Raw genomic sequence first — 230,686 nt, 5'->3', positions numbered from 1 at the left:
ATGTTCCTAAGAAAGTTATTCTAGATGAGCAAACAAGTTTAAAAGATGATTTAGGAGTTGATTCAATTGAATTAACAGAGTTTATTATAAACGTGGAAGATTCTTTTAATTTAAGTATTCCAGACGAAGATGTTGAAGAATTAACACGCATAGGTGATCTTATTGATTATCTTTTGGAACGTTTAGAAAAATAAAGATGTGTCAGGTTTAGTTAACTGTTAAAAACGAAATGTCTAGAGAAACCTTGGTGGGTTTCTTTTTTATTTAAAAAATTTGTGGGATATAATTTCTATACTATTTATTAAGATTGAGACTCAGCCCCTTAAAAGTGTAGTAAGTAAAGAAAAAGTATTCTTCTGTTTAACCATCAAGAAATATGCTACTTTCTGTCGAAAATTTAAGGTTTTTGAAAGGAATCTTTAAGCTTTTCTTAAGTTGCTTGCTCTATACTTTACTTATCCTAGCAATAGGAACCCCTAATTTTCTTTTTCATAAACCTCCTATAATCCCCAAAAAGCTAGCCAAATAAATGGCTAGCTTTTTACTATTTATGACTACAAGCCAACAAAAGTAAACGTTATTAATAATGTTACCTAAGTTAATGGTTTTAAGTGGTTTATGTGGCATCACTGATTTAAACTACAAGAGTAAGCACAGAGAGAATCTATAAAATTAAGTTTCCCTATTTTTGAACGAGGTCCTTTTAATACTAAGCTTTGATGACATATTTTAAATTAAGGAAATATGAGTCTGACCTTTAAGCCATATAGGTATAGTAGTCTATAAAGGACGATGAAATATCATTATAATTAGCCATTTTAATCAAAAGTTGAGTCATTCACTGTAGAGGGCAAAGTTCTAAAAAGTAAAGACGGGGTTTCCCTATTTGGAATCTCAGCTTGCTTTTTGGTGGACGTGGTCCATACTTACCCAGGTTTCTTTTTGGCCAATTTTGATTTTAATTCCCTTGGACTTTTGGTCAATCTGCAGAATCTTAAATTCTCCGGGAATGCTGAAGTAGTCTCCAGGATAGAGGACTTGGTCTCCAGCTTTTTGCCCATTCTTACTGGTTTCGACGAGGGGGCCAGGATCAAGCCAATTGAGTTGAGTAGCGGGTCCACCTGCAAGGATATCGCTTGAAATCATCCATCCGTGATTGTGACTGACTTGGAAAGGTCCCTTAAATTGAACAATTTGCTCAACTTGAAACTCCCTAGGACCGACTTGCTGTTCTAACTTTTCGATAGCAACATAACGCCGATTACCAGATCCTCCAATATAGGAAAGCCAACGATAGCCATCAACCTCTAAAACCTTATCATAATGAACAATATTACCCTTTTCATAATAGACTAGATCGGAACTATTTAGACTAGGATGAGCCTTCACAGCTCTCCTTTGACTAAAAGTATAACTTCCTTTTGACGGTAGCTTTAGTTGTCGGCTAAGCTGGCTGATAGAGGTGTTTGAGCTATTATTTATCAAATCTTTAAAGTGGATATAACCTGAGGCTTCCTGACGTAAAATCTCTCTACGGTGGTATTTCTCTGGCCCTTGGCCAGCATTGTAATTGTATTCTTCTAGGGTCACCAAATTACCCTTCACTTCAGCTACCCAAGCGACGTGTCCATAATCTCGGTGTGAAAGGTTGACACCTTTATCAAACCAAGCCACGGAACCAACTTGAGGGTTACTATCAACTTGATAACCCTTTCGACGAGCAACATGCCCCCAAGAATCAGCATTGCCATATCCTGGTGGGAGAGAGAAACCATTGACATTGTGGAGCCGATAGGCTACAAAAGAAGTGCACTGTCTCAGGTACATTCCCCAAGAATCAGCTCCCCAACCAGATTTCCAATTGATAGGGTAGTCATCTCCGATGACTCTAGCCCTTACAGGTTGACAACAAGATGGAAATAGAGTAGTCAAACCTAAACTGATGAGCAGGAGAAATAAAATCCCCTTGTTTGTAAAATATTTCATGACAAACCTCCTTACCTTATCTATTCGAAAAGAAAAAGAAAACTCTGCTATTGTTGGCAGAGCTTTCTTCTTGGAAACTAGAGGGTATTGCACGAGTCTATTTTGGCTAATAGCTCAAGTTTAAGGTACATTTACAGTATAAACTAAGTCAACACCTGGGATATGAACAACAGCTAGAGTGGTTTTTTTATGATTTTCAACAGCAGTTTTGACAGCCCATCCAATAGCCCCAGAAATAACAGCTGTAAATCCAGCAGTTGCAGGATTAACGGCAAATTGCTTTAGATGCCAGCCAGCATATGCTGCAGCAAAGGTACCTGCAGCCCAACCGGACATGCTTCTTACTTTTGGACCAAGGTTAAAACGGATACCAACAGGTCCTTTCATATAAACATTTGGCAAATCTTGGACTGCTTCAAAGTAAAGCTGAGCGTCTGTTTCTGAGACGCCAAGCAGGCTTGCCAGTTCTTTCGGATCTCCTTTTAAGCCAATGGCACCTCTTCTTGTTATATAGAAATGGTCTGCTAGGATTTTGGCTTTTTCAAGCATTTTATTGTCGGGTTTAGGGAGTGTTAGATTTCCATTGAGATCTGAAATAGGGATAATTTTTTTTGGTCTCGTAGCATCTAACTCAATTTTAGAATTGGAGATCTGATCTGCCAATACAGTAGGAAGTGATGCATTGAGCATGACAGAGGTAAATAATGTGAGAATGGTAGTTTTAATAATTTTAGACATTTTTTCCCTTTCTTTGTTTTTTTAAGGATAGAATGAAGTTAGCTAAAACTTTGTTACCATATGTGCTTCTCCTTTCTATTAATAACTTCACCGTTTTTGATTTCCTTACTTTTATATCCGTAAAAAGCAAAAACAACTGTCTTGCAAACAGTTGTTTTTAGAAATAGTGTTACTTTCTTTTTTTACTTAGTAAGATTGTTAAAGAGGCAAAGAAGGTTAGAGTCGCAAAAGTAAGCCACTTCTCTAGTTGGTAATAGCTGAGCGTCCAAAACAGAAAAGTAAAGAAGGTACAGAGATAAAATAATGATTTTGGAGATTGTGAACTCATCAGGTGTTCATTCCTCTTTTCTACAAATACTTTAAAGATATCATACCAAAAATGTGATCAAGCTGAAATAGCAAAAATGTCTGAATGGTTTATCCTTATTTTAAATATTCGTAATCAATGAGAATTTTAGAGGGTGATGATCCTTCAAATACTGAGAAAATTGACTAAATAGTTGTATCTTATTATAATACAGATAAAAAAGAAAGAGAGTGCAGATATTGTTAGGACCCTATCCTTAGTCTTATGGGACAAGAAATTACAGGTATATTCCTGTTTTATGACTTTTGTCGTACTCAGAAATAGCTATCTATGGTTTGAATTATCAGGATCCTTACCAATTAAATTGGCCTATTCAGCTTCTTTAAAGGAAGTCCAATAAAGTATTTTTGAGTTATGTTTATATGTGATGATGTGGCACAATACTTTCGTAGCTTACTATTTCTGTGGATCCCTATCAATAAATCTGATGCTGTTATTCTCACTTTTATCTTTTTGATAATTTTTTCAGTCATAACTTTTTATCTGAATTCAAAAAATGCAGATGACCAAGGAGAATAAAACTAGAAAAAGAAATTAGCAGGATTAGTAACCCTTAATAGTTAAGGTATTAGATAAAATAAGACCATAATGAAATAATAAGTAGGAGATATTTTGCTTCTTACTATAAGAAGGGTCGAGGTAGTGTCTTCGCTTGGATTTATAATAGTCCTGGCACTTATCTCTATTTTTATGGTAAACTAGAAGCAAAACCTAACCGCAAAATGGAACATGTGACAGTGTTTGCGGAAGATGCTGATAAAACAGGAGGGCTTTTGCTTGTATGGTTGTTATTCGTGAACTTGATTCATCAGAGGTAGATAGAGTTGCCCAGATATGGCTAAAAATGAATAAAATAACACATGACTATATTGATTCAAGTTTTTGGGATAAAAATCTAGCAGAAGTAAGGTCTCAATTTTTAGAGTCAGAAATGTATGTTGCTGTAGATAAACAGAATATTTGTGGCTTTATTGGATTAACTGGAGAATTTGTGGCCGGGTTGTTTGTAGAAACTCACTACCAATCAAAAGGAATCGGAAAACAATTGTTAAATACTGCAAAGCATTATCATACCCACCTAGATTTACACGTTTATAGTGCTAATCAAAAAGCTATTAAATTTTATTTATCCCAAGGTTTTGAGATTGATTCAGTGGGAGTAGATGCATCGACTAATCAAAAGGAATATTTATTGTCGTGGCAAAATTGAGATTTAAATATTAGAAATATTGTTATTAAGGAGAAAAGATGTTAGAACGTTATTCACGCCCTGAGATGGCGAACATTTGGAGTGAAGAAAATAAATATAGAGCTTGGTTAGAGGTAGAGATCTTAGCAGATGAAGCTTGGGCTGAGCTTGGCGAGATTCCTAAGGAGGACGTCGCTAAAATTCGTGCCAATGCTGATTTTGATGTGGAACGTATCCTTGCCATTGAGAAAGAGACGCGTCATGATGTGGTGGCTTTTACCCGTGCTGTTTCAGAAACGCTTGGTGAGGAACGTAAGTGGGTTCACTATGGTTTGACTTCCACTGATGTGGTTGATACAGCTTATGGCTATCTCTATAAACAGGCCAATGATATTATTCGACGTGATCTTGAAAACTTTATACAGATTGTGGCTGAGAAAGCGCGTGAACATAAGATGACCATTATGATGGGGCGGACTCATGGTGTGCATGCTGAGCCAACAACTTTTGGCCTTAAGTTGGCAACTTGGTATAGTGAGATGAAACGCAATCAAGAACGTTTTGAGCATGCTGCTGCTGGTGTTGAGGCTGGTAAAATCTCTGGCGCGGTAGGCAATTTTGCCAATATCCCTCCATTTGTGGAAGAATATGTTTGCGACAAACTTGGCATCCGCCCCCAAGAAATTTCGACACAGGTTCTACCTCGTGATTTACATGCCGAATACTTTGCGGTTCTAGCCAGTATCGCAACTTCTATTGAGCGCATGGCAACGGAGATCCGTGGTTTGCAAAAATCAGAACAGCGGGAAGTGGAAGAGTTCTTTGCTAAAGGGCAAAAAGGTAGTTCGGCGATGCCACATAAACGTAACCCAATCGGTTCTGAAAACATGACTGGTTTAGCTCGTGTTATCCGTGGTCACATGGTGACAGCCTATGAAAATGTTGCTTTATGGCATGAACGCGATATTTCACACTCATCTGCGGAACGGATTATTACACCTGACACTACAATTTTAATCAACTACATGCTTAATCGCTTCGGTAATATTGTTAAAAATTTGACAGTTTTTCCTGAAAATATGATTCATAATATGGGTTCTACCTTTGGACTTATTTTTAGTCAAAGAGTGATGTTGAAATTGATTGAAAAAGGGATGACTCGTGAAGGTGCTTATGATTTAGTGCAACCCAAAACAGCTTATTCATGGGATAACCAAGTGGACTTCAAGCCTCTCTTAGAAGCAGATGAAGAAGTGACTTCTCGTTTAACGCAAGAAGAAATTGATGAGCTTTTCAACCCTGTTTACTATACTAAACGAGTTGATGATATTTTCAATAGACTGGGATTATAGAAAATAAGGCTTGTCCTTATTTTTTTATTACCGTTTAAGATTAACAAAAAATGTCAAAAGTGTTATAATTAATTAAAAGGTCATTAAGGAGTAAGGAAAAGGATGAAAAAACTTGGGAAAAAGATTCAAAAATTGAGGTTAGACAAGAGCCTGACTCGTGAAACGATTTGTGGAGATGAGTCAGAATTATCAATTCGACAGCTAGCTCGTATTGAAAAAGGGCAATCTATTCCTAGTTTATCTAAAGTCTTATTTATTGCGAAAAAATTAGATTTACCTGTTATTGAACTTATTAATCCAGAATGTTTGGTTCTACCAAAACGTTATAAGGAACTTAAATATTTGATTCTTAGGCGACCAACCTACATGAATGATCAAAATTTAGTGGATCGCGAAGCTCAGTTTGATGAAATATTTGAAGATTATTACGCGACTTTACCTGAAGAAGAGCAGCTAATTATTGATTTATTACAGTCTCGGTTTGATGTCTACCAAAGTGGTGATACTAATTATGGTAAAGAATTACTCCGTGAATATATCAGCCAAATTCGTAAGAAAAAGAGTTACGCTTTAAATGATATTTTTTTAATCGATCTTTACTTAACTTGTGGAATGGTTTCAAATTTCAAAGAAGAATTATTTGATAAGGGAAATTTTGATTGTTTTACTAATAAATTAGTCCTTTTGGAAGATAAGTTAGAGTTAAAAGATCTCTTTTTACTAAACAACGTCCTTCTCACTTCCATTGCCGTAGGGATTAGTATTAAAGAATATCAGAAAACAAGGATACTTTTGGATGTTTGTCGACGGATTATGACGATTACCCAAGACTTTCAGCGTATGCCTATTTACTATATGTACGAATGGAAATACACTTTATTTTATATGAAGGACTCCCAAAAGGCTTATTATTACTATCGTCAATCCTTAATATTTGCACGGACACTAACAGATAGTTATCTTGTTAATCGTTTAAAAACAAGTTGGGAATTAGATAATCAATCGTAACATGACATGGATGTCATGTTTTTTTCTGCTTAATCTAAGTATAATAGCAGAAAACTAAGAAGGAGAACCTTTATGCTTAAAAAACACAAATATACCTTATTGTTAGTCGGTCTTTTCTTGGCTAGCGCAGCATTAACTATGACGGACAAAGATTGGTGGCATATCGGATGAATGGTGTAAGTCTTTGTGTTATAATATTCGTATGACTAGAATTTTGGATAATGATGTGATGGGGAATGAGGAACTTGTTGAACGTACTTTGCGCCCACAATTTTTAAGAGAATATATTGGACAAGATAAGGTAAAGGATCAGCTTAATATTTTTATTGAAGCTGCAAAGATGCGGGATGAGTCATTAGATCATGTGTTACTTTTTGGTCCACCAGGATTAGGAAAAACGACTATGGCATTTGTTATTGCTAATGAGCTTGGGGTTAATCTTAAGCAGACGTCAGGACCAGCTATTGAAAAATCTGGTGATTTGGTAGCTATTTTAAATGATTTAGAGCCTGGAGATGTCCTATTCATTGATGAGATACATCGAATCCCGATGGCTGTTGAAGAAGTCCTTTACAGTGCTATGGAAGATTTTTATATTGATATTATGATTGGTGCCGGAGATACTAGCCGGAGCGTCCATCTAGAATTACCGCCGTTTACTTTGATTGGGGCAACTACACGTGCAGGAATGTTGTCAAATCCATTAAGGGCACGCTTTGGTATTACGGGCCATATGGAATATTATCAAGTTGACGATTTGACTGAAATTATAGAGCGTACCTCAGATATTTTTGAGATGGAAATTGTTCAAGAAGCTGCTCATGAGCTTGCCCGACGTAGCCGGGGCACACCCCGTATTGCTAATAGACTTTTGAAACGTGTTCGAGATTATGCACAAATTATGGGAAATGGTGTCATCACCAAAGATATCACTGATAAAGCTTTAGAAATGCTGGATGTTGACCAGGAAGGTTTAGATTATGTTGATCAAAAAATTCTACGCACCATGATTGAGATCTATAATGGTGGGCCAGTTGGCTTGGGGACCTTGTCTGTTAATATTGCTGAAGAACGAGATACAGTAGAGGATATGTACGAGCCTTATCTCATTCAAAAAGGTTTTATTGTGCGGACACGCACGGGGCGAGTAGCAACACAAAAAGCCTATCAACATTTACATTATCCTTACACAGAGAAATAGAAGATCCCTTAGCTTTAGGTTAAGATTAGATTGAAGAAAAAGTCCAATTTGGACCATTTTCTTCAATTTTTTTGTTGGACTCGGCAATAAACAATTCTTATAGATGCTGATGTTATATCGTTTATAAAAGTTATTGGCTAATCTTGAAGCCTGTGACATTTCCATAAATTTAACTTTTCAGAGATTTGTCTATGTTCTATCCTTAACTTTAGGTTAAGGTTTTTTTGTGTTAGAGGGAGAGTTAAAATGAGTTTGTTTTTAGAATAAGAAAAGTTAAAGGTTGGAGTGATACCTTATCATTTGGTAAGTTCTGCAGGATTAAATCATCAGTAATCTTATAAAAGTTTTAAAAAGTGTGATAATAATAGAATAGTAAAAAAGTAGATTTTTTTGAAAAAATTGAAAATAATAATGAGTTTTTTCGGTGCTTTGATGATATTTTGTTATAATAAAAAGGAGGTGTTTTGACATGAAAAAAGTTTGTTTTGTTTGCTTAGGAAATATTTGCAGAAGCACAATGGCAGAATTTGTAATGAAATCTCTGGTTGAAGATGATGAGATAGTTGTTGAAAGTCGTGGCACTTCTAATTGGGAGCAAGGAAATCCTATTCACCCTGGAACGCAGAACATTCTGAAAAACTATGCTATTCCCTATAATTCTAATAAAAAGTCTCAACAGGTAACTAAGGAAGATTTGGCAACCTTTGACTACATTATAGGCATGGATCGGAACAATGTAGCTGATTTGCAAGAATTGTCTGCAGGACAATGGGATGATAAAGTCTTTCTTTTTAATTATGACGGAGTACCAGATCCTTGGTATACGGGTGATTTTGAAGAAACCTATCGTTTAGTGCTAAAAGGGTGTCAAGAATGGCTTGACACAATAAATTATAACAAAGGTATGAGTTGAAATTGGTCATGGAAAAAATAAAGGCATTCATTCAAGAGTTAACTATTACTAGAGCAAAATTAGAAATTATTACGGTCATTATTTTAGTGGTTTGTGGGCTGTCGGTCTTTGCCTTACACCATCGCGCTAAGGTGGCTCTAACTTATGATCATGGAAGGATTACATATACAGGGTATGTGCTCAATCATCGTATGAATGGTAAGGGGAAATTGACCTATGGTAATGGAGATACTTATAGTGGTGATTTTCGTGATGGTCAATTTAGTGGACTGGGAACTTACAAAGCAAGTAGCGGCTGGTCTTATAGTGGTCGTTTTAAAAATGGCCAAGCTGATGGTAAAGGTGTTTTAAAGGCAAAAAATAGTAAGGTTTATAAAGGAACCTTCAAACAGGGGATTTATCAAAAATGAAAATAAAATGGTTTTCTTTTATTAGGGTAACGGGGCTACTTCTTGTTTTACTCTACCACTTCTTTAAGAATAGCTTTCCTGGAGGGTTCATCGGTGTTGATATCTTCTTTACCTTTTCTGGTTTTCTGATTACGGCCCTTTTAATTGATGAGTACTCTAAAAATAATAAAATTGATTTAATAGGTTTTTATCGGAGACGTTTTTATCGCATTGTACCTCCGTTAGTTCTTATGGTTCTTTTGGTAATGCCATTCACCTTTTTAGTTAAATCAGATTTTGTGGCAAGTATTGGTCATCAAGTAGCTGCTACTCTTGGTTTTACAACTAATCTTTATGAAATCTGGACAGGCAGTAGTTACGAGAGTCAATTTATACCTCATCTTTTTGTTCACACTTGGAGCCTAGCCATCGAAGTTCATTTCTATCTTGTGTGGGGCTTGCTAGTGTGGTACTTAGGACAACAACAAAATAAGGATAAGCAGTTCAGGGGCTTGCTTTTTGCCGTTTCTGCTGGCTTCTTTTTAATTAGTTTTGTGACAATGTTTGCTCGGGCATTCTTCGTTAATAACTTTTCTTTAATTTATTTTTCAAGTATTGCTCATGTTTTTCCATTTTTTATAGGTTCCATGTTTGCAACCATTTCAGGTATTAAGGATACAACAATTCGTTTTCAAAAAAATACTCAGTTATGGCCTCGGAAATATGTGATTGGGGTTATGGGGGGAGCTTTTGCCTTGCTCTTTCTTTTAACTTTGTCTTTAAATTTTAATCACATCATCACTTACCTGTTTGGTTTCGTCCTTGCTAGTCTTTTCACAGCAGTTATGATTTATGCGGCAAGGGTCTTACATGATCAAACGCCTAATCTTGAGGAACCTAGAGTCGTTACCTATATTGCTGATGTTAGCTACGGCGTCTACCTTTTTCATTGGCCTTTTTATATCATTTTTACACAATTGATGTCTCATTGGCTAGCTGTTATCCTGACGACTTTCTTTTCTTTCTTATTTGCTTCTTTATCATATTATGTAATCGAACCATTAATTGCTGGGAAAACACCAAAACTTTTTGGTTTAAAAATAGATTTGAAGCCCTATGTAAAATGGTTTGTGCTAGGAGCGTTAGCCTTATTATTAATCACTTTGGGTAGAAGCATAACAGCGCCAACCGTTGGTAAATTTGAAACAGATTTGTTGGTCGGTGGTTTACAGCAGAGTCAAAGTAGTATGAATCGAACGCATACTTTGGCGGCTGGTGACGCAAATGCTTTAAGTGATATCAGTATCATTGGGGACTCGGTTGCGCTAAGGTCGCAAGCGGCTTTTACTAAAATTATGCCAGCAGCACAGCTAGATGCAGCTGTTAGTCGTAATTTCTCGCAGGCCTATGAAATTCTTGATAATCGTATCAAGAGTCACTCTTTATCCAAAACAACTGTCCTAGCGGTTGGTGTGAACTCTTTAGATAATTACAAATCTGACTTACAAGCCTTTATTAAAGATCTCCCTAAAGGAAGTCGTTTAGTGGTTGTATCCCCATATAATGCCAATAACTTAACGCAAGTTGCTGAAGTTCGTAATTATGAGCTTACGTTAGCTAAGAAATATTCTTATGTGACGGTTGCTGATTGGTATAAAGAAGCTGTTGCTAATCCAGATATTTGGGTGGGGACTGATGGTGTCCATTATAGTAATACTGACACAAAAGGTGCTGAATTATATGTTACTACAATAAAAAATACAGTCGAAAAAGCAGCTAAATTACGCGCAAAATAAGGCCTATAAAGGGTCTTATTTTTTTACAGAAAAAAAGTTTGAAAAAAACTTCACAAATTTATTGTGAAACTATTTACAAACTTATTTTTTGTGGTATAATAATTTTTGTAAATAAATTGTGAAACTTTTAACAAGTTGTATCATTAAGAGGAGAATATGATGGTTGAAACAAAATTGACACCTGAACAAAAGGTTGAAGAAGCACAAAAGCATGTTGATGAGTTGGTTCAAAAAGGACTTGTTGCTTTAAACGAGTTCAGAAAACTTAATCAAGAGCAAGTTGACTATATTGTAGCTAAAGCTTCTGTTGCAGCTCTTGATGCTCATGGAATTCTTGCAATGCATGCTTTTGAAGAAACTGGTAGGGGTGTTTTTGAGGATAAAGCAACTAAAAACTTGTTTGCATGTGAGCATGTTGTTAATAATATGCGTCATACAAAAACAGTTGGGATTATTGAAGAAGATGATACTACGGGTCTAACCTTAATTGCTGAACCGGTAGGAGTTATCTGTGGGGTTACTCCAACAACAAATCCAACTTCAACAGCAATTTTTAAATCACTGATTGCTTTGAAAACCCGTAATCCAATTGTTTTTGGCTTCCACCCATCAGCTCAAGAGTCTTCAGCTCATGCGGCACAAATCGTCCGTGATGCAGCTATTGCAGCGGGTGCTCCTGAAAACTGTATCCAGTGGATTACAAAACCATCAATGGAAGCAACCGGAGCTTTGATGAATCATGATGGTATTGCAACTATCCTTGCAACTGGTGGTAATGCTATGGTTCGTGCAGCCTACTCATGCGGTAAACCTGCACTTGGTGTAGGAGCTGGTAATGTTCCTGCTTACGTGGAAAAATCAGCAAATATTCGTCAGGCAGCACATGATATTGTTATGTCTAAATCATTTGATAATGGAATGGTTTGTGCCTCTGAACAAGCTGTTATCATTGATAAAGAGATTTACGATGACTTTGTTGAAGAATTTAAATCATACAAAACTTATTTTGTTAATAAAAAGGAAAAAGCCCTTCTTGAAGAATTCTGTTTTGGTGTTAAAGCAAACAGCAAAGACTGTGCTGGTGCCAAACTGAATGCTGATATTGTAGGTAAACCAGCAGTTTGGATTGCTGAACAAGCCGGCTTCAAAGTTCCGGAAGGAACAAATATTTTAGCAGCTGAGTGTGCAGAGGTTGGTATTAAAGAACCTTTAACTCGTGAAAAACTGTCTCCTGTTATTGCTGTGCTGAAGTCTGATTCAACTGAAGATGGTCTCAAAAAAGCTCGTCAAATGGTTGAGTTCAACGGACTTGGTCACTCAGCTGCGATCCATACTAAAGATGAAGAACTTGCTAAACGTTTTGGAACAGAAATGAAAGCAATGCGTATCATTTGGAATTCACCTTCAACATTTGGTGGTATTGGTGACGTTTATAATGCATTTATCCCATCATTAACCTTAGGATGCGGTTCTTATGGACGTAACTCAGTGGGTGATAACGTGAGTGCTATCAACCTCTTAAATATCAAAAAAGTAGGAAGACGTAGAAATAATATGCAGTGGTTTAAAGTTCCTTCAAAAACATACTTCGAACGTGATTCTATTCAGTATTTACAAAAAGCACGCGATGTTGAACGTGTAATGATTGTAACAGACCATGCAATGGTTGAGCTTGGGTTCTTAAATAAAATTATTGAACAACTTGATCTTCGTCGGAATAAAGTTGTTTACCAAATTTTTGCAGATGTTGAACCTGATCCAGATATCTCAACTGTTCAAAAAGGTACTGAATTAATGCGTACCTTTAAGCCTGATACTATTATTGCACTTGGTGGTGGCTCACCAATGGATGCTGCGAAGGTAATGTGGTTATTCTACGAGCAACCAGAAGTTGATTTCCGTGATCTCGTTCAAAAGTTCATGGATATCCGTAAGCGTGCCTTTAAATTCCCTGAACTTGGTAAGAAAACAAAATTCATTGCTATTCCAACAACTTCAGGAACTGGTTCAGAAGTAACACCGTTTGCTGTTATTTCTGATAAGCAAAATAATCGTAAATACCCTATCGCTGACTATTCATTGACACCAACTATTGCTATTGTTGACCCAGCATTGGTACTAACGGTTCCAGGATTTATTGCTGCGGATACCGGTATGGATGTCTTGACACATGCAACAGAAGCTTATGTGTCACAATTGGCAAATGACTTTACAGATGGTCTTGCCCTTCAAGCGATAAAAATTGTCTTTGAAAACCTTGAACGCTCTGTTAAAGATTCTGACTTTGAGTCTCGTGAGAAAATGCATAATGCTTCAACAATGGCAGGTATGGCTTTTGCGAACGCATTCCTAGGTATGAGCCACTCAATGGCGCATAAGATTGGCGGGGTTCATCACACTATCCACGGACGTACAAATGCTATTTTGCTTCCTTATGTTGTTCGTTACAATGGTACTCGCCCAGCTAAAACGTCAACGTGGCCAAAATACAACTACTGGAAAGCAGATGAAAAATATCAAGACATTGCTCGCATGTTAGGCTTACCATGTTCAACTCCGGAAGAAGCAGTAGCTTCCTATGCTCAGGCTATTTATGACCTAGGTGTACGTGTTGGCATCAAGATGAACTTTAAAGATCAAGGTATTGATGAAAAAGAGTGGATGGATAGTTTACATGAAATTGCACTTCTTGCTTATGAAGATCAGTGTTCACCAGCCAACCCACGCTTGCCTTTAGTGGCTGATATGAAAGAAATTATGGCTGATGCCTACTATGGTTACGGTGAAAGACCAGGGCGTCTCAAGTAAATCTTAATTTGTTTTCTGTAATACAAAATACCCAGTTTCCTTATTTTCTGGGTATTTTCCCTTGTTTTATTTGTAAACATGCTATTATTCTATTTACGTTTCAGCTACTTAGCGTTATAATATAGCTGACATTTTAAGTTAATTGTAGGAGGTAAGGATTATGGCTGAACGGTTTTATAACCTTTTAGCACTTGTCTGGATTGGCATAGCGGGCACAGACTCTCGCTGGATAAATTAATGCAAAAGGAGGCTCTGTTGGCTAGACAGAGCCTCCTTTTTGCTTAAGCTTCCCTCCTAATTCCTTTAATTTATGGTACAATAGCAAAAAGACATGCAAAGATGAGGAAAACTTATGGGATTAATTTATCAATCAACTCGAGACGCTAATAATCGTGTAAGCGCTAGTCAGGCTATCCTTAGTGGGCTTGCCAGCGATGGGGGCTTATTTACACCTTTAGCTCTACCAAAGCTTGACTTGAATTTTGACAAACTGAAAGAGGCAACTTATCAAGAAGTAGCAAAACTAGTTATGGCAGCCTTCTTTGACGACTTTACAGAAGAAGAGTTAGACCATTGTATTGCTGCGGCGTATGATCAAAAGTTTGATACTAGGACAATAGCTCCTCTTGTGACTCTTAAAGACTACCACAATTTGGAATTATTCCATGGTTCAACCATTGCTTTTAAAGATATGGCTTTATCAATTTTGCCACACTTACTAACAATAGCGGCTAAAAAGCAAGGGGTTTCAAACAAAGTTGTGATTCTAACAGCAACTTCTGGAGATACAGGTAAGGCAGCTATGGCTGGTTTTGCGGATGTTCCTGGGACGGAAATTATTGTTTTTTATCCTAAAAATGGTGTTAGCAAGATTCAAGAATTGCAGATGACAACCCAAAAAGGGAAGAATGTTCATGTTGTGGCTATTGATGGCAATTTTGACGATGCTCAAACAGAGGTTAAGCGCATGTTCAATGATAGACTCTTAGCGGACAAGTTATTAGATAAGGGTATGCAATTATCTTCAGCCAATTCCATGAATATTGGGCGCTTAATCCCTCAGGTAGTTTACTATGTGTATGCCTATGCGCAACTCGTGAAAAAGCACAGCATTGCAGATGGTGATTTGATTAACATTGCGGTTCCAACTGGTAACTTCGGTAATATCTTAGCTGCTTATTATGCAAAAGAAATAGGGGTACCGATAGCTAAGTTAATCTGTGCGTCAAATGAAAATAATGTCTTGACAGATTTTTTTGCGAACCAAGTTTATAATAAGAAACGGAATTTTAAGGTGACAAGTAGCCCGTCAATGGATATTTTGGTGTCATCTAACTTGGAACGTTTGATTTTTCATCTACTAGATAATAATGCTGAGAAAACGAAGATTTTGATGAACGACCTGAGAACTAATGGTCACTACCGCTTAGAAGCTGTTAAGCAGGAAATACTGGATGTTTTTGAAGCTGGTTTTGCAACTGAAGTTGAAACTGAAGCTGAAATTAAGGCCATTTTTGAATCTGATGCCTATGTTATTGATCCTCACACAGCGGTTGCTTCAGCGGTTTATCGACGTTATCAACAAAAAACAGGAGATGAGCAGCCGACGATCCTGGCGTCTACCGCTAGTCCGTACAAGTTTCCACGAGTGGTAGTCGAATCTATTAATGGTCAATCTTTAACTGATGATTTTGAAGCTGTGAAACAATTAGAAGCAATATCTAAAGTTGCTATTCCAGATGCAGTGAAATCGCTTAATCAAGCACCTGTTTTACATGAGACCTTGGTTGAAACCAAAGATATGCAAGGTGCAGTTGAGAATTATTTAGGAGTCTAAGGGGCGGCTGATCGCTTCTTTGTTGGTTTATATGAATGTGTTAAATAGAAGGAAGATTTTAAGATTAGCCTTACCAGCCATGGTGGAAAACCTTTTACAAATGTTGATGGGATTTGTTGATAACTTTTTGGTAGCACAAATCTCATTAATAGCGGTTTCTGGCGTGGCTATAGCCAATAACGTGATTACGGTTTACCAGGCACTTTTCATTGCTCTTAGCTCAGCCATATCCAGCCTTTTGGCGCGTAGTATTGGTCAAAAAAATGAGACTAAAGAAATAGAATATATGGCCAAGGCTATCATGGTGACGCTGTTACTGTCCCTGTTCTTGGGTCTCTTTAATCTTTTTTTGGGCTCTTTTATTCTTAGGTTACTTGGTGCTCATGGTGACCTTGTCAAAATTGGTTATGATTACCTCTCTGTTGTTGGGGGAATGATTCTTAGTTTAGGCTTATTGACTAGTTTAGGTACTATTGTAAGAGTGCGTGGGATGAGTAAGCTCCCTATGTATGTTAGTTTTTTGACCAATCTTTTAAATGCTATTTTATCTTCTTTATCCATTTATATTTTTCACTTTGGTATTATGGGTGTAGCTTGGTCTACGGTCCTTTCTAGACTGATTGGAATTATCATTTTAGCGAGTTTTCTTCCTATTAAAAAGATTATAAAGTCAATGACCTTTGAAATCGATTGGGAGATCTTCTCATTGGCACTACCAGCAGCTGGGGAGCGCTTAATGATGCGCCTAGGAGATCTGCTGATTTTAATGATTGTTGTTCGCTTTGGGACAGCAGTTTTAGCTGGAAATGCGATTGGGGAAACCATTAGTCAATTTAATTATATGCCGGGTATGGCCGTTGCGACGGCTTCTGTGATCCTAGTTGCTAATCTTGTAGGAAGTCAAAAAGAAGATCAGATTCATGTGTTTATTAGAGATGCGTTTATGTTATCTACCTTATTGATGGTAGTCTTTAGTTTTCTTGTTTTTCTATTTGCTCCTTTACTAATCCTTTTGTTTACAGTTAATTATAAGGCCTATAAGGCTGCTGAGGTTGTTCTTCTTTTTTCATTATTAAGTGCACCGGCTACTTCAGGGACATTGGTTTACACCGCATTATGGCAAGGACTGGGAAATGCTAAGTTGCCTTTTTATGCGACAAGTATTGGGATGTGGTTTATTAGAATTATAGCTGGTTATCTACTTGGGGTTCAGTTTAAGCTTGGTTTAGAAGGGGTATGGTTGGCGACAGCCTTGGATAATCTGACAAGATGGTTAATTCTAAAAAAAGTATATGATAAAAGAAAAAGGGTTTCACTATAAATTGAAACTTCAGATTGAAGAAAGAGTCCCATTTGGATCATTTTCTTCAATCTTTTTTGTTGTAGTCGGCAATAAAAAGGTCTATGATTACTGATCTTATAGTGTTTATAGAAGTTATTGATTAATCTTGAAACTTGCGGTATTTCCAAAAACTTAACTCTTCATAGGTTTGTTTAGCTTCTAGTATCTCAACGCAAATTGAAACTTTTTATGATTCTTTCTCTATAAGTACTTGAAAAGCAAAGGTAAATCTGTTATTATACTATGGTGCTGTAAAAATTACAGCTGTAGCTATGATACGAGAGGTTGCGACACGCTCGGTTGCATTGCCACGCAACACGTGTTGGTTTTCTCGGGGAGCTAGCCTATTATCGTAAATAGACGAGAGGAGAAAAGATGGCAAATAAAAAAATCCGTATCCGTTTGAAAGCGTACGAACACCGTACTCTTGACACAGCGGCAGAAAAAATCGTTGAAACTGCAACACGTACAGGTGCAGCAGTAGCTGGACCAGTTCCACTTCCAACAGAACGTAGTCTTTACACAATTATTCGTGCGACTCATAAATATAAGGATTCTCGCGAACAATTTGAAATGCGCACTCACAAACGTCTTATCGATATTGTGAACCCAACTCAAAAGACTGTAGACGCTCTTATGAAATTGGACTTACCAAGTGGTGTAAACGTAGAAATCAAACTTTAATCGGTGAGATTTTGCAAGTACAGTTAGTGTTTAATGGAAATTGAACACGAGCAAAACTCTACGTGAAAAAGATAAATCTTCCTTGAAACTGAAGTTTCTGTGTCAGATTTCCTATTTTCATTTTGAGTTTGACGCCCTTTGTATCTTGCTTGGAGCACAAAAAACGCTCGTAAAAAACTTTTTTGAGCACGAAAAACGCTCATTAAAAACTTTTTGAAATAAAATAAGAAAAGGAAATATTTTCTCATGACAAAAGGAATCTTAGGGAAAAAAGTGGGAATGACTCAAATCTTCACTGAATCAGGTGAATTTATCCCTGTTACTGTCATCGAAGCAACTCCAAACGTTGTACTTCAAGTTAAAACTGTTGAAACAGATGGCTATGAAGCAGTACAAGTTGGTTTTGATGATAAACGTGAAGTATTGAGCAACAAACCTGCCAAAGGCCATGTAGCAAAAGCTAACACAGCTCCTAAGCGCTTCATTCGTGAATTCAAAAACATTGAAGGCTTAGAAGTTGGTGCAGAAATCACTGTTGACACATTTGAAGCTGGAGATGTTGTTGATGTAACGGGTACTTCAAAAGGTAAAGGTTTCCAAGGTGTTATCAAACGTCACGGACAATCACGCGGCCCTATGGCCCATGGTTCTCGTTACCATCGTCGTCCAGGTTCTATGGGACCTGTTGCGCCTAACCGTGTTTTCAAAAATAAACACTTAGCAGGACGTATGGGTGGAAATCGTGTTACAATTCAAAATCTTGAAATTGTCCAAGTGATTCCAGAGAAAAACGTTATCCTTATTAAGGGTAATGTACCAGGTGCTAAGAAATCTCTTATCACTATCAAATCAGCAGTTAAAGCTGCTAAATAATCAGAAAGGAGAAAACAGTTAAAATGGCAAACGTAAAACTATTTGACCAAACTGGTAAAGAAGTTAGTTCAGTTGAATTAAACGATGCTATCTTCGGAATCGAACCAAACGAATCAGTTGTCTTTGATGTTGTAATCAGCCAACGTGCTAGCCTTCGCCAAGGTACTCACGCGGTTAAAAACCGTTCAGCAGTATCTGGTGGTGGACGTAAACCGTGGCGCCAAAAAGGAACTGGACGTGCTCGTCAAGGTTCTATCCGTTCACCACAATGGCGTGGTGGTGGTGTTGTCTTCGGACCAACGCCTCGTTCATACGGATACAAACTTCCACAAAAAGTTCGTCGTCTAGCTTTGAAATCAGTTTACTCAGCAAAAGTTGCTGAAGATAAATTCGTAGCTGTAGAAGGCCTTTCATTTGCAGCGCCAAAAACTGCTGAATTTGCAAAAGTTCTTTCAGCGCTAAGTATCGATACAAAAGTACTTGTTATCGTTGAAGAAGGAAATGAATTTGCAGCATTATCTGCTCGTAACCTTCCAAACGTTAAAGTTGCAACTGCAACAACTGCAAGTGTTCTTGATATTGTAAATAGCGATAAACTTCTTGTTACTAAAGAAGCAATCTCTACAATTGAGGAGGTTCTTGCATAATGAATTTGTATGACGTAATTAAAAAACCAGTTATCACTGAAAAATCAATGTATGCACTTGAAGAAGGTAAATACACTTTTGAAGTTGATACTCGTGCACACAAACTCCTTATCAAACAAGCTATTGAAGCTGCATTTGAAGGAGTTAAAGTGGCTAGCGTGAATACTGTCAACGTTAAACCAAAAGCAAAACGCGTTGGTCGTTACACAGGCTTCACTTCAAAAACAAAAAAAGCTATCATCACTCTTACAGCTGATTCTAAAGCAATCGAGTTGTTCGCAGCAGAAGCTGAATAATCTAAGGAGGAAATAACGTGGGTATTAAAGTTTATAAACCAACGACAAATGGCCGTCGTAACATGACTTCTTTGGATTTTGCTGAAATTACAACAAGCACACCTGAGAAATCATTGCTTGTTTCTCTTAAAAACAAAGCTGGTCGTAACAACAATGGTCGTATCACTGTTCGTCACCAAGGTGGCGGTCATAAACGTCATTACCGTATGATTGACTTCAAACGTAATAAAGATGGCGTTGAAGCAATTGTTAAAACTATCGAGTATGATCCAAACCGCACTGCAAATATTGCATTGGTTAACTATACTGATGGTGTTAAAGCTTATATTATTGCACCAAAAGGTCTTGAAGTAGGTCAACGTATCGTTTCCGGTCCAGATGCTGATATTAAAGTTGGTAATGCATTGCCACTTGTTAATATCCCAGTTGGTACAGTTATCCATAACATTGAAATGAAACCTGGTAAAGGTGGAGAACTTGTTCGTGCGGCTGGAGCTTCTGCTCAGGTATTAGGCCAAGAAGGTAAATATGTACTTGTTCGTCTTCAATCAGGTGAAGTACGTATGATTCTTGGAACTTGTCGTGCAACAATTGGTTCAGTTGGTAATGAGCAACAATCACTTGTTAACATTGGTAAAGCAGGACGTAACCGTTGGAAAGGTATCCGCCCAACAGTTCGTGGTTCTGTAATGAACCCTAACGATCACCCACACGGTGGTGGTGAAGGTAAGGCACCAGTTGGACGTAAATCACCAATGACACCATGGGGCAAACCAGCACTTGGTCTTAAAACTCGTAATAAGAAAGCAAAATCTAGCAAGCTTATCGTACGTCGTCGTAACGATAAATAATAGATTTTCTAAATTCTTAAATCGCTTCCGCCAACTCGGTAGGGTTAGTTGAGGATTTAAATTCCCACACATAGTTCAATAGCGCTGTCAGTTTGATGTAGTGGTTGATTGACGTTTCTGTTAGCTTAGCTAGGTCGAAACTCTTAATCAACTGTGCGGGGCAGAGCAATGAACAAGATGATAGGATTTCTTTCCGGCTCCCAAGCCGCTGTGGTACATTATTTAAAGGAGAATACTACAAAATGGGACGTAGTCTTAAAAAAGGACCTTTCGTCGATGAGCATTTGATGAAAAAAGTTGAAGCTCAGGCAAATGACGAAAAGAAAAAAGTAATTAAAACTTGGTCACGTCGTTCAACGATTTTCCCAAGCTTTATCGGATATACAATCGCAGTTTATGATGGACGTAAACATGTACCTGTTTACATTCAAGAAGACATGGTAGGTCACAAACTTGGTGAATTTGCACCAACTCGTACCTACAAAGGTCACGCAGCTGACGACAAGAAAACACGTCGTTAATAGGAGGAGGACACAATGGCAGAAATTACTTCAGCTAAAGCAATGGCTCGTACAGTCCGTGTTTCACCTCGTAAAACACGTTTAGTACTTGATCTTATCCGTGGTAAGAACGTTGCTGACGCAATCGCAATCTTAAAATTCACTCCAAACAAAGCAGCTCGTGTTATTGAGAAAACTCTTAACTCAGCAATTGCAAACGCAGAAAATAACTTTGGTTTGGAAAAAGCTAACTTGGTAGTATCTGAAACATTCGCAAATGAAGGACCTACAATGAAACGTTTCCGTCCACGTGCGAAAGGTTCAGCTTCACCAATCAATAAACGTACAACTCACGTAACTGTAGTTGTATCAGAAAAATAAGGAGGTAAAATCGTGGGTCAAAAAGTACATCCAATTGGTATGCGTGTCGGGATCATCCGTGACTGGGATGCAAAATGGTATGCTGAAAAAGAATACGCGGATTACCTTCATGAAGATCTTTCAATCCGTAAATTCATTCAAAAAGAATTAGCAGAAGCATCAGTTTCTACAATTGAAATTGAACGTGCTATCAACAAAGTTATCGTTTCATTACACACTGCAAAACCAGGCATGGTTATCGGTAAAGGTGGAGCAAACGTTGATACGCTTCGTGCTCAACTTAACAAATTAACTGGAAAACAAGTTCATATCAACATTATTGAAATCAAATCACCAGATCTTGACGCTCATCTTGTTGGTGAAAATATTGCTCGTCAACTTGAGCAACGTGTTGCTTTCCGTCGTGCTCAAAAACAAGCAATCCAACGTACAATGCGTGCTGGGGCTAAAGGGATTAAAACTCAGGTTTCAGGTCGTTTGAACGGTGCAGATATCGCTCGTGCTGAAGGATATTCAGAAGGAACTGTTCCTCTTCATACACTTCGTGCAGATATCGATTACGCTTGGGAAGAAGCAGACACTACATATGGTAAACTTGGTGTTAAAGTTTGGATCTATCGTGGTGAAGTTCTTCCGGCTCGTAAAAACACTAAAGGAGGCAAATAACAAATGTTAGTACCTAAACGTGTTAAACACCGTCGTGAGTTCCGTGGGAAAATGCGTGGTGAAGCAAAAGGTGGAAAAGAAGTATCATTCGGTGAATACGGTCTTCAAGCTACAACTAGCTCATGGATTACTAACCGCCAAATCGAAGCTGCTCGTATCGCAATGACTCGTTATATGAAACGTGGTGGTAAAGTTTGGATTAAAATTTTCCCTCATAAATCTTACACTGCTAAAGCTATCGGGGTTCGTATGGGTTCTGGTAAAGGTGCACCTGAAGGTTGGGTATCACCAGTTAAACGTGGTAAAGTAATGTTCGAAATCGCTGGTGTTTCTGAAGAAGTTGCACGTGAAGCATTCCGCCTTGCTGGCCATAAATTACCAGTTAAAGTTAAATTCGTAAAACGCGAAGCAGAATAAGGAGAAGACATGAAACTTGAAGAAATCAAAAAGTTTGTTGCTGAGCTTCGTGGCTTGTCTCAAGAAGAGCTTGCTAAAAAAGAAAACGAACTCAAGAAAGAACTTTTCGACCTTCGTTTTCAAGCTGCAGCAGGTCAACTTGATCAAACTGCTCGCTTAAACGAAGTTAAAAAGCAAATTGCACGTATTAAAACTGTGCAAACTGAAATGAAATAATAGATTGGGAAAGGAGAAATTCTAATAATGGAACGTAATCAACGTAAAACCCTTGTTGGACGTGTCGTATCTGACAAGATGGATAAAACAATCACTGTTATAGTTGAAACAAAACGTAACCACCCAGTCTATGGTAAACGTATCAACTATTCAAAAAAATATAAAGCACATGACGAAAACAACCTTGCTAAAGAAGGCGATATTGTTCGTATCATGGAAACTCGTCCACTATCAGCTACAAAACGTTTCCGTCTTGTAGAGGTATTGGAAAAAGCTGTTATTATCTAATCAAACTAAAAGGAGAAAATTGAAATGATTCAACAAGAAACTCGCTTGAAAGTTGCTGATAATAGCGGTGCCCGTGAAATCTTGACTATCAAAGTACTTGGTGGTTCAGGACGTAAATTCGCTAACATCGGTGACGTGATCGTTGCTTCTGTAAAACAAGCTACTCCTGGAGGAGCAGTTAAAAAAGGTGATGTTGTGAAAGCAGTTATCGTTCGTACAAAAACTGGTGCTCGCCGTCCAGACGGTTCATATATCAAGTTTGACGACAACGCTGCAGTAATCATCCGTGACGATAAAACTCCTCGCGGAACTCGTATCTTTGGCCCTGTTGCACGTGAATTACGTGAAGGTGGCTACATGAAGATCGTTTCACTTGCACCAGAAGTACTTTAATTTTAAATAATTAAACAAACTAAGTCCCCTAGGTTTTCCTAGGGTGCCCAAAGGGCGTAAGAAATTAATAGGAGAAAAACTCAAATGTTTGTAAAAAAAGGCGACAAAGTTCGCGTTATTGCTGGTAAAGACAAAGGGACTGAAGCAGTAGTTCTTAAAGCTCTTCCAAAAGTCAATAAAGTTGTTGTTGAAGGTGTTGGAATGATCAAAAAACACCAAAAACCTAACACAGAAAACCCTCAAGGTGCTATTGTTGAAAAAGAAGCACCAATCCACGTGTCAAACGTACAAGTACTTGACAAAAATGGTGTAGCTGGTCGTGTTGGTTATAAAGTTGTTGACGGCAAAAAAGTTCGTTACAGCAAAAAATCAGGCGAAGTGCTTGATTAATCACGAAGGAAAGGAGAAGCATAATGGCAAATCGTTTAAAAGAAAAATATACTAACGAAGTAATCCCTGCGTTGTCAGAGAAATTCAATTACTCTACAGTAATGGCTGTACCACGTGTTGAGAAAATTGTTCTTAACATGGGTGTTGGTGATGCTGTTTCTAACGCAAAAAACCTTGAAAAAGCTGCTGCAGAATTAGAGCTTATTTCAGGTCAAAAACCACTTATTACTAAAGCTAAGAAATCAATCGCTGGCTTCCGTCTTCGTGAAGGTGTTGCGATCGGTGCGAAGGTTACTCTTCGTGGCGAACGTATGTACGAATTCCTAGACAAATTAGTTAGCGTTTCACTTCCTCGTGTTCGTGATTTCCACGGAGTACCAACTAAATCATTTGATGGTCGTGGTAACTATACACTTGGTGTGAAAGAACAACTTATCTTCCCAGAAATCAACTTCGATGATGTTGATAAAGTACGTGGTCTTGATATCGTAATCGTCACTACTGCAAATACTGACGAAGAATCACGTGAATTGCTTAAAGGCCTTGGAATGCCTTTTGCAAAATAATAGGGGGTAAATAAATTGGCTAAAAAATCTATGATTGCTAAAAACAAACGTCCTGCGAAACACTCTACGCAAGCTTATACTCGCTGTGAAAAATGTGGCCGTCCACATTCAGTTTACCGTAAGTTCAAACTTTGCCGTGTTTGCTTCCGTGAATTGGCTTACAAAGGTCAAATTCCAGGTGTTGTAAAAGCTTCTTGGTAATTTGAAAATAACTAGTAATTATTTGTGCAATTAATACTAGAATACTGCTGATACAATGTATCGCTTGCCTTCGGGCACATTAACTAGCAAGTGATAAAATCAAACTGCTAGTAAGAGGAGAAATATAAAATGGTTATGACTGACCCAATTGCTGACTTTTTAACACGTATTCGTAACGCTAACCAAGTTAAACACGAAGTGTTAGAAGTTCCAGCTTCAAACATCAAAAAAGGGATTGCTGAAATCCTTAAACGTGAAGGTTTTGTAAAAAACGTTGAAGTTATTGAAGACGATAAACAAGGTATCATCCGTGTCTTCCTTAAATATGGTCAAAATGGCGAACGCGTAATCACTAACTTAAAACGTATTTCAAAACCGGGTCTTCGTGTTTACACAAAACGTGAAGATGTTCCTAAAGTTCTTAACGGACTTGGAATTGCAATCATTTCAACTTCTGAAGGTCTTTTGACTGATAGAGAAGCACGCCAAAAAAATGTTGGTGGAGAAGTTATTGCATACGTTTGGTAAAACCAAGATACAAAGGACGTAAAAATCCGTATGAAAATAGGAGGCTGACGTTGAAGTCTTCATGCTTCAAGGAAGCCTATCTTTTTCACGAGGATTTTAGTCCGTGTTCAATTTTGAAATAATAATTGAAAGTATCTCATTCTGCCTAACGCCCCGTGAAAACTAGCCTCCAATGGCTTGATAATTTAACAGGAGAAAAGAAAACATGTCACGTATTGGTAATAAAATTATTGTTATTCCTGCAGGAGTTGAGCTAAAAAACGATAACAATGTCGTAACAGTTAAAGGCCCTAAAGGAGAACTCACTCGTGAGTTTAACAAAAACATTGAAATTAAAGTTGAAGGTGCAGAAATTACAGTTGTGCGCCCTAATGACTCTAAAGAAATGAAAACAATCCATGGAACAACTCGTGCTTTGTTGAATAACATGGTACAAGGTGTTTCTGAAGGATTTAAAAAAGACCTTGAAATGAAGGGTGTCGGTTACCGTGCTCAACTTCAAGGAAACAAATTAGTTCTTTCAGTTGGTAAATCTCACCAAGACGAAGTAGAAGCACCAGAAGGGATTACTTTCTCACTTGCTAACCCAACTTCAATCACTGTTGAAGGCATTAGCAAAGAAAAAGTTGGTCAAACTGCTGCTTATATTCGTAGCTTACGTTCACCAGAACCTTATAAAGGTAAAGGTATTCGTTATGTTGGTGAATATGTACGCCTTAAAGAGGGTAAAACTGGTAAATAATGATTTCATTGACCTGATCAGAACTTTCTGGTCATTAGATGAAATAACTGCTGATTTGTTATAAAACAAATGTTTAAAAATTAAGAGGTGAAAATTGTGATTTCTAAACCAGATAAAAATAAAATCCGCCAAAAACGCCATCGTCGTGTCCGCGGTAAACTCTCTGGAACTGCAGAACGCCCACGTTTGAACGTATTTCGTTCTAATACAGGCATCTACGCTCAAGTAATTGATGACGTAGCGGGTGTAACGCTCGCAAGCGCATCAACTCTTGATAAAGACGTTTCAAAAGGAACAAAAACTGAACAAGCCGTTGTAGTCGGCAAACTTGTTGCTGAACGTGCAGTGGCTAAAGGTATTTCTGAAGTGGTGTTTGACCGCGGTGGATATCTCTATCACGGACGTGTTAAAGCTTTAGCTGATGCAGCTCGTGAAAACGGATTGAAATTCTAATAGGGAGGACACAAAATAATGGCATTTAAAGATAATGCAGTTGAACTTGAAGAACGCGTTGTTGCTATCAACCGTGTTACAAAAGTTGTAAAAGGTGGACGTCGTCTTCGCTTTGCAGCTCTTGTAGTTGTTGGTGATGGTAATGGCCGTGTAGGTTTTGGAACTGGTAAAGCTCAAGAAGTACCAGAAGCTATTCGTAAAGCTGTTGAAGCAGCTAAAAAGAATATGATCGAAGTACCAATGGTTGGAACAACAATTCCTCATGAAGTTTTCACTAACTTCGGAGGAGCAAAAGTATTGTTAAAACCAGCGGTAGAAGGTTCTGGAGTTGCCGCAGGTGGTGCAGTTCGTGCCGTTGTGGAATTGGCAGGTATTGCTGATATCACTTCAAAATCACTTGGTTCAAACACTCCAATCAACATTGTTCGTGCAACTGTTGAAGGTTTGAAACAGCTTAAACGTGCAGAAGAAGTTGCTGCTTTGCGTGGCGTTTCAATTTCTGACTTAGCTTAAGAAAGGAGATTATAATGGCTCAAATTAAAATTACTTTGACTAAGTCTCCAATCGGGCGTAAACCAGAACAACGTAAAACTGTTCAAGCTCTTGGACTTGGTAAATTAAACTCTTCAGTGATTAAAGAAGATAATGCTGCTATCCGTGGTATGGTTACAGCTATCTCTCATTTATTAACAGTCGAAGACGTTAAATAAAAATGGTTTAAGTCGTAGAGAATTGCTCTGCGACTTATAGTTGATTATATGTATAGGCGAGTTTCTATGGGGAGTCCTTTCCCCTCATAGAGGCGCTAGCATTTTACAAAAAAGGAGAAAAAATGAAACTTCATGAATTAAAAGCTGCTGAAGGCTCACGTAAAGTACGCAACCGTGTAGGTCGTGGTTCTTCATCAGGTAATGGTAAAACATCTGGACGCGGACAAAAAGGTCAAAACTCACGTAGTGGTGGTGGCGTTCGTTTAGGCTTCGAGGGTGGACAAACTCCATTATTCCGTCGCATGCCAAAACGTGGATTCTCAAACATCAACACTAAAGAGTATGCTCTTGTTAACCTTGATCAATTAAACGTTTTTGAAGATGGCACAGAAGTAACACCAGTAATTCTTAAAGAAGCTGGGATCGTACGTGCTGAAAAATCAGGCGTTAAAATTCTTGGTAACGGTGAATTGACTAAAAAATTGACTGTCAAAGCAGCTAAATTCTCAAAATCTGCTGAAGCAGCAATTACTGCTAAAGGTGGTTCAATCGAAGTCATTTAATGAGGGGTAACTCATTATGTTCTTAAAAATACTTAAAGATGCACTGAAAATAAAGACTGTAAGACAAAAAATATTGTATACAATCTTTATTATTCTCATATTTCGTATCGGGACACACATTACTGTACCTGGTGTTAATGCAAAGAGCTTAGAGCAATTGAGTGAGCTTCCTTTTCTGAATATGTTGAACTTGGTTAGTGGTAATGCCATGAGAAACTTTTCTGTTTTCTCTATGGGGGTAAGTCCCTATATTACGGCATCTATCGTTGTTCAACTATTACAGATGGATATTTTACCTAAATTTGTTGAATGGGGTAAACAAGGAGAAGTGGGTCGCCGTAAGTTAAATCAAGCGACGCGTTATATTTCCTTAGGACTAGCTTTCATTCAATCAATTGGGATTACGGCAGGTTTTAATAGCTTGTCAAATGTTGCTTTAGTTTCAACACCAAATGTTAAAACGTATTTACTAATTGGTGCGTTGTTAACAACAGGTAGTGTGATTGTGACCTGGTTAGGGGAACAAATTACAGATAAAGGATTCGGAAACGGTGTTTCGATGATTATCTTTGCAGGTATCATTTCATCAATTCCAAATGCGATTGCTACAGTATATGAAGATTATTTTGTAAATGTTAAGGCAGGAGATATCCAATCATCATACCTTGCTGTTGGGATTTTAATCGTTGCTGTACTAGCTATTGTCTTCTTTACAACATTTGTTCAACAAGCGGAATACAAAATTCCAATCCAATATACAAAACTTGTTCAGGGAGCACCAACAAGTTCGTATCTCCCTTTAAAAGTTAATCCAGCAGGCGTTATTCCCGTTATCTTTGCTAGCTCGATTACGACCATTCCAAGTACTCTTATTCCTTTCTTTCAAAATGGAAGAGATATCCCGTGGCTAACAAAACTGCAAGACATTTTAAATTATCAGTCTCCGACTGGTATGATTGTTTATGCATTTTTGATTATATTGTTCTCATTCTTCTATACCTTTGTACAAGTTAATCCTGAGAAAACAGCTGAAAATCTACAGAAGAACTCGTCTTATATTCCAAGTGTTCGACCTGGACGTGAAACAGAATTATATATGTCATCCTTGCTTAAAAAATTAGCAACTTTAGGTTCTATTTTCTTAGCATTTATCTCTCTTGTTCCAATTGCGGCACAACAAATACTGAACCTTTCTTCAGGTATTGCCTTAGGTGGAACAAGCTTGCTTATCTTGATTTCGACAGGAATTGAAGGGATGAAACAACTTGAAGGCTACCTTCTAAAAAGAAAGTATGTCGGATTTATGAATACAGCAGAATAGAATATAGGTTGACAATGTCAACCTTCTATTTTGTTTTCAGGTGATAGTAAGACTTGGTCAGATTTCTTATTATCATTTGAAAACAAAAACACAAAATGAAGTCATTCATTTTTATTATTTTTAGTCAAAGAGGAGACTGACATGAATCTTTTAATTATGGGTTTACCAGGAGCAGGAAAAGGAACTCAAGCCTCAAAAATTGTTGACGAATTTGGCCTTATTCACATTTCAACTGGCGACATGTTCCGTGCAGCGATGGCTAACCAAACTGAAATGGGTAAACTAGCTAAATCTTATATTGATAAAGGCGATTTAGTACCAGACGAAGTAACAAATGGTATTGTTAAAGAGCGTTTATCTCAGGACGATATTAAGGAAAAAGGTTTCCTATTAGATGGTTATCCACGTACAATTGATCAAGCACATGCATTAGATAAAACATTGGAAGAACTTTCTTTACAACTAAATGGTGTGATTAATATTGACGTTAACCCTGAATCATTAATTGAACGCTTAAGTGGCCGTATCATTAACAAAAAAACAGGAGAAACCTTCCATAAAGTCTTCAACCCACCAGCAGGTGATTATAACGAAGATGATTATTACCAACGTGAAGATGACAAGCCTGAAACCGTTAAACGTCGTTTAGATGTCAATATCGCGCAAGGTCAGCCAATAATTGACCACTATCGTAAAGTAGGCATTGTCCACGATATTAAAGGTGATCAAGAAATACCACAAGTTTTTGTTGATATCAAAAAAGTGATTGATAGTCTATGATTTTTCTTGCAAAAAACTTGCGAAAGTTGAAGTGAAGTGCTATAATAGGCTAGTCTGACTTATAATTGTTACCTCTGTGCTCAGAGGACATCAAATCGAAATTTAGGGGGTGCTTTTGCGTGGCAAAAGAAGACGTGATTGAAATTGAAGGCAAGGTTGTAGAGACGATGCCAAATGCAATGTTTACTGTTGAATTAGAAAATGGGCACCAAATTCTAGCAACTGTATCAGGGAAAATCCGTAAAAATTACATTCGTATTTTAGTAGGTGACCGTGTTACTGTAGAAATGAGTCCGTATGATTTAACACGTGGACGCATCACATACCGCTTTAAATAGTCGAAATAATTGGAGGGATTAAAACATGAAGGTAAGACCATCGGTTAAACCAATTTGCGAATACTGTAAAGTTATTCGTCGTAACGGTCGTGTTATGGTGATTTGTCCAACAAATCCAAAACACAAACAACGTCAAGGATAATATAGAAAGGAGAAAAAATGGCTCGTATAGCTGGAGTTGATATTCCAAATGATAAACGCGTAGTAATTTCACTTACTTATGTTTACGGCATTGGTCTTGCAACATCACAAAAAATCTTAGCAGCTGCTGGTATTTCTGAAGATATCCGTGTTAAAGATTTAACAAGTGATCAAGAAGATGCAATCCGTCGTGAAATCGATTCAATCAAAGTTGAAGGTGACCTCCGTCGTGAAGTTAACTTAAACATTAAACGTTTGATGGAAATCGGATCATACCGTGGAATTCGTCACCGTCGTGGACTTCCTGTCCGTGGACAAAACACAAAAAACAACGCTCGCACTCGTAAAGGTAAACCTACTGCGATTGCTGGTAAGAAAAAATAAAATAGGAGGTAAAAAAATTGGCTAAACCAACACGTAAACGTCGTGTGAAAAAGAACATCGAATCTGGTGTTGCCCATATTCACGCTACATTTAATAACACTATTGTTATGATTACAGATGTTCATGGTAATGCTCTTGCATGGTCATCAGCGGGTGCGCTTGGCTTCAAAGGATCTCGTAAATCAACTCCTTTTGCTGCTCAAATGGCTGCTGAAGCTGCTGCAAAATCTGCACAAGAACACGGTCTAAAAACTGTTGAAGTTACTGTAAAAGGCCCTGGTTCAGGTCGTGAATCTGCTATTCGTGCACTTGCTGCTGCAGGTCTTGAAGTGACTGCAATTCGTGACGTGACTCCTGTACCACATAACGGTGCTCGTCCTCCAAAACGTCGTCGTGTATAATCATAATTACTATATAGTACACAAGTTTCGTTTCGAGGGGTGAAAAAATGATTGAGTTTGAAAAACCAACAATAACAAAAATTGATGAAAATAAAGATTACGGCAGATTTGTCATCGAACCATTAGAACGTGGTTACGGAACAACTCTCGGTAATTCACTTCGTCGTGTACTCTTGTCTTCCTTACCAGGTGCGGCAGTTACATCAATCAAAATTGATGGAGTACTACACGAATTTGATACAATCCCAGGTGTACGTGAAGACGTCATGCAAATTATCCTTAATATTAAAGGACTTGCAGTAAAATCTTACGTAGAAGACGAAAAGATGATCGAACTTGATGTTGAAGGTCCTGCAGAAGTAACTGCTGGAGATATTTTAACAGATAGCGACATTGAACTTGTTAACCCAGATCATTATCTCTTTACTATCGCTGAAGGCCATTCGCTAAAAGCAACTATGACTGTTGCCAAAAAACGTGGATATGTCCCTGCAGAAGGTAATAAAAAAGATGATGCACCTGTAGGAACATTGGCTGTCGATTCTATCTACACGCCAGTTAAAAAAGTTAATTATCAAGTAGAACCTGCCCGCGTTGGTAGTAATGATGGCTTTGATAAATTAACAATTGAAATCATGACAAATGGAACAATCATCCCTGAAGATGCATTAGGTCTGTCTGCTCGAGTTTTAATCGAACACTTGAATCTCTTTACAGACTTAACAGAAGTTGCAAAAGCAACGGATGTTATGAAAGAAACTGAAAAAGTGAACGATGAAAAAGTACTTGACCGCACAATTGAGGAGCTTGATTTGTCCGTACGCTCATATAACTGTCTAAAACGTGCAGGTATTAACACTGTATTTGATTTAACAGAAAAATCTGAGCCTGAAATGATGAAAGTTCGCAACCTTGGACGTAAAAGTCTTGAAGAAGTTAAGGTTAAACTTGCTGACTTAGGTTTAGGACTAAAAAACGATAAATAATATAGGAGGACAAAATGGCTTACCGTAAACTAGGACGCACTAGCTCACAACGTAAAGCAATGCTTCGTGATTTAACGACTGACTTATTAATCAACGAAACAATTGTTACAACTGAAGCACGTGCAAAAGAAATCCGTAAAACAGTTGAAAAAATGATTACTTTAGGTAAACGTGGTGATCTTCATGCTCGTCGTCAAGCAGCTGCTTACGTACGTAATGAAATTGCATCAGAAAACTATGATGAAGCAACAGATAAATACACATCTAAAACAGCCCTTCAAAAACTTTTTGATGACATCGCACCTCGTTACGCTGAACGTAATGGTGGATACACACGTATTCTTAAAACAGAACCACGCCGTGGAGATGCTGCTCCGATGGCAATTATTGAATTAGTATAATTTTTATCAATTTTGTTGAGTGTTATGATGGTGGAACATTCTTTATTTCGTTCTTAGTCTAGCTCTGGTCTACCGCTAGGAAGTATTCCTAGCGGGAACACTCATCATATTGTTAATGGTAACGCTTGTTTACGAAATACATCTAATTTTAGAGGGATTTCGCAAGCAGGCGTTTTATAATGTCTAAAAAGCTCTCTCAGGGTGTTTAGATCCATACTGATACTTTTAGGTTATTTTGAATAATATAGCCTTAAATTGGCGTTTAAATAGCTTATAAAATAATTCTAAAAATTTTCAAAAAAACCTTGACAAAGATGAAAAAGGTAGTTATACTAATAAAGTTGCTAAAAGGGCAACAAGGATCCCAACGAGGCCGAAATAAAAAGAAAAAAGTTATTGACAAAGGCAGAAATAGTTGGTAGAATGAAATAGTTGTCTCGTAAGAGACAAAGACCTTTGAGAACTGAATAAGACAAGAATAACCAAACGTGAGGGTGATATGTTAGCGCATATTACCCGTCAAAGCAAAAGACAATAAATCTGTCAGCGACAGAAAAGAACGAGTGAGTTCAAACTAAAAAGAGAGTTTGATCCTGGCTCAGGACGAACGCTGGCGGCGTGCCTAATACATGCAAGTAGAACGCTGAGGTCTGGTGCTTGCACTAGACCAAGGAGTTGCGAACGGGTGAGTAACGCGTAGGTAACCTACCTCATAGCGGGGGATAACTATTGGAAACGATAGCTAATACCGCATGAGACTGGGGTTCACATGAACCCGAGTTAAAAGGAGCAAAAGCTTCACTATGAGATGGACCTGCGTTGTATTAGCTAGTTGGTGAGGTAAAGGCTCACCAAGGCGACGATACATAGCCGACCTGAGAGGGTGATCGGCCACACTGGGACTGAGACACGGCCCAGACTCCTACGGGAGGCAGCAGTAGGGAATCTTCGGCAATGGGGGGAACCCTGACCGAGCAACGCCGCGTGAGTGAAGAAGGTTTTCGGATCGTAAAGCTCTGTTGTTAGAGAAGAACGGTAATGGGAGTGGAAAATCCATTATGTGACGGTAACTAACCAGAAAGGGACGGCTAACTACGTGCCAGCAGCCGCGGTAATACGTAGGTCCCGAGCGTTGTCCGGATTTATTGGGCGTAAAGCGAGCGCAGGCGGTTTGATAAGTCTGAAGTTAAAGGCTGTGGCTTAACCATAGTATGCTTTGGAAACTGTCAAACTTGAGTGCAGAAGGGGAGAGTGGAATTCCATGTGTAGCGGTGAAATGCGTAGATATATGGAGGAACACCGGTGGCGAAAGCGGCTCTCTGGTCTGTAACTGACGCTGAGGCTCGAAAGCGTGGGGAGCAAACAGGATTAGATACCCTGGTAGTCCACGCCGTAAACGATGAGTGCTAGGTGTTAGGCCCTTTCCGGGGCTTAGTGCCGGAGCTAACGCATTAAGCACTCCGCCTGGGGAGTACGACCGCAAGGTTGAAACTCAAAGGAATTGACGGGGGCCCGCACAAGCGGTGGAGCATGTGGTTTAATTCGAAGCAACGCGAAGAACCTTACCAGGTCTTGACATCCTTCTGACCGGCCTAGAGATAGGCTTTCTCTTAGGAGCAGAAGAGACAGGTGGTGCATGGTTGTCGTCAGCTCGTGTCGTGAGATGTTGGGTTAAGTCCCGCAACGAGCGCAACCCCTATTGTTAGTTGCCATCATTAAGTTGGGCACTCTAGCGAGACTGCCGGTAATAAACCGGAGGAAGGTGGGGATGACGTCAAATCATCATGCCCCTTATGACCTGGGCTACACACGTGCTACAATGGTTGGTACAACGAGTCGCAAGCCGGTGACGGCAAGCTAATCTCTTAAAGCCAATCTCAGTTCGGATTGTAGGCTGCAACTCGCCTACATGAAGTCGGAATCGCTAGTAATCGCGGATCAGCACGCCGCGGTGAATACGTTCCCGGGCCTTGTACACACCGCCCGTCACACCACGAGAGTTTGTAACACCCGAAGTCGGTGAGGTAACCTTTTAGGAGCCAGCCGCCTAAGGTGGATAGATGATTGGGGTGAAGTCGTAACAAGGTAGCCGTATCGGAAGGTGCGGCTGGATCACCTCCTTTCTAAGGAAATGGAAGACGTTTGTCTTGTCTTATTTAGTTTTGAGAGGTCTTATATAAGCTTCATGATAAGATAGCACACCACTAATAATGCAAAACCAGTTTATTAGTCGGGGCCTTAGCTCAGCTGGGAGAGCGCCTGCTTTGCACGCAGGAGGTCAGCGGTTCGATCCCGCTAGGCTCCATAGGATATAAGTCCACCTAAACTTAATAATAAGTGAAGTTGAACACGCAACTAACTTCCTAGGAAAATAGATAATCTTCCTTGTGTGCAAGCACACTGTGTCAGATTCCTAATTTTCTACAGAAGTTTCGCTAAAGCGACCGTTGCTTTGTATCCTAGTATAGTCCATTGAAAATTGAATAACTATATCAAATTCCACGATCATGAAAATGATTGTAGAAAAGTAACAGAAATAACCGAAAAAAGATAAACGCGAACATATTAAAAAAAATCAAGAAGGTCGCAAGACTGGAAATAAGGTTAAGTTAATAAGGGCGCACGGTGGATGCCTTGGCACTAGAAGCCGAAGAAGGACGTGACTAACGACGAAATGCTTTGGGGAGCTGTAAGTAAGCGCTGATCCAGAGATGTCCGAATGGGGGAACCCACTAACTAATGGTTAGTATCCATGACTGTAAAGGTTGTGAGAAGGAAGACGCAGTGAACTGAAACATCTAAGTAGCTGCAGGAAGAGAAAGCAAACGCGATTGCCTTAGTAGCGGCGAGCGAAACGGCAGGAGGGCAAACCGAGGAGTTTACTCCTCGGGGTTGTAGGACTGCGATGTGGGACTTAAATTTAATAGAAGAATTACCTGGGAAGGTAAGCCAAAGAGAGTAACAGCATCGTATTTAAAATTGAATTAAGCCCTAGCAGAATCCTGAGTACGGCGAGACACGCGAAATCTCGTCGGAATCTGGGAGGACCATCTCCCAACCCTAAATACTCTCTAGTGACCGATAGTGAACCAGTACCGTGAGGGAAAGGTGAAAAGCACCCCGGGAGGGGAGTGAAATAGAACCTGAAACCGTGTGCCTACAACAAGTTCGAGCCCGTTAATGGGTGAGAGCGTGCCTTTTGTAGAATGAACCGGCGAGTTACGTTATGATGCGAGGTTAAGTTGAAGAGACGGAGCCGTAGGGAAACCGAGTCTTAAAAGGGCGCTTTAGTATCATGATGTAGACCCGAAACCATGTGACCTACCCATGAGCAGGTTGAAGGTGCGGTAAAACGCACTGGAGGACCGAACCAGGGCACGTTGAAAAGTGCTTGGATGACTTGTGGGTAGCGGAGAAATTCCAAACGAACTTGGAGATAGCTGGTTCTCTCCGAAATAGCTTTAGGGCTAGCGTCGATGTTAAGTCTCTTGGAGGTAGAGCACTGTTTGGGTGAGGGGTCCATCCCGGATTACCAATCTCAGATAAACTCCGAATGCCAAGTAGATATAATCGGCAGTCAGACTGCGAGTGCTAAGATCCGTAGTCGAAAGGGAAACAGCCCAGACCACCAGCTAAGGTCCCCAAATAATTGTTAAGTGGAAAAGGATGTGGGGTTGCACAGACAACTAGGATGTTAGCTTAGAAGCAGCTATTCATTCAAAGAGTGCGTAATAGCTCACTAGTCGAGTGACCCTGCGCCGAAAATGTACCGGGGCTAAAACAATTTACCGAAGCTGTGGATTACTAGTAATAGTAATGGTAGGAGAGCGTTCTATGTGTGAAGAAGGTATACCGTGAGGAGTGCTGGAACGCATAGAAGTGAGAATGCCGGTATGAGTAGCGCAAGACAGGTGAGAATCCTGTCCACCGTAAGACTAAGGTTTCCAGGGGAAGGCTCGTCCGCCCTGGGTTAGTCGGGACCTAAGGAGAGACCGAAAGGTGTATTCGATGGGCAACAGGTTGATATTCCTGTACTAGAGTATGAAGTGATGGAGGGACGCAGTAGGCTAACTAAAGCGGGCGATTGGAAGAGCCCCGTCTAAGCAGTGAGGTGTGATATGAGTCAAATGCTTATATCTCTAACATTGAGCTGTGATGGGGAGCGAAGTTTAGTAGCGAAGTTAGTGATGTCACACTGCCAAGAAAATCTTCTAGCGTAGTATCATACTCTACCCGTACCGCAAACCGACACAGGTAGTCGAGGCGAGTAGCCTCAGGTGATCGAGAGAACTCTCGTTAAGGAACTCGGCAAAATGACCCCGTAACTTAGGGAGAAGGGGTGCTGTCAGCGATGACAGCCGCAGTGAATAGGCCCAAGCAACTGTTTATCAAAAACACAGCTCTCTGCTAAATCGTAAGATGATGTATAGGGGGTGACGCCTGCCCGGTGCTGGAAGGTTAAGAGGAGGGTTTAGCGCAAGCGAAGATCTGAATTGAAGCCCCAGTAAACGGCGGCCGTAACTATAACGGTCCTAAGGTAGCGAAATTCCTTGTCGGGTAAGTTCCGACCCGCACGAAAGGCGTAATGATTTGGGCACTGTCTCAACGAGAGACTCGGTGAAATTTTAGTACCTGTGAAGATGCAGGTTACCCGCGACAGGACGGAAAGACCCCATGGAGCTTTACTGCAGTTTGATATTGAGTATCTGTACCACATGTACAGGATAGGTAGGAGCCATAGAGAACGGGACGCCAGTTTCGTTAGAGGCGCTGTTGGGATACTACCCTTGTGTTATGGCTACTCTAACCCAGATAGGAAATCCCTATCGGAGACAGTGTCTGACGGGCAGTTTGACTGGGGCGGTCGCCTCCTAAAAGGTAACGGAGGCGCCCAAAGGTTCCCTCAGATTGGTTGGAAATCAATCGCAGAGTGTAAAGGTATAAGGGAGCTTGACTGCGAGAGCAACAACTCGAGCAGGGACGAAAGTCGGGCTTAGTGATCCGGTGGTTCCGCATGGAAGGGCCATCGCTCAACGGATAAAAGCTACCCTGGGGATAACAGGCTTATCTCCCCCAAGAGTTCACATCGACGGGGAGGTTTGGCACCTCGATGTCGGCTCGTCGCATCCTGGGGCTGTAGTCGGTCCCAAGGGTTGGGCTGTTCGCCCATTAAAGCGGCACGCGAGCTGGGTTCAGAACGTCGTGAGACAGTTCGGTCCCTATCCGTCGCGGGCGTAGGAAATTTGAGAGGATCTGCTCCTAGTACGAGAGGACCAGAGTGGACTTACCGCTGGTGTACCAGTTGTCTTGCCAAAGGCATCGCTGGGTAGCTATGTAGGGAAGGGATAAGCGCTGAAAGCATCTAAGTGCGAAGCCCCCCTCAAGATGAGATTTCCCATGATTAGATATCAGTAAGAGCCCTGAGAGATGATCAGGTAGATAGGTTAGAAGTGGAAGTAGTGTGAGCTATGAAGCGGACTAATACTAATAGCTCGAGGACTTATCCAAAGATAAAAAAGTTTATTGACAATGAGGTAGAGTTCTTGGTAAGATATAGTTATTCAATTTTGAGTGGACTAAATGAAGTAATGAGAACGTAAAAAAATACTGTATGAAAATAGGAAAGTGACGCTGTGTGCTTGCACAAGGAAGTTTATCTTTTTGACTAAGATTTTAGTTCGACTACAATTCATTCATAAGTTAAGTGACGATAGCCTAGGAGATACACCTGTACCCATGCCGAACACAGCAGTTAAGCCCTAGAACGCCTGAAGTAGTTGGGGGTTGCCCCCTGTTAGATAAGGAAGTCGCTTAGCTTAGGAACACTCAAAGGGAGTTTAGCTCAGCTGGGAGAGCATCTGCCTTACAAGCAGAGGGTCAGCGGTTCGAACCCGTTAACTCCCATAGTATTAAGCGGGTGTAGTTTAGTGGTAAAACTACAGCCTTCCAAGCTGTTGTCGCGAGTTCGATTCTCGTCACCCGCTTTATAGTTTTTACCAAGCTATACATTTATACTGTAGCTTGGGCGCGTAGCTCAGGTGGTTAGAGCGCACGCCTGATAAGCGTGAGGTCGGTGGTTCGAGTCCACTCGTGCCCATTAAAGATATGGTCCGTTGGTCAAGGGGTTAAGACACCGCCTTTTCACGGCGGTAACACGGGTTCGAATCCCGTACGGACTATATATGGAGGATTACCCAAGTCCGGCTGAAGGGAACGGTCTTGAAAACCGTCAGGCGTGTAAAAGCGTGCGTGGGTTCGAATCCCACATCCTCCTTTAAAGAATATCGCGGGATGGAGCAGCTAGGTAGCTCGTCGGGCTCATAACCCGAAGGTCGTAGGTTCAAATCCTGCTCCCGCAATAGACATCATTTGTATGTACGGCTCGGTAGCTCAGTTGGTAGAGCAATGGATTGAAGCTCCATGTGTCGGCGGTTCGATTCCGTCTCGCGCCATTACAATTTAATATTATGGAAAGATAGCGAAGAGGCTAAACGCGGCGGACTGTAAATCCGCTCCTTCGGGTTCGGGGGTTCGAATCCCTCTCTTTCCATCCTAACGGGCATAGTTTAAAGGTAGAACTAAGGTCTCCAAAACCTTCAGTGTGGGTTCAATTCCTACTGCCCGTGTTAGAATATGGCGGGTGTGGTGAAGTGGTTAACACATCAGATTGTGGCTCTGACATTCGTGGGTTCGATTCCCATCACTCGCCTATTTTATTGGGGTATAGCCAAGCGGTAAGGCAAGGGACTTTGACTCCCTCATGCGTTGGTTCGAATCCAGCTACCCCAGTTTTTAAATGAAAATTTGAAATGCCGGCGTGGCGGAATTGGCAGACGCGCTGGACTCAAAATCCAGTGTCCTCACGGACGTGCCGGTTCGACCCCGGCCGCCGGTATACTATAAAGACAAGGTTTCTAGACCTTGTCTTTTTTGTATTATGTGACTTTCAGTCCGTTTCGCTCCGTAGGTGCGAAACAAACAACCACCCGCTATGCGGGTGCGCGTCGAAAGTTATACTACAAAAAAACTCCAAACGGGCTACAATATAGGTGTTTAGGCCAATTGTAAAGCGAAAGGAGTAAAAATATGGCGCAAAAGGCACATAGTTTATCACACACAAAGTGGATGTGTAAATATCACATTGTGTTCACCCCTAAGTATAGACGAAAAGTAATCTATAATCACTATCGAGGCAGTTTGGGAGAAATTTTTCAAAGGTTATGTAGCTGTAAAGGTGTGGAAATAATAGAAGGAGATCTGATGCCAGATCACGTACACATGTTAGGAAGCATTCCCCCAGAATAAGTGTTTCAAGTTTTATGGGCTATTTAAAAGGTAAGAGTGCACTTATGATGTTCGACAAACACGCCAATCTGAAATACAAATTTGGTAATCGACACTTTTGGGCTGAAGGCTATTACATAAGTCCAGTTGGCCTTAATGAAGCTACAATAAAAAAATATATTCAAGAACAAAAAAACATGACATAGCATTGGATAAACTAAGTGTTAAAGAATATGAGAATCCCTTTAGGGATAATAGTAAGTAATACAAATGCCTCTTTAAGAGGCCGGTGACGAGTCAAAAGCAATAAGGCTTGAACAAAGTGAAAGCCAGCGTCTTTAGGCGTTGGCTAGTTATTTGGGTTTATAGCCCTGGACCAAACCACCCGTTTGACGGGTGGTTATGATTTTGAAATTAGTTTAAGTACTGTGCATAAAAAAGTTCTTTTCGTATGATAGAATTGTAGGTAAGGCTAGGTTGATAATGGATACTTAAAATGGCTAATTGAAGATTTAATCATGTCACATAGCATTTAAGTAAAGTTTGGCTAGCTCATAAGGAAAATATGGTCTTCTTTTAGAGGTAATTAAATAAATTGGAGAAGCCACTGAAGTGATGCATGCTAGTTCAAGTAAAAGCAAGGGAGACTTGGGAAATGAATGAGCAGACGTTCCTTGTTTTAGTCTGGCAATAGCGTCTATAATGGGATTGATAGTGAAAAGGTCATATTGACTAAAAATAGAAAAACTTCATTAAGATAGGAAAGGGGAAGCTCGTTGATGATTGTTATTGATCTATATAAAGAAGAGATAAGGTAAAAAAACCTCACCTATTTTACTAGAGTGAGGAAGTTTTTAGTGATGTCTTATCTATAGGTTTAGTGTTTTAATCATTTCTACTTGTCAGAAGACTTTTCTATAATTTCACCAGTTTTAGCATTGATAGTATAGTCATATTCGGTCTTGTTTGCTGTAAATTTAATTTCGTAGGTACTGGTAGCATCTTCCATGTCTTTTTTGATTGTCATCATAGAGGTGTCTTTTTCTTTCAGATTAGCATCCTTTAAGGCAATGCTTTTGGCTTTATCTTGAGAAATAGACTTTTTGGTAAGGTCCTTAGTGCCTGATAATCCTTTGGCATCGGTTGATTTTTTGATAATTTTACCAGTTTCAGCATCTACTGTATAATCGTAATCTTTTTTGTTTGTATCAAAATCAATTTCATAAGTGGCTTTGCCATCTTCTTTATCAGATTTTATTTGTAAGTGTGATACTTCTTTTTTACTTAATTTAGCATCTTTTAAAGCAATATCGGTTGCTTTATCTTTTGAAATAGTTTTGCTTGCATTATTGGTAGAACAGGCCGTTAATGCTAAAGTGGATAATAAAACGATACTTGTTGTAACTACTTTTTTCATCTAATCACCTTTTCTAAATGTTATTTAAGTCTATTATATCAAGTGACCACACATTTGTAAAATGATATGGCTTATTATTGACCTTGCGTAAATGGCATGATTTTGTAACCCTTTAAAAGGCTTTGCCTAAAATGATAGCACAAGAAGGAGAGAATTAATGTTTGTAATAAACACAGAAAGATTAGAGTTGAAGCCAATGGATAGGAGTTTTATTGACTCGACTCACCGCTATGCATCAGATAAAGAGGCTAATAGATATATGCTTAATTTACCCAATGATTCTATTAAAGAAACTGAGGAATTTTTATTGAACTGTGAACATCATTGGAAATACTATTCAAAAGATGAGTTTGAACTTGAGTTTGCTATTATCTATAGCAGCAAACATGTTGGGGGTTTAAGTTTTACAAAAAAGGCTGATGAGAATCTCGTTGAAGTTGGTTGGATTTTGGATAGGGCGTTTTGGCATCAAGGGATTGCTTTTGAAGCAGCTCATTCTGCGTTAAGTTACTTTTCTGAAACATTCCAAATTAACCATTTTATTGCTCACTGTGATAGTCAAAACCAAGCTTCTTATTTATTAATGGAAAAATTAGGTATGAAAAGAATCTCGGTTTCCGGTGGGCGCTTGAATAAGAAGGCCAGGGAATCGACTTCCGAGTATTTGTATCGTTTAGACGTATCATAGCAGTAAAACTACAATTCTAACTGCCTTATCTGTATTGTTAATGTAAAGATATAGTGGTTACCAAAGGAAGGTCCAGCGATAGTGCATATGATATGGTGCAATGCAAATAGGATTGCTAGCTCACTCTTTAATAGTGCCTTTAAGAAGGCACTATTCTCTTTACTTTTTGTTCTTAACAAGTAAGCTTGATTTTGCTATACTAAAGAAAAGCGCTTACAGGAGATGGTGTGATGGAAATAAAAGACATGATGGCTCTAGTTGAAGATATGAAGGTTGGTGTTTTTGCTACGGTTGGACGAGATGGTAAGCCGCATGCTAGGCACGCTCACATAACTGCTGCTAATGAGGAAGGTATATTTTTTATGACCAGTCCCAAGACACATTTTTATCAGCAACTGATGGGTGATGAACGTATTGCTTTGACAGCAATGTTAGAAGATGGTTATTTGACACAGGTGATACGTATTGAGGGAGTTGCCAGACCTGTTGAAAATAAGTACTTAAAGTCGGTGTTTGCTGATAATCCTTATTATGATTATATTTATAAAGATGATGATGGTAGTAGTATGCAAGTGTTTCACCTTTATAAGGGAGAAGGATTTTACCACAGTTTAACACAAGGACATAAGTATATTTTCTCAGTTGGGAGGCAAGAAAAGGTCTACGTCAAGCCCATCTAGTAGCTTTTACGTTCACTTTTTAATATGCTTAGACCTGATACTTGTTTAAGATTTACAAATAACTCTTAAAAGCCGAAAATTAAGAGTTGTTGGTAAGAGTTAGTTTGTTAACAAGCCAAGGTTTACTAAGGTTGGCTCAGATCGAAGACAGCCTTCATTTTTGAGGGTTGTCTTTTTCATATCTAAGGGATTAAAGTTTAAAATGTGAGGTTAATAGTCTATTGGGACAAACTAAAAGGCTTTCTTGCCATCATTTTTACCAATTTTTTTCATTTTGAATGAGACTAAGTCTTTTAGCATACTCGGCATGGTTAGGGGATAGGACAAATGATGCCCATTGGTGTAAATGCCTTCTTGCTATATGATGTGACTTCTGTTAAAATTTCTTATTATAATTTTGATAATTAAAATGAGAGGCAAAGATGAAAAAAATAGGACGTTTTTTTATTGGTGTTAATATTATGGCTCTAGGGGTAGCTATGTCAAAACAATCACAGTTAGGAACCTCACCGATTGCGGCTATCCCTAATGTCTTGTCGGAGAGCTTAGAAGGTTCGCTAGGCCTTCTGACCATTATTTTTATGGCGCTGCTTGTCATCTTACAGCTTTTAATTGTAGGGAAGAATAGCAGTAGAAGTAGACGGTTTAAAATAGTCATTCAATTGGTGCCAGGAATTCTATTTGGTTTACTTATCAATTGTTATGATAGTTTGCTTCAGAGGTTTCAGACTACTAATCACTATGGTAGTCAATTAACTGTCTTATTATTAAGTGTTCTGGTGCTTGCTTTAGGTGTTTACCTTGAAGTGAGTGCTGACTTTATCGTGATGCCAGGTGAGGGTTTGCCTCAAACAATTTCTAATGCTTACCATGTCCCCTTTGCTAAGCTTAAAGTGTGGACAGACGTTACTATGGTTATCTTAGCCTTGCTATTTTCTTTTAGTTTAGGTCATCCTTTTTCTGGCATTCGCGAGGGAACGCTTATAGCAACTCTATTGACAGGACCTTGTGTATCCCTGTTTGATTCCTTTTTTAAAACATAAACTAAACCATTTTTCTCTGCAGAAAATATGATATAAACATGCTCTAGCAAGTCTGACTAATAGGAAGTTCCACATCAGAACTCTCTTGTAGAGAGAGACTCCTATTGAATGGAGGACTTATGTTTAGGAAAATAAGAATAAGAATCTTGTTCCCTCAAGTATGACTTTAAAAGAATCATATTCCTAAGGATATGCTATAATGTAGTTAGAAAAGAGGATATCAATTATGGAAAAACAAGACTATATCAAAATTCTACAAGATGTTATTCAAATTGAATCAGAAAATGGTAATGAAGAGCAAGTTGCTATTTATTATCGTGACCTTTTAAAAAAGCATGGTATTTCGTCGCAATTAGTGTCCTATTCTGAAGGAAGAAGTAGTCTTATTTCTGAGATTTCAAATGGATCTGGACCTGTGCTTGCCCTATCAGGACATATGGATGTTGTCAGTGTCGGTAATGCTGAGGATTGGACTTATCCACCATTTTCAGGGCATATTGAAAAAGATGTCATCTGGGGCAGAGGGGCATCAGATATGAAGGCTGGCTTAACAGCATTGATTATTGCTTTTATTGAAATCTATGAATCTCAACAATTCAAAGGAAAAGTAAAATTGTTAGCAACAGTTGGTGAAGAAGTTGGAGAGCTAGGCTCTGCTCAGCTGACAGATTTAGGGTATTTGGATGATGTTGAGGCAGTGCTAATTGGGGAGCCTTGCAATATTGGAGTTGTTTATGGGCATAAGGGGTCTCTTAATTATAAGGTTACCTCAAAGGGAACATCTGCACATTCTTCAACACCTGAGTTGGGCAATAATGCCATTGAGCATCTCTTGCTAGCCATGACTAAGATTTCAGAGAAAATTGCGCATAAGTCAGAGGAAGTTGTTAATGAAGTATTGGGGAAAACTTTCCATAATATTACCTTAGTAAGGGGCGGTAGCCAGGTCAATTCTATTCCAGAATCTGCGACTTTTGAAGCTAACGCTAGAACTATTCCTGAATTTGACAACCAAGCAGTGATGCAAGAAGTTTTTGCGATTATTCAGGAGTTAAACCAAAAAGAAGGTTTTGAGTTAGAAGCACTTATTACGGCTGATCAGCCTCCAGTTCAAACTAATCCTAAATCAAAATTAATTGAAACCATTACTGGTGTTGCTAATAGTATTGAGAGCCTGAAGCCTCAATCGTTAGTTCATCAGATGAATACTGTACTTGGTGAAGATGAACAACTAAATCCAGAAGATTTTGCTGGTCTGACTCAGGTAAAACCAATGGTTGTGTCAGGGACAACTGATGCTGCACAATTTATGAGAGCCAATGACAATTTGGAGTTAGCTGTCTATGGTCCAGGTATGCCAACACTAAACCATAAACTTGATGAAAGGTTACCTTTAGCCCAATACCTAGATTTTATTGAGGCTTATAAAGCCATTATTGAGTCCTATTTGATAGGTGGCTAGTTATAGGCGATTCAGTACCAGTCGCTCTTAAAGAGACATTAAACCCCCTCAGTAAGAGTAACTGTCAAGCTGGTAGATTGATGCTTATGTACAGAGCCATGTTGTTTAAAGTGACAAAAAGTCAACTGCTGAAAAACAGTTGACTTTTTAAGTATTAAATGATTAATTCAAATTATAATTGTGTAAAGTCTAATACCTTACGGCCTTGAATGAGTCCTTTTTCCATTTCATCAAAAACTTGAGGTGCTGTATCAACAGGGACTGTTTCAACCACTGGTACAACTAGTCCTTGAGCTCCAAATGCAAAAGCTTCTTCCAAGTCTTTACGTGTTCCAACTAGAGACCCTTTGATTCGGATACCGTCTAGAACAGTTTTAACGATGCTTAAATCCATGTATTCTGAAGGTAGACCAACAGCAACGACAGTACCACCAGCACGAACACTTTCAACAGCTTGGTTGAAGGCAACTTTAGAAACAGCGGTAACAACAGCTCCGTGACAGCCACCGGATACTTTTTGAATATAGGCTGGAACATCTTCTATTTCTTTGCCATTAACGATGACGTCAGCCCCACATTCTTTAGCAAGTTCTAATTTATCTTGGTTAATATCCACAGCAATAACTTGGGCGTTAAAGACTTTTTTAGCATATTGAATGGCAAGGTTTCCTAAACCACCAGCTCCGTAAATAACAATCCATTCCCCAGGAGCAATGTCAGACTCTTTGATGGCTTTATAGGTAGTAACACCGGCACAAGTAATAGATGAGGCCTGTGCGGGATCAAGGTTTTCTGGTACTTTAACAGCGTAATCTGCTGTGACAAGAGCGTACTCACTCATACCACCATCAACGGTGTAACCAGCATTTTTAACGGACCGGCACAGTGTTTCTCTGCCGGTAGTGCAGTATTCACAGTGGCCACAACCTTCAAAGAACCAGGCGATTGAAACACGATCACCCACTTGTAACGTTGAAACCCCTTCGCCGATTTCATGGACAATACCAATACCTTCATGACCAAGAATGGTGCCTGGAACTTCACCGAAATCCCCATGGGCAACGTGCAAGTCTGTATGGCAGACACCACAGAATTCTACTTTGATAAGTGCTTGACCATAACCTACTTTGGGCACTTCGTGATCAATAACATCTACGCCAGTGCTTGTTTGATTAACAACAACTGCTTTCATATAAATCCCTCCGATAATCATTATCATATATTGAAAACGTTTACGCTAACATTTTATGATTTTGTGATTATTTTGTCAAACAATTTTTTGCTATTTATCAAAAAAGGGCATAGAATGAAATCAGGTGAATCCAACACCCTATTATATAGAAACTATTGAGCGTCACAAAAAATACAATCAGAGACAATACCAGAAAAACTGGACGTCTATCTGGCCGCAATTAAAGGTAAGTTTTTTCCTAGAATAAGATATTTTCCCAAGGAAAGAATACAGATGCTGATTAAAAGCTTAAAAATTCAAAGAAAAGGGTGATAAAATGAAATTTTTTGAAATCTTTTGTTTTATTATTGAAACAATTTGGAGTATAATATAAGGGTTAAAGAATAACTAAAAGAAAGGCTTTTCATGACAATTCCTGTTTTTCTCGAACTTGTGGAGATGAAAGCCAAGACAGCAAGTGTTTTACCTTTTTTAATTGGTTTATGCTTTAGTTACTATCATTACGGAAGTGTTCATCTTTTTCTAGTTCTATTATTTTTTCTGGCCATGTTTTGTTTCAATATGTTTGTTGACATCTGGGATAATTATAATGACTATAAAAATGCTATTAATTTGGATTACCAAGCCCAGACGAATATCATTGGCCGTGAGAGCTTATCGCTCAAATCAATAGAGCAAATGATGGCTATCTTTCTCTTTATTTCAGCTGCTATTGGTATCCTTTTAACCGTGATGGTTGGGTGGCCATTGTTAGTCATGGGGCTCTTTTGTTTTGGGGTTGGAATATTCTATTCATACGGACCAAGACCTTTATCAAGCTTACCTTTGGGGGAATTCTTTTCTGGTTTTACCATGGGCTTTATGATTAGTTTGATTTGTGTTTATTTGAACACCTATGACAAGTTTAGCTGGGATTTTTCCACCTTAGGGGCAATCTTTTTGATTTCCTTGCCAAATACACTGTGGATTGCTAATCTTATGTTGGCTAATAACTTATGTGATAAAGAAGAAGATGAAAGCAATCATCGCTACACTTTAGTTCATTATACTGGACTAAAAGGTGGACTGGTTCTCTTTGCTTTGGGTAATATTATGGCAATGCTAGCCATTATCGGACAATACATGCTTGGACTTGCTCCAGTAGCTGTACTATTGTGTCTATTTTTGGTGCCATTTATTTATAAGCAAACTTCCTTACTTTGGCAGAAACAAGTTAAGAAAGAAACCTTTATTTGTGCTGTTCGGATTTTGGCTCTAGGTTCATTAACACACGTAGTAACCTATTTTGTCGGGCTACTATTAAAATAAATATATTGACATTAATATAACAAGGAGAATATTATGCAAGAGGTACTAGTACTGGGAGCTGGTTACGCTGGTTTGAAAACGGTACGTAATTTACAAAAACAAGCGGGTGATTTTCATATTACACTGGTGGATCGTAATGACTATCACTATGAAGCGACAGAACTTCATGAAGTGGCAGCGGGGTCACAACCAAAAGAAAAAATTTCATATCCTATCCGAGACGTTATTAATCCTAAGAAAGTCACCTTCATTCAAGACGATGTTGTCAAAGTTAATCCTGAAGAGTCTACGGTTGAGTTGAAAAATAGTGGAACCCTTCATTATGACTACGTGGTTGTGTCACTGGGCTTTTGTTCAGAAACTTTCGGCATCAGCGGTGCTAAAGAGAATGCCCTCCAAATGGTAGATATTAATACAGCTGAAAACATTCATAACCATATTCTGCACATGATGGAAAAATACCGTGAGACAAAAGATAAGAATTATCTCCGTCTTTTGATTTGTGGAGCTGGTTTTACAGGAATTGAGTTAGCAGGGGCTTTGGTTGATGAGCGTAAGCGTTATGCTAAACTTGCCGGTGTAGCAGAAGATCAGATTGAAATCATCTGCCTTGAAGCAGCTACTCGTATTTTACCGATGTTTGATGATAAATTAGCTCAATATGGAGTTGATTTAATCCAAAAGCTTGGTGTTAATTTAATGCTGGGTTCCATGATTAAAGAAATTAAACCGGGTGAGGTTGTTTATGTAACAAGTCCTGATGAAAATGCAGAACGTCACTCAATTGACGCTGAAACAATTATTTGGACAACAGGTGTTAGTGGAAGTCCAATAATGGGAGAATCAGGCTTTGCTGAGCGTCGTGGACGTGTTGTTGTTAATAAAGATTTGCGTGATCCAAAATACGATAAGGTCTATATTCTTGGTGATGTATCAGCCTTGATAGATCCAGAAACAAATCGTCCATTCCCAACAACGGCTCAAATTGCTACACGTATGGGGGCACATGCTGCTAAGAACTTAGCACGTCAACTAAATGGAGAAAAAACGGAAGACTTCAATTACAAATCTTTAGGAACAGTTGCTTCTGTTGGTAATACACATGCCTTTGGTTTAGTTGGTAAGTCAAAAGTTAAAGGATATCCAGCCTCAGTTGTTAAGAAAAGCATCATGAACAAATCATTAGTTGATATCGGTGGCTTGAAGGAACTTCTTGCCAAAGGTCGTTTCGATTTGTACCATTAAGATATGATGACTTGCTTTTAAGATACCTACCTTACGCTGTTTGAGACAAAGTAAGGATTACACAAATCGGAGGAAGATTTATGACTATTGAAACACTAGCACGATTTCAATTTGCAATGACAACTGTATTCCACTTTTTCTTTGTGCCTTTCACAATTGGAACCTGTTTTGTTGTAGCCATTATGGAAACTTGTTATGTGGTCACAAAAAAAGAAGAATACAAAAAAATGACAAAATTCTGGGGTAATATCATGCTCCTTAGTTTTGCGGTAGGGGTTGTTACTGGTATTATCCAAGAATTTCAATTTGGGATGAACTGGTCTGATTACTCACGTTTTGTAGGCGACATTTTTGGTGCTCCACTTGCGATTGAAGCCTTATTAGCCTTCTTTATGGAATCAACATTCTTAGGACTTTGGATGTTTACTTGGGATAACCCAAAGATTAGTAAGAAAGTTCATCTTAGCTTTATCTGGTTGGTCGTTTTTGGTTCATTGATGTCGGCCATGTGGATACTGATTGCCAATAGCTTCATGCAACATCCTGTTGGCTATGAAGTGGTTAATGGCAGAGCACAGATGACAGATTTCTTTGCACTCATCAATAACCATCAGTTCCATTATGAATTTGGCCATGTTATTACTGGTGCGATCACCATGGGTGGTACGGTTATTGCTGGTATGGCAGCTTTCAAACTGCTGAAAAAAGAAAGGTTAACAGAATCTGTTCAAAACATATATAAAAAATCACTACGTTTAGGATTATTGATTACTTTGTTAGGCTCTATCTCAGTAATGGGTATGGGTGATTTGCAGATGAAGGCCTTACTTAATGATCAACCAATGAAATTTGCAGCGATGGAAGGTGATTATGAAGATTCTGGTGATCCAGCTGCCTGGACAGTTATTTCTTGGGCTAATGAAGCTAAAAAAGAACAAGTGTTTGGCGTGAAAATCCCTTATATGCTAAGTATTCTCTCTTATGGTAAACCTTCTGGTTCGGTCAAAGGAATGGATACGGCTAATAAAGAATTAGTAGCTAAATATGGTCAAGATAATTATTTCCCAATGGTTAACTTGCTCTTTTACGGATTCCGTACCATGGCTGCTTTTGGCACCTTAATGCTAGGGGTTTCTGCTTTGGGACTCTTCTTAACCCGTCCAAAGAAACCAATTCTATATGAGAAAAAATGGATGCTGACGATTGTTGCCTTGACAACAATTGCTCCCTTCTTGTCAAATACATTTGGTTGGATTATCACAGAACAAGGGCGTTACCCTTGGACAGTTTATGGCTTGTTTAAAATCAAAGATAGTGTCTCTCCAAATGTCTCAGTTGCCTCTCTGCTCTTCTCAAACACTGTTTACTTCTTGTTATTCAGTGCTTTAGGAGCGATGATGGTCTACCTTGTTATTCGTGAGTTGAACAAGGGGCCAGAGCATGAAGAAGTTCTTCTACAAGGTTTAAAACAATCAAGCATTGACCCATTTGAGAAAGGAGCATTCTAATGAGTGGATTACAATTTTTCTGGTTCTTCTTAATTGGTCTTCTCTTTTCCGGATTCTTTTTCTTAGAAGGATTTGACTTCGGTGTTGGCATGGCAGTTCAAACCTTAGCTCATAACGAAGATGAAAAAGATCAAATTGTTTCAACAATTGGCTCTGTTTGGGACGGAAATGAAGTATGGCTCTTAACAGCTGGAGGTGCGATGTTTGCCTCTTTCCCATACTGGTATGCCTCTTTGTTTAGTGGCTATTATCTAATCCTTTTGACAATCTTGTTTGGTTTGATTATTCGTGGTGTCTCCTTTGAATTCAGACACAATGTACCAGCCAAGCAAAAAAATATTTGGAACTGGACCTTAACGATTGGTTCTGCCCTCGTTCCTTTCTTTTTTGGACTGATGTTTGTTAGTCTTGTTCAGGGGATGCCTATAGACGCAAAAGCTAATATGACTGCTCATTTTGGTGATTATTTCAATATCTTTTCCATTGTTGGTGGTGTAGCTATGTTGCTATTGACCTACTTACATGGTTTGAACTATATTGCATTGAAGACCGAAGGTCCTGTGAGAGACCGTGCAAATAATGTGGCACAATTACTTTACTGGGTATTGTACCTAGGCTTAGTGGCTTTTGCTCTCTTGCTTTTCTTCCAAACCGACTTCTTTGCCAAACACTTTGTGACAACCTTATTACTTTTACTTGTAATTGTTGCACTTTCTGTTTATGCTCACATGTCAGTCTTTAAAAAAGCAGAAATGTCAGCATTTATTGCGAGTGGCTTAACGCTGGTTTCAGTTGTTGTACTTTTGTTCCAAGGCTTGTTCCCACGTGTTATGATTTCCTCAATCTCTTCTAAATACGACTTGTTAATTGAAAATGCTTCTTCATCTCCTTATACCTTGAAGATTATGTCCATTGTTGCAGTTTCCTTAGTGCCATTTGTCTTGGCCTATACTGCTTGGGCTTACTACATTTTCAGAAAACGTATCACATTGCCAGTCATTGTTACGGGGGAAAAATAATGCTAGATAAAGCGGTTATGCGCTTGTCAGGTATTCATAAAATGCTAGGATTGCTTGCAGGATTAGATTTCCTACAGGCAATCTTTATTATAGGTCAAGCTTACTTTTTGAGTCAGGCAATTTCAGGTCTATGGCAAGGACAGCCTCTGTCAAAACAAAGTTTAGCTATCGTATCTTTTCTATTATGTTACCTGGTAAGGCATCTTATTAATTTTATCAAGGATGAACAATTAGATCGGTTTGCGGCAAAACATGCACAGGAATTACGCAGTCAGTTGCTTGAGAAACTCTTTTTGTTAGGTCCTCAAATTGTTCAAGAAGAAGGGTCCGGTAATGTGATTACAATGGCATTAGATGGCATATCCTTAGTCGAGAATTACCTTCATCTAGTCTTGAATAAAATGATGAATTTGTCAGTGATTCCTTTTATGCTCTTAGCATTTATCTTTTATATGGACAGTGAATCAGGGCTTATCTTACTTTTGGTTTATCCACTAATCATCATTTTTATGATTATCCTTGGCCTAGCGGCTAAAGCGCGTGCGGATAAACAGTATGCCTCTTATCAAGTTTTGTCCAATCATTTTTTAGATTCCTTAAGAGGGATTGATACCCTTCGTTTTTTTGGACTCAGCAAGCGTTATGCAAAGAGTATCTATCGGACCAGTGAGTCTTTTCGCAAAGCTACCATGTCAGCCTTACGAATTGGGATTTTATCAACATTTGCCTTAGACTTCTTCACCACCTTGTCCATTGCTATTGTGGCCGTTATGTTGGGATTGCGGTTAATTAATGAACAAATTCTACTATTTCCGGCCTTAACGGTCTTGATCTTAGCACCAGAGTATTTTATCCCTGTTAGAGATTTTTCAAGTGATTACCATGCTACGCTAGATGGCAAGAATGCTTTCTCGGCTGTGCAGCGAATTCTTAGCCATCCAGAAAATACGCAAGAGCAAGTCTTTATTGAACAATGGACTGATAAGAGTCGTTTGAACCTTGATAAGATCCAACTTTCTTATGATGGGAATGATTTCATGTCTATTCCTCACCTAGAGTTGAGTGGCATAAAAAAAGTTGCTCTGGTGGGCATGAGTGGTTCAGGTAAATCAAGTTTGGTTAACCTCTTAAGTGGCTTTCTAGCTCCAAACAGTGGAAGCTTCCAGCTTGATGAGCAAAATTTATTAAACTTAGACCAAGAGGCTTGGCGAAAACAATTAATTTACATTCCCCAATCTCCTTATGTTTTTGAAATGAGCTTACGCGACAATGTTGCTTTTTACAGGCCAGAAGCCAGTTTAGAGGAAATTCAGGAAGCTATCAAAGTGGTGGGGCTAGAAGAATTAGTTGCGGAATTACCAGAGGGACTTGATACTAGGATTGGAAATGGGGCGCGGCCTCTAAGTGGCGGTCAGGCTCAACGCATTGCCTTAGCGCGTGCTTTCCTAGACAAGGAGCGTCGCATTCTGTTATTTGATGAGCCGACAGCTCACCTAGACTTGGAAACGGAAATCGAGTTAAAAGCAAGGATGCTTCCGCTAATGGCTAATCGTTTAGTTATTTTTGCGACCCACCGCTTGCATTGGCTCAAAGATATGGATCACATTATTGTCTTGGATCATGGACAGATTGTAGAAGTTGGTTCATATTCAGATTTGATAGCTAAAAAGGGCTACTTATATGATTTAAAACATGCCATGGGAGGTCAGAATGCTTAAAATTCCTTTATTAAAAGCCTTTGAAGGTGACCAATGGGTTAAACCATATTTTAAACATTATTGGAAAGCCTTGGTTTTGGCCTTAAGTTTAGGTTTTCTGACTTTCTTTTCGGCCTCTGCCTTGATGTTTAATTCAGGTTTTTTGATTAGTAAGTCAGCCTCTTTGCCAAGTAATATCCTCTTGGTCTATATTCCAATTGTCCTAACACGCGCCTTTGGTATTGGTCGCCCAGTTTTTCGCTATTTAGAACGCCTTACGAGTCATAACTGGGTCTTGAAGATGACCTCAAAATTACGCTTAAAACTCTATAACAGACTAGAAGAAGATGCTATTTTTCTCAAACGTAATCACCGTTTAGGAGATATTATGGGGCTTCTAGCTGAGGATATTAATCATATTCAAAATCTCTATTTAAGAACTGTATTTCCGACCATTATTGCTTGGATTCTTTATAGTTTTGTTGTCTTAGCACTAGGCTATTTTTCATGGTGGTTTGCTATCGTTCTCTTCTTCTATTTAGGGCTGTTAGTCGTAGTCTTTCCCTTGTGGTCTGTTCTAGTCAATGGTGCCCGGCAAGAACGAGAAAAAGCCCTTAAAAACTGCTTGTACAGGGATTTGACGGATAATATTTTAGGGATTTCGGATTGGATTTTTAGCCAGCGAGGCCATGCCTATGTCCAGCTGCATGAACAATCTGAAGCGGAGCTTGCGCAAGTACAGGCTGAGATGCGACATTTTAACAATCGGCGTAGTCTGCTATTTGAGCTAGCTTTTGGACTACTTGCAGTCCTTGTCTTGATTTGGGCTAGTTATCAATTTTCAGGAGCCCAGGGTGGGGCGGCCAACTGGATCGCGGCCTTTGTTCTTGCTGTTTTTCCTCTGGTTGAGGCTTTTGCTGGTCTATCAAGCGCAGCTCAGGAAACCAATGGTTATGCAGACTCTATAAAAGGTTTGAATGACCTACCTGCTGCTCGAGTTTTATCTGATGCGAAGGCTTTACCAACAGAACCTTTTGATATCCAGATTGAACAGGTTAGTTTTTCATATGCTGGTCAATCAAAAAAAGTACTAGATACTATTGATTTAAGCATTGAGCAAGGTCAAAAATTAGCCATTTTAGGCCAGAGTGGATCTGGTAAAAGTACCTTAGCGACCCTTCTTAGAGGGGATTTAAGGCCAAGCCACGGTCAGATTTTACTGGGGGGAGTAGACGTTTGTGATTTGAGTGATGCCATTGCTAACTATATCGGAGTGATTCAGCAGGCACCTTATCTCTTTAATACTAGTCTCATTAATAATATTCGCCTGGGTAATGAAGAAGCCAGTGAAGAAGATGTTTGGCGTGTGCTTGAGCAAGTTGGTTTAAAAGACATGGTATCAGCTCTACCTAAGGGCTTGGCGACAATGGTTGATGAAGCGGGGCTACGTTTCTCCGGTGGGGAGCGTCATCGCTTAGCCTTGGCCAGAATTCTGTTGCAAGATACCCCGATTGTTCTCTTAGATGAACCGACAGTGGGATTGGATCCTATTACCGAAAAAAGGCTATTAGATACCTTTATGACGTTACTTAAGGGAAAAACAATTATCTGGATTACGCATCATCTCAAGGGCATTGAAAATGCAGATCAGGTTATTTTCATTGAAAATGGACAAATTGAAATGTCTGGCTCACCGGCTTCTTTAGCTGAAACAAGCCCTCGTTTCCGTCATTTAAAAGCAATTGATGATGGAGAATAGGTTGCCATGAGAGAAAGTTAAGGAATTGCTCTAGCTTTCTTACACCTAAATAGTCCTTACTATTAGCTGACGCTAGCAGAATTAGGAACAAAAAAATCTGAGGGATTCCTCAGATTTTTCGTTTTAAGAGATGGTTAGTCAGTTGTAACAACTGTTTTTGAGCCTTAATCTTGGGAAGTTCATTGATGTCATCAATGGCTTTTTGAGTGTATTGACGCGCTAACTTTTGAGCTTTTTCAACACCACCATTCTCAAGAACCAGCTCTGCAATCTTTCGTAATTCTGCAGCGGTAAGCTGATCTTTCTTATCTAAGAGTTCTTTAAAGGCGTCGGGGTTATGTTTAATGGCAAATAAGAGTGGTAGGCTGTAAACACCATTAGTGATATCTTCTAAGATAGGTTTGTTGAAATCTTTTTCTTTAGCGGTGTAATCTAAAATATCATCTAAGATTTGGAAAGTCATGCCAATGTGGTAACCAATTCTGCCAGCTTTGCTGACCACTTCTGGGCTAGCTCCTCCGAAATAGGCCCCTTCTGAACTAGCTAATCTAAAGAGCTCAGCCGTTTTCCCAGAAATGGACCGAAGATAATCCCTGATTGACTGCTTTTGGTTAAAATAAAGATGCATCTGATCAAGTTCACCGACAAGAATTTTTTTCATTGCTTTCGCGTTGACCTTCATATAAGGACTATCTTGCATGGTTTCAAGAATGAGCTCAAAGAAAATGGTAAAAAGAAAGTCTCCGGTATAGACGGCAATATCTTTACCGAACTGAGTCTGTATGGTTACTTGACCTCGGCGTAGGGGGGAATCATCAATAACATCGTCATGAATCAAAGTGGCCATGTGAAGGATTTCCAAAGAAGCTGCTATTTTAGTTAATTGTTCTGAGTTTTGTTTTTCTCTCTGGCCAAAGCTGGTAAATAAAAAGAAAAAGGCTGGGCGTAGGTATTTCCCTCCTGCTTGTGCTAGCTGAACAATAGCTTCTTGTATATCAGTGTTACGGGCTTGTACGCGCTTTTCGATAAGCTGGCAGACGAGAGTGATGTGATGATCGATTTCTGGGTATTTGCTCCAGTAACTTGGCATTTAGGCTTCTCCTTGGGTACTATTACTTCTCTATTTTACCGTAATTAGGCAGTGATTGCTAGAATTATCTTCTCAGCAAAGAGAGCTGGCTACCGCTTACTTGCAAAGGACCTCCAAACTTGTCATCACTTCTTAAGTATGATAAGATTGATTTGAATTTTTCTTAAAATGTGTATCTATTTTAAGGTAGATTGAGGGGAAGAGAGGTGACAGATGGCTTCTATTATTGAAAGGGCTCCGGCTAAGATCAATTTAGGATTAGATATTCAAGGAAAACGCGAAGATGGTTACCATGATTTAGAAATGGTCATGGTTTCTGTTGATTTATGTGATTATATTAGTGTGTCTGCCCTTGAAGAAGATTGTATTCAGGTGGCTTCTGACTGTCCAAAGATGCCCGTCAATGCAAAAAATGATGTTTTTAAAGCTGCTCAACTGATTAAGGAAAACTATCAGATTAAATCAGGAGTTTCGATTTTTTTGACCAAAAAAATTCCTGTCTGTGCTGGCATGGGGGGTGGCTCAAGTGATGCTGCGGCAACGATTCGTGCTTTAAATCAATTATGGGATTTAAAGATGTCTACTGCAGAAATGATAGCCTTAGGCATGGAAATTGGCAGCGATGTCCCATATTGTATTGAGGCAGGCTGCTCACGGATTTCTGGTAAAGGAGAAATTGTTCAACCAATTGATGGGCATTTCTCATCTTGGGTGGTTTTGGTAAAGCCAGATTTTGGGATCTCCACGCGGACCGTTTTTCCAAATGTTGACCTTGAAAATATTTCTCGGGTTAACATTGATACAATTGTTGAAACAATTGAGGGTAATGACTATCAAGCGATGATTGCAGCCATGGGAAATGCTTTGGAGGATGTTTCCATTGCTCGTAAGCCTTTTATTCAAAAAATCAAAGATAAGATGGTAAGCAGTGGAGCTGATGTCGCTTTAATGACAGGAAGTGGGCCTTCAGTTTTTGCACTTTGTCAGTCAGAAAAGCAAGCTAATCGTGTAGTCAATAGCTTAAAAGGTTTTTGCAAAGAGGTCTACAAAGTAAGAACTTTGTAGATATTTGATTCTTGATAGGTTTTTTGCTATAATTAACTGGTTAATAAAAAGAGGAACAGTATGGGAACATTAGAAAAAAAGATTGATACCTTAGTCAATCAGATTTTATTAAAAGCTGAAAATCAGCACGAATTGTTATTTGGCGCTTGTCAAAGTGATGTCAAATTAACCAACACTCAAGAGCATATTTTGATGCTCTTATCACAAGATAAACTAACTAATACTGAATTAGCTAAACTATTAAATATTAGTCAGGCAGCAGTGACAAAAGCTATTAAGGGTCTCATTAATCAAGGCATGTTAGCAACGACAAAAGATGCTGTTGATGCGCGTGTGACTTATTTTGAATTAACCCCTCTGGCAAAGCCAATTGCTGAAGAACACACCCATCATCACGACGAGACTTTAAATGTCTATACCCGTTTATTGGGGCATTTTTCTGACCAAGAAACGAAAGTTATTGAAAAATTCTTGACAGTATTCTCAGATGAGTTAGAAAGGTAATGAATTGAGATACTTAACCGTTGAAAACCTATCCTTCCAATATGAAGCAGAGACTGTTTTAGAAGGTGTTAATTACCATTTAGATAGTGGCGAATTTGTCACCTTAACAGGTGAAAATGGGGCTGCCAAGTCTACCTTGATTAAGGCGACATTGGGGATTTTAAAACCTCAAGTGGGTCAAGTCATTTTTGCTAAAAAAAATAATCAAGGAAAAAAATTAAGGATTGCTTACCTACCGCAACAAGTAGCTAGTTTTAATGCTGGCTTTCCCTCAACGGTTTATGAATTTGTTAAATCAGGTCGTTTTCCTAGACGAGGTTGGTTCCGTCGCTTAACGAAACATGATGAAGAACACATTCAAGCTAGTTTAGAATCTGTTGGTATGTGGGAAAGTCGTCAGGAACGAATTGGTAGCCTATCTGGTGGGCAAAAACAAAGAGTGGTCATCGCTCGCATGTTTGCCTCCGACCCAGATATCTTTGTTTTAGATGAACCGACTACTGGGATGGACAGCGGCACCACAGAAACCTTTTACCAGTTGATGAACCACAGTGCTCATAAACATGGTAAAGCGGTATTGATGATTACTCACGATCCTGAAGATGTAAAAGATTACGCCGACCGCAATATTCATTTGGTCCGTAATGAAAGTCTACCTTGGCGTTGTTTCAATGTTCATAGTGACCAACCTGAGGAGGTAGACAATGCTTGATATTCTCAATTATGATTTCATGCAACGTGCGATTTTGGCAGTTATTGCGATTAGTATATTCGCACCAATTCTAGGTATCTTTTTAATTCTCCGCCGCCAAAGTCTAATGAGTGATACTTTGAGTCACGTTTCACTGGCGGGTGTGGCCTTTGGGGTAGTGTTAGGGATTAATCCGACTTGGACCACTGTAATCGTTGTCGGGGTCGCTGCTATCTTGCTAGAATACCTGAGAGTAGTCTACAAACACTACATGGAAATATCAACAGCTATTTTGATGTCTTTAGGATTGGCAGTTTCCTTAGTTATCATGAGTAAGTCGTCTAGCAATTCTAATGTTGGTTTGGAACAATATCTCTTTGGTTCGATTATCACTATTGGTATGGAACAAGTTATTGCTCTCTTTGTGATTGCAAGTATTATTTTGGTTCTGACCTTGTTCTTTATTAGACCTATGTATATTTTGACTTTTGATGAGGATACCGCCTATGTTGATGGTTTGCCTGTCAGATTGATGTCTGTTCTCTTCAATATTGTAACAGGAATTGCGATCGCTTTAACAATTCCTGCTGCTGGTGCTTTGCTGGTGTCAACGATTATGGTTTTGCCAGCAAGTATTGCTATGCGCATTGGGAAGAATTTCAAAAGCGTTATATTTTGGGGGATTTTAATAGGATTTGTAGGTATGTTATCTGGTATTTTCTTATCCTATTTCTGGGAAACGCCAGCTAGTGCAACCATTACTTTAATCTTTATATCTATTTTTATAGTGGTCAATCTTGCCACAGTAATTGCTCACCGACGTTAAAAAGAGGTTGAGACAAAAGTCTAAGCTCAAATATAAAAAGCGAACAAGACAGTATTCTGAGTATCAGAAAATGAGTTTTGTTCGCTTTTTGGGTTTTATTTATCAATTGGAAGAATTGTGGCAGGGAATCTCAAAAATTAATATCTTTTTGTCCCAGCCTCTTTTAGTTTGTATATGTAAGAACGAAATATTTTTTCTTTCCCCGACGGATAGCGGTTAATTGGCCATCGATTTTGTCAGTGTCACTTAAAACGTAGTTTAAGTCCTGAACCCGTTCACCATTGATATAGATAGCTCCATTTTGAACATCTTCACGGGCCTGACGTTTAGATGTTGATATTTTAGAAGACACTAGAATATCAACAATATTGAGGCTGTCGTCAGTTTGAACAGCATAGTTTGGAACATTGCTTAAACCTTGTTTTAACTCTGTTGCCGATAATTGTTTAATATTACCAGCGAATAATTGTTCGGTAATATTAACGGCTTGTTTGTAGGCTTCTTCTCCGTGAACAAGAGTAACAACTTCACGCGCCAATGTTTTTTGAGCTAAACGTTCATGGCGAGCTAGGTTGAAGGCTTCTTCAATTTCTGCAATTTCTTGAAGGGACAAGAAAGTAAAGATTTTTAAGAAACGGACGGCATCATCGTCCATAACATTTAACCAGAATTGGTACATTTCATATGGTGAGGTTTTGTCAGCGTCTAGCCAGACAGCATTACCTTCTGATTTACCAAATTTCTTACCGCTGGCATCTGTGATGAGAGGAACTGTCATGACATGAGCTATTTTGTCCGATTTGCGGCGTAATAGTTCAGTACCGGCAGTCATGTTTCCCCACTGGTCAGAGCCCCCAATTTGCAAGGTAACATTATGCTTGTCATTGAGTTCGTAAAAATCATATCCTTGCATAATTTGATAAGCAAATTCAGTATAGGAAATACCCGTTTCAATCCGCTTTTTGACAGATTCTTTGCTCATCATGTAATTTACCGTGAAATATTTACCAACATCTCTTAGAAAATCGATGAAGGAAATTTGTGAGAACCAGTCATAATTATTGACGAGTTCTGCTTTGTTTTCACCATTTTCAAAGTCAAGAAATTGGGACAACTGGCCTTTGATTTTGGCACTCCAATCCAGAACAGTTTCTTTGGTTTGTAGGCTACGTTCGGCATCCTTAAAGGAAGGGTCCCCGATTAAGCCAGTTGCGCCACCAACTAATGCGTAAGGTTTATGCCCTGCTAATTGTAAGCGACGAGAGGTTAAGATAGCTACTAGATGTCCCAGATGCAAACTATCTGCTGTTGGATCATAGCCTGTATAATAGGATACTTGCCCTTCTGTTAGTGCTTTGACAAGGGCTTCTTCATCGGTCGTTTGAAAGACCAAGCCACGAGCTTTGAGTTCTTCAAAAATATTCATAGGCTTTCTCCGTTTTCTGTTTAGTTTTACGAATCATTATATCAAAAATAGTTGGCGCTGTGCAAGCTTAATCAAAGTTTGGTATAATAGACGATGAGGTATTTTAGATTGAAAAATAAAAAACAGATAAAAGAGAAGGAAGAGCATCAATTAGGCTTCCATGATTTCGGGGCAATTGCTCTTCGGACAGTAAAATTAGTCTCTAATTTTTTCTATATCAGCATTTTTTTAATAGCCATGTTGGGGGCTGGGATTGCCTTTGGCTATTTAGCCAGTCAAGTTGATGCTGTCAAGGTTCCTAATAAAGATAGTTTGGTTAAACAAGTTAAAACCATTACTCGGATTTCGCAACTTAATTACTCGGATAATAGTATGATTTCAACTATTGACACGGATCTTTTACGGACGCCGGTAGCCAATAATGAGATTTCTGATAACGTTAAGAATGCTATTATTTCAACAGAAGATGAAAATTTTAAGGACCATAAAGGTGTTGTTCCTAAAGCCGTTTTCCGTGCGACCTTGACTTCTATTTTAGGACTTGGTGAATCCAGTGGTGGATCAACGTTAACACAACAGTTAATCAAACAACAAGTACTTGGAGATGATCCAACCTTCAAGCGTAAGTCAAGAGAAATCATCTATGCTTTAGCTCTAGAGCGCTGTCTCTAAAGATGATATCTTGTCATATTATCTAAATGTGTCGCCTTTTGGTCGTAATAATAAGGGTCAAAATATTGCTGGAATTGAAGAAGCAGCCAGAGGCATTTTTGGTGTGTCAGCCAAGGATTTAACCATTCCACAAGCGGCCTTTTTAGCGGGTCTTCCTCAAAGTCCTATCGCTTATTCACCCTACATGTCATCTGGTCAGCTAAAATCAGCTGCGGACATACAACTCGGTGTTAAACGTCAGCAAAGTGTTCTGTATAATATGTACCGTACGGGTAAACTTAATAAGAAGGATTATGATTCCTATAAATCTTATGATATCAGTAAGGATTTTATAAAACCCGAAAATGTAACAGTAAATAAACATGATTTCCTTTATTATGCGGTTCTTGGAGAAGCTAAAAAAGCGATGTTCTCCTACCTAATTAAGAGAGATAATGTTTCAGAGCATGACCTTAAAAATGATGAAACAAGGGCGTCTTATGAAGCCTTAGCCTCACAAGAATTACAGCAAGGCGGCTATACCGTTAAAACAACCATTAATAAAAAAATCTATAATGTGATGCAAGATGCCGCTAACCGTTATGCGCGTTTGTTAGATGATGGTACGGGAGTGGTTCAGATGGGTAATGTTCTGACTGATAACACTAACGGCGCTATTATAGGCTTTATTGGAGGGCGTGATTATAACCTGAATCAAAATAACCACGCTTTTGATACAGCTAGATCTCCCGGATCAAGTATCAAGCCGATTATTGCCTATGGACCGGCCATTGATCAGGGCTTGATGGGTAGTGCCAGTGTCTTATCCAATTATCCAACGACCTATTCAAGTGGTCAAAAAATCATGCACGTGGATAGCGAAGGAACAGCTATGATGTCCTTGCAAGAAGCTCTGAACACTTCTTGGAACATTCCAGCTTTTTGGACTCAAAAATTACTTCGTGAAAAAGGTGTTGATGTTGAGGGCTATCTGTCCAAGATGGGCTATCGCATTAATGACTATTCCATCGAAAGTTTACCTCTAGGCGGAGGGATTGATGTCTCCGTGGCAACTCAAACCAATGCCTATCAAATGATTGCTAATAATGGTAATTATCAAAAACAATACATGGTTGATAAGATAACAGCTAGTGATGGAACCGTAGTATATAAGCACGAAAGTAAACCTCAACGTATTTTCTCCGCCCCGACAGCGACAATCCTTCAAAATCTCCTGCGCGGGCCAATCGATTCAGGGAATACAACAACCTTTAAGTCGCGCTTAAATGCTTTAAACCCCTCCTTAGCTAAAGCGGATTGGATTGGAAAAACCGGGACGACTGAAAATTATTCAGATGTGTGGTTGATGCTAGCAACTCCGAAGGTAACCTTGGGTGGCTGGGCTGGTCATGATAATAATAGCTCGCTGGCACCTATGTCTGGCTATAATAATAATTCCAATTACATGGCTAACCTTGTGAATGCAATCCATAATGCTGACCCTAATATTTTTGGGATCGGTAGTCGCTTTAATTTGGATAAAGGTGTTATCAAATCAACAGTCCTTAAACAAACAGGTCTCCGACCAGGGGTGGTAACTGTTAATGGACGGAAGATTAGTATTAGCGGTGAAACAACTACAAGTTACTGGGCTAAAAACGGTGCTGGACCGATGACTTATAAATATGCTATTGGTGGTACTGATGGTGATTATCAAAAGGCTTGGTCAGCTTTTGGCACAGGAAAAAGATAACTTGATTTTTGATGGCAAATAGTGTATAATGCTAATAACTATTTGTCGTCCAATCTAGTTGAAATATTGTCCAACTAGGAAGTACAGCAGTTAAATCACACTGATTCAGTCAGATTTAGCTGCTCTTTTTGTGCCTATTTTTGGTCAAAATATAGATTTGTTACCTATATTTAAAGATTCTAAAAATTCACACTTGGGACAAATGATGGAATAGACCTATTTGCTTATTCAAGCAAATGTTAAAAAGAAAAAGGAGCTAAAAACTTGGCAGGACATGAAGTTCGATACGGAAAACACCGTACACGTCGTAGCTTTTCAAGAATCAAAGAAGTTCTTGATTTACCAAATTTAATTGAAATTCAAACTGACTCATTCCAAGATTTCTTAGATACTGGCTTGAAGGAAGTTTTTGAAGATGTACTTCCAATTTCAAACTTTACAGATACTATGGAACTTGAGTTTGTCGGTTATGAATTCAAAGAACCAAAATACACTTTGGAAGAAGCTCGTATCCATGATGCAAGCTATTCTGCCCCTATCTTTGTAACTTTTAGACTGGTTAACAAAGAGACTGGCGAAATCAAAACACAAGAAGTTTTCTTTGGTGATTTCCCGATTATGACTGAAATGGGTACTTTCATCATCAACGGTGGTGAGCGTATTATCGTTTCTCAGTTGGTTCGTTCTCCAGGAGTTTACTTTAATGATAAAGTGGATAAAAACGGTAAAATTGGTTACGGTTCAACTGTTATTCCAAACCGTGGTGCATGGTTAGAGTTAGAGACGGATGCTAAAGACATTGCTTATACACGTATTGACCGTACGCGTAAAATTCCATTTACAACTTTAGTGCGTGCCCTAGGTTTTTCTGGTGACGATGAAATTATCGACATTTTTGGTGAAAGCGACCTCGTTCGTAACACCATTGAAAAAGATATTCATAAAAATCCAAGTGATTCACGTACGGATGAAGCACTTAAAGAAATCTATGAACGTTTAAGACCAGGTGAACCTAAAACAGCTGACAGTTCTCGTAGTTTGTTGATAGCTCGCTTCTTTGATGCGCGTCGCTATGATTTAGCTGCCGTAGGTCGTTATAAAATTAATAAAAAATTAAACATTAAGACTCGCCTTTTGAATCAAGTTATTGCAGAAAACCTAGTTGATAGTGAAACTGGTGAAATCTTGGTCGAAGCTGGAACTGAAATGACACGTGATGTCATTGAATCAATAGAAGAACATCTTGATGGCGATTTAAATAAATTTGCATACACACCAAATGACTATGCTGTTGTCACAGAGCCGGTTGTTCTTCAAAAATTCAAAGTTGTCTCACCTCTTGATCCAGACAAGGTCGTTACGATTGTTGGTAATGCAAGTCCAGATGATCGTGTACGTGCCTTAACACCGGCAGACATCTTAGCAGAAATGTCATATTTCTTGAACCTTTCTGAAGGTATCGGTAAAGTTGATGACATTGACCATTTAGGGAACCGTCGTATTCGTGCGGTTGGGGAGTTGTTGGCAAATCAATTCCGTATCGGGCTAGCGCGTATGGAACGTAATGTCCGCGAAAGAATGTCTGTTCAAGATAATGAAGTGTTAACACCACAACAAATCATTAACATCCGTCCAGTTACAGCAGCTGTTAAAGAGTTCTTTGGTTCATCTCAATTATCACAATTTATGGACCAACATAACCCTCTTTCGGAATTATCACATAAACGTCGTTTGTCAGCCTTAGGGCCTGGTGGATTGACACGTGACCGTGCAGGCTATGAAGTGCGTGACGTGCATTATACCCACTATGGTCGTATGTGTCCGATTGAAACACCTGAAGGACCAAACATTGGTTTGATTAACAACTTGTCTTCATTTGGTCACTTAAATAAATATGGCTTTATTCAAACACCATACCGTAAAGTAGACCGTTCTAAAGGTGTGGTGACTAATGAAATTGTGTGGCTAACTGCTGATGAAGAAGATGAATACACCGTTGCACAGGCTAATTCTAAATTAAATGAAGATGGAACCTTTGCTGAAGAAATCGTCATGGGGCGTCATCAAGGTAACAACCAAGAATTTGCTGCAAGTACCGTTGATTTCGTTGATGTATCACCTAAACAAGTTGTTGCAGTTGCGACCGCATGTATTCCTTTCTTAGAAAACGATGACTCTAACCGTGCCTTGATGGGAGCGAACATGCAACGTCAGGCTGTGCCATTAATTGACCCTAAAGCACCATTTGTTGGAACTGGTATGGAATATCAAGCAGCACATGACTCTGGGGCCGCAGTTATTGCTCAACATGATGGGAAAGTTGTTTTCTCAGATGCTGAAAAAGTTGAAGTTCGTCGTGAAGATGGCTCTTTAGATGTTTACCATATCACCAAGTTCCGTCGTTCAAACTCAGGTACAGCTTACAACCAACGTACCCTTGTTAAAGTTGGCGATATCATTGAAAAAGGTGACTTTATCGCTGATGGACCTTCTATGGAAAATGGGGAGATGGCCCTTGGTCAAAACCCAGTTGTTGCTTACATGACCTGGGAAGGTTATAACTTTGAGGATGCTGTTATCATGAGTGAACGTCTTGTTAAAGAAGATGTTTACACTTCTGTTCACTTAGAAGAATTTGAATCAGAAACACGCGATACAAAGCTTGGACCTGAAGAAATTACTCGTGAAGTACCAAACGTTGGTGAAGAAGCCCTTAAAGATCTAGATGAGATGGGGATTATCCGCATCGGCGCTGAAGTCAAAGAAGGCGATATTTTGGTTGGTAAAGTGACTCCTAAAGGTGAAAAAGACCTTTCTGCAGAAGAACGACTCCTTCACGCCATCTTTGGTGATAAATCACGTGAAGTTCGTGATACGTCACTTCGTGTACCTCACGGTGGCGATGGTATTGTCCGTGATGTGAAGATCTTTACCCGTGCAAATGGTGATGAATTACAATCAGGCGTTAACATGCTTGTTCGTGTCTATATTGCCCAAAAACGTAAAATTAAGGTTGGAGATAAGATGGCCGGCCGTCACGGGAACAAAGGTGTTGTTTCGCGTATCGTTCCTGTTGAAGACATGCCTTACTTACCAGATGGAACACCGGTTGATATCATGTTGAACCCACTTGGGGTACCATCTCGTATGAATATTGGTCAGGTTATGGAACTTCACTTAGGTATGGCAGCTCGTAACCTTGGTATTCATATTGCGACACCAGTATTTGATGGAGCAAGTGCAGAAGACCTCTGGGAAACAGTTGAAGAAGCTGGAATGGATTCAGACGCCAAAACTGTCCTTTATGATGGTCGTACAGGTGAACCATTTGATAACCGTGTTTCTGTTGGTGTCATGTACATGATTAAACTTCACCACATGGTTGATGATAAACTCCATGCTCGTTCAGTTGGTCCTTACTCACTTGTAACGCAACAACCTCTTGGTGGTAAAGCACAATTTGGTGGACAACGTTTCGGTGAGATGGAGGTTTGGGCCCTTGAAGCTTATGGGGCATCAAATGTCCTTCAAGAAATCTTGACCTATAAGTCAGATGATGTTACTGGTCGTTTGAAAGCCTATGAAGCTATTACCAAAGGAAAACCAATTCCAAAACCTGGTGTTCCAGAATCCTTCCGCGTACTTGTGAAAGAATTACAATCACTTGGTCTTGATATGCGTGTGCTTGATGAAGACGATAACGAAGTTGAATTACGTGATCTTGATGAAGGTGAAGATGATGACGTGATGCACGTTGACGATCTTGAGAAAGCGCGTGAAAAACAAGTACAAGAAACAGTAGTCGTTTCTGAACAAACTGACGAAAACTAAACTCAAAAAAGTTTATGCAATAACAAAAAACTAGCTAGGGCTTATAGCCCTAAGAGCTAGTCAATGATAAAACGAAGAAAGGTAATACTAGTGGTTGACGTAAATCGTTTTAAAAGTATGCAAATCACATTAGCCTCACCAAGTAAAGTCCGTTCATGGTCTTATGGTGAAGTTAAAAAACCTGAAACTATCAACTACCGTACATTAAAGCCTGAACGTGAAGGTCTCTTTGATGAAGTCATCTTTGGACCAACAAAAGATTGGGAATGTGCGTGTGGAAAATACAAACGAATTCGCTATAAAGGAATTGTTTGTGACCGTTGTGGTGTTGAAGTAACCCGTGCCAAAGTTCGTCGTGAACGTATGGGACACATCGAGTTAAAAGCTCCTGTATCACATATTTGGTATTTCAAAGGAATTCCATCACGTATGGGTCTGACACTAGATATGAGTCCTAGAGCACTTGAAGAAGTTATCTATTTTGCAGCCTATGTTGTCATTGACCCGATGGATACCCCCCTTGAACCTAAATCACTCTTGACAGAACGCGAATACCGTGAAAAAGTTCAAGAATACGGTTACGGTTCATTTATCGCAAAAATGGGTGCAGAAGCCATTCAAGATCTCTTGAAACGTGTGGATCTGCCAGCAGAAATTGCTGAGTTAAAAGAAGAACTCAAAACAGCAACTGGGCAAAAACGGATTAAAGCAGTTCGTCGTTTAGACGTTCTTGACGCCTTCAATAAATCTGGCAATAAACCTGAATGGATGGTCCTTAACATCTTACCAGTTATCCCACCAGATTTGCGTCCGATGGTTCAATTGGACGGTGGCCGTTTTGCAGCCTCTGACTTAAATGACTTGTACCGCCGTGTGATTAACCGTAACAACCGGCTTGCGCGTTTATTGGAATTGAACGCACCTGGAATCATCGTTCAAAATGAAAAACGGATGCTTCAAGAAGCAGTCGATGCCTTGATTGACAATGGTCGTCGTGGTCGTCCAATTACTGGACCTGGTAGTCGTCCATTGAAATCTTTAAGCCACATGCTTAAAGGGAAACAAGGACGTTTCCGTCAAAACTTGCTTGGTAAGCGGGTTGATTTCTCTGGTCGTTCTGTTATCGCCGTTGGTCCTACTCTTAAAATGTACCAATGTGGTGTACCACGTGAAATGGCCATTGAGCTTTTCAAACCATTTGTTATGCGCGAAATTGTTGCCAAAGAATACGCCGGCAACGTGAAAGCAGCTAAGCGTATGGTTGAGCGTGGTGACGAACGTATTTGGGATATTTTAGAAGAAGTTATCAAAGAACACCCAGTACTTCTTAACCGCGCACCGACCCTCCACAGACTTGGTATCCAAGCTTTTGAACCAGTATTAATTGATGGTAAAGCTCTCCGTCTTCACCCGCTGGTCTGTGAAGCCTACAATGCCGATTTTGATGGGGACCAAATGGCTATCCACGTACCCCTCTCTGAAGAAGCACAAGCTGAAGCACGTTTGTTAATGCTAGCAGCGGAGCATATCCTAAATCCAAAAGACGGTAAACCAGTCGTTACCCCATCTCAGGACATGGTTTTGGGGAACTATTACCTTACTATGGAAGATGCAGGGCGTGAAGGTGAAGGTAGAGTCTTTAAAGATATTGACGAAGCTGTTATGGCTTATCAAAATGGCTACGCTCATTTACATAGCCGAGTTGGTATTGCAGTTGACAGTATGCCCAATAAACCTTGGAAAGATAGTCAAAGACATAAAATCATGGTCACAACAGTTGGTAAGATTTTATTCAATGCTATCATGCCTGAGGATCTACCCTATTTACAAGAACCAAACAATGCTAACTTAACTGAAGGCACACCAGATAAATATTTCCTTGAGCCAGGACAAGATATCCAAAGCCTTATTGATGGTTTGGAAATCAATGTACCGTTTAAGAAGAAGAATCTTGGAAATATCATTGCTGAAACCTTCAAACGTTTCCGTACAACTGAAACGTCAGCCTTTCTTGACCGTTTGAAAGATTTGGGTTATTATCATTCAACCCTAGCCGGCTTAACAGTGGGTATTGCTGATATTCCAGTTATTGATAATAAAGCTGAAATTATTGAAGCAGCTCATCACCGTGTGGAAGATATTAATAAAGCCTTCCGTCGTGGTTTGATGACTGAAGATGACCGCTACGTTGCTGTTACGACAACATGGCGCGAAGCTAAAGAAGCCCTTGAAAAACGTCTGATTGAAACACAAGATCCTAAGAACCCAATCGTTATGATGATGGACTCAGGTGCCCGTGGTAATATCTCTAACTTCTCCCAGCTTGCTGGTATGCGTGGTTTGATGGCTGCTCCCAACGGACGTATCATGGAATTACCAATTCTTTCAAACTTCCGTGAAGGTTTGACCGTTTTGGAAATGTTCTTCTCAACCCATGGTGCTCGTAAAGGGATGACCGATACGGCCCTTAAGACTGCCGATTCAGGTTACCTAACACGTCGTTTGGTTGACGTGGCCCAAGATGTTATCATTCGTGAAGATGATTGTGGTACTGATCGTGGACTTGTTATCCGAGCAATTACTGACGGTAAAGAGGTTACTGAAACACTTGAAGAACGCCTTCAAGGACGTTACACGCGTAAATCAGTTAAACACCCTGAAACTGGTGAGGTGCTTATTGGTGCTGATCAGTTAATCTCTGAAGACATGGCTCGTAAGATCGTTGAAGCAGGCGTTGAAGAAGTGACTATCCGTTCTGTCTTCACATGTTCAACCCGTCATGGGGTTTGTCGTCACTGTTATGGCATCAACTTAGCCACAGGTGATGCTGTTGAAGTTGGTGAAGCAGTTGGTACAATCGCTGCCCAATCTATCGGGGAACCAGGAACACAGCTTACCATGCGTACCTTCCATACCGGTGGTGTTGCGTCCAATACTGATATCACTCAAGGTCTTCCTCGTATCCAAGAAATCTTTGAAGCACGTAACCCTAAAGGGGAAGCTGTTATCACTGAAGTTAAAGGTAAAGTAGTGGATATCGAAGAAGATGCTTCAACACGTACTAAGAAAGTCTACGTTGAAGGTAAAACTGGTAAAGGTGAATATGTTGTTCCTTTCACTGCTCGTATGAAAGTGGAAATTGGTGATGAAGTTAACCGCGGTGCCTCACTAACTGAAGGGTCTATCCAACCTAAACGTTTGCTTGAAGTTCGTGACACTCTATCAGTTGAAACTTATCTATTGGCAGAAGTACAAAAAGTTTACCGTAGCCAAGGGGTTGAAATCGGAGATAAACACGTTGAAGTAATGGTTCGCCAAATGCTTCGTAAAGTTCGTGTTATGGATCCAGGGGATACAGATCTCTTGCCAGGAACATTGATGGATATCGCTGACTTTACAGAAGCTAATAAAGAAATCGTTATTTCAGGTGGTATTCCAGCAACATCACGCCCTGTGCTTATGGGGATTACAAAAGCCTCTCTTGAAACAAATTCATTCTTGTCAGCCGCATCCTTCCAGGAAACAACACGTGTCCTTACAGATGCTGCTATCCGTGGTAAAAAAGACCATCTTCTTGGCCTTAAAGAAAATGTTATTATCGGTAAGATCATTCCAGCAGGTACTGGTATGGCGCGCTACCGTAACATTGAACCACAAGCTATCAATGAAGTAGAAATCATCGAAGAAGCTGAAGTTGCAGAAGAAGTAACCGCTACAGAAGAATAAAGATTGGGAGCTAATGAGCTCCTTTTCTTTGTCTTTTAATAATTAACCAGTTAAGTATCGTGAGCAGATGTTTTTTAAATGCACAGCCTTTTGTATATAATAGGCTTAAGTAAAGGAAATATCGTATGTATCAAGTTATAAAAATGTATGGAGATTGGGAACCTTGGTGGTTCATTGAAGGCTGGCAAGATGATATTGTGGAAGAGCGGTGCTTCGATAATTGGCGAGAGGCCTTAAACTACTATGAAAAAGAATGGACTCAGATGAAAACCGATTATTCGAGTTTTCATAGTCAGAGAAATTTATTAGCCACTTTTTGGACCCGTTCTGAAAAACGATGGTGTGAGGATTGCTGCGACGATTTGCAACAGTACCATTCCATTTTGCTCTTGAAAGATAAAGACATTATTCCAAAAGATAAATACCTTGATAGATATGAACAACGTAATGATGATCCTACGGCGCCATCTGCTTGTAAACTTAAATTTTAAGAAACCTAATCATAGAAAGAAAAGACGAGTTAAGATTAAAACTCGTCTTTTTTTTCGAATAAATAATTGAGGAGGTAGCTATGATACAAAAAATAGGTCAAGCATTAGTTAGTCAGGCGGTTAATCTGAATGCGCAAGATATTTACATAATCCCTTATGAAAAGCAGTATAAAGTCTTCATGAGAATTGGAGATGAGAGGCGATTGATTGACCAATATGAAATGAAGCAGATGGCAAGTCTTATTAGCCATTTTAAGTTTGTAGCAGGAATGAATGTAGGAGAAAAGAGACGCTGTCAATTGGGAGCCTGTGACTACAAAGGAAACTTATCAGAATCAGTCCCGTTACGTTTATCTTCTGTGGGAGATTTTAGAGGTTTTGAAAGCTTAGTCATTAGGCTCTTAACAACTGTTAATAAACCCCTCAATTACTGGTTTAGTACGGATCAAAAAGTCGAAAAAGTTATCTCTGGAAGAGGTCTCTACCTTTTCTCTGGTCCTGTAGGGTCGGGGAAAACGAGTCTCATGTATCAGCTACTGACACGCATAGCAAAGGATAAACAAGTCATAACAATTGAAGATCCAGTTGAGATTCAAGAAGCTAGCTTGTTACAAATTCAAGTGAATGAAAGTATTGGAATGACTTATGATAACCTTATTAAACTTTCCCTTAGACATCGTCCAGATTATTTGATTATTGGAGAGATTCGTGATGCTGAAACCGCCAAGGCAGTTATTAGAGCAAGCTTAACAGGAGCTGTAGTCTTTTCTACTATTCATGCCAAAAGTATTCCAGGAGTATATAAAAGATTATTAGAACTAGGTATCAAAAGAGAAGAGATACAGCATACTCTAAAATTTATTGCTTACCAAAGGTTGATAGCAGGAGGAGGACTTATTGACTTTGCCATCGAGACATTCGAAACCCATTCCAATCAAAACTGGAATCAAAACCTTGATCACTTACTTGAACAAGGACATATCACTCAGGAACAAGCACTCTCAGAAAAAATTAGCGACTAAAAAACAGGCTAAATTGATCCAACTCTTACATAATTTAAGCCAAAGTGGCTTTAATCTAGCAGAAATGCTTGCCTTTCTAGAGAAAACACAGCTTTTAGACCAGGCTTATATTGACTTGTTAAAGACTGATTTGTTAAATGGTTACAGTTTATCGGAAATGATGAGACATTTAGGATTTCCTGATGGGATTATTACCCAACTAAGCTTGGCTGAAGCTCATGGCAATACCAAAAAATGCTTGGGAAAAATTGAAGACTACATGGCACAGACGCAAAAGATTAAGCAAAAGACAATTGAAGTCGTGACTTACCCCATCATTCTCATCACCTTTTTAATTGTAATCGTCCTAGGCCTGAGACATTACTTAATGCCTCAGATGGAACAAGAAATCACTTTGACCTATTTTCTTAATAATTTTCCAGTCTACCTACTAAGTCTATCAATTATTGTCCTGATTACAGTTATTGCTTTAGCTATCAGATGGCGGAAACTTAAAAAGATGAAACAGATGATAGAGTATAGTCGGATACCCTTGCTAGCACCCTTCTTAAAGCTTTATATGACAGCCTTTTATGCGCGTGAGTGGGGAAATCTAATTAGTCAAGGTATTGAACTAAGTCAAATAGTAACCATTATGAGTACTGAAAAATCTGACTTGATAAAAGAAATAGGCTTAGATATGAAACAATCATTTCTTGAGGGGCAGAGTTTCCACGAAAAAGTGAAGACATATCCCTTCTTCAGTGATGAGTTGAGTTTGATGATTGAATATGGTGAAATTAAAGGGAAATTAGGACAAGAACTGGATATTTATGGCCAACTGATATGGGATGCCTATTTTCGAAAGCTCTTACAGGCGACGCAAATCATCCAACCTTTTATATTTATGATTGTCGCTTTGATCATTGTCATGATTTATGCCGCTATGCTATTGCCGATGTATCACACGATTGGAGGAACAATATAATGAAAAAATTAGGAAACAAACTAAAAACGGTCAGCTTAGAAGCCTTCACTTTACTAGAGATGCTACTGGTTTTATTAATCATCAGCGTACTTATGCTTCTCTTTATCCCCAACTTAAATAAACAAAAAGATATGGTTACGGATAAAGGCAAAGCCGCAGTTGTAAAAATTGTTGATAACCAAGCATAACTCTATGAGCTAAATCAAGGAGCTAGTCCAAAGTTGAGTGAGCTGGAAAGTAAAGGTGACATCAGTAAAGAACAGGCAAAAGCTTATCGAGACTATTATGCTAAACATCCTGAATCAAGTCCTAAAGTTAAAAATTAGAGCTTTTACCTTATTGGAAAGTGTTACCTGCCTATGGGTGACTTGTTTGATGATTTCACTCATGTCTCATTCGGTGACAGGGATTTATCAAAGCATTGAGAGTCACTTATTCTTTATCAACTTTGAAAATTTTTATCGTCATAGCCAAAAATTAAGCATTTTGAATCAAGAAGAGAGCTATCTGGTCTTTTCGAAGCATACGATTCATTGTGGTCAAAGAAAATTGGAAGTTCCTCCTCAGATAAGTCTTTTATATCAAGATAAAATAAGGTTGAATAAACAAGGGGGAAATCACTCATTAGCTACAATTGCTTTTCAAACAAAGCAAGGAAGATTTACTTATAAATTAAACTTGGGGAGCGGTACCTATCAAAAAACGAAATCTTAAAGCCTATATTTTATATGAGAGTTTACTAGCAACAGCAATTCTTATCTTTATTGTGACACTTTTTGTGACTGCCATTAGTAGACAACAAAGAGAAATGGCTAGGATGCGTCATCGTCAAGAAGCTATGGCAGTAGCGTTAATGGCCGTTCAAACAAATCAGGACCAACTACAAGTAAATGGTTGCCGTATCCACGTAGTTAAGAATCAAAAGGGGCTTAGGATTAGTGAAAATCATCAGGAAATATTTAGGATTACAAAAAAATAATGTTTCAGCCTTCACCCTCATGGAATCATTAATTGCTTTAATGGTCATTTCAGGAACACTTTTGGTTTACCAAGGACTATCGCACTCTCTTTTATCCCACATGACCTATTTAAGAGAAAGTGATCAGGATAAATGGCTACTGTTTACTCATCAATTTCGTTCAGAATGCATAGGAGCGCGTTTTCGGAGTGTTCGAGGCAATCGGCTTTATATCGAAAAAGACGGTAAAGAACTAGCTTTTGGCTATAGCAGCAAAAAAGATTTTCGGAAGGCTTCGGCGCAATGGCACGGTTACCATCCCATGTTACTTAATCTCTCGAGTGCCCATATCTCTGAACAGGATCAACGAATAAGACTTGTGTTAAAATGGCCGAGTGGCTTGGAAAGGACCTTTATTTATGATTTTAAGGAAAAATCTTAAGGCTGGGGTGCTTCTCTATGCTATTGTTATCAGTGCCGTTTTTATCTGCCTGATACAGGTTTACTTAGGTCAAATTCAGGATTTTAAAAGGGAACACCAAGCACAGGTTTCTAACCTGACAGCATATTTAATCGGGGAAACAACTAAAGAATTAGCCAAGGGTTCAAGTGGTGATTTGCAGTTTGAACAGGGCTATGCACGTTATCAGCTTGAAGAGGAGAAATTGAAAGTTTCTGTATCGTTAAAAGGTGGTCAGAACTATTGTTTTGTTTATGTAATCACTTTACAAGAGCAAACGGAACATTCAGAATTTGAGATGAAAGATAAGCAGACTAGGAAGACAAAAACTAAAAAAAGAAACTTACCTGTCTTACCCTAAATGCCTTTCTTTTCTTTTAGCACTTATTTTGATATGATAGCTTTATGAACTTTGAAAAAATTGAGAAAGCCTACGAGCTTATTTTGGAGAATAGTCAACTCATTGAGAATGAGCTTAAGACGCATATTTATGATGCTCTAATTGAGCAGAATGCCTATTATTTAGGAGCTGATGGAGCCATTGAGCAGGTCTTGAAAAACAATGGCGACTTGCATGCTTTAAACTTAAGTAAGGAAGAGTGGCGTCGCGCCTTTCAGTTTGTTTTTATAAAGGCTGGCCAGACGGCAAAATTACAAGCTAATCACCAATTTACCCCCGACAGTATTGCTTTTATCATACTTTTTTTGATGGAGCAGTTGCATAGCGGGGATAGCTTGGACGTGATTGAGATTGGTAGTGGCACAGGAAACCTTGCTCAGACGCTATTAAATAATAGTCTTAAAAAGATCAACTATCTGGGTTTAGAACTAGATGATTTATTAATTGATTTGTCAGCCAGTATTGCTGAGGTGATGAAATCCTCTGCAATCTTTCTCCAAGAAGATGCTGTTCGCCCACAAGTGCTAAAAGAAAGTGATATTATCATTAGTGATTTACCTATTGGTTATTATCCTAATGATGAGATTGCAAGTCGCTATCAGGTGGCAAGTGCTGAAGGTCATACATATGCCCATCATTTATTGATGGAGCAATCATTGAAGTATCTCAAAAAGAATGGCTTTGCGATTTTCCTAGCACCGAGCAATCTTTTAAACAGTCCGCAAAGTGATGTGTTGAAAAAATGGTTAAAAGACTATGCTCAGCTGAGAGCGGTCGTGACCCTGCCAGAATCTATTTTTGGCAATCAAGCAAATGCAAAATCCATTATTGTCCTACAAAAGAACACTGAAAAAAATGGTGAAACCTTTGTTTACCCACTGACAGATTTACAATCACCACAGGCTCTTCAAAGGTTTATGGAAGAGTTCAAAAAATGGAAACAAGATAATGTTTTTTCATAAAATTTTTGATATAATATTATAGTATTACAGAAAACGATTTCAAGAGAGGTTAACAATGTCAAAAACAATTGCAATTAATGCTGGTAGTTCAAGTCTGAAATGGCAACTTTATCAAATGCCTGAAGAAACAGTTCTAGCACAAGGGATTATCGAACGTATTGGTTTGAAGGATTCTATTTCAACTGTAAAATTTGATGGTAATAAAGAAGTTCAAGTGACAGATATTCCTGATCACACAATGGCTGTAAAAATTCTTTTAAATGACCTCATTCATTTCAACATTATTTCTGCCTATGATGAAATTACAGGTGTAGGACATCGTATCGTAGCGGGTGGTGAATATTTTACAGACTCAGTTTTAGTTGATGACAAAGTTGTAGAACAAGTTGAGGAATTGTCTGCGCTCGCACCATTGCACAACCCTGGAGCTGCTGCTGGTATTCGTGCTTTCCGTGATATTTTACCAGATATTACAAGTGTTTGTGTGTTTGACAATGCCTATCACATGACAATGAAAAAACATACTTATATGTATCCAATCCCACAGAAATATTATACTGACTACAAAGTCCGTAAATATGGGGCACATGGAACAAGTCATAAGTATGTTGCACAAGAAGCGGCTAAGATGCTTGGTCGACCACTAGAAGAGTTGAAAATTATTACAGCTCACATTGGTAATGGGGTTTCTATCACAGCAAACTATCATGGTGAATCAGTCGATACGTCTATGGGCTTCACTCCACTTGCTGGACCAATGATGGGAACTCGTTCAGGTGATGTTGATCCTGCCATTATTCCTTACCTGATTGAGCGCGATCCTGACTTAAAAGACGCTGCTGATGCTGTCAATATGCTTAACAAGCAATCCGGTTTAGGTGGTGTATCTGGTATTTCAAGCGATATGCGTGATATTGAAGATGGGGTTCAAGCTAAGAATCCAGATGCAGTATTGGCTTATAATATGTTTGTTGATCGCATCAAAAAATATATCGGTCAATACTTCGCAGTTTTAAATGGTGCTGATGCCTTAGTCTTTACAGCAGGTATGGGCGAAAATGGACCACTCGTTCGCCAAGATGTCATTGAAGGTATGACATGGTTTGGTATGGAACTTGACCCAGAGAAAAATGTTTTTGGCTATCGTGGTGATATTTCAACACCAGACTCTAAAGTTAAGGTCTTGGTGATTTCTACTGATGAAGAACTTTGCATTGCACGTGATGTTGAGCGCCTAAGACAAAAATAAGAAAAAGAATTAGCGATTTTAGGATTTAATCACCTTTGATTAAGTCTCAAAGTGAAGAAAAAGTTCCAACGAGGTCCTTTTTCTTCACTCTTTTTTTGAACTTACGGGAAAGGGTAATAGCAGGCTTTTCATACGAACCATTGGGTGATTTTTATTTCAAACAGTCTTTCGTTAAGATGTCATGTTTAGTCATCTTTAATGAAAGCTTTTTATTGACAAATAAGGTAAAGTATACTATACTTTTTATGTAAAGCTTAGTTTACATTTGGAGGGAATATGAAAAATAAATTACAAGAACTCCGAAAGGCAAAGAAACTTAGTCAGGCAGAATTAGCAGATGCCATGAGTGTCACTCGTCAAACAATCATCTCTCTTGAAAAGGGGCGTTATAATGCCTCCTTAGAATTAGCTTTTAAACTGGCACGCTATTTTCATTTGACTATTGAAGATGTCTTCTATTTTGAGGAAAGCGGGGAAGAAGAATGATTAATCATTTTATTAAGAGTGTTACCAAAGAAAAAAGTATGGCAGAGTTTACGACAGTTTACCGTAGGGGAGCGATACTAGCTATCTTATTAGCACTTATATTAGGTTTTCTTAGTTTAAGGATTTCATTTTCGTCCTACACGAAAGGATTTGTCTTGGGCATGTCATTGGCTTTATTTGTCTTGGCAATTCGAAAATATATGGTGCTACATGATCAAAGACGACTTAAGGCTATTTATATTAAGAGTAAAGATGAACGACAAGGTCTTATTCTGTTAATCTCATCTGCTCTTACGCTCGCCTTGCAAGTTATGTTTATAATTGCTTTTTTATGCTTAAATGCCTTTTTTGAGATAACTTTTGATTTTCGACTTTTGTTAATCTGTGATTTATATTTGCTTATCATTTCTCTTTTTGGAATGGAAATGCTGTTACAACGAATAATGTAAGGAGAAAAAGAATGAAAGCTTTTTTATCAAAACTAAAATGGATTTTCCTAGCTATTGCTATCCTTGTGGTTGAGCAAGCGCCTCTGCTGTTAATAAGAAAAGGGCAAGCTCTCTGGCAGGTTTTGGTCTTAACTCTTGTGATGTTAGCTCTTGTTATTGGGGGTTGGTGGATTGCAAAGAAACTGGGTTTCTTTGCAACTGAAAAAGTTAGTGATTATGGACCGGCCTTATGGGTTGGATTAGGCTTTGTCGCATTAACGACTATTAAGTCTCTTGGTGCTATGCTCCTCTTTTTTGAACATGGCGCAAAAGCAAACACTACCAATCAGGCCATGTTAGAAAATGCTGGACTCCATCCGCTCCTTCTTTTTATGCTAGCTGCACTAGTAGCTCCGATGATTGAAGAGCTTATTTTCCGTGGGCTTGTTTATGGTAAAACGTTTGGTCGACAGTCTTGGCTTGGGCTTCTTTTAAGTAGTTTTCTCTTCGGTCTTATCCACATGCCCTCAGATATTGGTTCATGGGTCATCTATGGCGGTATGGGCATCGTGTTAGGTGTGGTTTACATGTTTACGAATAAACTAAGTTATACCATAGCTATACATGCTCTTAACAACGGCATAGCAGTAGTTCTTATGCTGCTCATGTCATCACATTAATGCAAAAAAGACCTGTGACAAAAAGACGTTCATTTTGAGAGTTTTGATCATCACTTTTCATTCTGATAAATGAGATAAAAAAAGCGAACAAAGCAAAATTCTGACTATCAGAAAACGCGTTTGTTCGTTTTTTATATTTGAGCTTAGACTTTGTCTCAGACTCTCAGCTGTTTTTTCTTACATCGTTTTAGCTTTTTCAATCGTTTTGCTAATAGCAGAGCTGATAGCTGACGGCATCCCAGTCCGTTCGAGCTCTAGTAGCCCAGCAATGGTTGTTCCCCCCGGACTGCAAATCTTGTCAATTAAGTCATTAGGAGACTCATGTCCTCTTAATAATTGTTGTACACTAGCTGAGACGGTCTGGCTGATAATGTCTAAGGCCTTCTCTTTTGGAAGGCCATGTGCCAGCCCAGCCTTAGCCATTGCTTCAATAAAGAGGTAAATATAGGCTGGGCTTGAGCCAGCTAAGGCTGTAAAGGTGTCAAAGTCTGTTTCAGAAATATCAAAGCAAGAGCCAAAAGAGGTTACAATGGCTTGGGCTAGTTCTTTTATTTCTTGATTGACTTGGTCATTGCATGTGATTGCGGTGGTACTTTTGAGGATTTGGGCATTCATGTTAGGCATGATGCGGATCAGTGGTAAATCAGAACCGACTAATTCTGCTAGCTTGGCTAGGGTGACACCGGCTGCCATAGACATGACAGGTTGCTTAAAGGTTAAGGGAGAGAGGACAGCCTGATAAGCCTGTGGCTTTATCCCTAAAATCAAGAAATCAACTTGGTCAATCAAGTCTTGATGGGACTGAGCATAGTCGAGGTCAAGCTCTGCCGCAATTTCTTTTGAACGTTGGAGTGAAGAACCTGAAATAATAATCTGATCTGGTCGTGTTTTAAGGCCTTGAATGATTGCGCGAGCCATTTTGCCTACGCCGATGAAACCTATTTTCATGAGAATAGCCCAACCTTTCTAGTAGTTTTTAATGAGGTCAACCGTAGAACGATCAAGTTTTTTGATAATTGCTTGAAGATAGGCTTGCGCTTCTAGGAAGTCGTCCATGGCATAGAGACTTTGGTGTGAGTGGATATAGCGGGCGCAGACACCGATAGTTGTTGAAGGGACACCGTGATTTTTCAGGTGTGCTGCCCCAGCATCTGTCCCTCCTTTGGCGCAGTAATATTGGAATTTAATGCCAGCTTCTTCAGCAGTTGTTAGTAAGAAGTCGCGCATGTTCTTAAGCATGATATGGCCTGGATCATAAAAACGCAGTAGGGTACCGCCCCCAATAGCCCCTTGATCACCATTAATATCGCCTGCAGGAGAGCAGTCAACGGCAAAGAAAAGTTCAGGATCAAATTTGGTTGTTGACACATGTGCTCCACGTAGGCCGACTTCTTCTTGGACATTAGCCCCAGCAATGAGGGTGTTGTTGAGTTCATGGTCTTTAAGGGCCTCTAGTAATTCTGTGACCATAAGCACACCATAACGGTTGTCCCAGGCCTTGGAGATGATATTCTTTTGGTTAGCTGTTAAAATAGTTTCTGATTGGGGAACAATAATGTCCCCTGGGGCTAAACCATAGCTTAGGGCTTCGGCCTTATCTGTAAAGCCAGCGTCAAAGATGATGTTTTCAACCTTTGGTAGGCTTGAGCTGCCACCAGAATGACGGAGGAAATGTGGAGGGACAGACCCTGAAATAAGGGGAATAGCCTTGCCTTCTCGAGTATAAAGGGTAAAGCGCTGCGAGCTAACCACGAGCGGATTCCAGCCACCGATTTCGACAACAGCTAGACTCCCGTTGTCATTGATATGGCTAACCATAAAGCCAACCTCGTCCATGTGTGCAGCTACTAGAATGCGGGGTGCATTTTCAGCTTTACTTTCTTTAATGCCGAAAATACCGCCAAGACCGTCAGTCTCTACATGGTCAACAAGTGGCCTTATCTTTTGGCGAAGAAAGTCACGGACATGATGTTCGTAGCCAGCGATACCGTCTAATTCTGTTACTTCTTTAATTTTCTTAAATAAATCTGTCATATAAATCTCCATTCCTCCATTAGCCTTGCATCTCCAGCCTTCTATTTGGATTTTAAGGGTACCGAGATGATGCTATCACCCTTATTCTACCACTTTTGAAAGTCCTTGGCTAATTGACAAGTCATTTTGTTGTGAAGGACCAATTCTTAGTGAAGTCCTTGGCCTATTTGCTTAAAAGTATGATAAAATGAAAAGTATGAACAAAAAAAGAATAAAAAACCTCTTAGGGCTTGCCGGTATTTCGGCCATAGCTCTCTTAGGTTTAACCTTAAAAAACAAGTATGAGGATTACCAAAGAGATAAGATGACGGCTGATTTGCGTCGCTTTTTCTCTGAGATGGGACAGATCGATGTGCTCTATTTCAATGCCGCTGAATCTGAAAAAGATTGCCACAAGGGTGGCTTGGTTTTTGCAGATGGCAGAGCTTATCGTTTTAGTTACTCTAAAGGTGATATTGTTTATGAGGAGGAGACCTATGATTAGCCCTAAAACTTCTGAAGAATTAACTGAACTACTGAACCGGCAAGATAGGCTTGTTCTCTTTTTCACGGCGGATTGGTGCCCTGATTGTCAATTCATCTACCCTGTTATGCCGGACATTGAAGCTGAGAATGAGCAGCTAACCTTTGTTGCTATCAATCGTGATGATTTCATGGAAGTGGCTCAGGAGTGGAATGTTTTTGGCATTCCCAGTTTTATCGTTATTGAACAAGGCCAAGAAGTTGGTCGTTTTGTCAGTAAATTACGGAAAACAAAGGCTGAGATTAATCAGTTTTTAGCAGAATACAATAAAGCAGAAAAGGACCAATAATGATTTTTGCATATAATAAAGAACAAGTCGGCGACGTTTTGATGGTTATTCTTGAAGAAACAAAACCTATCAAACGTCAAGTGGAACGTCAAGGTAAAGTGGCGCGGGTCTTTGCCCAAGAAGATGGCAGGACCTTAGCTTGGAACATTTTCCAAGTCTCCTCTTTGGTGACTGTTAAAGGCAATGGCCAGGTCTTCTTATCAGAATCAGACATCAAAAAACTAAATGCAGAACTAGCTAAAGAAGGCTTTGCTGAAGAATTAGAAGCCAGCCAAGAACCAGTCTTTGTGGTTGGTCAAATCCAAGAGATGGTAGCCCACCCAGACAGTGATCACCTTAATATCTGTCAAGTTGCCATTGGATCAGATAAAAGGGTTCAAATTGTCGCAGGTGCACCTAATGCTGCTGTTGGTCTGAAAACAATTGTGGCTCTTCCAGGGGCAATGATGCCAAGTGGTAGCCTTATCTTCCCAGGGAAGCTCCGCGGAGTAGATTCATACGGTATGATGTGCTCTCCACGTGAACTAGCCCTCCCAAATGCTCCGCAAAAACGTGGTATCATTGAATTAGACCAGTCAGCACTTGTTGGGGAAGCCTTTAACCCAGCTAAGCATTGGCAGGGATAAAAAAACATGATTATAAACAAAAAAACCTTAGTTTCCAAACTGAACTAAGGTTTTTTAGAGCCTTTAGTAAGAAAATAGCTAATGAGAGTTGTAAGAGCAGCAATAAAAAGACTGCCGAAAAAATCATAGTACCAGTTACCTCTTGTTATTTGAAACCAGATAAAACGGGAAAATAATAAGGTTAGAAAAGTACCGACGGCAAATGTCAATGTCATCTTTTAGTCTCCTCTTTTTAATTTAAAATAACAGATCTGTGAACAAAAGACAAGGCTAAGGCTTAGTGATAAGGAGTTTGGAAGTTTTAGCCTTTAAAAGAAATTTATCTGTTAAAATCAGCTTATTTGTTCAACTATTTTCGGATAAGTAATTAGGAGGACGAAAAATGTATAATAAAGTAATTATGATTGGTCGGCTGGTTAGTGATCCTGATTTAATTAAGACGCCAAACGATAAGCACCTGTGCCGTGTTTCAATTGCGGTCAATCGACGGTTCAAAAATGCCGAAGGTGAACGTCAAGTTGATTTTGTTAATCTTGTTCTTTGGGGACGATTAGCTGAAAGTCTGACTTCGTATGGTAGCAAGGGTAGTCTGGTTTCGCTTGATGGGGAGCTACGTATCCGCAAGTACGAAAAAGACGACAAGACAGCTTATATGACTGAGGTTTTATGCCAATCCTATCAACTCTTAGAGAGTCGCGCTCAGCGGGCTGTTAGAGAAAACAACTTGGCTGATGATCTTTGTGATTTACTTCTAGACGAAGAGGCACTTCCTTTTTAAGTGTATCAGACCATTTAGATAGTTCTAAATGGTCTGATTTTTATAGTCAAGAAAAGAGGAGTTACAGGAAAAGGGGATTTCGATTGGGTATGATGGCATTAGTTTTGCTTGGTTTGATGGCTTGTCGTCAAGTAGTGACTACTAACAGAAACCATGTCAAAACCGGCATTATTCAATATGCTGAACATGCGGTTTAGATGCTGTTTTACTCAGATCAGACCTTGATGACCAAGCCACTGCTTACTCATAAAAATGGTGTCACTGCTTCAATGATTTTTTTTTGATATCTTGAAATATCTAAGGGTGAGTTAATTTCAAAAACCCCCTTATTACGTACTTCAATCGTAGATTTTTTTGAATTTGTTCTAAAGCGTACAATCCATTTCTTTACACTGTTATCAATCAATACGTTAAAATAACTCTTGTTATCACGATAAATCACGCGAGTGGGGTCAATTGTATCTTTTAACAACATTTTAACAACTGTATAGACTTCAAGTTCTTGTGGTGTAGTAACGATGTCATTTTGTAGTTCATCTTCATTAGTTGTCCGGTTTTCTGAAACAACTTCTGTTTCTTTCACTTCAACATTTGTATTTAGCGCCGCACTTAATTTTTCGTTAACCCTATCATTTATAAATTGGTTGAACCCTTTAGCAATGATAGGTTTAAAATTATCAAGAACATTTTGAGTTTTAACCCCGTCATAGATTTCCGAAACAAGGTACTTTAAAAATGAATCAGTTGGTGCATTAATATTTTCGTTTAAAAAGCTTTTTAAATTATTCAAATATTTTAATTCTGATGCAGATGACACAATGTTATCAATATCAAAATTTTCTTTATGGAATTTAATAATTTCGTTGAATTGATTATCTTTAATATCTGTGATGTCAATGATAAGAAAGGGAGTGGTATCCATTTTGTTTGGCTCATCTAAATCAGTAAAAAATTTATACTCTTTACCATTTGTAAGTAATCCAAATTTTGATGTAGTGGTACCAAAATACCTAAACAGTTGAGAATCATGTTTCGTCAATTCTTGATTTATGGATTTGCACTCAATTAGGATTTGTGGCTGTTTATCAATGATGATAGCATAGTCAACTTTCTCTCCTTTCTTTATTCCCACATCTGCAGTAAATTCAGGGACAAATTCAAGAGGATTAAAGATATCGTAGCCTAGTGCTTGGAAGAATGGCATAATAAAGGCATTTTTAGTTTGCTCCTCATTCGTAATATTGCTACTTAGCTCACTTACCCTCTTACCAACTTGTTTTAACCCGTCTCTAATTTTTTCGATTTCCATTTTTAGACTCCTTTACTGAATCAAAAGCGGTAAAACGCTTTCATTGATAATATTATAGCAATTTTTATAGCAGTCTACAATAGTGGAACTTAAGCTATTAGAGGTTAAAATGATTGTTGTAGCAAACTAATGAATGATGGTTTGGTACGGGGTTAAAGTTTTGATCACCAAGTTCAAGAAAAAAGATTGAAGAAAATAATCCCAATTGGACTTTTTCTTCAATCTGAACGACTCACAAAAGTGGGTTGTTTTTTTTACAATAGGTCTAATGTTTTCAGTTTGTCGTCAATCATTTGGAGGACTTTGCTTAAGTCTTCAGGATTCTGGACAAAATCTAAGGCGTCACCGTCGATTCTCATTTTGGGTGAAACCTCATATTCCTCATACCACGTCGGGTATTCTTCGTGGACTTGGTAGTAGTATTCTTCTAAGCCTGGGTTATCATCGACTTGTTCAAAAGAGCGCCCCCGTTTGGCGATGCGTTCCAACATTTTCTCAAAAGAAACGTCAATATAAATTAAGAGGTCAGGCCGTTTCTTGGGCATGCCTTCTAATTCTTCCAGCATGTTGGCCAGCAGTTCTTGGTAGATATCAAGTTCTGCTTTGGTGACATTGCCATTTTTGTAATTGAGCTTCAAAAAGAGCTCGTCTTCAAAAATAGAACGATCGAGAACGTTATTATCAGCTTTGTAGGCCTCTTTAATAGATTTGAACCGTTTGTTCAAAAAGAAAATTTGGAGTAAAAAGGCATATTTCTTAGGGTCTTGGTAGTAGAGATCAAGAACGGGGTTATTGTCAACAGCTTCATAAAAAACATCAGTCCCCAAATAATCTCCAAGAGCAGTAGCAAGAGAGCTCTTACCTGCTCCAATAGTTCCGGCTAGTACAATCAACATGATTCTCCTTCAATGGTCTTAGCGAACTTGGGCAAAAATCTCTTGGACTTGTGCCAAAGTATCAGCGCGTGATACAGCTCCACGGACTTTAGCAGCCCCAGCAGTGCCGCGTAAATAATGGGGAGCTAGCCCGCGGAATTCTCGGACAGCAATGGTTTCACCCTTGAGCTTAATTAAGCGGGTCAGATGGTCCTCAGCGATGTCCAGTTTTTTGGCAAATGGAAGATCAGGTAAGATGTCACCCGTCTCAAAAAAGTGGTTGATTTGCGTAAACAAGTAAGGGTTGTTCATGGCTGCGCGTCCAATCATTACAGCATCAACACCGATTTCCTCAATCATAAATTTGGCATCTTGGACAGTCCGCACATCGCCATTGCCGATAAAAGGAATCTTGGTCAGCGCTTTAGAGACGCGCGCCAGGGTGTCGTGGTCACATCTTCCTGTATACATCTGCTCACGGGTCCGGCCGTGCATAGCCAGCGCAGCAACACCCGCAGACTCGGCAGCAAGGGCATTTTCAACAGCCAGCGAACTATCCGCCCAGCCCGTGCGCATCTTAACAGTGAGTGGTATATCAAGGACCGATGTCACTTGGGAAACGATGTGATAGATTTTGTCGGGGTCGCGCAACCATTTGGCACCGGCTTCATTTTTGACAACTTTATTGACCGGGCAGCCCATATTAATGTCAACAATATCAGCCTTGGTCTTGGTTTGGATAAAATCGGCAGCCCGTTTTAACCCTTCCGCATCACCCCCAAAGAGTTGAATGGACATGGGGTGTTCTGTCTCGTCAATGTGGAGCATGTGCAAGGTTTTTTCGTTGTTATAGAGGAGGCCTTTTTCAGAAATCATCTCCATAACCACTAGGCCAGCACCAAATTCCTTAGCAATGGTCCTAAAAGCAGAGTTGGTGACACCAGCCATGGGGGCCAAAACCGTGCGGTGTGGGATGTCAACCGTCCCAATCTTAAAAGATGAATTAAGCTTTGTCATTGATAATCCCTTTCAAATCGTGGTCGTCAAAGTGATAGATGGTTTGACAGAACTGGCAAACAATTTCGGCGCCATGATCCTGGTCAATCATGTCTTGTAAATCACTATTAGGTAAGCTCATTAGGGCTGACTCAAACCGTTCCCTAGAGCAGTCACACTGGAAGCTGAGAGGCTCTTCAGAAAGCCGTTTATAAGGATCATCACCATAAAGGGCATCTAGGAGAGCTTGAATAGGGTCTTCAGAGAGGAGTAAACTTGAGATGGCAGGCATCTTTTGCAATCTCTCCTCGTAGCGGGCGATTTCCTCTTGACTAGCTCCGGGCAGGGCTTGCAACATAAAGCCTCCGGCCACTTTAACCTTATCCTCCTCATCAAGGAGAACGTTCAAACCAACAGCAGAAGGGGTTTGCTCTGACTCGGTTAAGAAATAGGCAAAATCTTCACCGATTTCGCCAGAAATCAAGGGTGTTGTTGACGTGTAGGGGTTACCTGTGCCATAGTCAACAATGGAGACAAAGTGGCCCTTACCCATAAAAGGACCAACAAGGACCTCGCCAGTCGCCGTTTTTTTAATGTCAACGCCAGTGTTTTGAATATAACCTTTAACATGACCTTTGGTGTCAGCAACTGAAATGATATGACCAAAAGAGGAGTCACCGATGACTTTGACGGTCACCTTGCTATCCCCTTTTTGGTTGGCAGCTAAGATTTGGTTGGCAATCAGGGTGCGACCAAGCGCCACTGTCGATGATGACAGGGTGCCGTGTTTCTCCTGTGCCTTTTTAACAGTTTCGGTACTATCAAGCACAAAGGCTCTAAAAGAGCCAGATTGTGCCAGTGATTTAATCAATTTATCCATAACTATTATTATAGCATAAAGACCCTTTTCTGACCCTGAATCACCTCTTAATTTTTAAGGGGATTACCCTCTATAGGAAGAGGACTAGCTCATCTTATTAGCAGATGAGCTAGGGTCAGTTATGAGGGGTCGTCAGTTTGCTCTAAGCAGGTCATGAAATGTTGTTCCACTTTTTCTTTTAGGTAGTGGTTTAGTTCTTCAAGGGCGATACTGGGGACTAACTGGCTGAAAAAGTAAATGTCAATGCCTTCGCTTTTTTCTAAGCTAATATCCGTTAGGACCAGGTCGTACTTCTTACGGATAGCCCGCATGTCAATCTCGTAATGGTCATGGATAGTAATATCGAAATAGTGCCCGGTGAAGGCTTTTAAGAATTGACCAGTGTTTCGGGTTCCTTTTTCAATGACCAGAACTTTTTGCTGGCTGATGGACTGACTGAGGTGTAAAAAGAGGTTATCCCAGTTGACCAGTAAAGAATACAAGAGCTGTTGCGCTTGTTTTTCCGGACAATCAATCCCTCGCTTGGTGAAAGGGGTGAGAAGAGCTTTTTTCAAGGCTTCTAAGAGTAAGGGGTAAGATTTTTGGAAATAGTCAATGTAGGGCTCTTTATAGTCATAGACTAAGTAGCTCTGATAAGCGTCATGTTCTTTTAAGATTGTGGCATTATGCAAAATCTTTGCAATCTCTTCGGCGTTAGCAATAGGTAGCGAGAGGCGTTTTTGGATAGTCCCCAAGGTCTCTAGCCACTCCTTATAAGAAATGATGTTTGGCTCTTCTGGTGCTGGAGGAAGAGTCTGAGAGCTATCGTCTTGGGGATTGACCATGATTTCCTGATGGAAATAGGTTGAGAAGATTTCTGACAGGGCTAAAGCGTCTAGTGGCTGGGTAAAATCTTGCCAAAAGAGCTGGGCCAGCTCCTGCAAGTTGGGATCCTCTTTGAGTTTTTGAAAGAGGCGGGTGCTTCTGGAGTAGGTTTGGCTAATGCGGTAGCCTTTAGCAAAACGGATAATGTTAACACCAGCAACAACTTTCAGGTGGTGAAAGAAAAAGTGACTCATCGGGGTGTCCAGTTCCTGAGCGATGAGGTCAATCAAGCGCATGACCGCTTTTTCATTCACCCGATTGACGAAGGGCCACTGGTCACAATCATAGGCCTCAGAAAAATACTTGAGGTAAAGAAGCCTAATGTCCTCTTCTCTGCCTTTGATGCTAATGCTTTTAAAGTCAATGTAGCAACTGTAAACCAGCTGCAGAAAATGGTTGGTACGCTTAATTAAACGTTTAAGGGTCGACAGACTAATAAAGAGACTTTCAGCCAATTCGTCTAGCGAGTCGAAGCTTTCAAAAAAGATTGCTTCTATTAAACGTAAAGAGGGGGTCTCTAATAAGATCGACTGGTAGAGCTTTTGTGGTCCCGATTCCTTTTGGTAATCGAGTGTTAAATAAGGCCCTTTATAAGGAAGAGATTTGATTTCAGAAAACGTCGACAAATGCGCAATCTCAGTTTGGAGGGTTAGAAAAGAACAGTCTAAATGATGACAGATGTCCTTATAATCACAGCAATGCTCTTCTTGGTTGAGCAGTTTGAGTAAATTAAAACTACGTAGTTGTTGATTAGAAAATAATTCTTTAGTGGTTATCATCTTTTCTCCTTGACATGTTGGGCTTGGTTACTCCTCCTAGATCAAGGTATTACGGGTGTCTGGCCATTTTTAGTTAGGGTGATTTCCAATAAAAATGGCTGGAAGAAAACCAGCCTGCAATACTATTATAAACTAACTTGTTTAATTTAGCATTCATAAATTTAAATTTTTATTAAAAACGTGGACTTTAATATTAATGAGCTGTGATATATACTAGGAACGTAGTTGACCAAGTGTGCCCAAATAACTGTTATGACAGCCTTGACAGACTTGTCAAACTAACAAAAAAATGAGAATTTTCATGTATATAAGGAGAAAGAAAATGAAAAACAATATGAAACACCGCAAACATGCGTTACGAAAAGCCGTAACAGCAGCGGTATTAGCAGGAACAGCCTTTTCCAGCTTTGGCGGTGTTCTTGGCACAGTAACGAGTTATGCAAAAGAAAAGGATTCTGAATTAATAAAAAAAGAGCTTGATAATTTGCAAGAATTTGTTGTTAAAAAAGTAGCTGAGAAAAAAGTGGCTGAGTATGGTTTAAATGGTAAAGAAGAAAAAATAGAAGAAAGAATCCTAGAAGAGACAAAAAAATTCTTAGAAACTTTGTCAGCTGATACTTTGGGAGAGCTGGTTTCTCATATGGATAATGGAAGGTTTGGCTATCCATATGAAAAGCTTCATACTTATTCCAGTGTATTTGGGACATACAGAAATAATGATAAAAATGATTGGAAACAAAATTCTTTAAGTTTAATTTCGTTAATTATAAAAGAAATTGAAAATCGTGTTAATCAAAATGAGAACCGTAAGAAAGAACTACTGGAAAAAACTGCTGAAGTTGAACAGTTAAAGGGTAGAGAAACTGACCTTGAAAAAGAGAAAAGTAAGTTAGAAGATTTGGCTCGAGAAGCAAAAATTAAATCTCAGCAACAGGAAAAAGATTTGAAGTCTGCTCAAGATCAATTGGAAGCCTATGCAGAGTCAACAGAAAACTTAAGCAAGCAAATTCTTGATCAAGATGAAGAAAATACTGGGTTAAAAGAAGAGTTGAAGAAGACTAAAGCTGAATCTGAAGCAAAACTTGCTAGCCTTGAAGAGCGTTTAGAGGAAGCTACTCTGGAATTCGAGAATGCAAGACAAGAATATGATAAACTATTAGCTGAAGAAGAAAGCCGTAAGCAAGAATTAATGAAAGAAAATGAAGATTTAAAAGAAAATCTTGCCACTGCTGAAACCTTCTTTAATGAAGCGCGAGTAAAATTAGAGGCAGCTGAAAAAGCAAAAGCAGATCTTGCTTCAGAACTTGAAAAAGCAAAAGCAGATCTTGCAGAAGTAGAAGCTAAGTTAGCAGAAGCTGATAAGGTAAAAGTAGAGCTTGAAGCAAAAGTAGCTACATTAACAGAAGAACTTGAAGAAGCTAAGGTAGAAGCAGAAAAACTTGAAGCAAAAGTAGAAGTACTTGCCAAAGAACTTGCAGAAGTCAAAGCTGAAAAAGAAGCCCTTCAAGCTGAAATTGACAAGCTTAAAGAAGAGCACCAAAAAGAAATTGATGCCCTTAATGCTATTCTCGCTGAAAAAGATAAACTTATTAAAGGTTTAGAAGAAGAAGTTGCTAAAGCTAAGGAAGAAGCTGAGAAGAATGCGCAAATGAGTGCAGAAGAAAAAGCCAAATTACAAAAAGAATTAGACCAAGCTAAGAAAGACTTGGCAGACATGCTTAATAAGATGCCAAATAAAGTGGAACCACACACTGGTGGAACAGCTCAAGCTGGTCAAAACAATGCAGCAGCAAACAACAACGCTGAGCACTTACCATCAACAGGTGAAAAAGCGGTTAACCCACTTCTTGTGGCAAGCGGCTTGTCACTGATCATTGGTGCTGGTGCCTACACTTACGCTGCTAAACGCAAGAAAAACTAAACCTTACTCGATAAAAAGTCGTAAGACAAAAAACATATTTTCGATTCATTAAGACACCAAATCCCTTATCACTGATAAGGGGTTTTTATAGTGCACCTGATGAATCAAAACCCTTAGGCCTGTCAGGCCTAAGGGTTTGGTGATTTAGGCTAGGATAGCCACTTCTGGGAAGAGTTCCTGTAAGATTTTAGGTGTCAAGGCTTGGCCTGGTCCTTGGTAAGGGTAAGTGTGCATGTACATAGAAGGGTTAAAGTTGACTTCAATGCAGTGGACATTGGGTTGGTTGAGGTCTGCTTTTTCTGTGATATCAGCTATGATGAGGTCAACGCCGCAGACCCAGGCGCCGATAGTATCGGCCATCTGGGCAGCCAAGTCCTTGTAGGATTGGTCCATCTGGTCTGTCAGGTCGATGGAGTCGCCGCCGGTTGAGATGTTGGAGTTGCGGCGCAGTTGGACCCTGACCCCTTTTGCTAGAACGGTCTCTTCTTGATAGCCTTCTTGGGCGAGCATCAGTTTTTCAATGGGGCCTACTTGGATTTTTTCTAGGGGTGAGCGGTGGTCACTGCCTCGTAAAGGGTCTTGGTTTTTGAGGGCCACTAGTTCCTTTATGGTGTGTTTGCCGTCGCCCACGACGTTAGCAGGGAGTCGCAGGAGAACGGCCTGACAGGTGCCATTGAGGGTAAAGAAGCGGTATTCTGTACCTGTGATAAAGGCCTCCACCAAAACAGCACTATCTTCAGCAAAGGCTATGTCGAGAGCCTTTTCGTAGTCAGTCTGACTGGCTGGTTTTTGAAAGATGGAAATGCCGAGGCCGAAATTGGTTGACTTAGGCTTAACCACGATGGGTTTCTCTGCAATCAGGGGATAATAGCGTAAAGCCTGCTCTTTACTGGCAAACTCTTGCCCTTGCGGGGTAGGGAAGCCCGCTTGGTCTAAGAGCTTTTTAGTCACCGTTTTGTTAGCCATGGCCAGTGGCACCACGTAGTTGTCCTTGGAGGTCATGTTACCGTTTTTGACCAGCTCGACATGGTCCTTATGCCAGAGCTTTAGGAACTGGTCCTGTTCGTCCAGGATTTCAAGATGGATCCCCTTTTGAATGGCATCAAACATGAGCATTTGCGTCGAGAGCTCCATGCTTTCGTAGCCCTTGAGTGCGTAGGGCGCCTGTCTTGCTTCTTGATGGTAGGCTAGGGCTTGTTTTAAGCCAAAGGCTGCCAGTGAAGCGTCAGCGATGTGACTAAAGATCCGACCGCAGATGGTTCGCTCAGGTGCCTTTAGAGCTAGTGCCATCTGGTCAACCAAGTCCTGATAGTAAGCATCTAAGTGGAAGTGATCAAGGAGGCCCTGCATAGCCTCTAGAATCGGCTGCGGGTCTGCTTGAGCTGGTAGTGGGTCACGTGGGCCAGCTAGAGCGACAGCTTCATTGAGTTCTTTAGCAGCCTTTAGGCGCTGGTCGCAGTCCTCGAGGTCATCAAGCCAGAGGAGGGCGAGAAGGAAGAGGTGGAAGCTGTCTAGGGTCTCTTGGCTAATGCCTAGCGGGTCAAAGGGGTCAATGTCAAAGTTGCGGAATTCCAGGTAGCTGATCCCTTTTTTTAGGTAGTCCTGACTAGAGCTACTGCCACGTAGGCGGACAGCTGAGTAGAACTCTTTTTCTAGGGATAGTTGGCCTTGGTCAATGCTGGCTTGGATATCATTGATGTAGGCTTCCAGTGAGGAGAAGGAGATATGTAGGGACTTGGCGTTACTGTAGCCATAGGCCCTGCTAGCTCTGAGGGCACGGGCTAAGCCCTGTGGCCTGGTCGGGTAGAAGTCTTTTTCGGCCAAGGGTGATGCCCCAAACAAGTAGGTCACAAACCATTGGTAGTTGAGGAATTGGCGGGCCAATTTCATGTAGACTTGGTTTTTAAAGGCTACCAGATTATCACTCTGACTCAAGTCAAAGAGGCTTTGCAGGAGGTTTTGTCCTAGGCCAAAATTGTAGTGAAGGCCTGAGATGGACTGAAGCTTTTTCCCATAGGTTTTCACCAGGTGCTTGCGGTAGGCAACTTCCTCTTGGTTTTCTAACTTGGCCACTTGGATATCCTGGTCTTGCAGGTAAGGGGGCATGGATAAGGGCCAGATGACTTCTTTTTTTGCCAGTGATGCTTGGGTCACGTCCCAGATGGCCCCTAGTCGCCGTCTGGCCTGACTAGTGGAGTAGGAGATGGGGGTGATCAGTTCCAATTGCTCCTCACTAAAATCAGTTTGAATGTAGGGGTGGAAGCTGCGTGAGCCTAAGCAGACCGGGTGGTCAGTTGTTGCGATTTGACCCGACTCCGTAATGCGCAAGCCCTCTCTTTCTAGGCCAAAGGTTGCTTCTAAAATATTAGTCTGATGGGGTAGTTCTTGTAATAGCTGATTAAGCATTCTGTCTCTACTTTCTCTTGTGTACTCTTGTTCCAGTTTACAATTTTAGGGGCTGAAATACAATCTTTTGACACTTAAAGTCTAAAAAAGCAAAGCCTTTTTCAAGCTTTGCTTTTGGCTGGTAAGATGGGAGTTTACAGGGGCTATTTTCCAAAGCCTGTTTTTCAGCTTCTTGTTCCATTTGATATCTTATTTGGGGGTCAGGGAGGTTTTAGGTCTATTCTACCCTAAGAGACGTCTTTTCTAAAGTTTTAGGGAGTTTTGCGGCGTCAGCCATGATTAAGGTCTTTAAGGGCTGGTAACTGGTGGGAAAAGCAGGTTATATTGTTCGGTTTTTACCTATTTATTAAAGTTAAAAAAGGTAGAGGACTTCAATTTTCTTAATTATTTTATCAGAGTTAGCACTTTTTTTCATTTTTTGCTATAATAGGGTGTAAGACAAACTTGCAGGTGAGATTCCTGCCATATTGCTCAAGAAAGGTGAAGGCCTCTGCCTCTTTGGCATGCCGATATCGAAAACATATGACATCAGTAGTAGTTGTTGGTACCCAATGGGGTGATGAAGGTAAGGGAAAAATTACAGATTTTTTATCTTCTGATGCAGAAGTGATTGCCCGTTATCAAGGTGGAGATAATGCGGGCCATACCATTGTTATTGATGGTAAAAAATTCAAGTTGCATTTGATTCCTTCGGGGATTTTCTTCCCAGAAAAGATTTCTGTTATTGGTAATGGTGTTGTTGTCAATCCTAAATCGTTGGTTAAAGAGTTGGCTTATCTTCATGAAGAAGGTGTGACCACTGATAATCTTCGAATTTCAGATCGTGCGCACGTGATTTTGCCATACCATATCGCCTTGGATCAGTTGCAAGAAGATGCCAAAGGTGCTAACAAAATTGGGACTACCATCAAGGGTATTGGTCCAGCATACATGGACAAGGCTGCGCGTGTTGGGATTCGGATTGCCGATCTTTTGGATAAAGATACCTTTGCTGAACGCCTTAGAATTAACTTAGCAGAGAAAAACCGTCTTTTTGAGAAGATGTATGATAGCAGTGCACTTGACTTTGATGCCATTTTTGAAGAGTACTATGCTTATGGTCAAGAGATTAAAAAGTATGTGACGGATACTTCTCTTATTTTAAATGATGCTTTAGATGCTGGGAAACGTGTTCTTTTTGAGGGTGCTCAGGGGGTTATGCTTGATATTGATCAAGGAACTTACCCATTTGTGACTTCATCAAACCCTGTTGCTGGTGGTGTGACCATTGGTTCTGGTGTCGGCCCAAGTAAGATCAACAAGGTTGTAGGAGTGTGTAAGGCTTACACTAGTCGTGTGGGTGACGGCCCATTCCCAACTGAGCTCTTTGATGCCGTTGGTGACCGCATTCGTGAAGTTGGTCATGAATATGGAACAACGACAGGACGCCCACGTCGTGTTGGCTGGTTTGACTCAGTTGTCATGCGCCACAGTCGTCGGGTGTCAGGGATTACCAATCTCTCATTGAATTCTATTGATGTTCTTTCAGGTCTTGATACCCTTAAGATCTGTGTGGCCTACGATCTTGATGGTCAGCGGATTGACTATTACCCTGCAAGTTTGGAGCAGTTGAAACGGTGCAAGCCCATTTATGAAGAGCTTCCTGGTTGGGAAGAGGACATTACAGGTGTCCGCAGCCTAGAAGATCTTCCAGAAAATGCTCGTAACTACGTGCGTCGTGTTAGTGAACTAGTAGGTGTCCGCATTTCAACCTTCTCAGTTGGCCCAGGACGTGAGCAAACTAATATTTTAGAAAGTGTTTGGGCCACTATTTAAACATAAGGCCTGACGCTATATAAAGAATCCTCTACAAGGGGATTCTTTTGTTTTAGGTCCTAGCTAACTCTAGAAGATCAGCTAGGACTTATGGTGATTTTTGAGAACAAGCATCCGCCTATAGCCCTTACCGGCAAGAGTTGTGGTAGCCAAAGCGAAACGATTGCAGAGAACCAGTTGCCAAAACTTGGCCAAGTGGATAAAGGAGTTGATTGCTTAGCCAAAGGGAAAAGAGTGCGCAGGTAATAGCTAAATAGGAGGCATGACCTCTTTCCATAACAAAAAAATAAGCCCTATTTGAGATTCTGAGAAACAGAAAAAAACAAATAGGGCTTATCTTTTTACTTTGATGGGGAGACTGGCTTAAAAGGATTTTGTCAGGCTATTCTTTTTCCAGTGATTAAGTCTTAAAAAAAGCCCCAATGGCTTGGGACATCTATCCAATGAGCAAGTATAAAGGGGTCACTTTTAATCGGCGTCAATCTTTTTCAGGTAGCGGTAGACACTTGGTTCTGAGATATTTAAGACTTCAGCAACCTTTGAGACGGCGCCTTTGAGCTGAAAGACGCCTTTTTCGTGGAGTTTGTAAACAATGTCTATTTTAACTTCCTGGCTGAGGTTAATCCCTTGCTTTAATAGGGAAGGATCGATAATCTCGCTGATGATATCTTGGATATTATTAGATAAGACTTCTACCGTCTCATCTGGGTGGTAATTGATTGACGTTAGTGATGGTGATTGACACTGGTGGGGAAGTAGGTTGGCCAAGTTTAAGATATTGTCGGCTAAATTTTTGTAGACGGATATATCCATATTGATGCACAGCATGCCTTCTAATTGGCCACTGGCGTTCTTGATAAACAAGGTCGAGCCACGAACTTCCTTGTTCTGAGGGCTAACGATAGCCTTGTAATTGGTGACAAAGTCTTGTCTTTGGTAGACCTTATTATTAATTAACTCAAGTGCAAATGCTGTCAGGGGTGAATTAGTTGTTCGGCCACTAATATGATTGTTGACAATTTCGCCGATATAGATGTCATTTTCATCAATCACATGCAGAACGATTTCATAATGTTCTCCGAGAACGCCATGTAAAAACTTGATGACTGTTTTCCAATAATTCAGTCTCTCCTTGTCCATATAAGGTACCCTTTTCCTGATTTTTATTATTATAGTAATACATTTCAAAGTAAAAAACAATCTAAAAAACTGGACATTCTGCAAAAAAGGACCTCAATGTCCTATGTTTACCGATAATAAAAACTTATTAAAATAATAATTTATTATTGACATTGAATGCGATTTCATTTATAGTTAAATTACTGAAACAAAAGGAGGATTATTTATGAAAAACTATCCCGATTCTATTGGGCCTTACTCTATTTACACGGTAGAAGGCAATACACTCTACACATCAGGTCAATTACCAGTGATTCCTGAGACTGGCGACTTAGCTAGTGGTTTCGAAGCTCAGTGCCGACAGTCTTTTGCTAACATTAAGGGTATTTTAGAGGAACAAGACCTGGATTTGAGTCATGTTTTCAAACTCACCATCTATTTGTCAGATTTGAAGAATTTCAATACCTTAAATGAGGTGATGGAAGACTTATTTGAGGAACCTTATCCTATCAGGACTGCTTATCAAGTTGCTGCTTTACCTAAGGGAGCTTTAATTGAGGTTGAAGCACTGGCTAGACTGACGAAATCGTAAGCTATTTTTAACATATAGATTGGTGGATTAATGAGATGGATATAATTATTGGGACTGGTTTACTTATTCTGGTATTAGCAATTTTTACCTTGTTTAATTATAAGGCTCCATACGGGGCCAAGGCGATGGGAGCATTGGCTTCGGCTGCATGTGCATCATTTTTAGTTGAAGCTTTCCAAGATTCATTTTTTGGAAAAGTGTTAGGCTTTAAGTTTTTGAGTGAAGTTGGCGGAGCAAATGGTTCCCTATCAGGTGTAGCGGCAGCAATTCTTGTTGCGATTGCTATTGGTGTTTCTCCTGGCTATGCTGTCTTAATTGGCTTGGCAGTATCCGGTACGGGGATTATTCCTGGCTTTATTGCTGGCTATCTGGTTTCCTTCTTGATTAAATGGATGGAAAAAAATATTCCTGGTGGGTTGGATCTTATCTCGATTATTATTATTGGAGCCCCATTAACTCGCATAATTGCTAAGCTTATCACCCCGGTAATTAATGACACGCTTTTATCAATAGGTGATATTTTAACGTCTAGTGCCAATAGTAATCCAATCATTATGGGAATTATCCTTGGAGGTACAATTGTGGTTGTGGCAACGGCTCCGCTATCATCAATGGCCTTGACAGCTATGCTTGGTTTGACTGGCATACCTATGGCCATTGGAGCCTTGTCCGTTTTTGGTTCTTCTTTTATGAATGCCGTTCTTTTTTATCGCCTAAAACTAGGTGAAAGAAAAGACAATATTGCTTTTGCCATTGAACCTTTAACACAGGCTGATGTGACTTCGGCAAACCCTATTCCGATTTATGTCACGAATTTTTGTGGGGGAGCTGCTTGTGGTATTTTAATTGCCTTGATGAAATTGGTCAATGACACCCCAGGAACAGCGACCCCTATTGCTGGTTTTGCAGTTATGTTTGCCTATAACCCAATGGTGAAAGTGTTACTAACAGCCCTAGGCTGTATTGCTTTGAGTATGCTTGCCGGATACATTGGTGGAAGCGTGTTCAAAAATTATAAATTGATTACTAAACAAGAGCTACAAGCAAGGGATAGCTAGAAAAGTTCTTGTAAGAAATGACTGATGGCTGGAAAAATAAAGATGAAGGAGGCTTGTGATGAGTCTAGAAACTTGGAAAAAAGACATACCTGAAATTGAAAAAGTAATGCATTATGAAGAGCTTTTTTGGATGAATGATTCTTATCAAGGTGTTGACGCTGCTAATAAGGTGTCACAATTTGGAAAAGCTGATATTAAGGATGCGGAAGATCGTTTGAAACGTTTTGCTCCATACTTTGCTGACAATTTTGAGTGTACCCGTGCTAATGATGGTATTATTGAATCTGCCATTTCACAGATCCCAGAATTTCAACAATTTTTAGAAGCTCAATACCAGATTAAAATCCCAGGGCAGATGTATTTAAAACGTGATGATACCTTGCCAATTGCTGGGACTATTAAGGCTCGGGGAGCTATCTATGAGGTGCTTAAACATGCTGAAACTTTGGCTTTAGAAGCAGGTATTTTAAGCGGCTACGACGATGACTATCGGAAATTTGCCAGTCCCGAATTCAAGAAATTCTTTAGCCAGTACAAGATTATGGTCGGCACTACTGGAAATTTGGGCATTAGTGTTGGGATTATGGGTGTTTCACTTGGTTTTGAAGTGGTTATTCACATGTCCTACGATGCTAAGGAGTGGAAAAAACAGTATTTGCGTGATCACGGCGTTGTCGTTATTGAACATAAGACAAACTTCACTGAGGCAGTTAATCAGGGCCGTGCCGAGTCCGATGCCGATCCTAAATCTTACTTTGTAGATGACGAGCATTCAGTTGACCTTTTCTTAGGCTATACCGTTGGACCTTGCCGCTTGAAGAAACAGTTAGAAGAAAAAAATATCCTCGTCGACGAAGATCACCCACTCTTTGTCTTTTCACCATGTGGAATTGGTGGTAGCCCAGGTGGTACAGCATTTGGTTTGAAACAGATTTATGGCGACAATGTTCATTGTTTCTTTGCTCAGCCAACACATATGCCGTCTATGCTGGTTGGCCTATTAACAAAAGAATATTCTAAGGTTTGTGTGGCTGATTTTGATATCGATGCCAAAACAAATATGGATGGTTTAGCTGTTCCTAGAACGTCTGGTTTTGTAGCTGAGTTGATGCATCATTATTTTAATGGGGGAATCACTATCTCTGAAGAGCATCAAAAACTTTTCTTAACAAAAATGATTGACTTAGAAGACATTCATCTCGAACCGGCAGCTTTAGCGGGTACTATTGGACCAGCAATGCTCTTTGGAACGGAAGAGGGGCGTGCTTATCTGAAAGCTTATCATTTAGAAGACAAGATGCAAAATGCAACCTATATTGCATGGGCTACTGGTGGTAGCATGGTGCCAAAAGCAGATATGGAAGAGTTCTACCAAGAAGGTAAATAAAACCCTTCTGACGATGCTTCTAGTAGGCTAGTTTTTGAATGGCTAGTTACTAGTAGGGAAAACTAACATAGTATTAAGGGAGGCCTATTTCTAGATGGTAGATGATTAGTGACATTTTATTTGGCCACTAAAATGAACCATCAGGAAATAAGCTTCTTTTTTTCTATTGATGAGAAGAAGTCGTTAGGGGGTTAGGGTAAGAACGCCTTCCTTGAAATGAGGTGACTTTGGTTAGTGACTGTACATGAGGAGAAAATCGTGACAAATTCTATAATATCGAAGATGGCATCTATTGAGATTGAGGCTAAGGCAATCTATGAAAGTTATGAAGCTAAAAGGTTAGCGTATGCCATTCAGTTAAAGGATAAGTTAGAAGCCTTAAGACTTAGTTCTGACCTCGAAACACAAAAACAAGTGGAGGAATTAAAGGAGTCTTTAGAAAAGGCATTAGCACAAGAAGCAGCCGCCGCATTGGCAAGGCAAGAAAAGCAAAAAAGAGCTGTAGAAGGTTTCTTGGCTGATCAGAAAGAGCACTTGGTTGATCAGATTGTGGACAGGGTGGTAGAAAAATATGGCGATTAGTCAAATGAAAAAACTGTCTATTATCTTAGAACAAGATAGCCTAGATGAGTTTTTACAATTTTTACAGCAAAGACAAGTGGTCGAGGTGCGGAATCTTTGTCAGCTAGATGAATGGAAAGAAGCTTTTAAGGACAAGGCTGATGCCTCTCCTAAGATATGGCAATTTGCTGATGAAACTGAGGGAAATCTAGAGGCTAACCCTACCTTAGTCTACTTTAGAAGGCAACAAGAAGAGATCAAAGACACCATTAAAGAGTTAGCAAGGCTTATCCCGCCTAAAAGTAAATTGGCCACTCTCAAAAAGCAAAAGCCTTCCATTCAGTTTGAGGATTTAGAAGATTTACAGCGGCAAAAAGAGGTCAAGCAACTTCTGTCTTGTTATCAGGAAAAAATACAGAGACTGAAAACGATCAATCAGGCCTTGGAAGGGCTTGATCTGGAATTAGAAGAGCTTAAAAAGTGGGAGCAGCTAAGGGTTTTGCCCCGAGACCTTGCTGATTTAAAGGCTTTAGCTGGTCAGATTGGTACCATTCCAAGTACGGCAGGCGATAGTTTCTACCGCCAATTACTGGCTAATCCTCACATTGTAGTTGAGAAAATCTTCCAGACGGAGTTAGAGTATGGACTTCTGCTGTTTTGGAATAAGCAAGAAACCCTTGCTTTGGAGGAGTACCATTTTAAAGCTCTTGATTACCCCTATCAAGTCTTGCCAGCTGAGCTACTCTTAGAAAAAGAAAAAGCTATTGAGGCCTATCAGGCCGAAAAAGACCAACTGGTCTTAGACTTATCTAACTCGTCGGACCAGCTTGAAGAGCTGTACATTCAACTGGACTACTGTAGTACCTTAAGTTCACGGCAAAATGCTAAGCAGCTACTAGCAAGGAGTCGCCATTTGGTTGCTATTGAAGCGTGGATTGAAGCTGATCAGGTTAATGGTTTAGAAGTGGCGGCTCAGGCACAATTTGGCCGCTCGGTTTATATTCAAGCTACTGAGGTTGAGCAAGGGGAGTGGGATTTGGTACCCATTAAACTGCATAATCATGCCATTATCGAGCCTTTTGAGCTGGTAACGGAAATGTATGCTTTGCCCAAGTATTATGAAAAGGACCCGACCCCTCTATTAGCGCCCTTTTATTTTACCTTTTTTGGAATGATGGTAGCTGATTTAGGCTATGGTCTTCTCTTAGGTCTGGTAGCCAGCCTTGCTCTAAAATTGGGCAACCTTGATTTTAAAAAGAGACGCTTTCTGAAATTTTTTAGAATACTTGGTGTTGCTGTAGCCTTATGGGGACTGATTTATGGTTCTTTTTTTGGCTTTGGTCTGCCTGTACATCTGCTGTCAACGACCACAGACGTAATGTCTATTCTCATCTTATCAGTTATCTTTGGTTTTGTGACAGTGATTGTGGGTTTACTTTTGAATGGCTTACAGCAAGTCAAAATGAGGGATTATGCACAAGCATATAGTTCAGGCTTTGCTTGGTGTTTGATATTAGTGGGTCTATTTTTGATGGCGATAGGCTTCCTGATACCTGGACTGGGCTTTTTAATCACAACAGGGAAATGGTTGGCTATTGTGAATGCTATAGGGATAGTCCTTGTTGCTGTGATTACCTCTAAAAGTTTTGCGGGTTTAGGAGCCGGTTTATACCAACTCTATAGCATTAGTTCCTATGTTGGTGATTTGGTGAGTTTTACGCGTCTCATGGCCTTGGGACTATCGGGAGCAAGTATCGGGTCAGCTTTTAATTTAATTGTGAGCATTTTCCCTCCTTTAGGGCGCTTTACGATAGGTATTGTCATTTTTATCTTTTTACATGCTATTAATATTTTCTTGTCCCTACTATCAGGATATGTTCATGGTGCCAGATTAATGTTTGTTGAGTTTTTTGGTAAGTTTTATCAAGGTGGCGGCAGAGCTTTTAATCCCCTAAAAGTAACTAATAAATACGTGGTCATCACTAAAGAAAGTCAAATGGAGGAAGAATAATATGGAACAGTTAGCAAGTTATTTTACAAGTCATGGGGGTGCTTTTTTCGCCGCCTTGGGCATTGCTATTGCGGTTGGTTTTAGTGGTATGGGCTCAGCCTACGGAGTTGGTAAAGCAGGACAGGCTGCTGCTGCTTTATTAAAAGAAGAACCTGATAAATTTGCATCAGCCTTAATTTTACAACTATTACCAGGAACGCAAGGTTTGTATGGCTTTGTTATTGGTATTTTAATTTGGTTACAATTGACGCCTCATTTAGCACTTGAGCAGGGAGTGGCTTACTTTTTTGTTTCTCTCCCAATAGGGCTTGTTGGTTATTTTTCTGCTAAACATCAAGGGAATGTGGCAGTAGCTGGCATGCAAATTTTAGCCAAACGTCCTGAAGAGTACATGAAGGGAGCTATCTTAGCTGCTATGGTTGAAACCTATGCTATCCTAGCCTTTGTTGTGTCCTTTATATTAACACTACGGGTTGGTTAAGCTTGTGCTTTATTTAGAAGAGCTCAGACTGAGATTGCAGAGGCTACTTAGTGTGTTTGAAGGGAGGATTTTGTATGAGTGATATTGAAGAACTAAAAGCTACGATTCTTGAACAAGCTCACCAAGATAGCCAAAGGGAGTTTAGAGTGGCTATTGAGGAACTGGAAGGAGAATTCGAGTCAGATAGAGAGGCTATGCTAAGAGCAAAAGAAGCTTATCGTGTAGAACAATTAAGAGAACTTAAAAGTCATTTTCAAGTGCTTAGTCAAGAAAATAGAAATCAGGAAAAGCAGGCTAGCTTAGCTTTTAAACGAAAGGTGTTAAGGGGCCTATTTGCAGAAGCTTTTCAAAAGATGGAGGCTTTTACCAGTGAGCAAGAGCTATCATTTTTGCAGGCTGTCCTTGGACAGTTTCCCAATCAAAAGGTGAGTGTCCACTTGGGAGAAAAAACAGCTCAAAAATTGAGCCAGCAGGCTTTAGCCAACTGTAAGGAAGTATTCCCAGAGGTAAGCTTTAGGTCTGATCTGATTAGCAATGAAGCAGGTTTTGTCTTATCCTTAGGCCAGATTGATTACAATTACCTCTACAGGGAATTAGTAGCTGCTTTATTCAGAGACGAAAGTGCGCAGTTTTCACAGCTTATTTTTAATAGCCGTTAGGGGGTCTTATGGATCACGAACAATTTTCACAGCTTAATACCAGCATTAGCGTCAAAGAAAAAGACTTTATCTCCCAGCAAGAATTTATGATGCTCATCAATGCAAGAAATAAAGAGGAACTGAGTTTCTTGTTGCAGAAAACACCCTATCCTGTCAGTGTTACTGATTTGGATAATTTAGACACTGTCGAAAAGGTATTGATGCAAGAGTTGGGAAAGACTTTTAAGTGGGTTTGGGCTGAGTGCCCGATTCCTGAGATTGTCGACTTGTTTATCCTGCCTTACCTGTATCACAATGTCAAGGTTCTTCTTAAGGCTAAGGCTAGTCAAAAGAATCTAGATCATTTATTGATTCCCTTTGGAGGAACATCTTTACCAGCCTTGCAGCATCTTGTTAGGACCTTAAAGTCGGATTACTTCCCTGATTACTTTGAGGAGGAAATCCAGTCTATTTGGGAAGAGTATCTGGACTACGGAGATAGTCGTGTTATCGAAATTGGGGCTGATTTGGCTTATTTTAAACACCTGCGGAGAATTGCAGAGCAGTTAGATGATCCCCTTTTTGATAAGGCAGTAGATATCCTAACGGACTCTTATAATGTGCTGACGCTGATGCGTGCCAAAAACGTGAACAAATCAGATAGCTTCATCAAACAACTACTAACTGAGCAATCACACTTAAGCTATCAAGAACTTACTGCTGGTCCCATTTATCAGATTTTAAGGACTTGGTATAGTCAACTACTGCCGGAAAATTATTCAAGTGTCTTGGTGAGCTATGAGAAAAAAATAGCTAATGGAGAACTGAGTATTAGGGAACTGGAAGAATTAGTTGACCTCTTAATCTTTTATCTTTTTGATGATAGTAAGTTTACTTGTCAAGGCCCCTATCCTGTAGCTCGTTTTCTTTTAGCGAAATTATTTGAGATTAAGAACTTGCGGTTAATTTTATCAGCCAAGGTGAATCAGTTACCGCTTGATTTGGTGAAAGAAAGGTTGAGACCCTTTTATGACTACTAAGACCTATAAAATTGCTGTTGTGGGAAACCGGGATTTGATTCTACCCTTTCATATGATTGGTTTTCAGACTTTCCCAGTTATTGAAGCGCAAGAAGCAAGGAAGACCTTACGCCAGTTAGCTAAAGCTAACTTTGGCATCATTTATGTAACAGAAGATATTGCGCAGCTTATCCCGGAGACGATAGCACATTATGATAAGGAACTGACGCCAGCCATTATTTTACTGCCAAGTTATAAGCAAAAAGAAAGGCTTGCTTTAACTAGGCTTCAGGAGCGTGTTGAAAGAGCTGTTGGGCAGAATATCTTATAAAGTGTTGTATAAGATTGTGAGAAAATAGTAAGAAGGAGAAGAAGTTGAGCCAAGGAAAAATCATAAAAGTTTCAGGTCCTCTTGTGGTTGCATCGGGCATGGCAGAAGCTAATATTCAAGATATCTGTCGGGTCGGTAAGCTCGGACTTATCGGCGAAATTATCGAAATGCGAAAAGATTATGCGTCTATCCAAGTCTATGAAGAAACGTCAGGGGTTGGTCCTGGTGAACCTGTAGTGACGACCGGTGAACCCTTATCTGTGGAATTGGGTCCGGGCTTATTAGCCGAGATGTTTGATGGTATTCAAAGGCCTTTGGAACGTTACCAAAAGACAACTCAGAGTGATTTTTTATTACGGGGGATTCATATTCCGAGTCTAGACAGGGAACGCTTATGGACTTTTGTGGCGACTGTCCAACCCGGTTGTCAGCTTGTGGCTGGTGATATTGTCGGTTACGTCCAAGAAACAGGGGTTGTTGAGCATCGGATTATGCTTCCTTATCAGGTTTCAGGGGAGTTGATTGCCATTCACTCTGGTGATTTTACTGTTGATGATATTGTTTATGAGATTAGACAAGATGACGGGACTGTTTACCAAGGGACTTTAATGCAGAAATGGCCGGTGAGAAAAAATCGGCCAACCAAACAGAAACTCATTCCGATGGAACCTCTGGTGACGGGGCAGCGTGTTATTGATACTTTCTTTCCTGTGACTAAGGGTGGTGCTGCGGCAGTTCCCGGTCCTTTTGGGGCAGGAAAAACAGTTGTTCAGCACCAAATAGCCAAATTTGCCAATGTGGATATTGTTATTTACGTTGGTTGTGGTGAACGTGGTAATGAAATGACGGACGTCTTGAATGAATTTCCTGAATTGATTGATCCCACGACTGGTCAGTCCATTATGGAAAGGACAGTCTTAATTGCCAATACCTCTAATATGCCAGTAGCAGCTCGGGAAGCCTCTATCTACACTGGCATTACCATTGCGGAATATTTCCGTGATATGGGCTATTCAGTTGCCATTATGGCTGATTCTACTTCTAGATGGGCAGAGGCTTTGCGGGAGATATCCGGTCGTTTAGAGGAGATGCCTGGTGATGAAGGGTATCCTGCCTATCTTGGTAGCCGAATTGCGGAATATTATGAACGTGCAGGCCGTTTTAGACTCCTAGGAAGCGATGCGCGTGAAGGGTCCATTACGGCTATTGGGGCGGTGTCACCTCCTGGTGGCGATATTTCAGAGCCGGTCACCCAAAATACTCTGAGAATTGTTAAAGTTTTTTGGGGCTTAGATGCTCCATTGGCGCAAAGACGGCATTTTCCGGCCATTAATTGGCTGACCTCTTATTCACTTTATAAAGATGAGGTTGGACGGTATATCTGCCAACATCAAGAGGCAGATTGGCCTCAAAAAGTGAGAGAAGCGATGGCAATCCTCCAAGAGGAATCACGTTTGGAAGAAATTGTCCGACTAGTGGGTATGGACTCTTTATCTGAGCAAGATCGTTTAACCTTGGCTATTGCCAGACAAATCCGCGAAGATTATTTGCAACAAAATGCCTTTGATTCAGCTGATACATTCAGTTCCTTTAGCAAGCAAGCTGCTATGCTTACTAATATCTTATTGTTTAAAGAAGAAGCCAGCAAAGCTTTGCAATTAGGCGCCTATTTTTCAGAAATTATGGAGGGGACGCTTGATCTTCGTGATCGAATGGCCCGAAGCAAGTTTATTCTTGAGGAAAATAGTAATCAGATAGAGGAGATAGGCCTTGAGATTAAAGCTTCTATCAAAGCAATTTTAGAGAAGGGAGGTGTCTGAGATGGCGCACATCAAAGAATACCGGACAGTTAGTGAAGTGGTTGGGCCCTTAATGATTGTTGATCAGGTTTCGGGTGTCCACTATAACGAGTTGGTTAACATCACAATGCAAAATGGTGACAAGCGTCAGGGTCAAGTTTTAGAAGTTCATCATGATAAGGCCGTGGTTCAGCTCTTTGAGGGCTCTAGCGGCATTAACTTGGCAAAATCAAAAGTCCGCTTTACGGGTCACCCCTTAGAGCTTGCCGTTTCGGAAGATATGGTTGGAAGGATATTTGACGGCATGGGAAAACCGCTTGACGGTGGCCCAGAATTAATAGCTGAAAAATTCTTGGATATTGATGGCCAAGCTATTAATCCGATTTCGCGTGATTATCCGGATGAGTTTATCCAGACTGGTATTTCAGCTATTGATCACCTCAATACTCTGGTCCGTGGGCAAAAATTGCCTGTTTTCTCGGGTTCTGGTCTACCTCATAATGAATTGGCTGCACAAATTGCGCGTCAAGCAACTGTGTTAGGTGATGATGGCAAATTTGCTGTTGTCTTTGCGGCCATTGGAATCACCTTTGAAGAAGCTGAATTTTTCATGGAAGATCTCCGCAAAACAGGTGCTATTAGCCGCTCTGTTCTCTTTATTAATTTGGCCAATGATCCTGCTATTGAGAGAATTGCAACTCCTCGGATCGCTTTAACAACGGCGGAATATTTGGCCTATGAAAAGAATATGCACGTGCTTGTGATTATGACAGATATGACAAATTATTGTGAGGCTTTGAGGGAAATTTCGGCAGCAAGACGCGAGGTTCCCGGTCGCCGTGGTTACCCAGGCTATCTTTATACCAATTTGTCGACCCTATATGAGCGGGCTGGCCGTCTAGTGGGCAAAGCAGGGTCGGTGACCCAAATCCCTATTTTGACCATGCCTGAAGATGACATTACCCACCCAATCCCAGATTTAACAGGCTATATCACTGAAGGTCAGATTATTCTGTCACATGCGCTTTATAATAGTGGTTTGGAGCCGCCTATTGATATTCTTCCTTCCTTGTCCCGTCTAAAGGATAAGGGTTCTGGAGAAGGGAAGACGAGAGCAGACCATGCCGCAACCATGAATCAACTTTTTGCAGCCTATGCCCAAGGTAAGCAAGCAAAAGAATTGGCTATTGTTCTTGGAGAATCAGCTTTATCAGACACTGATAAATTATATGTGGCTTTTACCAACCAATTTGAAGAAAGATACATTAATCAAGGTTTCACGCAAAATCGGTCCATTGAAGAAAGCCTCAACTTGGGTTGGGAACTTCTCTCTATCTTACCAAGGACCGAATTGAAGCGGATTAAAGCTGAGGTGATTGATCACTATTTAGGAAAAGTTGACTAGTTTGGACTCAGGGGTGGTTTATTGAGACTATGCTATCTTAGAGAAAGGTTTATGATGAGATGTCAAGATTAAATGTTAAACCAACACGAATGGAACTCAATTCCTTAAAAAAACGGTTGAGGACTGCTAAAAGAGGCCACAAGCTTCTAAAAGATAAGCGCGATGAACTGATGCATCATTTTGTTGATTTAATACGTGAAAACGATAAGCTCAGACGCCAGGTTGAAGCCTGTTTAATTGAGAATATGCAAACCTTTGTTTTAGCAAAATCCCTTGAGAATAATGCTATCGTTGAAGAATTGTTTTCCATTCCGGTTCATGATCTCTCGCTTTATATAGAGGTAGATAATATTATGAGTGTCCATGTTCCTAAATACCATATTCAGGAAGAAATGGATAAGGGAGAAGCGACTGTTTCCTATAGCTTTTTGGCGTCAAATAGTGAAATGGATCAAACGATTCAGAATATGGAAAAGCTTTTGCAGCCGCTGCTAAGGTTGGCTGAAGTTGAAAAACAGTGTCAGTTGATGGCTGATGATATTGAAAAAACGCGTCGACGCGTTAACGGCTTAGAACACGCCATTATCCCTCAGCTGATAGAGACCATTCATTACATTGAATTAAAACTTGAAGAAGCTGAAAGATCTCACTTGGTTCGTATTATGAAAGTGAACAATCCTAAGTCTTTCTAAATAGGCCAGTTAGAAACAGTGTGCAATCTCTTATGACTAAAAAAGTATCCACCAGAAATAACATTGGATGGATACTTTTTGCTTGCTAAAAATAACAATGGATTTGATGTTGGAGGAAAACTTGGCGGTAATCTTCTAAATCCTCAGGATGATAGGCTGGTACTTCCGCCATTTGGTAGTCTCGACCGAGAAGTTTGTATTTATTTTCACCGAATTGATGGAAAGGCAATAATTGGACTTCATTGATTTGTAACTGATTAAAGAGTTCTGAGAAGGCTTGGGCATCTTCTAAGGAATCATTGAAATTAGGAATGACAGGAATTCTCAAGACGATCTCTTTTCCTATTTCAAAGGCGTAATGAATGTTTTTGATAATCAGCTCATTGGCGACACCTGTCATTTTGCGGTGCCTCAGTTGGTTATAGTGCTTTAAGTCTGTGTAGATAAAATCCACATACTGTATCAGATCAACAAATTGCTCATGTTTAGCATAAGCTGTTGTTTCAATGGCAGTATGCAGGCCTTTTTCTTTTGCGGCTTTGAGAATGGCCTTTGCAAACTCATACTGGGCAAAAATTTCGCCACCTGATAAGGTTAGGCCTCCGCCTGATTCTTCATAAAAGTCCACATCTTTTAAGACCTCCTCGATGACCATGTCAACGGTCTTGACTTCACCAACGGTCTCATAGGTTTGACCATCTGCTTTAAGCATTTGCTCGGGTTGCTTTTTTTGTGATTCGGGATTAGCGCACCAGGGGCAACGCAGGGGACAGCCTTTTAAAAAGACGGTTGTCCGGATACCAGGGCCATCGTGGATACTAAAGTGCTGAATATTAAAAACCATACCTGATTCTGTCATCGTTCAAAATCCTTTCCTAATACTTTAATCATAGCAGATAAACGTAAATAAATCAATTACGTTCGTAAGTTACTTTCTTTTTTCATTTCCTGGGAAACCTGATATAATAGAAGATGAGGTGAATAATGAACAGATTAGAGAAAATCATTCAACTAGTTTCTGACCATAAACGTATTGATGTTAATAGTTTATCAAAAGGTTTAGGGGTTTCGAAAGTAACAATTCGAAAAGATTTAGATAAGTTAGAAAGTAAAGGGCTCTTGCATCGAGAACATGGTTATGCTGTCTTAAATAGTGGTGATGACTTAAATGTGCGCCTGTCCTACAACTACAATATTAAACGAAAGATAGCGGAAAAAGCCGCTGAATTGGTTCAAGATAATGAGACGATTATGATTGAGTCAGGTTCAACTTGTGCCTTATTGGCTGAGGTTCTTTGTCAGACTAAACGAAACATTAAAATCATTACCAATTCTTGTTTTATTGCCAATTTCCTGAGACAGTATGATTCCTGTCAGATTATTCTGCTGGGGGGTAATTATCAGCCTAATTCTGAGGTGACGGTTGGTCCTTTGCTGAAACAGATGGTTGATCTTTTTCATGTTGATCGGGTTTTTGCGGGAACCGATGGCTTTAGTCCTAAGATTGGTTTTATGTGTAAAGACATGATGCGTTGTGAAAGTGTGCAATACATGGCTGATGTGGCAGAAGAAATGATTATTCTGACTGATTCTAGCAAATTTTTAAAAGCTAGCTTGGTTCAGCAGCTCAGCCTTGACCGTGTGGGGCGTGTTATAACTGATCAAAACCTTGATAAAGAGAGTCAACAATTGCTAAACTCCTTTGGGATTATTTTAGACTATGTCTGATAGTGTGGGTGTCTATGATGAGAGAAGAAAAACGGCGCATGCTGGCTAAGCTGGCTTACTTGTTTTATGTTGAGGGGAAAAGTCAGACACAGATTGCTGAGGAGACGGGGATTTATCGTACAACTGTTAGTCGTATGCTGGCAAAGGCTAAAAAAGAGGGTGTCGTTCGCATTGAGATTGCGGATTATGATCCTAATTTGTTTGGTTTAGAAGAGTATGTTCGGCAAAAATATGGCTTGGAAAAAATTGATATTGTGCCAAATGATCCAGATGATAGCCTGGCCAGTACCCGCAGTAAGGTTGCTAGAACAGCAGCTGAAGTATTGCGTAATACTGTCAGAGATGGCGATAAAATTGGGGTTTCTTGGGGAGCAACCTTATCCAGCGTGATTGATGAGCTGGATCCCAAGTCCATGACTGGTATTTCTGTGTGTCCACTTGCAGGTGGGCCTAGCCATATTAATGTTCAGTTCCATGTTAATACCTTAGTTTATCGTCTGGCTCGGGTTTTTCGTGGGAAGAGCACCTTTATTAATGCTATGGCTGTACAGGAAAATAAGGAGCTCACTAGGGGAATATTACAGTCTAAATATTTTGAGAGGTTGTTAGAGAGTTGGAATCACCTTGATTTAGCTATCGTTGGAATCGGTGGTGAAGCTAATAGCGGTGAAGAAAGTCAATGGCTCGATTTGTTAACGGCTGCTGATTTTGAACAGTTAAAAAAGGAAGAGGCGGTAGGCGAAGTTTGTTGTCGTTTCTTTGATCAGTACGGCAATCCTGTTTACAGAGGTTTGCAGGAACGAACGATAGGTATTTCCCTCAAACAGTTGGAGCAGGTGCCAAAAACCTTGGCGGTTGCAAGGGGAAGTTATAAGGCAAAAGCCATCTTAGCAGCTCTAAAGGCGGGTTTTATTAACTATTTGGTAACGGATAAAGAGACCTTAATGCGTGTGTTAGAGCTAGATGGTGACACCGAAAATGTCAAACCCTTTTGCTAAAGAAGTAAATCCTAAGTCTTGATGCTAATCAGGACTTTTTTCTTGTGCAAAAGACTCCTTTATTCATACTTGTTAGCATTAGTATAGCCTTATATCTGCCCTGCTATTAGACATTTAGTGCTACTATAATGGATTATTAATCAATACTGCACAAAAGTGCACAAATAAAAAGATGGCACGATAGGCATTGACCCTAATGATAAAAATGCTAGAATAAAACTATAGACGAAAGGAAAACGGTTACAATTGCAACTGTGACACTTTCAAAAGAAAGCTACTACAAACTAAGGTAAGGAGATAAATCAATGGAGTTAATTGTACCTGATCAAATCATTATGGGTTTAATTTTAAATGCTGGAGATGCTAAGCAACATATTTATCAAGCGTTGAAGTTTGCAAAATCTAAGGACTATGAAAATAGTGAGCGTGAAATAGCACTTGCTGACGATGCCTTGCTGGAAGCACATAATTTGCAAACCCAGTTCTTAGCTCAGGAAGCTAGTGGCACAAAATCAGATATATCTGCCTTATTTGTCCACTCGCAAGATCACTTGATGACAACTATTACTGAAATTAATTTGATTAAAGAAATTATTGACCTTCGGAAAGAATTAGCAACTAAATAGGTTTGAAAATAACTAAAGGAGATAAAAAATGATTAAGATTGGATTGTTTTGTGCAGCAGGTTTTTCTACAGGGATGCTGGTTAATAATATGAAGGTAGCAGCTGAAAAAAGGGGAATAGACTGTCAGATAGATGCCTATTCTCAAGGAAAACTCGCCGATTATGCTCCTCAGATTGATGTCGCTCTTTTGGGTCCCCAAGTCTCTTACACTTTAGAAAGTTCAGAAGCTATTTGCCAAGAACATGGTATCCCAATTGCAGTTATCCCAATGGCTGATTACGGCATGTTAGATGGTGAAAAAGTGCTTGACTTAGCCTTGAGTCTTGTTAAAAGATAGGAGTCTATAATGGCCAAGATAAATACACAAAAAATAATTGCTCCGATCATGACCTTTGTTAATATGAAGGGAATTATTGCCCTCAAGGATGGGATGCTTGCTATCTTGCCCTTAACAGTAGTTGGGAGTCTCTTTCTGATTGTTGGTCAGATACCGTTTCAAGGGGTTAACCAAGCTATTGCAAAGGTATTTGGTGCTAACTGGACAGAACCGTTCATGCAAGTTTACTCTGGTACTTTTGCTATTATGGGCCTGATTTCCTGTTTTGCTATTGCCTATTCCTATGCTAAAAATGCTGGTGTTGAGCCATTGCCTGCGGGAGTTCTCTCATTATCTGCATTTTTTATCTTATTGAAATCATCTTATATTCCAGCCAAGGGAGAAGCCATTGCGGATGCCATCAGTAAGGTCTGGTTTGGTGGGCAGGGCATTATTGGTGCCATTCTCATTGGTCTCGTTGTTGGTGCTATATATACTGAATTTATCCGCCGACATATTGTCATAAAGATGCCTCCTCAAGTGCCACAAGCTATTTCCAAACAATTTGAAGCCATGATTCCGGCCTTTGTCATTTTTACCTTATCGATGCTCGTCTACATCGTTGCGAAAGCTGTTACGGGTGGCGGCACCTTTATTGAGATGATTTACTCAGTGATACAAGTTCCACTGCAAGGCCTCACAGGCTCTCTTTATGGGGCGGTTGGTATTGCCTTCTTTATCTCTTTCTTGTGGTGGTTTGGAGTGCATGGACAATCAGTGGTTAACGGAATTGTAACGGCCTTACTATTGTCGAACTTAGATGCTAATAAAGCCTTGCTAGCTGCAAATAAGTTGACCCTAGACAATGGTGCTCACATTGTGACTCAGCAATTTTTGGACTCCTTCTTAATTTTGTCAGGTTCAGGGATTACTTGTGGTTTAGTCATTGCCATGATAGTTGCTTCTAAATCAAAGCAGTATAAAGCTTTAGGTAAAGTTGCAGCATTTCCAGCACTCTTTAACGTTAATGAACCAGTCGTTTTTGGTTTTCCAATTGTCATGAATCCAGTCATGTTTTTACCTTTTATTCTGGTACCCGTTTTGGCAGCACTTCTAGTCTACGGTTCTATCGCAATCGGATTTATGCAACCATTTTCTGGTGTAACACTTCCTTGGTCAACTCCAGCAATCATATCCGGCTTTATGGTAGGTGGTTGGCAGGGCGCCTTTGTCCAAGTGGTTATTTTAGTCTTGTCTACCGTCATTTATTTCCCATTCTTTAAGATACAAGATAAGATTGCCTACCAAAATGAACTATCAGCTGAGAATCAAAATGGCTAAAAGGTTCCTTCGTTTCTCTTGAACCATCTCGTTTCTAGAGGTGGTTTTTACAATAAGGGAATGGATAAGATCTTTTATTTCTGCACAATCGTGCAAAACAAAATGAATCCCTTCTCTTATGATTAGAGGCTCTCAAAGCCCTCTGAATATGATATGATAGTTACGAAAGAAACATTTTTAATTACGAAAGAAAAGAGGAAATGCACATGACTGACTTGAAAGCCCCTTATTTTGGTAAACTTACTGATAGAATGAACAACTATCGTGAAGCAGTTTTAACGAAAAAACCATACATTGATGCAGAGCGTGCCATTCTTGTAACAGAAAGCTATCAAAAGCACATGGATAAACCTGCTAATCTTAAAAGAGCTTACATGTTACAAAATGTCTTGGAGAATATGACTATCTATATTGAAGATGATAGTTTGATTGCAGGTAACCAAGCTTCCTCCAATAAAGATGCCCCTATTTTCCCAGAATACACTTTAGATTTTGTGATTAAGGAATTAGATCTCTTTGAAAAACGAGATGGTGATGTCTTTTATATCACAGAAGAAACTAAAGAACAGTTAAGAGCTATTGCTCCTTTCTGGGAAAATAACAATTTACGGGCACGAGCTGGTGTGCTCCTTCCTAAAGAAGTTGATGTCTATATGGAGACAGGGTTCTTTGGCATGGAAGGGAAAATGAATTCTGGTGATGCGCACTTAGCCGTTAATTACCAGAAGGTACTTGAACAAGGGCTAGTTGGTTTTGAAAAACGTGCGCGCGAGGCAAAAGAAGCTCTTGATTTGACGATTCCAGAGAACATTTACAAGTACCATTTTTACGACTCTGTCTTTATTGTCATTGATGCCGTTAAAACCTATGCAAAACGGTATGCTGACTTAGCACGCCAATTGGCTCAGCAAGCTAATGCTGCTAGAAAAGAAGAATTATTGGAAATTGCTAGGATTTGTGATAAGGTACCCTACCACCCAGCAGAGACATTTGCTGAAGCGGTTCAATCTGTTTGGTTTATCCAGTGTATCCTTCAAATTGAATCAAACGGGCACTCCCTATCTTATGGCCGCTTTGACCAATATATGTATCCCTATGTTAAAGCGGATTTAGAAGCAGGACGTGAAACGGAAGACTCTATTGTGGAACGCTTGACTAACCTTTGGATTAAGACTTTAACGATCAATAAGGTTCGTAGTCAATCCCATACCTTCTCATCAGCAGGTAGTCCTCTTTATCAAAATGTCACTATTGGTGGGCAAACTAGAGATAAGAAAGATGCTGTTAACCCGCTTTCTTACATGGTATTGCGCAGTGTTGCCCAAACAAAACTTCCTCAGCCTAACCTAACTGTTCGTTATCATAAAGGGTTAGATAAGGACTTTATGAACGACTGTATTGAGGTTATGAAGCTTGGTTTTGGTATGCCAGCCTTTAATAATGACGAAATTATCATTCCATCCTTTATCAAAAAAGGTGTCTTAGAAGCTGATGCTTATGATTATTCAGCTATTGGCTGTGTGGAAACAGCAGTGCCAGGTAAATGGGGTTACCGTTGTACCGGTATGAGTTATATTAATTTCCCTAAAATTTTACTTATTACTATGAATGATGGCATTGACCCATCATCTGGCAAACGCTTTGCCAAGGGCCATGGGCATTTTAAAGACATGACTTCCTACCAAGAGTTGAAAACAGCATTTGATGAAACCTTAAGAGAAATCACTCGTATGAGTGTTATTGTTGAAAATGCTATTGACCTCGGTTTAGAAGCAGAAGTGCCAGATATTCTCTGCTCAGCCTTAACGGATGATTGTATTGGTCGTGGTAAGACCTTGAAAGAAGGCGGAGCCGTTTATGATTTTATCTCAGGTTTACAAGTTGGTATCGCCAACCTGTCTGACTCCCTAGCTGCGCTGAAAAAATTAGTCTTCGAAGAAAACAAGTTAAGCACGAAAGAACTATGGCATGCTTTGGAAACTGACTTTGCTGGTGATCGAGGAGAAGAAATCCGACAAATGCTTATCAATGATGCACCAAAATATGGCAATGATGATGACTACGCTGATCAGCTTGTTGTTGAAGCCTATGATACTTACATCGATGAAATCGCTAAGTACCCTAATACACGATACAATCGTGGTCCAATTGGAGGTATTCGTTATTCAGGCACATCGTCCATTTCTGCTAACGTTGGTCAAGGTAAAGGCACCCTGGCAACACCAGATGGTAGGCATGCCGGTACTCCTTTAGCAGAAGGATGCTCTCCAGAGCACAGCATGGACAAGAAAGGCCCAACCTCTGTACTTAAATCCGTTTCAAAATTACCGACGGAAGAAATTGTCGGTGGGGTTCTCTTAAACCAGAAAGTTAACCCTCAGACACTAGCCAAAGAAGAAGATAAATTGAAATTAGAGGCCTTATTAAGAACATTCTTCAATCGTCTTCACGGCTACCACATTCAATACAATGTTGTCTCACGCGAGACTTTGATTGATGCTCAAAAAAATCCTGAAAAACACCGTGATTTGATTGTCCGTGTGGCAGGTTATTCAGCCTTCTTTAATGTGCTATCTAAAGCGACTCAAGATGACATTATAGAAAGAACAGAACATACACTATAGGAGTAAATGACACCATGGAATATATGTTAGACACTTTAAACTTAGATGAGATTAAAAAGTGGAGTCGGATTTTACCACTAGCTGGGGTAACCTCCAATCCAACCATTGCCAAAAAAGAAGGAGCTATTGACTTTTTTGAACGCATTCGTGAGGTGCGAGCTATTATTGGCGATGAGGCTTCTATTCATGTTCAGGTTGTAGCTCAAGACTATGATGGTATTTTGAAGGACGCAGAGGAAATTCGAAAACACTGTGGGGACTCAATATATGTTAAGGTTCCAGTGACCAAAGAAGGTTTAGCTGCAATTAAAACCCTAAAAGCAGAAGGTTACCATATTACGGCAACGGCTATTTATACGACTTTCCAAGGTCTGCTAGCAATAGCAGCTGGTGCGGACTATCTCGCACCTTACTATAACCGCATGGAAAACCTTAATATTGACCCTGCAATTGTGATTGGACAACTTGCTGAAGCTATTGATCGTGACTTCTCAGAAAGTAAAATTTTAGCGGCAAGCTTTAAAAATGTAGGTCAGGTTAATCAGGCCTTTGCCCAAGGGGCCCAAGCTATTACAGCTGGTCCAGATGTCTTTGAAGCTGGCTTTGCGATGCCGTCAATTCAAAAAGCAGTTGATGATTTTGGCAAAGACTGGGTTGATAATTATGGTAAGGAGATGATTTAACTAACAGCTAAAGTTACCATTGGATGATTATCCCTAAGTTGAACAAAACTTAAAAGATGCCATGAATGCTATTACGTAGAAATGAGGAGTTATCATGAAAATTTTTGCAAGTCCATCACGCTATATTCAAGGGAAAAACGCTCTATTTGAAAATCATAAAGCTATTTTAAAACTTGGTACTAAACCAATCTTACTTTGTGATGATACCGTTTATCAGATTGTTGGTAAGGATTTTGAAGATTACCTTCACAGACAAGGCATACTTGCAAACCGCGTCCATTTTAATGGCGAGGCGTCTGACAATGAAATTAAACGTGTGGTTTCAATTGCTGAGGAGCACGCTAATGATTTGATTATTGGACTGGGCGGAGGTAAAACGATTGATAGTGCCAAAGCTATCTCAGATGAGCTAGGTGTCCCAGTTGTCATTGCGCCTACGGTAGCTTCTACAGATGCTCCAACGTCTGCCTTATCTGTTATTTATACGGATGAAGGTGCTTTCGAAAAATATATTTTTTATGCTAAGAATCCTGATTTAGTTATTGTTGATACACAGGTTATTTGCCAAGCACCAAAGAGACTTTTGGCCTCTGGTATCGCAGATGGTTTGGCAACTTGGGTAGAAGCAAGAGCAGTCTTGCAAAAAAATGGTGAGACCATGGCTGGGGGTCACCAGTCTTTAGCTGGTATTGCTATTGCTAAAGCTTGTGAGGAAACCCTTTTTGCAGATGGTTTGCAAGCTATGGCTAGTTGTGAGCAGAAGATTGTGACAAAGGCTTTGGATAATGTTGTCGAAGCAAATACCTTACTCAGTGGTTTAGGTTTTGAGAGTGCCGGCCTAGCAGCAGCCCATGCTATCCATAATGGCTTTACAGCCTTGGAAGGAGATATTCACCATCTGACACACGGTGAAAAAGTTGCTTATGGTACCTTGACCCAACTCTTCTTAGAAAATCGTCCTAAAGAAGAGATTGACAAGTACATTCACTTCTACCAAGCAATTGGTATGCCAACCAGTCTAAAAGAAATGCATCTAGATAATGCTAGCTATGAAGACCTCTTAAAAGTTGGCCAGCAAGCAACCATAGCTGGTGAAACAATCCATCAGATGCCATTTGTTATTAGCGCGGACGATGTTGCTGCAGCCCTTCTTGCAGTAGATGCCTATGTTAAAAAACTGACTAACTAGAAGGTAATTCTTAAAATGAGGATAGCAAAAATGACCCTGATTGTCAGGGTTATTTTTATTTAGAAGAAAGAATAAGTAAAATCACTAATAAGGTGCTAAATAATTAGCTATTTTTTTCAAATTGTCTGAGAAGGTCATATTCAGGTCATAATTCTATTTTATACTTGCTTTATTAGAAAAAGGAGCAAGATGTATGAAAGTAGCATGGAAAGAACTGACTTATCAGCCTAAGAAATATCTTTTAATTGAATTTTTAATTGTGATTATGATTTTTATGGTGGTCTTTTTAACGGGTTTGACCAATGGTTTAGGTCGCGCTGTTAGTGCGCAGATTGAAAACTATGGCAAGGTTAATTATTTAATATCGGAGGACTCCGAAGATATCATTAGCTTCTCCCATTTTTCTGATCAAACCTTAAAAGAGATAAAAAACCAAACTAAGCAAAAAGTAGCTGGGCTGGCTATCCAAAGAGCTAGTCTCAAAAAGAGTTCAGATTCAGATACGATTGATGTGACTTACTTTGTTGTTGAAGATAGTGCCTTGGTTAATCCTGAAGTGGTATCAGGTCATAAGCTATCAACAAGCAAAGATCAGATTATTCTAGATCAGTCCTTTAAGTCTCACGGCATTAAGCTGGGTGATAAAATCCTTGATAGTAGCAGTAAGCATTCACTTGAGGTGGTTGGCTTTGCTAAAGATGCCATGTATGGTCACAGTGCAGTTGCTTTTATGAGACCTCAAACCTTTGTAAGTCTCAAAAAAGCAAGCATGCCTGGTTATAAATGGCAACCCCAAGCCTTTGTTTCTCAAAAGACATTCAAGGAAAAGGCTCTTCCTAAGCAAGTGAGTCAATTAGGACAAAAGGCACTTATTGAGAAAATTCCTGGTTATCAAGCAGAGCATTTGACTTTAACCATGATTACCTGGGTTTTACTAGTGGCTTCTTCAGCAATCCTTGGTGTGTTCTTTTATATTTTAACTTTGCAGAAATTAAAACAATTTGGTGTCCTCAAAGCAATTGGTATGTCTATGAGTCGCATTTCGTTGATTCAGATGGGACAAATTACCATGCTTTCCCTCATAGGTGTCGGTATTGGCCTTGGCCTAGCAACTTGTCTAGCGCAGGTCTTACCGGCTAGTATGCCTTTCTATCTGAAATGGGATCATGTCTTACTAGTAGTGATAAGCTTTATCCTTATCTCAATGATTTGTGGTGCGCTGTCCCTATTGAAAGTTAGAAAAGTTGATCCTTTGGAAGTGATTGGTGGAAATGGAGAGTAAGATGGCATTATTAGAATTAGCACATATCAGTAAAAGTTTTCAAGATGGAGATGGTCGTCGCACCATTTTAAATGACCTTAGTCTAAGTATTCAAGAGAATGAATTCGTGGCTATTTTAGGTCCTTCAGGCTCTGGTAAATCAACCCTTTTGTCTATCGCTGGGCTTCTTTTGTCAGCTGATTCTGGCTCTATTACAATTGCTGGTCAGGATTTGTCTCATTTGAAGCAGCAGCAATGGACTAAAAAGCGTCAAGAATTACTAGGCTTTATTTTTCAGGATCACCAGCTTTTGCCTTTTATGTCCATTAAAGACCAACTATTAATGGTAGCTAAAATGAAGGGTAGTCGGGACAAGAAAGAGATGACAGCAGAAGTTACTCGTCTTCTAGAGGAGTTAGATATTCTTAACTGCCAAGATAAATACCCTAGTCATATGTCTGGGGGGCAAAAGCAGAGGGCTGCTATTGCGCGAGCTTTTATTGGAAATCCTAAGCTGATCCTCGCTGATGAGCCAACAGCTAGTTTAGATCCCCAAAGGGGACAGGACATTGCTAGACTTATCCAAGAGGAAGTGAAAAGCAAGCAGAAAGCTGCTTTGATGGTGACCCATGACCACGCTATTTTGGATTTGGTGGATAAGGTATACCAGCTCAAAAATGGCCAGTTGGTTCAAGCTTAAGTATTTTAGATGTGGTATAATTGGGAACAAAGGAGAGGGGCATGTTTACTATTTTAGTTGCTGAAGACGACCGGTCACTCAATAAAATTATCACGACTAAACTCAAGCAGAACCATTTTACTGTCTATCCGGTTTTTAATGGACAGGAAGCTTTAGATGTCATGGAAGAGCATAGGGTTGATGTAGTCATTACCGATATTATGATGCCTGTTTTGGACGGTTATGGTTTATTAAAGTTGTTGAGAGAAAGCGGTGATAAGACGCCCGTTTTAATGATTACAGCCAAATCACAATTTGAGTCCTTAGAAGAAGCCTTTCGCTTGGAGGTTGATGACTATTTGGTGAAGCCTATCAGGTTGCCAGAATTACTCTTACGTGTTCAAGCCTTACTTCGACGAGCAGGCTTAGAAGCGGAGCAAAAATTAGTCTTTGCCCACACGCAATTGGACTATGCTCAGTTAACTATGACTGATTTAGTAAACCAAACATCTCTCCAATTGCCGCCCAAGGAGTTTTATTTGCTCTATAAGCTTTTAAGTCGACCGGAGAAAGTGTTTACGCGACTAGATTTATTAGATGATATTTGGGGAATGGAAGATGACAAAGACGAACGACTGGTAGATGCCTGTGTTAAAAGGCTTCGGCAGAAATGCAAGGGTAATCCTGACTTTGATATTTTAGCAGTTCGTGGACTTGGCTATAAAGGGAGATTGACAAATGGCAAAAGCTAAACAATTACAGTGGTCTCTACGATCTTATTTCGTTGTTTTATTTATTGGGATTCTCTTTGTCACTTGCCTGTCTGGTCTTCTTGTTGTCTATGCTTTAAGGACTGGTTTACAACTTGAAGGGCACTTACTTTTTTGGATTACAATTTATACAGGTGTGATTCTTTTGCTTGGTAGCTTCATTATGTGGCAGGGGTCGATTCATCTAACACGCCCTATCCAGGATTTGAATCAAGCTGTTAAAGCGGTAGCTCAAGGGAACTTTGATTATCAGATTGTCCGTAAAACCTACCCTAAAGATACAGCTCCCTACCATAACGAAATTGATCAGCTCTCTCAAAACGTTAATCAGATGGCTCAAGACTTGAAGAATTTGGCGCAGTTACGTCAAGATTTTATCTCAAATGTTTCCCATGAGTTGAAAACGCCAGTGGCTTCTTTGGTGGGGTTGAGTGATTTATTGGTTGATTCTGATTTAAGCAAGGAGGATCAGGCCGAGCTATTAGCATTAATGCAGTCTGAAACCTTGAGGCTGAGCCGTCTTTGCGATGATATTTTGAATTTATCACGCTTAGATCGTCAAAATCAGCTTCGCATTGAGAAGGTGAGAGTAGATGAACAAATTAGGCACAGTCTGATTCTGTTAAAAGAAAAGTGGAAAGAAAAAGAGATCCACATTGATTTTCAGGCTCTTCCTTTATTGTGGGGAACGGATCCTGATTTAAGTATGCAAGTCTGGCTGAACTTACTTGATAATGCTATTAAATATTCAGGAAAGCAGGTTAACCTGACAATTATTATGCAAGAAGAACAAAATGGCCTCTCTCTTACTTTCCGAGATAAGGGGATAGGTATTGCTTCTGATAAATTAAGGTATATTTTTGACCAGTTTTATCAGATTGACCACTCCCATAGTCAAGAAGGAAGCGGTCTTGGTTTGGCTATTGTCAAGCGCATTGTGACCTTACTTAAGGGCCAATTAGAGGTGGTCAGTCAAGAAGGCGAAGGAACACAAGTTAGCCTTTATCTTCCAAGGTTGGTTGATTAAAAAAAACCTAACTTAGAAAAACGACTAAGTTAGGGTTTTAAGGTGACTTTATTGTTGATTAGCAATGGCACTTTTATCGGGATCATTGTGAGCAATACGACTGGCTGCCGCTGCGGCAATAGCACAGACGATATCATCTAAGAAAGTATGACAGGATTTGCCGTCTTTGCGATTTAAGCGGGCAATAATTCCCGGTTTTGTCTTGTCTAAATAGCCGTAATTGGTAAAGCCAATGGAGCCATAAAGGTTCACGATAGACAAGGCTAAGATTTCGTCAATACCATAGAGGCCCTCGTCAGTGCTTAGAATATCAAGTAGGGGCTGTGTTAGCTGTTTTTGCTCGGCTAGTTTATCCAGCTCAACACCGGTGATAATAGCATTTTGCACCTCACGTTTTTTTAATACAGCTGTAACATTTTCTGAACATTCGTCAATGGTTAGATTTGGGATGTAGTTATTTTGTAGGGACATGACTAGTTCTGCAATGTCCTCAAGTTTAACACCACGTTCGGTTAATAGTTGGGAAGCTACTTCTTTTAACTGTGTATCACTTTTCATGCAAAACTCCTATTTTATTTCTATTATAACATAGCAGGTAGATGTTACTACTTTTACCTTTTTGGTACAATCATGTCTCCAAAAGGTTAAAAGGAAAAAAAGTTGGACTTCAAAAAACACAAATATAGCAATATAAGCTATAATAGACTATTGTAGGAAGTAGCTCTAATTGTCAGAAAAGGGGAGTTATCCCCCTTTATCCAATCCTGACTTTTAAAAGTTGATTGCCTAAAAAAATGATATTTTAAAAGCTTAAAAAATTTGATATATCTGTGTAGAATGGATGTCATGAGGTAAAAAATTGTATGGAAAATAAAGTTCTGCAGGAGTACATCTCAAAGAGAATACGACTGCTGCGATTGAATAAAGGCTTGACCCAGGAACAACTGGAAGAAAAAGCTGATCTTGGGACCAATTATGTTTATAAATTGGAAAACCAATCCACCAATGTAAAAGTTAAAACTTTAGAAAAGGTAATGAAGGCATTAGAAGTTGATTTCGAAGAATTTTTTGATATTAGTTTAGTAGAAAAAAATGAAGATTTATCAGAGTTACTCGTGCAAATCAAAGAACTTTCCTCTGGTCAACAAGATAGAGTTATCAAAGCTCTGTCTACTTTAGTTGGAGAGATAAAAGGTGAGAAATAAGCCTCAGTCGCAATAGATATTCCATGAGAAATCATGGTTTTTTTCTTTACTTCTCATTTAACACTGTTTAATATTCAGAAAATAACACTTTGTCGTCCAGCTATGGTAAAATAGGTTAAAGATAGGAGAGCGCTATGGAAAAATTTTGCCAATCTTGTGCCATGCCTTTAATGGCTCAAAATCAAGACCTCCGTGGTTATCATGCTGATGGCACAAGGTCAGAGGACTATTGTTACCTTTGCTACCTGAATGGACATTTCACAGAAGCTGACATCACTTTTGAGCAAATGCTTGCTAAAGGCAAAGCAGGTATTCAATCAAGTCCAGGAAATCCCTTAGTTAAATGGCTAATGTTGGTAAGCTATCCTATAATCTTGAAAAAAGTGAAAAGATGGCGTCGGTAGTCATTTACTTTAAAAGTCCTGATTTATATCCCTTTACTCATCATTTTAGGATAGAAGTTGCCCAACTCATAGTGACAAAACAAGTTCCCGAAAGAGGAACTTGTTTTCTTAAATGTTTTCTGCTACTAAAATATCTGCTGCGACGGTAATTTCACGGATAGTGTCCATCTTGATTTGCTGAGTATTAACATTAAAAAAGAGTGGGGTCATTTGAACAAAGTCAGCTAAATCTTCTTGCTTGATGGGATAGGTATGACTATGGTGACTGATATGGTAATCTGGAAAAGCTTGGGCGAAATGACTAATAACGCTCTGGTTGGAATAGTCTTTAGAAGCGATGTGACTAGCAGCAACCTGACGTAATTCATTAAGGTGCTCACTAGCTGTGACCACTTTGATTATTTTTCCCTCAGGTTTCAAGACCCTTTGAAATTCTTGGTAATGGGCGGGAGAAAAAATATCTAATATGACGTCTACACTTTGGTCTGCTAAGGGTAATTTAGCTAAATCGCCGACAAACCAAGTGACACGTTTTTGGAGATCTTTTTTAGCAGCTAAGAGAATGGAGTCCTTAGAAAGGTCAAAAGCTAAGATTTGGCGGCTAGTTTCTTGCGCTAGTGCGCGTGCATAGTAGCCCTCACCACAAGCGACATCAAGAAGGGTAATAGGTCTATCAGGCTGTAAATAGCTATTAATTGCTTGTAACAGATGATTATAATAGCCAGCTTCTAAAATATGGCTACGCCTGATAAAGGACTCCTTGTTGTAATGAGGATCTTTTTTGGTATTGAGCAGGAGATTGGCATAGCCTTGTTTAGCTAAATCAAAGGTGTGCCTCTTAGGGCAGATGAGACTGCGCTGAGCTAATTGGAAGGCGCTATGGCAAATTGGACAAGTAAAGAGGCCAACGGTTTGAGTAAATGCGGGCATGGGGCTTCCTTTCTGTTTCAATAAAACTGACTCTATTATACACTAATTCATACTTGTAGGGAGTTCCTTTACAGCCGCTAGCTTTATCTAACTGTCATCATTTGGAATGATTAGCTGTGGGTAAGGACTGTCGGACTAAGTGTTATTGGCTGATTCACTTGCTACAATGATTAGTAACACGTTTACCAAAAAATACCAGAATTGGGTTTGACGCTTTTGTTAATCCTGTTTACTTGTCTTGAAATGAACTGAGGCATTTGCTATCATGAAAATCATTTCGGTCGTGAGAGACACCCTTACTAGATTAATGTGGAAGTAGGATGGCTTCATTTTGGTAAGCGTTTTCTATATAATAAGAATAGAGTCTGATGGGAGGACCAATGAATAATAGACAAAAAGATTTAGCTATAACCCTATTAGAACAAAATAGTTTTGTGAGTGCTGCTCAATTAGCAAAAAACTATCAGGTTTCCACCAAAACCATTTACTCAGATTTAAAAGAGCTTGACGACATTTTTTTAGCTCATCATCTCTTTTTAACGAAAGTTCCTCGACACGGCATTCTTATCAAAGGAGAGGACTCTCACAAGGTTAAGTTACTTGCCAACTTAAGAAGTCAAAATGAATTAAGTATCAATCATAAGGACTATTCTGAACGTGAAGCCTGCTACCTTTACAAACTCATTTTGGAGTCAGATAAACAGTCTATTTTAGATTTAGCTTTGTCCTTCTTTGTGAGTGAAACTTCTGTTAGACGGGACTTGGAAAAACTAGAGCACTATTTATTGGAAAATAATTTGTGTTTATCTAAACGATTTGGAGATGTTCGGATTAAAGGGAGTGAGAAAGCTATTCGTCACTTTTACCGGACCTATCTCATTTCTCACTATCAGTTAATGTCTCCTCAGGAAGATATCAAAAAGACTCTCTCTTCTATCTTTCCCATAAAACAGGTGACTGATATTTGTGACATGGTTGCCAAATCCACCTCCTTATATGCCTTCTCAATTCCTAGTCATTTGGAGATTTATCTCATTTTAGATCTTCTAATAGCTAGTCATCGCATTAGAAGACAGCACTATCTAGAGGAAACCAGTATAGAAGAAGAGTTGAAGTCTTTTGAAGTTTATCCTTTAGCTAGTGAATTGTTGAGCCAAGCCTTGTCCTTACCAATTGAGAGGTTGCCAGATCAGGATATTAAAGCTATTTGCTTAACGATTTTGTCGCTAGGTTACGTCACTATTCCAGATGATAAACATGAGTTTCATATTTTGACCAACCATTTAATTCAGAAGGTTAGTGAACTGTCTGGAATTGATTTCCAAGCTGATCAGTACCTTTATGAAAAGATTGCCAACCATATGCGACCAATGATTTATCGTTTGAAAAATGGTATTCGGTTGGAAAATCAGACCACTGAAGAAATCAAAAAACGTTACTCAATCCTCTTCAATATTGTATGGTTAGCCACTAAGACAGTGGCAGATAATTATCAGATTGCCTTTTTAGATTCGGAAATAGCATTTTTGACCATTTATTTCCAAATTGCTGTTGAAAAAATTGAAAAGCCCTTATTAATTTATGTTATTTGCCCTCATGGCTTAGCCACTTCTGAACTCATTGTCAATGCCCTTAAACGGGTGATTTCTCCTTATGACTATCTCAAAAAGATCGATTATACTCAGATTACAACCCATGAAGCAAGAAAGGCAGACATTATTATTAGCTCGGTGGAATTAAGTCATATCAAGGAAGCTTATATACTAGTCAGTCCGGTTCTTAGTCAATTGGAGATGGAAAAAATACGAGATGTCTATTACTCCATGGTTAATGGGAACAGAAAGACCCTTTCCGTTATCAATAACCCTGATCTTGTGAATCAGTCGCTGATCTCAGATCTAATAGGACAGCGTATCTATTTACATCAAGATTGCCAATCGCTGGAAGAATGCATTGCATATCTTGTAGAAGATAAGGACACTAACTGTAATTACTCCTCAGCATATCGAGAGTCTATCATGCAACGGGAGTCCCTAGGAAGCACTAGTGTCTATACTGGGATTGCTCTGCCGCATGCCAGTCCGGATACTGTCGAAGTGTCACAATTAAGCCTTCTAACTCTAAAGAACCCTATTCAATGGGGAGCAAATCAGGTAAGGGTAGTGATGCTAATTGCTATTAAAGGTGGAGAAGAGGAAGTCTATAAAGATGCTCTTATTCATATCTATTCGAAAATTGATAACCAAAATTTTATTAGAAAATTAGCGAACGCTAAAACTAAGGATGATTTTATGTGTGTATTACTAGGAAAGGAAGCCTAAAGAATGGATGAGAATTTAATATTTTTACAGGTTTCAGGTATAGAAACGGCAGAAGAAGCCTTGACTTATCTGGGAAACCGTCTTCAAGAACAGCAGTTTGTTAAAGATACATTTGTTCCGGCAATTATTGAGCGTGAAAATGTTTTTCCAACGGGCCTGCAATTTGAAGATTACGGGGTTGCTCTGCCTCATACCGATGCTCAACATGTCACTCAGACGCAGGTAGCATTAATGACTTTAGAAAAGCCAGTTACTTTTACGCAAATGGCAAGTAAGGATCAAGAAGTTGCTGTTCAGTTAATCGTCATGTTAGCTATTAAGGAAGCCCATTCACAGTTGGAAATGTTACAAACATTGATGGGAGTATTGCAAGATAGAGACTTGGTTCATCGCATTTTAGCTTGTCATGCTAACCAGCAAGGTCAAGTATTAGAGTTGTTATCATCACATCACATATTATAGGAGGCTGTCATGTTTGATATCTTACAAAAGTTTATTGATTTAGGCGCAATCGTCGTTCTCCCCATCTTAATCTTCATTTTTGGGCTTTTATTAGGAACCCCTGCCCGAAAAGCTTTCAATGCGGGTGTTACAGTGGGGATTGGTTTTGTCGGTTTGAACTTAGTGGTTGAACTGCTATCAGGAAGCTTGGGTAAGGCTGCCCAAGCAATGGTTGAACGTTTTGGTTTGCAATTAACAACGCTTGATGTGGGTTGGCCAGCAGCGGCAGCTATTTCTTATGGTACGCTATTAGGGAGTTTAGCCATTCCGATTGGAATAGCAGTTAATATTTTGCTTCTATTTATCGGTTGGACCAAAACCCTCATGGTTGATATGTGGAATTTTTGGCATGCGGCCTTCGTAGCATCTTTGGTTTATGCAGTGACTCATGATTTTGCTTTAGGTCTTTATGCTATGATTGCTTATCAGGTAATGATTTACCTGTTAGCAGATATTATTGCACCAGCAATTAAGAAATTTTATGGTTTTCCAAATATTACTTTCCCCCACGGAACATCGGCACCAGGTTTTCTTGTGGCTATCCCTTTAAATTGGATTTTTGATCGTATCCCTGGTTTCAATAAAATTCAAGCTGATCCTGAGACTATTCAAAAGAAATTTGGCATTTTTGGCGAAAGCACTGTTATGGGCTTAATGATTGGTCTAGTTATTGGTATATTAGCGGGTTATAACCTTCAAGGGGTTTCCCAATTAGCTGTGAAGACAGCTGCTGTCATGCTCTTAATGCCGCGTATGGTTTCTATTTTGATGGAAGGTTTGTCACCTATTTCAGAAGCTGCCAACAGCTTTGTGCAAAAACGCTTCCCTGGTCGGGAAGTAAATATCGGGATGGACTCCGCCTTATCAGTAGGTCACCCAGCTGTTCTTTCAAGTTCTTTAATTCTTGTTCCTATCACAATCTTACTTGCTGTTATTCTACCTGGTAACAAGACCTTACCATTTGGTGATTTAGCTACTATTCCATTTGTTGTTTGTTTGATGGCAGCTGTGTTTAGAGGTAATATCATCAGAACTGTTATTGGTGGTTCATTGTACATGATCTCTATTTTATATATTACATCTTGGGCGGCACCCCTTGTAACGGCATCTGCAAAAGCTGCTAAGTTTAATCTTGATGGTCATTCTAGCATTACAGCTATGGCAGAGGGAGGGCTTTGGCCAACAGGTCTCTTCATTTTTGCGGCCAATCATTTACCATGGCTGATCATTAGCCTTGTCTTATTAGTTTCCTTAGCTGGGCTATTTTATGTCAATAAAACGACGAAGACGAAAGAAACAAAAGAGGTTTAATTATGAAAAAATTACTAGTTATGTGTGGTTCTGGAATTGCAACATCAACAGTTGTTATGGGAAAAGTCAAAACCTGGCTAGAAGAAAATGGTTATGATAAGAATGTTAAGCTTTATCAATCCAAAATTGCTGAAGAAGTTAATCACATTGACGATTATGATATTGTTATTTCAACGACGGTTGTTCCAGAAAGTGTTCAAGATAAGGTGATTATGGGATTGCCTTTGTTAACAGGAATTGGTGCAGATGCTCTGTGGGAAGAGGTTAAAAAAGAAATCGAGGCATAAGATGAAAGTAAGTATGTCAGCCCTTTTGAAAGAGGCAAAGAGGCAACATTTTGCGATACCAGCCATGAACTTCATTGATTTTTCAAGTGCAAAGGCTTATTTAGAAGCTAGTCAAGAAAAGGGGTTACCTCTTATCCTTGCCTTTGCTCAGACGCATAATGATTGGCTGGCTTTAGAGGACGCGGCCATGATAGGACGTTATGTCCAAGAAAAAGCCACTACGCCTGTAGTCTTACATTTAGATCATGGTCAAGATTTGGCTTTTATTAAAAGAGCTATTCATCTAGGTTTTAATTCGGTGATGATTGATGCTTCCTTGCAGACTTTTGATGAGAATGTTAATCTAACGAGAGAGGTTGTGGACTATGCCCATGCCAGAGGTGTTGATGTCGAAGCAGAAATAGGTTTTGTTGGAGCTAATGACAATTTAGAAAATCATGAGGTTGTGGAATCTATCTATACAAGTTTAGAGGACGCGCAAGCCTTCTATCAAAAGACCCATGTTGATAGCTTAGCTATTTCTATTGGTACGGCTCATGGTATTTATAGTGGAGTTCCTAAAATTCATTTTGAAAGGTTAACGCAAATTGCTAGTCAGCTTCCGATCCCTCTCGTTTTACATGGAGGCTCTTCCTCGGGTGATGCTAATTTGAAGAAATGTGCGCGTGAAGGTATGGCCAAAATCAATATTTTTTCTGATGTTATTACTGCGGCCTTTGCCTATCAACAAAAGCACCAGATCAAAGACTATCCAAGCTTACAACAAGGAATGCAAAGGGCAATGAAAGAAGTTCTACTACATTATTACGATGTTTTTGAGACCAAGGAGGTTTTGAGCGATGAAAGCAAGTGTCAATTCTAATTTTTTCGTCTTTAATCCCAAATCTTATCTCTACGGGCAGGAACTTTTAGACCTGGCACTAGCAGCAGAACAATTAGTTGATCAAGATGTCAGCATTTTTATTACCGCTCCATACACTGATTTAGGACAATTGGCTGAGCATACAGAGCAGCTTATCGTGACAGCTCAGCACTTAGACGGGATCTCTCCTGGGAGAGGAATGGGCGCGGTCTTACCAGATTCCTTGATTAATGTTGGTGTCAAAGCAGTTTTCTTAAATCATGCGGAACACCCTATGACTTTGAGCCAGCTTACCAGAGCTTTAACTATTTGCCAGGAAAAAGGGCTTATTTCTATTGTCTGTGCAGACTCTGTTGAAGAAGCCCGTGCAATAGCAGTCTTAAAGCCAGATATTATCTTGTGTGAGCCAACAGAGCTGATTGGGACAGGAAAAACAAGTGGTAACGACTATATTGAAGAAACGAATAAAGCTATCAAAGAACTTCACCCAGAATGCCTGGTTATGCAAGCGGCAGGTATCAGTAGCGCTGGAGATGTTTACCAGACCATATTAGCAGGCGCGGACGGAACAGGTTGTACGAGTGGCATTGTTAAAGCTGAAAATCCAAAACAGATGCTCATGGATATGGTTAAAGCTGTCAAAACAGCAATTCAAGAAAGGTAGGCAAGAATGACGGTTTATCAGACTCAATTTAGGCTTAATACTTACGCACAACGCGATTCTTATTTTGATGTGACGCCTCAAGTGAGGACTGCTCTAGCAGAGAGTTGTATTCAAAATGGAATGGTCTATGTAACAACACCTCACACAACTTGTGCCATTTTCTTTGAGGAATGGACACATGATAGTGACATGAATGGAGATGACTTTCTTAATTTAGACTTATCAAAAGCCTTGGAGAGAATTTTTCCCCCACATACGTCGTCAGAAACCTATCATTATCCTGGGGAAGCTCATTACCAGGCTGTAGAATCCTGGCCCCACCCAGAGCAATGGCTACCAGGGGGAGATCGTAGAGCCTTATGGAACGCTGACGCCCATCTTAAAGCCAGCCTGATTGGAGCAAGTGAGATGATTCCAATAAGTCAAAATAGCTTAGCAGTCGGCAAGACAGGTTACATTTATTTTGTTGATTTTGATAGAACACGTGAAAGGGAACGGTGTGTTCAGGTAACAATCATAGGAGAGTAAAAAGTAAATTGGGCTTCAATTTACTTTTTCTTTGTGCTATGATATGAAAAAGTAATTGGAGGTTCCTATGATTAAAACAGTTGGTATTGTTAGTCTTTCAAGTGGTATCTTGGGAGAGGCATTTGTTAAGCATGAATTGGAGCTTGGCCTTAAGCGTCTCAAGGACTATGGATTAGAAGTTAAGTTCTTACCTAATGCTCTCAAGGGAATGGACTATCTTAAGGCGCATCCAGAGGCGCGTGCGGCTGATCTCGTTCAGGCTTTTAAGGATGATGCTATTGATATGATTCTGTGTGCTATTGGTGGTGATGATACTTATCGCCTTTTGCCTTATCTTTTTGATCATCAGGAGTTAGAGCAGGTGGCAAAACAGAAGATCTTTCTGGGGTTTTCTGATACGACAATGAATCATTTGATGCTTCATAAAGTTGGTATCAAAACCTTTTATGGACAATCTTTTCTTGCTGATATTTGTGAACTGGATAAAGAAATGTTACCTTACACAGAGCATTATTTTAGAGAGCTTCTACAAACAGGAAAGATTTCAGAGATTAGACCCAGTCACCTGTGGTATGAGGAGCGAAGGGATTTTAGTGAAGATGCTCTAGGGACACAGCGGACCCCTCATACAAATTCAGGATTTGAATGGCTTAAAGGAGAGCCTAAATTTTCTGGGGAGATACTAGGAGGTTGCTTAGAGTCTCTCTATGATATCTTTGATAATAGTCGCTATGAGGACAGTGTGGTGCTGTGTCAAACCTATCAACTCTTTCCTTCTTTAGAAGAATGGCAAGGAAAAATCCTCTTTCTAGAAACCAGCGAAGAAAAACCGAGTCCTAGTCAACATCGTCAGATGTTAAAAAAGCTCAAAGAGACAGGTATCTTTAATGTTATCAAGGGCTTATTAGTTGGTAAACCTCAAGATGACTCTCACTATGAAGCCTATAAAGAAAATCTTTTAGAGATTGTTGATACAGATATCTCAATAATTTATAATCTCAATATTGGTCACGCTACACCACGCGCAATCTTGCCATTTGGTTGTATGGCTGATGTTGATGCAGAGGAGCAGGTTATTAGATTGAGATAACTAAAAAGCCCTATTGGGCTTTTTAGTTGCTATCTAGCTTGTAGTAACCCTGATTTTCAATAGTAGCTCCTATACTTGAGGCATAGATCCACTCTTGACCATTGAGGGCTTCAAAATGTTCTGACTTTCCTGTTAGAATCATACCTGAAAAAGTGAGTTGGTCGCTATTTTTAATCTTTTTGGATTTTTTGAGGTATTTCTTTAAGTCAGAATAGATATCAACACGGCCGATGGAGACTCTAGAGCCGTTTCGATATACTTTTTTCATATTTTGTAGGAAGAGATGGGGTGATTTTAAATTGTCAGGATCAGTGCCAAATTGGTAAGAAGTGGACCATTGCGAAGTATCTAATTTGGTATAAGTTCCAATCCAAAACCAATTTTGTTTGATTGTCTTAGGAATCTTCTTTTTAATTTCTTGATAGGTGTAAGGTTTATCAAAGGTTATGGCTACTTCAATAATCTGGTTGTTCATTTTACTCACTTGCTTGAGGTCTTGACTTGGACTTGTTTTGGCCTCATTTTTAGTGAACTGAACCTGTGTATTGTAAAATTGCGGGATTTTTTGCCGTGTTCCCCGGTCATAGAGGGCAGCTTTTGATGAGAAAGCGTCTCCTGGCGCAGAATCATAGGTACCTGTTAAATTGTAATAAGCTTCGTAGGGGGAGTAAGGGACTGGTATGCCATCTAAATCTTTAAACCGATCGGCATGAATTTTTCCAGTGAATTGGCCACTTGGGAAATAGTAAAGACTATCGTAAGAAATGTTTGGATAGGCGATTTGTGCCAATTGTTGATAGTTTTCGTAAATTTTTTGCCCATTCTTAGCTGTCAAGCTGCTTAGCCCTTTAAAAGAGATAATCAGGGCAAGTAGGCAAGCCAAAAGACTGAAGAGGCTTGTCTTTAGAAAAGTAATTCTTCGCCGTTTCTTGGCTAACTTGGCTAGTGGGTCAGTTGTTTTTATAGTGGTCATTTGGGTATCCTTTCAGTTGTAATTGTTTTTTGAGAAGCTGTCGCAGTCGCATCAGTCGGATTTTAATATTACTTTGGGAATAACCTGTAATGGCAGCTATTTCCTTAATCGAAAAGCCTTGAAAATAATAAAGGTCTAAAAGGAGTTGGGCCTTATCATCAAGTTGGCTGATAGCATCATACAGGTCATCGTAATCACCTAAATCATAGGCTGTTACAGCTTGTTGGGAAAAGAAGTCCTTTTGAAGAAGCTCATGGTAGTGTCTATCTCGCCGATAAAGATCAATGTAGCGACGTATGGCTGTACGGTACATCCAGGATCGGATTTTTTCCAAAGGTATAGAATAGTTACACTCGAGCATTTGAAGGAAAACATCTTGGGTGACATCTTGAGCCTGATTTGGTGAAACCCCAGAATTGACCAGATAGCCTATAATCTCTTGAGAATAGGCCATTAATTCTTGCTCATAAGCATCTAATTCAATAAGAATGTCCTCCTTGCACTTCCTTTTTCTTTTCACTAGTATAACGAATGACAGTGATAGATGGTTACATTTTATCAAAATTCTTTTAAAAGGGTATCTAATAATGTTGTCATTTTTATATTATTCATTTATAATGGAATGCAAGTTTAGCATTTAAGGAGATCGATATGATTAACAAACGTATGTTACAGCTTCAAACTAGTCGTTATCAGAAGTTACCTGCCTGGCTCATCTCATTATTAGCTTGTGGGATGGTAGAGGTTTTCTTTATTCTGGGTAGTCTGCTTGGAGGCATCTTTCTTGGAATGGGGATTATTCTAACTGTTTTGCTAAAAGGGGGTTCTGATATTATAGCTGAAATTGGAGCTCTCTCTAAGAATCCGCTAGTAGAGCTAGGAATCTTTCCTTTTGTGAGCCTTGTTTTATTTGCCTGGGTCAAGTGGTATGAGAAGAGACCTCTTAGTAGCCTAGGTTTTTTCAAACATCGTGCCTTGAAAGAGCTGGCTAAAGGTTGGTTCCTAGGCCTCTTGCTCTTTTCTCTAACGCTGACTTTAAGTTTTCTTTTGGGTGGTCTGGAGTTGCAGTCAGTTGATTTCTCTTTTAAAAGCCTTGGTTTTATCTTGCTTATACTTCCGCTATGGTTGCTTCAGGGGGGAACAGAAGAACTACTGACCCGTGGTTGGTTGTTACCTATTCTTGCTAAAAGAACTAATTTAGTTATTGCCATCATAGTATCAAATAGTTTGTTTGGAATGATGCACCTTGGTAATGAGCATGTCAACTTTTTATCTGTTCTTAGTATCATCCTTGTGGGAATTTTTTTGTCTCTTTATATGCTTAAAACGGATAATCTTTGGGGAGTGGCAGGCATTCACGGAGCCTGGAATTTTACACAAGGGAATATCTTTGGTGTTTCTGTGAGTGGAACCGCGGCTGGCCCATCTCTTCTCCATTTCACGCAAAAGGCTGGATCCCCAGATTGGATTTCTGGCGGAGCTTTTGGGACGGAAGGTAGTCTACTAACTAGCCTTGTTCTCCTATGTGCCACTAGCTATCTTGCTTGGCAATTATTAAAAGAAAAAAGAGTACTCTCCAGAATTAATTGAGGAAGTCACTTTATCTCCTAATCTCCTAACGTCAAGAGAACAGGAGCTTCTAAATGAGGTGGCACAAGGTTTCTCTAATCAAGAAATTGCTGATAAACTCTTTCTAACGGAACAGTACGAAACTACTTTACTTGTATTTTTTCCAAGTTAAATGCTAGTAATCGAACGGATGCTGTGAGGATAGCACAGGAAAAAGGTTGGCTGTGAGTGAGCGGCCCAACAGTAAGATAATGAAAGAGGTGTAAGACTTTCAAGAGTCTTACACCTTTTTATGATTAAAGTTTACTTTTTTCAAAAATAATTATAGCAAAGATTAAACTGAAAACGAGCATTGTAAGGGTTATAAGACTAGGTTGTAGCCAATCTTCAAGTTTAAAATTTCCGCTTAAAAGAGCGCCTTGTTTTTGAATGAGAAGCATGGGATTCCAATCTTTAGTGTTCTTGAAAAAGCTAGAAATGATAAAAAGTACAATACTTGCTAGGCAGGCCATCAGTGAGCCAGCTGTCTTACGAAAAAGGACAGAAAAGAGTAGAAGTAGACTAAGCAACAGGAGTCCAAAAAGCCACGAAGCTCCATAGGCCAAAAATTTATGATCTCCATCATTATTGAAATAATAGAGGGTATAAGCATAGTGGATAAGTGAACCAAGAACATAGGAGCCTGTCCATAGACTGGCAATTATGGTAAATTTTGCTAGAATGACTGTCTTTTTACTGAGCCCTTTGGTAACTAGATTAATCAAAGTCCCTCTGGCAAATTCTTGGGTCAAGGTCCCACTAAAAAGAAAAACGAAGAGGATAAGACCAAGTTGGTTGATATTTTTAAAATATTGCACATATGAGTCAAGGTAGTTAGGGTCGGGAATAGCTCCTTGTGCCTTCTTCGGTAGAATACCAGCTAGAATATCTGGCATAAGAAGGGCTGTTAAAGGTCCTAAAATTCCACAAACAGCACAGATAATAAAGAGAGCAACGACTTTATGACTACGTAAGTTTTCCATCCACTCTTTTTTTAACATTAAGCGAAAAGCTGTCATGTCATCACCTCCAAATACAAGTCTTCTAGGCTATCATCTAAGAGCTCAACTAAAGAAGGGGTGATGTCCTCTTGGACTAAATAGCGGTAAAAAGCTGCCAAAACTTGGCCTTTAGTCTGATGTTCTGGCCAGGCTAGAGTAACCTTGTAGGATTGGTCTTTTCTTTCTAGGGAGAATTGCTGAGCTAAGTATTTAGCTTGCTCCTGTGAAACCTTGATTAAGACATTGAGCTGATTTTTACCGATAGCCGCTCTCGCTCTTAATTCTTCTAAGTCATGAATGCCTGCCTTGGTCAGAACTAATACATGATCACAGACTTTTTCCACATCAGCTAAGATATGCGTGGAAAAAATAACAGTCTTTTGCCCTCGTAATCGGGAAATAATCTGAAGGATATCCTTGCGACCTTGAGGGTCAAGAGCAGAAGTGGGCTCGTCACAAATCAAAATCTTGGGATTATGAATGAGGGCTTGCGCTAGACCAAGTCGCTGTTTCATCCCACGAGAAAAGCTAGCAATTTTTTGCTTATTCTGAGCCAGACCAACTTCTTTTAATAGCTTATCAATAGGTAAACTGTTACGGTTTTGTGCCAAGCCAGCACAGAGTTCTAAGTATTCTCTGGCTGTCATATAATCATAAAATTCAGGAACATCAGAGAGATACCCAATTTCTTGGTTACTAGTGCTTTTACCAAAAGTCACCTTCTGGCCTAAGACTGAAATCTGCCCAGCATCAACTTTCATGAGTCCTAAAATCATTTTGATAGTGCTTGTTTTCCCAGCCCCATTTGGACCAACAAAACCATAAATGTGATTGTCTGCTAAGGCAAAGGAAACCTGATTTAAAATGTGCTTGTTTCCAAAGGCTTTGGAGACACCTTGAAATGTGATGGCAGTCATTCATTTTTCCCTTCTAAACTGAGAAAGACAATGGGGCCAAAGAGGTTGATAAAAATAATAATCAGCACCCAGACAGTTTTTGATAAGTATTTTGTTTTGCTCATCTTCCGTAATTTGAGTAAGGCGATAATGATTAAAAGAACTTGTAAGAGTATGAGTGGAATGAAAAACGGTAGGAATTGGCTTGGTATATTAGTGTTCATCAGTGTTCTCCTTTTTGAGTTGCTCAAGGTCTTCAAGCAAGTCTTGAAAAGCTTTTTGTTGACCCAGAGGTTGTAAGTTTGGACTTTTAACTAAGCTTATAACGCGTTCAACTAGGGTTTGCGCACTGCTTGGTGGTTGCGTTCCAGTTGGTAATTCCTCTAACCAAGGGTCAATGGCATCGAAAAAGTGATCACCATGTAGTTGGAATTGCTGGAGTAGATTTTTGGTAGCTTCTACGAGCTCTTTGAGGTAAGAAATAGCCTGCTTAGGCTTATATTCAACAGAATGACAAGCCAAGCCATAGTAGCAGGAAATGGCAGTATTAGGGTGCAAGCTCTTTAACTGAAAGGTGGTCATTAGTTGCTCTAGGCGCGAGAAGATCAATTCTTGCCGATTAGCACTTTCATAAACCGTTAGGTTTAAAAGGTATTGACAAATCAGCGGAATCTGCTGATAAATTTCGACTTGTAGAACTTGTTTAGCTTGAGTGATGTCTCCCTTTGCCGCAAAGCTATTGGCCAAAAACAATTCTTCACCTAGTTTATAGGGACGGTTTTGATAAAGTGAGATAATCTCATCATAGTCTTTGTTTTGGAACAAGATAACCACTTTGAGCATAATAGCTGCTTGAAGGTCAGATTCGACGGTGGTTTTACTGATGATACGATTAAGTATATCTAGTAACCAAGGGTTATTGTTAACTTGCTTAGTGTTACTTAATACTAACTGAATCAAGATCAGTAGGGTTTTGAAATCACTGATATGCTGCTTGGAAAGTTCTTCAGCCTTTTTAACAACATCGTCGTCACTCATATGGTTCATTTCTTTTTTGAGTTGATGAAAAAGGGCAGATCGTTCTGAGTCAGATAAGGTTTTTTGAAAACCAACTAAGTCATCTAAACTCATATCAAAAAGCTTGGCTAGTAGAATTAAATAATCTATATCTGGTTTGGCTTGATTATTCTCCCACTTGGAAATAGTAGCCTTGGTTAAATGCAAATAGTCGCTCAGTTTTTCCTGGGTCATTCCCAGGCGCGTACGCTCTAAGAAAATAGTATCTCCAATCATTAGTGAACTCCTTTCACCATCATTATAAAGTTTCCAAAAAGAAAAATAAAGTTCTAATATGGAAACAGTTTGGAGAGGAAGTTTCCTCCAAGTAATAGGCGAGGCTTACTTAAAAATAAGTAATGCTTGGTTAGTGCCTGTGACATTCCTAACTGCATTGGAAGTTCCTCTCTTGTTTGATAAAGCATTTTTTCTAAGTTCATTTAGTTGATTGCTTTGACTACTCTAAAGGTGTTTTTGCTGGGCACATTGCCTTAGCCTCTTAGGTTTAGGGAGGTATGGTTGGCTTTAGTAAAGCAAATGATGTGTGCGAGTAGCCACTTGTTAAATCATTCTCTTAGATCATAATACTAGAGTAAAAAGTTCCTAAGAATAGGAAAGGATTGCATAAAAAAACTGGCAAAATATGCCAGTTCTTTTATGTTTTCCAAGCTTAATAAAGGAGGATTAGTTGAAAAATTTGCTTGCCCTTTCATTTTCAAAGGCATGAGATTGATAACCGTTGGCTACAACTTGCCCACTATGTGTCACTTGGTTTAGTTGTCCTTCTTCTTCCATGGCAATTGTCATGACTTTATCGCCATTTGTGATGATATCACCATTAATGGTTAATGATTCTACTTCCCCTCCGTTTTTTATAGAAAGGGCATAAGCAGGTAATTCGATATTGACACCTTTTACAAGTGATAATCCTAGTCCCCCGTGTGTGATAATGTCCCCGTCAATGACAATTTTACCGACTTTTTTAGAGATTTGGATACCAACTGCTCCATCATTATATGTTCTCACATTGTGGAAATAGCCTTCTTTTAAAGTACCATCATATTGGTTATACGCACGTGCTCCTAAACCATAGGTAGAAATACCTTTTTCAGCTTTGAAGTAATCAACGGTACCAAAGTTGACAAAGCCAACTCCAGATGGCCCGTAAGAAATGACTTCTTCATTGACAATCCATTCATGAACAAGGCCCCAAGCATCAAGAACCATGTCGTTGACACCATAAGTGACGACTTTACCATCTTGGACTAATTTTTCAACAGTAGTACCGTAAACAATAAAGACAGCACCAGTGATGAAATCAGAAACACCTTGTGGGATTAACCCTGTAGAATAAATGTCTTTTAATTCCATACGTGGTACTTTGACTTGTCCACCTTGGTCATTAAAACCAGAAATAAAGACACCAGAACCGATAACAGGATGTCCTTCAGAACCAATAGAAAGACCAGTAATATCTGCAGTTACTACGCTATCTTGACTAGGATTGAAGTTGTATAGGGTAAAGGCTCCCTGAAGAACATTTACTCCATATTTTTGAGGTTGTTCAAGATAGGTTCTAGTGTCAGCGCTATTGACATGTACCTTTTCAACAGTCACATCAGCAGTTAGGGTTGGATTTCTAAAGATTAGAGAAACTTGTCCATCAACTTCAAGGTTTTTCAAGTTAATCTTGCCAAACTCTTTTTCTACTTGTTGAGGTATCATCATAATAGCTTTTTTATCCTGCATAGCCACGATGGATAAATTTTCAAGGCTGCTTTCTCCATGTAGGATAAGACCATCAGAGTGTGAAAAGAAGAGTGATGGGAGTGTTCCGTCTTCCTGAGCAAGCCCTTTTAACGTTGTGCCTTTTGGAAGGTTAATGGGGTATGACAGTGTCATGCTACGGCTTATTTGAATGACTTCCACACCAGTAGTGAGGGCTTCTATAAGTTCAGTGGTATTTGCTACAGTAATCATATGTGCTACCTCGTTTCTTTTTGATAAGTTACCATCATTTTATAACTATGTAGTAATAATTGCAAGAGAAAAACCTAAGACGCTAAAGATTTTTTAAGAAGTCGCATATCTCTGCCGAATTGGTCCCTAACTTGGTTCTGGTATTGGTAGCCACTTTTTTCATAAAGTCCGACGTGCTCAGTCACGACATATATGATACGATCCTTTTTTTCTCTGGCGATTTCTTCAAGAGCTTTCACTATTTTTGTGCTATAACCCTGTCCTCGGTAGGAAGGGTCTACATATATTGTTGATAGAAATGGGCTAAAAGAGTATGTTTCTTTATCAAGGATATCTCGTTCAAGAAGAGCACCAAAACCAATCAAGGTCAGCTGTTGATTGGTGATGACAATAATCTCATCTCTGCTATCTAAATCCCCATCTTCAAGCCTTTTGACTAAGTGAGGACCGGCTTTCCAGTCAATTTCTTTCATTTGATTTAAGAGGACATCTGGGTATTGTGCTTTTTTATTTAAGCGAAAAATCTTAGTTTCCATCTAATCACCTACTTTCTAATAAGTTGTAAGAACTCTTCTGTTGATAGGGTTTGCCCCATAAGAGGGAATATGTTGTCAATTGGGAAATTGTGGAGCTCTCTTGTTGCGGCGCCCATAGCGTCGGTAATAAAAAATTGATTATAGGCATACTGATAGGCATCTCTGGCTGTTGAATCAACGGCTGCATGAGTTGAAATACCACAGAGGACTAGGTTTTCAATCCCTCGGCGTCGTAGTTGTAAATCGAGATCTGTCCCAAAGAAGCCACTGAATCCTCTTTTGTTGACGATATAATCAGAATCAGTAAGGTCAAGAAGCTCTGCAAATTGTGAAAATTCTGGTGCAGGATCTTTTCCTGGCAACTCTTTCATAGCGTTAGGGTGTAATTTATCTTTACCATCATGGAATTGGACACGAATAAAGGCAATAAAGGCATCTTGTTGGCGGAAAGTGCTAACCAATTTATGAGCATTTTTAAGGATTTCCTGAGTAGAATGCGGCTGTGTCGGCATTTCTAAAATACCTTTTTGCAAATCAATGATTAGAAGTGCTGTTTTCTTTAAATTTAGGGTCTTTTCCATTTGCTTTTCTCCTTATCTAATTTAAAAGAGTTTATGCTGGCTAAGTGTCAGTCATTGACATGTTACTATATAGTGATATATGATATCATTGTAATGAAAAGTTTTAAAATTGACAAGAGAAAAGTGTCATAAGGAGGGATTCAATGAAAAATGCTCTGCAATTATCCAAAAAAGAAAGAAATCGAGCTGTTCTGGTCATGATGGTTGGCTCCTTTATTGCTATTATAAATCAAACGTTATTGGCAACTGCTTTACCGGAAATAATGGTTTCTTTCCATCTCACCTTACATTCAGCGCAGTGGATCACAACTATTTTTATGTTAGTTAATGGGATTATGATTCCTATTTCTGCTTATTTGACTACTAGATATACTACAAAAGGGCTTTACTTTACAGCTATTACGCTTTTTATGATAGGCAGTCTTTTTTGTATTATGACCCCATTCTTTTCAGTTCTACTCCTAGGTCGTGTTATTCAAGCTATTGGTGCAGGTATCCTTATTCCTCTTATACAGGTTGTCCTTTTAGTGGCTTTTCCTATTGAAGAAAGAGGGAAAGCCATGGGGGCTTTTGGACTCGTCACAGGTTTTTCACCTGCTATTGGACCGACCTTGTCTGGCTGGATTCTTAGTCATTTTAGGTGGCCAGCTATTTTTATACTGGTGCTTATTGCTATGATTATTAATTTAGGGTTTAGTCTTTTTACTCTTAAAAACATGAGTGAGACGCATGAGATGCATTTGGACCTTATATCAGTTTTCTTATCAACACTTGCATTTGGTGGTTTCCTATATGGTTTTAGTAGGGCTAGCTACGCTGGTTTTAGTGATGTCACTCTATGGTTTGTACTTGTGGTATCGACCTTAGCCCTAGGAGCTTATATTGTTCGTCAAAGGCAACTAGAAGAGCCGATGCTTAATTTTGATGTCTTAAAAGAGCGGACTTTTCTTCAATCTTGTTTAATAATTATGATTATGTTTGTTATTTTTAATGCTTCAATGACGTTACTGCCTTTCTTTATTCAAAAAGTTTCTGGCATGACTGCTTTTCAAAGTGGACTCCTTCTACTACCTGGAGGCTTAATGATGGGTATCTTAGCTCCTGTCACAGGCAACCTTTTTGAAAAGGTGGGGGGAAGGTCTTTTGCCCTTATTGGTATGGCGTTAATAGCCTTTAGTGCTTTGGTCCTCTCTTTTTTTAATGCGAGAACAAATGGGTGGTTGATCAGTCTGGTCTTTATGCTTTTAATGGCAGGGAATGCTTTCATCTTAACGCCCTTGACAACAGAAGGAATGAATGCCCTTCCAAATAAACTTATCCCTCATGGTAGTGCTATGAATAGTACGATGCGGCAACTGTTTGCGGCTATAGGAACAGCTATTTTAACAAGTCTAATTGGTACAAAGACAAACGTGACACTGGGCTTCCAATTTGTTTACCACTTCATTACTATTTTTGCCCTTATTGGACTTTTCCTAGCTTATAAGCTGAAAAAAAGGTAAGATGAAGTTGATCTTAAAAATAGTAGTATGGAAAGTGGTAAGGTCTTGCAAGTGGTTGAAAGAGAAATCTTCAAAAAAGGCCCTTGATCCATATGGTTCAAGGGTCTTAGTAGTATTGGGTGACTGTGTTGACATTTTTTAGGGGAGAAAGAATCCATTAACCATGAGGGAATTGAGAGCAGTAAGGGTTACCAGTTTTTACAAGGATTAAAAAGAGAGCTTTGTTAATGATACCAACGGTAGAGCAACTAACAAAACTCAGCTTGCAATATTCTATGTTAAAGGAGTAAAGACAGATGATGTTTCTTGCATTTCTTTAAGATGACATCAATTAAACATGTAAGACTAGAGAAGTAGCAGTAATTTTAAAAGGTGTTTAAGAACTTATAACATGGTAGATATGATCATCATCAGTAGGAGGGCATTATGAAAGCAGTGTATAGTCGAAAAACAGGAGATAGTTCACATATTATTGTAGGGGAGTTTCCAATTCCGGAAATCAGCGAAAACAAGGTTTTGATAAAGGTTCAAGCAGTTCCAGTCAATTATGTGGATACCTATATTCAGTCTGGAGCCTATCAAACGGAACTTCCAACTCCCTTTATTTTAGGACGTGATGCTGTCGGACAAGTGGTTAAAGTTGGAAGGTCGGTAGACAGTTTTTCCGTTGGTGATCTCGTTTGGACTAATAGTATGGGGTATGATGGACGTCAGGGAGTAATGAGTGAGTTTGCCTTAATCCCCCAAGAGCGCCTTTATCATGTTCCAGATAATGTGAACCCTCTTCAGCTTGTTGCCGCTGTCCATTCTGCTGCAACGGCAAGTATTGTGCTAACGGACATTATCAGAATCAAGCAAGGTGAGACCATTCTAATCGAGGGTGCTGGAGGTCACGTTGGCAGCAAATTAACCGCCCTAGCTTCAGCCATGGGGGCGAGAGTCCTAACAACGTCTCAGGAAAAAGATTTTAAAACCTTAACAGACTTGGGCAGTTGTTGGACGCTTGATTATCGTAGTCAATACAAATCACAAATTCTAGAACAATATCCTGAAGGGATTCAATATATTATTGATACCTCAGGCAAAGTAAGTCTCCAAGATAATAGTGATCTTTTGGCTTTTCAGGGAACAATTGTTCTGATTACGAGCCCTAAGGATAAGGTGGCTCATTTTGACAGTAAGCATTTTTATATGAATTGCCAACAAATAAAAGGTTTTGTTATTAGTCGCTGCAGGCTTGAGCAACTTAACAAAGCAGCCATGACAATCAATTCTTATTTTGCAGAGGGAAAACTTTTAGAGGACGACATACGGATTATGACATTTGACGCTGCAGCGTCAGCCTATCAGTTATTAAAAGAGGGTGCTGAAAGGAAGAAACTTGTCTTAATCCCATAAGCTCGCCCCTCAAAATGTTTAATCGGCTTTCATTCCTTTTTGAGCATAATAAGCTTTTAAGATGTCTTTTGTAATGCCATGTTTTTTATAAATAGCATCAGCTTTCTGGGTTAATGTTTTTAATTTATTTTCTTGAGAACGGGTCAGTTTTTTGAAGTTGTGGTATTTCTGATTTAGCTCACGTTGGTAAGTATAATAGTCTTTAAAATAGCTATTTAACTGTGACTTGTCAGAATGACTTAAGTTTGATTTGGAAACTAAGTCAAGTGCTTCAGTTTTAGAGTGCCATCTCTTGTCGCCCAGTTGACTGTAAAATGTTTCTAAAAGTTGTTGATGCTTTTCGTTAAGTGTGTTGATTTTTTTAGTAAGGGATTTTTCATAAGATGTTAGTTTGTCAGCTCGAATGGTCTTAATTCTTTTTTGGATCTTATCCATTTTAGAGTAGATTGGTTCAGCTTCTTTGTCTGCATCGGCTAATTTTTTTTCAACGCTTTTCACATTTATGTTAAGAGAGCTGGAATGGGTTGTGTCATCAGCATAGGTTTTAGCTTGGTAGGTGCCAGCAAAAGCTGAGAGGGATAGGAGTGTGATAAGTGATAGGGATTTAAAATATTTTAAGTTCATCATGTGACGGACCTTCTTTCTTTTTTATGACTTTATGTAATGAGTATAGCTTAAAGAAAGGAATAATTCTTAGAAATTCTGAGGGAATCATGTGGCAAAAGTGTGGCAGTCGAAGACGAGAATAAATTGCGTTTTGTTAGCTTGACTATTAACCAAAATGTCTCCTTTATGTTGATTCATAATCTCCTTGACCATTGCTAGGCCAATACCGGTTTGTCCCTCTTTTCCTTTATAAAATCGTTCAAAAATATGGGGAAGGTCTTTGCTCGAAATAGCAGGACCGTCATTTTCAATGATGACTTGATTTGCTTTTAAGGTGATGTTAATGTTACTTTTGGCATAACGTAATGCGTTACTAACAATATTAGTGATGGCTTTTTGAAGTAGCTCTTCATTTCCCTCAATAGCAAAGGCTTGGTTAGTATGACTGTAGGTTAATTCTAGGCCTTTTTGGTGGGCGATTGGTTTAAAATAGGACACACAATTACTAACCAGGTTATCCATGAGAATCTTTTCTTTTTTGGGATGACTACTACCATCTAGCCGTGATAAAAGCATTATATCATCAACCAGTTGTTTCATTTTTTGGCTTTCTTGCAAGATAATAGTATAGGCTAATTCTTCTTGGATAATTCCCTCTTTCATGCCCTCTGTGTAACCTTGGATAGACATTAAAGGTGTCCGTAGTTCATGTGAGGCATTTTGAAAAAAGGTTAATTGACTAGCTTCGGCCTGTCGGATACGTTTGGTCATCTCTTGACTTTCTTTGAGGAGAGGATCAAAATCAGAAAAAACGATGTGTTTGTCTGTAGTGTTTGTAGGCTTCTGATCACGCCATAAGTTAGAAATGTAGGTTTGGACGGACTGGATAGATTCTCTAATCCCTAAAAAAGTTTTTCCCATGATAAACAACATGATGATAAACATGAGAACTAGGCTAACTATCAAATAAAAGTTAATCTGGTTGATAAGGTTCTGTGTGTAGGTGATATCAGCAAAATTGATGACATGGTAGGTTCGATCTTGTTTTGTGCCTGTTTTAGTCACCAAACCATCTTCGAAAACACCGTCGTAGTCTTTTCCCATAACATAGTAGGTTTTTTTCTTAATGGGGATAAAAAGGCCTTTTCGTCTATTTGGTTTGAGGTGATGCTGCTTTAAATAATCTAGTATCAGTAGGCTTTCTTTTTTTTGAGGTTCATTAGCATATTTGATCTCTTGTTTATCATCATAGATAGTATAGTAAGCCCAAACAAAGACACTATCTTGATTTTTTGAGGGATTGTCTGGAATATTTTTGTGGGCATTGATACTATCTAGGATAGTAAAATTACTCTTCATTGCATTTTTGGTCATGTCATGCACATAATCCTTTGCAACATAGTTCAGAGAAATGTAAATCATACAGAAACCTAAAAAGAGCATAATGCTATTGATGAGGAACATATGGTTAATAAGGTTTTTTCGTTTCATAATACCTCTTCGCTTAATTTAAAGCCATAACCCCATATAGTTTCAATAACAACAGGGCTCTGGTGTTGGCTTAATTTTTTACGTAAACGTTTAACAGTGTCATCAACAGCTCGACTTTCAATGTCTTCAAAGCCCCAAATACGACTGAGCAATTCTTCCCTAGAAAAAGCCGTTCCTGGTTTTTCAATTAGAACCAGTAAGAGGTCAAATTCTGTTTTTGTTAAGGAAATTTCATTATCAGACAGAAGTGCTAAGCGCTTTTCTGAATCTAGGCTAAGTTCTTTATAGGTAAAAGTTGACTTTTTATCAGCATCTAAAGCATGTGTCCGTTTTAGAAGAGATTTGACATGTAGACTTAGTTTTATTGGTGAAAAAGGTTTTGTGAAGTAATCATCAGTTCCTAAATTAAAGGCGGTGATAAAATCTGCATCTGAATCCCGAGCTGTCAGCATGATGATAGGAAGGGATTGATCCTTTTCTCTGATGGCTTTCATAATAGTAAGGCCATCTGTTCCTGGCATCATAATATCTAAAATAACAAGGTCTGGTTTTTTGATGAGGAATTCTTGATAGAGTAAATCCCCATTCTCAAATGCCTTCACGAGAAAGCCATCATGTTCTAAAAAGGGTGTCAATAAGTCACGAATATTTTTTTCATCATCTGCTAGGTAAATGAGTTGTGTCATTTTAAATTTAGTTCCTTCTACGTTAATCTATTTTAGTTGTTTAGTGATATACCACCTCAAATATAACAAAAAATTCTTTTTTTGGCTTAAGAAATATTGGGCAAAATTGTGGCAATTCTTATACTAGATGTTTTGTCATGTCAAAAAACCTTTAGCTATTTTGTAGCTAAAGGAAAATTAATTATTAGGGGAGGCCGAGGCCTTTACGGCACTAACTTAAGATATAGGCCAAAAGAGATAAACCGAAAATGTCTGCTATGGCATGACTGATAAAGAAGGGCAGTAAATTTTGTGGTTTTAGTTTACGATAGATAACATAAAAGAGAATACCTAATATCAAACTGATTCCAAGAGCGCCAGCAATTCCTTGATAGGTGTGGAAACTAAATCGGATCAGTAAAGAATATAAAAAGGCCCATTTAGTAGCATCTGGCTTTACAGCCAAACAAAGTCCTAAAAAGAAAAATTCCTCGTAAAAACCGTTTAAGATAGAGTAAAGAATAAGTGAGATATCAAATTGTGGCCAAATTGCTAGGACAGTTGGGGATAAGAGTTTTGGAATATTGTAAGAAACTAGGTTAAAGATATCCATGCAAAGAGCAATGAGCATAAATAAGCCGATTGCTTGAAGAAGGACACGAGGACTAAACTGAATTCTTTCTTTAAAATAGTTAAAGTCAAAGCGTCGCCATTTTAGATAAAGAAAAGCTAAAAATAACCAGCAGCTCTGCATGGCTAAGCTCTTATAATTATCTAAGGGAGAGAAGGTGAGGTTTTGCTCAAGGCTAAGAGTTTGTTGTTGAAGAGCTAAATACTGTGAGGTAGAGTTTATAATGCCTTCTCCAAATAAGATAATAGTAAGACAGAGGAGGTCAAACCATCTCAAAAATGTTCGTTTTTCTTGCATAAGTGATCCTTTCTTTTTGCAAATGATTACCTTAAATGATAATAAGCTTCTGGCACTAACTGATTTTAAAAGAGCTCAAATCACATCTCAATAGGATTTGTTTGATTCTCAATAGTCCTCTTGGTTTTTTATCGTTTCAACCTAACTGCATCACGTCACGAGCAGAGCCATTTTTATTTAATCCGACTAAAAGACGAGACTCTACTATTTAGAAACTAAGTTAATAACAAAGCGTACCATTCCTTTATTGGTAGCACTAAAAGAATAATCCAAACCATGTTGCACTAAGATCTGCTTGACGAGAAACAAACCTAACCCCGTTCCTCCGTCCTTTTTAGAACGGGCAAAATCAGGTCTATAAAATGGTTGAAATATCTTTTCTAACTCCTCTTTACTTAACATATATTCTGGTTGATTTTCCACAATTAATTGCTCAGAAGTTAAACTCAAGCGAATGGTAGATCCTTTTTTACTATAACGAAAAGCATTATCTAATATGTTTTTTACTGCTTTTACAAAATAGACACTATTTACTTTCTGTTGCGAGGGCAGTAGGGAGACAGAAAAAACAAATCCTCTAACTTCTGCCAAAACATTATAGGTAGACAAATGTGGTTCAAGTAAGTCCTTTAGTTCAATAAGATTGTAGGTTTCATCATTACTTATGGACAATCGTGTTGCTTCTAGAATAGAGGCGACAAGACCATTTTGCTCCTGTAGAATATCATCACATTTTTTTAAATAAGTGTCATGATCCTTGAATACACCGACATTATACCTCATGCCTTCTACTAAACCCATCATACTAGCAATAGGTGTTTTTAATTCATGAGAAGTTGCTCTCAGAAATTCAGCTTGTTGCCGTTCGCGTTCCAAGGTTCGCTCATTTTCTATCTTCAAGTTTTGAATGCTTGTCAATAAATGTTGGTAAAGATGATTGATGTCATTAGCTAGTGTAGCAATCTCGTCCTGACCTTTGCTACTACAAACCAGTTCCTCTTGTAAGGTCTTCATCTGTCTTGTGACTTGTGAAATAGCTCGAATTCTCCGAGTAGAAAGGCTAGCAAAGACAGCTCCGATGGTGATAGCTAATATAATGATAAAAAGAAGAATAAAGGGATAGAAAGTGACCAGTGCTTGGCTAATATCAGATAAGGGGGTGGAGGCATATGCTGCTTGAAGTTGAAGCTTCTTTCCTTCCATCGTTTTAATGTTATAAGTCCATGTGCCTAATTCATCAAAAATAGAGGAGTCTATTTTATGCGTCTCCGAACCATCAGTTTGTTCAGCCTGATCTGTATCTGAGCTACTCACTATATCTAACTCTGGATAATAAATATCTCCAATCCTTTGATCAAACAGGCTAAATAATAGGTTGGGCATTTTTTTGTCGTAGTCCGCTAAACTCTTGATGATATCTGCTTGTTTCTGACCCTCTAGCCTATCTACAATAGCAACAAACTCTTTTTTTAATTCTTGTTTCTTGGCTTGGTTATAGTAGATAGGCATAACAAAATAAAGTAAGCCTACTAGTAGGCCAAGAGATAAAACGACTATACCACTAACGACTAAAAAATTTTTTCTGGCTAGACGCATTTACTTAACCTCGATTTGATAGCCTCGGCCAATAATCGTTTTCAATTTTAGATTGGGAATTTTCTTTCGTATATTTTTGATATGATTATCTAAAACGCGACTGTCTAGTTCCTCATACCCCCAGACTTCCTTCATCAATCGTTCCCTTGTTACAATCTTTCCTTTTCTCTTTGCTAAGAAAGTCATAATATCATACTCTTTTTTAGTTAGTATAGCTTCTTCTTTATCGGCCAGTACCTTACCTTCATCCAAAAATAACTCAACATCACCTATACGAATGTAGTCATCTCCCTGTAGTTGCCGAAAAATATTTTCTATACGCTTGATTAAGATTAATGGGGAAAATGGCTTTACTACGTAATCACTAATCTGATGGTTAAAACTTACTAACTGTGTGTATTCGTCTGCCATTGCAGTTAGCATAACCACTGGTACAGAAGATATTTTACGTACAGCCTGGAGCAGCTCTAGGCCGCTCATTGAAGGAATCATAATATCTAGCACTAGTAAATCGAATTCTTGAGTTTGAAAAGCCTCAAAGGCTTTCTTTCCATCTATAAAAGAAGTTACCTGGAAGCCTTTTTCACTTAAAAATTCACAAACAACTTGATTGATCGTCGTATCATCTTCAACAATCATTATTTTTTTCATGGTTTCTACCTCCTTTACTCATATTCTAAGCCTCTATCCCCTATTGCCTATTGTTTAAGCGATCCATGATGGATGATCATGACTTCTAAAAAGTGATAATGACTAAATAACTTAGATGTCTCCTTTAACCAATAGATACTAGCAATTAGCTTTAGTATGGCCATAAGTTCTATACAAATGTGCATAAAACGACTCTATAGTTTCTGTACTGGGTCAGTTTACTATGGAGATTATGGTGGAGACAGAAGGTGCCATATGGCTGATAATGAAGAGCGATCACACACAATAGAAGTGGGTTATACAGAATACATTAATAATACTATAGAATTGTTAGTAATAAATTAAGAATACCACAGAATGGTTAGGAATAAAAGCCCCTAATACTATTTTGGTCCCTTCAAAGAATCAACTTTAAGGTGACATAAGATTTATAGGCTAAGCTACATTCTCAACTTCCCTAGGTCCTCTTGTAAAGGGATGGCCTAAGGAAGTTGAAAAGCCTCTAAAACCTCAATCATGGAGGATAGCGTTTTTCTAACTGTCTTATTCCTTAAAAGGGGCTGTTTTCAGTGTAAAACTGGGTTTGTCCGTAAAGTAAGTAAGGCCTGACTCACTAAACATTATCAGCTGTCATAAGCTATTTGCAAAAAGACAGCTCATATTCAAAAGAGCCTCCCCCTGTATTGTTAGACCCGTCCATATCTCCCCCTTCACAGATAATTTAGCTTGTCTATCGGCTCAGGAAGAGGACTCATGAAAATCGGTTTAGACTTAGTCAAAGTTCCTATTTATTAGAGGCTTCAAAACTTTCCTGAAAGATAAGGCTTCCGGTATTAAGCTTTGCATATTTTAGGGCTAAGTTAGACGAAGGTAAAGAGACAATGAAGGCATCAAATGCCAAGCTTTTGCTCCTTGACATTTTAAAACTGTTTTGAATCTAAAAAAGAAAAGACGACAGGCGTCTCTTCTTGTGTTTAGCAATTAGCTACTCCACTAGAGGTGACAAAGAGTCAGAATAAGTGGGGCTTGAAGCAAAATGACAAAGCATATGGTTTAAAATTCAGGTTCTGGTTTCTTTGTTGACAGGTGTATCTAGAGGAAACAAGAGAAGTTAACCCTGGAGTTTTAGTCTCTTGCCTAGAAGGTGTTTCTAAAACTAGGTTGGTAAGTTACATATCTAATCTAAGCTTCCTGAATTACGAAGCTTTTTGGTTTCAATTCAGAAGAGGTTCCTTCTGTAATTACATCTTACTGTGCATGCTTTGTTGTTGCTAAATAATTCTTATAATCATTTCCCTTTTCAAAGGCTTCGGCGGCGTCTTTATCTAGTTGTGCAAAAAAGGTGAGAATAGATGTCATAGAACGATGAATCTTATCGTATTCTTCTTGTGTAAGTTGAGAAGAGCCTTCCAGCTTTGCAATATCGCTACTTGCAGAACCTAAGAGAGAGGAGAATCCTCCAGAAGATGGATTCTTCTTAGAAGAGGACTCCATTGTTTCTTTTAATTTTTTGTAAATTTGTGTGAGGGCATCTTGACGGTTCTTGTCAACATATACAGGTTCGACATAGGCTACACGGTCTAGGCCAACTAATGATTTATCTTTGTTAACTAATAGTAGGTCTGCCGTCTTTTGTTTGGGAGCCCATTCTTCGTAAACTTTATCAATCTTCATATAGTTTCTATCAAAAGGTATGTCCTCATTAAGACCAACCAGTTGATAGCTATCTTCTCCAACAGACCTAAAGTGGCTTTCGGTATAGAGAGTGGAGCGAGTGCGGTTACCGTTAATAAAGCCAGTCCCGTCAATGGTATGCCATTTTCCATTATAGTAGACACGAGCAGTAGCATGGTCCACACCTTGCGCGTTTTTACCTTCAACCACATAGGCTGGGATACCCAGCATATTAAAAGCACGAGCTGCTGTAGTGCTAAAGCCTACACACATAGCTTTCTTGCGTTCAGTAATGGAAAACAAATCAGAACCAAGATAATAGTTGACATCTGAAATATTACTTACAGCATTATTTGCGGCATTCCAGTCATATATAGTATGGTTAGCCACATACATAACAAATGTTTTGACTTTGTCGCGATCAGTTGGCTGATCCTTAGCTGTTGACGTGGTTATTAAGTTATGGATTAAGTTATCATTCTCAGTAAAGCGCTGCTTGGTAATATTGACATTCGTGTTGTTATTAAAATGACTATATTCGTCATAATATTTATTATCAACCGCTAAACCATGAGAATAGATTTTAAAGGTATCAAGTTCTATTACACTATTTTCTGGTGTTTTAAGTCCTGCAGCGTTAAGTAATTGTCGTCTATTAGAATCTAAACCAATTTCAAACAGTGCGTGGATTCTCTTTTTTTGGGGAAGGTAAGAGTCAGATTGTATCGGTTTATCACCTGCAAATGTTAACTCTGCCATTTCTTTATTATAGTCTTCTTGATTATGCACAATAACATCATCTTTGTTCATAATAATTATATGAGGGACTCCATATTTATTATGGGTAGCACGATTATCAATCATGATAAAATCATGGTTTTTCGCTAAATCACTCAGTTCATTTATGCGTACCCCTCCTATGTAATAATTATTCAACCCTAGTTTAAAGATATGAAATTGTTGATTTTCAGCAATTTCTCCTTTTAATTTCTCCGAAAATTCCTGCAAGTTTACTGCTTTCATTTGTTTATTTTCTGATTGTAATTGTCTTACGTTTTCATTTTCTCTTGCTAGAACAACTGGTTGTGATAAGCCCAAAGATAATAATGCAAGGGTTGATGTAGAAGCGAGAAGGCTTAGCATTAGTAAAGGCTTGCTGTAATGTTTAATTGGTTTCATATTTCCTCCTTATAGATTAATGAGATTAGAAGTCAACAAAAGATCAGGTTAAAGGTAATTTATTTCATAACCTATTGTAACATTTGGGGCTATTTTTCTACTACGATACTTCTATCTTTTACCTGTTTTCTCTTATTTTATTTCTAATTTTTACTGGTTTTTTTAACTTGTTTGTAGTGCTATTAGCATGACAAAACGCTATAAAATGGGTGTTTTTAACTGCAGTCTAAGTCAAATAGGCAAGTTCTGTTTAAATTAGATTAAAAAATAGTAATATTAGGATAAGAATTTTCATTGTTTTGACTTAATCTTTTTTAAATAAGTAGACAAATCGATAATTTTGTTGTATTATTAGAAGGGTACAGGTTAGTTTATATCACTTGAATAAAAGAAAAACTAATATAGTATCCATTTTATTAATAAAATGAGAAAGGGAAACATATGAAAACATTTTTACAATCAAACAAGCGCTATTTGGGAATATTAGTAACCCTTATATTAATTTTCCAGGGTGCTCTATTACATTTCCAGAACTTTGGTAAACCAGCAAACCATCTTGATAAGTATCCTCTATTTTTTGGTACTATTTTACTAATTGGACTTTATGCAGTGCCTTTAGTGGCTTTTATTCGCTATTTGACAAAACGCTTTAAAGTTAGTTCACGTGTGGTTGTTTTAAGCTGGGTGGCTGGTCTTTTTGCGGGGACTGCCTTATCGACAGATTTCCATATTTTAATTGGATTTACCATTAGAAATATTCTTCATCCTAGTGAAGCCTTTATTGCTTTTTGGGGAGCAGCAGTATCAGGCCCCTTAGCTGAAGAATTCGGAAAAGGTTTAGTAGCACTCCTAGTTCTATTTATTTGCCGTAAATTTGATCTTAAATCTGCTTTAGTGAGTGGGATGATTGTTGGCTTAGGCTTCCAAATAATTGAAGATTGTGTTTATACCTTCCAGGATATTTTTGCAGCAGGAAAATCTCCATTCCCGATGTTACTTGAACGTATTGTCTGGGCTGGATGCACACACTGGTTGTTTACAGCCTTATTTGTTGTAGGTCTTGTGATTCTCTTTGGAAAAGAAAGTGGTTTGGCTAAGAATAAAGGTCTATTTTGGATGTTTTCTGCCCTCTTTATCCACTTCCTATTCAATATTCCAATGAATTCAGACATTTACGATATTGCAACTGCGACTTTAAATGCTAGTCTTTATCTATGGTTGCTAAAAACAGTGATGGAGCACGAGAATCTTTCAATAGATTAGCTTGATGCTACTTGAATCTTAGTGTTATTCTAAGGCTTATTCTATATATGAACTAATCACCATATTTTTAAAAGATACTAAGGAGTCTAGCTCATCACTTAGTGTCTTTTTTATGTACATTTAATCAAGCCTCTTAGACCTTGACCTTATAAAGAGAGGTTGCAGCTCCATTTTTAAGCATTTTGCTACTATAGGAAGCCGACTTTTTATTTCTAAATGGTAATAGCTGGCTAAGATACCTAGTCTTTTTCCATTGACAGATTCCTTTAGAAAGGGATTTCACTAGTAAGTGACGTATTGTAGTAATGAGGTGGTAAGCATTCCGATGCAGTATTGATAATAAAGATACAATGAGCATGGCTTGACTGTGTTTTTTCATTGAGAAAAATGATCTCTTATGATATACTACTAATTAGTAATACAAACAAAGGAGAAGCATTATGGGATTACTAGTTGATGGGAAATGGCAAGATAAGTGGTATGATACTAAAGCAACAGGTGGACGTTTTGTCCGGAGTCAATCTCACTTTCGAAACTGGATTACTGAGGACGGTAGCGTAGGACCAACAGGTGATAAAGGCTTCCAGGCGGAATCTGGTCGTTACCATTTGTATATTTCTTTGGCTTGTCCTTGGGCTAGTCGTACCCTTATCATGCGTAAACTGAAGGGTTTAGAAAATCATGTGTCCCTATCTGTCGTAAATCCTTATATGTTGGAGCATGGTTGGACTTTTGAGGACTATCCTGGACTTATTGCTGATCCTGAGTTTGGGAGTGATTACCTATACGAAATTTATCTTAAGGCTGATCCTCATTATAGCGGTCGTGTGACGGTACCGGTGCTATGGGATAAAAAAACCAAGACTATCGTGAATAACGAATCTGGAGATATTATCCGGATGTTCAATAGTGCCTTTAATGATATCACTGGTAATAGAGATGATTACTACCCTGAAAAATGGCGTGATGCTATCAATGAAACAAATGATTTTGTTTACCATCGTATTAATAACGGAGTCTACAAAGTTGGCTTTGCCACAAAACAAGAAGTCTATGAAAGAGAAGTTCATAAACTATTCCAAGCACTTGATCAAATTGAACATGATTTGGCTGGTCATAACTGGTTAGTTGGAGATCATATGACGGAAGCTGATATCAGGCTCTTTACTACTTTAGTGAGATTTGATTCCGTCTATTATGGGCATTTTAAATGCAACCTAAAACGTTTAACTGATTACCCTAATCTTTGGAAATATACGAGACGTATTTATCATCTAGACGGTATTGACAGCACAGTTAATATGGACCATATCAAAACACACTATTACGGTAGTCATAAAACAATAAATCCTAATGGAATTATTTCAGTCGGACCAATCATCGACTGGAGTCTTTCAAAAGAGTAGCGCAGGCTAGCACCTAATGCTTTGCCGGTTAGTAGTAGCTGTAGTAGTCTGTGGGATATTAGTCTGGTGATTATAGTAGAGACTTTCTTAGAGAACATGTGTCTAAACAAGCTTCTAAGAGGCACAAAATAGAAAAAAAGAACCTTTCCTGATGTGAACTGCACCCAAAAAGTTAGACAAAAAATCTAACTTTTTGGGGTCACTTCAATGAGGGATTGGTTCTTTTTGTGAAAAAAACAGACCAGCCGAGAAGATAAGGGGCATCTTAAAGGGGGATGGGGAAGTATTTTTCCTAGTCTTTACCGGTGACTAGGTTTTAATAGGGCTCGTTCGGCCATTTTTTGGATTTTGATCGTAGAGTTGTTTTGGAAAATGGGGCCATTGATTAATGCCCCATGTGCAAATAGAGTAGGCAGAGGACCATATTGAGGAGACAGGACTTGAGACGTTTCCGGTACAATTGATAAGCCACCAAAAGGATCAATCTGGCAGAGTTTTTTGTCAACTAAGGATTGAAGAAGTGGGCTTGCAAGTCTAAGGTTACTGTCAGTGAGATGATAGCCGGTGGCATTAACAATAGCATCTACTCCTACATCATCTGTTTCGTCACTTTTTAGAAGAAGGCTGTCGTCAAGGCTAACAATTTCCTTAATATTCTTCGCGAGGGTTAGTCTTTTTGCTTTGGCAGCTTCTAAAAGGATTTGCGCGGACTCTTCAGGCATAGGGTTCCGTAAATTGATAATAGCTTTACCGTAACGCTTTTGGAAAGCTTTGCGGTCGGCAAGTGTCATCAGTGGCCACAAGTCTGTAAAGCAGTCTGTTACTCTAGAAGCTAGCTGTTGCAAGGCATAGAGCTGTGCTGGGTGGTCTAAAGACAGTTGGAGACCTTTGATACCAGTGGCCAAGAATTGACGCTGTGTTTTGTCCCAGTCTGAGAAACCGAGGGCTTCTAGCTCAGCCAGGAAGAGTTCCTCAAAGTGAGGTAAATCAAAGCTAGGCTTTTTTTGTTTTAAGATGTCGTTCATGTGTTGATTTGTAAAGTAGCGCCAGCTAATGGGAGATCCATCGATGATTCTTACTGTTGGAAAGTAGTTGGAGCGCGAAAAGGCTACTACTGTAGCGGAGCTCTTTTGAACGAGCCACTTAATGACATCTACTGCAGCTAGTCCTGTTCCGATAACACTAATTGTTGGCTTGGCAATTACTCCTAAAGGAAGGTTTTGAAACTTACCTTTTAAACTATTGAGGGGATAAGGGTCGTCAATATAGTTGGGCTGGCCTTGTAATTTATAGGGATCTAGGACAGGAAGTTGGCCACATGCTAGATGTAGCTCGGTAAAAAGAGTAGGAAATGGTTGTCCCTTGACTATTAGTTGCCATTCATGACTATAGGGGAGATAAATGACTTGGTCCACTTTTTGATAGATAGGGGTAAGTGGGAGTTTATCCATCACGTCATGAGCTCTTTGCGTCATGTACTGCCCATAGAGTGAGCGTGAGACGTAGCCATGGTTGGTATCTAACCTATTTTCAGTTAGCCATTTGACAAAGTCATCCATGTGACGGTAGTCAAAAGAAATATCGTCAATGGGAGAATTGATTAGGGCAGATCTGTCATCTTTTTGAAAAGGAATGCCTCGACCGAAGTATTTCTTATCGTCAAAACAAATAATTTCCATGTCAGCCAGCTCTGTTTGAGGTAAGCGGGATAGTGCCAACAAAAGAGCCAGGCCACTAACCCCCATTCCAATGATTGCAATTTTTTTCTTCAATGATTATGACTCCTTATAACTTATCTCTATCATAGCATAACATCATCTGGTAAAGTTATCAAAATAGGCTTTTAGAAGAGGTTTTAATTTTTTGTTCTTTTTAATAAACCAACAGCCCTTATCTTAGTTTTAGGTGAGTTTTAAATGAGAAAATAGCAATCAAAATGTTCGATTTATGATTAAAAAATGCCCCTAAAATGGCCATAAGAAAAATAAAATTAGAAAATATCATTTTTCTTAAAATAAAGTTGATTTTAGTTGACAAAGTAAGTTGTAGGTGCTATGGTTTTAGCATGGGATACTATGCTAAAAAAGGGGAAGAGCAATAAAAGAGTTAAAAAAATTGAGCCGTAAAGAGTTGCTCGAAATCTTGTTAGAGCAACAACTTTTAATTGAAAAGCAAGAAAAAGAGCTCGAAGAAATGAAAGAAGAATTAAATAATCGGAAAATTGAATTAGCCGATTCTGAAACTCTTGCTGAAGCATCGCTAAGATTGAGTGGTATTTTTGAAGCAGCTCAGAAAGCCGCTGATATTTACTTTGAAAATATCAAAAGACAAGCTGATGTAAAGGGGATGGATGATGAAAAGGAACTTTAATGCAAATGATATTTCCAAAGAATTAGACCGTGTCAGTTATCAGAGGCGTTTTTTTGGTACTGTCAAAAACACCTTATATGTTCTGTTAGCCGTTGCTTCAACTGCCATACTGATAGCTGTTTTATGGTTGCCTGTGTTGCGGATATACGGCCACTCTATGAATAAAACCTTGGTTGCTGGCGATGTTGTCCTGACGGCTAAGGGTTCGGATTTTAAGACGGGTGATGTCATTGCTTTTTATTATAATAATAAAGTTATCGTTAAGCGTGTGATAGCTGAATCGGGCGACTGGGTTAACATTGATGCTAAAGGAGATGTCTATGTTAATCAGACAAAATTAAAGGAGCCCTATGTCATTCATCAGGCACGGGGAAACACTAATATCAAATACCCTTATCAAGTTCCAGACAAAAAGATTTTTGTTATGGGAGATAATCGTAAAACCTCAATTGATTCTCGAAATACCTCTTTAGGAGATGTTTCTGAGGAGCAGATTGTCGGGAAGATTTTTTTGAGAATATGGCCTTTAAATAGGATTAGTTCCGTTAATTAGTATTAGAGAGGAGAGAGATAATGCTAAAAAAATGGAGACTGTTATTAAGTGATTTGCTGGAACATAAAAAAGAGGCGAGGCACTTAAAAATCGTGACATGGCTGGGACTTTTAGCAACGGTTGTTTTGACCATATGTTTTTTGACATTGCCAGCTGTTACTGTTGAAGAAAATAAAGCCAGTGATGTCGGAATTGCTCTGGGAAGTCCGTCAGAAACGAAGCAAGAAATCAAAAAAGCTGAGCTGCCACCATCAACAAGCAGTTCTTCGGTTACTGCATCTAAAGCGACTGAGACGTCAACATCGGCTGCTATAGAAAGTCCCTTTCGTGAAAGTCCCTTAACCTTTAGAGGGTCAGGTTATACCATGACCTTGACTATGACCAAAGAAGCCAAAATTCCGCTAGATGCCCAGTTACAGGTTGGGGAGCTTACTAGTGATCAAGCGCGTTATCGTGACTACAAAGAAAAAGCACTGAATCAAGTTGCAAAAAAAGCTGATGAGGTCAAAAACTTCAAACTTTATGATATTAAAATCATCTCTGAAGGAAAAGAAGTTGAACCAGCTACTTCGGTCAAGGTTGAGGTAGCCTATGATAAACCTCTGCTTACTAACGATGAAGATTTGAAAATTGTCCATTTTAAAGATGATGGCCAAACAGAAGTTTTACACTCAAAAGATAGTCAGGAAACTCAAAATACCAACAGTGATGTGGCTTTTAAGACTAATTCTTTCTCAATCTATGCTATCGTTCAAGCTGATAACACCCAGGTCCCAAGGATAACCTATCATTTTCAAAATGCTGATGGGACAAATTATACCTTCTTAACGAATTCTGGCTTGTCGACGTCTCAGCAAATCCTTAAAAATGGGGATTCGCTTGCAGAGGTTGGGATACCAACTATTAAACCAGGGGAACATTTTCAAGGCTGGTATCTCTACGATACCAGTACTGGAAAATATGGTGAACCAGTCACTTTCGGCCAACCAGTTAATGTCACAGAGACTAAAGAGGTCTATGTACGACCTGTTATGAGTAATGTCGCAACCATAACTTTATTTGATGATGCAGCGGGGACCCATGTCTATGAGCGTTATGAGGTACCATTGGATAACAGTGGTAAGGGGACTGCTGATTTAAGTGACTTTAAAGTGGATCCGCCCACATCAACTCTTTTATTTGTAGGCTGGTCAAAAACACTTAATGGGACAGCTTTGTCTGATAGTGAGATGAAAGCACTACCTGTTACAGGCAATATGAACCTGTATCCAGTCTTTAAAGAGTCACATAAAATTGATTTTGAAACAGGCGATCTCTCAACAGGAGTTACCTATATAGCTCCGAAACGTTTAGTGACTGACCAGCTTGCTTCAACGGTTAAGCCTGCGGATCCGACTCGAAAAGGTTTTGCCTTTGCAGGCTGGTATACCGCAGCAACAGGCGGTACACTATTTGATTTCAATCAGGTTTTGACTAGTGATATTACCCTCTATGCCCACTGGACACCGGCACAAACCACCTATACCATTAACTATTGGCAGCAATCAGCTGGTGACAGCAAAACAGCTAGTGATGCGCAAAAGACCTATGAATACGCTGGACAAATGACAAAGACTGGCCTTTCTAATAGTATGGCGACTATAACTTCTGCTGATATTACTGCAAAGCTGCCCAAAGGATTTAAAGTTAATAATACAAAGACGCAGACAACAGTCTTGGTTAAAGATGACGGCTCAAGTGTGGTTAATGTTTTTTATGACCGTGAATTAGTCACTCTTTTATTTGCAAAAAGTGGTTATAATGAAGCGACATATTTAAATTCAACTTTCCCTTGGAATAATCCAACTTATGCAGAAAGTTATACTGGCCTCTATGGGACAACACTAGCAGCTAATGGCTACCAGTGGAAAACTGGTTCTTGGCGACTTCTGACGAATTCAGGGACTTCTGGGATGAGTTATCTGGGAGAATTTGTGGTTCCTGATAATGTCCTTGGCAGTAATACCTATGTCATGAAGCTCTATCCCACAGGGCAAAGGATTCAGACCTATTGGTTTTACAAACAAGGCTTAGATGGCAAGTATACTCTTGCTGATACCGGTGGCGGATCTGGTGCTGATGTCTTTACTTTTACTGAGAAGTATATTGGCTTTAACGTGAAATACTATCAGCGCTTTTACCAAAATAATAATTTATTTGACCAGAAATCTCAACAGACGAGTGTCGGTACAACTATATCAGTTTCAGAAAAGTCCTATGATAATTTTGGTACTCCTTATAAAGATTATCTCAATCTATCAATCGGCTATGAACGGATGCACTTTAAACTTCAGTATCTGGATCCTTTAGACAACACACCTTTACCAAATTTCTCACAAGCTGACGTCTTGTATGAGCAGAACTTGCAAACCTATAAACCTGATACAAGTACAGTACAGCCTAAGCCCTCTTTACCTGGCTATGTTTGGGACGGTAAGTGGTATAAGGACCAAGCTCAAACGCAGGAATTTAATTTTAATACGACAATGCCAGCCCATGATACGAAGGTCTATGCCGGTTGGAAAAAAATCAAATACAAGGTTAACATTGACCCTAATGGTGGACAATTGGCCTCAACAGATGAAACTTACTTAGATTTATACTATGGGGATAAGGTTCCCGAGTACACGACGGTTAGTAGGGATTATATCGCAGACCCTGCAGGAAGCTTTTACTACAAGTACGATTCTCGAGGTAAGGACCCCGACAGTACTAAAAGAGCTTTTTATACTCAAAATACAAGTTTATCCAATGTGGACACCAGCACCAAGTACAAGTCTGAAAAGGATGCCTATAAATTGATTGGCTGGTACTATGTCAATCCCGATGGTAGTCTTCGTCCTTATAACTTTACAGGAGCTGTAACGCAAGATATTACCATAAAAGCCATGTGGAGAAGGGCCGGTGACTACCATGTCATCTACAGTAATAATGCTCTTGGATTAGATGGAAATCCCATAAAGAATACTTCCGGACAGCAAATCACAACGAGTGATGAACCTACAGATCCAGACACTTATGCGGACGGATCCCACTCAGCCCTCCTTAGACGGCCGACCATACCAAATGGTTATCGTTTCCGAGGCTGGTGGTATAATGGAAAAGTTTACAATCCTTATGATTCTATCTTAATAGATGCTCATTTGGCTGACGCTAATAAAAATATTACCATCTACCCAGTTATCATACCGGTAGATCATATCACCTTAGCTGATACGTCCATCACCTATGATGGAAATGGTGGTAGTCAGGTATCAGCTAATGGATCTGTCGTTACTCAAGTCAAATCAGCGCCTCTGGATGTGAATAGTACGACTACTATCCCAGAAAATCAATATTTTACCAGAGTTGGCTATAACCTTATTGGCTGGAATCATGATAAAGATTTAGCTAATGTTGGAGATGTTGAGTTTCGAGCAGGACAGGAAGTTGGGCTTGATAATAAACCTGACAGTAGTAACACGCTTTATGCTGTGTGGCAGCCCAAGACCTATACCGTGAAGGTTACAAAAAAAGTGGTCGGTATTGAAGAAGACAAAACAAAGAATTTTATTTTTGATGTTAGTGATACCCTTCAACAGGGTAATTTCGCATTAAAAGATGGACAGACTAAAGAGTTTATTAATATCCCTTATGGAACTTCCATTAGTGTCAAAGAACAGCCTAGCGCTGATTTTAAAGCTAGTGAACAAGTGTCCGAAAGAAACTTAGTGAGTGGAGAAGCTGATAAAACATACAATGTCAATGGCGATGTCAACCTAACTGTTCAAGGTGATGTGGACATTACTTATACCAATACTCGTGTTAAACAAAAAGTGAGAATTGATAAAGTTAATGTGGAAAACATGAATGAGCATTTAGCAGGTGCTAGCTTTGATGTTTATGGAGCGGATGCGGCAGGAAATAAAAATCCAACCCCACTCTATACCCATGTGACAACAAATCAAGAAGGTTTCTTAATTGTAGGCCATGAAAACTATCTTGATTTACCGCTAGGGAAGTATTATTTTACTGAGACAGCGGCTCCTCCAGGTTATAACTTGCCTAAAGATGATATAGCCACTTTGGTTATCTCTTCTGGAGTGACTTTAGATCAAAATGGTAATAATGCTACACCGACAAAAGAAACCTTATCAGACGGTTCAATCATTTATAGTTTTAAGGTTACCAATAGTAAAGGAAGGGAGCTACCAAGTACAGGTGGGATTGGGGTCCATGTCTTTGTACTTGTTGGTTTGACCTTGGTGGTACCAGCTGGAATAATCTTATATCGCCGCAAACATAGTCATTAAGAAGAAGGTCCAGCAATGGATTTAGGAGAGAGGTTTTAAATGAAAAACAAATTAATCAGGTTATTTCTGACACTTAGTCTTGTGTTAGGAGTGACCATGGGAGCGTCTACGGCGCCAGTATTGGCAGCGGGGCCAGGAACAATCACTGTAACAGATACTCAAAATGGGGCAAAATATGCAGCCTATAAAATTTTTGATGCGGAGGTAGCTGATCCCAATGCACCAGATGCTAGTGCAGATGGGGTCGCTTACATGATTCCCCTTGGAAAAGAAACAGAGTATAAAAACTCTGCTAATTTCAATAACTTGTTTGATGTTTCAAGTAATGGGGGTAGAACCTATGTCACTAAAAAGGCAACAGCCTTTACAGCTGATATTGCTACTTGGGCAAAACAGATTTCATCTAAGATTTCAGCATCTGTCTCAGCTACCGAAACAGGAACTGATGGTACAGAGGTATTGACAGTTCCAGATTATGGTTATTACTATGTTTCGAGTGATGTGAATAATGGTGCCATGATTATGGTCACTTCTGTTAGCCCAAATGCGACCATTCATGAGAAAAATACTGGTGCTAACTGGGGTACTGGTGGCGGTAAAACCACTGATAAAAAAACCTATGCCGTAGGAGACACGATCACCTATACCATTAATTATAATAGTGCAGTTAATTATGATGGTGCTGAAAAAGTTTATCAGTATGTGCTTCATGATGATATGCCAAACAGTAATGTTGTCGCCTTAAATTCTAGTTCTATTAAGGTAACAGTCACAGATGCTTCAGGCCAAGAGACTGTTTTAACCCAAAACACTAATAAGGCTAAGGGAACTTACTCATTTACGGAATCAAATAATGATTTTGACATTACCATTCCTTGGAGTGCTAGCCAAACTCAAAGTGGCAATAGTGCTAATGGAGCTGCTGATGATTTTTACTATAAAGGGATTAGTAAAATAAAAGTCACCTATACCGGTGTACTAAAAAGTGAAGCTACACCAGGTTCTGGAGAAGTAGCTAGTAATACTAACTTAGCTAAAATCAACCCGAACACACAAACTGATGATACTGGGGAGGCGGCTACTGTTCATGATGGGCAAATCACCATTAAAAAAGTTGATGGGTCAGACAAGAATAAAAGCTTAGATGGTGCAACATTTGTCTTAAAAAATGACCAAGGGCAATTCCTTAACTTTAGTGATCCACAAGCTGTTAAATGGACTTCAGATCAAAAACAGGCAACTGAGTATACCACAAAAGATGGTGGTCTTGTGACCATTAAGGGCCTTGCTGAAGGAACATACCATTTGGTTGAAACAAAGGCACCAGCTGGTTATAACTTAATGACTCAAGCAACGACAGTTGTGCTTAAAGAAGGATCAGCTAATAGTCAGGACACTTTATTGTCAACACCAACAATTGAAAACAATAAGGGAGCGGAGCTTCCATCAACTGGTAGTATTGGTACTATTATCCTTTATACAATTGGTGCACTTTTGGCGCTTGGTGCAGGGGTTGTTCTTGTTGCTCGTCGCCGTTTACATTCTTAGGATAGGTAATAACTAGCAGAGCAGGACAGATAAGAGGTTTATGACTAAAAAGAAACAAGATATTGTATCCATTCTTCTTGTTACGATAATTGCAATCGGGATAGGCTTGATGGCCTATCCTTCACTTGCTAATTACTGGAATTCATTTCATCAGTCAAATGCGATTATGGATTATCAAGAGCGTGTGACACACATGGATACCAAAGATTACGGGAAGGTCTTACAAAGGGCCAAGCAGTATAATAAGCAATTTGAAACCAGCGGTATGAAATGGCGACTTACTGAAGAAGAGAGACAAGATTATAATTCTCAGCTCGCTATTGATAAGACTGGTAATATGGGTTATATTAGTATTCCCAAAATCAACGTTAAATTACCTCTTTATCACGGAACAACTGAAAAAGTATTGCAGACGTCCATTGGACATTTGGAAGGGAGTAGTTTGCCAATAGGAGGCAAATCTACCCACTCTATTTTGTCTGGTCATCGTGGGTTACCATCTTCAAGGTTGTTTTCTGATTTAGATAAGTTAAGAGTTGGTGACCGGTGGACGGTCAACGTCCTTAATGAAACCTTTACCTATGAAGTTGATCAAATTAGAACGGTAGAACCAGATGATTTGAGAGATTTGCAGATTGTTAAGGGGAAAGACTATCAGACTTTGGTGACTTGTACTCCCTATGGCATTAATACCCATCGCCTATTGGTTAGAGGCCACAGAGTGAGTAACGCTAACGGGAATGCCTTGATAGTTGCCGAAGCTATTCAAATTGACCCTATTTACATTGCGCCATTCTTTGCACTCTTATTAATTGTTCTGCTTCTACTAATCTTTTTAGAAATCACACGTCGAAGTCAGAAACGCAAGGCTATTTTGCAAAATACCTTAGGAAAGAAATTAAAACAGTAATGCGACAAGGACTCAAATCCTATTTTCTATTTGGGAAACTGTCAACAGGTAATAGCATACCAATGTCTTAACAATGACTATTGAACAAGGGATTCCGATTCCCAGTAAATTACGAGCAGCCTCAGGGCTGCTTTTTTGTTATGAGAAGTGATTACTTGAACGTTTTTTACTGGAAAAGTATTCTCTAAGAATTTCTATTTTTCAGATTATCTTAGAAAGTTCAGCAATTTGTGATATACTAAACTTGGAAAACTCCATTTTAGAAATGGTTAGAGGAGGTCAAAAATTGATTTTACACCATGCGAAGGTTAATATTCCTTATGTCATCGTTAGTATCAATTTACCTGAAGATAGTGTCAGACACCTTTCACATTTAGGCTTAAAGATAGGCAGTCATCTGTCCTTGATTTCAAAGTCCAAGAAGAGTGCCATTGTGATGCTAAAGTCTAGTCGCTTAGCTTTTGATGAGTCTATTTTAAGCAAGATTGACGTGATTGAAAGTCAAGAAATCGTTACAGCCTTACCGTTATCAGACTTAGCAGTTGGGCAATTTGCCTACGTTGATAATATTTTTGCACACGACGAAGTCAAGCGTCGCCTCATGGATATGGGCTTGACACGTCATACCAAACTTTTTTTGAGAAAGGTAGCTCCCTTGGGGGATCCAATAGAAATCACCCTACGTGGCTATGAACTGACTTTGAGAAAATCTGAAGCGCAACTGATTAGTGTCGTTAAGATAGACAGTTAGGAGGGAAAATGACAGAAATTGCACTGATTGGGAATCCTAATAGTGGGAAAACGAGTTTATTTAATCTTTTAACGGGCACAAGGCAACATGTTGGTAATTGGCCGGGTGTAACAGTTGAACGTAAAAGTGGTATGGTTAAAAACCATAAAGATATTAAGGTTGAGGACTTACCAGGCATCTATTCAATGTCGCCTTACAGCCCTGAGGAAAAAGTGGCCCGTGATTATTTGCTTGGCCATTATGCAGATAGCATTTTAAACGTTATTGATGCTACAAATTTAGAACGCAATTTGTATTTGACAACCCAGCTAATTGAGACGGGACTTCCGGTTACAATTGCTCTTAATATGAGTGATGTATTGAAAAGTCAAGGGAAAACGATTAATAGTGACAAGTTAGCATATCAGATGGGAGTGCCGGTTGTTGTGACTAGTGCTTTAAAAAATACAGGCATTGATAAGGTTATTAAAAAAGCCAGTCAAACGACAAAGGATAAGATTGACAGAATTCAGTATCCCAACTATGACCCGAGGTTTGAAGCTGCCATTACTCAAATTATTGATTTGCTGGGTGAGACGGTCCCGACACGATGTCGTCGTTTCTATGCTATTAAACTATTTGAACGAGATAGTTTGGTAGAAGGAGAGCTAAATTTATCTCATGCTCAAAAACAAGGCATTAGTGATATTATTGACATCACAGAAGAGATTTTTACTGAGGATTCTGAATCAATCGTCATCAATCAGCGTTATACATTTATTGAAAAAGTGAGTAAAATGGTACAAAATCAGACTTGTGATTTTAAAATGTCCATGTCTGATAAAATTGATAGGGTGGTCACTAGTCGCATTTTGGCCTTGCCGATTTTTGCACTTGTCATGTTTTTAGTTTATTACTTATCCATTCAAACAGTAGGAGCAATCGGAACAAATTGGGTCAATGATGTTCTTTTTGGGCAGTATGTGCCGGAATTCGTATTAGCTAGTTTAAAAGTACTACAAGTCCAAACCTGGCTCCAATCACTTATTGTTGACGGTATTATTGCTGGGGTAGGGGCTGTTCTTGGTTTCTTACCTCAAATCTTTGTTCTTTTTATCTGCTTAGGCATTTTGGAAGATATTGGGTATATGAGCCGAATCGCTTTTGTTATGGATCGTATTTTCAGACGGTTTGGTCTCTCGGGTAAATCTTTTATCCCAATGTTAATTTCAACAAGTTGTGGTGTACCAGGGATTATGGCTAGTCGAACAATTGAAAATGAGCGTGACCGTCGAATTACAATTATGACGACAACTTTTATGCCTTGTTCAGCCAAGTTGGCTATTATTGCTGTTATTGCAGGGGCTTTCTTCCCCCACAATCCGTGGATTGCACCAAGTGCCTATTTGATAGGAATGCTTGCTATTATTTTATCAGGAATTGCTCTTAAGAAAACGCGTTTTTTAGGAGGCTATACGAGTCCATTTATCATGGAATTACCGAGTTACCATTTGCCAAGTGCTAAGACTGTTTTGCGATATGCATCTAGTAAGGCCATGAGTTTTGTTAAGCGTGCAGGAACAATAATTTTTAGTTTGACGGTTTTGATATGGTTTATGAGTTCCTACAATCTTACTCTGCAAGCAGTTAATACCCAAGAGAGTATCCTAGCTAGTTTAGGCCGGCTCTTTGCTTGGGTTTTCACCCCCTTAGGTTTTGGCAATTGGAAAGCAACGGTTGCTACTATTACAGGACTTGTGGCTAAAGAAACGGTTGTTGCCACTTTAGGGATCCTTTATAATACTTCTGGTGCTAGTGGAAAGGCTCATTCCTTATGGACCAGTCTTCAGGGGAATTACACAGCTTTAGCTGCTTATTCTTTTTTAATCTTTAATCTGCTCTGTGCTCCCTGCTTTGCTTCTATTGGCGCTATCAAACGTGAAATGGGAAATAGAAAATGGACCTTTATAGCCATTGGTTATCAAACAGGTCTTGCCTATTTTGTTAGCTTCATTTTTTACCAATTTGGCTTAATTCTTTTTTATGGTAAAGCAGTAACTCTTTGGACCGGCCTAGCCTTTGTTGCTGCCGTAGCAATGGCCTATTTTGTCATCAGAAGACCCGACCATACTAAGACACAAGCTATTAGTCTAGATTCCTTAAATACAATTTATCATTAATGGAAAGGAAGAAACTATGTCAACCTTTATTATTGCAAGTCTCATTGTAGGTGGGGTCATTCTAGGGATTTCTAGTTATCTTAAACAGAGAGGCTCTTGTAATGATTGCAATTGTTCTTGTCCCGTTAAAGGTAAAACAAAAGATGATAAAAGTGTTTAAGAGGACCCCTTTTTATCCTGGTTAGTGCTATTGGACAGGAAAAAGGTGAGCGGCTTATAGGCTGCTCACCTTTTTTAGTATAAGAATGGATGAAGGGCAGAGAAAGGGTCTCTTTGGAGGACTTTCCTTTGTAGAGGGTAGATGTTGCGGTTATTCTAATTGACAATCCTTTCCTGTGCTAGGTTAGCGTGTTTAGAGCCTTTGTATAGCTCGTAGATCATCCAAATGAGAATAAGTATAATCAAAACGATAAGAATAGAAGCAATATGATCAGCAAGTACTAGTTGATCATGAGTTGGATGGTCGCCCCAGAAGCTTTCGATTTGTTCTGGTAATCCCTTCATATTAAGGTAAATCAAACCAATAACTGAGGTCCAACCAAGTAGTTTAATGATCCAAGTGTTTTTGAACTCTTCTTTCATTTCGACCTTACTATCAGTGAAAATGAGGAGGGGAAGCATTGAAAAGGGAAGTGCAAATGCTAAGAAGACTTGGGAGTTATTCATTAAGTTGTTAATGGCTATGTGTTCTTCTACCGTGCTTTTACCACTAGTTATTAAAACACAAATCATGACAGGAATAACAGATATAAGACGAGTAACTATGCGTCGAAGCCAGATAGGAACTCTCATATGAATGAAGCCTTCCATGATGATTTGGCCTGTTAATGTACCAGTTATGGTAGCATTTTGCCCAGAAGCTAAAAGAGCTATCGCAAATAGTAAGGACAAGATACCAGAACTAGCAACATGTGCTAAAACAGAGTTGCTCATAATACTAGGGTTAGAAAGGGCTTCAAACAATCCAAAGAAAGAGGGATCAGCGACGCTTCCGGTTTTAAAGACAGCAACGCCCATGATTAGGAGCAAGGAATTAACAAAAAAAGCAACAGTTAATTGAATATTGGAATCTAAAGTAGAAAATTGAATTGCTCTGGCAATATCATCTTTATTGCGATGATCAAGTTTTCGGCTTTGAACAATTGAAGAGTGTAAATATAAGTTGTGTGGCATAACCGTTGCCCCAATTATACCAAGGGCACCAGAAAGCGGGGTCTGTCCATTAACGCTATGGCTTGTTGAAAAGGCATCAGCGCTAGGTACAATTCCTTTAATGATGTCGGTCCATAGAGGGTGGGAAAGGGCTACTTGATAAGCAAATACAAAAAATATAACTAAAATTAAAGCAAGGACCAAAGCTTCAATCTTTCTAAAGCCAATTTTGGTTAACAATAACAAAAGTAAGACATCAAATACTGTGATAAAAACAGCAACTGCCAGTGGGATATGAAATAAAAGATATAGGGCGACAGCTCCACCGATTACCTCAGCGATATCTGTTGCCATAATGGCTAGTTCTGTTAGTACCCATAATAAAATGCCTAATTGTTTGCTAGTTCGAGCTCTGATGGCTTGAGCAAGATCCATTTGTGAAACGATGCCTAGCTTAGCAGACATGTACTGTAAAAGCATGGCAATTAAGCTGGACATTAAGATAATTGAAATGAGTAAATAGTGAAAATTTTGTCCGCCGGTTATTGACGTAGACCAATTTCCGGGATCCATATAGCCGACAGCGACAAGAGCCCCTGGTCCTGAATAGGCAAGCAGAGTTTTAAAAAAGCCCATTCCTTTTGGAACATCAACGGTTCCATTTATTTCTTCTAATGAAGGACCATTGGCATAGTTGATTAAACGAGGTTTTGATATTTTATCATCATTTGGTGAAGTCATAGCGGAGTAAACCTTCCTAAAATAGTAGACCTAATAAGTATATTAAGGATACTTAATTTTAACTCAAAAATAAAAAATATTCAATATTTAATCTTTTTACTTTTCAAGAAATCAAAAAAGCAGCATTTAAACAGTAGGGAAACTGGCACTATTAGACTTGATTGAAAAAGAAAAAACCTTAGAAATCTTGATTAGGGTAGTTTCTAAGAGTTCTTTCGTAAAGACTGACAAAAGGGTGAAGGTCATTGCCTGAAATTGGCCTTCCCTTCAACCCGAAATATGACTCAATAAGAATGATTTTTGGGGTAGGCCTAGGTCCTATTAAAAATGAAAGAGATCATTGAGGTTTTCAGCCATAGTTGGATGTGTAAAAATTTGGTTTTGCAAGTAGGTATATGGAATCTTATTATCCATGGCCATTTTGATGAGATTTATCAACTCTGGGGATTCTGCACTTAGTAGGGTTGCGCCTAGTATCAGGTGAGAATCTGCATCAACGATTACCTTAAAGAAGCCCCTTAGGTCACTGTTAACATGAGCTCTAGGCATATTAGCTACCATTAAAGTATTTGATTGGTAGTTCACTCCTTGTTCTTTAGCTTGTGTTTCGTCGATGCCCACACGAGATAAAGGTGGGTTTAAAAAGATGGTGTAAGGGACATGATGACGTTTTTTTGTTGAATAATCACTATTGCCCTTTAAATAATTCCAAACAATGCGTGAATCATCTAAGGAAATATAAGTAAATTGTAAGCCACCGTTGACATCACCAACAGCGAAAACCTTAGGAACGGACGTTTGTAAGAACTCATCTACCTGAATTGCGCCACGTTCTGTCAGTTTAATATCGGTATGTTCAATACCAAGGCCGGTAATGTTTGGTTTTCGACCTGTTGCATGGAGAACAGCATCAAACTCATACTCCCCATTTTCAGTTACCAGGATCACATGATTACCGTCATTTTTTACTTCAGAAATATGGGATTGTAATTCAAATTGCACCCCATTTTTAGCCATGTATTCGGCTACTTTAGTTGAAACAAATTCTTCTTCTCTAGCAAGGATACGTTCTTGTGGATCAAAAATACTGACGTGCGTTCCCATTTGACTAAATAGACTCGCAAACTCAAGACCAATATTGCCCCCACCAATAATTCCTAAAGTCTTGGGCTGGGTTTTAAGGTTTTGAATACTTGTGGAGTCATAGACATTAGTTGATTCAGTTAATCCTTTAATTGGTAAGGTATTTATGACTGATCCGGTATTAATGATAATAATCTCAGCAGTCAGTTCTTGACTGTCCCCATTAGCTGATCTTATTTTAATCACTTTATTAGAGCTAAAGGTAGCGTCGGCATTAAAAACATCAACTGTTTTGATATCATCAAGCATTTTAAAGTTTTTAGCTCTTAAACGACTAACGACAGCATTTTTCTCTGCTATGGCTTCATCAAATCCATGATGTGTTTCAATAGAATGAATCAGTACTTTAGTAGGGATACATCCTATATTGATACATGTCCCTCCATACATTGTGTCATCTTTTTCAATTATAGCGACTTTTTTACCCTGAGCTCCAAATTTTGAAGCAAGTGTTTTACCTGCTTTTCCAAAGCCGATAACAATAACATCATATGTTAGCATAATGATTTCCTCCCTAATCTTCTTAATTAATTAAATTATAGCACGGTGGGAGCTGAGAGTCTCATTTTTGAAATGGGGCGCAGAAGAAAGGGGATTTATTATTCCGGATTCGGCTCTTTTGGTGGAATCAATAGGCTAGAAACTAGGAGGGGGGGTCTGTCTTAATCTTAGATTTTTTTGTCTGTAAGATCCTCAGTATATCCTAATGTGTAGGGAGTTTATGTTTTCCTAAGGATGACTTAAGAATTATTTTATAATTAACTTAAGGTTACTTTAGTTTTGACTGCTATACTTAATTCATAAAATAAATAACCCAAAAGAAAGAGGTCTTTAAAATGAAAAAGAACAAACATGTAACTCCAGTCTTAGCAACTAACACTTTGAAAGTTGGGCTTGTATCAGCTCTATTCGCCGGAGGTGTATTTGTAGCCCTTGGCTCAGCTCCATCTGTTTCAGCAGCTACACATTCTGGGAATACTTACAAAGCGTCACAGCGCTTAACAGATGACGAAATCTATGAGCGTGCAAAAACACTTAAGTTGCCAAAATATATCAGCGGTTCACTCTATGGCATTCTTAACCAAAATTCAAGCGTTACTTATCCAAAAGATGAGGATAATGTGACACAACCAGAAACACCTAAAGAAACAAAACGTTTAACAGATGACGAAATCTATGAACGTGCAAAAACACTTAAGTTACCAAAATATATCAGAGGTTCACTTTACGGTATTCTTAACCAAAATTCAAGCGTTACTTATCCAAAAGATTATTAAGTAACTAAGATTAGGATTAAGGAGTAATACTCTCATGGACTCATTTAGTTCTTACTGAATTGATAGGTTCATTTAAAGGGATATTTGGCTCAAATAAAAGTTAGTGTTATACTGGAAAAAGTATAACACTAACTTTTTTAATCAAGGAGAATTTATGACCTACAAGATATTACTAGTTGATGATGAGGTATCCATCACTGATATTAATAAGCGCTATTTACAACAGGCTGGCTACCAAGTTACTGTTGCAGGTGATGGTGCTCAAGCATTGGCTAAATTTAACCAATATCAGTATGATTTAATTATTAGTGATATCATGATGCCAAATATGGATGGTTATGATTTCATTGGGGAAGTTTTGCTTGCAAAACCTAATCAACCTTTTCTTTTTATTACCGCTAAGGTATCGGAACCAGATAAAATTTATTCATTGAGCTTAGGGGCAGATGACTTTATTTCCAAACCTTTTAGTCCACGAGAACTTGTATTACGGGTCAAAAATATTCTTAATCGGATTTACGGAAAGACCAATGAATCCCAGTGCTTGGTTATTGGAGATCTGGTGATAGACCAGAGTACACGGGTAGTCAAGATTGCAAATCAGAATCTTAATCTAACCAACAAGGCTTTTGATTTATTGTGGATTTTAGCTAATCATTCGAACCATGTTTTCTCAAAAACAGAACTTTACGAGCAGGTGTGGGGAGAAGAATACTTGGATGATACCAATACCTTGAATGTACACATTCATTCTCTACGCAACGACTTAGCAAAATATAGCACGGATCAGACCCCCACTATTAAAACCGTCTGGGGGCTAGGATACAAGTTAGAGGGGTAAGATGAGACTAAGAACATATATTGTCATCGGCTATTTAGTATCTATGTTGATTACTATTGCTGGTTTAATTATTGGTTTAAAGCAAATGCTTATCACAACCAAGGACATTTCATATATCTTATTAATAGCAGTGATTGCCTCCTTAGCAGGGGGAATTGTGAATATGTTGCTTTTAACAAATGTTTTTTCATCTTTAAAAAAATTAAAGGAAAAGATGCAAGCCATCTCGCAAAAGAAATTTGATCGTGATCATCTTATCAAGTCTCCTTTAGAATTTAAAGATCTAGAAGCAACTTTTAATCAGATGTCTTCAGAGTTAGAAGCTAGTTTTGAATCATTGAATGAGAGTGAGCGTGAGAAATCAATGATGATTGCTCAGCTGTCACATGATATTAAAACACCGCTGACTTCCATTCAAGCTACTGTGGAAGGCATATTAGATGGTGTTATCCCAAAAGAAGAGGAAAAAGACTATCTGAATACTATTTCACGACAAACGAATCGCCTAAATCAATTAGTGGAAGAGTTACACGTGGTTAGCTTAAATGATCAGAGGCAGGAAGTTAAACAGACTTCACAAGTTATCTACATTGAAAAATTACTTATTGAGATTTTGTCAGAGTTTCAATTAACCTTAGAGCGGGAAAATCGTACGGTCAATATCGAAGTAGCACCTGAGGTCGTAAAAATAAAAAGTCAATATGAGGCTTTGTCTCGTATTATGTTGAATTTAGTCAGCAATGCCATTAAGTATTCAGAGGTTGATACGGCTTTGACTATTAAAGCCTATCGCCAAGATCAAATGGTTCGAATTGATGTCATTGATCAAGGACAGGGAATTAAGGAGGCAGATTTGCCCTTGATTTTTAAACGTTTGTATCGTGTCGAAATGTCTCGCAATATGAAAACGGGAGGTCATGGACTGGGACTCTATATTGCTAAGCAACTAGCTCATCAACTGGGTGGAGATATTTCTGTTGAGAGTCAGTTTGGAAAAGGGAGCTCCTTTTCTGTATTCTTGCCAGTTTAGTGAGATTTGGTTATTGAGATGTGGCTTTAGCCTAGGACTAGTTGTTGCTTTTTTTAGAGAGGAAATGGTCATCCTGAAAGATTTAGCTTGCTTATTTTAGAGAATAGCTGGCCGCCATCTCCTTTTGTAGCGGCATTAACAGCCCAGTCCCTCTTAGCACTTGTTTTGTGGAAGAGTTGAGCAGCTCATTATAATCATAAAACGGGCATTATTTCTCGTTTTAGTTAAAAAATATCCTTTAAGGATAAAAGATAAGTTATAATAATTAAAAAAGAAAATGTCTATTTTCTATAAAGGAGACCTTTTGAATTGTCTATATCAGTATTAAAAGTGGGAAGAGATAAGACGGCATTTGATTTGTTTGTTGAGCAGCATCCTTATGGGAACCTTTTACAGACGAGTTCTTGGTCCCAGGTGAAAAGTAATTGGCAATCCCATCAACTTGCATTTTACCGTGATCAAAAATTAGTAGCTTGTGCCTCTGTTCTCATTAAAACAGTTATTAAAAATATTAGAGTTGCATATGTACCGAGAGGGCCCGTAGTTGATTATGGGGATCCTGAGTTAGTAAAAGATGTTTTTAAAGAGTTAAAAAATTATGCTCGTAAAGAAAAGTACCTATTACTAAAATGTGATCCTAATGTTCTATTTGATAGGGAAGATCTTAAACAAACAGCCTACTGTCAGCAACTGATTGAAGATTTTGAAAAGATAGGCTATTCATGGACAGGGTTAACTTTAAATTTAAGTGATACTATCCAACCTCGCTTCCAGGCTAATAAATACTTAAGTCAGGATTCTTTCAAGGATTATCAAAAACATGTCAACCGCTTGACCAAGACGGCAACTAAAAAAGGAGTTGAAATTATTAAAGGTTCCGAAGAAGAAGTCAAACTTTTTTCGGAGCTAGTGGTTCGGACAGAGCAACGAAAGAATATCCATTTACGCAATTATGATTACTTTGAAAAGATAAAAACGATCTATGGGAATAAAGCAGAATTTCACTTTGCAACCATTAATAGTGATAAGCAACTGGCAAAGCAAAATGAACGCTTGCTGCAACTAGAGAATGCTTTGGCAGAAACACCAGAACATCAAAAGAATCGCTTAAAAGAACTTGGACAACAAAAAGCTTCCGTTCTCAAACAAATTGATGAATTGACAGTTTTGTCTGAAAATAGTCCTAGCCAATTGATTATTGCAGGTGTATTAGGAATTCGTTTTGCGTCTGGTATTGAATTACTCTATGCTAGTATGGATGAACGGTTTAAACATTATTACCCTCAATACCTTTTAGACACAGAAATTTTCAAGACCTGCCATCAAGAGGGGCTCAGTTGGGCTAATATGGGAGGTGTTGAAGGAAATCTTGAAGGTGGTTTATCCGTGTTTAAGTTATCATTTAAACCAACTATTGAAGAATATATTGGAGAATTTAATTTATCTGCGAATCAGCACCTCTATCATTTAGGTAACAATGTCTACAGAATTTATAAAAAACTAGCAAAGCAGATAAATGTGTCAAAAAAACTGATCATGGAAAAAAGCAAAATAAAAATCAGTAAACCTAAATGGGGCTAGATTTAAATGAAATGGCTTACTAAGGGTAAAAGGCTAAAAAACTGAGGTAACCACTAGTTAAAATAGTAAAAGAACCGAGCTCTATATAGAACTCGGTTCTTTGCTTGGCAATAGTCTGGAGGCAACATCAAGTGGCCAGAATGGTCGACTCAATGGGTGACTATGTTACATTTAGCAGTTTTCCCTTAATGATAGTAATCACTTAAGTTAGTGTCGTGCATCAAAAATAGCGATTTTTAGGATTTGGCTTCAAATGATGGTTAAACGATAGTCAATGCGAGACAACTAGTGTCTTAATCCAAAGACTTAATTTGTTCTTGATAAGCTTCTATCATGCCCCATACACTTTTTTGGTTGATATCAAGGTCATTGTTAAAAGAATACCCTAAAATTGTATGTGCTCTTGTATCTCCGGACACAATAATAAAGCCTGTTGGAAAGAGAGAATAGATGTATACTTCACTACTTGTATGACTATTATCTAAAGGATAAATTAACTGCTGTACACGCACATCGTTATGTTGTGGGTTTGCTTGACAGAATGTCTCAGCTTCCTGATGTGCTTGTGCTTCTGTTCTAACGAAATCCATAGCTATACTAAGGTTTGATTCCGACAACGGCACTTTGGTAATCATTGAAGCCACCAGCACCGCCACCAGTACCAAGAGCGGAAGGATTTAGAGCATCTAGTCTGAAGAATCCATCAGAAACGCCGCCCCAACCCCAGTTAACGTGGTAGAAGTCGTTTCCGTCAGCACCGTCAATAACAAAGGCATGTCCACCTTCAGTACCAACACCTTGGTAGTAAACTGGTTGGTTTTGTGCTAATTCATTGTCAATTTGTGTTTCCCAATCTTCTTTGCTAAATGATGAGCGTTTAATTTCGTGAACAGATTGGGCATAGCCAAAGTTTTCTTTCAAAGCTCTTTGAACAAGAGGGCTACCTGCAGAACCACTGGATGGGCCGTAGTCCATGTCTACTGAAATACCGACATCAGACATTAATTCTGAAATAGCATTCTTTTGGACATCGCTTTCACTTCCTGAGTAAGCAGGTAAGATATTGTTCCAATTGTATTCTCTGTTGGAGATAGCTGCAAATAAGGTCTTAGGATGATTGAAGTACGGGTTGCTTGATTTTATAGTGTAGGTATGATCTTGTAGCCCTTTGTTTGGATAATTATGGTATTTCATAATTTGTACAGTTGCAGTAGCTACACATCCTGTTGCTGAATTTTGACCTACGTGAGACCTTTCTCCTGGTGCTACTTTTTCAATAACAGGTGTTAAGAGATTGTAAGGGTTTCCTTGATTATAGTGGATACCTTTGGCATCAAGAAGAGAGTTAACAACGGGATGTTTAATGTCAGTGGTATTATTGTAGGTAACGTCTATTTTTTTATTTTCTGAAATTTGTTTAGCATAACTTTCAATAAAGGAAGCAATGTTTTCTTTATTATTGGCATCGAATGAGCCTTTTGTAGAATAGCCTAAAATCTCTGGAGAACGTTTATCGGCAGAAACGATGACAAATCCACCAGTAGAGATGTTATAGACATACATGTTAGATTGAGAAAGTTGGTCATTTAATGCTACTTTATCTAATTTAATGTTGTGGACATCGCCCCCAGCTTTTGCTTTGATAGATTCTGTTTTTTGAATAAAGGTGATAGCTGAGTCTTTAGCTTCTTGTTCATTACGACCAAAGTTTTCAGATGCAAAAACTGGATTAGCAAGGACAAATCCACTTAATGTTAAAATACTTAATAACTTAATACCTAATTTCTTTTTGTTCATGATTAAAACCTCCATAAAATAAGTTAGCTTAATACGTTTATAACCTAACAGTACATTGGACACACCTCCAGACTTAAAAATGAGGCCGTCTAATGCTTTCATTTTTGCATGAAAACATTTCTTGGCTCCCGAATTAAAGCACTAGTAATGATGATGGATTCTACTTATCTCTTATAAGGTCTAGATAAATCCTTGTCATACCACTGAGACTTGATAAGGTCGAGAAAGATTTAGCCTAGGGAGTGATTAAATAGCATTTCCTTTTCCGGAAATAGTTTTTTTGCGGATCTGTCATGGGGTAGACTTTTTTGAGATCTTGGCTTAGAGGTTAGGTAATCTTTTTTTGGAATATTTGTCACCTAGTGAAACCTACTTTGTTATGATCACTACAATTTATAAAACCTCACTTTTCAGTGGTCTTCTCCTAATTATTCATCTAAAGAAGGCAACTTTTTAGTCATGATTGCGGACAATAATAACCTATTATAGTTGACAATGAGGTTGAAAATACTGATAATAAGAAGTAAGCCAATTAATCTGTTAGTCAACCATTTTAGTTGATTCCCTATTCTTAACCACCATCATTTTGCCCTGCACCTACAGAAACAATAATAATAACCACATAACACGTACCTCCTTTTAAATTCCTTTTAGCTATATATTAAAACAGCCTGGGATTAAATAGATGATTTGTTACGCATTATGTACAATAGTAACGTATTTTTGACATAAATTAAGGAGGCTTAAAATGGAACTTGGCGAAACCGTCGAATTTATTAGGCATTCAAAAAATATTCCTATTAAACAAGTTTGCGGTGATTACTTAACCAGACAGACCTATCACCGTTTTATCAAGAACAATCTTGATATTTCTTCTACAAAGTTACTGTATATCTTGGATAATCTAAATGTAAATGTTGATGAATTTCTCTTTATTAGTAATAATTTCAAACGCTATCAAGAATTTACTGATATGGATACAGCTAAACAATACTTTGAAACGCAAAATATATCAGGATTAAATCACATTCTGGAGTCCTACAAAGATAGTAAATCGACCGAAGAAAAAAACCTTTTTGCTTTGGTAAAGGTTTTATTGGCTATGTTAACTAATGAAGATTGTCTTAAAGAGCGCCTCTATCTGTCAAACTATCTTGTTAATATGGAAACATGGAGTCATTATGAAACGGTACTGTTTAACAACTGTATGTTTATTTTTGATTCTAATTTCATTGAAATCATTTTTTCCAAAGTTATCTTAAACCTTGATAGATATAATACATTGAGGTGTTATGGAAATGAGTCTATTAGAATGTTCGTGAATATGCTTATCCTATTTATTCAAAGAGAGGAGTACCACAAAGCAGCCGATATTCTAGCACAAATTAAAAATTATAATTTAAATGAAGATTGTTTGTATGAAAGGTGCTGTATTTCCTTTTTTGAGGGAATCATTGGTATGATTTATGGTCAAAAAGGAGCTGAGCAAAAATGCGAAAAAATATTACAGGTTTTTCAATTATTGAATTGTAAAACAGTCCATAAAATGTTTAAGTCCTATTTACAAGATATTAAAAATAAAACTTAACCTTTTCACATGCTAATCGAGTCTATTGTGAAAAGGCAAGCCCCTTTTTAAGTTGTAAGGCCTTGACAGTTATAATAAATTTTTTAGTATCTTATATCACCGCCTATCCCATCTTTTAAGTTCAAAAAGAGGTAGGAAGACACAGAAGAGCCTTTATTAAAGGCTTTTTTGCGTGTGGTTGGAAGCTTGATGATGATTGGTGGTTAAAACTTAGGAAAGTTTGTGACAACTGTTATGAGAGGGCTTTTTAAAGTAAAATTATTATAAAATGTTGACAATTAGATTAATTAGCGTTAAGATTAACTGGTTAAGAACCGGTTAAGAACCGGTTAAAAAATTTATAAAGGAGCCTTATGAAAAGAATAGTTTTAACTTTTTTTCTGATCATTGGTTTGTTTGCTACTTCTGGCTGTCAGAAAGCGGTCAAACCTAGTTCTGATCGGCATGGACTATCTATTGTAACAAGTTTTTATCCGATATATGCCATGACAAAAGAAGTCTCAGGAGATTTAAATGATGTCAGAATGATTCAGTCTGGTGCTGGCATTCATTCCTTTGAACCCTCGGCTAATGATGTTGCAGCCATATACGATGCAGATTTATTTATTTACCATTCACATACTTTAGAATCCTGGGCAGATGACTTAGATTTTAATCTTAAGAAAACTAAGGCTACTGCCTTTGAAGCTTCAAAATCATTAAGTTTAGATAGAGTTAATGGGTTAGAGGACGTCGAGGTAACAGAAGGGATTGATCCAGCAACCCTGTATGATCCTCATACTTGGACAGACCCTGTTTTAGCTGGAGAAGAAGCATTAAGTATCGGAAAAAAATTGAGTCAAATAGATCCCAAAAACGCAGAATACTATAGCAAAAATGCTAAATCATTTAAGCAGAAAGCAGATCAGTTAGCAAGGGAGTATCAGAAAAAATTTAAAGCCGTAAAATCGAAAACCTTTGTAACCCAGCATACAGCCTTTTCTTATTTAGCCAAGCGTTTTGGCTTGAAACAGTTAGGAATTTCGGGAATTTCCCCAGACCAAGAACCATCTCCACGTCAGTTAACTGAGATTCAAGCTTTTATTAAAGAGTATAAGGTGAAGACGATTTTTGCAGAAGACAATGTTAGTCCGAAAATTGCTCATACTATTGCCAAGGCAACTAAGGCTAAGGTTAAAAGGTTAAGTCCATTAGAATCTGCCCCACATAGTGATAAATCATATTTAGAAAATCTTAGAAAAAATATGGAAGTTCTTTATCAAAGTTTAAAATAAAAGGAGATAGGATTTGAAAAAGAAATATATTTACGCTGGTTCCGTCGCTGCTATTTTACTAGCTAGTCATATGGGACTTTACCAATTAGGTAAGCATCAAGTAACTACAGCTGCTAAAGATAACAAAATTGCATACGTCAATGATATCAAGAAAAGTAGGCAAGCATCTAAAAAAGATAAAACCATGGATCAGGTTAGTGCTGAAGAAGGTATCACTGCAGAACAGATAGTAGTTAAAATTACTGATCAAGGCTATGTGACATCTCATGGCGATCATTTCCATTTTTACAATGGGAAAGTACCTTATGATGCTATTCTTAGTGAAGAATTAATAATGACTGATCCTAATTATCAGTTTAAACAATCTGATGTCGTTAATGAAGTCTTAGACGGTTATATCATTAAGGTAGATGGGAAATACTATGTTTATCTCAAGCCGGGAAGCCAGCGTAAAAATATTCGTAGCAAACAAGAAATTGCAGAGCAAGCTGCCAAGGGATCTAGAGAAGCAAAAGAAAAGGGCCTAGCTAAGGTTTCACATCTTAGTAAAGCAGAAGTTGTAGCAGTTAATCAAGCCAGAAGTCAAGGACGTTATACGACTGATGATGGTTATATCTTTAGTCCAACCGATGTGATTGATGACTTTGGCGATGCTTATTTGGTTCCGCATGGTAATCATTTCCATTATATTCCCAAAAAAGATCTATCCCCAAGTGAATTAGCCGCTGCGCAGGCTTATTGGAGTCAAAAAAATGGTGGAGGCTCAAGAAGCTCACATCATACTGGTTACCATCCATTCCCAAATTCAAGCTCTCATCGTGAGACTGGAGGACATTGGACTCCGGGTCATGGATGGCATAATGGAAATCAATGTTCTTCATCACACAGACCAAGTGGAAGCTCCTCTTCTGATAAACAAAATAATAGTGGTTATGAGGGTAAATCATTTAAAGAACTTTTAGATCTCTTGCATAGGATGGATTTAAAAGATCGCCATGTTGAATCAGATGGACTGATATTTGAACCAACACAGGTAGTAAGGGCTAATGATTTTGGTTATGTTGTCCCTCACGGAGATCACTATCATATTATTCCTCGTAATCAATTGTCAGCCTTGGAAATCTTGCTAGCTGACCGCTATTTAGCAGGCCAAACACATGATACTCCAAAACCACATCAACCAGATAAAGATAAAACTAAAAAAGTCATTCATACTTTTTTAGGGCATTCTATTAGAGCTTATGGTAAAGGGCTTGATGGTAAACCTTATGATACTAGTGATAACTATGTCTTTAGTAAGGAGTCTATTTACTCTGTGGATAAATCAGGAGTAACTGCTAGACATGGCTCTCATTTTCACTATGTAGGGTTTGGTGAATTAGAACAAAATGAACTGGATCAAGTTGCAGAATGGTTGAAAGCTAAAGGGCAAGATAAGGAATTAGCAAAATCATTAGAGGGAACAGAAGAAGAAAAACTCCCATTTGATGCTAAAAACGTTAGCCGTAAAGTTGTGAACGAGGGTAAAGTCGGTTATATGATGACTAAAGATGGTAAGGATTATTTTTATGATCGTGATCATCTTGATTTAACCCAAATTGCTTTTGCAGAACAAGAGTTGATGCTTAAAGATAAAAATCACTATAAATATGATATTAAGGATGACGGCATCAAACCAGCACTCTTAGTAAACCTTGATAGCTTACCAATGCATGTTGGCAATGCTTCTTATGATACAGGTGTTGAATTTATCATTCCTCATATTGACCATATCCACGTGGTGAGATATGATAACCTTAAAAAAGAACAGATTGCGACAATTAAATATTTAATGAGTCATCCAGAAGTTCGACCAGAGCCATGGACTCAGCCACATGGTAAAGGAGAGAAGAAGACTCATACAGAACAACCTAAATATATTGTTAATGTTACACCAGTAGAAAAACGCCATGGACTTCCAAATTGGATGATTATTCATTCAGTGCAAGAGGTTCAACAAGCCCTTAAAGAGGGGCGCTATGCTAGCACAGACGGCTATATTTTTGATCCTCAAGATATTCTTGATGCAAGAACATTTGTCTGGAGAGATGGTTCCTTCAGTATTCCAAGAGCTGAGGGTGGTTCTCTAAGAGCTATCAGGAAAAATGACCTATCTGATAGTGAGTGGCAAAAAGCTCAAGAGTTTGTTGCTAAGAGAAGGGCATCAGATGCTGCGCGTGAGAAAAAAGCGGATAAGAAGTTGCCATCTGAAAAACCATCTGAAAAACCATCTATCCCAAGCGAGAATTCAGCAGCTAATGAAACAAAAGCCACTGAAGAAAAGCCACATGTGCCACTACCAAAAGAGAAAGAAGTGACTCTTCCAGAAGCAGATAAACCTGCTGCAGCTCAACCTTCAGAAAGCAATAGTTTACCAACGTCTGGGGGAGATAGAGCAACCTTAGAAGCCCCTGTTAACCAGCTAGCTCCAAAAGAAGGAGTTGATCCTAAGTAGATGACCTTCTTACCGATTGGTGTGTCATTGATTGATAAAGGTGGTTATACTGTTTTATATGATATTAGAAGCCTCCAAAAAATAGGTTAATTTGACTTTTTCTAGAGCTAACGGAGAGGTTTCAGTGTAGTGAGAGAAATAATTTTTGAAAGCAGATGACTTAATAAGGAATAAAGCCATATAGTAGAGACTATTTACAATTAACGAGTACAAGAAAGTCAACTCCTTATAGTCGCCTTACTCAGTTCTAATATCTAGCCTTTTAATAGCCTATGGTCTACCTTTTAGGGGAAAAATGAGGCGATATGATGATAGAAGCAGGAATTGTGAAACAGCAATTTCTGCTTTTATAATAGCTTTTTTCAATTATTAGCCTATGGTTTACTGTTTCGATAGCGACTATAATGAGGGAACCGAGAACTTGACTGGCACAGGTTAATCATTTTTCGGTACAAATCTCGTTATGATATAATTATTTTGAGGGTTTTAACTCTTTTTAAGTTAAGCTATTTGTGTTAGAAGTCAGTTAGAGAGAAATAACATGAGAAGTGAACAAGAGATAATGAATTTAGTGGTAACTATTGCCAAGCAGGATGATAGAATTGAAGCTGTTCTCTTAAACGGATCACGTGCTAATCCTGAAGCTGTAAAAGATAATTATCAAGATTACGATATTGTTTGGGTCACGAATTTCATTGAAGATATTATTAGTGACCCTGATTATCCGAATCAATTTGGTGATATTCTCATCATGCAGAAGCCTGATGAGACTTCAGAGACAGATCACTATGACTGCTTTGCTTATCTTATGCAATTTAAAGATATGACCAGAATTGATTTAAGGCTGATTAAGCCTGAATCTCTAGACACTCATTTAAATGATGCCTTTTCGAGGGTCCTTTTAGATAAGAAACAAGCTTATGGTAGCTACCATTTTGCACGTAAAGAACTGTATGAAACCAAGCAATTATCTGAAGCTGGTCTCAATAGATTATTAAAGGAAATATATTGGGTCAGCACATACGTTGTTAAAGGTTTAATAAGAAGGGATTTTATGTATTCTGAATTTATGATATCACATCCTATTAGAACAGCCTTTATAGAAGTTTTGAAGCAAGATATCTTAGCCCAGAAAGAAGTAAAAACCTTATCATTTGGAAAATATGATAAGGGGATCATTGAGTACATCGTAGATGAAGATCAGTTTCTAAAGTTATATAGCAACAAATCTTTGGAAGATATCGAAGCTAATTTAAGATTTATCCTTACTGAAACAGATAAAATAGCTAGAAAAATTGAACAAAAGAGAAAGGTCAATCTTAATCATAATGATTATGTAGCCGCAATGATTGTGATGGAAAAACTGTTAGAAAATAAAGAAAGAAATGGTAACTAATGTTTTACTGATAAAAGGAGTTCTATGACCACGACACTATATTTTATACGCCATGCTGAGCCGAATTATGGAAACCATGATGATTTATCTCGTGAATTGACCGAGAACGGGCGAGTGGCAAGTCAAGCACTCATTGAAGTTTTTTCTTCAATTCCAATTGATGCATTTTATAGCAGTCCCTATAAACGGTCTATTGATACTATCCTTCCACTGGCCAATAGCAGAGCAAAAAAGATAGTTATGATGAATGATTTACGGGAACGTAAACTTTCAGCCGAATGGATAGAAGATTTTGATGCTGTTGCTAAAAAGCAATGGGAAGACTTCAATTTTAAGCTTCCAAATGGTGAAAGTTTAAAAGAAGTTCAAGAAAGAAATATTAAGGTTTTGCATCACATAATATCAGAATCAGAAAATCAAACAGTTGTCATTGGGACACATGGCACAGCCTTATCTACCCTCATTAATGCTTACGAATCAGGGTTTGGTTTTGAAGAATTTAATGCCATCAAATCTATTTTTCCATGGATAGTCACTTTTGAGTTTCATGACAAGGCATTAAAGAAAATAAGTTACTGATATCAATCAGGAGCAAAAATTGTGAATGGCTTTATTGTCCTAGATCATTTGCTTATAAAAAGAGTCTGGGACAAAAAGATATTAATTTTTGAGATTCCCTGCCATTAATTTTTCCAATTGATAAATGAAACCCAAAAAAGCGAACAAAACTCATTTTCTGATACTCAGAATACTGTCTTGTTCGCTTTTTATATTTGAGCTTAGACTTTTGTCTCAACCTCTTGATGTTTTATTTTTTAGGAGTGGCAGTACCAGTCAAGTAATCGAGATTAACGTTAGGAGCAGTATTTTCTAAGACTACTGTTGTCACGCCATTTTGGTCACGATGTTCTTTAGTACTATTTAAGTTTATAGGTAATAATTTCCCAGATGAATCAATGCCCACGTATTGCAATTCAATTTGGCGAGGAAGGAGTTCATTGCCTTGATAGATTGGAGTTACTTTATAGTCTAACCAAAAATCAGGGTGTAATGCAAGCCAAGAGTCTAAACGATTTTCATAGTATAGCATGCCATCAGGATTACTGTCATTTGTTCCTGTATAAGCTCCAGTATTTAACCAAGTAGTGATAGCTACTAGGTTTCTAGGCTCATCATTTAAGCCACAGAATTGATAGCCGACTAAATGGCCACGGTTCATTACCCATGCCTTTTTTGTTCCATCTCCGTATGGGAATTGGTAGTTATGCCAGCCCACAGGATCATAATTGATTTTAGTACGTTTATCTTTTGTTTCATGTCTATCTTGAAGTTGTATGTGTGAGGAAGTTGCGCGGTGTAGATTGTCTAGGTCGTTAAGTTGTAGTTGGTATTCACCAGTAAATGGGAGTATTTTATTGGATATAGCGCTCGGTGAATGCGAGTTTACATGTGCTAGGTTTGGATGCGTCAGTGTTCTATCAGCGTCAACACTCGTTGTCGTTATAGAAAGGGAAAGTAATAATAAAACAACGGTAAGCAAACTTGTCTTTTGTTTAGATAATTTCATAATAACACCTAAACCTTTCCGATTTTAGCTTTTAGAGTGGATCAATTATTGCACTTTACGAGTTAAGTATATCACTTTTAATTAAAAAAATATGATATTAATAAAATTAATTTAAGGCAAATGTTGTTCTAAATGTTCTTTTATTTTAATTTTTAGGACAAAAAGCGCTTTCTTTCAACATGTGTTTATAATAATCCGTTTTTTTAATAAAAATTTGTCTTTTTCTTTTAATGATCACATGTTTAAAAGGCAAGTAAAAAAGAAGCATTATAATCATTAGATTATTCTTATTCAAAAAACCTTTTCCTGTCTCCTTTTTGTGGTCTTTGAAAATCGATACCCTAAATATTAAGCAACCTTAATTTTTATATTATTTACAATATGATAAAAAATTAAGCTATCTTCATATTTGGTATTGAAAGGCCGATAACTTTATGGTAATATACGATTAAGCGGACTCCTAGCAAGTCCTTCTCGATGCAAAAAAGTTAAACTTAACTTTATAAAACAGTGGTGTTGAAGCAGGAGATAGCTTCTTCCCAGAAAGTACAATATATTCCCAGAAACATCCCAATAGAAGTCGGATTTTGAACACATCTACCTTCTGTTGGGAGGCTTTTTTGGTGCTAAAAACCCTCTTATTTTCTGGAGGTGTTTAGAATGTTAAAGTCATAAAGACATGATGTCTATTTCTAGAAAAAAACTGGTAGCTCGGCTTTTGCAATAAGTATTGAAAAGAACACCCATTTGCTAAAGTAAATTCATAATGCTAACGCTTTACGATGAGAAAGGGATGGCAAGTTGTTTTTGAAGAAAATGAGAGTTACAAGGCTTATGCCAAGCCAGCACTTAACTGTAGCATCAAGCAGAGAAAAGTGTCAATCTGGAATAGTTTAAGGATACTATTGTCAGTCAATTATTAGTGGAAACAATTGGCTCTTAGAAAGGTTTTACCACAATGAAAAAACATATTAAAACGATTGCTTTGACCCTTACTACAGTATCAGTAGTTGCCCACTGCCAAGAGGTTTATGGCTTGGAAAGAGAAGAAGTGCCAAGGCAAGCGCAGACCCCGTCTTCGTCAAATGATGATTGGTTTGATGAGGACACTAGTGGTGATTACTTAGGTGTCAACAAAGAATCTTCGACTATTGATCCTGTTGTCACCGACCTCTTTTCTGATACGACTCCCCCTCATTCCGAAGTACAGGGACAAGAAGAAGCCAATACCGCACCAACAAAGGAGGCTTCTGAAGAGGTAAGTGAAGAACCTCAAGATAGACCAAAAAGCCATTCTGAAGTCAAAACTGAGCAAGACAAAGAGTCACATCTTTCTGATAAAGTGGATACGACTGCCCCAACTTGGGAAGCGACTGACTTTATTACTAAAGGAGACACCCTTGTCGGTTTTTCAAAATCAGGCGTTGAGAAGTTATCTCACACTGGTCACCTCCTTCTACCGAGTCGGGCAGCAGATGGTACAGTTTTGACACAAGTCGCTAGTTTTGCATTTACCCCTGATAAAAAAACAGCAATTGCCGAGTATACGAGTCGAGTGGGAGAAAATGGAAAGACAAGTCAATTAGATGTTTCTCAGAAGGAGATTATTAATGAAGGTGAAGTCTTTAATGCCTATAGGATAACTAAAGTCACGATTCCAAACGGCTATAAACATATCGGCTCTGATGCATTTGTGGATAATAAAAACATTTCTGAAATTATTTTGCCAGAAAGCCTTGAAAGTATTTCTGATTATGCTTTTGCCCATATGTCTTTGAAGCAGGTGAGACTACCAAATAATCTGACATCTATTGGAGAATTAGCTTTTTTTGATAATCAGATTACAGGGACTCTTTATTTACCTTCTAAATTGACCCGCCTAGCAGAACGTTCCTTCAAGTCTAACCACATTCAAGCTATTGAGTTTGGTGGGAATGAGCTGAAAGTGATCGGAGAAGCGAGCTTCCAAGATAATGATTTGACGACTGTGACCCTACCTGATGGCCTTGAAAAAATAGAATCGGAAGCTTTTACAGGAAATCCAGGCGATGACCATTACAACAATTATGTGGTCTTACGGACAAAGACGGGTCAAAACCCACATCAGTTGTCGACAGAAAATGTTTATGTCAACCCTGGTAAGGCTTTATGGCAAGAGGGTCATCATCTTGACTATAGCAAATGGTTGGAGGAAGATTTTACTTACCAAAAAAATGTGGTTACAGGCTTCTCAGCTAAAGGATTGCAAAAAGTAAGGCGTAATAAACATTTGGAAATTCCAAAACAATATAAGGGAATAATCATTACTGAGATTGGGGATAATGCCTTTCGCAATGTGGATTTTTACAATAAGACTCTACGGAAGTATGATCTAGAAGAAGTGAAATTGCCATCCACGATTAGAAAAATCGGTGCCTTTGCTTTCCAGTCTAACAGTCTCACATCATTTGAAGCCAGTGAAGATTTAGAAGAAATCAAAGAAGGTGCCTTTATGAATAATCGTTTGGCAACCTTGGAACTCAATGATAAACTCACAACAATTGGAGACGCGGCTTTTCATATCAATCACATTTATGCTATTGTTATCCCGGAATCAGTGCAAAAGATAGGACGCTCAGCCTTTCGCCAAAATGGTGCAAAGAACCTCATCTTTATGGGGAATAAGGTCAAATCTCTTGGTGAAATGGCCTTCCTCTCAAACGCTCTTGAAAGTTTAGATCTTTCTGAGCAAAAGCAGTTGACAGAAATCCCTGTCCAAGCTTTTTCAGACAATGCACTGATAGAAGTTATCTTACCACCAGCCTTGCAATCAATTCGTGAAGAAGCCTTTAAAAAGAATCATCTGAAAGAATTGAATGCTTCGTCTACACTATCGTATATTGCCTTTAATGCTTTTGATGAAAATACTGGTGATGATCACTTTGATAAAAAAGTGGTGGTTAAAACAGTTAACAATTCACATGACTTAGCAGACGGAGATCAATTTGTTGTTGACCCAATGAAGTTGGCAAAAACAACAACAGATATTGCTGACATACTAAAAAGAATTGCTCATTTGCCTTATCAGGAACTTCGTCAGACGACCCAAACTCAATTTAAAGAAATAGCTGCTGCGGGTAGACGACTACAGACTAAAAAGAATCTTAGTCAGGGTGAAAAGCTGAAGTTTCTTCAAGATGCTCAATTTTTCCTTGGTCGTCTTTCCTTGGATAAACTTTTAGCCAAAGCAGAACAAACACTGGTATCTAAAAAAGGAGCAGAGAATAGTGACCTTCTTGAAAGAACTGTTGGTAAAGCTAGGTTAGCTTATAATAACAGTGCTGTTACGGAAACTAAACTTAAGCGTTTAGAAAAAGAGTTGGATTTACTGACAGGGTTAGTTGAAGGTAAAGGTTCCTTAGCACATGCGAAAATGGTTCAAGGTGTTTATCTATTAAAAACGCCCCTGCCCTTACCTGAATACTATATTGGTTTAAATGTCTATTTTGATCAAGCAGGCAAGATAATTTATGTACTTGACATGAGTGACACTATTGGCGAAGGTCAAAAAGATGACTATGGGAATCCTATTGTAAATGTGGACGAAGATAATGAAGGCTACCACGCGTTAGCAATAGCAACGTTGGCTGACTATGAAGGGCTTACTATTAAGGATATTTTAGAAAGCAACCTTGATCAGCTTAAAACTATTCGTCAGGTTCCGATGGCAACTTATCATAGATCTGGTATTTTTCAGGCTCTTCGAAATGCAGCCGCAGAGGCAGAACAATTACGACCTAAAACAGATAAGCATAAGCAGAAATCAAGGTTAACTCAGTCAGCGACAGCAAAAAATGAACATTCTCAAATTTATTCTGACCCTACGAGATTACCGTCTAGTCAACACTTAAATAAGGCACAGCCTTCAGGAATACTGCCTAGAACAGGTTCTGAAAGCAACCCTATCTATACTGTTTTAGGCTATCTTAGCCTAGCTCTGCTTTTTCTAATAAGTCTAGGAAGAAAAGGAGATATAAAACTGCCTAGGGATGGACGACATTAAGTGATGCTTTGGAATCCTATCAATTAACACGAAAAAAGCCTTATTATAAGGCTTTTTAAATTTGCCAGTATAGGGGTAGAGCACAATTCTGCAAGGAAGGGACTTAAATATGTCTTTTGTTGTTTTTTGGTAATTCTTCGATTGCCAGTTTTCTTTTCAATTATCAATTGTTTTCTCACTAACTACTATTTTTGAAAAAGTTCTTCACGGATAAACAACTTACCTTTTTCTCATTTATTATTAAAAAATCAGAACTAATAAGTATTGATAAAATTACTATTTTTACTTTAGGCATCTTCTGCAAGATCAATAGAAGCCTACCTTTTTGTCTATAAGGCCTAATCTTGGATTGACTGTTTGTGAGACTAGCATTAATTTATTGCTAGAGGCTTGCTCATAGCAATGGGAAGGGTTTACATTTTAATCTTTTTTTACTATAATTAAGTGATAAGAGTTGGGTGCTTGTTACGTTACAATAGTACAAGAGCTAGCCTTCTACTATCGCAACTTTTTAAGGTTACTTTAAAAACAAGTTCTTTTAATTCTTATCAGTTGTTTATTTGTTAGATAAGGAGGTAAGCGCTATGTTACAATTTACTTCAAATATTTTAGCTACTAGTGTAGCCGAAACAACTCAAGTTGCTCCTGGAGGCTGCTGTTGCTGCTGCTGTACTACTTGTTGCTTCTCAACTAATGTTGGTGCTGGTAGTGCTCAAGGTGGTAGCGGAAGCTTTACACCAGGTAAATAATTGATTTTGCATCTCTATGGGGGATTGATATCAGCGGAACTGGTTTGCTAGCGACTCAATTACTATTAGTAATGTCTGTGTGATATTATCTGGCATAGAGGTGTGGGACGTAGGGGGCAGTATAATTATTTTGGTTTTAGTGTCCCTTGGTAGTTAGCAGGTACTATTTAGTTTAGTACCTGCTAATTACTATATGTTTTGTAGAATAAGATAGGAAAGATAGATATGGCATTTTTTACGAAAGAAAAAAAACTTTCAGATAATCGTCCTCCATTAACTTCAGATAAGGCAAGGCAATTATTTGAATTTAATACTAATCACTTATCTTTGTCAGGCTATCATCATCAAACGGTATTAAAGACATCAAAGCAGCTCGTTGCTCAGCATTTGATGCCTAATGAGACAGATAATCTTAGTCAACGTTTTTTGATGAATTACAAGGCTAATAATAATTATTTGGGCTTTGAAGCGAGTGTGGTTGACTTTTTTACAGATGCTGCTGTTGAGACTTTTTCAAGTAGTGCTTTTTTTGAAAGCCAGGATAATAGTATTCCCTTACCCAAGCCCACTAAACTGGCGACAGCACTATCAACTTGTATAACAAAGAGAAGAAGTTACCGTCAGTTCTCAGATAAAGAGATGCCTCTTCAGGATTTGGCTAATTTACTTTATTATGCCTGCGGGGTGAGCTCTGAAGCCTCTATTAAAGATGGGAAGCCAGATAAGGTAAGGCTTAGAAACTGTGCTTCAGGTGGAGGTTTGTACCCCATTAGTTTGCTTTTCTTTGCTAGAAATGTCACTACCCTTAAGGATGGTTTTTATGAGTATTTACCTTACCAACATGCTTTAAGGTGCCATCGGCTTAGCCCAGAGGAAAATATTAGAGATTTTGCAGAGTATGGTGCTATTAAGGCTGAAAATTGTAACCTTATCATTATTTACGTGTATGACTATATTAAAAATACCCGTAAATATGGTAATCAGGCCACAGCCTATGCCTTTATTGAATCGGGTGAAATTGCTCAAAACATTCAATTGACAGCCACAGCCCTAGTCTATGGCAGTGTTGATATTGGAGGTTATAATAAGGAATACCTTCAAGAAAAATTAGGTTTAGATGGACTAAGTCAACATGTGATTCACATGACACTTGTAGGAAATAAGGAGTCGCAATGAAATACCAACTCAATAGTAATGTTCGTATTGTCCAGTTTCAGGACACCTTTTGTTTTAGAAAAGGAATCTGGGATTTTAATGAAGCGGTCCTAGATGTTTCACAAGAACCTCAAGAATTGAAAGATGTTTATCGGGAAATGGTCTCTCATTTTATTAAGGGAACAGTAGTTGATACTGACCATTATGAGAGCCGTTTGGAACCGGAGCTATTTGCTAAACTAATGGAAGTTATGACAGCTTTGTACTACAATGATGTCATTATGTATGAAGATGATTATGCCCTTGAAGAAAATGTCATGAAGGTTTTTATGGGAAATTACCACTTTATGGCACAGGAAGGGCATACTATAGATACAAGTCCAGTTTTATTTATCAGTGATTCGGCCTATGTTAATGAGTCAGCAACATTACTAGCTAGTCAGCTACAATTGAATTTACAGATAGCCAATGATGATTTAAAAATGCTTATCCAAAAAACAGATGTAAGTTCTCGCTTGGATGCTTTGGCACACCATCGTCACATGAAGTGCTTGTCTGAGGCGCTAGAGGGCTATCAAAGTATTGTTGTTTGCCAAGAACGTTTAAATATTATGATGTTACGTCATCTCAATGAAATTAGTGTGGCGCTTCAAAAGCAACTAGTATTAGGATTTGTAGATGGTCCCTTCTTACATGTTTGTACCTTGAACCCTCCTCATAGCGCAGATTTTGACAGTTTGGAACGAAGGGTCTTAGCACGTTTGCAAGACCACGCTCTCTACCAACATTTTGCTAATCAAGTATTACCAGCGACGCAAACAGTTAGTCAAGCTTATTTGCCTTTACTGAATGTTTTAATGAATTTAGTCGTTAGCGAAGCCTTTATCATCGCTCACACAGGAAGCTCAAAATTTGAAGGACGACTGTTAAGTATTTATATACCAACGCTTGAAATTCAAGTTCAAGATATTTTGAAGATGTCTAATTCTCAGTCTCAAGGGGCTCTAGCAAAATTAAAATATGAGGATCAGCAAATTTCAACCCGTGAGATTGTTAAAGCGCTCCTTAAGGAAGAACCATAAGGAGGTCAAGCCATGTTACAATATTACCCTTCTTTTAACCACATTTTTGATAAACTCAAAGTTTTAAGTGGAAACCGGACAGGCATTTTAAACCAATCTCAGGTTCCAGTTTGTAACCACCCCCATGATGTCTACTTAAAAAGTGTCACAGGCCAAATGCCGGATTATCATAAACAATTTATTGGAGAATTAAGTCAAGTCAGTTATCATATTATTGGTTATGGTAGTCATTATGAAGAGGCGCTTATTAAATATTTAGGGGAAAGTATTGAACGTTATGCTAGCGTGATTTCGGGTGACTTGTTATCAGACCGCATTGTTTATGCTTCTTATAAAGAATTGAGTCAGACAGATCGGGTGATGCCTCTGGAATATTTACAAGTGTTTACTCAAGAGCAAATTGACCGTTGTAATGCCATGCACATAACGATGTGTGATAAAATGGTAACTGAAGATGATATCTTGGGCTGGGTTAAGTGCCCTATGTTCTTTGAAGATAAGGAAATGTATGTTCCTGCTCAAATGCTTTGTATTGGTTATAAAACGAATCATGCTGTGGGAGAAAAGCATATCATCCCAGGTTTCTCAACAGGAACGGCTTCCCATACAAGTTTGGAAGCAGCCATGTGTAACAGTTTGATTGAGTACATCCAAATTGATTCGATGATGCTTAGCTGGCATACAAAAAAACCTTGTCCTAAGGTGGTTATTGATGACCCAGACATTGAGGCTATTTTAGAAGAAGCTAGGCTGGGAAAAGAGAGTTTGTATGAGATTATTCCTATTGATATGACCGTAGGAGAAGATAACCCTCTTTATACCTTTGGCATTATCCTAAAAAATAAACACGAGGAAGGTCCCTATCTTTTATTTGGTGTGCAGGCGGGGCTGGACCCTAAACATACCTTACTAAGGGGGATTATGGAAGCCTCGGCGATTAGTTACAGTTACTACTACAATCTTTTATATCGAAAAGATTCTCTCCAAAATATTGAGAGTGAAGACCCCTTATTTTTAGATTTGGATAGTAACGTTTTCTACTATGCGCATCCAAAAGATAGAGCCTATAAATGGCAAGCTTTTGAACCTTTGATTTCCGGAGAAGTTCTTCTCAGTGAGCTAGAAAATCATTCGGGTCAAGACAAGAGGGAGGATTTAAAAATTCTATTGGCTTATACCAAGAAGGTTAGTCCTAATGCGGTCTTTTTGGATATTACTCCGCCTGAAGCTTCAGAAAAAGGCTGGTATGTGACACGTGTTTTAACGCCAGAACTACTTGAGATGTGTATTCCAGCATTTCCTTTTGCTAATCATCCACGAATGAGACAGTTTGGAGGTGTTACTAATGCCTTTGTCCACCCAATGCCTTAGTCTTTGTTTTTTGCTAGTGACCTGTTGTCCGTCAATTCCTATGCAAGCTATTTTTGGAAAAGGAATGGGAAAATATCACTTTAATCTAGTCCCATTTCTAAGAGCAACGCTTGTTTACTATGTTTTGGCTCTAACAGGTATCTGCCTTCTGTCACCTCAACTAAACTTATCTTTTGAGGGGATTAAGGGCCAAACCTTTCTTATAGGTCTTGTCTTAAGCGCTTTAATATTGATGCTTGAAGTGGTTTTCCTACATGGGTTACACTGCTGGCAAAAAGGACATTGGCTTCCTCTAAAGGTATCATTTGTAGGGACTACCCAAAAATGGCCAGAAGTTTTTTACCCATTGCTTATAGCTTTTTGTGAAGAAATGGCCTATCGATTTTTGTGGTTCCAAGTCTTGTTTTTCCAATGGCACCTGCCTATACTGGTAGTTTTGGTGATGTCGAGTTTTTGCTATGCTCTAAATCATTTATTGATGGGCAAACCCATTTTTTATGCGAAATTACTAACAGGTCTTATTTATGGTAGTATTTACTATATCACTGGACAATTATGGCTTGTCGTTATTGCTCACGTTGGAGGTAATCTCTTAGTTGAGTGCCTTAGCCGTCTTCAAACAGAAGGTAAGAAGGTGGTAGAATGATTATAAACCTAGCTTTGCTGTTATTTTTAAGTCTTGTCACCCTTTGGCTAACCAGCTATCGTAGACGCGCCTTACACAGATGGCATCTTCAATGGCTAAGTAGTATATCTTATCAGGATTTCCTAGATATCTTATTGAGTTTGATCCAGTTGGGTCTTATCCTCATTCTGACACTCGGTTGTCCTCCAGTTCCTAGTCTAGCAAAGGTCTTAACCTTTTTAGGGCAAGCTGAATGGCAATGGCAGATAGCTTGTTATATGCTGTTATACCTTCTGGTAGTGATAGAAATGACACTCATAATCCTAGTTCTTATTGTTGACTTGGTGTTTCAAAAGGATAGTCGTTTACTCTTTAAAAAAATGACTTGGTTACCTTTTAGAAAAGAAAGACCGGTAGCTAGTATGCTTTTGCTGATCCTAGTCACCTTAATAGATGGTATCTTTTACTTAGGCTTACTTGCCTTATTAGGGAAAAATGAAATGACAAGTTTAGCAGTACTCATTTTAGGCTATGGAGTAGTCAAAGCTTGCCGTTATTCAACTTGGCTAAGTCAGTTGGTGGCTTTATGTCTCTTTACAGTAATTGGATTATGGGCGATGACAGCGACCTTATTATATGGTTGGCCGGTGGGATTTTTATTATTGATCTTGACTTATCTCATGATTAGTTTTAAAGAGCAAGAGTAATGGTGAAAAAGGAGTAATATATGAGTTTTGTACAATTAAAAGCCGTTGACAAAGTCTATAAAGGTGGTAAAAAAGCTGTTGATAATGTCTCGCTGACTATTGAAGAAGGTAGTATTTACGGTCTACTAGGGCCAAACGGTGCTGGAAAGTCAACTTTAATTAATTTAATTTTGGGATTGATACCTTTAAGTTCGGGTGAGATTACGATTTTACAGCAATCTCAAAAATCAATTCGAAAAATTAGTTCACAGATCGGTTATGTTCCTCAAGATATTGCTGTCTATCCTGACTTGACTGCCTATGAAAATGTGGAACTCTTTGGTTCTCTGTATGGCTTGAAGGGAAACCGGTTAAAGGAATGTGTTTTAAAGAGCTTAGCTTTTGTAGGTCTACAAGATCAAGCTAAGCAATTTCCCAGTCAATTTTCAGGAGGAATGAAAAGGCGCTTGAATATTGCTTGTGCTTTGGTACATTCGCCTAAATTAATTATTTTTGACGAGCCAACAGTGGGAATTGACCCTCAATCGCGTAATCATATTTTAGAGTCTATTCGCCTATTAAATAAAGAAGGGGCTACTATTATCTATACAACTCATTATATGGAAGAGGTAGAAGCTCTTTGTGATTATATTTTTATCATGGATCATGGTCACATTATTGAGGAAGGTAATAAGGTTGAGTTAGAAAAACGCTATGCTGCTGAATTGACAAATCAGATTATGGTCACCTTAACAGATCCTCAACAATTGGATTTGTCACAAAAAACTGGCTGGTCCTTGGTCACTCATGACGACGAATCACTCTTAGTAGTTGAAAATGGAGATATGGCAACAGTCGCTCGGCAATTGACGGAGGCTAATATTGGTTTTAGTGAGATTAAACATAACCACTTGAATTTAGAAGAAATTTTCTTGCATTTAACAGGTAAGAAATTAAGAGATTAGAGGTCAATATGGTTTTATTTCATTTAATCAAAAAAGAAAGCTTACAGATTTTTCGAAATCGGACGGCCTTTTTAATGATGGTATTTTTTCCTATTCTGATGATTATGATTTTAAGCTTCGCCTTTAAATCAAGCTTTAATACGACATCAACAGTTCCTAAGCTAACTGTTCGTTATCAATTAGAGGGAAAGAAGACTCCTTATCAGAAAAATTTTCTTGCTTTTTTAAAAACGTTAAATAAAGAATTGAAATTAGAAGCTAAGGCCAGTAAAGCTATTGAAGCAGATAAAAAGAAGGTTAGTGAAGGCGCCTTGACAGCAACTCTGGAAGTGAAGGCCAATCAAACCATTAAGGTAACAACCAATAATATTAACCAGCAGAATGCTGATTTGATCAATATGTTGGTGACAAACTATGTTGATAATGCTAAAACCTTTGATTCTATAAGTGAACTCTATCCTCAAAGATTAGCTCAAATGAAGAAACGAAAAGTAGATTTTGTTCAAGTTAGTTCTGTTCAGACTAGTAAAGGAATGACATCAGCTGATTATTATGCTATTTCCATGTTTACCATGATTACCTTTTATAGCATTATGTCCGCAATGAATCTTGTTTTATCGGATCGCCAACAAGGGATAACCAATCGTCTTCACTTGACAGGAGTTTCTTCTGGGCTCTTGGTTTTTGGTAAACTCATTGGAGCTATGTTGGCAACCACCGTCCAATTGGGTATTCTTTATGTTTTCACAAGATTTGTGTTAGGGGTTAGTTGGGGAAATAATGACTGGCAAATTATTGGAGTGACAGCTTCGATGATTTACTTGTCCGTGGCAATTGGGATTGGAATGGCCATAAGCATTAAAAATGAAGCTTTCTTGACAGTTGCTTCTAATGTTGTTATCCCTATTTTTGCCTTTTTGGGAGGGAGCTATGTTCCTTTGTCAACTCTAAATAGCCCTTTTATTAACCAGCTATCCAATATTTCACCAATCAAATGGGTTAATGATAGTTTGTTTTACCTCATTTTTGGTGGTCAACATAATCCAATTCCTGTGGCTTTGATGGTTAACATTGGGATTGGAACAGCCTTTATAATCCTAGCTTTAGTAGGAATGAGAAAGCAGGTGACCACATGATTTACTTTATCAAAACCTTATTTGTCAAAATAGGACGAAAAAAGACTAGCTATGTGACCTTCCTTTTATTGCCTATCTTAACGACTCTCCTAGCCCTATCTTTGAGTTTTTCTGGGAATAGTCAAGCTAAAATTGGTATTTTGGATAAGGATCATAGTCAGATTTCGAAACAGTTTATTGCGCAATTGAAACAAAATAAAAAGTATGATATCTTTACCAAAATAGAAGAAGACCACATTGATGATTACTTTCAAGCTAAGACCCTAGAGGCTGTGCTTACCATTGACAAAGGTTTTTCAGAGAAAGTGTTAAAAGGAGAAACCCAGAACCTCAAACTCCGTTCTATTGCTAATAGTGAAATTACAGAATGGTTTAAGGCGCAAGTTAATTACCTTTTGGAAAATTATAATCTCATGGGAGACGTAGCTAATGGTGATCAAAAAACTTTTGATAAGATTTTGCAGAAAAATAAAGGTTTAGATTACCAAGTGACAAAAGAAACTTTAGCAGATCGCTCACGTAGTAAGTCTGTATCGTCAACCACCACAGGCTTTTTACTCATTTTAATGTTGGGGAGTACAAGTGTCATTTATGGAGGTATTTTGGCTGATAAGTCGAGTCAGATCTATAATCGACTAGTCCTATCAAAATTATCTCGGTTTCAATACATGCTCAGCTACGTTTGTCTAGGGCTTGTTGCTTTCACTATTCAAATTATTATTATGCTCAGTTTGTTGCGGGTTTTCAATATTAGTTTTTACATTCCTCTTTCAATGCTTGTGCTCATTTTCTTCCTCTTTAGCTTACTGGCGATAGGATTTGCTCTACTGATCGGAGCTGTGACGCAGAATTCTCAGCAAAGTAGCCAGATGGCTAATCTTATTGTTATGCCAACTTCTATGTTAGCTGGCTGTCTCTGGCCTTTGTCTATTACACCATCTTATATGCAAACTATTGGAAAATTACTACCACAAAACTGGGTTCTATCAGCGATAGCTACTTTCCAAAGTGGAGGAGGCTTATCCCAAGCTTGGCCTTATTTAATGGCTTTATTGGTCACAGCAACTATTTTTATGACCCTTTCAAGCCTATTATTAAAACCTTCTCAATCTTAAACCATTGTAAGTATTCAAGAATAAGTCATAGTAAAAAGTTCCAAAGCCTTGTATAGCTCTGGAACTTTATCTTTATTTATAGGGGCTTATAGGGTTTCAGCCTAAGGCAGATCTGACCACGTCTTTTTCAAACAGTCCCTCCTCCAAAGGTTTGGTAAGATCTTTTGTCATAATGTTCGAAAGGTATGTTGCTAGTAACTATTAATGTAAATTACGGCTTATTAAATGGGTATAAACTTATAAAAAAAGTTAAAGCGCCTAGTGATAGAAAATGTGCCTTATTTTATAGGACTTGTACTAGTAACAAGAGCAGTTGTAAGAGGAGTAGGAAGAGAGCAAAAATCAAAGAAAAAATGAGTTTGATGGTATGTTGACCTTGACATTTTGCCAGACAAAGGACGATAAGCCCAACATTTAAAAGGGATACAATAATACTGAAGCTTGTCCATTCAAAAAAAGTCAGAGCGACAAGTGAAATCCAGTAGGTCGAAAGCGCTATAGTGAGCAAGTGTGTTTCTTGCTTCATTTTAGTCAAGTCGTTCTTAGCCATAGATAGCAACTAGCTTAGCAAGACTTTCTTTATGCCATGGAACCCCTGCTAAAATTTTATTAATTCTAAAATGCGTTTTTTTATTATCAGAATCTATAAGGGTCATTTTATAAGAAAGTGGTCCTTTTTTTAGCTTGATGTCTTGAATTGCATCATGGCTAATAAAAAATGTCTTATCTTTTAATAGATTATTATTAAATGTGCCCCGTTGAATAAACAGGAGGCCATCTTTTTCAAGAGACAGATTAAAGAACTTAGCCGTAAATATTGCTAGATAGCCAAAGAGAAAAACTTTGCCAAATGATGCGCCATTGTTACGGATGGTAATATTAAGACTATTGGGATCATAGCCTAAGTCGGCTTTAGTTTTATTAATATAATCTAAATCGAATTTTTTTAACAATATAAAAGCTCACTTTCTATTTATGGATAATACATTTTAATTATACCTTAATATATTGGAAAATGCAAAAATCTAATAAAAGTATTAACAGGTAAGTTGACTTAGTGATAGTGGTCATCATATCAATACCTATCAAGTAGAAATGTAATGGCTGGATTACTGATAGGTAGCTAGAAAAGCAGAGAATACTTCAGTGAGGTTGACAGGATTAGAATAAGAATGTCATTCTAACGACCATAATAGTAAGTAGACCTGATATAGATAGTTTTTTTACTAATCATCCACAAAAGGGTTACCATTAATACCGAATTAGACTTCTATCCTAATAGTATTGAAGAAATGAATTGAGGGACTGGTTTTGTCATTTTGGTGACTGATATTTCCGTACATGTGGTGCTTGATAATTAGAAATAAATGCTTCAATTTCTGAAATATTATCTGAGAAAAGGACATTATCTCTATCAGCTTGGCTTAGAAAGCCCTCAGTAACCATATGATCAAACATCTTTCTTAATTGGTCAAAGTAGCCATTAATATTAAATAGAATGCAGGGTTTATCATTTTGACCAATCCGCGACCAAGAAATTACTTGGCTTATTTCTTCTAGGGTTCCTGGGCCTCCTGGTAAGGCGATAAATGCTTCACCTAGAGACATCATTTTAGCTTTACGCTTTGGCATATCCTCAACAATGATAAGTTCAGATAAATGAACATGGGCAATTTCTCTATCTCTTAGAAAAGTGGGCATAACGCCAGTGGTGTACCCACCTTTTTCAATGAGAGTATCGGCCATTACTCCCATGAGACCAATCTTTCCCCCGCCGTATACTAAGTCATGCTTATTTTGGGCCATCCATAAAGCTAGCTCCCTTGTCTTTTGACTATAAATTGGGTTTGAGCCGGTACTTGCGCCACAAAAAATGGTTAGTTTCATACTTTAAGTCTCCGTTTTTAGTGTAGTGATAATCTTTTTTAAGGGCATATTATAGTAACTATAGCTAAAGAAGGTGAGTAATTATTTAAATCTTAACAGTTACTCTCTTTAAAAATTGTAACAAAGGATCAAAGAAAAAGGAAACCTTTGACTATAGATTTTAATTTTGGGGGCTAAAAGGTTGGAGAGGACTCAGTGTTACTTTTCTAAAAAGTAGCGAAAATTCTAATTAACCAGTTAAGTAATTGATATCCCATTTGTTTACTGTTATAATGAAATCGAGTCGTTAAATTTATGATATATTAATTATCAATTAGAAATAAGGAGATTTGACAGTGTCAAAACATCTGAAATACATATCTATTATTACCCTGTTTTTAGTTAGTCTCTTTTTAGTAGCGTGTCAAAATCAAAAATCGCAGACAAAGGAACGTAATCGTAAGCAGCGTCCAAAAGATGAATTAGTGGTGTCTATGGGAGCAAAGCTTCCTCATGAGTTTGATCCTAAGGACCGTTATGGTATCCATAATGAAGCTAATATTACTCATAGTACATTGCTAAAGCGGATGCCTAACTTAGACATTAAAGGTGAACTGGCTAAAAAATATACCATTTCTAAAGACGGTCTGACTTGGACTTTTGACTTAAATGATGACTTTAAATTCTCTAATGGTAAGCCTGTTACTGCTGAGGATGTTAAATTCACTTATGACATGTTGAAAAAGGATGGTAAAGCTTGGGATTTATCTTTCTTGAAGGATATTGAGGTTGAAGGTAAAGACAAAGTTAGCTTTCACCTGACCAAGGCTCACTCAACGTTTACAGCCCAGTTAACTGAAATTCCGATTGTCCCTAAAAATGATTATAAGGAAAACTATAAGGCTAATCCTATAGGATCTGGTCCTTACATGGTAAAAGAATATAAGCCTGGTGAACAAGCTATCTTTGTTCGTAACCCATATTGGCATGGGAAAAAGCCTTACTTTAAAAAATGGACGTGGGTCATGCTAGATGAAAATACAGCCTTAGCAGCCTTAGAATCTGGTGATGTTGATATGATTTATGCGACACCAGAACTTGCTGATAAAAAAGTCAAAGGAACTCGTCTTCTGGATATTCCCTCAAACGATGTGCGAGGCTTATCCTTGCCTTATGTGAAAAAAGGTGTTGTTAAAGATTCTCCAGATGGGTACCCTGTGGGGAATGATGTGACAAGTGACCCAGCTATTCGACAAGCCTTGACCATTGGTTTAAATCGAAAAAAAATACTTGAGACTGTTTTGAACGGTTATGGTAAGCCTGCTTACTCGATTATTGACCAGACACCATTCTGGGAGCCAAAAACAGCAATTAAGGATAATAAGGTGGCAAAAGCTAAAGAACTTTTAAGCAAAGCTGGCTGGAAAGAACAAGCAGATGGTAGTCGCAAAAAAGACAACCTTAATGCAGCCTTTGATCTTTATTACCCGACCAATGACCAATTACGAGCTAATCTAGCTGTTGAAATTGCAGAGCAAGCTAAAGCTTTAGGAATTACGATCAAACTGAAGGCTAGCAATTGGGATGAAATGGCAACGAAATCTCATGATTCAGCATTGCTTTATGCTGGTGGCCGTCACCACGCTCAGCAATTCTATGAATCCCATCATCCAAGCTTAGCAGGGAAAGGTTGGACCAACATTACTTTCTACAATAACCCGACTGTAACACAGTACCTTGACAAAGCCATGGCCTCTTCTGATCTTGACAAAGCTAATCACTATTGGAAATTAGCACAATGGGACGGAAAAACAGGCGCTTCAACACTTGGAGATTTACCAAACGTTTGGTTGGTAAGCCTCAATCACACTTATATTGGTGATAAACGCATCAATGTGGGTGAGCAAGGGATTCATAGCCATGGACATGACTGGTCACTATTGACCAATATTGCTCAGTGGACTTGGGATGAATCAACTAAGTAACTACTCTAGTTAATACAGCGACTTTAAGTTTGGAGTCAGAGAAAACAAGACACACAGGATTGTGCTGATCGTTTCCTCGGCTCCTTTTCTTATCGATTAAGGAGATTTCTCTGTGAAACATATTACTACTGTCGTCATCTGGAAAATAATCAGATGCTTTACACTAATTTTGGGAGTATCTGTTTTTACTTTTATTTTGTTAAAACAATCTCCAGTTGACCCGGTCATGGCCAGTGTCAATTATGACACGTCATTGACTCCGCTTCAATACAAAGCTATTGCTCATCACTATGGCTTAGATAAGCCAGCTCCAGTTCAGTATTTACTCTGGCTAAAAAACTTTTTGCAGGGTCATCTAGGTCATTCGCTTGTTTATCGACAACCAGTCATTGATATTATCAAATCACGCGCAGGAGCTTCTTTTGTGCTTATGGGGCTATCTTGGCTGTTATCAGGATTTATTGGTTTTGCCTTAGGGACTTTATCAGCTTTTCGCCAAGGTAGATTACTTGACCGGATCATTAGATGGTTTTCCTATCTTCAGATTTCTGTGCCAACCTTTTGGATTGGACTCCTTTTCTTATTAGTCTTTTCAGTGCAATTAGGCTGGTTCCCAATAGGTATTTCATCACCAATAGGCACCTTAAGTCAAGATATTACAGTGATTGATCGCATCAAGCACCTCATTTTACCCGTTTTTACACTAAGTATTTTAGGAATCGCCAATGTTACTCTTCATACTAGGGCGAAGATGCTATCTGTACTTTCTAGTGACTATGTTTTATTTGCCAAAGCGCGTGGGGAAACGGATTGGCAAATTTTCAAATACCATTGTTTAAGGAATGCTATTATACCAGCAATTACCCTTCATTTCTCATATTTTGGAGAACTGTTTGGTGGCTCTGTACTTGCGGAGCAAGTCTTTTCATATCCTGGTCTGGGATCAACCCTTACTGAAGCAGGGCTTAAGAGTGACACGCCGCTTCTTCTTGCTATTGTAATGGTAGGGACAATTTTCGTTTTTGCTGGTAACCTTATTGCTGATATCTTAACCAGTCTAATCAATCCACAATTGAGGAGAAAAGCATGACAATAGAACGTCGAACTCTTGTTTTATGGCAGCTATGCCTGGCCATTTCCCTTATCCTTAGTATCTTAATTTTAAATCTTTATTTTTCTCATACCCCTTTACAAACGAATGCCACCTTACGAAATCTTGCTCCTTCCTTACATTATCTTTTTGGAACAGATGGTTTAGGAAGAGATATGTTTGTGAGGACAGTTAAAGGCCTCTGTTTCTCTTTACAAGTTGGTCTGCTAGGTGCCCTAATGGGAGTCTTTCTAGCAACTGTTTTTGGTATGCTTGCTGGTTTAGGAAATAATTTGGTTGATAGAGCTATTGCTTGGTTAATTGACTTATTCATTGGGATGCCCCATTTGATTTTTATGATTCTTATTTCTTTTGTTGTTGGGAAAGGGGCGCAGGGTGTTATTATTGCAACGGCCGTTACCCACTGGCCTTCACTAGCAAGGCTTATTCGGAATGAGGTCTATCATTTTAAGAATAAGGAATTTGTGCAGCTCTCTAAAGCTATGGGAAAGACACCTTATTATATTGTCTGGAACCATATCTTGCCTCTAATTGCTTCCCAAATATTTATTGGTTTCATCCTTTTATTTCCCCATGTGATCCTACATGAAGCATCAATGACCTTCTTAGGATTTGGTCTTTCTGCTGAACAACCTTCGGTAGGTATTATTCTTTCAGAGGCAGCTAAACACATTTCACTTGGGAACTGGTGGCTAGTTATTTTTCCGGGTCTTTATCTAATTCTCCTTGTCAATGCCTTTGATACTATTGGGGAATCATTAAAGAAGCTTTTTTACCCTCAAGCTGATTATTTTTAGGAGATAAGGATATGACAGAGACATTATTATGTATTAAAAACCTTTCCATCACGTTTACTCAGTATGGACCTTATTTAAAAGCATTTCGTTCAAGGCCGATTGAAGCCTTGGATTTGGATATCAAAAAAGGGGAACTCTTAGCTATTATTGGAGCCAGTGGTTCAGGAAAGAGTTTGTTGGCACACGCCATTATGGATATTCTACCTAAAAATGCAGAAGTTACTGGTGACATCATCTATCGTGGCCAACCATTGACTGCTCAACGTATCAGGAATTTACGTGGCAAAGATATCACCTTGATTCCACAATCGGTGAATTATTTAGACCCATCTATGAAAGTAAAGCATCAGGTGCGGCTGGGTATTTCAGAAAGTCCTAAGGAAAAGCAAACAGAATTGTTTCAACAATTTGGTTTGAAAGAGAGTGATGGTGACTTGTATCCTTTCCAACTTTCTGGTGGGATGTTGCGACGTGTCATGTTTACAACATGTGTGACTGACGAGGTTTCTTTGATTATAGCAGATGAACCAACGCCGGGGCTCCATCCAGATGCCCTACAAATGGTTTTAAACCAATTACGTGCTTTTGCAGATCAGGGGATTAGCGTGATATTTATTACTCATGATATTCTAGCAGCCAAACAAATTGCTGATCGTATTACGGTTTTTAAAGAGGGAAAGGCTATTGAAACAGCACCAGCAAATTTTTTCAGTGGAAAAGGTGAGCAGCTTCAAACAGAATTTGCTAGAAGTCTGTGGCGTTCACTTCCCCAGCAAGACTTTTTGAAAGGAGCTATCCATGAGTTTAGAAGTTAAAAAGCTTGGCTTTTATCATGACAAAGAGCCCTGGCTTTTTAAGGACATCAATTTGATAGTAGAGCCTGGTCACATCTTAGGAATTTTTGGACAAAGTGGCTGTGGTAAAACAAGTTTATCAAAAGTATTAGCAGGTTTTTTGCAACCTAAGGCAGGCCATATTTTAGTTGATGATCTGCCTTTACCGCAAAAAGGATTTAGACCTGTTCAACTCATTCAACAACATCCAGAAAAAACGATGAACCCATTATGGGTGATGAAAAAGAGCTTAGCAGAAGCCTATAGTCCTCAACAGGACTTACTAGCAGCTTTTGGAATTCAAGAAAAATGGCTAAATCGTCGACCCAGTGAGCTTTCAGGAGGAGAACTTCAGCGGTTTTCTATTGTGCGTTCCCTGCATCCAAGTACAAAATATCTGATTGCCGATGAGATGACTACCATGCTAGATAGCATTACACAAGCTAGTGTGTGGAAGAGTTTACTAGCCGTTGTTAAAGAGCGCAATATAGGCCTCATCCTTATTAGCCATGATTTTACCATGCTTGAGAAGATTTGTGACCGATGTTACTTGATTGAAGAAAATCGATTCATAAATATGGGCAATATGGATAAAAGACAAGGTTAAATAAGAAAAGCTAGACAAGATGCGTCTCGTTATCTAGTTTACGTAGAACTTATTATTTTTAGTTAATAAAGGAAACTGTAGCTATTTTTAACTTTAAAAGATAACCTAGCTTCAAAATAAAATTAGAAAATCTTATTATCTAGATAGGTTATACTAAACTAAATAGCTAATCTAGGGGGAATTAATCACACGACTTGTCACATTTATTTACATAACAAATAGAGAAAGAAAAAGTTTATCGCTTGAAACAAGAAAAACGTCATCAAAAGAAAAAAGGTCACTAACCATGTAGGTTGGTGACAATTAATGGGTTGGAGTAATTTCCGACCCTTTTTTCTTTTTAAAATTATATTTTATCTTAATTAAATGAAACCTGATATACTTATTATTAACTAGGTAGGAATAGATAATTTATGACAATGTTAAAAAAGTTTTCGTTTGAAGGTGTATTAGATAAACAAATAGTTGTATTTGATCTTGATGGAACAATAGTATTCGATGGAAAAACTATTGATAGTGATATATTATCAACTTTATTAGTTTTGGACAAAATGAGTCATATTATATTTGCTTCTGCTCGACCAATACGAGATATGTTACCACTATTGACTGATTTTGGTCAAAATAGCTTAATTGGTGGAAATGGTTCTATGATACGTCATAAAAATCAAATTACTTTAACTTCCTATATTGATGAAAACGTTATGTTAAAGGTAGTCAATAAAATTCATGAACTGAATTTAGATTACATTATTGATTATGAGTGGAACTATTCTGCAAAAATAGAAGATCATAGAAATCCAATTCTTCAGAAGCTAGATAGTGCTAAGTTAGCAGACAACGTAGCAATCAGAACAACTAATGTAAGTAAAGTTATTTTATTCAATATTTCTAAAGAATTAGCCTTGCAATTTAGCAGAGATAAAGATGTATCAGTACTTTATCATGAAGATGTTCAAGAACTAGTCATCACAGGTAAAGGTAGTGACAAATATTTAGCCTTGAAACAAGTAATAGGAGATAACCTTTATTATGCTTTTGGTAATGATAAAAATGATATTAATCTCTTACAAAATGCAGCAAAGGGTTTTTCTGTAGAATATCCTTTCCTTCAGTCAGAAAATGTACAAATAATTACAAAGCAAGAAGTATGTAGTACAATTAAACTTCTGATTAAATAATATAAAGTTATTACTGGTATTCACCAATTGTATAAACAAGAAGGTTGGAATTCATGTAACTTAGAATAGATTTAGCTTCATTTGAGAACGCGTTTTATGAAAAAAATAAAAGTTAGATCTATTGGTAATGCTTATAGAAGTTACGGTGCCATCGAACAATTAAAAAAATAGTGGGGAGAATAAGTTGACATCAATTAAACTATTAAAAGCTATTTATCCAGATTTTGATATTGTCAAAGATAAGTGGAATATAGATTATGAAGGTCTCGTTTTACTACCAAAAGACAAGTAAACGTATAAAAGATGTCGCTTGGCTAAGCAAATACCAAAAAAAGATGGTTATTTTACTGCATTTTGGCAAAAAAGTAGTAACGGAAAGAATATTCCTTTTACTGAGAATGACCTGGGTGAGGAATTAATTATTATCGTCGAAGACAAACATAAGCAAGGCATATTTATTATTCCAAAACTTGATGCAATAAAAAGGAATATAATCGCAACAGATGAAATCAAAGGGAAGATGGCAATGCGTTTCTATCCACCTTGGTGTACCAATTTAAATAAAACAGCTCAGTCAACACAAAAGTGGCAGGTGAGATATTTTAACTATTTATAGGTTAAGGATTATCAAAACTTTAAATGCTATCTTGGAAAAGACTTCAGAAGATGAGACCCTTGCTTGACCATAATAGGTTGTTAAACTGGTTTTCGCATATATCGCAAAAAGGATTGCTGTCACATCTGAGTATCCAATAATAATTTTAGGGTATGTTTTTCAGTCGTTATAATCAATATATGGTAGAAGTGAATTTGAATTTACTCCACCAATAGAAGCCACAATACATCTCACTTCGGAATCATAAATTAAGTTGTTTTGCTTCAGAGATTTTTCTTTTAATGTACCTGAACGATAAAAGTCACTTTTACCAGTTACATTTCCTTCTTTTATTTTAAACCCTTTATTAAACCAAAATTGCTTTGCACGTTTATAACGTTTTTTTCTAAATTTGGTCGCAGATGATGAAGGTTATGACCTTATGTTAACTTTATTATTGCCATATGATAGCTCTTTTTTGAAAATCTTAAATCCTTTTCATAAAAAATTATTTTCGGGGACAAATGATGGGACAAATACTCTTTGGACAAGCAAAAAAGCCTTTAAACAAAGGCTTTTTCTTATGTATTAGATTCCCCCCTATAGTTTGAAATGTGTAGAAAAAACTTGTAATAAGTTACTAAATTACTATCAAATCAAGGCTTTTTAACATTATAAGGGGTCTGTTTTTTAGTTGACTAACTGTTGAAAGTAGTATTTTTGCAATTTTGAAGGCATAAGATATTAATGATATAATTTAACTTATCAAAGATTAGGAGAGTTTTTATGTCAATTTTAGTTGTGGGTGGAGCAGGATATATCGGTTCACATACTGTTGAGGAGCTAATCAAAAATAATTATGACGTATTAGTTATTGATAATTTACAGACTGGTCATATTAAATCTTTACCGAAATCAATAACATTTTATTATGGTGATATCAGAGACAAAGAATTAGTAACAAAAGTTTTTTCAGAAAATAATATTACAGCAGTAATACATTTTGCAGCAAATTTATTAGTTGAAGAATCTATGCGTGAACCACTTCTTTATTTTAATAATAACGTTGGTGGTATGATTGCATTGTTAGAAGTAATGAGAGACTTTAAAGTAAAAAATCTTGTTTTTTCTTCGACAGCAGCAGTTTATGGAGAACCCGAAATAGCATTAGTCTCTGAAGAATCTAATTTAATCCCAAAAAATCCATATGGCGAGAGTAAATTAATGATGGAAAAAATAATAAGATGGTGTTCAGATGCATATGGAATAAACTATGTTGCTCTTCGATATTTCAATGTTGCTGGAGCTTCATTTGATTCTAATATAGGAGAGGATCATACATGTGAAACTCATCTTATTCCGATAGTAATTCAAGTTGCAAATAATAAAAGAGAAAAATTAAGTGTATACGGTGACGACTATCCTACTCATGATGGAACTTGTATTAGAGATTATGTTCATGTTGTTGACTTAGCAAAAGCACATATATTAGCAATGGAATATATTAACAGAGAAAAGCGGAATAATGTCTTTAACGTAGGAAGTTCCAAAGGATTTTCGGTATTAGAGATAGTAAAGAATGTTGAGTTGTATACTGGGTGTTCTGTAAATTATTCAATTGAGAGAAGAAGACAGGGAGATCCAGCCGTATTAATTGCAAAAAGTGATAAGATAAAAGAAGTTTTAGGATGGAATCCTACTTTTACTAATATGAAAGATATTATCACTAGTGCTTGGAATTGGCATAAAAATAATCCAGAAGGTTTTATAGAATAGATATAATGGAACAAAAAAAGAAGTATTACTAAATAGCACACAAATAAAGGCAACACTTCCGGAAAGTCCAATAATAAGAAATGATAAAAAACCTTATTTGGACTTGGTATAATAAAGTGGACATGAAGTTAAGTGAAAACAAGGAAAATAATTATGCCAAGAAAAACATTTGATAAAGTGTTTAAATTAGCTGCTGTTAAGCTTATTCCTGGATAGTATCAAGCCGTAAAAATCGTTAGTGAAACTTTAGGAGTTCATCCCAATAGCTTATAGCGTTGGGTTCAAGAATACGAAAAATATGGTGAAAGTGCAGTTCCAGGTTATGGGAATACACTTCGTCATGCTCAATTTGAGATAATGAAGTTAGAGAAAGAAAATAGATTGTTAAAGGAGGAACTCGAGCTTCTAAAAAAGTTCCAGGTCTTCTTGAAGCCAAGCCGGAAATAAAGTTTTAATTTCTGAAGGATAATAGCGCTAGCCTAACCATTCTTCATGCTTGTAAGACGCTTCAAATTTTCCGTTCAGGCTTCTATGCTTATTTAAAGTGTCGTCCATCTTCAAGGCAGGTTGAGAAAATCCAAATTATAAAAGTAATAGTATTAAATTTAATTTTAGAATGTATTATTGACGGTTTTGTCTGTCGAAATTGCTTCTCCCATGTTGGCTACTGGAAATGATTATGCACGAAAGGTGGTCGCTATGACTAGCGTAGCTAAAGCAGATGAGAAATCCAAATTAGATACATATGATGAACAAAGATTAAAAGAGTTTGAATCTAATCCTGAGGGCGTTGTTACTACAGATAAGATGTCTAAAGCAGAGCTTGAAGATTTTCGTAAAATAGTTTATGCAGAGGCTGAAACATTAAATCTCCCTACACATGAAGATGTTGAGGTATATGCGAAAGCTATTCTTGATTTATATACTCCTGGTTCTACTAATTATCTCAATTTAGTTGCAACAACTGACAAAATTATAGATGGAATAGATGAAACCATAAGAATGTATTCGATCATATTAAAGGTGAAGATGTATTAGCAGCAACTCATGGTGCAATCTCTAACTCAGTTTTAGCTGCTGCGATTAATGTTGGTATTAGTGCTGCAGTTGGTGGAGGAGTTGGAGCAGGTATTAAAGCTTTAGTTATGAAAAGAGGGGCTCAGTACGCAACAAATTTAATAGCAAGAAAGATTGTGGGACTCTTATGACGTTTGGAATAGAAATAAATAATATTATTTCTCATGTCGTTAAAAATGTTCTTGATCCGGGTTTCATCAATTGCTGCATGGTTAGATGCTAGAGATAAAATTAAAAATAATGGCTGGGTAGAATGGTGGTAAAACTATGCTAGAAGTATGGCTTGTTGTGTTAATATTAGCTTTATTTGCTATCGCTACTATCTACTTTTGGATCAAAATTTATATAATAGATATTGTGAAGTCCATAGAAGATACGAGAAAAAAGAAATTTACAAAAAGCTATTGGTTTTTAATATGGGTTCAATCTATAATATTTCTCTTATTCTTAATTTTTATTGCATTTAAGTATAATATTATGTTTTAAAAGGAACAGTGACCGAAAATTAGATAGCGTTTTAGGAGTTTAGGAGTTTTTGATTTTCAGTTAAATAATATAATAAATGCTTTATTTGATAGTTAGTAGCTTGTATTATTTGAATTTGCTCTCAGTCTTTATTTTAATAATTAAGGAATGAGTGATCATTTTATATTTAAATACTACTAAAATAATACTTTATTTTTGAAAACATTCTGAAAGCTTTTAAACAAAGGCTTTTTCTTATTTAATGCCCCCTACAACGATTTACTAAAAATTTTTGTGATAAAAATATCTAGTAATATCAAGGGATTTATCATTTTTTATTTTAAAAAAAGTTAAAGCTGTTTCTTGTTTCTAGAACAAATCTAGAACAGACGTATTTTTTATAGAATTTTTAAAATAGTTAGTTATTGTATAAAAAATATTTACAAATTACCTTAATGCAAAAATAAAGGATTAGTATGAGCCTGCTATTAGAATAGTTTTTTATTTTGTTATAACATTAGATTATTTTTAAAAAATAGATAGACAAAAAGTTTCTTCAGTAGTATAATGAAAGCGCAAACAATTTATTTAGGAATAGAAAAGGGGGTCTTTTATAAAATATTTTATTGTTTTATTAGCAACCTTGTTAATAGTAATAGCTCATACAGCTCCATCAATTGCATATGCAAGCGAAGTAAATAATACAATTACTCAACAAGTAACGAATGAAAATAAGGTTATTACCCATGATTTTATTGATGGTAATGGAACTATTACTAAAACTATTATAGAAGATCAGAATAGTAACAAAATAATAGAAATATATTCCGATGAAAAATTTGTATATTTAAAAGTAACTGCTGAGGGAAATACAGAAACTCAGGTTTTTTCTAAAGAATATATTGTGGATCCACCTATTAGAGTGAAGAGAGCTACTGAGATGATAGGAGGTTGGTATCCAATAGAACCTTGGAAATATACTGGAATTGCTGTTGGTAAAAATGTTTTTGCTGCTTTGACTGATGTTGGGATAGGAGCTATGGCAAGTGCCGTTGCTGCTGCATTTGGAATTACAAAACATGCTGCTTCTTTTCTATTATCTTATATGGGAGCTTCTTACGCTTCAACAGGTAGTGCTTTAGCAAATATTTTAGATGCAAACGGAAACGGCTGGATTGGTTTATATAAACGTGCTGCAGCTAGGTATCCTAATGGACCAGTGGAAGTGTACCTTCATAAAACACTTTAGGAGTATGAAATGAAAAATTATAAATTATTACAAGCGTATTGTTTTGTAGTAGCAATATTATTTCTAGGTACGTCATTTTACATTTTTGGTTCCCAACATACTTTTAAATTAAATTGGTTTGTGATACTTATAATTAGTATTTTGTATTTTAATTCTGAGAAAATTTCTAACATACTTAATATTAAAATATTTTATATCTTATTGCTAATATTAAGTTATATCTTAAGTAAATTTTTTGACAAAGAATTTTTTAAAATAAATATTAATTTAATGGTTGCTATCATAATTTTTTTAATTTCTTTTATTGCCATTTATTGTTTTAAAAAAGGAGAATAAACGATTAGGAAAATCTAGTTGTTTCAGACTGAAGACAAAGTCCTTAGAAAATAAATTCTAAGGATTTTTGCTGATTTCAGAAGTATAATAAAAGAAAAATCCTGTGAGATATCACTATGCTTAATAGGGAAAAACCGGAGTATAATTGTCATCAATATGGCTTCTACACGCTAGATCAACTCGTCCTAGAATATGATTTTCTGCGTCAAGTAGATAATATCATTGATTTTGATTTCATCTATGATTTAGTAGAGTAGACTTACTTATCGGATACTGGCTATCCAATTCTTGATTCTGTCATGCTCATCAAAATTCCTATTCTTCAATTTAACAGAGCAACTAATGGCAGCTGACTTGATATGAGTGCCGTCCACAAAGATTTCAGTAGGATCAATTAACCCAGCATTGAGACATAGTCCTAAGATATGAGAAAAGATGGCTTCAATCACTTCTTTATCTTGGAAACGCCGACTATAATTTTTACCGTAAGTGGTAAAATGAGGCACCTTATCTTCCAATGTTAATCCAAGAAACCAACGATAAGCCACATTGACTTCAATCTCTTTAATGGTTTGACGCATGGAGCGAATGCCAAATAGACATTGAATGATGGGGATTTTAACCAATAGCACTGGGTCTAAACTAGGACGCCCATTATTAGGACAGTAACTATCTTTTACCAAGTCATAAATAAAAGAGAAGTCTATTGCTTGCTCAATCTGGCGAAGCAGATAGTCTTCTGGGACTAACTCATCTAAGCTATAAAAACCGACTTGATTGCATTTGTAGTCAGGATTTTCTTTGTGGAACATAGAAGGTCCTTCTTTATACTTCTATTATAACTCTTGGAAAACACAAAGTCTCTAGAAATTCATTTTTCTAGAGACTTTGTCTTCAATCTGAAGCTTTTAAACAAAGGCTTTTCCTTATTTAATGCCCCCTACAGGGCTCGAACCTGTGACCCATAGATTAAGAGTCTACTGCTCTACCAACTGAGCTAAGGAGGCTGAAAAGAATGCTGTATTGGCACCGGTGGTTCACGTTTTGTATTGAACCCGCGCAATTAAGCAGGTGGGTAACCTGTTTTCCCTTTACAGTTGCTTCCGCGTGGAACGGCTTGCATACTAGGGAAAAACCTGGTTTCCCGATAATACAAAGAAATAGTCGGTCAACACATAGATGTGAACTCGTATGCCACAGCAATTCAATCTTTTTCTATGTCATTATAATACCACTTTTTTTAAAAAATTCAAGTTAAAAAGCGATTTTTTTGTAAACGGTTGCTAGTTTCCAGTTCTTTTCAGGACTGTGAGAGCTTGTCAATCCGCTCTTTGTTGGCTGCCAAAGCACGTTCATATTTTCCTGTCTCGTTGGCTATAAAATAGTTCTTATTGATTAGTTTGTCTGGTAGGTATTGTTGTTTGACCCATTTTTCGGGGTAAGCATGAGGATAGAGGTAGTCTTGGGCATTTCCTAGATCTTTGCTGCCAGAATAGTGGCCATCGCGCAAATGTCTTGGAATGGGAAGATTGCCCGATTTTCTTAAATCACTTATAGCAGCATCCATAGCAAGGTAAGCTGAGTTGGATTTGGGTGATAAGGCAAGCTCGATAACGACGTTGGCGATTAAGATCCTAGCTTCCGGAAAACCAATCTTTTGGGCAGCATCCAGTGCTGTAACGGTGTGAATTTGTGCGTCTGGGTTGGCAAGGCCGATATCTTCATAAGCAATAACAGTTAGGCGTCTGGCCAGGCTGGGCAAGTCTCCAGCTTCAACTAATCTAGCGGCATAGTGTAAACTAGCATTGACATCTGAGCCACGAATGGATTTTTGTAGGGCTGACAGCACATCATAGTGCCCATCTCCGTTTTTATCCATGGTGATATAACTACGCTGTAAACTATTTTCCACTGTATCTAGAGAAATATGGCGTTTCCCCGTGCTATCTTCCTTGGTTGACATGACGGCTAAATCTAGTGAATTATAGGCAGAACGTAAATCGCCATTTGTCGCTGTTGCTATAAAGTCAAGAGCATCGCTATCTAGTGTGATCTCAAAGGAGTATCCCCGTTCTTTGTCGGAGATAGCAGTCGCGATAGCTTTTTTAATTGCTTCGTTACTTAAAGGTTCTAACTCAAAGATTTGAACGCGACTACGAATAGCAGGTGTGACAGAAAAGAATGGATTTTCGGTGGTTGCTCCAATCATGATGATATTGCCATTTTCGAGTAAGGGGAGGAGGAAGTCCTGCTTGGTCTTATCAAGACGATGAATCTCATCAAGAAGAAGAACTAACCCTCCTGAAAACTTAGCTTCTTCGGCAATTTCTTGGAGCCTTTTTTTGGTATCGGTGGTAGCATTGAAGGTGCGAAAGGCGTACTTGGTTGTACCTGCAATCGCACTAGCAATGGAGGTTTTACCGATTCCGGGAGGACCATAGAGAATCATAGATGACAACATATTAGCTTCAACCATGCGACGAATGATTTTACCTTCGCCGACAAGGTGCTCTTGTCCGATGACTTCTGAAATGGTTTTGGGACGCATGCGTAGCGCCAAATTATCGTGCATATATGCTTCTCCTTTCATTGTGACGAGTGGCTAATGGCGAATGGTTGCAAGGAAGTTAGCAATCATGGTCATGCCGTCAGGTGTCCCTATGCTTTCTGGGTGGAACTGTAGTCCAAAAATAGGGAGAGTGCAATGTTCAAAAGCCATAATGTCATAATCCTCGCAATCTCTTGCTGTGATGATAAAGTCTTGGGGTAATGTCTCCACAACGATAGAATGGTAACGCATGACGGTTAATTCTCGTGGAAGAGAGCGAAAGAGACTACTAGAGTCTTGAACGTGAATCTTGCTTTGTCTCCCGTGCATGACTTGTTTGGCTAAGCGTAACTTGCCCCCCAGGGCCTCAGCAATTGCTTGGTGCCCTAGACAAATACCTAAAATAGGTTTTGTTTGGTAAAAGTCTTTGATAAGTGTGGGCATTTGATTAGCTTCTTTGGGCCAGCCAGGGCCAGGGGAGAAGACTAAGGCATCGGCTCTTTTGGCCACTTCATATAAATTTGGATCTTGGTTATACAAGACAAGGGTCTCGTCGAATTCACTTAAATATTGGGCAAGATTATAAGTGAATGAATCGTAATTATCAATTAAGAGTATCATAGCTTCCTTAATAACTGAATGGTTGAAATAAGTTTAGTCTTTGACTAGTTAGTTGATTTGGCATCAGAGAGAAGATCAACGTTTAGGAGATAGAGCCCACGAACAGCATTTCCTCCAAAGATAGCAGTTGCACTTTTTAAATCAGTTAGTGTTAGCCATTTTTCTTGAGCCTGGCCAGTTGTTAGTAATTCTTGGCGAAAGAGGCCTGGTAAAATACCAGCTGCTACTGGTGGTGTGTAGAGGATTTGCCCCAACTGAACAAAGAGGTTTCCAATAGAGGTTTCTAATAATTGACCTTCTTGGTTATAGAACACTTGTTCGTAAGGTTTTGGAGTAATATGGGGACGATAGCTCGTTTTAAAGTAAGTAAAGGCAGAATTAACCACGTCTTTATCTTGTAAGGTGAGCTGAGCGTTGAGAAAAGTTAAGGGTAGAGGTTCTAGAAGATGGTCAGAAAGGTTAATGTCACCATTTTTAGAGAGACTAACCGTTAAGCGATAGCTCGCTTCATCTTTTTTTTCTAGATAGCTTTTTAATCTCTTTCGCAAAGTGAGCTCATCATAAGGGTAGGCAAAATAAGTGGCTGCTTCTTTAAGTCGATTGAGGTGATGGTCAAAAAGAATAATTTTTTTATGTTCAACTTTAGCCGTTGTTTTTAGATCAAAGACTTGTTTGTGTCGGTAGAGAATAGCTGTTTTTTGATGGACTTCTTCAAATTCCTCTTCCCATTTGCTTTGCCAGGTGATACCGCCGCCAACACCATAAGTGGCTTGGTTATCAGTAAGTTGCAGGGTCCTGATGGGAACATTGAAAATACGGCGCCCATCAGGCAAGCAAAGACCTATACTTCCACAATAAACCCCTCTTGGTTTTGGTTCTAAGGCCTTGATAATGGCCATGGTGGAAACCTTAGGGGCGCCTGTGATAGAGCCGCATGGAAAGAGGGCTGTGAGAATAGCCATAAGGTCACAATTTGGTTTGAGTTCACCACGTACGGTTGATGTCATTTGCCAGACTGTAGAATATTTTTCTAGCTCACAAAGTTTATCAACACGAATGCTACCTGTTTGGCAGATTTTTCCCATGTCATTACGGAGTAAATCAACAATCATCATATTTTCAGACCGATTTTTGCCATCAGCCTGAAGCCAATCATGCTCTTTTTGGTCACACCAGCTGTTAACGCCACGTTTGGTGGTGCCTTTCATGGGCTTGGTAGTTAAGGTATTGCCCTCTTGTTTAAAAAATAATTCAGGACTAGCTGAGATAACTGCAAAGTCATCATGGGCAATATAAGCATTGTAGCCAGCAGCTTGTTCGACAAGAAGTTTGTTGTAGATTGCTAAACTCTTAGCGAGATCAAGCTCTTGCGTCAATTGGATAGTGTAGTTTACTTGATAGGTATTGCCCTGTCGCATATTGGAATGAATGATTTCAATTGCTTTTTGATAGGCTTTTTTCTGAGTAGCGCTGATCCAGCGATTAGGAAGGTCGAGATTATCATAATCAAGTCGAAAATCTTCCATTTGGCATTCTTTGTGCACTGTAAAATAGGCAAAATACTCCTTGCCTAGTCTAGTACCATGAGTTTGTAAGGCTTTATCAAAAAAGCTAGCTGCTTCATAACTGAGATAGCCCACCACATAATAACCGAGTTGTTGGTAGTACTGAACCTGTTTAATGACTGAGCCTACCTGGTCTAATTCTTCAGCTATCAATTCTAGTAGTGGGTTTTCGAAAAGGTAGCGTTGTCCAAGCTCTTTGAAATCAATAATTGTTTTTCTATGCATACCCAAATTATATCATAAAAAGCATTTGCTTCGCCTAGTGTGATCAAATAGAAACAGTTCTTTAAATAAGTAAAAGGACTGAAGGTTTCCTAGAGGAACCTCAGTCCTAATTGCTCTAAAAAAACTATTAAGTATACAGAAGTGTCCTCTGTGAGGGGAGAGTCTGGGTCATAGGGAACCAAATAGAATTGCTATTAGTGTGTTTCTTTTTGTTTTGAGGCACTACCAGCTAAAAAGAGTGTTCCAAGAAAAAGGCTGACATAAGCAGCTACTGAAATCCCTTGGGAATTGTCCTCACTAGTTTGAGGAAGCTTGTTGTGGCTGGTTTGGAGTGAAGCATATCTTGCCCAGCTTTTAGTATGGTAGCTCACTGGGATTATTTCTTGCTGGTTTTTAGTCTTTTTAGTTCTGGTTTGTGTCTCTTGGCTTAGATTTGTTGGTAATCCTTTTGGGACAGCAGTTAAGATGTGGAAGCGATTAGCCTTCTCAAAAAGCTCACCCATTTGCAAAAGAAGTCCATCGTTATGGGCGCTGCTATTTACCAAAAGGCCTAGTGGTAAGCCACTTGTAGTTACATAAGTTGGTAAAGACAAGGAAGGTGTTCCAGTCAAGTTAGCAAGCTGTGTGAAAGGTGTTAGGGTCCAAGCAGGTAGCCATTGGCGGTAGATTAAATCTAATTTTTCATGTTTACTTAATTGAGACATGTCACTGAGTTGTGCGACTAATTCTTGGGGGATATGGTGATAGTCAGCAGGGGGAGCTGGATAGGCTGTGGTTGGAGTTAAGAAAATGGGGTATTTTTGGTAGAATTGGTTTAATTGCTTGGTTAGTTCAGCAATACCTTTCCAGGCTTTATCAACATCGTCTTTACTCAAATCTTTCCCAGTCTGGTAAAGTGCCCATGAAAGGAGTTCTACATCATCTTTTTGTAGTGGGCGCTTCAAGCTTTGCTGTGCCATGAAATTGATTGATGGTGCGGCAGAAGCGGCAATGGTGTAATAATAGTGCATCATGGCTTTGCCATCAACAGGGTAAGGAACTTCAACCGTTTGATAGCCTTGTTCTTGTAAGAAAGCTACGGCTTCTTTGACAGCGGTAATAGCCTCTTTGCTAATTGGAGTTCCGGCTGGGGTTTGTGTGGTATAAGCAATAGGAATACTTGGGTCTAAGTGTTGAGAATTTTGCTGTGCTTTAGCCTTATCTTTTAAGAGAAATTGAAAGAGTTTTTTGGTGTCCTCCATGTTCTTGGTTAAAGCAAAATGGCTAACATTACTCCGTTCAGAGGTGGGATTCCCTTCCAAGATGCCACGTGTTGGGTGTAAACCAATTAAACCGCTCCAAGCAGCTGGAATACGAGTAGACCCACCACCATCAGAAGCGCTGGCTAAACTTACTTGACCTGATGCTACAGCCGCTGCAGAGCCACCAGAAGAGCCACCAGGATTTTTATCTAATTGCCAAGGGTTGTGGGTGTTGCCATAGAGGTTAGAATTGGTAACATTTATCCATCCCATTTCTGGAAAAGATGATTGCCCTATGACGATAAATCCCGCTTTTTGAAGCTGTTTGACAAAAGCACTGGTGGATGAGCTGGTTTTGTCTTTTAGAAAGGCTAAGCCGTTAGTATTACTGCTGCCAGCAATGGTATGGCCCAAGCCTTTGACAAGAATCGGAACTTTGTAAAAGGGTTGTCCTTGATCCACCATTTGGTCGCTTTCTTGGCGAGCTAAAGATTCACGTAAAGAAATCACATTATTAAGCTCGGGGTTCGTGGTTTTGATGGTTTCTAAAGCAAAGTCTAATAACTGTTGGCCTGAGATACGTTGCTGTCGCGCCCATTCGGCTAATTGACTGGCACTGGCCGCTTTATAGTCTTCTAGAGTAATAGGGGTTTGTTGTGATGGACTTGTGATTTCTGTTGTTAAGGGGCTTGTCTGCCTAATTACTTTTTCAGCTGGAACTGGAGGAGCTGTGGGAGTATGTTCGGCTTTTGAAATGACTGATTCTGGCTGTAGCTGTTTACTCACTTGGACTTGGCTCACTGGCGGCTGGCTATCAATTGTGCTCTCATCAGCTTGACCAATCAGTATGCCTGTTTGGAGACCAGCAGCGACTAATAACAAGGCCAAAAGGGTTTGTCTTGTTTGAGAGGGGTAGTGTTTAGAATATCTCATTCTTTTTCTCCTAACATTATAATCACTTATTAGTTTAACATAATGAGAGGAAAATAAGCTTTAAAGCGCTTGCTAAAATGCTAGTGTTTTTCCATCTAGGATTAGCCGATGAAAGTTAGCTAAATTTATGCTACAATGGAAAAAAATAACCGTTAGGAAAAAGGGCAAATGATATGGCTAAATTTGGTTTTTTATCAATTATTGAAGAAGAAATGGATGAGCATTTTAACTATGATTATGCTATGGATTGGGATAAGAAAAACCATGCAGTGGAGCTAACTTTTGTTTTGGAGGCACAAAACAAAGCTGCGGTACAAACCATTGATGATCAAGGTGAAGTATCGCAAGAGGATATTGTTTTTGAGGATTATGTGCTTTTTTATAATCCTGAGAAAAGTCAATTTGAAAAAGATGACTACTTGGTAACCATTCCTTATGAGCCTAAGAAGGGCTTATCTCGTGAATTCTTACAGTACTTTGTGCAATTTCTCAATGATGTGGCAACTGAAGGGCAAAGCGATCTCATGGATTTCTTGGATGATACTACTAAGGTTGATTTCGGTCTTGATTGGAACGCGGAAGCTTTCGCTCAGGGACAAGAAGAGCTTGAGGAAACTGAATTCTTTGCTTATCCAAGGTATTAAAAGGAGATTTTTATGAACACATGGCAAGAATTAACAGTCACGATTCACCGAGATGCTGAGGAGGCTGTTTCAAATATTTTGATTGAGGCTGGTAGTCAGGGGGTGGCTATTAGTGATAGTGCGGATTACTTGGGTCAGATAGGTCGGTATGGTGAAATTTTTCCAGAGGTAGAACAATCAGACCGTGTGGCCGTTACGGGTTATTTCCCAGATAGTATGGATTTAGTGGCCTTGCGAGACCGACTTGAGAATGGTTTGAATAAGTTACGGACGTCTGGATTGGAAACCGGTGACATTTCACTTTCGGCTCAGGAATTGGCAGAGGAAGATTGGGCTGATAATTGGAAAAAATACTACGAGCCGGCTCGCATTACACATGACTTGACCATCGTTCCTTCGTGGACCGACTACAAGGCTGAGTCTGAGGAAAAGGTTATCCGTCTGGATCCGGGGATGGCTTTTGGGACAGGTACTCATCCGACGACTAAGATGAGTCTTTTTGCTTTGGAACAAGTGCTCCGTGGCGGTGAGACCGTCATTGATGTGGGAACTGGGTCTGGCGTCTTATCTATTGCTAGTTCTTTATTAGGAGCTAAGGAAATTTTTGCTTTTGATTTAGATGATGTAGCGGTGCGTGTGGCTGAAGAGAACATTGCTTTAAACCAGGAGACGTCCAATATCCAAGTGGCTACTGGTAACCTTCTAAAAGGTGTCGAGCAGAAAGCACAGGTAATTGTTGCCAATATCCTAGCTGATATTTTAATTCACTTGACAGAAGATGCCTATCGTTTGCTTGATGATGAGGGTTACTTGATTATGTCAGGTATTATTTCAGAAAAATGGGATATGGTCCGCAAGTCAGCTGAAGATGCCGGTTTTTTCTTAGAAACTCACATGATTCAAGGAGAATGGAATGCCTGTGTCTTCAAGAAAACGGATAATAAATCAGGAGTGATTGGTGGCTAATGCAACAATATTTTATTAAGGGTCCTTGTCAAAACCCGATTTTTATTAAGGATAAGGAAACTGTTAAACACATGTTTCAGGTTATGCGCTTGACCGATGGCGATCAGGTCTGTCTGGTCTTCGACGATGGGATTAAGCGTTTAGCTGCTGTTTCTGATAGCGCAGCCCATAGCTTTACTATTTTGGAAGATTGGGATCAATCTGTCGAACTGCCTGTAGATGTGACTATTGCCTCTGGCTTTCCAAAAGGTGATAAGCTAGAATGGGTAACGCAAAAAGCGACGGAATTAGGTGCTTCTGCTATTTGGGCTTTTCCAGCGGACTGGTCAGTGGCCAAATGGGACGGCAAAAAATTAGCCAAGAAGCAAGAAAAGTTGGCAAAGATAGCACAAGGTGCAGCTGAACAGAGTAAACGTAACATTGTTCCAGAAGTGGAATTGTTTGAGCAAAAGGCGGACTTTCTGAAACAAGTATCTAGATTTGATAGTGTGTTTGTCGCTTATGAAGAATCAGCAAAAACAGGTGAACAAGCTGCTTTTGCGACTGGATTAAAAGCTTGTCAACCGGGTGACAAACTGCTCTTTATTTTTGGACCAGAAGGTGGTTTGTCACCTCAAGAGATTCAAGCTTTTGAAGTAATGGGGGCACAGACTATAGGTTTAGGTCCTCGTATTATGCGGACGGAAACGGCACCTTTGTATGTTTTGAGCGCGGTGAGCTATGCTTTGGAGTTAGATGAGAATAATAAGCATGATGTCAGAAGGGCTGATCAATGATTATAAACCAATGATTGTGGTACAGGCAATCACCCACCATTAGTCTAGTTAATCTTTCCAGGTTTGGGAAGATTTTATTTTTTTTCAAGAGGCCCCTTTACAAAAAGTTAAAAGGGGCATATAATAAAGAGGTAACGCAAACGATTGCGTAAACCGTTTACAAAACTTGTTTAAAATCTGATTCATCTTGAGATTCATGATTCTAAGTCAAGAAAAAGGAGAAAATAATGAAAGCATCTGTCAAACACATTTTCAGCTTTGAGTTTTGGCAAAAGTTTGGAAAATGTCTAATGGTTGTTATTGCGGTAATGCCGGCCGCTGGTTTGATGATTAGTATTGGGAATTCTATTCCGATGATTAATCATGATTCAGCTGTCTTAAGCTCGCTAGGAAATATTATTGCTCAAATTGGTTGGGCTGTGATTGTGAACCTCCACTTACTCTTTGCTTTAGCTATTGGGGGGAGTTGGGCTAAGGAACGTGCTGGTGGTGCTTTTGCTGCTGGGCTTGCCTTTATATTAATTAACCGTATTACGGGAGCTTTTTATGGGGTTAATGCAGCTATGTTGGCTGACCCAAGGGCTAAAATTTCAAGCCTTTTTGGTACTCAAATGATTGTTAAGGATTACTTTACAAGTGTTTTGGAGTCGCCAGCCTTGAATACGGGTGTCTTTGTTGGTATTATTGCTGGTTTTGTTGGTGCGACAGCTTATAATAAATATTATAACTACCGTCGATTGCCAGAAGTGCTAACCTTTTTTAATGGTAAACGCTTTGTTCCCTTTGTCGTTATCTTACGCTCAGTTTTAGTTGCGCTTGCTTTAGTTATTATCTGGCCTTTGATTCAGACTGGTATTAACGGTTTTGGTAAATGGATTGCTTCTTCACAAGATACAGCTCCATTTTTAGCACCTTTTTTATATGGTACTTTAGAGCGTCTGCTCCTTCCTTTTGGCTTACACCATATGTTGACAATCCCAATGAACTATACTGCGCTTGGAGGGACCTATGAAGTATTGACAGGTGCTAGCCAAGGTTCAAAGGTGTTTGGTCAAGACCCACTTTGGTTAGCTTGGGTAACAGACCTTGTTAACTTGAAAGGGTCAAATGCTTCAGCTTATCACGATTTGCTGACTAGTGTAACACCTGCTCGTTTTAAGGTTGGACAAATGATTGGCGCAACGGGAACCCTTATGGGTGTTGCTTTAGCCATGTACCGAAATGTTGATAAAGATAAAAAGTCTAAATACAAAATGATGTTCATCTCAGCAGCGGCAGCCGTTTTTCTAACAGGTGTTACAGAGCCGCTTGAGTATATGTTTATGTTTGCGGCTATGCCACTTTATCTTGTTTACGCTCTTGTCCAGGGAGCTTCATTTGCAATGGCCGACCTCGTTAATCTTCGGGTACATTCTTTTGGAAACATTGAATTATTAACTCGGACGCCAATGGCGATTAAAGCAGGTCTTGGTATGGATTTAATCAATTTCGTTTGGGTCTCTGTATTATTTGGTCTCATCATGTATTTTATTGCTGATTTTATGATTAAAAAGATGCATTTAGCAACGGCAGGTCGTCTTGGCAATTATGATGCTGATATGCTAGAAAATGATCATCATAAAACAGCTACTATTCAGGCTACAAATGCGAGCCCACAAGTGTTGCAAATTATTCAGTTATTAGGTGGTGCTGATAATATTTCAGATGTTGACGCTTGTATGACACGTTTACGAGTAACTGTCAAGGATTCTAAACGACTTGGAACTGAGGAGGCTTGGAAAAAAGCTGGTGCCATGGGGCTGATTGTCAAGGGTTCAGGCGTCCAAGCAGTTTATGGGCCAAAGGCAGATATCTTAAAATCAGATATTCAAGATTTATTAGACTCAGGTGTTGCCATTCCCCAAACAGACTTTTCCAATTCTCCAACAGAACCTGTGGTTTCCACAAGTTCCCAAGGAATTTCTGAAGCTATTTATTCCGTTGCCCAAGGAGTTGTTTTGCCTATTACAGAGGTAAAAGATCAGGTTTTTGCTAGTAAAATGATGGGTGATGGCTTTGCTGTGGAACCGACTTCAGGAGAGATTTATGCTCCAGTTTCGGGGATAATTACGAGTATTTTCCCAAGTAAACACGCTCTTGGCTTAATAACAGACTCTGGTTTAGAGGTTTTAATTCATGTTGGTTTAGATACAGTTGAGTTAAATGGAGAACCTTTTGATGTGCAAGTTAGTCAAGGTCAAAAAGTGAAAGCTGGTGATCTTCTCATTAAGGCAGATTTAGAAGCGATAGTAGCTGCAGGAAAAGAAAAAACAATTGTTCTTGTCTTCACCAATCAAGCAGAAGTCATTGAGGTGAGCCTTCTTAAAACAGGAGAAGAAGCCGCTAAAACAAAGGTTGCTAGCGTCAAGCTCTAAGCAATCAGAGGAATCTGTTCTTTATTCTTTGGAGAAAGGAAATATATGGCCAAATGGTTAACCTTAAATACTCATTCCTGGATGGAAGTGAATGCCTTAAAAAAACTATTTGATTTGGCAGAACATATACTTGCTGAGAAATATGATGTCATTTGCTTGCAGGAAGTCAATCAACTGATTGAGAGTGATTTAGCTACCGAAGACTCTTTTTACCAAAAAATTCCGGGAACCCCGCCCCTACATAAGGATAATTTTGCCCTCTTACTCACTAATTATTTAGCAAAGCGGGGGCAGCCTTATTATTGGTCATGGGCTTATAATCATATTGGTTACGATATTTACAAGGAAGGCGTGGCTATTCTTTCAAAACAACCAATGCTGGTTGAGGGAATCCTAGTGACAGCGATAGATGATGAGTATGACTTTCATACCAGACGTGTGCTCTTGGCTAAAACAGAGATTGATGGGCGAGAAGTGGCCCTTGCATCTGTTCATCTGTCCTGGTTTGGAAAAGGTTTTGAAGAAGAGTGGTCTCTACTGGAGCAGAGCTTACAGAATTCGGATTTACCCTTAGTTGTCATGGGAGATTTTAATAACCCGACAGATAGTAAAGGGTATAATCTCATTCTAAGAAGCTCCTTGGGGCTACGGGATAGTCACAAAGTAGCAGAAATTGTTTTTGGGAATCATAGTATTGTGTCTGATATAGATGGCTGGGAAGGTAATAAAGATTCCTTTAAGGTGGATCATGCGTTTATGACCCAAGAGTTTAATATCAGTCGCTCAGAAATTACTTTTGAAGGTGGAGACGCCCCAGTAGTCAGTGATCATTATGGTTTGTCTGTGGAGACAAGCTGGACTAATTTAGATTAATGTAGATAGAAGAAAGTCAGGACGAAGCGTCCTGACTTTCTTCTATCTCTTTTAAAATGTGGCTGAGAGCTTGTTCAATTGAGAGCTCAGCGTTAAAAAGCTGTTCGGGAATGGTCTTTATGTAATCCTTATCATTCCACCATTTCTTTAGAGAGGCTTTGCCAAAATCCTTTGATTTAGCTCTTTGGGAGTGACGCTTGACTGTTTCTTCAAATGTTAGATCATAGTAATAAGCGAAGGTTTTGATCTGGGGATTCTCAGTGATATAGTGCCAGATGGGTTGGTACCAGTCCGCTTTTAGAATACCTTCTAAAATGATGTAGTCACAATTGTTAAAACCATAGTGTAATAAGGTTTTTAAAAGTGAAATAGTTGGTGTATCAAAGCTATCATGTGCTAAGAGCATCCCTCGGCGTAAGTCATCTTGTGAAAGCCGTAAGGTATTTTCTCCTAACTGCTGTTGAAGTGCTCTAGCTAAGCTACTTTTACCGCTTGCAGCATTTCCTCTGATAATAATTAAATTAGGCATATAATGTTAGGCTCCTTAGTGGTGTTATCAATCAAGTAAGGCTTTCAGAAGGATTGTTGCCCTAGTTAAGAAGGTCTCTGAATGCCTTTGTCTCTTAGCAACAAGAGTCTGAGTGAAAACTTAATCAATCATTTGACTTCTAAGGTAGGCATCTACTAGCTTTTCTGTAGCTTCAACTGAGTCTCTGTGTGTTCTTTCGTATGAATGACTTGATTCTATTCCTGCTCCAAGGAGAGCATGTTTAACTTCAGCGCCAGATCTTAGTGCAGCTGAGGCATCTGAACCATAGTAAGGATAAATATCTAATTGATAGGGGATATTGTTTTGGAGACAAAGGGCAACCATATGTTGACGAAGATCGTAATGGTAGGGGCCAGAGGCATCTTTGACACAGATGGAAACCGTGTATTCATCAGTTGCTTGGTCATCTCCCATTGCTCCCATATCAACTGCTAGGTATTCGACGGTTTCTTTTGGTAAGCTTGAGTTAGCACCATGACCAACTTCTTCAAATGCTGAGAAGTAAAAATGAGTTGTATAAGGTAGGGTGATATTATGGATATGATATTCTTTTAAAAGTTCTATCAGAATAGCTGCGGAAACCTTGTCATCCAAATGACGAGATTTAATAAAACCAGAATCTGTGAGTACGACTCTAGGATCAAAGGAGATAAAATCACCAACTTCAATCCCAAGTGCGCGGGTTTCATCAGCGGTTCGGACTTTTTCATCAAGTCTAACTTCCATATTAGCTTGGCTCCGTTCAGCAGTGCCAGCATCTTTATAAACATGAACGGACGTCTGGTGAATGAGAATAGTTCCTGAGATTTCCTTGCCGTTTTTAGCAAGGTGAACAGTACAATTTTCACCTTCAATAGCGTTGTAAACAAAACCTCCGACTAAGTCCATTTTCAGACGGCCATCAGGTTTAATGGCACGAACCATTGCTCCTAAAGTATCTAAATGGGCAGTTACAAGGCGGTGTTTGCTGTCATCTTGGCCTTTAACAGAGACCATAAGACCGCCCTTGTTAGTTTTTATGGGCTGGTAACCAAAGCTACTTAGTTCCTCGGCAACATATTTCATAATTCTCTTGGTAAAGCCTGTAGGTGAGGGGATTTGAGTAAGTTTTGTAATATAATCAACAGTTGTTTTCATGTTAACTTCCTTTATCCTTTATTGACTGTTTCTATTATATCATGCTAAAGGCATTTACATAAGAAAAACCGGAACAGAGACTCTATAATAGTGTCTGTCAAAGTAAAACTAAAATGCAGGTCTTACTTGTTGATAAAGAGGCGCAAAAGACTGGGTTTTCTATGACTGTCCTTGAAAGGTTTTTTTCTGTTCAATGATTATTTTCGCTAAGCGTTCAATGTCAGCACTAGTTCCCCGTAATTCAAAATCACCTAGCATGGGGAAACCAAAACGCTTTTCATACTGTTTAGCTGTCAAACAATATTGGTTATTAAAATTACGGTTGCCAGAACCAATAATTCCAAAGCAATGTTTGAAGTTATCGTGAGCTTCTAGAAAATCACCTAAAGGATTGGTGAGGATTTCCACATCTCCGGAGTCTAGGCCATTTCCCCCTTCTAAATAGGTGGGTAAAATTGTGACAAAATCATCCTCAACAGGAAAAGTGGTATGCTTTAATTCTTTAATGTTAATTGGCTTGGTCTGGATATTATATTTTCCCTCTAAATAGAGGCTTAAGCGTTTGACGAAGCTAAGTGTGTTTCCACTTAAGCTAATAAAGACAATGGTTAAATCAGACATATATGTCTCCTTGTACTATATCTTGTAATATAACTAACAGTTTAGCACAAGATATAGTATTGCACAAGCTAAAAAGAAGCTAGCAGAATCGTAAAATCCAGCTAGCTTCTTTTGGTTTTCTCAGTAATATAGAATTGAGCTAATATGATGGGAACAAGGTCATTTCTGACTTAACCTTTTTTTGCCCCTTTTTTCTTAAAAAGTCCAGCAAAACCAAGAAAACTTAGTCCTAGTATTAAGCTATTTAGAGATTCTTTAACACCTGTGTGCGGCAGTTGTTTGTTAGCAATAGTTTCACTTGTGTTAGCTTGTGTTCTGTTTGTTTGATGATAGAGCTTGGCTGCCAATTGATAGATGTATTGACGTTGTGAATCGGTAAGGTGATGATCTGTTTGACGAGGATTATTTGGATTAGTAGTATCTGTCCTTCCGACTGGATTTGTTGACTTCTCAGGTTTGATATAGGTAAAGATAAAATCACCAAAACCTTCGATAGCTGAAGGAGCATGATAGCTAATATCTTTGATATCCTTAAGGCGATTTTTCGCCTCGTCAGCAGTCAGAAAATGTAAATTCAGACCCTCAATAGTATTAGCGAAGTACCAGTTGTTGTCGGCGCTTGGATTAATGGTTTTTTCAGAAACAATATAATTGATAATGGCTTGGCGATTCTCCAAGTTTAGGAGACGATTGAAGGTTGCATTTTTCACACCGGGAAAAGTTCCGCTTGAACGATAATTGTTGGTCACAACCATGAATTCTTGATTGGGGTCAATGTCTTTTCCTTGATATTTCAAGTTGCGAACTCGGCTAGAATAAGGGTTTACTAGGTCACCTTTGGCATCGTACTTATTAGCTTGGGTAATATCAAATTCATAAGTCACACCATCAATCACATCAAAATTATAAGTACGGAAATCAGTGTTAACAAGGTTTTGAGGACCGGTATTAGTTGGATCAATAGTATTGAATTGCCCAGCAGCCATTTCTAACCATTCTTTGAGGTCTGCACCTGTGACTTTAACAATGGCAGTAACGTTATCATAAAGATAGAGGTCTGCAACATTCTTGATTGCAATTGGACCAGCAGGAATATCAGTATAAGCAGTTGGGTCATTTCGTGTACCAGCTTTAAATGGGGCTGCCGCAGAAAGAAGTGGAAGGTTGGCCTCAGGGGTACCTGCTAATTGTTGTTTAGCATACCAAAGTTGAGCCTTGTTGACAATCTGAACAGAAGGATCATCTTTTACTAAGGCAAAATAGCTGGTGATTGGTGCCTTTGTTTCTCCCACGGTTTGACGAACATAATCAATTGTTCCTTGGTGGGCTTTAGCGGCAATTGCAAGGATATTAGGGTCAGCTTCTGTTGATTTAGTATTAATTTTCCGGATTTCGGCATGATTTTGCTCTTTGTTAACAAGCCATTTACCACCGGTATAAGTAAGATCTAAATCAATTACTCCGATATGGTCGCCGTATTTTCCAGCCATGGTAACGGGAGTGCCATTAATGAGCCCCGAAACGCCGTCAACCCCTGCGTAAGTTTCGTAAGTTCCGGTGCCTGTTCCAGAAGGAAATTCAGCGTGTGAATGTCCGGTTACAACAGCATCAACCCCTGCTAAACTGGCAATTTGATAACCGACGTTTTCTTCGCCAACTTCATAGATAGTGTCACCAATACCCGTGTGTGCCAGAACTAGGATAATATCAGCGCCAGCTTTTTTAATGGTAGGAATAATTTCTGTCACCGCTTGAACAGCATCTTTAACCCTAACTTTACCTTCGAGGTTTGCCTTATCCCAAGCCATAATTTGAGGAGGGACAATTCCTGTAATGCCAACTTTAAGGTTGACTGCTTGGCCATTAGCATCTGTAAAGGTTTTGGTAATAATATCGTAAGGTTTAAAGACGAACTGATCAGTGTTGACATCTAAAACGTTAGCGTTGACAATTGGGAGTCCTGCTGAAGCAATGACTTGTTTTAAGAAAGGAAGTCCGTAGTTGAATTCGTGGTTACCAAGAGTAGATGCATCATAACCGAGAGCATTTAAGGCAGCGTACATAGGATGGACTTCTCCTGCTGACACTGGCTTAATTAGGGCAGTATAGGTGCCAAGTGGTGTGCCTTGTAGAATGTCGCCGTTGTCTACAAGGATAGTGTTTGGATTTTCAGTGCGCGCTTGGTCAATCAGAATGGCCGTTTTTGCTAAGCCGATAGTTTGTGAATCCTTATCTTGATAGTAGTCATAGTTAACAAGATTAGAATGGAGATCTGTTGTTGAAACAATACGCACGTCAATGTTTTGCCCTTCAACAGGAGCTGAAGCTTGTTGTCTTGCTACGGGGGCTAGCTGACTATTTGTTTTGGGGTCAGGATTAGCAGGTGCACTTGGTATTTCTTGGTTGTTTGTGTTGTTGGTAACAGTTGGCAAATCAGTTGTTGTTGGGGCCGTTGGCCTACTGCTAGTGGTTGCTGTAATTAAAGCATCGTCACTTGGCACATTGGTATTGCTACTCATTGGCGTAGTAGCGGCATTGCTACTTTCTGCTTTTACTATCTGAGTTGCTCCTGTAAAAAGCAACATAGCAAGTAAAAGAGCACTTTTTGAAACATAGTATTTTCTCATTCCTAAAATCTCCTAATAATCTAAAAAATGAACTTAGATTATTATTATAACGTGAAAAAAGGTTTTCATCAATATAATTCACGAACGTTTTTTGGTATTTCATGGCAAATGATACAATAAATGTAAGGTTTTTCTCTTTTGAAAAAGAAGCTAAAAACTTTATTTTGGAAAAAGTGGCGAAAAGGATAGATCCTTTTGCTTTTTCAATGAAAGTGTTAAAATAGGTAAAAGAAATTGACTGAGGAAAAGAATGGCAAAAGAAAGAAATTTATCTGGAGAAGAAGTCGTTGCTTTAGCAGCGGCTTATATGAATCACAATGATGTCGCTTTTGTAAAAAAAGCACTAGATTATGCAACAGCTGCTCATTATTATCAGGCTCGGAAATCTGGTGAACCTTATATTATTCATCCTATTCAAGTGGCAGGCATTTTGGCGGATTTACAATTAGATGCTGTGACGGTTGCTTGCGGCTTTTTACATGATGTTGTTGAAGATACGGACATTACCTTAGATAATATTGAAATGGACTTTGGCTCTGATGTTCGAGATATTGTTGATGGTGTAACCAAGCTAGGAAAAGTAGAATACAAATCTCATGAAGAGCAATTAGCTGAGAATCACCGGAAAATGTTGATGGCAATGTCAAAGGATATTCGTGTTATCCTTGTTAAGCTTGCTGACCGTCTCCATAATATGCGGACTCTAAAGCATCTGCGCAAAGATAAACAAGAACGTATCTCTCGTGAAACAATGGAAATTTATGCACCGCTTGCTCATCGTTTAGGGATTAGCCGTATTAAATGGGAGTTAGAAGATTTAGCTTTTCGTTATCTTAATGAATCGGAGTTTTATAAGATTTCCCATATGATGCGTGAAAAACGAAGAGAGCGTGAAGCATTAGTGGATGAGATTGTTGATAAAATTATCTCCTACACCCGAGAACAGGGATTATATGGTGATGTTTATGGTCGACCTAAGCATATTTATTCTATCTATCGTAAAATGCGTGATAAGAAGAAACGCTTTGATCAGATTTTTGATTTGATTGCTATTCGTTGTGTTATGGAAACTCAAAGCGATGTTTATGCCATGGTTGGCTACATTCATGAATTATGGCGTCCGATGCCTGGCCGCTTTAAAGATTACATTGCTGCGCCTAAGGCCAATGGTTACCAGTCCATTCACACAACGGTTTATGGACCAAAGGGGCCAATTGAAATTCAGATTAGAACCAAAGATATGCACCAAGTGGCTGAATATGGTGTTGCTGCACATTGGGCTTACAAAAAAGGTGTTAAAGGTAAGGTGAGTCAGTCTGATCAGAAAGTTGGCATGAACTGGATTAACGAATTGGTGGAATTACAAGATGCATCCAATGGCGATGCTAAAGATTTTGTTGATTCTGTTAAAGAAGATATTTTTTCTGAACGCATTTATGTTTTCACCCCAAACGGGGCTGTCCAAGAACTCCCGAAAGACTCTGGGCCAATTGATTTTGCTTATGCTATCCATACTCAAGTTGGCGAAAAGGCAACGGGAGCTAAGGTTAATGGGAAAATGGTGCCCCTTACAGCCAAGCTAAAAACCGGTGATGTTGTTGAAATTGTGACCAATCCAAATTCATTTGGGCCAAGCCGAGACTGGATTAAAATTGTAAAAACCAATAAAGCGCGGAATAAAATTCGTCAATTCTTTAAAAATCAAGATAAGGAACTGTCGGTCCATAAAGGACGTGAACTCTTGGTCAACTATTTCCAAGAACAAGGTTATGTCGCAAACAAGTATTTAGAAAAGCGACGGATGGAAGAAATTCTTCCCCGTCTCAGTGTTAAAAGTGTAGAATCTCTCTATGCAGCCGTCGGTTTTGGTGACTTGAGTCCGGTCTCTATTTTTAACAAGCTAACAGAAAAAGAACGCCGTGAAGAAGAGAGAGCTAAGGCAAAAGCAGAAGCAGAAGAGTTAGTTAAAGGCGGAGAGGTTAAACACGAAAATAAAGAGGTTCTTAAGGTTCGGAGTGAGAATGGTGTTATCATTCAAGGAGCCAGTGGTCTCTTGATGAGAATTGCTAAATGTTGCAACCCAGTCCCTGGAGATCCCATTGAA

Annotated in this window: 209 protein-coding genes, 14 tRNA genes, 3 rRNA genes, 1 other RNA gene and 9 pseudogenes (2 of these 236 cut by a window edge); 181 read left to right on the top strand and 55 right to left on the bottom strand. The window is 38.7% G+C overall.

What is annotated here, in order from left to right; translation table 11 throughout:
* Window positions 1-194, top strand: the 3' portion of a protein-coding gene (locus STRPS_RS04415) for a phosphopantetheine-binding protein (RefSeq protein WP_007891757.1). The gene continues 52 nt to the left of window position 1, outside the view; 194 of the gene's 246 nt are visible here — the last part of the coding sequence; the start codon falls outside the window, past its left edge; its stop codon occupies window positions 192-194.
* Between the two features lie 700 nt (window positions 195-894).
* Here the strand turns inward: STRPS_RS04415 and scrM are convergent.
* Window positions 895-1,986: a peptidoglycan hydrolase ScrM gene (scrM, locus tag STRPS_RS04410; protein ID WP_007891648.1), complete on the bottom strand. Its 1,092-nt coding sequence runs from the start codon at window positions 1,984-1,986 to the stop codon at window positions 895-897.
* A 120-nt stretch (window positions 1,987-2,106) separates the two neighbouring features.
* Window positions 2,107-2,724, bottom strand: a complete 618-nt coding sequence (locus tag STRPS_RS04405) for a hypothetical protein (protein ID WP_007891751.1) — start codon at window positions 2,722-2,724, stop codon at window positions 2,107-2,109.
* Window positions 2,725-3,684: 960 nt separating this feature from the next.
* On the opposite strand from STRPS_RS04405, the gene STRPS_RS10865 reads away from it, so the two are divergent.
* From STRPS_RS10865 to tnpA, 58 genes and pseudogenes are all read left to right on the top strand, one after another.
* Window positions 3,685-3,909, top strand: a complete 225-nt coding sequence (locus STRPS_RS10865; protein ID WP_162097551.1) for a hypothetical protein — start codon at window positions 3,685-3,687, stop codon at window positions 3,907-3,909.
* Window positions 3,873-4,301, top strand: a complete 429-nt coding sequence (locus tag STRPS_RS04400; RefSeq protein ID WP_007892002.1) for a GNAT family N-acetyltransferase — start codon at window positions 3,873-3,875, stop codon at window positions 4,299-4,301. Before STRPS_RS10865 ends, STRPS_RS04400 begins: the two co-directional genes overlap by 37 nt.
* A 38-nt stretch (window positions 4,302-4,339) precedes the next feature.
* A complete protein-coding gene (gene purB / locus STRPS_RS04395) occupies window positions 4,340-5,632 on the top strand; it encodes an adenylosuccinate lyase (protein ID WP_007891752.1) in 1,293 nt (430 codons plus the stop codon).
* Between the two features lie 102 nt (window positions 5,633-5,734).
* A complete protein-coding gene (locus STRPS_RS04390) occupies window positions 5,735-6,640 on the top strand; it encodes a helix-turn-helix transcriptional regulator (protein ID WP_007891754.1) in 906 nt (301 codons plus the stop codon).
* A gap of 72 nt (window positions 6,641-6,712) precedes the next feature.
* The gene (locus STRPS_RS10735) at window positions 6,713-6,811 is read left to right on the top strand and encodes a quorum-sensing system DWW-type pheromone (RefSeq protein ID WP_198920371.1); all 99 of its coding nucleotides are present in this window, start codon (window positions 6,713-6,715) and stop codon (window positions 6,809-6,811) included.
* A gap of 31 nt (window positions 6,812-6,842) precedes the next feature.
* Complete coding sequence (gene ruvB, locus STRPS_RS04385; protein WP_007891873.1) at window positions 6,843-7,841, top strand: Holliday junction branch migration DNA helicase RuvB; 999 nt, start codon at window positions 6,843-6,845, stop codon at window positions 7,839-7,841.
* 469 nt (window positions 7,842-8,310) lie between these two features.
* Complete coding sequence (locus STRPS_RS04380) at window positions 8,311-8,754, top strand: low molecular weight protein-tyrosine-phosphatase (RefSeq protein WP_007891874.1); 444 nt, start codon at window positions 8,311-8,313, stop codon at window positions 8,752-8,754.
* An 8-nt stretch (window positions 8,755-8,762) separates the two neighbouring features.
* Window positions 8,763-9,164: an MORN repeat-containing protein gene (locus STRPS_RS04375; protein ID WP_007891657.1), complete on the top strand. Its 402-nt coding sequence runs from the start codon at window positions 8,763-8,765 to the stop codon at window positions 9,162-9,164.
* Entirely contained in the window at window positions 9,161-10,939 is a 1,779-nt protein-coding gene (locus STRPS_RS04370; RefSeq protein WP_007896538.1) for an acyltransferase family protein, read from the top strand. Before STRPS_RS04375 ends, STRPS_RS04370 begins: the two co-directional genes overlap by 4 nt.
* A 159-nt stretch (window positions 10,940-11,098) precedes the next feature.
* Entirely contained in the window at window positions 11,099-13,747 is a 2,649-nt protein-coding gene (gene adhE, locus STRPS_RS04365) for a bifunctional acetaldehyde-CoA/alcohol dehydrogenase (protein ID WP_007891658.1), read from the top strand.
* Between the two features lie 352 nt (window positions 13,748-14,099).
* Complete coding sequence (gene thrC / locus STRPS_RS04360; protein WP_007891767.1) at window positions 14,100-15,584, top strand: threonine synthase; 1,485 nt, start codon at window positions 14,100-14,102, stop codon at window positions 15,582-15,584.
* Between the two features lie 31 nt (window positions 15,585-15,615).
* A complete protein-coding gene (locus STRPS_RS04355; RefSeq protein ID WP_007892006.1) occupies window positions 15,616-16,905 on the top strand; it encodes an MATE family efflux transporter in 1,290 nt (429 codons plus the stop codon).
* A gap of 396 nt (window positions 16,906-17,301) precedes the next feature.
* Complete coding sequence (gene rpsJ / locus STRPS_RS04350; protein WP_007891872.1) at window positions 17,302-17,610, top strand: 30S ribosomal protein S10; 309 nt, start codon at window positions 17,302-17,304, stop codon at window positions 17,608-17,610.
* A 246-nt stretch (window positions 17,611-17,856) separates the two neighbouring features.
* Complete coding sequence (gene rplC / locus STRPS_RS04345) at window positions 17,857-18,483, top strand: 50S ribosomal protein L3 (protein WP_003084890.1); 627 nt, start codon at window positions 17,857-17,859, stop codon at window positions 18,481-18,483.
* 23 nt (window positions 18,484-18,506) lie between these two features.
* Window positions 18,507-19,130: a 50S ribosomal protein L4 gene (gene rplD, locus STRPS_RS04340; RefSeq protein ID WP_007891655.1), complete on the top strand. Its 624-nt coding sequence runs from the start codon at window positions 18,507-18,509 to the stop codon at window positions 19,128-19,130.
* Entirely contained in the window at window positions 19,130-19,426 is a 297-nt protein-coding gene (locus STRPS_RS04335; protein WP_003098637.1) for a 50S ribosomal protein L23, read from the top strand. Before rplD ends, STRPS_RS04335 begins: the two co-directional genes overlap by 1 nt.
* Before the next feature lie 17 nt (window positions 19,427-19,443).
* Window positions 19,444-20,277: a 50S ribosomal protein L2 gene (gene rplB / locus STRPS_RS04330; RefSeq protein WP_007891777.1), complete on the top strand. Its 834-nt coding sequence runs from the start codon at window positions 19,444-19,446 to the stop codon at window positions 20,275-20,277.
* Window positions 20,278-20,519: 242 nt separating this feature from the next.
* On the top strand, window positions 20,520-20,798 hold the full coding sequence (gene rpsS / locus STRPS_RS04325) for a 30S ribosomal protein S19 (protein WP_000533765.1): 279 nt from the start codon (window positions 20,520-20,522) through the stop codon (window positions 20,796-20,798).
* A 15-nt stretch (window positions 20,799-20,813) separates the two neighbouring features.
* Entirely contained in the window at window positions 20,814-21,158 is a 345-nt protein-coding gene (rplV, locus tag STRPS_RS04320) for a 50S ribosomal protein L22 (RefSeq protein ID WP_000818141.1), read from the top strand.
* A 12-nt stretch (window positions 21,159-21,170) separates the two neighbouring features.
* Window positions 21,171-21,824 (top strand): 30S ribosomal protein S3, encoded by a 654-nt coding sequence (gene rpsC, locus STRPS_RS04315; protein WP_003084368.1) that lies wholly within the window; start codon window positions 21,171-21,173, stop codon window positions 21,822-21,824.
* A gap of 3 nt (window positions 21,825-21,827) precedes the next feature.
* The gene (gene rplP, locus STRPS_RS04310; RefSeq protein WP_003086024.1) at window positions 21,828-22,241 is read left to right on the top strand and encodes a 50S ribosomal protein L16; all 414 of its coding nucleotides are present in this window, start codon (window positions 21,828-21,830) and stop codon (window positions 22,239-22,241) included.
* A gap of 9 nt (window positions 22,242-22,250) precedes the next feature.
* Window positions 22,251-22,457, top strand: coding sequence for a 50S ribosomal protein L29 (gene rpmC / locus STRPS_RS04305; RefSeq protein ID WP_003084036.1), 207 nt, complete (start codon window positions 22,251-22,253; stop codon window positions 22,455-22,457).
* 27 nt (window positions 22,458-22,484) lie between these two features.
* The gene (gene rpsQ / locus STRPS_RS04300; RefSeq protein ID WP_003085717.1) at window positions 22,485-22,745 is read left to right on the top strand and encodes a 30S ribosomal protein S17; all 261 of its coding nucleotides are present in this window, start codon (window positions 22,485-22,487) and stop codon (window positions 22,743-22,745) included.
* 24 nt (window positions 22,746-22,769) lie between these two features.
* On the top strand, window positions 22,770-23,138 hold the full coding sequence (rplN, locus tag STRPS_RS04295) for a 50S ribosomal protein L14 (RefSeq protein ID WP_000615920.1): 369 nt from the start codon (window positions 22,770-22,772) through the stop codon (window positions 23,136-23,138).
* Window positions 23,139-23,222: 84 nt separating this feature from the next.
* Window positions 23,223-23,528, top strand: a complete 306-nt coding sequence (rplX, locus tag STRPS_RS04290; protein WP_007891837.1) for a 50S ribosomal protein L24 — start codon at window positions 23,223-23,225, stop codon at window positions 23,526-23,528.
* A 23-nt stretch (window positions 23,529-23,551) separates the two neighbouring features.
* Window positions 23,552-24,094 carry a 50S ribosomal protein L5 gene (gene rplE, locus STRPS_RS04285; protein WP_003082717.1) on the top strand — a complete coding sequence of 181 codons (543 nt, stop codon included), beginning with the start codon at window positions 23,552-23,554 and terminating at the stop codon, window positions 24,092-24,094.
* A 15-nt stretch (window positions 24,095-24,109) separates the two neighbouring features.
* Entirely contained in the window at window positions 24,110-24,295 is a 186-nt protein-coding gene (locus tag STRPS_RS04280; RefSeq protein WP_002987746.1) for a type Z 30S ribosomal protein S14, read from the top strand.
* A 129-nt stretch (window positions 24,296-24,424) separates the two neighbouring features.
* On the top strand, window positions 24,425-24,823 hold the full coding sequence (rpsH, locus tag STRPS_RS04275; RefSeq protein WP_007891840.1) for a 30S ribosomal protein S8: 399 nt from the start codon (window positions 24,425-24,427) through the stop codon (window positions 24,821-24,823).
* A gap of 205 nt (window positions 24,824-25,028) precedes the next feature.
* Window positions 25,029-25,565 carry a 50S ribosomal protein L6 gene (gene rplF / locus STRPS_RS04270; RefSeq protein ID WP_007891875.1) on the top strand — a complete coding sequence of 179 codons (537 nt, stop codon included), beginning with the start codon at window positions 25,029-25,031 and terminating at the stop codon, window positions 25,563-25,565.
* 96 nt (window positions 25,566-25,661) lie between these two features.
* Window positions 25,662-26,018, top strand: coding sequence for a 50S ribosomal protein L18 (gene rplR / locus STRPS_RS04265; protein WP_003046068.1), 357 nt, complete (start codon window positions 25,662-25,664; stop codon window positions 26,016-26,018).
* Between the two features lie 18 nt (window positions 26,019-26,036).
* Window positions 26,037-26,531 (top strand): 30S ribosomal protein S5, encoded by a 495-nt coding sequence (gene rpsE / locus STRPS_RS04260; protein ID WP_007891885.1) that lies wholly within the window; start codon window positions 26,037-26,039, stop codon window positions 26,529-26,531.
* 14 nt (window positions 26,532-26,545) lie between these two features.
* Window positions 26,546-26,728 carry a 50S ribosomal protein L30 gene (rpmD, locus tag STRPS_RS04255; RefSeq protein ID WP_007891758.1) on the top strand — a complete coding sequence of 61 codons (183 nt, stop codon included), beginning with the start codon at window positions 26,546-26,548 and terminating at the stop codon, window positions 26,726-26,728.
* Window positions 26,729-26,850: 122 nt separating this feature from the next.
* Entirely contained in the window at window positions 26,851-27,291 is a 441-nt protein-coding gene (gene rplO, locus STRPS_RS04250; protein WP_007891651.1) for a 50S ribosomal protein L15, read from the top strand.
* A 16-nt stretch (window positions 27,292-27,307) separates the two neighbouring features.
* The gene (secY, locus tag STRPS_RS04245) at window positions 27,308-28,612 is read left to right on the top strand and encodes a preprotein translocase subunit SecY (RefSeq protein WP_007891995.1); all 1,305 of its coding nucleotides are present in this window, start codon (window positions 27,308-27,310) and stop codon (window positions 28,610-28,612) included.
* A 141-nt stretch (window positions 28,613-28,753) separates the two neighbouring features.
* Window positions 28,754-29,392 carry an adenylate kinase gene (locus STRPS_RS04240; protein WP_007892004.1) on the top strand — a complete coding sequence of 213 codons (639 nt, stop codon included), beginning with the start codon at window positions 28,754-28,756 and terminating at the stop codon, window positions 29,390-29,392.
* Between the two features lie 119 nt (window positions 29,393-29,511).
* Window positions 29,512-29,730, top strand: coding sequence for a translation initiation factor IF-1 (infA, locus tag STRPS_RS04235; RefSeq protein ID WP_001040189.1), 219 nt, complete (start codon window positions 29,512-29,514; stop codon window positions 29,728-29,730).
* A gap of 25 nt (window positions 29,731-29,755) precedes the next feature.
* Window positions 29,756-29,872: a 50S ribosomal protein L36 gene (rpmJ, locus tag STRPS_RS10380; protein WP_000868345.1), complete on the top strand. Its 117-nt coding sequence runs from the start codon at window positions 29,756-29,758 to the stop codon at window positions 29,870-29,872.
* 17 nt (window positions 29,873-29,889) lie between these two features.
* Complete coding sequence (rpsM, locus tag STRPS_RS04230; RefSeq protein WP_003083837.1) at window positions 29,890-30,255, top strand: 30S ribosomal protein S13; 366 nt, start codon at window positions 29,890-29,892, stop codon at window positions 30,253-30,255.
* Between the two features lie 17 nt (window positions 30,256-30,272).
* A complete protein-coding gene (gene rpsK, locus STRPS_RS04225; RefSeq protein ID WP_001118387.1) occupies window positions 30,273-30,656 on the top strand; it encodes a 30S ribosomal protein S11 in 384 nt (127 codons plus the stop codon).
* A 47-nt stretch (window positions 30,657-30,703) separates the two neighbouring features.
* Window positions 30,704-31,642: a DNA-directed RNA polymerase subunit alpha gene (locus STRPS_RS04220; protein ID WP_007891653.1), complete on the top strand. Its 939-nt coding sequence runs from the start codon at window positions 30,704-30,706 to the stop codon at window positions 31,640-31,642.
* 14 nt (window positions 31,643-31,656) lie between these two features.
* The gene (gene rplQ / locus STRPS_RS04215; protein WP_007891755.1) at window positions 31,657-32,043 is read left to right on the top strand and encodes a 50S ribosomal protein L17; all 387 of its coding nucleotides are present in this window, start codon (window positions 31,657-31,659) and stop codon (window positions 32,041-32,043) included.
* 575 nt (window positions 32,044-32,618) lie between these two features.
* Window positions 32,619-34,166: ribosomal RNA gene (locus STRPS_RS04210) — 16S ribosomal RNA — on the top strand.
* Window positions 34,167-34,275: 109 nt separating this feature from the next.
* Window positions 34,276-34,348: transfer RNA gene (locus tag STRPS_RS04205), tRNA-Ala, on the top strand.
* A gap of 297 nt (window positions 34,349-34,645) precedes the next feature.
* Window positions 34,646-37,551, top strand: a 23S ribosomal RNA gene (locus STRPS_RS04200).
* 192 nt (window positions 37,552-37,743) lie between these two features.
* A 5S ribosomal RNA gene (rrf, locus tag STRPS_RS04195) occupies window positions 37,744-37,859 on the top strand.
* Together the 16S, 23S and 5S rRNA genes with 13 tRNA genes alongside form the textbook arrangement of a ribosomal RNA operon.
* 15 nt (window positions 37,860-37,874) lie before the next feature.
* Window positions 37,875-37,947, top strand: a tRNA-Val gene (locus tag STRPS_RS04190).
* 9 nt (window positions 37,948-37,956) lie between these two features.
* Window positions 37,957-38,027, top strand: a tRNA-Gly gene (locus STRPS_RS04185).
* Window positions 38,028-38,066: 39 nt separating this feature from the next.
* A tRNA-Ile gene (locus STRPS_RS04180) sits at window positions 38,067-38,140 on the top strand.
* A 10-nt stretch (window positions 38,141-38,150) separates the two neighbouring features.
* A tRNA-Glu gene (locus STRPS_RS04175) sits at window positions 38,151-38,222 on the top strand.
* Window positions 38,223-38,227: 5 nt separating this feature from the next.
* Window positions 38,228-38,317: transfer RNA gene (locus tag STRPS_RS04170), tRNA-Ser, on the top strand.
* A gap of 11 nt (window positions 38,318-38,328) precedes the next feature.
* Window positions 38,329-38,402 (top strand) — tRNA-Met (locus STRPS_RS04165).
* A 20-nt stretch (window positions 38,403-38,422) separates the two neighbouring features.
* Window positions 38,423-38,495 (top strand) — tRNA-Phe (locus STRPS_RS04160).
* 17 nt (window positions 38,496-38,512) lie between these two features.
* Window positions 38,513-38,593: transfer RNA gene (locus STRPS_RS04155), tRNA-Tyr, on the top strand.
* 5 nt (window positions 38,594-38,598) lie between these two features.
* Window positions 38,599-38,669: transfer RNA gene (locus tag STRPS_RS04150), tRNA-Trp, on the top strand.
* A 10-nt stretch (window positions 38,670-38,679) separates the two neighbouring features.
* Window positions 38,680-38,752: transfer RNA gene (locus STRPS_RS04145), tRNA-His, on the top strand.
* A gap of 8 nt (window positions 38,753-38,760) precedes the next feature.
* Window positions 38,761-38,832: transfer RNA gene (locus STRPS_RS04140), tRNA-Gln, on the top strand.
* Window positions 38,833-38,854: 22 nt separating this feature from the next.
* A tRNA-Leu gene (locus tag STRPS_RS04135) sits at window positions 38,855-38,938 on the top strand.
* A gap of 191 nt (window positions 38,939-39,129) precedes the next feature.
* Window positions 39,130-39,592 (top strand): annotated as a pseudogene (gene tnpA / locus STRPS_RS04130) (IS200/IS605 family transposase).
* A 630-nt stretch (window positions 39,593-40,222) separates the two neighbouring features.
* Here the strand turns inward: tnpA and STRPS_RS04125 are convergent.
* Window positions 40,223-40,744 carry a PepSY domain-containing protein gene (locus STRPS_RS04125; RefSeq protein ID WP_007895293.1) on the bottom strand — a complete coding sequence of 174 codons (522 nt, stop codon included), beginning with the start codon at window positions 40,742-40,744 and terminating at the stop codon, window positions 40,223-40,225.
* A 157-nt stretch (window positions 40,745-40,901) separates the two neighbouring features.
* Between STRPS_RS04125 and STRPS_RS04120 the strand changes: the two genes are divergently transcribed.
* The 4 genes from STRPS_RS04120 (at window position 40,902) to STRPS_RS04105 (ending at window position 44,617) form a co-directional block, all read left to right on the top strand.
* On the top strand, window positions 40,902-41,432 hold the full coding sequence (locus STRPS_RS04120; RefSeq protein WP_007895656.1) for a GNAT family N-acetyltransferase: 531 nt from the start codon (window positions 40,902-40,904) through the stop codon (window positions 41,430-41,432).
* 230 nt (window positions 41,433-41,662) lie between these two features.
* Entirely contained in the window at window positions 41,663-42,112 is a 450-nt protein-coding gene (locus STRPS_RS04115; protein ID WP_007895391.1) for a pyridoxamine 5'-phosphate oxidase family protein, read from the top strand.
* Between the two features lie 422 nt (window positions 42,113-42,534).
* Complete coding sequence (locus STRPS_RS04110; protein WP_007895442.1) at window positions 42,535-43,155, top strand: YczE/YyaS/YitT family protein; 621 nt, start codon at window positions 42,535-42,537, stop codon at window positions 43,153-43,155.
* Window positions 43,156-43,381: 226 nt separating this feature from the next.
* The gene (locus STRPS_RS04105; protein WP_007895641.1) at window positions 43,382-44,617 is read left to right on the top strand and encodes an ArgE/DapE family deacylase; all 1,236 of its coding nucleotides are present in this window, start codon (window positions 43,382-43,384) and stop codon (window positions 44,615-44,617) included.
* Window positions 44,618-44,789: 172 nt separating this feature from the next.
* Here STRPS_RS04105 and adhP read toward each other — a convergent pair whose 3' ends face one another.
* The gene (adhP, locus tag STRPS_RS04100; protein WP_007895418.1) at window positions 44,790-45,809 is read right to left on the bottom strand and encodes an alcohol dehydrogenase AdhP; all 1,020 of its coding nucleotides are present in this window, start codon (window positions 45,807-45,809) and stop codon (window positions 44,790-44,792) included.
* A gap of 405 nt (window positions 45,810-46,214) precedes the next feature.
* Here adhP and STRPS_RS04095 point away from each other — a divergent pair, with 405 nt between their 5' ends.
* From STRPS_RS04095 to cydC, 6 genes are all read left to right on the top strand, one after another.
* Window positions 46,215-47,117 (top strand): prenyltransferase, encoded by a 903-nt coding sequence (locus STRPS_RS04095; protein WP_007895364.1) that lies wholly within the window; start codon window positions 46,215-46,217, stop codon window positions 47,115-47,117.
* Window positions 47,118-47,150: 33 nt separating this feature from the next.
* Entirely contained in the window at window positions 47,151-48,362 is a 1,212-nt protein-coding gene (locus tag STRPS_RS04090) for an NAD(P)/FAD-dependent oxidoreductase (RefSeq protein ID WP_007895638.1), read from the top strand.
* A gap of 80 nt (window positions 48,363-48,442) precedes the next feature.
* Window positions 48,443-49,870, top strand: coding sequence for a cytochrome ubiquinol oxidase subunit I (locus tag STRPS_RS04085; RefSeq protein ID WP_007895337.1), 1,428 nt, complete (start codon window positions 48,443-48,445; stop codon window positions 49,868-49,870).
* Window positions 49,870-50,889 carry a cytochrome d ubiquinol oxidase subunit II gene (cydB, locus tag STRPS_RS04080; RefSeq protein ID WP_007895319.1) on the top strand — a complete coding sequence of 340 codons (1,020 nt, stop codon included), beginning with the start codon at window positions 49,870-49,872 and terminating at the stop codon, window positions 50,887-50,889. The genes STRPS_RS04085 and cydB overlap by 1 nt, the downstream gene beginning before the upstream one ends.
* A complete protein-coding gene (gene cydD, locus STRPS_RS04075) occupies window positions 50,889-52,607 on the top strand; it encodes a thiol reductant ABC exporter subunit CydD (RefSeq protein WP_007895506.1) in 1,719 nt (572 codons plus the stop codon). Before cydB ends, cydD begins: the two co-directional genes overlap by 1 nt.
* Window positions 52,600-54,345 (top strand): thiol reductant ABC exporter subunit CydC, encoded by a 1,746-nt coding sequence (gene cydC / locus STRPS_RS04070; protein WP_007895575.1) that lies wholly within the window; start codon window positions 52,600-52,602, stop codon window positions 54,343-54,345. The genes cydD and cydC overlap by 8 nt, the downstream gene beginning before the upstream one ends.
* A gap of 109 nt (window positions 54,346-54,454) precedes the next feature.
* Here cydC and STRPS_RS04065 read toward each other — a convergent pair whose 3' ends face one another.
* The gene (locus STRPS_RS04065; RefSeq protein ID WP_007895659.1) at window positions 54,455-55,435 is read right to left on the bottom strand and encodes a polyprenyl synthetase family protein; all 981 of its coding nucleotides are present in this window, start codon (window positions 55,433-55,435) and stop codon (window positions 54,455-54,457) included.
* Between the two features lie 213 nt (window positions 55,436-55,648).
* On the opposite strand from STRPS_RS04065, the gene ispE reads away from it, so the two are divergent.
* The 4 genes from ispE to STRPS_RS04045 are packed head-to-tail and all read left to right on the top strand — an operon-like array spanning window position 55,649 to window position 58,521.
* Window positions 55,649-56,500 carry a 4-(cytidine 5'-diphospho)-2-C-methyl-D-erythritol kinase gene (gene ispE / locus STRPS_RS04060; RefSeq protein WP_007895302.1) on the top strand — a complete coding sequence of 284 codons (852 nt, stop codon included), beginning with the start codon at window positions 55,649-55,651 and terminating at the stop codon, window positions 56,498-56,500.
* Between the two features lie 60 nt (window positions 56,501-56,560).
* Window positions 56,561-57,004, top strand: coding sequence for a zinc-dependent MarR family transcriptional regulator (locus STRPS_RS04055; protein ID WP_007895476.1), 444 nt, complete (start codon window positions 56,561-56,563; stop codon window positions 57,002-57,004).
* A 4-nt stretch (window positions 57,005-57,008) separates the two neighbouring features.
* Window positions 57,009-57,716 carry a metal ABC transporter ATP-binding protein gene (locus STRPS_RS04050; protein WP_007895368.1) on the top strand — a complete coding sequence of 236 codons (708 nt, stop codon included), beginning with the start codon at window positions 57,009-57,011 and terminating at the stop codon, window positions 57,714-57,716.
* Window positions 57,709-58,521 carry a metal ABC transporter permease gene (locus STRPS_RS04045; RefSeq protein ID WP_007895281.1) on the top strand — a complete coding sequence of 271 codons (813 nt, stop codon included), beginning with the start codon at window positions 57,709-57,711 and terminating at the stop codon, window positions 58,519-58,521. Before STRPS_RS04050 ends, STRPS_RS04045 begins: the two co-directional genes overlap by 8 nt.
* Before the next feature lie 163 nt (window positions 58,522-58,684).
* On the opposite strand, the gene tyrS is transcribed toward STRPS_RS04045, so the two are convergent.
* Window positions 58,685-59,947 (bottom strand): tyrosine--tRNA ligase, encoded by a 1,263-nt coding sequence (tyrS, locus tag STRPS_RS04040; protein ID WP_007895320.1) that lies wholly within the window; start codon window positions 59,945-59,947, stop codon window positions 58,685-58,687.
* Window positions 59,948-60,040: 93 nt separating this feature from the next.
* Here tyrS and pbp1b point away from each other — a divergent pair.
* From pbp1b to STRPS_RS03965, 16 genes and pseudogenes are all read left to right on the top strand, one after another.
* Window positions 60,041-62,351, top strand: a pseudogene (gene pbp1b, locus STRPS_RS04035) (penicillin-binding protein PBP1B).
* 264 nt (window positions 62,352-62,615) lie between these two features.
* Entirely contained in the window at window positions 62,616-66,182 is a 3,567-nt protein-coding gene (gene rpoB / locus STRPS_RS04030; protein WP_007895380.1) for a DNA-directed RNA polymerase subunit beta, read from the top strand.
* A 90-nt stretch (window positions 66,183-66,272) separates the two neighbouring features.
* Entirely contained in the window at window positions 66,273-69,908 is a 3,636-nt protein-coding gene (rpoC, locus tag STRPS_RS04025) for a DNA-directed RNA polymerase subunit beta' (protein ID WP_037598914.1), read from the top strand.
* Window positions 69,909-70,033: 125 nt separating this feature from the next.
* Complete coding sequence (locus STRPS_RS04020) at window positions 70,034-70,399, top strand: DUF1033 family protein (RefSeq protein ID WP_007895383.1); 366 nt, start codon at window positions 70,034-70,036, stop codon at window positions 70,397-70,399.
* Window positions 70,400-70,479: 80 nt separating this feature from the next.
* Window positions 70,480-71,421 (top strand): competence type IV pilus ATPase ComGA, encoded by a 942-nt coding sequence (gene comGA, locus STRPS_RS04015; RefSeq protein ID WP_007895682.1) that lies wholly within the window; start codon window positions 70,480-70,482, stop codon window positions 71,419-71,421.
* A complete protein-coding gene (gene comGB / locus STRPS_RS04010) occupies window positions 71,303-72,388 on the top strand; it encodes a competence type IV pilus assembly protein ComGB (RefSeq protein ID WP_255261104.1) in 1,086 nt (361 codons plus the stop codon). Before comGA ends, comGB begins: the two co-directional genes overlap by 119 nt.
* Window positions 72,388-72,714, top strand: a pseudogene (gene comGC, locus STRPS_RS04005) (competence type IV pilus major pilin ComGC). Before comGB ends, comGC begins: the two are co-directional and overlap by 1 nt.
* Before the next feature lie 49 nt (window positions 72,715-72,763).
* Complete coding sequence (gene comGD, locus STRPS_RS04000) at window positions 72,764-73,102, top strand: competence type IV pilus minor pilin ComGD (RefSeq protein ID WP_007896399.1); 339 nt, start codon at window positions 72,764-72,766, stop codon at window positions 73,100-73,102.
* 52 nt (window positions 73,103-73,154) lie between these two features.
* Window positions 73,155-73,367 carry a competence system putative prepilin ComGE gene (gene comGE, locus STRPS_RS10370; RefSeq protein WP_255261105.1) on the top strand — a complete coding sequence of 71 codons (213 nt, stop codon included), beginning with the start codon at window positions 73,155-73,157 and terminating at the stop codon, window positions 73,365-73,367.
* Complete coding sequence (comGF, locus tag STRPS_RS03995; protein WP_007895294.1) at window positions 73,327-73,788, top strand: competence type IV pilus minor pilin ComGF; 462 nt, start codon at window positions 73,327-73,329, stop codon at window positions 73,786-73,788. Before comGE ends, comGF begins: the two co-directional genes overlap by 41 nt.
* Window positions 73,766-74,167 (top strand): competence type IV pilus minor pilin ComGG, encoded by a 402-nt coding sequence (gene comGG, locus STRPS_RS03990; protein WP_007895389.1) that lies wholly within the window; start codon window positions 73,766-73,768, stop codon window positions 74,165-74,167. Before comGF ends, comGG begins: the two co-directional genes overlap by 23 nt.
* 44 nt (window positions 74,168-74,211) lie before the next feature.
* Window positions 74,212-75,168 (top strand): class I SAM-dependent methyltransferase, encoded by a 957-nt coding sequence (locus tag STRPS_RS03985; RefSeq protein ID WP_007895578.1) that lies wholly within the window; start codon window positions 74,212-74,214, stop codon window positions 75,166-75,168.
* Window positions 75,169-75,223: 55 nt separating this feature from the next.
* Entirely contained in the window at window positions 75,224-76,417 is a 1,194-nt protein-coding gene (locus tag STRPS_RS03980) for an acetate kinase (protein WP_007895376.1), read from the top strand.
* Window positions 76,418-76,693: 276 nt separating this feature from the next.
* Entirely contained in the window at window positions 76,694-76,903 is a 210-nt protein-coding gene (locus tag STRPS_RS03975; RefSeq protein ID WP_007895522.1) for a helix-turn-helix transcriptional regulator, read from the top strand.
* Window positions 76,900-77,352 (top strand): hypothetical protein, encoded by a 453-nt coding sequence (locus STRPS_RS03970; protein ID WP_007895660.1) that lies wholly within the window; start codon window positions 76,900-76,902, stop codon window positions 77,350-77,352. Before STRPS_RS03975 ends, STRPS_RS03970 begins: the two co-directional genes overlap by 4 nt.
* Before the next feature lie 11 nt (window positions 77,353-77,363).
* Window positions 77,364-78,011, top strand: a complete 648-nt coding sequence (locus tag STRPS_RS03965) for a CPBP family intramembrane glutamic endopeptidase (protein WP_007895353.1) — start codon at window positions 77,364-77,366, stop codon at window positions 78,009-78,011.
* Between the two features lie 177 nt (window positions 78,012-78,188).
* On the opposite strand, the gene proC is transcribed toward STRPS_RS03965, so the two are convergent.
* Together proC and pepA are read right to left on the bottom strand one after the other, a co-directional pair.
* Window positions 78,189-78,959 carry a pyrroline-5-carboxylate reductase gene (gene proC / locus STRPS_RS03960; protein ID WP_007895331.1) on the bottom strand — a complete coding sequence of 257 codons (771 nt, stop codon included), beginning with the start codon at window positions 78,957-78,959 and terminating at the stop codon, window positions 78,189-78,191.
* Window positions 78,960-78,977: 18 nt separating this feature from the next.
* A complete protein-coding gene (gene pepA, locus STRPS_RS03955; RefSeq protein ID WP_007895486.1) occupies window positions 78,978-80,045 on the bottom strand; it encodes a glutamyl aminopeptidase in 1,068 nt (355 codons plus the stop codon).
* 196 nt (window positions 80,046-80,241) lie between these two features.
* On the opposite strand from pepA, the gene STRPS_RS03950 reads away from it, so the two are divergent.
* From STRPS_RS03950 to ytpR, 3 genes are read left to right on the top strand one after another with little or no spacing between them, the layout of a single operon-like run.
* The gene (locus tag STRPS_RS03950) at window positions 80,242-80,529 is read left to right on the top strand and encodes a DUF4651 domain-containing protein (RefSeq protein ID WP_007895673.1); all 288 of its coding nucleotides are present in this window, start codon (window positions 80,242-80,244) and stop codon (window positions 80,527-80,529) included.
* Window positions 80,522-80,857 carry a thioredoxin family protein gene (locus tag STRPS_RS03945; RefSeq protein WP_007895267.1) on the top strand — a complete coding sequence of 112 codons (336 nt, stop codon included), beginning with the start codon at window positions 80,522-80,524 and terminating at the stop codon, window positions 80,855-80,857. Before STRPS_RS03950 ends, STRPS_RS03945 begins: the two co-directional genes overlap by 8 nt.
* On the top strand, window positions 80,857-81,483 hold the full coding sequence (gene ytpR / locus STRPS_RS03940; RefSeq protein WP_007895568.1) for a YtpR family tRNA-binding protein: 627 nt from the start codon (window positions 80,857-80,859) through the stop codon (window positions 81,481-81,483). The genes STRPS_RS03945 and ytpR overlap by 1 nt, the downstream gene beginning before the upstream one ends.
* Before the next feature lie 44 nt (window positions 81,484-81,527).
* Here ytpR and STRPS_RS10610 read toward each other — a convergent pair whose 3' ends face one another.
* Window positions 81,528-81,698 carry a hypothetical protein gene (locus STRPS_RS10610; RefSeq protein WP_007896340.1) on the bottom strand — a complete coding sequence of 57 codons (171 nt, stop codon included), beginning with the start codon at window positions 81,696-81,698 and terminating at the stop codon, window positions 81,528-81,530.
* A 167-nt stretch (window positions 81,699-81,865) separates the two neighbouring features.
* Here STRPS_RS10610 and STRPS_RS03935 point away from each other — a divergent pair, with 167 nt between their 5' ends.
* The gene (locus tag STRPS_RS03935) at window positions 81,866-82,261 is read left to right on the top strand and encodes a single-stranded DNA-binding protein (protein WP_007895291.1); all 396 of its coding nucleotides are present in this window, start codon (window positions 81,866-81,868) and stop codon (window positions 82,259-82,261) included.
* A 244-nt stretch (window positions 82,262-82,505) separates the two neighbouring features.
* On the opposite strand, the gene STRPS_RS03930 is transcribed toward STRPS_RS03935, so the two are convergent.
* The 5 genes from STRPS_RS03930 to STRPS_RS03910 all read right to left on the bottom strand — a co-directional run bounded on the left by STRPS_RS03930 (window position 82,506) and on the right by STRPS_RS03910 (window position 87,964).
* Entirely contained in the window at window positions 82,506-83,570 is a 1,065-nt protein-coding gene (locus tag STRPS_RS03930) for a type I restriction endonuclease (protein WP_007895351.1), read from the bottom strand.
* Window positions 83,571-83,824: 254 nt separating this feature from the next.
* The gene (locus STRPS_RS03925) at window positions 83,825-84,466 is read right to left on the bottom strand and encodes a deoxynucleoside kinase (protein WP_007895671.1); all 642 of its coding nucleotides are present in this window, start codon (window positions 84,464-84,466) and stop codon (window positions 83,825-83,827) included.
* Between the two features lie 18 nt (window positions 84,467-84,484).
* A complete protein-coding gene (gene dusB / locus STRPS_RS03920) occupies window positions 84,485-85,462 on the bottom strand; it encodes a tRNA dihydrouridine synthase DusB (protein ID WP_007895377.1) in 978 nt (325 codons plus the stop codon).
* The gene (gene hslO / locus STRPS_RS03915) at window positions 85,449-86,321 is read right to left on the bottom strand and encodes an Hsp33 family molecular chaperone HslO (RefSeq protein ID WP_007895665.1); all 873 of its coding nucleotides are present in this window, start codon (window positions 86,319-86,321) and stop codon (window positions 85,449-85,451) included. The genes dusB and hslO overlap by 14 nt, the downstream gene beginning before the upstream one ends.
* Before the next feature lie 119 nt (window positions 86,322-86,440).
* Window positions 86,441-87,964: a M protein trans-acting positive regulator PRD domain-containing protein gene (locus tag STRPS_RS03910; RefSeq protein WP_007895350.1), complete on the bottom strand. Its 1,524-nt coding sequence runs from the start codon at window positions 87,962-87,964 to the stop codon at window positions 86,441-86,443.
* Between the two features lie 322 nt (window positions 87,965-88,286).
* Between STRPS_RS03910 and STRPS_RS03905 the strand changes: the two genes are divergently transcribed.
* On the top strand, window positions 88,287-89,885 hold the full coding sequence (locus tag STRPS_RS03905; protein WP_007895330.1) for an LPXTG cell wall anchor domain-containing protein: 1,599 nt from the start codon (window positions 88,287-88,289) through the stop codon (window positions 89,883-89,885).
* A gap of 144 nt (window positions 89,886-90,029) precedes the next feature.
* Here the strand turns inward: STRPS_RS03905 and gshAB are convergent, their stop codons facing one another.
* Window positions 90,030-92,291, bottom strand: coding sequence for a bifunctional glutamate--cysteine ligase GshA/glutathione synthetase GshB (gene gshAB, locus STRPS_RS03900; protein WP_007895494.1), 2,262 nt, complete (start codon window positions 92,289-92,291; stop codon window positions 90,030-90,032).
* A 522-nt stretch (window positions 92,292-92,813) separates the two neighbouring features.
* Here gshAB and STRPS_RS03895 point away from each other — a divergent pair.
* The gene (locus STRPS_RS03895) at window positions 92,814-94,106 is read left to right on the top strand and encodes an adenylosuccinate synthase (protein WP_007895467.1); all 1,293 of its coding nucleotides are present in this window, start codon (window positions 92,814-92,816) and stop codon (window positions 94,104-94,106) included.
* 90 nt (window positions 94,107-94,196) lie between these two features.
* On the top strand, window positions 94,197-94,352 hold the full coding sequence (locus tag STRPS_RS10605) for a DUF2200 family protein (protein ID WP_007895318.1): 156 nt from the start codon (window positions 94,197-94,199) through the stop codon (window positions 94,350-94,352).
* A 222-nt stretch (window positions 94,353-94,574) separates the two neighbouring features.
* Here the strand turns inward: STRPS_RS10605 and STRPS_RS03890 are convergent, their stop codons facing one another.
* Complete coding sequence (locus STRPS_RS03890; RefSeq protein ID WP_007895444.1) at window positions 94,575-95,246, bottom strand: helix-turn-helix transcriptional regulator; 672 nt, start codon at window positions 95,244-95,246, stop codon at window positions 94,575-94,577.
* 205 nt (window positions 95,247-95,451) lie between these two features.
* On the opposite strand from STRPS_RS03890, the gene STRPS_RS03885 reads away from it, so the two are divergent.
* From STRPS_RS03885 to STRPS_RS03830, 12 genes are all read left to right on the top strand, one after another.
* Complete coding sequence (locus STRPS_RS03885) at window positions 95,452-95,817, top strand: RidA family protein (RefSeq protein WP_007895276.1); 366 nt, start codon at window positions 95,452-95,454, stop codon at window positions 95,815-95,817.
* Window positions 95,818-95,852: 35 nt separating this feature from the next.
* Window positions 95,853-96,875: a PTS fructose transporter subunit IIC gene (locus STRPS_RS03880; RefSeq protein ID WP_007895427.1), complete on the top strand. Its 1,023-nt coding sequence runs from the start codon at window positions 95,853-95,855 to the stop codon at window positions 96,873-96,875.
* A gap of 58 nt (window positions 96,876-96,933) precedes the next feature.
* Window positions 96,934-98,262 carry a D-serine ammonia-lyase gene (locus tag STRPS_RS03875; protein ID WP_007895634.1) on the top strand — a complete coding sequence of 443 codons (1,329 nt, stop codon included), beginning with the start codon at window positions 96,934-96,936 and terminating at the stop codon, window positions 98,260-98,262.
* Window positions 98,263-98,520: 258 nt separating this feature from the next.
* A complete protein-coding gene (locus tag STRPS_RS03870; RefSeq protein ID WP_007895474.1) occupies window positions 98,521-98,844 on the top strand; it encodes a hypothetical protein in 324 nt (107 codons plus the stop codon).
* Window positions 98,834-100,834 (top strand): V-type ATP synthase subunit I, encoded by a 2,001-nt coding sequence (locus STRPS_RS03865; RefSeq protein ID WP_007895653.1) that lies wholly within the window; start codon window positions 98,834-98,836, stop codon window positions 100,832-100,834. Before STRPS_RS03870 ends, STRPS_RS03865 begins: the two co-directional genes overlap by 11 nt.
* Window position 100,835: 1 nt before the next feature.
* Window positions 100,836-101,315 carry a V-type ATP synthase subunit K gene (locus STRPS_RS03860; RefSeq protein WP_007895360.1) on the top strand — a complete coding sequence of 160 codons (480 nt, stop codon included), beginning with the start codon at window positions 100,836-100,838 and terminating at the stop codon, window positions 101,313-101,315.
* A gap of 74 nt (window positions 101,316-101,389) precedes the next feature.
* Window positions 101,390-101,974 carry a hypothetical protein gene (locus tag STRPS_RS03855; RefSeq protein ID WP_007895627.1) on the top strand — a complete coding sequence of 195 codons (585 nt, stop codon included), beginning with the start codon at window positions 101,390-101,392 and terminating at the stop codon, window positions 101,972-101,974.
* A gap of 8 nt (window positions 101,975-101,982) precedes the next feature.
* A complete protein-coding gene (locus STRPS_RS03850; protein WP_007895392.1) occupies window positions 101,983-102,993 on the top strand; it encodes a V-type ATPase subunit in 1,011 nt (336 codons plus the stop codon).
* On the top strand, window positions 102,983-103,303 hold the full coding sequence (locus STRPS_RS03845) for a V-type ATP synthase subunit F (RefSeq protein WP_007895658.1): 321 nt from the start codon (window positions 102,983-102,985) through the stop codon (window positions 103,301-103,303). Before STRPS_RS03850 ends, STRPS_RS03845 begins: the two co-directional genes overlap by 11 nt.
* A gap of 44 nt (window positions 103,304-103,347) precedes the next feature.
* Window positions 103,348-105,123: a V-type ATP synthase subunit A gene (locus STRPS_RS03840; protein WP_007896158.1), complete on the top strand. Its 1,776-nt coding sequence runs from the start codon at window positions 103,348-103,350 to the stop codon at window positions 105,121-105,123.
* Window position 105,124: 1 nt separating this feature from the next.
* Window positions 105,125-106,507 (top strand): V-type ATP synthase subunit B, encoded by a 1,383-nt coding sequence (locus STRPS_RS03835; protein ID WP_007895632.1) that lies wholly within the window; start codon window positions 105,125-105,127, stop codon window positions 106,505-106,507.
* Window positions 106,508-106,566: 59 nt separating this feature from the next.
* Window positions 106,567-107,199 carry a V-type ATP synthase subunit D gene (locus tag STRPS_RS03830; protein ID WP_007895405.1) on the top strand — a complete coding sequence of 211 codons (633 nt, stop codon included), beginning with the start codon at window positions 106,567-106,569 and terminating at the stop codon, window positions 107,197-107,199.
* An 85-nt stretch (window positions 107,200-107,284) separates the two neighbouring features.
* Here the strand turns inward: STRPS_RS03830 and STRPS_RS03825 are convergent, their stop codons facing one another.
* Complete coding sequence (locus STRPS_RS03825) at window positions 107,285-108,058, bottom strand: glycyl-radical enzyme activating protein (protein ID WP_007895279.1); 774 nt, start codon at window positions 108,056-108,058, stop codon at window positions 107,285-107,287.
* Between the two features lie 125 nt (window positions 108,059-108,183).
* Here STRPS_RS03825 and STRPS_RS03820 point away from each other — a divergent pair, with 125 nt between their 5' ends.
* The 12 genes from STRPS_RS03820 to STRPS_RS03765 all read left to right on the top strand — a co-directional run bounded on the left by STRPS_RS03820 (window position 108,184) and on the right by STRPS_RS03765 (window position 120,441).
* Complete coding sequence (locus tag STRPS_RS03820; protein WP_007895519.1) at window positions 108,184-108,927, top strand: DeoR/GlpR family DNA-binding transcription regulator; 744 nt, start codon at window positions 108,184-108,186, stop codon at window positions 108,925-108,927.
* A gap of 17 nt (window positions 108,928-108,944) precedes the next feature.
* Window positions 108,945-109,925 carry a sugar-binding transcriptional regulator gene (locus STRPS_RS03815; RefSeq protein WP_037598908.1) on the top strand — a complete coding sequence of 327 codons (981 nt, stop codon included), beginning with the start codon at window positions 108,945-108,947 and terminating at the stop codon, window positions 109,923-109,925.
* 305 nt (window positions 109,926-110,230) lie between these two features.
* Window positions 110,231-110,551 (top strand): PTS lactose/cellobiose transporter subunit IIA, encoded by a 321-nt coding sequence (locus STRPS_RS03810; RefSeq protein WP_007895481.1) that lies wholly within the window; start codon window positions 110,231-110,233, stop codon window positions 110,549-110,551.
* A 28-nt stretch (window positions 110,552-110,579) separates the two neighbouring features.
* Entirely contained in the window at window positions 110,580-110,888 is a 309-nt protein-coding gene (locus STRPS_RS03805) for a PTS sugar transporter subunit IIB (protein ID WP_007895647.1), read from the top strand.
* 9 nt (window positions 110,889-110,897) lie between these two features.
* Window positions 110,898-112,208, top strand: a complete 1,311-nt coding sequence (locus STRPS_RS03800) for a PTS sugar transporter subunit IIC (RefSeq protein WP_007895460.1) — start codon at window positions 110,898-110,900, stop codon at window positions 112,206-112,208.
* Between the two features lie 206 nt (window positions 112,209-112,414).
* Window positions 112,415-114,832 (top strand): glycyl radical protein, encoded by a 2,418-nt coding sequence (locus tag STRPS_RS03795; protein WP_007895312.1) that lies wholly within the window; start codon window positions 112,415-112,417, stop codon window positions 114,830-114,832.
* A 14-nt stretch (window positions 114,833-114,846) separates the two neighbouring features.
* Window positions 114,847-115,515 carry a fructose-6-phosphate aldolase gene (locus STRPS_RS03790; RefSeq protein WP_007895417.1) on the top strand — a complete coding sequence of 223 codons (669 nt, stop codon included), beginning with the start codon at window positions 114,847-114,849 and terminating at the stop codon, window positions 115,513-115,515.
* A 94-nt stretch (window positions 115,516-115,609) separates the two neighbouring features.
* The gene (locus STRPS_RS03785) at window positions 115,610-116,704 is read left to right on the top strand and encodes a glycerol dehydrogenase (protein WP_007895618.1); all 1,095 of its coding nucleotides are present in this window, start codon (window positions 115,610-115,612) and stop codon (window positions 116,702-116,704) included.
* 193 nt (window positions 116,705-116,897) lie between these two features.
* Window positions 116,898-117,986: an ABC transporter permease gene (locus tag STRPS_RS03780; protein ID WP_007895374.1), complete on the top strand. Its 1,089-nt coding sequence runs from the start codon at window positions 116,898-116,900 to the stop codon at window positions 117,984-117,986.
* Between the two features lies 1 nt (window position 117,987).
* Window positions 117,988-118,665 carry an ABC transporter ATP-binding protein gene (locus STRPS_RS03775; RefSeq protein WP_007895661.1) on the top strand — a complete coding sequence of 226 codons (678 nt, stop codon included), beginning with the start codon at window positions 117,988-117,990 and terminating at the stop codon, window positions 118,663-118,665.
* Window positions 118,666-118,706: 41 nt separating this feature from the next.
* Complete coding sequence (locus tag STRPS_RS03770) at window positions 118,707-119,396, top strand: response regulator transcription factor (RefSeq protein ID WP_007895349.1); 690 nt, start codon at window positions 118,707-118,709, stop codon at window positions 119,394-119,396.
* Window positions 119,383-120,441, top strand: coding sequence for a sensor histidine kinase (locus STRPS_RS03765; RefSeq protein ID WP_007895278.1), 1,059 nt, complete (start codon window positions 119,383-119,385; stop codon window positions 120,439-120,441). The genes STRPS_RS03770 and STRPS_RS03765 overlap by 14 nt, the downstream gene beginning before the upstream one ends.
* A 48-nt stretch (window positions 120,442-120,489) precedes the next feature.
* Here STRPS_RS03765 and STRPS_RS03760 read toward each other — a convergent pair whose 3' ends face one another.
* Entirely contained in the window at window positions 120,490-120,999 is a 510-nt protein-coding gene (locus STRPS_RS03760) for a phosphatidylglycerophosphatase A family protein (protein ID WP_007895432.1), read from the bottom strand.
* Between the two features lie 305 nt (window positions 121,000-121,304).
* Here STRPS_RS03760 and STRPS_RS03755 point away from each other — a divergent pair, with 305 nt between their 5' ends.
* Together STRPS_RS03755 and STRPS_RS03750 are read left to right on the top strand one after the other, a co-directional pair.
* Window positions 121,305-121,646 (top strand): helix-turn-helix domain-containing protein, encoded by a 342-nt coding sequence (locus STRPS_RS03755; RefSeq protein WP_003084853.1) that lies wholly within the window; start codon window positions 121,305-121,307, stop codon window positions 121,644-121,646.
* 134 nt (window positions 121,647-121,780) lie between these two features.
* Complete coding sequence (locus STRPS_RS03750; RefSeq protein WP_007895435.1) at window positions 121,781-122,050, top strand: zinc ribbon domain-containing protein; 270 nt, start codon at window positions 121,781-121,783, stop codon at window positions 122,048-122,050.
* A 108-nt stretch (window positions 122,051-122,158) separates the two neighbouring features.
* Here the strand turns inward: STRPS_RS03750 and STRPS_RS03745 are convergent, their stop codons facing one another.
* A complete protein-coding gene (locus STRPS_RS03745) occupies window positions 122,159-122,980 on the bottom strand; it encodes a methyltransferase domain-containing protein (protein ID WP_007895469.1) in 822 nt (273 codons plus the stop codon).
* 380 nt (window positions 122,981-123,360) lie between these two features.
* Here STRPS_RS03745 and STRPS_RS03740 point away from each other — a divergent pair, with 380 nt between their 5' ends.
* The 8 genes from STRPS_RS03740 (at window position 123,361) to STRPS_RS03705 (ending at window position 130,544) form a co-directional block, all read left to right on the top strand.
* Window positions 123,361-125,301 carry a BglG family transcription antiterminator gene (locus tag STRPS_RS03740; RefSeq protein WP_007895628.1) on the top strand — a complete coding sequence of 647 codons (1,941 nt, stop codon included), beginning with the start codon at window positions 123,361-123,363 and terminating at the stop codon, window positions 125,299-125,301.
* A gap of 3 nt (window positions 125,302-125,304) precedes the next feature.
* Window positions 125,305-125,763 (top strand): PTS sugar transporter subunit IIA, encoded by a 459-nt coding sequence (locus STRPS_RS03735; RefSeq protein ID WP_007895411.1) that lies wholly within the window; start codon window positions 125,305-125,307, stop codon window positions 125,761-125,763.
* Between the two features lie 9 nt (window positions 125,764-125,772).
* Window positions 125,773-127,113, top strand: coding sequence for a PTS galactitol transporter subunit IIC (locus STRPS_RS03730; protein WP_007895683.1), 1,341 nt, complete (start codon window positions 125,773-125,775; stop codon window positions 127,111-127,113).
* A 2-nt stretch (window positions 127,114-127,115) separates the two neighbouring features.
* Window positions 127,116-127,400: a PTS sugar transporter subunit IIB gene (locus STRPS_RS03725; protein ID WP_007895419.1), complete on the top strand. Its 285-nt coding sequence runs from the start codon at window positions 127,116-127,118 to the stop codon at window positions 127,398-127,400.
* A gap of 1 nt (window position 127,401) precedes the next feature.
* Window positions 127,402-128,262, top strand: coding sequence for a class II fructose-bisphosphate aldolase (locus tag STRPS_RS03720; protein WP_050784976.1), 861 nt, complete (start codon window positions 127,402-127,404; stop codon window positions 128,260-128,262).
* Window positions 128,240-128,926 carry a triose-phosphate isomerase gene (locus STRPS_RS03715; protein WP_007895336.1) on the top strand — a complete coding sequence of 229 codons (687 nt, stop codon included), beginning with the start codon at window positions 128,240-128,242 and terminating at the stop codon, window positions 128,924-128,926. The genes STRPS_RS03720 and STRPS_RS03715 overlap by 23 nt, the downstream gene beginning before the upstream one ends.
* 6 nt (window positions 128,927-128,932) lie before the next feature.
* Entirely contained in the window at window positions 128,933-129,454 is a 522-nt protein-coding gene (locus tag STRPS_RS03710; protein WP_007895387.1) for a YjbQ family protein, read from the top strand.
* Window positions 129,455-129,521: 67 nt separating this feature from the next.
* Window positions 129,522-130,544 (top strand): S66 family peptidase, encoded by a 1,023-nt coding sequence (locus STRPS_RS03705; RefSeq protein WP_007895454.1) that lies wholly within the window; start codon window positions 129,522-129,524, stop codon window positions 130,542-130,544.
* 22 nt (window positions 130,545-130,566) lie between these two features.
* Here STRPS_RS03705 and STRPS_RS03700 read toward each other — a convergent pair whose 3' ends face one another.
* Window positions 130,567-131,517, bottom strand: a complete 951-nt coding sequence (locus STRPS_RS03700) for a sigma factor regulator N-terminal domain-containing protein (RefSeq protein ID WP_007895289.1) — start codon at window positions 131,515-131,517, stop codon at window positions 130,567-130,569.
* On the bottom strand, window positions 131,495-132,007 hold the full coding sequence (locus tag STRPS_RS03695) for an RNA polymerase sigma factor (RefSeq protein ID WP_100068861.1): 513 nt from the start codon (window positions 132,005-132,007) through the stop codon (window positions 131,495-131,497). Before STRPS_RS03695 ends, STRPS_RS03700 begins: the two co-directional genes overlap by 23 nt.
* Window positions 132,008-132,168: 161 nt before the next feature.
* On the opposite strand from STRPS_RS03695, the gene STRPS_RS03690 reads away from it, so the two are divergent.
* Window positions 132,169-133,107 (top strand): CPBP family intramembrane glutamic endopeptidase, encoded by a 939-nt coding sequence (locus tag STRPS_RS03690; RefSeq protein WP_007895317.1) that lies wholly within the window; start codon window positions 132,169-132,171, stop codon window positions 133,105-133,107.
* A pseudogene (locus tag STRPS_RS10365) lies at window positions 133,079-133,314 on the top strand (response regulator transcription factor); the annotation flags it as partial. The gene STRPS_RS03690 and the pseudogene STRPS_RS10365, both read left to right, overlap by 29 nt.
* Window positions 133,315-133,382: 68 nt before the next feature.
* Here STRPS_RS10365 and STRPS_RS03685 read toward each other — a convergent pair.
* The 7 genes from STRPS_RS03685 to STRPS_RS03655 all read right to left on the bottom strand — a co-directional run bounded on the left by STRPS_RS03685 (window position 133,383) and on the right by STRPS_RS03655 (window position 139,175).
* Window positions 133,383-134,144: an ABC transporter permease subunit gene (locus STRPS_RS03685; RefSeq protein WP_007895546.1), complete on the bottom strand. Its 762-nt coding sequence runs from the start codon at window positions 134,142-134,144 to the stop codon at window positions 133,383-133,385.
* Window positions 134,141-135,043, bottom strand: coding sequence for an ABC transporter ATP-binding protein (locus STRPS_RS03680; protein ID WP_007895354.1), 903 nt, complete (start codon window positions 135,041-135,043; stop codon window positions 134,141-134,143). The genes STRPS_RS03685 and STRPS_RS03680 overlap by 4 nt, the downstream gene beginning before the upstream one ends.
* Window positions 135,040-135,246, bottom strand: a complete 207-nt coding sequence (locus tag STRPS_RS03675) for a PLDc N-terminal domain-containing protein (protein ID WP_007895386.1) — start codon at window positions 135,244-135,246, stop codon at window positions 135,040-135,042. The genes STRPS_RS03680 and STRPS_RS03675 overlap by 4 nt, the downstream gene beginning before the upstream one ends.
* Window positions 135,236-136,315 (bottom strand): helix-turn-helix domain-containing protein, encoded by a 1,080-nt coding sequence (locus tag STRPS_RS03670; protein ID WP_007895594.1) that lies wholly within the window; start codon window positions 136,313-136,315, stop codon window positions 135,236-135,238. The genes STRPS_RS03675 and STRPS_RS03670 overlap by 11 nt, the downstream gene beginning before the upstream one ends.
* Window positions 136,316-136,762: 447 nt before the next feature.
* A complete protein-coding gene (locus STRPS_RS03665; RefSeq protein WP_007895500.1) occupies window positions 136,763-138,058 on the bottom strand; it encodes a hypothetical protein in 1,296 nt (431 codons plus the stop codon).
* Between the two features lie 74 nt (window positions 138,059-138,132).
* A complete protein-coding gene (locus STRPS_RS03660) occupies window positions 138,133-138,594 on the bottom strand; it encodes a GNAT family N-acetyltransferase (protein WP_007895265.1) in 462 nt (153 codons plus the stop codon).
* Window positions 138,595-138,602: 8 nt separating this feature from the next.
* Window positions 138,603-139,175 (bottom strand): isochorismatase family protein, encoded by a 573-nt coding sequence (locus STRPS_RS03655; protein WP_007895333.1) that lies wholly within the window; start codon window positions 139,173-139,175, stop codon window positions 138,603-138,605.
* 143 nt (window positions 139,176-139,318) lie between these two features.
* Between STRPS_RS03655 and STRPS_RS03650 the strand changes: the two genes are divergently transcribed.
* Both STRPS_RS03650 and STRPS_RS03645 read left to right on the top strand, forming a co-directional pair.
* Window positions 139,319-140,677: a DHA2 family efflux MFS transporter permease subunit gene (locus STRPS_RS03650; protein WP_007895596.1), complete on the top strand. Its 1,359-nt coding sequence runs from the start codon at window positions 139,319-139,321 to the stop codon at window positions 140,675-140,677.
* Window positions 140,678-141,103: 426 nt separating this feature from the next.
* Window positions 141,104-142,075 carry an alcohol dehydrogenase catalytic domain-containing protein gene (locus STRPS_RS03645; RefSeq protein ID WP_007895534.1) on the top strand — a complete coding sequence of 324 codons (972 nt, stop codon included), beginning with the start codon at window positions 141,104-141,106 and terminating at the stop codon, window positions 142,073-142,075.
* A gap of 18 nt (window positions 142,076-142,093) precedes the next feature.
* Here the strand turns inward: STRPS_RS03645 and STRPS_RS03640 are convergent, their stop codons facing one another.
* The 7 genes from STRPS_RS03640 to STRPS_RS03610 form a co-directional block, all read right to left on the bottom strand.
* A complete protein-coding gene (locus tag STRPS_RS03640) occupies window positions 142,094-142,702 on the bottom strand; it encodes a hypothetical protein (protein ID WP_007895496.1) in 609 nt (202 codons plus the stop codon).
* 84 nt (window positions 142,703-142,786) lie between these two features.
* A complete protein-coding gene (locus STRPS_RS03635) occupies window positions 142,787-144,172 on the bottom strand; it encodes a sensor histidine kinase (protein WP_007895359.1) in 1,386 nt (461 codons plus the stop codon).
* Window positions 144,169-144,858 carry a response regulator transcription factor gene (locus STRPS_RS03630; protein WP_007896490.1) on the bottom strand — a complete coding sequence of 230 codons (690 nt, stop codon included), beginning with the start codon at window positions 144,856-144,858 and terminating at the stop codon, window positions 144,169-144,171. The genes STRPS_RS03635 and STRPS_RS03630 overlap by 4 nt, the downstream gene beginning before the upstream one ends.
* 211 nt (window positions 144,859-145,069) lie before the next feature.
* The gene (locus STRPS_RS03625) at window positions 145,070-145,765 is read right to left on the bottom strand and encodes a CPBP family intramembrane glutamic endopeptidase (protein WP_007895332.1); all 696 of its coding nucleotides are present in this window, start codon (window positions 145,763-145,765) and stop codon (window positions 145,070-145,072) included.
* Between the two features lie 204 nt (window positions 145,766-145,969).
* Window positions 145,970-147,361 carry a sensor histidine kinase gene (locus STRPS_RS03620; protein WP_007895527.1) on the bottom strand — a complete coding sequence of 464 codons (1,392 nt, stop codon included), beginning with the start codon at window positions 147,359-147,361 and terminating at the stop codon, window positions 145,970-145,972.
* Entirely contained in the window at window positions 147,362-148,012 is a 651-nt protein-coding gene (locus STRPS_RS03615; RefSeq protein ID WP_007895631.1) for a response regulator transcription factor, read from the bottom strand.
* A 1,248-nt stretch (window positions 148,013-149,260) separates the two neighbouring features.
* Window positions 149,261-150,865, bottom strand: a complete 1,605-nt coding sequence (locus STRPS_RS03610) for a transglutaminase domain-containing protein (RefSeq protein ID WP_007895676.1) — start codon at window positions 150,863-150,865, stop codon at window positions 149,261-149,263.
* A 441-nt stretch (window positions 150,866-151,306) separates the two neighbouring features.
* Here STRPS_RS03610 and STRPS_RS03605 point away from each other — a divergent pair, with 441 nt between their 5' ends.
* A complete protein-coding gene (locus tag STRPS_RS03605) occupies window positions 151,307-152,128 on the top strand; it encodes a PrsW family glutamic-type intramembrane protease (RefSeq protein WP_007895352.1) in 822 nt (273 codons plus the stop codon).
* A 440-nt stretch (window positions 152,129-152,568) separates the two neighbouring features.
* Window positions 152,569-153,534, top strand: coding sequence for a glutathione S-transferase family protein (locus tag STRPS_RS03600; RefSeq protein WP_007895677.1), 966 nt, complete (start codon window positions 152,569-152,571; stop codon window positions 153,532-153,534).
* A gap of 299 nt (window positions 153,535-153,833) precedes the next feature.
* On the opposite strand, the gene STRPS_RS03595 is transcribed toward STRPS_RS03600, so the two are convergent.
* Window positions 153,834-155,306 carry an FAD/NAD(P)-binding protein gene (locus tag STRPS_RS03595; RefSeq protein ID WP_007895437.1) on the bottom strand — a complete coding sequence of 491 codons (1,473 nt, stop codon included), beginning with the start codon at window positions 155,304-155,306 and terminating at the stop codon, window positions 153,834-153,836.
* Window positions 155,307-155,631: 325 nt separating this feature from the next.
* Here STRPS_RS03595 and STRPS_RS03590 point away from each other — a divergent pair, with 325 nt between their 5' ends.
* From STRPS_RS03590 to STRPS_RS10600, 8 genes are all read left to right on the top strand, one after another.
* Window positions 155,632-155,904 carry a hypothetical protein gene (locus STRPS_RS03590; protein WP_037598907.1) on the top strand — a complete coding sequence of 91 codons (273 nt, stop codon included), beginning with the start codon at window positions 155,632-155,634 and terminating at the stop codon, window positions 155,902-155,904.
* Window positions 155,888-156,457: a signal peptidase I gene (lepB, locus tag STRPS_RS03585; RefSeq protein WP_007895385.1), complete on the top strand. Its 570-nt coding sequence runs from the start codon at window positions 155,888-155,890 to the stop codon at window positions 156,455-156,457. The genes STRPS_RS03590 and lepB overlap by 17 nt, the downstream gene beginning before the upstream one ends.
* A gap of 20 nt (window positions 156,458-156,477) precedes the next feature.
* Entirely contained in the window at window positions 156,478-160,788 is a 4,311-nt protein-coding gene (locus tag STRPS_RS03580) for an InlB B-repeat-containing protein (RefSeq protein WP_007895657.1), read from the top strand.
* Between the two features lie 39 nt (window positions 160,789-160,827).
* Window positions 160,828-162,336: a SpaH/EbpB family LPXTG-anchored major pilin gene (locus STRPS_RS03575; protein WP_007895382.1), complete on the top strand. Its 1,509-nt coding sequence runs from the start codon at window positions 160,828-160,830 to the stop codon at window positions 162,334-162,336.
* A gap of 40 nt (window positions 162,337-162,376) precedes the next feature.
* Window positions 162,377-163,246, top strand: coding sequence for a class C sortase (locus STRPS_RS03570; protein ID WP_007895649.1), 870 nt, complete (start codon window positions 162,377-162,379; stop codon window positions 163,244-163,246).
* Window positions 163,247-163,511: 265 nt separating this feature from the next.
* Window positions 163,512-163,997, top strand: a complete 486-nt coding sequence (locus tag STRPS_RS03565) for a FeoA domain-containing protein (protein WP_408646530.1) — start codon at window positions 163,512-163,514, stop codon at window positions 163,995-163,997.
* 8 nt (window positions 163,998-164,005) lie between these two features.
* Window positions 164,006-166,156 (top strand): ferrous iron transport protein B, encoded by a 2,151-nt coding sequence (gene feoB, locus STRPS_RS03560; RefSeq protein ID WP_007895538.1) that lies wholly within the window; start codon window positions 164,006-164,008, stop codon window positions 166,154-166,156.
* Window positions 166,157-166,172: 16 nt separating this feature from the next.
* On the top strand, window positions 166,173-166,316 hold the full coding sequence (locus STRPS_RS10600) for a hypothetical protein (RefSeq protein ID WP_007895483.1): 144 nt from the start codon (window positions 166,173-166,175) through the stop codon (window positions 166,314-166,316).
* 155 nt (window positions 166,317-166,471) lie between these two features.
* Here the strand turns inward: STRPS_RS10600 and STRPS_RS03550 are convergent, their stop codons facing one another.
* Both STRPS_RS03550 and STRPS_RS03545 read right to left on the bottom strand, forming a co-directional pair.
* The gene (locus tag STRPS_RS03550; RefSeq protein WP_007895338.1) at window positions 166,472-168,049 is read right to left on the bottom strand and encodes an Nramp family divalent metal transporter; all 1,578 of its coding nucleotides are present in this window, start codon (window positions 168,047-168,049) and stop codon (window positions 166,472-166,474) included.
* A 321-nt stretch (window positions 168,050-168,370) separates the two neighbouring features.
* A complete protein-coding gene (locus tag STRPS_RS03545) occupies window positions 168,371-169,693 on the bottom strand; it encodes an FAD-containing oxidoreductase (RefSeq protein ID WP_007895370.1) in 1,323 nt (440 codons plus the stop codon).
* Window positions 169,694-170,028: 335 nt separating this feature from the next.
* Here STRPS_RS03545 and STRPS_RS03540 point away from each other — a divergent pair, with 335 nt between their 5' ends.
* The 4 genes from STRPS_RS03540 (at window position 170,029) to STRPS_RS03525 (ending at window position 173,921) form a co-directional block, all read left to right on the top strand.
* Window positions 170,029-170,469 (top strand): hypothetical protein, encoded by a 441-nt coding sequence (locus STRPS_RS03540; protein WP_007895290.1) that lies wholly within the window; start codon window positions 170,029-170,031, stop codon window positions 170,467-170,469.
* Between the two features lie 154 nt (window positions 170,470-170,623).
* Entirely contained in the window at window positions 170,624-171,310 is a 687-nt protein-coding gene (locus STRPS_RS03535; protein WP_007895458.1) for a response regulator transcription factor, read from the top strand.
* Window position 171,311: 1 nt separating this feature from the next.
* Window positions 171,312-172,340: a sensor histidine kinase gene (locus STRPS_RS03530; protein ID WP_037598905.1), complete on the top strand. Its 1,029-nt coding sequence runs from the start codon at window positions 171,312-171,314 to the stop codon at window positions 172,338-172,340.
* A 309-nt stretch (window positions 172,341-172,649) separates the two neighbouring features.
* Window positions 172,650-173,921, top strand: a complete 1,272-nt coding sequence (locus STRPS_RS03525) for a peptidoglycan bridge formation glycyltransferase FemA/FemB family protein (RefSeq protein WP_007895328.1) — start codon at window positions 172,650-172,652, stop codon at window positions 173,919-173,921.
* Between the two features lie 293 nt (window positions 173,922-174,214).
* On the opposite strand, the gene STRPS_RS03520 is transcribed toward STRPS_RS03525, so the two are convergent.
* Together STRPS_RS03520 and STRPS_RS03515 are read right to left on the bottom strand one after the other, a co-directional pair.
* Complete coding sequence (locus STRPS_RS03520; RefSeq protein ID WP_171011276.1) at window positions 174,215-174,517, bottom strand: Spi family protease inhibitor; 303 nt, start codon at window positions 174,515-174,517, stop codon at window positions 174,215-174,217.
* 1 nt (window position 174,518) lies between these two features.
* Window positions 174,519-175,718: a C10 family peptidase gene (locus STRPS_RS03515; protein ID WP_007895373.1), complete on the bottom strand. Its 1,200-nt coding sequence runs from the start codon at window positions 175,716-175,718 to the stop codon at window positions 174,519-174,521.
* Between the two features lie 748 nt (window positions 175,719-176,466).
* On the opposite strand from STRPS_RS03515, the gene STRPS_RS03510 reads away from it, so the two are divergent.
* The 5 genes and pseudogenes from STRPS_RS03510 to STRPS_RS03490 all read left to right on the top strand — a co-directional run bounded on the left by STRPS_RS03510 (window position 176,467) and on the right by STRPS_RS03490 (window position 183,049).
* Window positions 176,467-177,306, top strand: coding sequence for an Rgg family transcriptional regulator (locus STRPS_RS03510; protein ID WP_007896135.1), 840 nt, complete (start codon window positions 176,467-176,469; stop codon window positions 177,304-177,306).
* 353 nt (window positions 177,307-177,659) lie between these two features.
* Window positions 177,660-178,580 carry a metal ABC transporter substrate-binding protein gene (locus STRPS_RS03505; RefSeq protein WP_007895572.1) on the top strand — a complete coding sequence of 307 codons (921 nt, stop codon included), beginning with the start codon at window positions 177,660-177,662 and terminating at the stop codon, window positions 178,578-178,580.
* 13 nt (window positions 178,581-178,593) lie between these two features.
* Window positions 178,594-181,164, top strand: a pseudogene (locus STRPS_RS03500) (pneumococcal-type histidine triad protein).
* A gap of 451 nt (window positions 181,165-181,615) precedes the next feature.
* Complete coding sequence (locus STRPS_RS03495) at window positions 181,616-182,470, top strand: aminoglycoside 6-adenylyltransferase (RefSeq protein ID WP_007895530.1); 855 nt, start codon at window positions 181,616-181,618, stop codon at window positions 182,468-182,470.
* 24 nt (window positions 182,471-182,494) lie between these two features.
* Window positions 182,495-183,049 carry a histidine phosphatase family protein gene (locus STRPS_RS03490; RefSeq protein ID WP_007895624.1) on the top strand — a complete coding sequence of 185 codons (555 nt, stop codon included), beginning with the start codon at window positions 182,495-182,497 and terminating at the stop codon, window positions 183,047-183,049.
* Window positions 183,050-183,278: 229 nt separating this feature from the next.
* Here STRPS_RS03490 and STRPS_RS03485 read toward each other — a convergent pair whose 3' ends face one another.
* Entirely contained in the window at window positions 183,279-184,037 is a 759-nt protein-coding gene (locus tag STRPS_RS03485) for a DNA/RNA non-specific endonuclease (protein ID WP_007895348.1), read from the bottom strand.
* A 958-nt stretch (window positions 184,038-184,995) separates the two neighbouring features.
* On the opposite strand from STRPS_RS03485, the gene hupY reads away from it, so the two are divergent.
* The 10 genes from hupY (at window position 184,996) to STRPS_RS03435 (ending at window position 196,963) form a co-directional block, all read left to right on the top strand.
* On the top strand, window positions 184,996-188,079 hold the full coding sequence (gene hupY, locus STRPS_RS03480) for a leucine-rich repeat adhesin HupY/LrrG (protein ID WP_007895362.1): 3,084 nt from the start codon (window positions 184,996-184,998) through the stop codon (window positions 188,077-188,079).
* 584 nt (window positions 188,080-188,663) lie between these two features.
* Window positions 188,664-188,828, top strand: coding sequence for a streptolysin S family TOMM toxin (locus STRPS_RS03475; RefSeq protein WP_007895464.1), 165 nt, complete (start codon window positions 188,664-188,666; stop codon window positions 188,826-188,828).
* A 225-nt stretch (window positions 188,829-189,053) separates the two neighbouring features.
* The gene (locus STRPS_RS03470; protein ID WP_007895325.1) at window positions 189,054-190,004 is read left to right on the top strand and encodes a SagB/ThcOx family dehydrogenase; all 951 of its coding nucleotides are present in this window, start codon (window positions 189,054-189,056) and stop codon (window positions 190,002-190,004) included.
* Window positions 190,001-191,065 (top strand): streptolysin associated protein SagC, encoded by a 1,065-nt coding sequence (locus STRPS_RS03465; RefSeq protein ID WP_007895384.1) that lies wholly within the window; start codon window positions 190,001-190,003, stop codon window positions 191,063-191,065. Before STRPS_RS03470 ends, STRPS_RS03465 begins: the two co-directional genes overlap by 4 nt.
* A gap of 12 nt (window positions 191,066-191,077) precedes the next feature.
* Window positions 191,078-192,436 (top strand): YcaO-like family protein, encoded by a 1,359-nt coding sequence (locus STRPS_RS03460; protein WP_007895544.1) that lies wholly within the window; start codon window positions 191,078-191,080, stop codon window positions 192,434-192,436.
* On the top strand, window positions 192,411-193,082 hold the full coding sequence (locus STRPS_RS03455; protein WP_007895456.1) for a CPBP family intramembrane glutamic endopeptidase: 672 nt from the start codon (window positions 192,411-192,413) through the stop codon (window positions 193,080-193,082). The genes STRPS_RS03460 and STRPS_RS03455 overlap by 26 nt, the downstream gene beginning before the upstream one ends.
* Window positions 193,079-193,768, top strand: a complete 690-nt coding sequence (locus tag STRPS_RS03450) for a SagF family protein (protein ID WP_007895509.1) — start codon at window positions 193,079-193,081, stop codon at window positions 193,766-193,768. Before STRPS_RS03455 ends, STRPS_RS03450 begins: the two co-directional genes overlap by 4 nt.
* Before the next feature lie 20 nt (window positions 193,769-193,788).
* Entirely contained in the window at window positions 193,789-194,712 is a 924-nt protein-coding gene (locus tag STRPS_RS03445; protein WP_007895430.1) for an ABC transporter ATP-binding protein, read from the top strand.
* An 8-nt stretch (window positions 194,713-194,720) separates the two neighbouring features.
* Window positions 194,721-195,848 carry a SagG family ABC transporter permease subunit gene (locus STRPS_RS03440; protein ID WP_007895679.1) on the top strand — a complete coding sequence of 376 codons (1,128 nt, stop codon included), beginning with the start codon at window positions 194,721-194,723 and terminating at the stop codon, window positions 195,846-195,848.
* Window positions 195,845-196,963: an ABC transporter permease gene (locus STRPS_RS03435; RefSeq protein ID WP_007895367.1), complete on the top strand. Its 1,119-nt coding sequence runs from the start codon at window positions 195,845-195,847 to the stop codon at window positions 196,961-196,963. Before STRPS_RS03440 ends, STRPS_RS03435 begins: the two co-directional genes overlap by 4 nt.
* 542 nt (window positions 196,964-197,505) lie before the next feature.
* Here the strand turns inward: STRPS_RS03435 and STRPS_RS03425 are convergent.
* Together STRPS_RS03425 and STRPS_RS03420 are read right to left on the bottom strand one after the other, a co-directional pair.
* Window positions 197,506-197,916: a hypothetical protein gene (locus tag STRPS_RS03425; protein ID WP_007895310.1), complete on the bottom strand. Its 411-nt coding sequence runs from the start codon at window positions 197,914-197,916 to the stop codon at window positions 197,506-197,508.
* A gap of 361 nt (window positions 197,917-198,277) precedes the next feature.
* Window positions 198,278-198,850, bottom strand: a complete 573-nt coding sequence (locus STRPS_RS03420; protein WP_007895366.1) for an LOG family protein — start codon at window positions 198,848-198,850, stop codon at window positions 198,278-198,280.
* Window positions 198,851-199,185: 335 nt separating this feature from the next.
* On the opposite strand from STRPS_RS03420, the gene STRPS_RS03415 reads away from it, so the two are divergent.
* From STRPS_RS03415 to STRPS_RS03385, 7 genes and pseudogenes are all read left to right on the top strand, one after another.
* Complete coding sequence (locus STRPS_RS03415) at window positions 199,186-200,814, top strand: ABC transporter substrate-binding protein (protein WP_007895283.1); 1,629 nt, start codon at window positions 199,186-199,188, stop codon at window positions 200,812-200,814.
* Window positions 200,815-200,926: 112 nt separating this feature from the next.
* On the top strand, window positions 200,927-201,904 hold the full coding sequence (locus tag STRPS_RS03410) for an ABC transporter permease (protein WP_007895468.1): 978 nt from the start codon (window positions 200,927-200,929) through the stop codon (window positions 201,902-201,904).
* Complete coding sequence (locus STRPS_RS03405) at window positions 201,901-202,722, top strand: ABC transporter permease (RefSeq protein ID WP_007895327.1); 822 nt, start codon at window positions 201,901-201,903, stop codon at window positions 202,720-202,722. The genes STRPS_RS03410 and STRPS_RS03405 overlap by 4 nt, the downstream gene beginning before the upstream one ends.
* A gap of 11 nt (window positions 202,723-202,733) precedes the next feature.
* Window positions 202,734-203,537, top strand: coding sequence for an ATP-binding cassette domain-containing protein (locus tag STRPS_RS03400; RefSeq protein WP_007895612.1), 804 nt, complete (start codon window positions 202,734-202,736; stop codon window positions 203,535-203,537).
* Window positions 203,521-204,162: an ABC transporter ATP-binding protein gene (locus STRPS_RS03395; protein ID WP_007895324.1), complete on the top strand. Its 642-nt coding sequence runs from the start codon at window positions 203,521-203,523 to the stop codon at window positions 204,160-204,162. The genes STRPS_RS03400 and STRPS_RS03395 overlap by 17 nt, the downstream gene beginning before the upstream one ends.
* Window positions 204,163-204,575: 413 nt before the next feature.
* Window positions 204,576-205,343: an HAD hydrolase family protein gene (locus tag STRPS_RS03390; protein ID WP_007895503.1), complete on the top strand. Its 768-nt coding sequence runs from the start codon at window positions 204,576-204,578 to the stop codon at window positions 205,341-205,343.
* A 184-nt stretch (window positions 205,344-205,527) separates the two neighbouring features.
* A pseudogene (locus STRPS_RS03385) lies at window positions 205,528-205,959 on the top strand (MepB family protein).
* On the opposite strand, the pseudogene STRPS_RS10940 reads toward STRPS_RS03385, so the two are convergent.
* A pseudogene (locus STRPS_RS10940) lies at window positions 205,954-206,358 on the bottom strand (LD-carboxypeptidase); the annotation flags it as partial. The pseudogenes STRPS_RS03385 and STRPS_RS10940 sit on opposite strands and share 6 nt — an antisense overlap.
* 366 nt (window positions 206,359-206,724) lie before the next feature.
* On the opposite strand from STRPS_RS10940, the gene galE reads away from it, so the two are divergent.
* The 5 genes and pseudogenes from galE to STRPS_RS10340 all read left to right on the top strand — a co-directional run.
* Window positions 206,725-207,714 carry a UDP-glucose 4-epimerase GalE gene (galE, locus tag STRPS_RS03380; protein WP_007895288.1) on the top strand — a complete coding sequence of 330 codons (990 nt, stop codon included), beginning with the start codon at window positions 206,725-206,727 and terminating at the stop codon, window positions 207,712-207,714.
* Between the two features lie 699 nt (window positions 207,715-208,413).
* The gene (locus tag STRPS_RS03375; RefSeq protein ID WP_007895422.1) at window positions 208,414-208,752 is read left to right on the top strand and encodes a hypothetical protein; all 339 of its coding nucleotides are present in this window, start codon (window positions 208,414-208,416) and stop codon (window positions 208,750-208,752) included.
* Window positions 208,753-209,899: 1,147 nt separating this feature from the next.
* Window positions 209,900-210,505: a hypothetical protein gene (locus STRPS_RS03365; protein WP_007895541.1), complete on the top strand. Its 606-nt coding sequence runs from the start codon at window positions 209,900-209,902 to the stop codon at window positions 210,503-210,505.
* 9 nt (window positions 210,506-210,514) lie between these two features.
* Complete coding sequence (locus STRPS_RS03360) at window positions 210,515-210,841, top strand: hypothetical protein (protein ID WP_037598899.1); 327 nt, start codon at window positions 210,515-210,517, stop codon at window positions 210,839-210,841.
* Window positions 210,842-210,957: 116 nt separating this feature from the next.
* A pseudogene (locus STRPS_RS10340) lies at window positions 210,958-211,167 on the top strand (IS5/IS1182 family transposase); the annotation flags it as partial.
* Window positions 211,168-211,185: 18 nt separating this feature from the next.
* Here STRPS_RS10340 and STRPS_RS03355 read toward each other — a convergent pair.
* From STRPS_RS03355 to STRPS_RS03330, 7 genes and pseudogenes are all read right to left on the bottom strand, one after another.
* Window positions 211,186-211,653, bottom strand: a pseudogene (locus tag STRPS_RS03355) (transposase); the annotation flags it as partial.
* Window positions 211,654-211,775: 122 nt separating this feature from the next.
* Window positions 211,776-211,848 (bottom strand) — tRNA-Lys (locus STRPS_RS03350).
* 4 nt (window positions 211,849-211,852) lie between these two features.
* A non-coding RNA gene (gene ssrS, locus STRPS_RS10335) (6S RNA) lies at window positions 211,853-212,047 on the bottom strand.
* Between the two features lie 94 nt (window positions 212,048-212,141).
* Entirely contained in the window at window positions 212,142-213,413 is a 1,272-nt protein-coding gene (locus STRPS_RS03345) for a replication-associated recombination protein A (RefSeq protein ID WP_007895339.1), read from the bottom strand.
* A 30-nt stretch (window positions 213,414-213,443) separates the two neighbouring features.
* Window positions 213,444-214,010: an aminodeoxychorismate/anthranilate synthase component II gene (locus STRPS_RS03340; protein WP_007895425.1), complete on the bottom strand. Its 567-nt coding sequence runs from the start codon at window positions 214,008-214,010 to the stop codon at window positions 213,444-213,446.
* Between the two features lie 44 nt (window positions 214,011-214,054).
* Window positions 214,055-215,800, bottom strand: coding sequence for an aminodeoxychorismate synthase component I (gene pabB, locus STRPS_RS03335; RefSeq protein ID WP_007895516.1), 1,746 nt, complete (start codon window positions 215,798-215,800; stop codon window positions 214,055-214,057).
* A 194-nt stretch (window positions 215,801-215,994) separates the two neighbouring features.
* Complete coding sequence (locus STRPS_RS03330; protein WP_007895274.1) at window positions 215,995-217,974, bottom strand: amidase family protein; 1,980 nt, start codon at window positions 217,972-217,974, stop codon at window positions 215,995-215,997.
* Window positions 217,975-218,147: 173 nt separating this feature from the next.
* Here STRPS_RS03330 and STRPS_RS03325 point away from each other — a divergent pair, with 173 nt between their 5' ends.
* From STRPS_RS03325 to STRPS_RS03305, 5 genes are all read left to right on the top strand, one after another.
* Window positions 218,148-218,618 carry a DUF3013 family protein gene (locus tag STRPS_RS03325; RefSeq protein WP_007895511.1) on the top strand — a complete coding sequence of 157 codons (471 nt, stop codon included), beginning with the start codon at window positions 218,148-218,150 and terminating at the stop codon, window positions 218,616-218,618.
* A 12-nt stretch (window positions 218,619-218,630) separates the two neighbouring features.
* Window positions 218,631-219,584 (top strand): 50S ribosomal protein L11 methyltransferase, encoded by a 954-nt coding sequence (prmA, locus tag STRPS_RS03320; protein ID WP_007895321.1) that lies wholly within the window; start codon window positions 218,631-218,633, stop codon window positions 219,582-219,584.
* A complete protein-coding gene (locus STRPS_RS03315; protein ID WP_007895499.1) occupies window positions 219,584-220,360 on the top strand; it encodes a 16S rRNA (uracil(1498)-N(3))-methyltransferase in 777 nt (258 codons plus the stop codon). The genes prmA and STRPS_RS03315 overlap by 1 nt, the downstream gene beginning before the upstream one ends.
* Before the next feature lie 227 nt (window positions 220,361-220,587).
* Complete coding sequence (locus tag STRPS_RS03310; RefSeq protein ID WP_007895569.1) at window positions 220,588-222,774, top strand: PTS transporter subunit IIBC; 2,187 nt, start codon at window positions 220,588-220,590, stop codon at window positions 222,772-222,774.
* A 45-nt stretch (window positions 222,775-222,819) separates the two neighbouring features.
* A complete protein-coding gene (locus STRPS_RS03305; RefSeq protein ID WP_007895490.1) occupies window positions 222,820-223,647 on the top strand; it encodes an endonuclease/exonuclease/phosphatase family protein in 828 nt (275 codons plus the stop codon).
* Between the two features lie 16 nt (window positions 223,648-223,663).
* Here STRPS_RS03305 and STRPS_RS03300 read toward each other — a convergent pair whose 3' ends face one another.
* From STRPS_RS03300 to STRPS_RS03285, 4 genes are all read right to left on the bottom strand, one after another.
* A complete protein-coding gene (locus STRPS_RS03300) occupies window positions 223,664-224,176 on the bottom strand; it encodes an AAA family ATPase (protein ID WP_007895334.1) in 513 nt (170 codons plus the stop codon).
* Window positions 224,177-224,296: 120 nt separating this feature from the next.
* Window positions 224,297-225,334: a M42 family metallopeptidase gene (locus STRPS_RS03295; RefSeq protein ID WP_007895323.1), complete on the bottom strand. Its 1,038-nt coding sequence runs from the start codon at window positions 225,332-225,334 to the stop codon at window positions 224,297-224,299.
* Between the two features lie 159 nt (window positions 225,335-225,493).
* Entirely contained in the window at window positions 225,494-225,955 is a 462-nt protein-coding gene (gene nrdI, locus STRPS_RS03290) for a class Ib ribonucleoside-diphosphate reductase assembly flavoprotein NrdI (protein ID WP_007895621.1), read from the bottom strand.
* Window positions 225,956-226,125: 170 nt separating this feature from the next.
* Window positions 226,126-228,582, bottom strand: coding sequence for a bifunctional 2',3'-cyclic-nucleotide 2'-phosphodiesterase/3'-nucleotidase (locus tag STRPS_RS03285; RefSeq protein WP_007895292.1), 2,457 nt, complete (start codon window positions 228,580-228,582; stop codon window positions 226,126-226,128).
* A gap of 250 nt (window positions 228,583-228,832) precedes the next feature.
* On the opposite strand from STRPS_RS03285, the gene STRPS_RS03280 reads away from it, so the two are divergent.
* On the top strand, window positions 228,833-230,686 hold the 5' portion of the coding sequence (locus STRPS_RS03280) for a RelA/SpoT family protein (protein ID WP_007895307.1). The gene runs 366 nt beyond the window's last position; only the first 1,854 of its 2,220 coding nucleotides appear in the window; it begins with the start codon at window positions 228,833-228,835; its stop codon lies off the right edge, out of view.

The organism is Streptococcus pseudoporcinus LQ 940-04 (genome assembly GCF_000188035.1).
In the GTDB taxonomy this organism is placed as follows: Bacteria; Bacillota; Bacilli; order Lactobacillales; family Streptococcaceae; genus Streptococcus; species Streptococcus pseudoporcinus.
This window is presented reverse-complemented; position numbering and strand designations above follow the sequence as displayed.

Bases quoted from the DNA above. Each gene is read 5' to 3' on its own strand.
- STRPS_RS03710 (WP_007895387.1), top strand. From the start codon at position 128,933: ATGACGGTTTATCAGACTCAATTTAGGCTTAATACTTACGCACAACGC.
- STRPS_RS03570 (WP_007895649.1), top strand. From the start codon at position 162,377: ATGACTAAAAAGAAACAAGATATTGTATCCATTCTTCTTGTTACGATA.
- rplN (WP_000615920.1), top strand. From the start codon at position 22,770: ATGATTCAACAAGAAACTCGCTTGAAAGTTGCTGATAATAGCGGTGCC.
- STRPS_RS10600 (WP_007895483.1), top strand. From the start codon at position 166,173: ATGTCAACCTTTATTATTGCAAGTCTCATTGTAGGTGGGGTCATTCTA.
- STRPS_RS03550 (WP_007895338.1), bottom strand. From the start codon at position 168,049: ATGACTTCACCAAATGATGATAAAATATCAAAACCTCGTTTAATCAAC.
- STRPS_RS03700 (WP_007895289.1), bottom strand. From the start codon at position 131,517: ATGACCACTATAAAAACAACTGACCCACTAGCCAAGTTAGCCAAGAAA.
- STRPS_RS03660 (WP_007895265.1), bottom strand. From the start codon at position 138,594: ATGGAAACTAAGATTTTTCGCTTAAATAAAAAAGCACAATACCCAGAT.
- STRPS_RS04110 (WP_007895442.1), top strand. From the start codon at position 42,535: ATGAAAAAAATAGGACGTTTTTTTATTGGTGTTAATATTATGGCTCTA.
- rpsH (WP_007891840.1), top strand. From the start codon at position 24,425: ATGGTTATGACTGACCCAATTGCTGACTTTTTAACACGTATTCGTAAC.
- STRPS_RS04055 (WP_007895476.1), top strand. From the start codon at position 56,561: ATGGGAACATTAGAAAAAAAGATTGATACCTTAGTCAATCAGATTTTA.
- STRPS_RS03715 (WP_007895336.1), top strand. From the start codon at position 128,240: ATGAAAGCAAGTGTCAATTCTAATTTTTTCGTCTTTAATCCCAAATCT.
- STRPS_RS03850 (WP_007895392.1), top strand. From the start codon at position 101,983: ATGGATCACGAACAATTTTCACAGCTTAATACCAGCATTAGCGTCAAA.
- proC (WP_007895331.1), bottom strand. From the start codon at position 78,959: ATGAAAATAGGTTTCATCGGCGTAGGCAAAATGGCTCGCGCAATCATT.
- STRPS_RS03830 (WP_007895405.1), top strand. From the start codon at position 106,567: ATGTCAAGATTAAATGTTAAACCAACACGAATGGAACTCAATTCCTTA.
- STRPS_RS03980 (WP_007895376.1), top strand. From the start codon at position 75,224: ATGTCAAAAACAATTGCAATTAATGCTGGTAGTTCAAGTCTGAAATGG.
- STRPS_RS03775 (WP_007895661.1), top strand. From the start codon at position 117,988: ATGGCATTATTAGAATTAGCACATATCAGTAAAAGTTTTCAAGATGGA.
- STRPS_RS03640 (WP_007895496.1), bottom strand. From the start codon at position 142,702: ATGATGAACTTAAAATATTTTAAATCCCTATCACTTATCACACTCCTA.
- STRPS_RS03760 (WP_007895432.1), bottom strand. From the start codon at position 120,999: ATGAAAAGTGATACACAGTTAAAAGAAGTAGCTTCCCAACTATTAACC.
- ytpR (WP_007895568.1), top strand. From the start codon at position 80,857: ATGATTTTTGCATATAATAAAGAACAAGTCGGCGACGTTTTGATGGTT.
- STRPS_RS03795 (WP_007895312.1), top strand. From the start codon at position 112,415: ATGACTGACTTGAAAGCCCCTTATTTTGGTAAACTTACTGATAGAATG.
- STRPS_RS03865 (WP_007895653.1), top strand. From the start codon at position 98,834: ATGGCGATTAGTCAAATGAAAAAACTGTCTATTATCTTAGAACAAGAT.
- STRPS_RS03490 (WP_007895624.1), top strand. From the start codon at position 182,495: ATGACCACGACACTATATTTTATACGCCATGCTGAGCCGAATTATGGA.
- STRPS_RS03895 (WP_007895467.1), top strand. From the start codon at position 92,814: ATGACATCAGTAGTAGTTGTTGGTACCCAATGGGGTGATGAAGGTAAG.
- STRPS_RS03395 (WP_007895324.1), top strand. From the start codon at position 203,521: ATGAGTTTAGAAGTTAAAAAGCTTGGCTTTTATCATGACAAAGAGCCC.
- rplQ (WP_007891755.1), top strand. From the start codon at position 31,657: ATGGCTTACCGTAAACTAGGACGCACTAGCTCACAACGTAAAGCAATG.
- STRPS_RS03420 (WP_007895366.1), bottom strand. From the start codon at position 198,850: ATGAAACTAACCATTTTTTGTGGCGCAAGTACCGGCTCAAACCCAATT.
- STRPS_RS03330 (WP_007895274.1), bottom strand. From the start codon at position 217,974: ATGAGATATTCTAAACACTACCCCTCTCAAACAAGACAAACCCTTTTG.
- STRPS_RS03690 (WP_007895317.1), top strand. From the start codon at position 132,169: ATGATTAACAAACGTATGTTACAGCTTCAAACTAGTCGTTATCAGAAG.
- STRPS_RS03300 (WP_007895334.1), bottom strand. From the start codon at position 224,176: ATGCCTAATTTAATTATTATCAGAGGAAATGCTGCAAGCGGTAAAAGT.
- STRPS_RS03815 (WP_037598908.1), top strand. From the start codon at position 108,945: ATGAGAGAAGAAAAACGGCGCATGCTGGCTAAGCTGGCTTACTTGTTT.
- STRPS_RS03375 (WP_007895422.1), top strand. From the start codon at position 208,414: ATGACTAGCGTAGCTAAAGCAGATGAGAAATCCAAATTAGATACATAT.
- STRPS_RS10610 (WP_007896340.1), bottom strand. From the start codon at position 81,698: ATGACATTGACATTTGCCGTCGGTACTTTTCTAACCTTATTATTTTCC.
- rpsS (WP_000533765.1), top strand. From the start codon at position 20,520: ATGGGACGTAGTCTTAAAAAAGGACCTTTCGTCGATGAGCATTTGATG.
- STRPS_RS03780 (WP_007895374.1), top strand. From the start codon at position 116,898: ATGAAAGTAGCATGGAAAGAACTGACTTATCAGCCTAAGAAATATCTT.
- STRPS_RS03785 (WP_007895618.1), top strand. From the start codon at position 115,610: ATGAAAATTTTTGCAAGTCCATCACGCTATATTCAAGGGAAAAACGCT.
- scrM (WP_007891648.1), bottom strand. From the start codon at position 1,986: ATGAAATATTTTACAAACAAGGGGATTTTATTTCTCCTGCTCATCAGT.
- STRPS_RS04115 (WP_007895391.1), top strand. From the start codon at position 41,663: ATGGAAATAAAAGACATGATGGCTCTAGTTGAAGATATGAAGGTTGGT.
- STRPS_RS03610 (WP_007895676.1), bottom strand. From the start codon at position 150,865: ATGAAACCAATTAAACATTACAGCAAGCCTTTACTAATGCTAAGCCTT.
- STRPS_RS03495 (WP_007895530.1), top strand. From the start codon at position 181,616: ATGAGAAGTGAACAAGAGATAATGAATTTAGTGGTAACTATTGCCAAG.
- cydD (WP_007895506.1), top strand. From the start codon at position 50,889: ATGCTAGATAAAGCGGTTATGCGCTTGTCAGGTATTCATAAAATGCTA.
- STRPS_RS03360 (WP_037598899.1), top strand. From the start codon at position 210,515: ATGAAAAATTATAAATTATTACAAGCGTATTGTTTTGTAGTAGCAATA.
- rpmC (WP_003084036.1), top strand. From the start codon at position 22,251: ATGAAACTTGAAGAAATCAAAAAGTTTGTTGCTGAGCTTCGTGGCTTG.
- rpsJ (WP_007891872.1), top strand. From the start codon at position 17,302: ATGGCAAATAAAAAAATCCGTATCCGTTTGAAAGCGTACGAACACCGT.
- STRPS_RS03720 (WP_050784976.1), top strand. From the start codon at position 127,402: ATGAAAGTAAGTATGTCAGCCCTTTTGAAAGAGGCAAAGAGGCAACAT.
- STRPS_RS03765 (WP_007895278.1), top strand. From the start codon at position 119,383: ATGGCAAAAGCTAAACAATTACAGTGGTCTCTACGATCTTATTTCGTT.
- STRPS_RS04220 (WP_007891653.1), top strand. From the start codon at position 30,704: ATGATTGAGTTTGAAAAACCAACAATAACAAAAATTGATGAAAATAAA.
- STRPS_RS04380 (WP_007891874.1), top strand. From the start codon at position 8,311: ATGAAAAAAGTTTGTTTTGTTTGCTTAGGAAATATTTGCAGAAGCACA.
- STRPS_RS03670 (WP_007895594.1), bottom strand. From the start codon at position 136,315: ATGATTGGAGATACTATTTTCTTAGAGCGTACGCGCCTGGGAATGACC.
- STRPS_RS03745 (WP_007895469.1), bottom strand. From the start codon at position 122,980: ATGCCCGCATTTACTCAAACCGTTGGCCTCTTTACTTGTCCAATTTGC.
- STRPS_RS03810 (WP_007895481.1), top strand. From the start codon at position 110,231: ATGGAGTTAATTGTACCTGATCAAATCATTATGGGTTTAATTTTAAAT.
- rplD (WP_007891655.1), top strand. From the start codon at position 18,507: ATGGCAAACGTAAAACTATTTGACCAAACTGGTAAAGAAGTTAGTTCA.
- STRPS_RS03340 (WP_007895425.1), bottom strand. From the start codon at position 214,010: ATGATACTCTTAATTGATAATTACGATTCATTCACTTATAATCTTGCC.
- rplF (WP_007891875.1), top strand. From the start codon at position 25,029: ATGTCACGTATTGGTAATAAAATTATTGTTATTCCTGCAGGAGTTGAG.
- STRPS_RS04405 (WP_007891751.1), bottom strand. From the start codon at position 2,724: ATGTCTAAAATTATTAAAACTACCATTCTCACATTATTTACCTCTGTC.
- STRPS_RS03510 (WP_007896135.1), top strand. From the start codon at position 176,467: ATGGAACTTGGCGAAACCGTCGAATTTATTAGGCATTCAAAAAATATT.
- STRPS_RS04105 (WP_007895641.1), top strand. From the start codon at position 43,382: ATGGAAAAACAAGACTATATCAAAATTCTACAAGATGTTATTCAAATT.
- STRPS_RS03475 (WP_007895464.1), top strand. From the start codon at position 188,664: ATGTTACAATTTACTTCAAATATTTTAGCTACTAGTGTAGCCGAAACA.
- rplO (WP_007891651.1), top strand. From the start codon at position 26,851: ATGAAACTTCATGAATTAAAAGCTGCTGAAGGCTCACGTAAAGTACGC.
- STRPS_RS03905 (WP_007895330.1), top strand. From the start codon at position 88,287: ATGAAAAACAATATGAAACACCGCAAACATGCGTTACGAAAAGCCGTA.
- STRPS_RS03390 (WP_007895503.1), top strand. From the start codon at position 204,576: ATGACAATGTTAAAAAAGTTTTCGTTTGAAGGTGTATTAGATAAACAA.
- STRPS_RS03630 (WP_007896490.1), bottom strand. From the start codon at position 144,858: ATGACACAACTCATTTACCTAGCAGATGATGAAAAAAATATTCGTGAC.
- dusB (WP_007895377.1), bottom strand. From the start codon at position 85,462: ATGACAAAGCTTAATTCATCTTTTAAGATTGGGACGGTTGACATCCCA.
- STRPS_RS04095 (WP_007895364.1), top strand. From the start codon at position 46,215: ATGACAATTCCTGTTTTTCTCGAACTTGTGGAGATGAAAGCCAAGACA.
- STRPS_RS03400 (WP_007895612.1), top strand. From the start codon at position 202,734: ATGACAGAGACATTATTATGTATTAAAAACCTTTCCATCACGTTTACT.
- rplE (WP_003082717.1), top strand. From the start codon at position 23,552: ATGGCAAATCGTTTAAAAGAAAAATATACTAACGAAGTAATCCCTGCG.
- rpmD (WP_007891758.1), top strand. From the start codon at position 26,546: ATGGCTCAAATTAAAATTACTTTGACTAAGTCTCCAATCGGGCGTAAA.
- STRPS_RS03805 (WP_007895647.1), top strand. From the start codon at position 110,580: ATGATTAAGATTGGATTGTTTTGTGCAGCAGGTTTTTCTACAGGGATG.
- STRPS_RS03565 (WP_408646530.1), top strand. From the start codon at position 163,512: ATGGTTAGAGGAGGTCAAAAATTGATTTTACACCATGCGAAGGTTAAT.
- STRPS_RS03925 (WP_007895671.1), bottom strand. From the start codon at position 84,466: ATGTTGATTGTACTAGCCGGAACTATTGGAGCAGGTAAGAGCTCTCTT.
- feoB (WP_007895538.1), top strand. From the start codon at position 164,006: ATGACAGAAATTGCACTGATTGGGAATCCTAATAGTGGGAAAACGAGT.
- STRPS_RS03945 (WP_007895267.1), top strand. From the start codon at position 80,522: ATGATTAGCCCTAAAACTTCTGAAGAATTAACTGAACTACTGAACCGG.
- STRPS_RS03635 (WP_007895359.1), bottom strand. From the start codon at position 144,172: ATGAAACGAAAAAACCTTATTAACCATATGTTCCTCATCAATAGCATT.
- STRPS_RS03930 (WP_007895351.1), bottom strand. From the start codon at position 83,570: ATGGAAATCGAAAAAATTAGAGACGGGTTAAAACAAGTTGGTAAGAGG.
- STRPS_RS03965 (WP_007895353.1), top strand. From the start codon at position 77,364: ATGAAAGCTTTTTTATCAAAACTAAAATGGATTTTCCTAGCTATTGCT.
- STRPS_RS03460 (WP_007895544.1), top strand. From the start codon at position 191,078: ATGTTACAATATTACCCTTCTTTTAACCACATTTTTGATAAACTCAAA.
- STRPS_RS03820 (WP_007895519.1), top strand. From the start codon at position 108,184: ATGAACAGATTAGAGAAAATCATTCAACTAGTTTCTGACCATAAACGT.
- purB (WP_007891752.1), top strand. From the start codon at position 4,340: ATGTTAGAACGTTATTCACGCCCTGAGATGGCGAACATTTGGAGTGAA.
- STRPS_RS03985 (WP_007895578.1), top strand. From the start codon at position 74,212: ATGAACTTTGAAAAAATTGAGAAAGCCTACGAGCTTATTTTGGAGAAT.
- STRPS_RS04335 (WP_003098637.1), top strand. From the start codon at position 19,130: ATGAATTTGTATGACGTAATTAAAAAACCAGTTATCACTGAAAAATCA.
- ispE (WP_007895302.1), top strand. From the start codon at position 55,649: ATGGCTTCTATTATTGAAAGGGCTCCGGCTAAGATCAATTTAGGATTA.
- lepB (WP_007895385.1), top strand. From the start codon at position 155,888: ATGAAAAGGAACTTTAATGCAAATGATATTTCCAAAGAATTAGACCGT.
- STRPS_RS03740 (WP_007895628.1), top strand. From the start codon at position 123,361: ATGAATAATAGACAAAAAGATTTAGCTATAACCCTATTAGAACAAAAT.
- STRPS_RS04045 (WP_007895281.1), top strand. From the start codon at position 57,709: ATGCTTGATATTCTCAATTATGATTTCATGCAACGTGCGATTTTGGCA.
- STRPS_RS03600 (WP_007895677.1), top strand. From the start codon at position 152,569: ATGGGATTACTAGTTGATGGGAAATGGCAAGATAAGTGGTATGATACT.
- STRPS_RS03440 (WP_007895679.1), top strand. From the start codon at position 194,721: ATGGTTTTATTTCATTTAATCAAAAAAGAAAGCTTACAGATTTTTCGA.
- STRPS_RS03970 (WP_007895660.1), top strand. From the start codon at position 76,900: ATGATTAATCATTTTATTAAGAGTGTTACCAAAGAAAAAAGTATGGCA.
- STRPS_RS03790 (WP_007895417.1), top strand. From the start codon at position 114,847: ATGGAATATATGTTAGACACTTTAAACTTAGATGAGATTAAAAAGTGG.
- STRPS_RS04085 (WP_007895337.1), top strand. From the start codon at position 48,443: ATGACTATTGAAACACTAGCACGATTTCAATTTGCAATGACAACTGTA.
- comGA (WP_007895682.1), top strand. From the start codon at position 70,480: ATGATACAAAAAATAGGTCAAGCATTAGTTAGTCAGGCGGTTAATCTG.
- STRPS_RS03950 (WP_007895673.1), top strand. From the start codon at position 80,242: ATGAACAAAAAAAGAATAAAAAACCTCTTAGGGCTTGCCGGTATTTCG.
- STRPS_RS03800 (WP_007895460.1), top strand. From the start codon at position 110,898: ATGGCCAAGATAAATACACAAAAAATAATTGCTCCGATCATGACCTTT.
- STRPS_RS03770 (WP_007895349.1), top strand. From the start codon at position 118,707: ATGTTTACTATTTTAGTTGCTGAAGACGACCGGTCACTCAATAAAATT.
- thrC (WP_007891767.1), top strand. From the start codon at position 14,100: ATGGGATTAATTTATCAATCAACTCGAGACGCTAATAATCGTGTAAGC.
- pabB (WP_007895516.1), bottom strand. From the start codon at position 215,800: ATGCATAGAAAAACAATTATTGATTTCAAAGAGCTTGGACAACGCTAC.
- STRPS_RS03730 (WP_007895683.1), top strand. From the start codon at position 125,773: ATGTTTGATATCTTACAAAAGTTTATTGATTTAGGCGCAATCGTCGTT.
- STRPS_RS10605 (WP_007895318.1), top strand. From the start codon at position 94,197: ATGGTGATTTTTGAGAACAAGCATCCGCCTATAGCCCTTACCGGCAAG.
- hupY (WP_007895362.1), top strand. From the start codon at position 184,996: ATGAAAAAACATATTAAAACGATTGCTTTGACCCTTACTACAGTATCA.
- STRPS_RS03935 (WP_007895291.1), top strand. From the start codon at position 81,866: ATGTATAATAAAGTAATTATGATTGGTCGGCTGGTTAGTGATCCTGAT.
- STRPS_RS03890 (WP_007895444.1), bottom strand. From the start codon at position 95,246: ATGGACAAGGAGAGACTGAATTATTGGAAAACAGTCATCAAGTTTTTA.
- gshAB (WP_007895494.1), bottom strand. From the start codon at position 92,291: ATGCTTAATCAGCTATTACAAGAACTACCCCATCAGACTAATATTTTA.
- STRPS_RS03665 (WP_007895500.1), bottom strand. From the start codon at position 138,058: ATGATTACTGTAGCAAATACCACTGAACTTATAGAAGCCCTCACTACT.
- STRPS_RS04240 (WP_007892004.1), top strand. From the start codon at position 28,754: ATGAATCTTTTAATTATGGGTTTACCAGGAGCAGGAAAAGGAACTCAA.
- STRPS_RS03645 (WP_007895534.1), top strand. From the start codon at position 141,104: ATGAAAGCAGTGTATAGTCGAAAAACAGGAGATAGTTCACATATTATT.
- STRPS_RS03845 (WP_007895658.1), top strand. From the start codon at position 102,983: ATGACTACTAAGACCTATAAAATTGCTGTTGTGGGAAACCGGGATTTG.
- STRPS_RS03345 (WP_007895339.1), bottom strand. From the start codon at position 213,413: ATGCACGATAATTTGGCGCTACGCATGCGTCCCAAAACCATTTCAGAA.
- STRPS_RS03655 (WP_007895333.1), bottom strand. From the start codon at position 139,175: ATGGAAAAGACCCTAAATTTAAAGAAAACAGCACTTCTAATCATTGAT.
- STRPS_RS03505 (WP_007895572.1), top strand. From the start codon at position 177,660: ATGAAAAGAATAGTTTTAACTTTTTTTCTGATCATTGGTTTGTTTGCT.
- cydB (WP_007895319.1), top strand. From the start codon at position 49,870: ATGAGTGGATTACAATTTTTCTGGTTCTTCTTAATTGGTCTTCTCTTT.
- STRPS_RS04120 (WP_007895656.1), top strand. From the start codon at position 40,902: ATGTTTGTAATAAACACAGAAAGATTAGAGTTGAAGCCAATGGATAGG.
- STRPS_RS03285 (WP_007895292.1), bottom strand. From the start codon at position 228,582: ATGAGAAAATACTATGTTTCAAAAAGTGCTCTTTTACTTGCTATGTTG.
- STRPS_RS04090 (WP_007895638.1), top strand. From the start codon at position 47,151: ATGCAAGAGGTACTAGTACTGGGAGCTGGTTACGCTGGTTTGAAAACG.
- STRPS_RS03450 (WP_007895509.1), top strand. From the start codon at position 193,079: ATGATTATAAACCTAGCTTTGCTGTTATTTTTAAGTCTTGTCACCCTT.
- STRPS_RS04020 (WP_007895383.1), top strand. From the start codon at position 70,034: ATGTATCAAGTTATAAAAATGTATGGAGATTGGGAACCTTGGTGGTTC.
- STRPS_RS03835 (WP_007895632.1), top strand. From the start codon at position 105,125: ATGGCGCACATCAAAGAATACCGGACAGTTAGTGAAGTGGTTGGGCCC.
- STRPS_RS03435 (WP_007895367.1), top strand. From the start codon at position 195,845: ATGATTTACTTTATCAAAACCTTATTTGTCAAAATAGGACGAAAAAAG.
- cydC (WP_007895575.1), top strand. From the start codon at position 52,600: ATGCTTAAAATTCCTTTATTAAAAGCCTTTGAAGGTGACCAATGGGTT.
- STRPS_RS10735 (WP_198920371.1), top strand. From the start codon at position 6,713: ATGCTTAAAAAACACAAATATACCTTATTGTTAGTCGGTCTTTTCTTG.
- STRPS_RS03860 (WP_007895360.1), top strand. From the start codon at position 100,836: ATGGAACAGTTAGCAAGTTATTTTACAAGTCATGGGGGTGCTTTTTTC.
- STRPS_RS03755 (WP_003084853.1), top strand. From the start codon at position 121,305: ATGGAAAATAAAGTTCTGCAGGAGTACATCTCAAAGAGAATACGACTG.
- STRPS_RS03675 (WP_007895386.1), bottom strand. From the start codon at position 135,246: ATGAACACTAATATACCAAGCCAATTCCTACCGTTTTTCATTCCACTC.
- STRPS_RS03605 (WP_007895352.1), top strand. From the start codon at position 151,307: ATGAAAACATTTTTACAATCAAACAAGCGCTATTTGGGAATATTAGTA.
- STRPS_RS03825 (WP_007895279.1), bottom strand. From the start codon at position 108,058: ATGACAGAATCAGGTATGGTTTTTAATATTCAGCACTTTAGTATCCAC.
- STRPS_RS03575 (WP_007895382.1), top strand. From the start codon at position 160,828: ATGAAAAACAAATTAATCAGGTTATTTCTGACACTTAGTCTTGTGTTA.
- comGD (WP_007896399.1), top strand. From the start codon at position 72,764: ATGATTTCACTCATGTCTCATTCGGTGACAGGGATTTATCAAAGCATT.
- STRPS_RS03685 (WP_007895546.1), bottom strand. From the start codon at position 134,144: ATGACAGCTTTTCGCTTAATGTTAAAAAAAGAGTGGATGGAAAACTTA.
- STRPS_RS03485 (WP_007895348.1), bottom strand. From the start codon at position 184,037: ATGAAATTATCTAAACAAAAGACAAGTTTGCTTACCGTTGTTTTATTA.
- STRPS_RS03975 (WP_007895522.1), top strand. From the start codon at position 76,694: ATGAAAAATAAATTACAAGAACTCCGAAAGGCAAAGAAACTTAGTCAG.
- STRPS_RS03735 (WP_007895411.1), top strand. From the start codon at position 125,305: ATGGATGAGAATTTAATATTTTTACAGGTTTCAGGTATAGAAACGGCA.
- STRPS_RS03325 (WP_007895511.1), top strand. From the start codon at position 218,148: ATGGCTAAATTTGGTTTTTTATCAATTATTGAAGAAGAAATGGATGAG.
- STRPS_RS03855 (WP_007895627.1), top strand. From the start codon at position 101,390: ATGAGTGATATTGAAGAACTAAAAGCTACGATTCTTGAACAAGCTCAC.
- adhP (WP_007895418.1), bottom strand. From the start codon at position 45,809: ATGAAAGCAGTTGTTGTTAATCAAACAAGCACTGGCGTAGATGTTATT.
- STRPS_RS04355 (WP_007892006.1), top strand. From the start codon at position 15,616: ATGAATGTGTTAAATAGAAGGAAGATTTTAAGATTAGCCTTACCAGCC.
- STRPS_RS03705 (WP_007895454.1), top strand. From the start codon at position 129,522: ATGATTAAAACAGTTGGTATTGTTAGTCTTTCAAGTGGTATCTTGGGA.
- STRPS_RS03625 (WP_007895332.1), bottom strand. From the start codon at position 145,765: ATGCAAGAAAAACGAACATTTTTGAGATGGTTTGACCTCCTCTGTCTT.
- rpsE (WP_007891885.1), top strand. From the start codon at position 26,037: ATGGCATTTAAAGATAATGCAGTTGAACTTGAAGAACGCGTTGTTGCT.
- STRPS_RS03535 (WP_007895458.1), top strand. From the start codon at position 170,624: ATGACCTACAAGATATTACTAGTTGATGATGAGGTATCCATCACTGAT.
- STRPS_RS03515 (WP_007895373.1), bottom strand. From the start codon at position 175,718: ATGAACAAAAAGAAATTAGGTATTAAGTTATTAAGTATTTTAACATTA.
- nrdI (WP_007895621.1), bottom strand. From the start codon at position 225,955: ATGTCTGATTTAACCATTGTCTTTATTAGCTTAAGTGGAAACACACTT.
- STRPS_RS03680 (WP_007895354.1), bottom strand. From the start codon at position 135,043: ATGACTGCCATCACATTTCAAGGTGTCTCCAAAGCCTTTGGAAACAAG.
- STRPS_RS03875 (WP_007895634.1), top strand. From the start codon at position 96,934: ATGAGTCTAGAAACTTGGAAAAAAGACATACCTGAAATTGAAAAAGTA.
- tyrS (WP_007895320.1), bottom strand. From the start codon at position 59,947: ATGAATATTTTTGAAGAACTCAAAGCTCGTGGCTTGGTCTTTCAAACG.
- ruvB (WP_007891873.1), top strand. From the start codon at position 6,843: ATGACTAGAATTTTGGATAATGATGTGATGGGGAATGAGGAACTTGTT.
- STRPS_RS03465 (WP_007895384.1), top strand. From the start codon at position 190,001: ATGAAATACCAACTCAATAGTAATGTTCGTATTGTCCAGTTTCAGGAC.
- STRPS_RS03885 (WP_007895276.1), top strand. From the start codon at position 95,452: ATGAAAAACTATCCCGATTCTATTGGGCCTTACTCTATTTACACGGTA.
- rpsM (WP_003083837.1), top strand. From the start codon at position 29,890: ATGGCTCGTATAGCTGGAGTTGATATTCCAAATGATAAACGCGTAGTA.
- STRPS_RS03305 (WP_007895490.1), top strand. From the start codon at position 222,820: ATGGCCAAATGGTTAACCTTAAATACTCATTCCTGGATGGAAGTGAAT.
- STRPS_RS03750 (WP_007895435.1), top strand. From the start codon at position 121,781: ATGGAAAAATTTTGCCAATCTTGTGCCATGCCTTTAATGGCTCAAAAT.
- rpsQ (WP_003085717.1), top strand. From the start codon at position 22,485: ATGGAACGTAATCAACGTAAAACCCTTGTTGGACGTGTCGTATCTGAC.
- rplP (WP_003086024.1), top strand. From the start codon at position 21,828: ATGTTAGTACCTAAACGTGTTAAACACCGTCGTGAGTTCCGTGGGAAA.
- STRPS_RS03880 (WP_007895427.1), top strand. From the start codon at position 95,853: ATGGATATAATTATTGGGACTGGTTTACTTATTCTGGTATTAGCAATT.
- STRPS_RS03445 (WP_007895430.1), top strand. From the start codon at position 193,789: ATGAGTTTTGTACAATTAAAAGCCGTTGACAAAGTCTATAAAGGTGGT.
- STRPS_RS03405 (WP_007895327.1), top strand. From the start codon at position 201,901: ATGACAATAGAACGTCGAACTCTTGTTTTATGGCAGCTATGCCTGGCC.
- pepA (WP_007895486.1), bottom strand. From the start codon at position 80,045: ATGACAGATTTATTTAAGAAAATTAAAGAAGTAACAGAATTAGACGGT.
- STRPS_RS03295 (WP_007895323.1), bottom strand. From the start codon at position 225,334: ATGAAAACAACTGTTGATTATATTACAAAACTTACTCAAATCCCCTCA.
- STRPS_RS04125 (WP_007895293.1), bottom strand. From the start codon at position 40,744: ATGAAAAAAGTAGTTACAACAAGTATCGTTTTATTATCCACTTTAGCA.
- STRPS_RS04065 (WP_007895659.1), bottom strand. From the start codon at position 55,435: ATGCCAAGTTACTGGAGCAAATACCCAGAAATCGATCATCACATCACT.
- rplX (WP_007891837.1), top strand. From the start codon at position 23,223: ATGTTTGTAAAAAAAGGCGACAAAGTTCGCGTTATTGCTGGTAAAGAC.
- STRPS_RS03310 (WP_007895569.1), top strand. From the start codon at position 220,588: ATGAAAGCATCTGTCAAACACATTTTCAGCTTTGAGTTTTGGCAAAAG.
- STRPS_RS03650 (WP_007895596.1), top strand. From the start codon at position 139,319: ATGAAAAATGCTCTGCAATTATCCAAAAAAGAAAGAAATCGAGCTGTT.
- STRPS_RS03910 (WP_007895350.1), bottom strand. From the start codon at position 87,964: ATGATAACCACTAAAGAATTATTTTCTAATCAACAACTACGTAGTTTT.
- STRPS_RS03620 (WP_007895527.1), bottom strand. From the start codon at position 147,361: ATGCGTCTAGCCAGAAAAAATTTTTTAGTCGTTAGTGGTATAGTCGTT.
- STRPS_RS03455 (WP_007895456.1), top strand. From the start codon at position 192,411: ATGCCTTTGTCCACCCAATGCCTTAGTCTTTGTTTTTTGCTAGTGACC.
- STRPS_RS03470 (WP_007895325.1), top strand. From the start codon at position 189,054: ATGGCATTTTTTACGAAAGAAAAAAAACTTTCAGATAATCGTCCTCCA.
- STRPS_RS03545 (WP_007895370.1), bottom strand. From the start codon at position 169,693: ATGCTAACATATGATGTTATTGTTATCGGCTTTGGAAAAGCAGGTAAA.
- STRPS_RS04375 (WP_007891657.1), top strand. From the start codon at position 8,763: ATGGAAAAAATAAAGGCATTCATTCAAGAGTTAACTATTACTAGAGCA.
- STRPS_RS04400 (WP_007892002.1), top strand. From the start codon at position 3,873: ATGGTTGTTATTCGTGAACTTGATTCATCAGAGGTAGATAGAGTTGCC.
- STRPS_RS04370 (WP_007896538.1), top strand. From the start codon at position 9,161: ATGAAAATAAAATGGTTTTCTTTTATTAGGGTAACGGGGCTACTTCTT.
- comGG (WP_007895389.1), top strand. From the start codon at position 73,766: ATGATTTTAAGGAAAAATCTTAAGGCTGGGGTGCTTCTCTATGCTATT.
- rplC (WP_003084890.1), top strand. From the start codon at position 17,857: ATGACAAAAGGAATCTTAGGGAAAAAAGTGGGAATGACTCAAATCTTC.
- STRPS_RS03615 (WP_007895631.1), bottom strand. From the start codon at position 148,012: ATGAAAAAAATAATGATTGTTGAAGATGATACGACGATCAATCAAGTT.
- STRPS_RS03540 (WP_007895290.1), top strand. From the start codon at position 170,029: ATGAAAAAGAACAAACATGTAACTCCAGTCTTAGCAACTAACACTTTG.
- STRPS_RS03315 (WP_007895499.1), top strand. From the start codon at position 219,584: ATGCAACAATATTTTATTAAGGGTCCTTGTCAAAACCCGATTTTTATT.
- STRPS_RS03580 (WP_007895657.1), top strand. From the start codon at position 156,478: ATGCTAAAAAAATGGAGACTGTTATTAAGTGATTTGCTGGAACATAAA.
- hslO (WP_007895665.1), bottom strand. From the start codon at position 86,321: ATGGATAAATTGATTAAATCACTGGCACAATCTGGCTCTTTTAGAGCC.
- rpmJ (WP_000868345.1), top strand. From the start codon at position 29,756: ATGAAGGTAAGACCATCGGTTAAACCAATTTGCGAATACTGTAAAGTT.
- STRPS_RS03725 (WP_007895419.1), top strand. From the start codon at position 127,116: ATGAAAAAATTACTAGTTATGTGTGGTTCTGGAATTGCAACATCAACA.
- secY (WP_007891995.1), top strand. From the start codon at position 27,308: ATGTTCTTAAAAATACTTAAAGATGCACTGAAAATAAAGACTGTAAGA.
- STRPS_RS03530 (WP_037598905.1), top strand. From the start codon at position 171,312: ATGAGACTAAGAACATATATTGTCATCGGCTATTTAGTATCTATGTTG.
- rplV (WP_000818141.1), top strand. From the start codon at position 20,814: ATGGCAGAAATTACTTCAGCTAAAGCAATGGCTCGTACAGTCCGTGTT.
- STRPS_RS04390 (WP_007891754.1), top strand. From the start codon at position 5,735: ATGAAAAAACTTGGGAAAAAGATTCAAAAATTGAGGTTAGACAAGAGC.
- prmA (WP_007895321.1), top strand. From the start codon at position 218,631: ATGAACACATGGCAAGAATTAACAGTCACGATTCACCGAGATGCTGAG.
- galE (WP_007895288.1), top strand. From the start codon at position 206,725: ATGTCAATTTTAGTTGTGGGTGGAGCAGGATATATCGGTTCACATACT.
- adhE (WP_007891658.1), top strand. From the start codon at position 11,099: ATGGTTGAAACAAAATTGACACCTGAACAAAAGGTTGAAGAAGCACAA.